The sequence below is a fragment of the Trichocoleus sp. FACHB-46 genome, from assembly GCF_014695385.1.
GTDB lineage: Bacteria > Cyanobacteriota > Cyanobacteriia > FACHB-46 > FACHB-46 > Trichocoleus.
Genome location: NZ_JACJOD010000022.1, coordinates 1 through 230,686 on the forward strand (window position 1 = coordinate 1; position 230,686 = coordinate 230,686).

At 48.8% G+C, this 230,686-nt stretch carries 196 protein-coding genes and 1 pseudogene (1 of these 197 cut by a window edge); 100 read left to right on the plus strand and 97 right to left on the minus strand.

From position 1 onward, the window contains the following. Positions 1 to 4,142, plus strand: a 4,142-nt coding sequence (locus tag H6F72_RS12170) for a cadherin-like domain-containing protein (protein ID WP_190435424.1), incomplete at its 5' end; no start/stop codon positions are given. 67 nt (positions 4,143 to 4,209) lie between these two features. On the opposite strand, the gene H6F72_RS12175 is transcribed toward H6F72_RS12170, so the two are convergent. Beyond that, positions 4,210 to 7,011 (minus strand): TIGR02921 family PEP-CTERM protein, encoded by a 2,802-nt coding sequence (locus H6F72_RS12175; protein ID WP_190435425.1) that lies wholly within the window; start codon positions 7,009 to 7,011, stop codon positions 4,210 to 4,212. 99 nt (positions 7,012 to 7,110) lie between these two features. Continuing rightward, positions 7,111 to 7,824, minus strand: coding sequence for an actin-binding WH2 domain-containing protein (locus H6F72_RS12180; RefSeq protein WP_190435428.1), 714 nt, complete (start codon positions 7,822 to 7,824; stop codon positions 7,111 to 7,113). A gap of 188 nt (positions 7,825 to 8,012) precedes the next feature. Here H6F72_RS12180 and H6F72_RS12185 point away from each other — a divergent pair, with 188 nt between their 5' ends. Genes H6F72_RS12185 through H6F72_RS12195 form a run of 3 tightly spaced genes read left to right on the plus strand, consistent with a single transcriptional unit; the run spans position 8,013 to position 14,365 of the window. Beyond that, positions 8,013 to 8,687 carry a hypothetical protein gene (locus H6F72_RS12185; RefSeq protein ID WP_190435431.1) on the plus strand — a complete coding sequence of 225 codons (675 nt, stop codon included), beginning with the start codon at positions 8,013 to 8,015 and terminating at the stop codon, positions 8,685 to 8,687. Positions 8,688 to 8,689: 2 nt separating this feature from the next. Further along, entirely contained in the window at positions 8,690 to 9,733 is a 1,044-nt protein-coding gene (locus H6F72_RS12190; protein ID WP_190435433.1) for a DUF1822 family protein, read from the plus strand. A 6-nt stretch (positions 9,734 to 9,739) separates the two neighbouring features. Further along, on the plus strand, positions 9,740 to 14,365 hold the full coding sequence (locus H6F72_RS12195; protein WP_190435436.1) for a CHAT domain-containing protein: 4,626 nt from the start codon (positions 9,740 to 9,742) through the stop codon (positions 14,363 to 14,365). Here the strand turns inward: H6F72_RS12195 and H6F72_RS12200 are convergent. The 4 genes from H6F72_RS12200 to H6F72_RS12215 form a co-directional block, all read right to left on the minus strand. Next, a complete protein-coding gene (locus tag H6F72_RS12200; protein WP_190435438.1) occupies positions 14,337 to 14,660 on the minus strand; it encodes a multidrug efflux SMR transporter in 324 nt (107 codons plus the stop codon). The two genes, H6F72_RS12195 and H6F72_RS12200, sit on opposite strands and share 29 nt — an antisense overlap. 68 nt (positions 14,661 to 14,728) lie before the next feature. After that, on the minus strand, positions 14,729 to 16,258 hold the full coding sequence (locus H6F72_RS12205; RefSeq protein WP_199295940.1) for a glycoside hydrolase family 1 protein: 1,530 nt from the start codon (positions 16,256 to 16,258) through the stop codon (positions 14,729 to 14,731). Further along, positions 16,248 to 17,438: a glycosyltransferase gene (locus H6F72_RS12210; RefSeq protein ID WP_190435444.1), complete on the minus strand. Its 1,191-nt coding sequence runs from the start codon at positions 17,436 to 17,438 to the stop codon at positions 16,248 to 16,250. Before H6F72_RS12210 ends, H6F72_RS12205 begins: the two co-directional genes overlap by 11 nt. 40 nt (positions 17,439 to 17,478) lie before the next feature. Continuing rightward, positions 17,479 to 17,997 carry a thiol-disulfide oxidoreductase DCC family protein gene (locus tag H6F72_RS12215; protein WP_190435447.1) on the minus strand — a complete coding sequence of 173 codons (519 nt, stop codon included), beginning with the start codon at positions 17,995 to 17,997 and terminating at the stop codon, positions 17,479 to 17,481. 246 nt (positions 17,998 to 18,243) lie between these two features. Between H6F72_RS12215 and H6F72_RS12220 the strand changes: the two genes are divergently transcribed. Beyond that, the gene (locus H6F72_RS12220; RefSeq protein ID WP_190435449.1) at positions 18,244 to 18,444 is read left to right on the plus strand and encodes a hypothetical protein; all 201 of its coding nucleotides are present in this window, start codon (positions 18,244 to 18,246) and stop codon (positions 18,442 to 18,444) included. A 101-nt stretch (positions 18,445 to 18,545) separates the two neighbouring features. On the opposite strand, the gene H6F72_RS12225 is transcribed toward H6F72_RS12220, so the two are convergent. After that, positions 18,546 to 19,862 carry a GTPase gene (locus H6F72_RS12225; protein ID WP_190435453.1) on the minus strand — a complete coding sequence of 439 codons (1,317 nt, stop codon included), beginning with the start codon at positions 19,860 to 19,862 and terminating at the stop codon, positions 18,546 to 18,548. Between the two features lie 254 nt (positions 19,863 to 20,116). Here H6F72_RS12225 and H6F72_RS12230 point away from each other — a divergent pair, with 254 nt between their 5' ends. Then, positions 20,117 to 20,938: a C39 family peptidase gene (locus tag H6F72_RS12230; RefSeq protein WP_190435457.1), complete on the plus strand. Its 822-nt coding sequence runs from the start codon at positions 20,117 to 20,119 to the stop codon at positions 20,936 to 20,938. A gap of 112 nt (positions 20,939 to 21,050) precedes the next feature. Here the strand turns inward: H6F72_RS12230 and H6F72_RS12235 are convergent, their stop codons facing one another. Together H6F72_RS12235 and trxA are read right to left on the minus strand one after the other, a co-directional pair. Continuing rightward, entirely contained in the window at positions 21,051 to 22,181 is a 1,131-nt protein-coding gene (locus tag H6F72_RS12235) for an alkene reductase (protein WP_190435460.1), read from the minus strand. 38 nt (positions 22,182 to 22,219) lie between these two features. After that, positions 22,220 to 22,615 (minus strand): thioredoxin, encoded by a 396-nt coding sequence (gene trxA, locus H6F72_RS12240; protein WP_255527338.1) that lies wholly within the window; start codon positions 22,613 to 22,615, stop codon positions 22,220 to 22,222. Between the two features lie 148 nt (positions 22,616 to 22,763). Here trxA and H6F72_RS12245 point away from each other — a divergent pair, with 148 nt between their 5' ends. Both H6F72_RS12245 and H6F72_RS12250 read left to right on the plus strand, forming a co-directional pair. After that, positions 22,764 to 23,102, plus strand: coding sequence for a metalloregulator ArsR/SmtB family transcription factor (locus H6F72_RS12245; RefSeq protein WP_190435466.1), 339 nt, complete (start codon positions 22,764 to 22,766; stop codon positions 23,100 to 23,102). 182 nt (positions 23,103 to 23,284) lie between these two features. Next, positions 23,285 to 23,824 carry a hypothetical protein gene (locus H6F72_RS12250; protein WP_190435469.1) on the plus strand — a complete coding sequence of 180 codons (540 nt, stop codon included), beginning with the start codon at positions 23,285 to 23,287 and terminating at the stop codon, positions 23,822 to 23,824. A 105-nt stretch (positions 23,825 to 23,929) separates the two neighbouring features. Here H6F72_RS12250 and H6F72_RS12255 read toward each other — a convergent pair whose 3' ends face one another. The 12 genes from H6F72_RS12255 to H6F72_RS12305 form a co-directional block, all read right to left on the minus strand. Continuing rightward, on the minus strand, positions 23,930 to 24,484 hold the full coding sequence (locus tag H6F72_RS12255) for a GNAT family N-acetyltransferase (protein WP_190435471.1): 555 nt from the start codon (positions 24,482 to 24,484) through the stop codon (positions 23,930 to 23,932). A gap of 74 nt (positions 24,485 to 24,558) precedes the next feature. Next, on the minus strand, positions 24,559 to 25,746 hold the full coding sequence (locus H6F72_RS12260; RefSeq protein ID WP_190435473.1) for a class I SAM-dependent rRNA methyltransferase: 1,188 nt from the start codon (positions 25,744 to 25,746) through the stop codon (positions 24,559 to 24,561). Positions 25,747 to 26,116: 370 nt separating this feature from the next. Further along, entirely contained in the window at positions 26,117 to 29,968 is a 3,852-nt protein-coding gene (locus H6F72_RS12265) for a caspase family protein (protein ID WP_190435476.1), read from the minus strand. A gap of 12 nt (positions 29,969 to 29,980) precedes the next feature. Further along, positions 29,981 to 30,367: a hypothetical protein gene (locus tag H6F72_RS12270; protein WP_190435479.1), complete on the minus strand. Its 387-nt coding sequence runs from the start codon at positions 30,365 to 30,367 to the stop codon at positions 29,981 to 29,983. 449 nt (positions 30,368 to 30,816) lie between these two features. Further along, positions 30,817 to 31,416, minus strand: a complete 600-nt coding sequence (locus H6F72_RS12275; protein WP_199299061.1) for a hypothetical protein — start codon at positions 31,414 to 31,416, stop codon at positions 30,817 to 30,819. Positions 31,417 to 31,505: 89 nt separating this feature from the next. Beyond that, entirely contained in the window at positions 31,506 to 32,267 is a 762-nt protein-coding gene (locus tag H6F72_RS12280) for an NADP-dependent oxidoreductase (RefSeq protein ID WP_199299073.1), read from the minus strand. Between the two features lie 42 nt (positions 32,268 to 32,309). Beyond that, positions 32,310 to 32,441, minus strand: a complete 132-nt coding sequence (locus H6F72_RS30750) for a hypothetical protein (protein WP_255527334.1) — start codon at positions 32,439 to 32,441, stop codon at positions 32,310 to 32,312. A 68-nt stretch (positions 32,442 to 32,509) separates the two neighbouring features. Further along, positions 32,510 to 34,159, minus strand: a complete 1,650-nt coding sequence (locus H6F72_RS12285; RefSeq protein WP_190435482.1) for an AarF/ABC1/UbiB kinase family protein — start codon at positions 34,157 to 34,159, stop codon at positions 32,510 to 32,512. A gap of 184 nt (positions 34,160 to 34,343) precedes the next feature. Then, entirely contained in the window at positions 34,344 to 35,405 is a 1,062-nt protein-coding gene (locus H6F72_RS12290) for a mannose-1-phosphate guanylyltransferase (protein WP_190435485.1), read from the minus strand. A 161-nt stretch (positions 35,406 to 35,566) separates the two neighbouring features. Further along, entirely contained in the window at positions 35,567 to 37,069 is a 1,503-nt protein-coding gene (locus tag H6F72_RS12295; protein WP_190435488.1) for an ATP-binding protein, read from the minus strand. Positions 37,070 to 37,086: 17 nt separating this feature from the next. Next, positions 37,087 to 37,533: a response regulator gene (locus H6F72_RS12300; protein WP_190435491.1), complete on the minus strand. Its 447-nt coding sequence runs from the start codon at positions 37,531 to 37,533 to the stop codon at positions 37,087 to 37,089. 28 nt (positions 37,534 to 37,561) lie between these two features. Continuing rightward, positions 37,562 to 39,649, minus strand: a complete 2,088-nt coding sequence (locus tag H6F72_RS12305) for a PAS domain-containing sensor histidine kinase (RefSeq protein ID WP_190435494.1) — start codon at positions 39,647 to 39,649, stop codon at positions 37,562 to 37,564. Between the two features lie 159 nt (positions 39,650 to 39,808). Here H6F72_RS12305 and H6F72_RS12310 point away from each other — a divergent pair, with 159 nt between their 5' ends. From H6F72_RS12310 to H6F72_RS12320, 3 genes are all read left to right on the plus strand, one after another. Next, positions 39,809 to 42,046, plus strand: a complete 2,238-nt coding sequence (locus tag H6F72_RS12310) for a S8 family serine peptidase (RefSeq protein ID WP_190435496.1) — start codon at positions 39,809 to 39,811, stop codon at positions 42,044 to 42,046. 122 nt (positions 42,047 to 42,168) lie between these two features. Then, positions 42,169 to 42,831, plus strand: coding sequence for a protease complex subunit PrcB family protein (locus H6F72_RS12315; protein ID WP_190435499.1), 663 nt, complete (start codon positions 42,169 to 42,171; stop codon positions 42,829 to 42,831). A gap of 215 nt (positions 42,832 to 43,046) precedes the next feature. Continuing rightward, positions 43,047 to 44,237: a SpoIID/LytB domain-containing protein gene (locus H6F72_RS12320; RefSeq protein WP_190435503.1), complete on the plus strand. Its 1,191-nt coding sequence runs from the start codon at positions 43,047 to 43,049 to the stop codon at positions 44,235 to 44,237. A 192-nt stretch (positions 44,238 to 44,429) separates the two neighbouring features. Here H6F72_RS12320 and H6F72_RS31110 read toward each other — a convergent pair. The 4 genes and pseudogenes from H6F72_RS31110 to H6F72_RS12335 all read right to left on the minus strand — a co-directional run. Further along, positions 44,430 to 44,591: pseudogene (locus H6F72_RS31110) on the minus strand (DapH/DapD/GlmU-related protein); the annotation flags it as partial. A 935-nt stretch (positions 44,592 to 45,526) separates the two neighbouring features. Next, entirely contained in the window at positions 45,527 to 45,661 is a 135-nt protein-coding gene (locus H6F72_RS30755) for a hypothetical protein (RefSeq protein WP_255527335.1), read from the minus strand. Positions 45,662 to 45,921: 260 nt separating this feature from the next. Next, positions 45,922 to 47,235 (minus strand): hypothetical protein, encoded by a 1,314-nt coding sequence (locus H6F72_RS12330; protein WP_190435510.1) that lies wholly within the window; start codon positions 47,233 to 47,235, stop codon positions 45,922 to 45,924. Positions 47,236 to 47,394: 159 nt separating this feature from the next. Next, entirely contained in the window at positions 47,395 to 48,258 is an 864-nt protein-coding gene (locus tag H6F72_RS12335; protein WP_199299062.1) for a hypothetical protein, read from the minus strand. 321 nt (positions 48,259 to 48,579) lie between these two features. Between H6F72_RS12335 and H6F72_RS12340 the strand changes: the two genes are divergently transcribed. Then, a complete protein-coding gene (locus H6F72_RS12340) occupies positions 48,580 to 49,068 on the plus strand; it encodes a hypothetical protein (RefSeq protein WP_190435512.1) in 489 nt (162 codons plus the stop codon). Positions 49,069 to 49,116: 48 nt separating this feature from the next. Here the strand turns inward: H6F72_RS12340 and H6F72_RS12345 are convergent, their stop codons facing one another. Both H6F72_RS12345 and H6F72_RS12350 read right to left on the minus strand, forming a co-directional pair. Further along, a complete protein-coding gene (locus tag H6F72_RS12345) occupies positions 49,117 to 50,349 on the minus strand; it encodes a class I SAM-dependent methyltransferase (protein ID WP_190435515.1) in 1,233 nt (410 codons plus the stop codon). Continuing rightward, positions 50,346 to 50,960 (minus strand): DedA family protein, encoded by a 615-nt coding sequence (locus H6F72_RS12350; protein WP_190435518.1) that lies wholly within the window; start codon positions 50,958 to 50,960, stop codon positions 50,346 to 50,348. The genes H6F72_RS12345 and H6F72_RS12350 overlap by 4 nt, the downstream gene beginning before the upstream one ends. Positions 50,961 to 51,154: 194 nt before the next feature. On the opposite strand from H6F72_RS12350, the gene H6F72_RS12355 reads away from it, so the two are divergent. Further along, a complete protein-coding gene (locus tag H6F72_RS12355; RefSeq protein WP_190435521.1) occupies positions 51,155 to 52,015 on the plus strand; it encodes a DUF1206 domain-containing protein in 861 nt (286 codons plus the stop codon). A 47-nt stretch (positions 52,016 to 52,062) separates the two neighbouring features. Then, positions 52,063 to 52,842, plus strand: coding sequence for a photosystem II S4 domain protein (locus tag H6F72_RS12360; protein ID WP_190435524.1), 780 nt, complete (start codon positions 52,063 to 52,065; stop codon positions 52,840 to 52,842). An 82-nt stretch (positions 52,843 to 52,924) separates the two neighbouring features. On the opposite strand, the gene H6F72_RS12365 is transcribed toward H6F72_RS12360, so the two are convergent. After that, positions 52,925 to 53,395, minus strand: a complete 471-nt coding sequence (locus H6F72_RS12365; protein ID WP_190435527.1) for a tetratricopeptide repeat protein — start codon at positions 53,393 to 53,395, stop codon at positions 52,925 to 52,927. Positions 53,396 to 53,545: 150 nt separating this feature from the next. Between H6F72_RS12365 and H6F72_RS12370 the strand changes: the two genes are divergently transcribed. From H6F72_RS12370 to H6F72_RS12395, 6 genes are read left to right on the plus strand one after another with little or no spacing between them, the layout of a single operon-like run. Beyond that, on the plus strand, positions 53,546 to 54,319 hold the full coding sequence (locus tag H6F72_RS12370) for a PspA/IM30 family protein (protein WP_242016906.1): 774 nt from the start codon (positions 53,546 to 53,548) through the stop codon (positions 54,317 to 54,319). Between the two features lie 13 nt (positions 54,320 to 54,332). Beyond that, entirely contained in the window at positions 54,333 to 55,733 is a 1,401-nt protein-coding gene (locus H6F72_RS12375) for an ABC transporter substrate-binding protein (RefSeq protein ID WP_190435528.1), read from the plus strand. 42 nt (positions 55,734 to 55,775) lie between these two features. Further along, the gene (locus H6F72_RS12380; protein WP_190435531.1) at positions 55,776 to 57,236 is read left to right on the plus strand and encodes a TIGR04222 domain-containing membrane protein; all 1,461 of its coding nucleotides are present in this window, start codon (positions 55,776 to 55,778) and stop codon (positions 57,234 to 57,236) included. After that, positions 57,142 to 57,888: a sigma-70 family RNA polymerase sigma factor gene (locus tag H6F72_RS12385; protein ID WP_242016907.1), complete on the plus strand. Its 747-nt coding sequence runs from the start codon at positions 57,142 to 57,144 to the stop codon at positions 57,886 to 57,888. The genes H6F72_RS12380 and H6F72_RS12385 overlap by 95 nt, the downstream gene beginning before the upstream one ends. A gap of 45 nt (positions 57,889 to 57,933) precedes the next feature. Continuing rightward, complete coding sequence (locus tag H6F72_RS12390; RefSeq protein WP_190435534.1) at positions 57,934 to 59,061, plus strand: DUF1822 family protein; 1,128 nt, start codon at positions 57,934 to 57,936, stop codon at positions 59,059 to 59,061. Between the two features lie 38 nt (positions 59,062 to 59,099). After that, entirely contained in the window at positions 59,100 to 61,508 is a 2,409-nt protein-coding gene (locus H6F72_RS12395; RefSeq protein ID WP_190435538.1) for an ABC transporter substrate-binding protein, read from the plus strand. A 10-nt stretch (positions 61,509 to 61,518) separates the two neighbouring features. Here the strand turns inward: H6F72_RS12395 and H6F72_RS12400 are convergent, their stop codons facing one another. Beyond that, complete coding sequence (locus tag H6F72_RS12400) at positions 61,519 to 61,992, minus strand: hypothetical protein (protein WP_190435541.1); 474 nt, start codon at positions 61,990 to 61,992, stop codon at positions 61,519 to 61,521. Between the two features lie 109 nt (positions 61,993 to 62,101). Between H6F72_RS12400 and msrA the strand changes: the two genes are divergently transcribed. After that, on the plus strand, positions 62,102 to 62,755 hold the full coding sequence (gene msrA / locus H6F72_RS12405; protein WP_190435544.1) for a peptide-methionine (S)-S-oxide reductase MsrA: 654 nt from the start codon (positions 62,102 to 62,104) through the stop codon (positions 62,753 to 62,755). Between the two features lie 158 nt (positions 62,756 to 62,913). On the opposite strand, the gene H6F72_RS12410 is transcribed toward msrA, so the two are convergent. The 12 genes from H6F72_RS12410 to H6F72_RS12465 all read right to left on the minus strand — a co-directional run bounded on the left by H6F72_RS12410 (position 62,914) and on the right by H6F72_RS12465 (position 71,838). Then, positions 62,914 to 63,537, minus strand: coding sequence for an HPF/RaiA family ribosome-associated protein (locus tag H6F72_RS12410; RefSeq protein ID WP_190435547.1), 624 nt, complete (start codon positions 63,535 to 63,537; stop codon positions 62,914 to 62,916). A 406-nt stretch (positions 63,538 to 63,943) separates the two neighbouring features. Continuing rightward, positions 63,944 to 64,120, minus strand: a complete 177-nt coding sequence (locus H6F72_RS12415; RefSeq protein WP_370527492.1) for a DUF2949 domain-containing protein — start codon at positions 64,118 to 64,120, stop codon at positions 63,944 to 63,946. A gap of 51 nt (positions 64,121 to 64,171) precedes the next feature. Continuing rightward, positions 64,172 to 64,387, minus strand: a complete 216-nt coding sequence (locus H6F72_RS12420) for a hypothetical protein (protein ID WP_190435552.1) — start codon at positions 64,385 to 64,387, stop codon at positions 64,172 to 64,174. A gap of 178 nt (positions 64,388 to 64,565) precedes the next feature. Then, positions 64,566 to 65,714, minus strand: coding sequence for a GUN4 domain-containing protein (locus tag H6F72_RS12425; protein WP_190435554.1), 1,149 nt, complete (start codon positions 65,712 to 65,714; stop codon positions 64,566 to 64,568). A 34-nt stretch (positions 65,715 to 65,748) separates the two neighbouring features. After that, a complete protein-coding gene (locus tag H6F72_RS12430) occupies positions 65,749 to 66,099 on the minus strand; it encodes a hypothetical protein (protein ID WP_190435561.1) in 351 nt (116 codons plus the stop codon). Positions 66,100 to 66,270: 171 nt separating this feature from the next. Then, positions 66,271 to 67,452 (minus strand): LptF/LptG family permease, encoded by a 1,182-nt coding sequence (locus H6F72_RS12435; RefSeq protein ID WP_242016908.1) that lies wholly within the window; start codon positions 67,450 to 67,452, stop codon positions 66,271 to 66,273. A 41-nt stretch (positions 67,453 to 67,493) separates the two neighbouring features. Beyond that, a complete protein-coding gene (gene lptB / locus H6F72_RS12440; protein ID WP_190435564.1) occupies positions 67,494 to 68,222 on the minus strand; it encodes an LPS export ABC transporter ATP-binding protein in 729 nt (242 codons plus the stop codon). Positions 68,223 to 68,333: 111 nt separating this feature from the next. Next, positions 68,334 to 68,807, minus strand: a complete 474-nt coding sequence (locus H6F72_RS12445) for an LptA/OstA family protein (protein WP_190435566.1) — start codon at positions 68,805 to 68,807, stop codon at positions 68,334 to 68,336. 200 nt (positions 68,808 to 69,007) lie between these two features. Beyond that, positions 69,008 to 69,448: a DUF309 domain-containing protein gene (locus tag H6F72_RS12450; protein ID WP_190435569.1), complete on the minus strand. Its 441-nt coding sequence runs from the start codon at positions 69,446 to 69,448 to the stop codon at positions 69,008 to 69,010. Between the two features lie 28 nt (positions 69,449 to 69,476). After that, a complete protein-coding gene (locus H6F72_RS12455) occupies positions 69,477 to 69,845 on the minus strand; it encodes a ferredoxin-thioredoxin reductase catalytic domain-containing protein (protein ID WP_190435573.1) in 369 nt (122 codons plus the stop codon). Between the two features lie 104 nt (positions 69,846 to 69,949). After that, positions 69,950 to 71,158 (minus strand): DUF58 domain-containing protein, encoded by a 1,209-nt coding sequence (locus H6F72_RS12460; protein ID WP_190435576.1) that lies wholly within the window; start codon positions 71,156 to 71,158, stop codon positions 69,950 to 69,952. An 80-nt stretch (positions 71,159 to 71,238) separates the two neighbouring features. Continuing rightward, a complete protein-coding gene (locus H6F72_RS12465; RefSeq protein WP_190435579.1) occupies positions 71,239 to 71,838 on the minus strand; it encodes a hypothetical protein in 600 nt (199 codons plus the stop codon). A 197-nt stretch (positions 71,839 to 72,035) separates the two neighbouring features. Between H6F72_RS12465 and dxs the strand changes: the two genes are divergently transcribed. From dxs to H6F72_RS12485, 4 genes are all read left to right on the plus strand, one after another. Further along, the gene (dxs, locus tag H6F72_RS12470; protein ID WP_190435582.1) at positions 72,036 to 73,940 is read left to right on the plus strand and encodes a 1-deoxy-D-xylulose-5-phosphate synthase; all 1,905 of its coding nucleotides are present in this window, start codon (positions 72,036 to 72,038) and stop codon (positions 73,938 to 73,940) included. Positions 73,941 to 74,414: 474 nt separating this feature from the next. Further along, positions 74,415 to 75,815, plus strand: coding sequence for a glycosyltransferase family 39 protein (locus H6F72_RS12475; protein WP_206755435.1), 1,401 nt, complete (start codon positions 74,415 to 74,417; stop codon positions 75,813 to 75,815). Between the two features lie 114 nt (positions 75,816 to 75,929). Then, positions 75,930 to 76,535, plus strand: a complete 606-nt coding sequence (locus tag H6F72_RS12480) for a cytochrome b/b6 domain-containing protein (RefSeq protein WP_190435588.1) — start codon at positions 75,930 to 75,932, stop codon at positions 76,533 to 76,535. A gap of 52 nt (positions 76,536 to 76,587) precedes the next feature. Then, positions 76,588 to 77,319, plus strand: a complete 732-nt coding sequence (locus H6F72_RS12485) for a molybdopterin-dependent oxidoreductase (RefSeq protein ID WP_190435591.1) — start codon at positions 76,588 to 76,590, stop codon at positions 77,317 to 77,319. A 29-nt stretch (positions 77,320 to 77,348) separates the two neighbouring features. On the opposite strand, the gene H6F72_RS12490 is transcribed toward H6F72_RS12485, so the two are convergent. Then, a complete protein-coding gene (locus H6F72_RS12490; protein ID WP_190435594.1) occupies positions 77,349 to 77,846 on the minus strand; it encodes a hypothetical protein in 498 nt (165 codons plus the stop codon). A 186-nt stretch (positions 77,847 to 78,032) separates the two neighbouring features. Between H6F72_RS12490 and H6F72_RS12495 the strand changes: the two genes are divergently transcribed. The 5 genes from H6F72_RS12495 (at position 78,033) to H6F72_RS12515 (ending at position 85,704) form a co-directional block, all read left to right on the plus strand. Further along, on the plus strand, positions 78,033 to 79,475 hold the full coding sequence (locus H6F72_RS12495) for a bifunctional orotidine-5'-phosphate decarboxylase/orotate phosphoribosyltransferase (RefSeq protein WP_190435596.1): 1,443 nt from the start codon (positions 78,033 to 78,035) through the stop codon (positions 79,473 to 79,475). 208 nt (positions 79,476 to 79,683) lie between these two features. Next, entirely contained in the window at positions 79,684 to 81,618 is a 1,935-nt protein-coding gene (locus H6F72_RS12500; RefSeq protein ID WP_190435611.1) for a diguanylate cyclase domain-containing protein, read from the plus strand. 152 nt (positions 81,619 to 81,770) lie between these two features. Continuing rightward, the gene (locus H6F72_RS12505) at positions 81,771 to 82,268 is read left to right on the plus strand and encodes a hypothetical protein (RefSeq protein WP_190435613.1); all 498 of its coding nucleotides are present in this window, start codon (positions 81,771 to 81,773) and stop codon (positions 82,266 to 82,268) included. 10 nt (positions 82,269 to 82,278) lie between these two features. Next, complete coding sequence (locus H6F72_RS12510; RefSeq protein WP_190435614.1) at positions 82,279 to 82,716, plus strand: GNAT family N-acetyltransferase; 438 nt, start codon at positions 82,279 to 82,281, stop codon at positions 82,714 to 82,716. Between the two features lie 261 nt (positions 82,717 to 82,977). Then, complete coding sequence (locus tag H6F72_RS12515; protein ID WP_190435616.1) at positions 82,978 to 85,704, plus strand: ATP-binding protein; 2,727 nt, start codon at positions 82,978 to 82,980, stop codon at positions 85,702 to 85,704. Positions 85,705 to 85,921: 217 nt separating this feature from the next. Here the strand turns inward: H6F72_RS12515 and H6F72_RS12520 are convergent, their stop codons facing one another. The 7 genes from H6F72_RS12520 to H6F72_RS12550 form a co-directional block, all read right to left on the minus strand. Continuing rightward, on the minus strand, positions 85,922 to 86,755 hold the full coding sequence (locus H6F72_RS12520; RefSeq protein ID WP_190435618.1) for a hypothetical protein: 834 nt from the start codon (positions 86,753 to 86,755) through the stop codon (positions 85,922 to 85,924). Between the two features lie 37 nt (positions 86,756 to 86,792). After that, positions 86,793 to 87,242 carry an HNH endonuclease gene (locus H6F72_RS12525; protein ID WP_190435620.1) on the minus strand — a complete coding sequence of 150 codons (450 nt, stop codon included), beginning with the start codon at positions 87,240 to 87,242 and terminating at the stop codon, positions 86,793 to 86,795. A gap of 11 nt (positions 87,243 to 87,253) precedes the next feature. After that, a complete protein-coding gene (locus tag H6F72_RS12530) occupies positions 87,254 to 87,694 on the minus strand; it encodes a hypothetical protein (protein ID WP_190435622.1) in 441 nt (146 codons plus the stop codon). Positions 87,695 to 87,706: 12 nt separating this feature from the next. After that, a complete protein-coding gene (locus H6F72_RS12535; protein ID WP_190435624.1) occupies positions 87,707 to 88,291 on the minus strand; it encodes a hypothetical protein in 585 nt (194 codons plus the stop codon). 260 nt (positions 88,292 to 88,551) lie between these two features. Then, positions 88,552 to 88,893, minus strand: a complete 342-nt coding sequence (locus H6F72_RS12540; RefSeq protein ID WP_190435627.1) for a DMT family protein — start codon at positions 88,891 to 88,893, stop codon at positions 88,552 to 88,554. Positions 88,894 to 88,905: 12 nt separating this feature from the next. Beyond that, the gene (locus H6F72_RS12545; RefSeq protein ID WP_190435630.1) at positions 88,906 to 89,622 is read right to left on the minus strand and encodes an ROK family protein; all 717 of its coding nucleotides are present in this window, start codon (positions 89,620 to 89,622) and stop codon (positions 88,906 to 88,908) included. 175 nt (positions 89,623 to 89,797) lie between these two features. Continuing rightward, positions 89,798 to 90,709, minus strand: coding sequence for a branched-chain amino acid transaminase (locus tag H6F72_RS12550; RefSeq protein WP_190435633.1), 912 nt, complete (start codon positions 90,707 to 90,709; stop codon positions 89,798 to 89,800). A 95-nt stretch (positions 90,710 to 90,804) separates the two neighbouring features. Here H6F72_RS12550 and H6F72_RS12555 point away from each other — a divergent pair, with 95 nt between their 5' ends. Next, positions 90,805 to 92,601, plus strand: coding sequence for a glycosyltransferase family 39 protein (locus H6F72_RS12555; RefSeq protein WP_190435635.1), 1,797 nt, complete (start codon positions 90,805 to 90,807; stop codon positions 92,599 to 92,601). A 6-nt stretch (positions 92,602 to 92,607) separates the two neighbouring features. Here H6F72_RS12555 and H6F72_RS12560 read toward each other — a convergent pair whose 3' ends face one another. Together H6F72_RS12560 and H6F72_RS12565 are read right to left on the minus strand one after the other, a co-directional pair. After that, positions 92,608 to 93,219 (minus strand): DUF3318 domain-containing protein, encoded by a 612-nt coding sequence (locus H6F72_RS12560; RefSeq protein ID WP_242016909.1) that lies wholly within the window; start codon positions 93,217 to 93,219, stop codon positions 92,608 to 92,610. Positions 93,220 to 93,266: 47 nt separating this feature from the next. Next, the gene (locus H6F72_RS12565; protein ID WP_190435638.1) at positions 93,267 to 94,997 is read right to left on the minus strand and encodes a NupC/NupG family nucleoside CNT transporter; all 1,731 of its coding nucleotides are present in this window, start codon (positions 94,995 to 94,997) and stop codon (positions 93,267 to 93,269) included. Positions 94,998 to 95,289: 292 nt separating this feature from the next. Between H6F72_RS12565 and H6F72_RS12570 the strand changes: the two genes are divergently transcribed. Continuing rightward, complete coding sequence (locus tag H6F72_RS12570) at positions 95,290 to 95,565, plus strand: hypothetical protein (protein WP_190435643.1); 276 nt, start codon at positions 95,290 to 95,292, stop codon at positions 95,563 to 95,565. A 12-nt stretch (positions 95,566 to 95,577) separates the two neighbouring features. Here H6F72_RS12570 and alr read toward each other — a convergent pair whose 3' ends face one another. Then, positions 95,578 to 96,771, minus strand: coding sequence for an alanine racemase (gene alr / locus H6F72_RS12575; protein ID WP_190435646.1), 1,194 nt, complete (start codon positions 96,769 to 96,771; stop codon positions 95,578 to 95,580). Between the two features lie 487 nt (positions 96,772 to 97,258). On the opposite strand from alr, the gene H6F72_RS12580 reads away from it, so the two are divergent. From H6F72_RS12580 to nuoK, 9 genes are all read left to right on the plus strand, one after another. Further along, a complete protein-coding gene (locus tag H6F72_RS12580; protein WP_190435648.1) occupies positions 97,259 to 100,270 on the plus strand; it encodes an adenylate/guanylate cyclase domain-containing protein in 3,012 nt (1,003 codons plus the stop codon). 83 nt (positions 100,271 to 100,353) lie between these two features. Further along, on the plus strand, positions 100,354 to 100,851 hold the full coding sequence (locus tag H6F72_RS12585) for an HNH endonuclease (RefSeq protein ID WP_190435653.1): 498 nt from the start codon (positions 100,354 to 100,356) through the stop codon (positions 100,849 to 100,851). Positions 100,852 to 101,183: 332 nt separating this feature from the next. Then, positions 101,184 to 102,383: a bifunctional oligoribonuclease/PAP phosphatase NrnA gene (locus H6F72_RS12590; protein WP_370527493.1), complete on the plus strand. Its 1,200-nt coding sequence runs from the start codon at positions 101,184 to 101,186 to the stop codon at positions 102,381 to 102,383. 66 nt (positions 102,384 to 102,449) lie between these two features. Further along, on the plus strand, positions 102,450 to 102,947 hold the full coding sequence (gene sixA, locus H6F72_RS12595) for a phosphohistidine phosphatase SixA (protein ID WP_190435660.1): 498 nt from the start codon (positions 102,450 to 102,452) through the stop codon (positions 102,945 to 102,947). 160 nt (positions 102,948 to 103,107) lie between these two features. Further along, on the plus strand, positions 103,108 to 104,244 hold the full coding sequence (locus tag H6F72_RS12600; RefSeq protein WP_190435663.1) for a citrate synthase: 1,137 nt from the start codon (positions 103,108 to 103,110) through the stop codon (positions 104,242 to 104,244). A gap of 550 nt (positions 104,245 to 104,794) precedes the next feature. Then, positions 104,795 to 105,913, plus strand: coding sequence for an NADH-quinone oxidoreductase subunit NuoH (gene nuoH, locus H6F72_RS12605; RefSeq protein WP_190435666.1), 1,119 nt, complete (start codon positions 104,795 to 104,797; stop codon positions 105,911 to 105,913). Between the two features lie 137 nt (positions 105,914 to 106,050). Continuing rightward, the gene (gene ndhI, locus H6F72_RS12610; RefSeq protein WP_190435669.1) at positions 106,051 to 106,656 is read left to right on the plus strand and encodes an NAD(P)H-quinone oxidoreductase subunit I; all 606 of its coding nucleotides are present in this window, start codon (positions 106,051 to 106,053) and stop codon (positions 106,654 to 106,656) included. 40 nt (positions 106,657 to 106,696) lie between these two features. Next, positions 106,697 to 107,365, plus strand: a complete 669-nt coding sequence (locus tag H6F72_RS12615; protein ID WP_190435672.1) for an NADH-quinone oxidoreductase subunit J — start codon at positions 106,697 to 106,699, stop codon at positions 107,363 to 107,365. Between the two features lie 73 nt (positions 107,366 to 107,438). After that, complete coding sequence (gene nuoK, locus H6F72_RS12620; protein ID WP_190435677.1) at positions 107,439 to 107,744, plus strand: NADH-quinone oxidoreductase subunit NuoK; 306 nt, start codon at positions 107,439 to 107,441, stop codon at positions 107,742 to 107,744. Positions 107,745 to 107,834: 90 nt separating this feature from the next. Here the strand turns inward: nuoK and H6F72_RS12625 are convergent, their stop codons facing one another. From H6F72_RS12625 to H6F72_RS12675, 11 genes are all read right to left on the minus strand, one after another. Beyond that, complete coding sequence (locus tag H6F72_RS12625; RefSeq protein ID WP_190435680.1) at positions 107,835 to 108,053, minus strand: hypothetical protein; 219 nt, start codon at positions 108,051 to 108,053, stop codon at positions 107,835 to 107,837. A gap of 72 nt (positions 108,054 to 108,125) precedes the next feature. Then, positions 108,126 to 108,983 carry an alpha/beta fold hydrolase gene (locus tag H6F72_RS12630; RefSeq protein ID WP_190435683.1) on the minus strand — a complete coding sequence of 286 codons (858 nt, stop codon included), beginning with the start codon at positions 108,981 to 108,983 and terminating at the stop codon, positions 108,126 to 108,128. A gap of 74 nt (positions 108,984 to 109,057) precedes the next feature. Continuing rightward, positions 109,058 to 112,090 carry an excinuclease ABC subunit UvrA gene (gene uvrA, locus H6F72_RS12635; protein ID WP_190435685.1) on the minus strand — a complete coding sequence of 1,011 codons (3,033 nt, stop codon included), beginning with the start codon at positions 112,088 to 112,090 and terminating at the stop codon, positions 109,058 to 109,060. Positions 112,091 to 112,208: 118 nt separating this feature from the next. Beyond that, positions 112,209 to 112,457, minus strand: coding sequence for a DUF4926 domain-containing protein (locus tag H6F72_RS12640; RefSeq protein ID WP_190435688.1), 249 nt, complete (start codon positions 112,455 to 112,457; stop codon positions 112,209 to 112,211). A 19-nt stretch (positions 112,458 to 112,476) separates the two neighbouring features. Next, positions 112,477 to 113,289: a DUF6883 domain-containing protein gene (locus H6F72_RS30225; protein WP_370527494.1), complete on the minus strand. Its 813-nt coding sequence runs from the start codon at positions 113,287 to 113,289 to the stop codon at positions 112,477 to 112,479. Positions 113,290 to 113,358: 69 nt separating this feature from the next. Next, positions 113,359 to 115,581 carry a serine/threonine-protein kinase gene (locus H6F72_RS12650; protein WP_190435691.1) on the minus strand — a complete coding sequence of 741 codons (2,223 nt, stop codon included), beginning with the start codon at positions 115,579 to 115,581 and terminating at the stop codon, positions 113,359 to 113,361. Positions 115,582 to 115,623: 42 nt separating this feature from the next. Next, the gene (locus tag H6F72_RS12655) at positions 115,624 to 117,939 is read right to left on the minus strand and encodes a response regulator (protein WP_190435695.1); all 2,316 of its coding nucleotides are present in this window, start codon (positions 117,937 to 117,939) and stop codon (positions 115,624 to 115,626) included. 2 nt (positions 117,940 to 117,941) lie between these two features. Continuing rightward, positions 117,942 to 121,250 carry a response regulator gene (locus tag H6F72_RS12660; RefSeq protein WP_190435698.1) on the minus strand — a complete coding sequence of 1,103 codons (3,309 nt, stop codon included), beginning with the start codon at positions 121,248 to 121,250 and terminating at the stop codon, positions 117,942 to 117,944. After that, positions 121,235 to 122,035, minus strand: coding sequence for an alpha/beta fold hydrolase (locus H6F72_RS12665; protein ID WP_190435700.1), 801 nt, complete (start codon positions 122,033 to 122,035; stop codon positions 121,235 to 121,237). Before H6F72_RS12665 ends, H6F72_RS12660 begins: the two co-directional genes overlap by 16 nt. A gap of 114 nt (positions 122,036 to 122,149) precedes the next feature. Beyond that, positions 122,150 to 122,653, minus strand: coding sequence for a hypothetical protein (locus H6F72_RS12670; RefSeq protein ID WP_190435704.1), 504 nt, complete (start codon positions 122,651 to 122,653; stop codon positions 122,150 to 122,152). A gap of 475 nt (positions 122,654 to 123,128) precedes the next feature. Further along, positions 123,129 to 124,682: a YcjF family protein gene (locus tag H6F72_RS12675; RefSeq protein ID WP_190435708.1), complete on the minus strand. Its 1,554-nt coding sequence runs from the start codon at positions 124,680 to 124,682 to the stop codon at positions 123,129 to 123,131. Between the two features lie 275 nt (positions 124,683 to 124,957). Here H6F72_RS12675 and H6F72_RS12680 point away from each other — a divergent pair, with 275 nt between their 5' ends. Further along, positions 124,958 to 125,482 (plus strand): DUF937 domain-containing protein, encoded by a 525-nt coding sequence (locus H6F72_RS12680; protein WP_190435711.1) that lies wholly within the window; start codon positions 124,958 to 124,960, stop codon positions 125,480 to 125,482. 228 nt (positions 125,483 to 125,710) lie between these two features. Here the strand turns inward: H6F72_RS12680 and H6F72_RS12685 are convergent, their stop codons facing one another. Together H6F72_RS12685 and H6F72_RS12690 are read right to left on the minus strand one after the other, a co-directional pair. Continuing rightward, positions 125,711 to 125,986: an RNA-binding protein gene (locus H6F72_RS12685; protein WP_190435714.1), complete on the minus strand. Its 276-nt coding sequence runs from the start codon at positions 125,984 to 125,986 to the stop codon at positions 125,711 to 125,713. Between the two features lie 660 nt (positions 125,987 to 126,646). Further along, complete coding sequence (locus H6F72_RS12690) at positions 126,647 to 128,548, minus strand: penicillin-binding protein 1A (RefSeq protein ID WP_348252068.1); 1,902 nt, start codon at positions 128,546 to 128,548, stop codon at positions 126,647 to 126,649. A 400-nt stretch (positions 128,549 to 128,948) separates the two neighbouring features. Between H6F72_RS12690 and tyrS the strand changes: the two genes are divergently transcribed. The 3 genes from tyrS to H6F72_RS12705 are packed head-to-tail and all read left to right on the plus strand — an operon-like array spanning position 128,949 to position 131,560. Beyond that, complete coding sequence (gene tyrS, locus H6F72_RS12695) at positions 128,949 to 130,181, plus strand: tyrosine--tRNA ligase (protein ID WP_190435717.1); 1,233 nt, start codon at positions 128,949 to 128,951, stop codon at positions 130,179 to 130,181. A 6-nt stretch (positions 130,182 to 130,187) separates the two neighbouring features. Continuing rightward, a complete protein-coding gene (gene pyrF / locus H6F72_RS12700; protein WP_190435720.1) occupies positions 130,188 to 130,937 on the plus strand; it encodes an orotidine-5'-phosphate decarboxylase in 750 nt (249 codons plus the stop codon). 17 nt (positions 130,938 to 130,954) lie between these two features. Beyond that, on the plus strand, positions 130,955 to 131,560 hold the full coding sequence (locus tag H6F72_RS12705) for a hypothetical protein (RefSeq protein ID WP_190435724.1): 606 nt from the start codon (positions 130,955 to 130,957) through the stop codon (positions 131,558 to 131,560). A 1-nt stretch (position 131,561) separates the two neighbouring features. Here the strand turns inward: H6F72_RS12705 and H6F72_RS12710 are convergent, their stop codons facing one another. Further along, on the minus strand, positions 131,562 to 132,293 hold the full coding sequence (locus tag H6F72_RS12710; RefSeq protein ID WP_190435727.1) for a uracil-DNA glycosylase family protein: 732 nt from the start codon (positions 132,291 to 132,293) through the stop codon (positions 131,562 to 131,564). A gap of 233 nt (positions 132,294 to 132,526) precedes the next feature. Here H6F72_RS12710 and H6F72_RS12715 point away from each other — a divergent pair, with 233 nt between their 5' ends. Then, a complete protein-coding gene (locus H6F72_RS12715; protein WP_190435730.1) occupies positions 132,527 to 133,321 on the plus strand; it encodes a phosphoribosyltransferase in 795 nt (264 codons plus the stop codon). Positions 133,322 to 133,597: 276 nt separating this feature from the next. After that, the gene (locus H6F72_RS12720) at positions 133,598 to 133,915 is read left to right on the plus strand and encodes a hypothetical protein (RefSeq protein ID WP_190435732.1); all 318 of its coding nucleotides are present in this window, start codon (positions 133,598 to 133,600) and stop codon (positions 133,913 to 133,915) included. A 37-nt stretch (positions 133,916 to 133,952) separates the two neighbouring features. On the opposite strand, the gene hpsP is transcribed toward H6F72_RS12720, so the two are convergent. The 10 genes from hpsP to H6F72_RS12770 form a co-directional block, all read right to left on the minus strand. Continuing rightward, positions 133,953 to 135,149 carry a hormogonium polysaccharide biosynthesis glycosyltransferase HpsP gene (hpsP, locus tag H6F72_RS12725; RefSeq protein ID WP_370527495.1) on the minus strand — a complete coding sequence of 399 codons (1,197 nt, stop codon included), beginning with the start codon at positions 135,147 to 135,149 and terminating at the stop codon, positions 133,953 to 133,955. Continuing rightward, positions 135,146 to 136,318, minus strand: coding sequence for a hormogonium polysaccharide biosynthesis glycosyltransferase HpsO (gene hpsO, locus H6F72_RS12730; RefSeq protein WP_190435734.1), 1,173 nt, complete (start codon positions 136,316 to 136,318; stop codon positions 135,146 to 135,148). The genes hpsP and hpsO overlap by 4 nt, the downstream gene beginning before the upstream one ends. A 59-nt stretch (positions 136,319 to 136,377) precedes the next feature. After that, positions 136,378 to 137,445, minus strand: a complete 1,068-nt coding sequence (gene hpsN / locus H6F72_RS12735) for a hormogonium polysaccharide biosynthesis glycosyltransferase HpsN (protein ID WP_242016910.1) — start codon at positions 137,443 to 137,445, stop codon at positions 136,378 to 136,380. A gap of 24 nt (positions 137,446 to 137,469) precedes the next feature. Continuing rightward, entirely contained in the window at positions 137,470 to 138,570 is a 1,101-nt protein-coding gene (locus H6F72_RS12740; protein WP_206755436.1) for an acyltransferase, read from the minus strand. Between the two features lie 32 nt (positions 138,571 to 138,602). Further along, positions 138,603 to 140,240, minus strand: coding sequence for a hormogonium polysaccharide biosynthesis protein HpsL (hpsL, locus tag H6F72_RS12745; RefSeq protein WP_190435738.1), 1,638 nt, complete (start codon positions 140,238 to 140,240; stop codon positions 138,603 to 138,605). Positions 140,241 to 140,734: 494 nt separating this feature from the next. Further along, positions 140,735 to 142,222, minus strand: coding sequence for a phosphoglucosamine mutase (glmM, locus tag H6F72_RS12750; protein WP_190435740.1), 1,488 nt, complete (start codon positions 142,220 to 142,222; stop codon positions 140,735 to 140,737). Positions 142,223 to 142,586: 364 nt separating this feature from the next. Continuing rightward, a complete protein-coding gene (locus H6F72_RS12755; RefSeq protein ID WP_190435743.1) occupies positions 142,587 to 144,548 on the minus strand; it encodes a sensor histidine kinase in 1,962 nt (653 codons plus the stop codon). Positions 144,549 to 144,672: 124 nt separating this feature from the next. Then, a complete protein-coding gene (locus H6F72_RS12760) occupies positions 144,673 to 144,969 on the minus strand; it encodes a hypothetical protein (protein ID WP_190435746.1) in 297 nt (98 codons plus the stop codon). Positions 144,970 to 145,095: 126 nt separating this feature from the next. Further along, positions 145,096 to 146,280 (minus strand): NAD(P)H-quinone oxidoreductase subunit H, encoded by a 1,185-nt coding sequence (locus tag H6F72_RS12765; protein ID WP_190435750.1) that lies wholly within the window; start codon positions 146,278 to 146,280, stop codon positions 145,096 to 145,098. Between the two features lie 348 nt (positions 146,281 to 146,628). Then, a complete protein-coding gene (locus tag H6F72_RS12770; protein ID WP_190435752.1) occupies positions 146,629 to 147,813 on the minus strand; it encodes an NAD(P)H-quinone oxidoreductase subunit H in 1,185 nt (394 codons plus the stop codon). Between H6F72_RS12770 and H6F72_RS12775 the strand changes: the two genes are divergently transcribed. The 5 genes from H6F72_RS12775 (at position 147,770) to H6F72_RS12795 (ending at position 154,540) form a co-directional block, all read left to right on the plus strand. Then, positions 147,770 to 148,054, plus strand: coding sequence for a hypothetical protein (locus tag H6F72_RS12775; RefSeq protein WP_190435755.1), 285 nt, complete (start codon positions 147,770 to 147,772; stop codon positions 148,052 to 148,054). The genes H6F72_RS12770 and H6F72_RS12775 overlap by 44 nt on opposite strands. Before the next feature lie 169 nt (positions 148,055 to 148,223). Further along, positions 148,224 to 150,125 carry a M48 family metallopeptidase gene (locus H6F72_RS12780; protein WP_190435758.1) on the plus strand — a complete coding sequence of 634 codons (1,902 nt, stop codon included), beginning with the start codon at positions 148,224 to 148,226 and terminating at the stop codon, positions 150,123 to 150,125. A gap of 9 nt (positions 150,126 to 150,134) precedes the next feature. Then, positions 150,135 to 151,034 (plus strand): 16S rRNA (cytosine(1402)-N(4))-methyltransferase RsmH, encoded by a 900-nt coding sequence (gene rsmH / locus H6F72_RS12785; protein ID WP_190435761.1) that lies wholly within the window; start codon positions 150,135 to 150,137, stop codon positions 151,032 to 151,034. A 181-nt stretch (positions 151,035 to 151,215) separates the two neighbouring features. Continuing rightward, on the plus strand, positions 151,216 to 153,417 hold the full coding sequence (locus H6F72_RS12790; protein ID WP_190435764.1) for a histidine kinase dimerization/phosphoacceptor domain -containing protein: 2,202 nt from the start codon (positions 151,216 to 151,218) through the stop codon (positions 153,415 to 153,417). Positions 153,418 to 153,421: 4 nt separating this feature from the next. Next, on the plus strand, positions 153,422 to 154,540 hold the full coding sequence (locus H6F72_RS12795; RefSeq protein ID WP_190435769.1) for an ATP-binding protein: 1,119 nt from the start codon (positions 153,422 to 153,424) through the stop codon (positions 154,538 to 154,540). A 5-nt stretch (positions 154,541 to 154,545) separates the two neighbouring features. On the opposite strand, the gene H6F72_RS12800 is transcribed toward H6F72_RS12795, so the two are convergent. Further along, positions 154,546 to 158,967 carry a PAS domain S-box protein gene (locus H6F72_RS12800; RefSeq protein ID WP_190435772.1) on the minus strand — a complete coding sequence of 1,474 codons (4,422 nt, stop codon included), beginning with the start codon at positions 158,965 to 158,967 and terminating at the stop codon, positions 154,546 to 154,548. Positions 158,968 to 159,384: 417 nt separating this feature from the next. Here H6F72_RS12800 and H6F72_RS12805 point away from each other — a divergent pair, with 417 nt between their 5' ends. The 4 genes from H6F72_RS12805 to H6F72_RS12820 all read left to right on the plus strand — a co-directional run bounded on the left by H6F72_RS12805 (position 159,385) and on the right by H6F72_RS12820 (position 162,670). Next, positions 159,385 to 160,119 carry a response regulator transcription factor gene (locus H6F72_RS12805; RefSeq protein ID WP_190435775.1) on the plus strand — a complete coding sequence of 245 codons (735 nt, stop codon included), beginning with the start codon at positions 159,385 to 159,387 and terminating at the stop codon, positions 160,117 to 160,119. Continuing rightward, positions 160,112 to 160,291 carry a hypothetical protein gene (locus tag H6F72_RS12810; RefSeq protein ID WP_190435777.1) on the plus strand — a complete coding sequence of 60 codons (180 nt, stop codon included), beginning with the start codon at positions 160,112 to 160,114 and terminating at the stop codon, positions 160,289 to 160,291. The genes H6F72_RS12805 and H6F72_RS12810 overlap by 8 nt, the downstream gene beginning before the upstream one ends. A 213-nt stretch (positions 160,292 to 160,504) precedes the next feature. After that, entirely contained in the window at positions 160,505 to 162,211 is a 1,707-nt protein-coding gene (locus tag H6F72_RS12815; RefSeq protein ID WP_190435780.1) for a SpoIIE family protein phosphatase, read from the plus strand. 3 nt (positions 162,212 to 162,214) lie between these two features. Continuing rightward, positions 162,215 to 162,670 carry an anti-sigma regulatory factor gene (locus tag H6F72_RS12820; RefSeq protein ID WP_190435784.1) on the plus strand — a complete coding sequence of 152 codons (456 nt, stop codon included), beginning with the start codon at positions 162,215 to 162,217 and terminating at the stop codon, positions 162,668 to 162,670. A 16-nt stretch (positions 162,671 to 162,686) separates the two neighbouring features. On the opposite strand, the gene H6F72_RS12825 is transcribed toward H6F72_RS12820, so the two are convergent. The 4 genes from H6F72_RS12825 to H6F72_RS12840 form a co-directional block, all read right to left on the minus strand. Continuing rightward, a complete protein-coding gene (locus tag H6F72_RS12825; RefSeq protein ID WP_190435787.1) occupies positions 162,687 to 163,115 on the minus strand; it encodes a nuclear transport factor 2 family protein in 429 nt (142 codons plus the stop codon). Positions 163,116 to 163,341: 226 nt separating this feature from the next. Beyond that, positions 163,342 to 164,889 (minus strand): dolichyl-phosphate-mannose--protein mannosyltransferase, encoded by a 1,548-nt coding sequence (locus tag H6F72_RS12830; protein ID WP_190435789.1) that lies wholly within the window; start codon positions 164,887 to 164,889, stop codon positions 163,342 to 163,344. Between the two features lie 241 nt (positions 164,890 to 165,130). Beyond that, entirely contained in the window at positions 165,131 to 165,679 is a 549-nt protein-coding gene (locus H6F72_RS12835) for a Coq4 family protein (RefSeq protein ID WP_190435792.1), read from the minus strand. Positions 165,680 to 165,820: 141 nt separating this feature from the next. Continuing rightward, on the minus strand, positions 165,821 to 166,333 hold the full coding sequence (locus H6F72_RS12840) for a Spy/CpxP family protein refolding chaperone (RefSeq protein ID WP_190435795.1): 513 nt from the start codon (positions 166,331 to 166,333) through the stop codon (positions 165,821 to 165,823). A 98-nt stretch (positions 166,334 to 166,431) separates the two neighbouring features. On the opposite strand from H6F72_RS12840, the gene H6F72_RS12845 reads away from it, so the two are divergent. The 17 genes from H6F72_RS12845 to H6F72_RS12925 all read left to right on the plus strand — a co-directional run bounded on the left by H6F72_RS12845 (position 166,432) and on the right by H6F72_RS12925 (position 183,150). Continuing rightward, the gene (locus H6F72_RS12845; RefSeq protein ID WP_199299064.1) at positions 166,432 to 167,775 is read left to right on the plus strand and encodes a sensor histidine kinase; all 1,344 of its coding nucleotides are present in this window, start codon (positions 166,432 to 166,434) and stop codon (positions 167,773 to 167,775) included. Continuing rightward, positions 167,772 to 168,455 (plus strand): response regulator transcription factor, encoded by a 684-nt coding sequence (locus tag H6F72_RS12850; protein WP_190435798.1) that lies wholly within the window; start codon positions 167,772 to 167,774, stop codon positions 168,453 to 168,455. The genes H6F72_RS12845 and H6F72_RS12850 overlap by 4 nt, the downstream gene beginning before the upstream one ends. Positions 168,456 to 168,491: 36 nt before the next feature. After that, positions 168,492 to 169,292, plus strand: a complete 801-nt coding sequence (locus H6F72_RS12855) for a thioesterase II family protein (protein WP_370527496.1) — start codon at positions 168,492 to 168,494, stop codon at positions 169,290 to 169,292. 9 nt (positions 169,293 to 169,301) lie between these two features. Beyond that, positions 169,302 to 170,048, plus strand: coding sequence for a 4'-phosphopantetheinyl transferase superfamily protein (locus tag H6F72_RS12860; protein ID WP_190435801.1), 747 nt, complete (start codon positions 169,302 to 169,304; stop codon positions 170,046 to 170,048). A gap of 59 nt (positions 170,049 to 170,107) precedes the next feature. Next, a complete protein-coding gene (locus H6F72_RS12865; RefSeq protein ID WP_190435805.1) occupies positions 170,108 to 171,028 on the plus strand; it encodes an NAD(+) kinase in 921 nt (306 codons plus the stop codon). Between the two features lie 346 nt (positions 171,029 to 171,374). Continuing rightward, positions 171,375 to 172,100, plus strand: coding sequence for a hypothetical protein (locus H6F72_RS12870; protein ID WP_190435809.1), 726 nt, complete (start codon positions 171,375 to 171,377; stop codon positions 172,098 to 172,100). Between the two features lie 6 nt (positions 172,101 to 172,106). Beyond that, positions 172,107 to 173,204, plus strand: a complete 1,098-nt coding sequence (locus H6F72_RS12875) for an aromatic ring-hydroxylating dioxygenase subunit alpha (protein ID WP_190435812.1) — start codon at positions 172,107 to 172,109, stop codon at positions 173,202 to 173,204. Then, positions 173,201 to 174,043, plus strand: coding sequence for an SDR family oxidoreductase (locus H6F72_RS12880; protein WP_190435815.1), 843 nt, complete (start codon positions 173,201 to 173,203; stop codon positions 174,041 to 174,043). The genes H6F72_RS12875 and H6F72_RS12880 overlap by 4 nt, the downstream gene beginning before the upstream one ends. Then, positions 174,043 to 174,990 carry a ferritin-like domain-containing protein gene (locus H6F72_RS12885; protein ID WP_190435818.1) on the plus strand — a complete coding sequence of 316 codons (948 nt, stop codon included), beginning with the start codon at positions 174,043 to 174,045 and terminating at the stop codon, positions 174,988 to 174,990. The genes H6F72_RS12880 and H6F72_RS12885 overlap by 1 nt, the downstream gene beginning before the upstream one ends. Beyond that, positions 174,987 to 176,258, plus strand: a complete 1,272-nt coding sequence (locus tag H6F72_RS12890; protein ID WP_242016911.1) for a P-aminobenzoate N-oxygenase AurF — start codon at positions 174,987 to 174,989, stop codon at positions 176,256 to 176,258. Before H6F72_RS12885 ends, H6F72_RS12890 begins: the two co-directional genes overlap by 4 nt. Before the next feature lie 2 nt (positions 176,259 to 176,260). Next, entirely contained in the window at positions 176,261 to 177,316 is a 1,056-nt protein-coding gene (locus H6F72_RS12895) for a Rieske 2Fe-2S domain-containing protein (RefSeq protein WP_190435820.1), read from the plus strand. 147 nt (positions 177,317 to 177,463) lie between these two features. Continuing rightward, complete coding sequence (locus tag H6F72_RS12900; protein ID WP_190435823.1) at positions 177,464 to 177,763, plus strand: 2Fe-2S iron-sulfur cluster binding domain-containing protein; 300 nt, start codon at positions 177,464 to 177,466, stop codon at positions 177,761 to 177,763. Further along, positions 177,760 to 178,782, plus strand: coding sequence for an aromatic ring-hydroxylating dioxygenase subunit alpha (locus H6F72_RS12905; RefSeq protein ID WP_190435826.1), 1,023 nt, complete (start codon positions 177,760 to 177,762; stop codon positions 178,780 to 178,782). Before H6F72_RS12900 ends, H6F72_RS12905 begins: the two co-directional genes overlap by 4 nt. Positions 178,783 to 178,784: 2 nt before the next feature. Continuing rightward, positions 178,785 to 179,504, plus strand: coding sequence for a sterol desaturase family protein (locus H6F72_RS12910; protein WP_190435829.1), 720 nt, complete (start codon positions 178,785 to 178,787; stop codon positions 179,502 to 179,504). A 17-nt stretch (positions 179,505 to 179,521) separates the two neighbouring features. After that, a complete protein-coding gene (locus H6F72_RS12915; RefSeq protein ID WP_242016912.1) occupies positions 179,522 to 180,289 on the plus strand; it encodes an acyl transferase in 768 nt (255 codons plus the stop codon). 12 nt (positions 180,290 to 180,301) lie between these two features. Beyond that, the gene (locus H6F72_RS12920; RefSeq protein WP_190435832.1) at positions 180,302 to 181,639 is read left to right on the plus strand and encodes a glycosyltransferase; all 1,338 of its coding nucleotides are present in this window, start codon (positions 180,302 to 180,304) and stop codon (positions 181,637 to 181,639) included. Further along, a complete protein-coding gene (locus H6F72_RS12925; RefSeq protein WP_190435833.1) occupies positions 181,603 to 183,150 on the plus strand; it encodes a GH3 auxin-responsive promoter family protein in 1,548 nt (515 codons plus the stop codon). The genes H6F72_RS12920 and H6F72_RS12925 overlap by 37 nt, the downstream gene beginning before the upstream one ends. Positions 183,151 to 183,193: 43 nt before the next feature. Here H6F72_RS12925 and H6F72_RS12930 read toward each other — a convergent pair whose 3' ends face one another. After that, on the minus strand, positions 183,194 to 183,478 hold the full coding sequence (locus H6F72_RS12930; protein ID WP_190435836.1) for a DUF427 domain-containing protein: 285 nt from the start codon (positions 183,476 to 183,478) through the stop codon (positions 183,194 to 183,196). Between the two features lie 318 nt (positions 183,479 to 183,796). On the opposite strand from H6F72_RS12930, the gene H6F72_RS12935 reads away from it, so the two are divergent. The 3 genes from H6F72_RS12935 to H6F72_RS12945 all read left to right on the plus strand — a co-directional run bounded on the left by H6F72_RS12935 (position 183,797) and on the right by H6F72_RS12945 (position 187,933). Continuing rightward, positions 183,797 to 185,770 (plus strand): long-chain fatty acid--CoA ligase, encoded by a 1,974-nt coding sequence (locus H6F72_RS12935; RefSeq protein WP_190435838.1) that lies wholly within the window; start codon positions 183,797 to 183,799, stop codon positions 185,768 to 185,770. Between the two features lie 134 nt (positions 185,771 to 185,904). Next, positions 185,905 to 186,354, plus strand: coding sequence for a YlqD family protein (locus H6F72_RS12940; protein ID WP_190435841.1), 450 nt, complete (start codon positions 185,905 to 185,907; stop codon positions 186,352 to 186,354). A 235-nt stretch (positions 186,355 to 186,589) separates the two neighbouring features. Next, a complete protein-coding gene (locus tag H6F72_RS12945; protein WP_190435844.1) occupies positions 186,590 to 187,933 on the plus strand; it encodes a dihydrolipoamide acetyltransferase family protein in 1,344 nt (447 codons plus the stop codon). 170 nt (positions 187,934 to 188,103) lie between these two features. Here H6F72_RS12945 and H6F72_RS12950 read toward each other — a convergent pair whose 3' ends face one another. After that, positions 188,104 to 188,745 carry an HAD-IA family hydrolase gene (locus H6F72_RS12950; RefSeq protein WP_190435847.1) on the minus strand — a complete coding sequence of 214 codons (642 nt, stop codon included), beginning with the start codon at positions 188,743 to 188,745 and terminating at the stop codon, positions 188,104 to 188,106. A gap of 261 nt (positions 188,746 to 189,006) precedes the next feature. Between H6F72_RS12950 and H6F72_RS12955 the strand changes: the two genes are divergently transcribed. The 4 genes from H6F72_RS12955 to H6F72_RS12970 all read left to right on the plus strand — a co-directional run bounded on the left by H6F72_RS12955 (position 189,007) and on the right by H6F72_RS12970 (position 194,511). Then, positions 189,007 to 190,005: a zinc-binding dehydrogenase gene (locus H6F72_RS12955; protein ID WP_190435850.1), complete on the plus strand. Its 999-nt coding sequence runs from the start codon at positions 189,007 to 189,009 to the stop codon at positions 190,003 to 190,005. 34 nt (positions 190,006 to 190,039) lie between these two features. Continuing rightward, positions 190,040 to 192,268, plus strand: coding sequence for a pentapeptide repeat-containing protein (locus H6F72_RS12960; RefSeq protein ID WP_206755437.1), 2,229 nt, complete (start codon positions 190,040 to 190,042; stop codon positions 192,266 to 192,268). A 368-nt stretch (positions 192,269 to 192,636) separates the two neighbouring features. Beyond that, positions 192,637 to 192,990: a PAS domain S-box protein gene (locus tag H6F72_RS12965; RefSeq protein ID WP_190435853.1), complete on the plus strand. Its 354-nt coding sequence runs from the start codon at positions 192,637 to 192,639 to the stop codon at positions 192,988 to 192,990. Positions 192,991 to 193,020: 30 nt separating this feature from the next. Continuing rightward, entirely contained in the window at positions 193,021 to 194,511 is a 1,491-nt protein-coding gene (locus H6F72_RS12970) for an ATP-binding protein (RefSeq protein WP_190435856.1), read from the plus strand. On the opposite strand, the gene ilvN is transcribed toward H6F72_RS12970, so the two are convergent. After that, complete coding sequence (ilvN, locus tag H6F72_RS12975; RefSeq protein WP_190435859.1) at positions 194,508 to 195,026, minus strand: acetolactate synthase small subunit; 519 nt, start codon at positions 195,024 to 195,026, stop codon at positions 194,508 to 194,510. The genes H6F72_RS12970 and ilvN overlap by 4 nt on opposite strands. A 344-nt stretch (positions 195,027 to 195,370) precedes the next feature. Here ilvN and H6F72_RS12980 point away from each other — a divergent pair, with 344 nt between their 5' ends. Continuing rightward, a complete protein-coding gene (locus H6F72_RS12980) occupies positions 195,371 to 195,760 on the plus strand; it encodes a BON domain-containing protein (RefSeq protein ID WP_190435863.1) in 390 nt (129 codons plus the stop codon). Between the two features lie 106 nt (positions 195,761 to 195,866). Here the strand turns inward: H6F72_RS12980 and H6F72_RS12985 are convergent, their stop codons facing one another. Next, positions 195,867 to 196,820 carry an alpha/beta fold hydrolase gene (locus tag H6F72_RS12985; RefSeq protein ID WP_190435866.1) on the minus strand — a complete coding sequence of 318 codons (954 nt, stop codon included), beginning with the start codon at positions 196,818 to 196,820 and terminating at the stop codon, positions 195,867 to 195,869. Positions 196,821 to 197,010: 190 nt separating this feature from the next. On the opposite strand from H6F72_RS12985, the gene H6F72_RS12990 reads away from it, so the two are divergent. The 5 genes from H6F72_RS12990 to H6F72_RS13010 all read left to right on the plus strand — a co-directional run bounded on the left by H6F72_RS12990 (position 197,011) and on the right by H6F72_RS13010 (position 200,570). Further along, positions 197,011 to 197,355 carry a hypothetical protein gene (locus tag H6F72_RS12990; protein ID WP_190435868.1) on the plus strand — a complete coding sequence of 115 codons (345 nt, stop codon included), beginning with the start codon at positions 197,011 to 197,013 and terminating at the stop codon, positions 197,353 to 197,355. Between the two features lie 59 nt (positions 197,356 to 197,414). Further along, complete coding sequence (locus tag H6F72_RS12995; RefSeq protein ID WP_190435871.1) at positions 197,415 to 198,014, plus strand: LexA family transcriptional regulator; 600 nt, start codon at positions 197,415 to 197,417, stop codon at positions 198,012 to 198,014. An 82-nt stretch (positions 198,015 to 198,096) separates the two neighbouring features. Next, positions 198,097 to 198,951, plus strand: a complete 855-nt coding sequence (locus tag H6F72_RS13000) for a HEAT repeat domain-containing protein (protein ID WP_190435873.1) — start codon at positions 198,097 to 198,099, stop codon at positions 198,949 to 198,951. 243 nt (positions 198,952 to 199,194) lie between these two features. Continuing rightward, positions 199,195 to 200,154 carry an orange carotenoid-binding protein gene (locus tag H6F72_RS13005; protein ID WP_190435876.1) on the plus strand — a complete coding sequence of 320 codons (960 nt, stop codon included), beginning with the start codon at positions 199,195 to 199,197 and terminating at the stop codon, positions 200,152 to 200,154. A gap of 95 nt (positions 200,155 to 200,249) precedes the next feature. After that, entirely contained in the window at positions 200,250 to 200,570 is a 321-nt protein-coding gene (locus H6F72_RS13010) for a hypothetical protein (protein ID WP_199299066.1), read from the plus strand. Positions 200,571 to 200,582: 12 nt separating this feature from the next. On the opposite strand, the gene H6F72_RS13015 is transcribed toward H6F72_RS13010, so the two are convergent. Then, positions 200,583 to 201,374, minus strand: a complete 792-nt coding sequence (locus tag H6F72_RS13015) for a peroxiredoxin-like family protein (RefSeq protein ID WP_190435879.1) — start codon at positions 201,372 to 201,374, stop codon at positions 200,583 to 200,585. Positions 201,375 to 201,669: 295 nt separating this feature from the next. On the opposite strand from H6F72_RS13015, the gene H6F72_RS13020 reads away from it, so the two are divergent. Beyond that, positions 201,670 to 202,119: a hypothetical protein gene (locus H6F72_RS13020; RefSeq protein WP_190435882.1), complete on the plus strand. Its 450-nt coding sequence runs from the start codon at positions 201,670 to 201,672 to the stop codon at positions 202,117 to 202,119. A 78-nt stretch (positions 202,120 to 202,197) separates the two neighbouring features. Here the strand turns inward: H6F72_RS13020 and H6F72_RS13025 are convergent, their stop codons facing one another. Next, complete coding sequence (locus H6F72_RS13025) at positions 202,198 to 203,466, minus strand: glutathionylspermidine synthase family protein (protein WP_190435885.1); 1,269 nt, start codon at positions 203,464 to 203,466, stop codon at positions 202,198 to 202,200. A 6-nt stretch (positions 203,467 to 203,472) separates the two neighbouring features. Further along, entirely contained in the window at positions 203,473 to 203,823 is a 351-nt protein-coding gene (locus tag H6F72_RS13030) for a hypothetical protein (protein WP_190435889.1), read from the minus strand. 139 nt (positions 203,824 to 203,962) lie between these two features. Here H6F72_RS13030 and H6F72_RS13035 point away from each other — a divergent pair, with 139 nt between their 5' ends. Continuing rightward, on the plus strand, positions 203,963 to 204,856 hold the full coding sequence (locus H6F72_RS13035; protein WP_190435894.1) for a hypothetical protein: 894 nt from the start codon (positions 203,963 to 203,965) through the stop codon (positions 204,854 to 204,856). An 87-nt stretch (positions 204,857 to 204,943) separates the two neighbouring features. Here the strand turns inward: H6F72_RS13035 and H6F72_RS13040 are convergent, their stop codons facing one another. Continuing rightward, positions 204,944 to 206,221, minus strand: coding sequence for a hypothetical protein (locus tag H6F72_RS13040; RefSeq protein ID WP_190435897.1), 1,278 nt, complete (start codon positions 206,219 to 206,221; stop codon positions 204,944 to 204,946). Between the two features lie 205 nt (positions 206,222 to 206,426). On the opposite strand from H6F72_RS13040, the gene H6F72_RS13045 reads away from it, so the two are divergent. Next, complete coding sequence (locus H6F72_RS13045) at positions 206,427 to 209,150, plus strand: valine--tRNA ligase (RefSeq protein ID WP_190435900.1); 2,724 nt, start codon at positions 206,427 to 206,429, stop codon at positions 209,148 to 209,150. A gap of 256 nt (positions 209,151 to 209,406) precedes the next feature. Next, on the plus strand, positions 209,407 to 210,513 hold the full coding sequence (locus tag H6F72_RS13050) for a DUF3616 domain-containing protein (protein ID WP_190435903.1): 1,107 nt from the start codon (positions 209,407 to 209,409) through the stop codon (positions 210,511 to 210,513). 2 nt (positions 210,514 to 210,515) lie between these two features. On the opposite strand, the gene H6F72_RS13055 is transcribed toward H6F72_RS13050, so the two are convergent. Next, on the minus strand, positions 210,516 to 212,156 hold the full coding sequence (locus tag H6F72_RS13055; RefSeq protein ID WP_190435906.1) for an NCS2 family permease: 1,641 nt from the start codon (positions 212,154 to 212,156) through the stop codon (positions 210,516 to 210,518). Positions 212,157 to 212,501: 345 nt separating this feature from the next. Between H6F72_RS13055 and H6F72_RS13060 the strand changes: the two genes are divergently transcribed. The 3 genes from H6F72_RS13060 to H6F72_RS13070 all read left to right on the plus strand — a co-directional run bounded on the left by H6F72_RS13060 (position 212,502) and on the right by H6F72_RS13070 (position 213,901). After that, a complete protein-coding gene (locus H6F72_RS13060) occupies positions 212,502 to 212,861 on the plus strand; it encodes a phospholipid-binding protein (RefSeq protein WP_190435909.1) in 360 nt (119 codons plus the stop codon). 169 nt (positions 212,862 to 213,030) lie between these two features. Further along, entirely contained in the window at positions 213,031 to 213,495 is a 465-nt protein-coding gene (locus tag H6F72_RS13065) for a hypothetical protein (protein ID WP_190435912.1), read from the plus strand. A 142-nt stretch (positions 213,496 to 213,637) separates the two neighbouring features. Beyond that, on the plus strand, positions 213,638 to 213,901 hold the full coding sequence (locus H6F72_RS13070) for a hypothetical protein (RefSeq protein ID WP_190435915.1): 264 nt from the start codon (positions 213,638 to 213,640) through the stop codon (positions 213,899 to 213,901). Positions 213,902 to 214,081: 180 nt separating this feature from the next. Here the strand turns inward: H6F72_RS13070 and H6F72_RS13075 are convergent, their stop codons facing one another. Continuing rightward, positions 214,082 to 216,208 (minus strand): AarF/ABC1/UbiB kinase family protein, encoded by a 2,127-nt coding sequence (locus H6F72_RS13075; RefSeq protein WP_348252079.1) that lies wholly within the window; start codon positions 216,206 to 216,208, stop codon positions 214,082 to 214,084. 288 nt (positions 216,209 to 216,496) lie between these two features. Between H6F72_RS13075 and recN the strand changes: the two genes are divergently transcribed. The 6 genes from recN (at position 216,497) to H6F72_RS13105 (ending at position 223,055) form a co-directional block, all read left to right on the plus strand. Next, positions 216,497 to 218,446: a DNA repair protein RecN gene (gene recN / locus H6F72_RS13080; protein WP_190435918.1), complete on the plus strand. Its 1,950-nt coding sequence runs from the start codon at positions 216,497 to 216,499 to the stop codon at positions 218,444 to 218,446. A 697-nt stretch (positions 218,447 to 219,143) separates the two neighbouring features. Continuing rightward, positions 219,144 to 220,019: a DUF4388 domain-containing protein gene (locus tag H6F72_RS13085; RefSeq protein ID WP_190435920.1), complete on the plus strand. Its 876-nt coding sequence runs from the start codon at positions 219,144 to 219,146 to the stop codon at positions 220,017 to 220,019. Then, entirely contained in the window at positions 220,019 to 220,561 is a 543-nt protein-coding gene (locus tag H6F72_RS13090; protein WP_190435923.1) for an ATP/GTP-binding protein, read from the plus strand. The genes H6F72_RS13085 and H6F72_RS13090 overlap by 1 nt, the downstream gene beginning before the upstream one ends. Before the next feature lie 408 nt (positions 220,562 to 220,969). Then, on the plus strand, positions 220,970 to 221,338 hold the full coding sequence (locus H6F72_RS13095; RefSeq protein WP_190435927.1) for a roadblock/LC7 domain-containing protein: 369 nt from the start codon (positions 220,970 to 220,972) through the stop codon (positions 221,336 to 221,338). 70 nt (positions 221,339 to 221,408) lie between these two features. Continuing rightward, on the plus strand, positions 221,409 to 221,876 hold the full coding sequence (locus H6F72_RS13100; RefSeq protein WP_190435930.1) for a hydrocarbon-binding protein: 468 nt from the start codon (positions 221,409 to 221,411) through the stop codon (positions 221,874 to 221,876). A 123-nt stretch (positions 221,877 to 221,999) separates the two neighbouring features. Further along, positions 222,000 to 223,055 carry a pentapeptide repeat-containing protein gene (locus H6F72_RS13105; protein WP_190435933.1) on the plus strand — a complete coding sequence of 352 codons (1,056 nt, stop codon included), beginning with the start codon at positions 222,000 to 222,002 and terminating at the stop codon, positions 223,053 to 223,055. A gap of 19 nt (positions 223,056 to 223,074) precedes the next feature. On the opposite strand, the gene queG is transcribed toward H6F72_RS13105, so the two are convergent. Together queG and trmB are read right to left on the minus strand one after the other, a co-directional pair. Then, a complete protein-coding gene (gene queG, locus H6F72_RS13110) occupies positions 223,075 to 224,028 on the minus strand; it encodes a tRNA epoxyqueuosine(34) reductase QueG (protein ID WP_190435936.1) in 954 nt (317 codons plus the stop codon). A gap of 10 nt (positions 224,029 to 224,038) precedes the next feature. Continuing rightward, positions 224,039 to 224,671 (minus strand): tRNA (guanosine(46)-N7)-methyltransferase TrmB, encoded by a 633-nt coding sequence (gene trmB / locus H6F72_RS13115; RefSeq protein ID WP_190435939.1) that lies wholly within the window; start codon positions 224,669 to 224,671, stop codon positions 224,039 to 224,041. Between the two features lie 182 nt (positions 224,672 to 224,853). On the opposite strand from trmB, the gene H6F72_RS13120 reads away from it, so the two are divergent. Further along, positions 224,854 to 225,993, plus strand: a complete 1,140-nt coding sequence (locus H6F72_RS13120; RefSeq protein WP_190435942.1) for a metallophosphoesterase — start codon at positions 224,854 to 224,856, stop codon at positions 225,991 to 225,993. Here H6F72_RS13120 and H6F72_RS13125 read toward each other — a convergent pair. The 4 genes in view from H6F72_RS13125 to H6F72_RS13140 are tightly spaced (at most 44 nt apart) and all read right to left on the minus strand, a layout consistent with a single transcriptional unit that may run on beyond the window. Beyond that, a complete protein-coding gene (locus H6F72_RS13125) occupies positions 225,980 to 227,017 on the minus strand; it encodes a chemotaxis response regulator protein-glutamate methylesterase (RefSeq protein WP_190435945.1) in 1,038 nt (345 codons plus the stop codon). The two genes, H6F72_RS13120 and H6F72_RS13125, sit on opposite strands and share 14 nt — an antisense overlap. Continuing rightward, the gene (locus H6F72_RS13130; protein ID WP_348252083.1) at positions 227,014 to 229,464 is read right to left on the minus strand and encodes a hybrid sensor histidine kinase/response regulator; all 2,451 of its coding nucleotides are present in this window, start codon (positions 229,462 to 229,464) and stop codon (positions 227,014 to 227,016) included. The genes H6F72_RS13125 and H6F72_RS13130 overlap by 4 nt, the downstream gene beginning before the upstream one ends. Beyond that, positions 229,464 to 230,141: a chemotaxis protein CheW gene (locus tag H6F72_RS13135; RefSeq protein WP_190435948.1), complete on the minus strand. Its 678-nt coding sequence runs from the start codon at positions 230,139 to 230,141 to the stop codon at positions 229,464 to 229,466. Before H6F72_RS13135 ends, H6F72_RS13130 begins: the two co-directional genes overlap by 1 nt. Before the next feature lie 44 nt (positions 230,142 to 230,185). Then, positions 230,186 to 230,686, minus strand: the end of a protein-coding gene (locus H6F72_RS13140) for a methyl-accepting chemotaxis protein (RefSeq protein ID WP_206755438.1). It continues 963 nt past the right edge of the window; only the last 501 of its 1,464 coding nucleotides appear in the window; the start codon falls outside the window, past its right edge; it ends in the stop codon at positions 230,186 to 230,188.

A 230,686-nucleotide genomic window follows, 5' to 3' on the forward strand; every position in this document is an offset into this window, starting at 1 on the left:
ACCCCACCACGGGTAACCCAGTGCGCCTAGAGATTGAAGCAGGTACAGGCAGTTCCTCTCCCTACAATCTGACTAATGTCAATGGCACCCTCTACTTCAGTGCCACCAACAGCGCCAATGGCTCTGAACTGTGGAAGATTGACCCCGCCACGAGTAACCCAGTACGCCTAGAGATTGAAGCAGGTCCAGGCAGTTCCTATCCCTCCTCTCTAACCAACGTCGATGGCACCCTCTACTTCCGTGCCTACAACAGCACCAATGGCTACGAATTGTGGAAGATTGACTCCAGCACGGGTAGTCCAGTCCTTGTCAGTGATATCTATCCAGGCACATCTAGCTACTATGACTATTACTCTGGTGGCTACTCTCCTAACAGTTCCTATCCCTCCTCTCTAACCAACGTCGATGGCACCCTCTACTTCCGTGCCTACAACAGCACCAATGGCTACGAATTGTGGAAGATTGACTCCAGCACGGGTAGTCCAGTCCTTGTCAGTGATATCTATCCAGGCACATCTAGCTACTATGACTATTACTCTGGTGGCTACTCTCCTAACAGTTCCGATCCCTCCTCTCTAACCAACGTCAATGGCACCCTCTACTTCCGTGCCTACAACAGCACCAATGGCTCTGAACTGTGGAAGATTGACCCCGCCACCGGTAGCCCAGTGCGCCTAGAGATTGAAGTAGGGACAGGCAGTTCCTCTCCTGACAATCTGACTAATGTCAACGGCACACTTTATTTTGTTGCTACTAATAGTAGTAATGGCAGAGAGCTGTGGAAGATTAATCCACAAACAAATTCACCAGAACTCGTTGTTGATTTCAACTCCGGTGTAAGTAGTTCCAACCCAGTTATTCTTGGCTTTGAGAATGACAATTTATATCTCTCCGCAGACAACGGAGCAAATGGCCCAGAGCTATGGGTATTGGATGTCACTAATGACGCTCCTGTTCTTAGCAGTATAAGTAAGTTAGGCAATGAAGATACTCCCATTACTTTCACAATTAGCGACTTTACAACTGCTTTCAGTGATGCTGATGGTGATAGCTTAAGCAAGATTAAAATCACAGCTCTACCTGCTAATGGCATTCTCAAGTTAGGTGAGAACGCTGTTATTCTCAATCAGGAAGTTGCTGTTTCCGCCCTTGACACACTCACCTTTGTTCCTGCTGCCAATTTCAATGGTACTGTCAGCTTTGGCTGGAATGGCTTTGATGGCAAGACTTATGCCACAACCTCCACAACCTTCACCCTGGCGATCGCTAGCATTAATGACGTACCAACTTTAACAAGCACACCCGCAGCCCTACCCAACAGCAAAGAAGACACTGCCTATATCATTAATGTTGCTGATTTGCTGCAAGACTTCAGCGATATGGATGGAGATATCCTTTCTATCGCGGATCTAGCTGCGACCAATGGAGCTTTAATTGATAACAACAATGGTAGCTACACCTTCATCCCTACCGAGAACTTCAACGGCACCATCAACCTCAGCTACAGCGTAGTCGATGGGAATGGTGGCAGTGTTACGGCAACACAATCTATCACGATTGCTCCGGTCAACGATGCTCCAGTCGTAGCCAATGCGATCGCTGACCAAACTGCAAAGGAAGATACTGCCTTTAGCTTTACGATTCCTTCTGATACCTTCACTGATGTCGATGCAGGAAACACCCTCACTTATAGCGCAACATTAGTAGATGGTTCTGCTCTACCACTTTGGCTAACTTTTGATACCACAACTAGAACCTTCAGCGGTACTCCTGAAAATGGTGATGTTGATAGCTTCAGCGTCAAGGTCATTGCAACAGATGGTTCAGGTGCAGCAATAGAGGATATCTTTACCCTTGCGATCTCCAACACTAATGATGCACCCACGTTAGATGCCACTGCCACTAGCATCTCCTACACTGATTCCAGTAATGATGACAGTTTTGATGTATTTGGCGGTGAGCTGACCAGCACTGATCCAGATGTCGGAGATACTGCTACTTATGGCATTACCGAAGGAGATGACAACAACGACGGAACCATCTCGAAAACTGGACTTTACGGCACATTAACGGTCGATAAAGAGACAGGTGCTTACACCTTCACCCCGAATGATGACGCGATCGAAGCTCTCAAAGACAACTCTTCAGAGGCATTCACGTTACTAGTCACAGATGCTTCGGGTGCCACTGCCACTCAAAAACTCACCATCGACCTCGCAGGTGTCAATGATACTGCCAGCATTAGTGGTACGCAAATCGGATCTGTTACTGAAGACATCACTGTTATTGATGGTGCGTTGACTGCCAGTGGTACTTTGAGTGTGAGCGATCGAGATACAGGCGACGCGAAGTTCAGCACCACGGTGACCCCAGTGGGCAGCGTCTTAGGCAGTCTCACTATTACCGAAGCAGGTGCATGGGCTTACAACGTTGACAACAGCGCCGTGCAATCTCTGGGACAAAACGTCACCAAGCTTGAAAAATTCACCGTCACCTCAATCGACAGTACAGCCACCCAAGAGATTACCGTCACCATCACTGGCACCAATGATGCTCCAACAGGTTCGCCAACCGTAACCTTAACTTCTGGAACCGAAGACACCGCCTATACCATCAACAAAGCTGATCTACTAGCAGGTTTCAGCGATGTGGACGGTGATTCCTTCTCAGTCAGCAATCTCACCGCTAATGATGTAGTACTAACGGCAGATAGCAATGGCAATTATGTTTTCACGCCGCCTGCTAACTTCAACGGCTCGGTGACATTGAACTACAACGTAGTCGATGGTAAAGGTGGTTCTAGAGCAGCAACTCAGTCCTTTGCGCTGGCTCCTGTCAATGATGCAGCAGTTCTCTCCTCAGCTAATGTCGCACTGAGCGAGACCAATGCAGTGCTCTCAACCAGCGGCAAGCTAAGCATCAGCGATGTGGACAATACAGCTGAGTTTGTGGCTCAAGCTGATGTGGCTGGTAGCTATGGTCAGTTCTCCATCGACAAGGATGGCACCTGGTCTTACGCCGCTAACGAAGCCTACAACTCTCTCAATGTAGGTGATTCAGTTGCTGACACCTTCACCGTCAAGGCAGTTGATGGCACCGCGACCAGCGTCCAGGTCACCATCAGTGGCACCAACGATGCTCCCACTGCTACTAACGATAACCTCATCACAAGTGAAGACATCCCCTTGGTGATCAGTGCAGCGACCCTCTTAGGAAACGATGTAGATGTAGATTTGGGCGATATGCTCAGCGTTACCACAGTCACACAGCCAAGCCAAGGCGGGTTGGTTGACAATGGCAATGGCACCTACACCTACACCCCCAATGCCAACTACAACGGGGTAGATAGCTTCGCTTACACGATGCGCGATCGCGAGGGTGCAACCAGCACAGCTACCGTGAATCTCACGATTAATGCTGTGAATGATAACCCAGATGCCATCAATGACATCGTCACCGCTCGTCAAAGCACAGCTAAAACCATCCTGGCGGCTGACTTACTCGCTAACGATGCTGACATTGAAGGAGATGCCCTCAACCTAACTCAAGTTCAAAATGCTCAAAACGGTACAGTTGCCCTCGATAGTAACGGCAATGTCGTCTTCACAGCGAATGCCAACGTCGCAACTGCCAGCTTTGAATATACTCTCAGTGATGGTAAGGGCGGAACTGATATCGCATTTGTGAGTGTATTGGTTGGCATGGTTGACGATGGCGGCAACGGCCAAGATACCATGAACGGTACGGCTGGAGATGATGTGCTCAACGGCGGCAATGGTGATGATATCTTACGAGGTTTTGCTGGGGACGATAAGTTGTTGGGTGGCAATGGTATAGATAACTTACAAGGTGGAGAAGGTAAAGACTGGCTGTATGGTGGACGTGGTAATGACCTGCTGAACGGTGGTTTAGGACGTGATACCTTTGTGCTAATTTCCCAAAATGGCACAGACACCATTCAGGACTTCACTGATGGCGAAGACCAAATTGGTTTAGCTGAGGGTCTGACTTTCGGGCAACTAACGGTTAGCTCTAGCAACGGCAATACGCTCATCGCTAAGAACGGTGGAGACGTGCTAGCAATCTTGTCAGGAGTTAACTCTAGTCTGATTACCCAAGCCGACTTCATCAGCGTCGTGTAGCACATAAACTGCGATCGCCTCTCTAGTCTTAGTAAAGGCGATCGCAGTTTAACTATCTCAGGTATCCCTAGCGCATCACCAACCGACGACGTGGGCGACGGCTGATCAGCAGTAGGGCGATCGCAGCTATCGCAAGTATTATTCCTGGTTCTGGAGTACTCTCCATATTTTCTGGGCTGTCATTGTCGCCTACGCGATTGAAGCGGTCTTTATTTAGCTCAGCTTGGCGCAAAGCTTCTCTCTGCTCATCGTTGACCAGTACGATCATAGAGGAATAAGGACTCACGATCTTGAGTTGTTTCGCGATCGCATGAACCGTATCTAGCTGGGCAAGTTCAGGGTTCGCCATGTCTTTGCTTAAAGCCAAAATGAGCTGTCGTGCGGCTAGAGGAGCGAAGGTATCTGGATTTTTGGGAGTAAAACGTGGGGGTTTAGCTTGATTACTCGCAGGCTTATCCTGAGCACTTTCTGAAGGAGAAGTGTCTGGAGATGCAGTTGGAGGTGAAGCTGGCTTTTCAACAAACCAGGCATAGCCATCTGCCACTGTGACAACTTCTGGCCCTAAAGCCGCTTGAGTCGCTTGGCGTTGCAGAGCTGTGGGAAGATCAGAAGCCGTACCCCCACCATTGGCCTGGATAATTTTGAGGATGGTGTCGTCATACGCGATCGGTTGTTCTCCCAAATGCACCATCCATAAAGGAGCAGAGAGAGTCGCGATCGCTTTTTGCTGATTCTTGCCTAGTTCGTAGCTACCACCATCTGTTAGCAACAAGACACCATCATAAGCAGTGTCACCCTGTAGGCGGGAGTATTGTCGCAACATCTGGGTTGGTTGCAAGGTGCCGTAGAAGGCTATTTTGGCTGGATTGAACTGACGAATATCATCAATGCGTTGGGGTTTCGCATTAGCAGCTCCAGTGATATAGAGATCCGCATCATTATTGGCGAGGTTATTGTCAGCAAACCCGTGTTGTTTTAGCCACTCGACTGTCTGATTGAGTTCTTTGGCACGAGCGGACATACTGTAGGAGCTATCTACTACAACAGCAAACCGTTTATTTTGCAAAGATGTGTAGTCTTTGAGAGTGACTGGTTTCACCGAAACCTGATAATTTCCTAGTTCAACTTGATGCGAAAGAGGGATAACTGTGTCGATCGCTGGTAGAAAAGCTGGTAGCCAATCTACTTGATTTAATAAAGGTGACTGCCCATTATAGAGACGTTGGGTTTTGCGGTTCCAAAAGACATTGCGCTTCTCAGTGAGTTGCGGTAAGGCCCAACCTTGAGGTTGTCGCATCACTTTGTAAGTCAGCCACAGATGCATCTCAGTAGGGCGATCGCTGGGTACCTCTGCTCCAGGCAATGGTTTAGGAGGAATAGGAAATGCCCGCAGACGGTATTGCTGCGGCCCTACCTGTTCTAATAATGCTGGATCAACGCGGCGTCTAACTTCTGTGGTGTAAACCTGCTCAGCGGCTCCCCGTGGGGAGACTTGAAACACAAAACGCTGGTCCAGGTTAGCAGTATCTCCCAACCAGATCCCAGTGAGAACGGCTGTCTCTGGCAGTGTAAAGGCATAGCGAATTTCCTGCTGTTGCGGTGTTTCATTTTGGTAAACCTCGTACAGCTCTACCTCAGCCCAGTCCCCCTGCTCGGTAACTTTTAGCTGTTGCGATCGCAGCCAAACATTCTCCTGATCGATCGCCAACAAGCTGGCCTCTGGCGATTGCCGCCAAGGAGCTTCGGCAATTCTGAGAATCGGTCGAATCGTGTCGGCTTCTGCCTTTTCAATCGGAGTATCAAAGAATTGAGCGTAAAGCTTCTCAGCTCTCTCGCGATCGTTGTAAGAGCCTTGATATAAGAATGGTGCGAAGAGACAATTGTTCGCTTCTCGCCAAAACTGAGCGATGGGTTCTGGCAGAAATGTGTCAGTGATGTAGTAGCTGTTCTCTGAATAACCAAGATATCGATAGTCTGCCAAATAAGCATTGAGCAAACCCGCCCGGATCACATCTGATTTAGCTACAAGAGCTTGGCGATCGCGGTCTGTCTCAGGTGGGCTTGATAGTAACTTAAAAGCTTGAATTTGCGGCTGTTGTAGAAAAGAGAGAAATAGCACTAACCAAGCGGTTAACCCTGCGATCGCGATTTGCAGTGCCTTCTTCTGGCCGTACTGTTCTGCAAAAGCTTTGAGGACTCGGTGCCCGGAGCGGATGTAAGAACTACCTAACTCAAAGGGAAAGAGGAGAAACAAAAAGGCGCTGAACCCTAGCAGGATGCCACCTGCCCCTGCCCACCAGTATTCCCAGTTCCAGGATTCCATTAGAGGTTTTACCCATTCAAAGGTGAAAAACCAAAGGACCAATGCAGGAGTTGCAGGAACGCTGTAAGACAATATGACGAGTCCAGCGTAGACGCTCAAGCCAATCAAAAAAGTATGAGCAATCACTTGTATGCTGGCGATCGCTCGATTCCGTCTGGCATAGCCATAGAGTAACTCTAGGTAAAAAGCGACAATGCCAACAACTGCAGTACCGAGAATTAAAGTGCTTGCAGGATTCAGCCGCTGCCAAATAAATAGCCGCAACAGACAGAGTAGCAGGAGCGGCACTTCTACGCCAAAAAATAAGCGCATTAGTTGTAGAGGTTGAGCGCGAAACCTCCGCAACCCTACAGCAGTAGCCATTGTGGAAACAACAATTAAAATCGCCAAAGTCAACAGTGACTCTGTGATCCAAGGATCTGCAAGATTCTCTTCGAGTAGATAAACACCTAGTTGAGGTAAGAGCCCAGCAGAGACAATGAATAAAAATGCAATGTTCCAAACCCAAAAGACGGTATGGAATATAGCATGGAGAAAATTTTTCATGCTCGAACTCCAGCAGCAGTAAATTTGACGAGTTTATGAGCGGTGATCTAACAAGGACGATTTAGCAAAAGAGACCAAGATAGAAGCGAGGTAAAACTTTCAGAACCCTAAAATATTTTTCACGGCATCTAAAACATGGGAGTAAATGTTGCCTTCCAAGTTCCGAAACAGCTCAAAATCTTTGTTGGGTGCGCCGAAGAAGGGCCTTAAAATCCATCCCATTTGGCTACCCACAAAGCCATAGAGCACCAGCCAAAGCTGCAAAATTTTCTGTCGAGTTTTAGTGTCTGTTTGGCTCTCTAGTTCGGTGGGTCGCATTGCCTGATAGAAAGCATTCACGCCAATTAGGCCAGTCACCGCGAAAATCACCACATTGAGGAGCTTAAAGAACTCGTAGTCTATAACCGACAGACGAAAAAAGAGAGTGATGGGGGCAAAGCTACAGAGCAACAAGCTGATCAGTGAAACAGACGACAATAACAAGGCAAAATGTTGAGCAAAGCTGCGGTTGGAGCCAAAAAGGATATTGAAGAAATACAGCGTCGGCAGGCAAATTACCAAAGTAATTAAGTACAACGCAGGTAACTTGATGGCAGAAGCTACAATTTGCAGCCCGCCTGTAAAAGAACCAATCACGGCTCCATAAACTGTAAATAAAATCGAGCTGGCAACCAGCAGGGCAATAATTTTTTGTTCTAGCTTAATTCCCTGATTTACTTCCTCCATAAACCCTGGGCGATCGCGCAAGAGCTGCATCAATATCCCAAAGTAACCCCCAACATGCCCTCCAACCTGACCCCTAGCGTGCCCCATATTTTCTCCCTCTGCGATTTGCTGTAGCCAGCAGTTCACTTTTCTCTCAGGCGATCGCAAACAAATTTTGGGAGTTACACTCAGGCTTTACTGAAACTTTATATTGGCGAATGAAACGAAATGGTTTATCAATAAGAAGCCATGAAGTAGTGCCATTCAGTGGTGCATGTAGAGATCATTGAGCAGCCATGAGTGAACGGGACGAACAACTGAGGCAACTAGTTGCGGCAGTCTGCCAAGCGACTCCTCAAACTTGGCAATGGCAACAAGCCATGACGCTTTTGCTGACCCAAGTGCTGGCTCTGCCCGGTTTGGCGCGCTCTAGTCATCCCAACTATGCCGATGTCCTCAACGAAACGCTGAGCGAGTTGGGCGATCGCCTCTGTAGCGAGTTTCAGCCCCAACCGAATTTGTCTTTTGAAACGAGTCTAGTCGCCTGGATCAATAAAAAACTCCGCTTAAAATATCGAGTCCAAGAACTCCACAGTCCTACTCAGCCAACTCCGTTACCTTTAGAAGTAGACCTGCCCGCCACGGCTGCTTGCACTATCTGGGAACTAGATGCCGAGATTGAACAAAAACAGCAACAGCGCCGAGCTATGCGGGTGGGTCAGCAGTTGCAGCAATATGTCGAGCAAGACCCTGAAGCTAAATTGCGGCAATGCCATCCCGGCGCTTATCCTCAAGCTCATGCTCAATTCCTGACTCAACGCTTACTGTTGAAGTCGCCGCCAGACAAATTAACGGCGATCGCCCGTGAGCTAGAAGTGCCTTACCAAGCGCTTTACTGGCATTGGAAACAGAAAGTTTTACCTTTGTTGCAAGAAATCGCCCAAAATTTCGGCTACCAACCCGATAAATAGGTATGAACAGCACTCACACTCCACTCCTCACCGTTCCTCTCAGCCGCGATGCCCATGCTTGGGCGCGGAAATTCGCCGCTGAGCAAATCAATCCGCATCATGGCAAGCGGGTTTATCTCAATACTTTGGCGGTCTACGCCGTTCACACCTATCTCCGCTGGATTCGCATTGCCACAGATCTCAGTCAAGGAGACAGTTGGCAGCTTCATTTGCAAGCAGTACTAGATGTGGCTGATCTAGTGATTCCCGACTTGGGAAAGCTAGAGTGCCGCCCCATTCTACCTGAAGCCACTGTTTGCCACTTACCACCAGAAACATTAGACCAGCGCATTGGTTACGTTGGCGTGCAATTTCAGACGCAGCTCGATGCTGTGCGATTGGTGGGTTTTGTTCCGGCGATCGCCCCCTCACCTTCTCCTCCCACCCAACTGCCTCTCACCGAGTTCCAAGCTCTCGCTAACTTAGTAGCCCACTTGCATCACCTTCAAAGCATCCAAGCAACTTCTGCCCCAGAACCACACATTGCGGCTCCAACTGTACCCGTGAATTTAGGTCGATGGCTACAGAACACTTTTGAGGTAGGCTGGCAAACTTGGGAAGATTTGTTTGGCGGCGATCTACGCCCAGCTTTTAACTTTAGAGGCGATCGCTCTTCACCCGCTATTGCCTCTTCTGAAGCTAGCTTGGAGCCATTAACAGGTATACGACGAGGAAAGTTAATTGAGTTAGGAGGGCAACCCACTGCTCATGTAGCCGCCCTAGTTGTGGGAGTCACTCCTTTAGCAGATACTTCTGAGATTAAACATGAAGTGCTCTTGCGAGTTCATCCGACTCGCGAGCAACGGTTTCTCCCGCCAAATCTGCAACTCATCGTGTTGGATGCAGCAAATCAACCAGTTTTGGATGCTAGCGGTACTCCCTTAGCGGTGCATAGTCACCAAACCGATAACTTCATTCAGTTGTTACTCAGAGGTAAGACAGGCGAACAATTCCATGTCAGATTAGTCCTAGGAGATGTCAGCGTCACCGAAAAGTTTGTGATTTGAATGGCGATGGGGAAGCTAGTTATCTTCAAGCTGGGTGCAGGTGATTTTGAGCGGGGCTTTCCAGTAACGTTGCAGATTGGTGCGGAAGGCGATCGCCCTAGTACAGAGATTACTGGATTTCTCCCGCCCAACCCCACCATCTTGGAAGACTACCAGCGCTGGCAAACGGCTTATATCGCTTTGGGATGGCAATTCAACTTACGGATTGAAGCTCCCTCAGGGCAAGTGAACCGAGTCTCCTTCACCACACTCTGTCAAGATGCCGCCCAAGCTTTAAGTGCTAATCTCAATCATTGGCTCAGTGCTGACTTGTTTCGTCCTGTCCGTGAGAAGCTGCTGGAAAAACTGTCGCCTGCTGACCTGATTCGGCTGATTTTGCAGGTTGAAGATCTGCACTTGCGCCGCTTGCCTTGGCATCGGTGGGATTTTTTTGAGCGCTATCCTCAAGCAGAACTCGCGCTCAGTGCGCCTGGATACGAACGATTAGACCGACCTGCGATCGCCCGAGACAAGATCCGGATTTTGGCAGTGTTGGGCAATCGGACAGGAATCGACACAGAAGCCGATCGCCAACTCCTGGCCCAACTTGCCCCCACGGCTGAAGTTGTCTTTTTGGTAGAACCTAACCGCCGGGAACTCAATCAACAACTCTGGGATTCCCAGGGCTGGGATATCCTCTTTTTTGCAGGACATAGTGCCAGTCAGTCGGATGGAGCCACAGGCCAAATCGCGATCAACCCTCAGCAACGTTTGGGGTTAGGAGACTTGAAACACGCCCTCCAGCAGGCGATCGCGCAGGGACTTCAATTAGCCATTTTCAACTCTTGTGATGGTTTGGGGTTAGCCCACGATCTACAGGCTTTGCATATCCCACAGATGATTGTGATGCGAGAGCCTGTGCCTGATTTGGTGGCTCAGGAGTTCTTGAAAGCCTTTCTCACGAGTTTTACTCAAGGGGCACCGCTCTATCTGGCAGTGCGACAAGCGAGAGAACAGTTGCAAGGATTAGAAGATGAGTTTCCTTGCGCTAGTTGGCTCCCCGTTATTTGCCAAAATCCTGCCGAACTACCAATGGTTTGGCAGCCCAAAACCCAATCGGTAGATCAGCGGGTTCAGTCAGTTCCTTTAGCCCAAATCCCACCTTGTCCTTATCGCGGCTTAGCAGCCTTTCAAGAGTCGGATACGCCGTTTTTCTTTGGGCGAGAAGCCTTTACCAACAAACTGCTGCGTCTAGCACCCACTCAACCTTTAATCGCGATCGTTGGGCCTTCTGGCAGCGGTAAATCTTCGGTGGTGGCAGCAGGGCTAATTCCTCGGTTGCGGGCGGAGGGAGATTGGTTGATTTGCAGCTTACGTCCTAGCCAACGGCCTTTTTTACGCTTAGCGGAGCAGTTCGTGACGCTGCTAGAGCCAGGTCGGAGTGAGACAGAACAACTGCTCGCCGCCAATCAACTGACTGCTGCCCTGCAACAAGGAACTGTAACTCTGCCCGATGTGATGGAGCAAATCCTTTACAAATCCCCCGCTGCCAGTCGATTACTGCTGTTGGTGGATCAATTTGAGGAACTCTACACCCTCTGCCAACTGGATACAGAACGACAGCAGTTTCTCGATCAGCTCTTGGCTTTGCTGCCATCTGGGGCCGCCTGTACGTTGGTCTTGACGCTACGAGCAGACTTCCTCGAATCAGCCCTAGCCTACCGACCTTTTGCTGATGCTTTGAGTCAGTTCGCTCCAGAACTGATCGGCCCTATGAGTGCTGCCGACTTGGAAGCTGCGATCGCCCAGCCTGCCACCTTAATGAAAGTCAAAATTGCAGATGGTCTCACCATTCGGATTTTAGAGAGCATCAGTCAAGCTCCCGGAAACCTGCCACTTCTAGAGTTTGCACTGACTCTACTGTGGGAGCGGCAACAACGAGGTGAGTTAACTCATGCTGCCTATGATGCGATCGGGGGAGTCAATCAAGCACTGGCCGTTTATGCGGAGCAGGTTTATGCAAAGTTGGCTACGGCTGAGCAAAAACAGGTGCAGCGTTTGTTGACGCAGTTGGTACGGCCTGGAGAAGGTGGTGTCGATATCCGCCGCTTAGCCACTCGCCGTGAGATTGGCGAAACTAACTGGCCCTTGGTCAGACGCTTGGCTGATGCTCGATTGGTGGTGACGAATCGCAGTGCCGATGGCATAGAAACCGCAGAAGTGGTACATGAAGCCTTGATTCGGGAGTGGCAGCGGTTGCGCCAGTGGATGGAAGAGGTGCGGACGTTTCGGTTGTGGCAGGAGCGACTGCGATCGCTGATTCGGCAATGGCAAGTGAGCGATCGCGATGATGGAGCCTTGCTGCGGGGTGCCCCTTTACTGGAAGCCCAATTCTGGTTGCAAGAGCAGTCGGCAGATCTAAGTTCAGAGGAGCAAGACTTTATTCAGCGCAGTTTAGCTTACCAGCGGCAGGAACAGTCCGAGCGTTATCGCAGCCGACGACGGGTGATTTTGGGTCTCAGTTTGGGTTTGCTTGGGTCGCTGGGATTGGGAGCGATCGCAGCTTGGCAATGGGAAAGGGCAGAAACCCAAACCCACAATGCTCAGCTCAGTGCTCAAAGCTTTTCCTCGGAAGCCCTGCTGGCCTCTGACAAAGCTTTCGATGCCTTGTTAGAAGCTCTTCGAGCTGGTAATCAACTCCAACATGCGTCAGGCGTAACACCCACCACGCGCATACGAGTTGCCTCGACCCTCCTCCAAGCGCTCTACACAGTGCAAGAGCGCCAACGACTGGAACAACACCGAGACTCGGTTACTAGTGTCAGCTTTAGCCCCAACGGTCAAACCCTAGCCTCAGCCAGTGCAGACCGAACCATTTTGTTGTGGCGGTTGGATGGCACCTTGCAAAAAACGATCTCCGGTCATGGCGATCGCGTTACGGCAGTGCAGTTTAGCCCCGATGGAAAACTCATCGCATCGAGCAGTGCTGACCAAACGGTGCGATTGTGGCAAGCCGATGGCAAGCCGTTACAAGTTATGCGTGGCCATGCCGCAGGAGTAACCAGTGTCAGTTTTAGCCCCGATAGCAAGACCCTCGCCTCAGCTACTAGCGACGGCACGATCAAACTGTGGCAACGCAATGGTACGCCCTTAAAAACTTGGACTGCTCAGGGAGATAGCATTCAGTCCCTGAGCTTTAGTCCCCAGGGTCAGATACTAGCCTCCGCCCACGGTGACGGCAGCATCAAAGTCTGGCGACTCAATGGCACCCTGCAACAAACCCTTAAAGGACATAAGGGCACAGTGAACATGGTGCGCTTCAGCCCCAATGGCCAACTGCTGGCTTCAGCTAGTAATGACCAAAAGATTCGCCTATGGGATGTGGATGGAGCAATGCTTCAGGTTTTGTCAGGGCACCGCGCCGCCGTAACAGCCATCAGTTTTAGCTCGGATGGGAAAAGGTTAGCTTCTGTGGGCGGCGATCGCACCGTCAAACTCTGGAATCTCAAGGGCAAGCTGCTCCAAACTTTACCGGGTCATAGCTCACGGATTGAAACGGTCAGCTTTAGTCCGGATGGGCAACTACTCGCTTCTGGGAGTGGCGATCGCACCGTTAAACTCTGGCAACTCCAGCGCCGCGCTTCACAGACTATTGGCGATCGCAGCAATATCACCAGTCTGAGTCCCAGCAGTCGCCCGATTGCAGCAGGTAGCCGAGATGGTCTGATCCAACTTTGGCAGCCAAATGGTAAGCTCCTGCATCAATGGCAAGGGCACGCAGCTCCGGTTTACAGTATTCGCTTTAGCCCCAATGCCAAAACTCTGGCTTCGGCTAGCGGTGATGGCACGGTGAAGCTTTGGCGACAGGATGGCACTTTGCTGACCACCATAACAGGGCATAACGCTGCGGTTTACGATGTCAGCTTCGGCCCCGATGGGCAAACATTAGCGTCTGCCAGCTTCGACCACACCGTGCGTCTATGGAACTCGGCAGGAAAACTCTTGCACATTCTATGGGGTCATCAAGATTTAGCTCTGACTGTTCGCTTTAGTCCGGATGGGCAAATTTTAGCTTCTGCGGGCAAAGACAGCACGATTCGGCTATGGCGGAAAGATGGCTCGCCTTTGAAAACCCTAGAAGGCCATAATTCCAGCGTTCTAGCAATTAGCTTTAGCCCGAATGGTCAAATGCTAGCTTCTGCCAGTGCCGACAATCTGATCAAGCTATGGAGTATCGATGGTAGATTGCTCAGCATTTTACGGGGCCATAGTAATACTGTCACCAGCATCGGCTTCAGTGCCGATGGCCAAACCTTAGTATCTGGAAGTGCTGATAACACTGTGAAACTGTGGAGCTTGGATGGCACGCTGCTGAAGACGCTTCAGGGATATAACGGAAGTGTCTTCGGAGCAACATTTGGCCTGGATAATCAACAAATTCTTTCCGTGAGTAATGGAAAAGTGGTGTTATGGAGCCTAGAACTAGACTGGCTGATGCAACAAGGATGTGATTGGGTTAGTGATTATCTACGCAGTAACTCGACAGTACATGCTCGCGATCGCCAGTTATGTCCAGGTTCATCGCCGCCTGCCATCGGGCAACTCAAGTCAGAAATCAAAAAAGCTATCTTTTGGCGACGTTCAGGCCAATGATACCAAAGAGGATCAGAAGTATACAGGCCAGCTTGAAATTGCTCAGGCTCTCACCAAACAAAGCTGCTCCCAAGATCGTCGTGCCCACAATGCCAATTGCCGACCAAATGGCGTAGGCTACACTCACTTCTATTCCTTTGAGAGAGAATCCAAAACAGATAAAAGCGGCTGGATAGCCAATCACAGAACCCAATAGATATTTGGAATTAACGAAACCATTGGTTTTCTTTAAGCACAGAGTTGCTATCAACTCGCAAAGAATGGCAGACGCAAGAAACACCCAGCTTTGATCCATTGGAGGCAAACACTTTAGAACCTTTCCCTATTAAGCTACTAGAATCCTTGCGCTCCATCACGATATTGTCATCCCGATACATTCACTCGCTCAGCCATAATTTCTTGAATTAATTGGGCATAAGTTTCTGAGGGGCGATCGCCGAGGTGGTCTTCTAGCAAGCGATCGCTGCCGTGAGCAAAGTCAATGGTAAACAAACCAAAACGTGGAGTATAAGAACCCCACTCATAGTTGTCAGTGAGTGACCAATGCATGTAGCCAATCATGGGCACAGACTCCTGCAATAGCCGCTGCACCTGCTGGAGATGGGCTTTAAGAAACTCACTACGACGAAGTTGATCGGCCCGATGGGTGGCTACACTGTTATCTGGCTTCCGCCGCAGCGCCATACCATTTTCAGCGATCATCATAGGAAGATTACGGAGATCTTCGGAATAGTATTTACAGAAGAAATGTAGACCTTCGGGTAAACTGCGCCAATCCCACCACTTGCTGGTAATGCCACTCATCAGCCAAGCCCGGAAGCCCTTAGTTTTAAACTCGAAATCTGAGAAGGCGGGGAGACGGAAAATATGAGCAATAAACGGATCGTAGTAATCGATCGCTAGATAGTCAATGACCTGAGGCCGAGGTGAAAGCTCTAGCTCCTGCAAAAATAAGTCAAGCTGCTCAAGGTTGAATAAGCGGTAGCCTAAACGATTCACACTCCAATGGGTAAAGCGCCCCAGTTGATAAGGCAAATTATGTCGAAAGGGCAGTTTTGCTTCTAGCAGCGCTGTTTCTAACTGATCCGCTTTGTCATGAATATACTCTTTAATATCTCTTGGCTTAACATCATGTTGGCGTAAATCTAGTAGATCCCAAATTACTTTCTCTGACCAATAAAGATCGCTACAGTAAGTATTGAGAGAGACTCGTGGCGTGGTCCACCCAGAGGCAACATAGATGTCATGGATACAGTTGTAAGCTCGAACATGAGCGGCCAACATGTGATTGTAAGCCTCTAGGACGATACTCGAACCCATTGCCGCATCCGAGGGAAACTGCCGACTCAAATAGGTATTGGAAACTAAAATATTCGGTTCATTGATGGTGATGTACCAATGGATCGGCGGCAGTTGATGATGATCCACTAGGCGGCGATTAATATGTGTAACTGCCACCCGGACATATTCCACAAAATAATCAACAGTCGCTTCAGTTAGCCAGGCATCTATCCCTAACCACGCAGGATGAGTGAAATGATGTAAGGTAACGACTGGCTCTAAGCCATATCGACGACAAGCCGCGACGCGATCGCTATAGGCATCTAGGGCACTGTAGTCAAAAGCTGGAAGAGAACTGGGGTGGCGATCGCTAGAAGGTTGAATTCGGGCCCACTCTAAGCCTAAGCGAAATGAGTTTAAGCCAATGGTTTGGCAACGCTGAAAATCTTCTTCATAGCGATGCCAAAATTCAGTCGCCCCTACCGTCGGCATCACGCTGCCTTTCGACTCACTCCAACACCAGTTGTTCTGGGGTTGTCCAGGACCGTTATATCCCCCTTCGCTTTGGTAACCGGAGGTGGCAACTCCCCACAAGAATGATTCACGTGACATCGTTGAGTTGTTCTGCATAGGGTTCTAGATTCGAATCTTTAGAAACGTAGTGAGATTGCCAATTGTGGAGAACATATTCAGCAATATTCAGAGCAGCCGCAGGCTGACCAATTTCCAAAGCTGCCTGCCGCATCTCTGCTAGGCGCTCTGGATGCTGTAGCAGATATTGAACTGCTGGAGTGACCATTTCTAAAAGTCGCAGTTGCACCCCTGCGCCCGCCGATGCAATTACGTCAGCATTTTGCTCCTCTTGACCGGGAATTGGATCAACAATCACCATCGGTGTACCCCGCGCCAAGATCTCGCTGGTAATCAGTCCCCCTGCTTTCGTAATCGTCAAGTCGCTGGCTACGATCAAATCATCCACATGATCAATCATGCCCAGCCGACGCAGTTTAGTTGTATCGTTGTCCGCCAAATCGGACACTGCTTCTAACAAATCACCATTACGTCCAGCGACCAACACTACCATGCTCGCCCCGGAGTACTCCACTAGACTAGAAACCATTGTCCGGACTCGCCTGGGGTTTAGGCCACCTCCAAAAAGTGTAATGATCGAGCCATCAAGAGGTAGATCATGCTGCGCTCGCACCGCGACTTTAGTCTTAGGCTTCGTACTCTCTAGGTGAATTGGAATCCCCGTTACATGCAGCAATTGCGGATTTACCCCCCGCTGCACTAAAAAATTCGCACTTAAATCATTCGGCAGGAAGTAGCCATTCACGCCATAGTTAATCCAAGTGCTGTGGGCGATCGTGTCAGTCACAACCACATATTGTGGTTTGGAGACTTCATCTTCCTGGTCTAGGAGTTGTAACAAGCGGCTGGGAATCTGCTGCACACAGACCACCACATCAGGATCGGCTTTCTTGATAAACTGCCCTAACTTGCGAAAGAAGGGACGTTCCAACCGAGCCCAAGTGAGATTACTGTCAATAGCGCGTTCCAGGTCATCTACGTCACTGCCTTCATAAAACGCCTTGTAGAGCAATGGCACTTTTTCGCTTAGTTGCTCATAAAGTTGAGTAATGGCGTTGCGGTAAACTGAACTGGCATAGGTAAGGGCGTCTTCACTGAGCACTTCTACATCAGGAAAGCGAGCGAATGCGTCCTTCAAGGCTCTGGCAGCGCTGACATGCCCTGATCCTAAAGAAGAGTACAGAATTAAAATTCGTGTCATGGGGACTCATTTAAGAAAGAGTTGCCTGATGCATCCATAGTTAAACATCATCGTGAGCCAATTGACAGCGTCCTTGAGTCTGGCATTCTAGTCGCTGCTGGCGTTCTGCCGCGATCGCTGCTAAATGGGGTCGTCCCGTCAGCGCCAGTCGCCGATCTGCCCAAAAGTCATACAGGCGATCCACAATGGGTCCAATTACAGGCCATTTTGTGGCGGCGTAGATCCAGCCCATCCCCAGAATTTCATAAACTCGGCGAAACACTTCCACATTCTTGATCACGGTGCCATCGGCTAGCACGGCATGAATGCGTCCCATAGCCGCTGCAAAATCTACTCCACCATTGGCTTGGGGCTCGTAGTCATCCTTGGCAATGTCTACACATGCGACTAATCCTCGGCCTGCATCGCGCTTAGCCAAGAAATTAACTTCCCGCAAGCACAACGGGCATTCACCGTCATACAGCAACTTAATTTTCCAGGAGGGGACAGCGGCTACGGTTTTAACTCCGGATAGCGGCAGTTGAGTAGACGAGGCATCTTCGTAGGCATTTAAGGGCATAGCAGTTCTAGGGTGATGAGTGCTCAAGTAAGAGGAGTATTAGCTTACTTAGTATTTTAAGAAAATTAACAATTAAAAGGCGTAGCAGATTACCGTCCGATACGGCTAATTATTTGCCTGCTGTAACAGGCTTCTAACTTAGATAACAACAACTAAAGAATTGTCTTTCTCCCCAGATGACCCCAGCCCAATGTTTTTATACTGAAGCGATTCCCATCGTTTCGAGTTAAACGAGGAGGCTCCGAAATGGTTCACACTTACGAAGTATGGGTTGATATCAAAGAGTGTGCTGAGCAGCTATGCACGACCTTTAACCACGGCACAACCCGATACGAAATCGATGCTGAGTCTATGCAAAAAGCGGGTGGTATCGCCTGCGATCAGGCTAGAAGTGACTACCCACGAGGTACTGAGTACGACGCAAGAGTTACCAGGCTGCTGAGATAGACACGCGTCACATGGCAACAATGACTGTAGGGGCGGGTTTTGCACCTGCCCCCTGAATGCATCAGGGCAACACAAGATGAGGGCAACTACAAGGCTCGCCCCTACGGCTTAATTCCTTTGAAGCGCTCTTGAGCGGATTTGAAAGCTTCTTGCATCACCGTCTGAATTTTTTGGGGATCAGGCTTTTTGCCACCCATTAAGTCGCCGAAATAAACACAAGCTCCTTCACCCAAAGCCCAGGTATAAGCTGCTGCCCAAGATGCAGCGATCACACTGCCGAAGCCAGGAATAAACTTGACCAGTTCTCGTCCGATCGCCTGCGCTACAAAACCACCTGCGATCGCACTGACGACACCACCTGCTTGAGATGGGGTAAGGGTTTGGCCGTAAAGTTTACCCAGTAAACCCACTAGCGACACCTGCAAAGCGGTGAGGACAGGCATGGTAGCAAACGGTAATGGTACAGCGGCGAGAGTCGCAGCACTGATGGAGAAGGCCAATAGATAGCGGCGGCTGACATCTCGGTAAAGATTACCAATTTTCTCACCAGCACCTTGCTCTAGCAGTTGATGAATTGCTTGCGCTTCTGCTTCTGGCAGTAAATCAGCTAAGGCATCACGGAAGGCTTCTAACCCATAAAAGACTGGATGATAGTCATCTTCTTCGAGTGTGAAGTCGATTAAGACAGCGCGATCGCATAACTCCCCAAAAGCGTTCTGCAAAGCGCTAAAGGCGCGGTTTACTTCTGTATAGTCAGGGGGATACGCCGGATGATCACCGGTGCCAGAGGGATACAGCTCATGTAAGCAAGTCACTGCCAGCAGGCAGGGGATTTCGGGATAACGTTGTCGCAGTTGCTGAGCAATCTGACGCAACGTATCGGTAGCAAAGTCATTAATTTTGACCGTGAGAATTAACACTCTGGCACATTGGGTTTGTTGCTGTAGATCCCCAATGAGTTCCTGAATGACTAGCTGCGTCTCCCGATTCACGTCACCTAGCCCAACCGTATCGGTAAAAATCAGCAACGGTAAATCGTTGGAAGGGTAGGCATAGCGCTCCGTATGCTGGGTGTGAGGCCGAAAACCCTGGCCTACGATCTCCGATGAAACTCCTGTCAAGCCTCGGACAATGGAGCTCTTGCCAGATTGGGGTTTGCCAATCAGCAGCGCTTCCGTGGTAGGCAACTCGGCCCGCACTTTCTCTAAAATTTCGGCAACCTGCTCTTCGCTGACGTTGAACCAGCCTGATGTCAGTTGCGTGACTTGCTCCATTGGCAAGAGTTTGGTGAGGCGAGTTGTAGCATTGCTCCAAACCCCCGAAATACGCTGCTTCCAAGCTTCTTTGCCCGCTTCAGGGGTCATGCCTGGAGTTGGTGGATGAGCGGATTGAGAATCTGCGTCAGGGGGTTGGGTCATGGCATCAACACAGCAACGAGGGGCAACTTGACTGAAGTGGGAGAGAGCTTCAGGGAGTAGATTCTTAAGATTGTTAAACTTAGGAGCTACTTATAGCCATTTTAGCGAAGTCCGCGCCAAGCCCTGTAGACCAAGGATTGAGTTCAAGGATTGAGTGGCAATAGCGGCGATCGCGCGATCGCTTAAGCTATCAGAACAGGGTTGAGGCAGAGATATGGTGGAACTGTCCCCTTGAGTTGATCTTCAATGAAATTATGAAACTCAAAGTTATTCGCAATACTACTTTTAAGCAATCCACGGATGATTCTGCCAAGTTGCCTGAATCAGACAAAGTCCAGGTCGAAGCAGGGAAAGTATTTGAGGTTCATTCGTGGAAAGCAGTAGGCAAGAATCATCTCAAGGTGGCACTCCTCAAAGATGTTCTAGGAACACCACCCCAAAATACTTGGTATGTTTATACACCCCATACTCAACTAATCAATAATCAAAATAAAGTGACGACAGCCGCTCCCCCAGGGCCGAAGATTTCACTGCCGCTCCCGACTCGCCGTCTACCAGAACGCAAAACGCTGAATATTCCCCACAAAAGCCAGTTAGATAATGCCTTAAATCCTACTGGCGCTTGTAATGTCACCTCCTACGCGATGGTAATGGCATACCTCCAAATTAAGGGACGCACCGGGGTGGGACAGCTAGAGGATGAACTGTATCGCTATATGGAGCGCAATGGTTTGTCCCGTTGGGAACCGCTGGATTTAGCAAAAATGGGTCGAGCTTATGGGTTAAAGGTAGATTTCACGACTCAAGCGCGGCTGTCGGATATCCGTAAAGCGATCGCAGAAGGGAGACCCTGTATTATTCATGGCTACTTCACGAGCTTCGGTCACATTATGGTGGTTCGTGGTTATGACGCCAACGGTTTCTATGTCAACGATCCTTATGGGGAGTGGTTTGCATCAGGCTACAGAAACGATTTATCTGGGGAAAATCTCCATTATTCTAATCAGTTGATCCAAAGCAAGTGTTCACCAGAAGGCCCCAACTTTATTTGGCTCCATCGTCTTGCGAAAGCTTGAGGCATTCTGCAACATACACAAAAACTAAAAAAGCGATCGCCTGTGCTTAAATCAGGCGATCGCGTGAAGTTAGTTGAGTGTTTCGGTCAAGCGCTGGTTAGGGTGAAAGCATTTAGGCAGATTGGAGAGCTAAAGTGGGGTAATCGATATAGCCCCGCTCATCTCCTCCGTAGAAAGTAGAGCGATCGGCAGGATTGAGCGGAGCATTGAGAGCAAAGCGTTCTGGTAGATCTGGATTGGCAATAAAGTGTCTGCCATAAGCGACCAAATCTGCTTCTCCGTTGGCTAATGCCGCATTGCCAGTCTCGCGATCGTAGCCCCCCGCAGCAATCAGCGTGCCTTTGAAGATCGAGCGGAAGTAGCCTGTGGTCAAGCGAGATGCGGGTGTGTCAGCGGTAAAGTTTTCATCAGCTCTGGGTTCCACAATATGTAGATAAGCCAAATTGAACTGGTTTAACGCTTGAGCTGCATAGGTAAACGTTGCCACAGGATCAGAGTCAGACATGCTGTTGAAGGAACCGCTGGGAGAGAGACGAACTCCAACGCGATTCCCGTTCCGGGAGGCTTCGCCAACGCCGCCCCACACACTAGTCACTGCTGCTGTGACTTCCAACAAGAACCTAGCTCGGTTTTCAATCGAACCACCATATTCGTCTGTGCGGTGGTTGGTGCCATCCCGCAAAAACTGATCGATCAGATAGCCGTTGGCCGCGTGGATTTCTACCCCATCAAACCCAGCTTCTAGAGCATTTTGTGCTCCTTGGCGATATTGCTCTACGATCCCAGGAATCTCATGAGTTTCTAGAGCGCGAGGCGTGATAAAGGGCTGCATCCCTTCGTAGGTAGAAGCTTGTCCTGTAGGAGCGATCGCGGAAGGAGCTACAGGCAACGCCCCATCAGGTTGCAAAGAAGGATGGGAGATTCGTCCCACGTGCCAAAGTTGCAGAAAGATCCGACCTCCCTTGGCATGCACAGCATCGGTGATGAGCCGCCATCCTGCCACCTGTTCTGGTGAGTAAATCCCAGGAGTACTGGGATATCCCAAACCCTGCGGTGACACTTGGCTGGCTTCACTGATGATCAAACCTGCCGAAGCTCGCTGAGCGTAATAAGTCGCGATTAAGTCTCCAGGTACATATCCTGCACTCGCCCGATTGCGAGTTAGCGGAGCCATCACTAAGCGATTCGGCAATTCGTAAGGACCGAGCTTTACCGGAGAGAGCAGATCAACATTGGCACTCATGAACAAAATCTCCCTGAGATTCCTGAAAATCAACGAAGTTAGGCAGCGGAATGAGAAGCACGATCGCGGCGTAGCAAGGCGTTGAGCTTATCTGCTAAGACTTGCATCCGCACCACTCCACTCACTTGGTCAACGGCATGACCATCTTGGAAGAAAATGAGAGTAGGGATAGCGCTGATGTTGTATTTCGTGGCAAGTTGCTCGTAGTCGTCCACATTGAGCTTGGCCACTTTTGCTTGCCCTTCAAACTCTGCGGCTAATTCTTCCACAATGGGGCTGAGCATTCGGCAAGGCCCACACCAAGGAGCCCAAAAATCTACTAACACGGGCATGGAGCTAGCCAGCACTTCGCTGTCAAAGTTTTCGTCGGTCAGCTTGATGGATTGATAATGATCTGACATGGCGTTACGCCTCCAGTTGGTTGCTGTAGTCAAGTAGTTAAACAACCGTTTAACTAAATAGTAGACAACCTATTCTCAATCGTCAAGTACTTGTTTAAGTATTTAAGTAAAAGCTTTTACGCCTTAAGATAGAAGTAGAATCATTAGCCATAAAAAGGGGTTCTACCCTTGCGATCGCCCCATGCTCGACTCCAACCTTGATTCATCTCGCAGCTCTGCCCCGCTCCTAAAACTAGACTCAGAACAACGGGCTAAGATCTTTGCAGCTCTTGGCGATCCCACCCGTCTACGAATTGTGGATCTGTTAGCCCAGGCCGTAGAAATGAGCGGCTCCGAACTCGCCAACCATCTAGAAATTAGCCTGGCCTTATTCTGCCATCACTCCAAAACTTTGGTTGACTGCGGCCTAGTCCAAGTCAGAAAGGAAGGACAAACCAAATACAGCTCGCTTAATCGCTGTCTACTCGCCCACTGTTTAGCCAGCATCAAAGGGCTGCCTAACGCCAATAGTTCTAATTAAATCTAATTAAAGGATTTCTTAGCGCAATTTTTAATTGGCTGAACCACAGTATTTCCGTAGCAGCAAGTTTTGTGCCTACGCACCCAAGCTGTCAAAGCAATCTTATTTAGCTCGCTTCAGAGAAAATCTCCAGAAGCGGCAAGACGGCCTAGAATGCTTAAGGAAGCTTAGAAGATGCATGAATGGAGACGACACGCACGTTTGCGATTCTTGCTCCTGTCCCAGAAATTCACCTGCTTTCGGGACTAGAAGCGATCGCTGCTCAACTCAACTTAGATGAAGTCACAAACGAAGGGTTGCCCAAGGTGGCTTTTGGTAGTATGGCCTTTGAAGTCATTCGGAAAGCGGATGAGCTTCGCAAAGAACGCGCGGTCGAAGTGTTAATTTACGCTTCTGAGGCTCAAGGAGATCAGCCATTAAATCCCGAAGTTTGGTGGCGCGCCCGTTACATTGGGCATGTACCTTCTCGCAATGGCCGTTACCCAGGCAAATCGATGTTTCGTCCTCAATCTACTGCTGGAGCGAGACCGACTTGGGCGATTTACTGGGAAGTGCAAGAATTAGAGAAACTGAAAGCCCCCATCGCGATCGCCTCTTTGCAGGGGTTGGGTCAAAAGGCACCTCTGAAAGGGCGCTTTGTCCCTGAAGATCCTGTCTTAATTGAGTATCCTTTTGCTGCTTTTGTCGCTATCTCTCGTCAAGCTGCTGCCGATCGCAAGTAGAAGCAAGCGATCGCTTTTAGCGAATGGTAACCCTAGGCTTAGGTAGCCATTCGCTAGACTTTGGATATAACTACATCCTCAATTTCACCCGCTGTCATCCGCTGGTCAGACGGCTGATAAATGCTCCCACGCCTCCCGCGTTAGTTGCCATTCAGTTTGGCTCCATCCCCGTGCAGTCATCCAACTAGGGCTAGGACGTGAGCCAACTTCGACAAACCCATACCGTTGAGCTAAACGGGTGACTCGCAAGTTTGCACTCACAGAAACACCCCGGATCTCTTTTAATCCCAAATCACGGAAGCCAAACTGAATCAAGGCTTGAGCGATCTCGATTGCGTAGGCATAACGTCCCCAAAACTGGGGAGCTAACTCAATCCCTAGTTCTGCTTGATCAGCACCATAACCTTCACGGCGCAGCCCACCACAGCCGATCAGCTCATTCGATTTCCGGCGATCGCGGATGGCAAGCTGATAGTTGCGACGGGGAGATTCGGTTGCCCACTGGCTGAACAGGTGGAGCAATTCACGGGTTCGGTTGGGTGTCACCTCTTCGGGCGCACAGAATTCGGCATATCTTGGATCGGCATGATAAGCCATAAAAGCAGGCTCATCTTCTTGGATAAAGTCTCGCAGTAGAAATCTTTTAGTGACGATCTCCATCGTTTTTCTTCTACAGTAGCCCGAAGGCGATCGCGAACAGAATTCTAAACTTCAGTCGTTACTTGACTCTCTAGTTATCTCACTCGCCCCACCACAAACTTGAGATAGCGGCCTTCGGGGAAGTGGGCAGGGACAGGATGATCGAGGGGTTGGCCCGCTTCATGGATGATTTGCACGCGTCGCCCTGCTGAAGCTCCTGCTGCCGCGATCGCTTCCTTAAATGCCTCTGGGCTAACTTGGCTCGTACAACTTCCGCTTACCAATAAGCCCTTGGGAGCTACACAGCGCAGAGCCAACGCATTGAGTTTGACATAAGCTCTTTGGGCAGCATGGCGATTTTGCTTACTCTTGGCGAAGCTGGGCGGGTCAAGAATCACCAAATCAAAAAAGCGCTTTTGTTCTGCGTAGCTATTGAGCAGATTGAAACAATCTTGCGTGACAAAGGTGTGGCGATCGGGGTCTAAACCATTGAGAGCAATATTGGTATTTGCCGCTTCCGCCAATCCTTTGCCAATGTCTACGCTGGTAACGTGTTGGGCTTTACCACGCAGGGCATACAACGAGAAAGCTCCAGTGTATGCAAAGCAATTCAGTACCTCACGTCCTTGACTCAAGTCTTGGACAAAGCGGCGGTTTTCGCGATGGTCTAGAAACAGCCCCGTCTTTTGCCCAGAATACAAATTCACCTGAAACGATAGCCCGTGCTCTTTCACCACCAAATCATCCGGTGCAGCCTGGCCCCACAACCGCTCTATCTTGCTATCAGGTTTATTATCAGTCCCTTCATCAGAGGCTCTATGTTGAGTGCGGAGGAAAATGCCTTGTAGCGGTTTGGCAGCTTTGAGCGCATCCACTAGCCAATCCAGGAGCACAGCCGCTCCTTCCATGTAAGTTTGCACTACGGCAAAGTCGTTGTAGAGATCCACTGTGATCCCTGGCAAGCCATCTCCTTCTCCAAACAACCACCGATATGCGGTACAACCTTTGTCTCTGAGAGGAGAGCGTAAGTCCCAAGCTGCCTGGACTTGTTCCCGGAGCCAGCGTGGATCTGGAACTTGCTCCTCCGAAAAAATCCGAATCGCGATCGGGCCATTAGCATCCCACAGACCATAGCCTGTCCAGTTGCCACAACGCGCGCGCACCCAAGTTCCAGATGGGAAATGCAGATTCGACGGGACATGGTTACGGTAGACCCAAGGATGCCCTTGGAGGAGTCGCTCTTTGAGTGCAGTGGGAAGTTGAATGTGGGGCAGCTTTGCCATGATCTCAGTTAAACAGCCGTTTCTTGTCGCTGCGCCTAAAATAGTCCTTTTCAACTATACAGGTGCGATCGCTCAAGTATCGATTCTAATGTTGGAGCGATCGTCCAGTTGCGTTAGTAGTATTGACTAACCGCTGATAGATTAGGTTTGGAATTTGTAGAGTAACAGTAGCAACCATAGTTTTCTCGTTACCTCTTTGCCTACGATATGATTTTTATTAGATGTGTTTAATAGTTGTTAGACTTTTGTCTCACCTTTAAAGGTAAAGATTAATCGCTTTAGTGACTTTAAGTATTTTCATAGAGCTCCTTAAAAAAAACAAAAACTCATTAACGGATATTAAATTATTTAATAATATAGGTTGTTATATCTACCCTTGAACTAACTTCTGTATTGCTTGAATTTTAGGTTCTAACCTTTTCCGCTTTTCCTGCTCTAGGCGCGTTTTGAGGTTTAGAGCAAGTCCATCTTGTAAAAGATTTCTGGCTCGACTGAAATTTTCATTCTCAATCTCTATTTCAGCTAGATCAAGACAAGCTGAAAGGTTAGTCTTTTGCTTTAAAGAGTTTTCAAAACACTGACGAGCTTTAATACAATCATCTAAAGCATCACGATAAAAGCACCCGAACTCATACCAAAAGAAACCCTCCTTCCGTCTATCAAAATCAATAGCTTTCCGAAAATTATCTATGGCATGATTATAGAAAAATGAACCTCTCGCCCAGTAAGATTTAGCTAAAATCCAATAGCAAGTAGCATTGTTCGGATCTGATACCAGTACATGAGTTAGATTATCAGCTATCTTCTTAGGAGTATTAGATTTCAACAAAACATGAGCATAACCTATAGATGCAAGGCTAACCATCCGATTAAGAAAATTTTGAAACTTAATATTGTCATCGCTAGGATTAAGCTGTGGCTTAGCCAAGCTTAAAACTTTCTGGTAGATTCTTTTTGCAGTATCTAGTTCGTCGTAATCAAGAAAAAAATCCGCGACACTGAGCAAATCTTTGTACTGACTTGTTCGCGGACTTTTATAATTTCTAAAGATAAAGTTAGCTAGATCGAAGCAAGTTTCAAGATCTAAATAATTTCTGAAATAGCAAAAAACATAACAAACAATCTTCTTGTCTTGAGGATACTGCTTTATTGCGCAACTAGTAACAGTTTTAATTAATGCTGGTTGATTACAACGTTTAAGAATGGGAAGAAACACATACCAGAGATCTAGATCTACCTTCTGCTGTTGACTCATCCAAAACCATTGCTCATTAACAATAGCCTGAAGTTCCACAAAACTTACATTAATTCTCTCAAAAAGCATAAGATAGTGTTTACGAGGGGCAAGATCATTTGGATATAATTGCAACCAATTTTTAATATAAGCAATTGCACCTTGTTGATGATGTCTACTCCCCACTTGATCAATTAGAGCAAGGTATTTGAGTAAAATATCTTGCCAAGTGCTTGGATAATCTTTAAGCCACTCACTCGTCTCGTGAATCGCTTTCTGCTTCTGCTCTCTTGTTCCCTGCTCTTCAGTCAAAGACAAGTTGATAATACGAACATTTGAATCATTTGGATAGATTTCTATCCAACTACCAGTCTCTTGAATGGCCTTTTTTTTCTCCTCAAATGTTCCACTTTTCTTTACTTGGGCCAGATACTTGTGAAATGCTTCTCTATCATCTGGATTTTCTTTGAACAAAGCAGCAGTTTGATCCCTTATTCGATCAATCAGCTCTTTTTCCTGCTCTGATGATCCGTAATCCCTTATCAAGAGGCGGCATTGCTTGGAAATTCGCTGATCATTTGGATGTTCTTGAAGCCAATCAACAATCCAAACTACTATCTTAGTAATCTCTTCTTGTATTTGTTCTAATTTTTCTAACTTCTTTAATAAAATAAAATAGGCTCTGTAAACTTCTAAAGCGTATGGATGTTTCTTCAACCAAACACTAGCTTGTCTAACTGCCTCTTGTTGGTCATCAAGTTCTCCATTTTTTCTAACAAACACAAGATATTTGTTATAAAGATCACGATTTCCTGAATTAATTCTAAGCCAAGCGAAGACTTTTGAAATTGACTCCTGCTTTTGCTTCTGATCAGCAAACTTTTCTACTAATGATAGCCAATAAGTCCATTCGGAAGAATTGTAAGGTGTAGTAGCCAGGATTTGATTCTGGCATCTAATTTGTTCATCAACTAAACCTATTACTTCGTACATTTTTTCCCATACCAACCAATCCGATATTGTGCTTCCTTGCTGTAAGGCTTCCATTTGTAATGCGTAGTCACTTAAGATTCTTCGAACAAGATTAGCATTACCAATAGTGATTAATCGAAGCGCATAGCATAGCCAAGATTTGTGGACTTTATTATCTGGAGTTAGAAATTGTACTATTTTAGAAAGGTAACGATCTAAAGCACGAGCTGAATAAGGTGGATTTTCATCATAACGAGGTTTATAATTTAGCTCTATTGCTTTCTGCGCAATCAATTCATGAATTACTCCTAAACCCTCAAACCTTTCTTTACAGATTGTACGGACTACTCCTGCCAACTCTCTTGTCTCAGCAAAATCAATTACGTCTTGAACTGCTTTGCTATGGTATTCATCCAGACAGCTAGGTATAAATTCAAACGGAACAATAACTCCATATTGAAAGAAACTACAAATCAATCCAAAAACTTGATAAATAGGATAACTAGTACTATTAGGTAAGCCTTTAACAATATCAGCAATAATCTGATCAAAAGGCTTTCCTTCAGTTAATTGAAGCATCAACACCAACATCGCTGGAGCATTCATCAGTCTATTTTTATCTACTGATGACATCCGATCTAGTCTATTTTTTGTCTCTAAGTTTTGACGAACTTTTGATAGAATTCTTTGTTTCTCAAGTTTGCTTGGCCTTTGAATGGTGAGTAAATTTAGTCTATAGCCTAGTCCATCCAAACTTTCGTGCTGATCTTCACTTGGACGTGTTGTTCCTAGCAAAGTAAAAGGGAATGGAACTGGATTTTGCTCTAGCTCTTCTAAAACTGATTCATCACGAAAAACATCATCGGCAAGTACATAAAAGTGTTGTTCCTCAACCTGCTCTGAGAAGCTGCGCAACTTTTTGAGCCATTCTTGATCTTTATCTTTCTTTTCTAAAACTAAACACCCGTTTTGAAATAGTTCATATGTCAACCATTTTAGCAATGCTGTTTTTCCTGCTCCTGGCTCGCCTTGAATTAGGAAAAGCGAAGTTCCTCCAAATTCTTTCAGTTGTTTTGAAATATTTAATGCCTCATTCTGTTGATCACGCTTAATGTAATTTCCCTGTGTGATCAGCGCCCAAGTGGCTGTTCTTAATTTAAGAATTGAGGATTCTTGTCGTTGTCCTCTAAGCTTGAAAAAATCCTCATTCAAAATTTCAAAGCCATCAGGTACAAATTTCTGAGCTTTAATTAAAGGTTTAACGTTAGCTAATGGAACTTTTGTAAGGAGAATCTTGCTCTCTAAGCCAAAATCCCACTTTTGTGGCTTCTGCTCTGGCTTTTCAACGGCCACACGTTCATATATATAGTTGTAAAGTTCATCAGTAGAAACAAATCCATCTCGATCTAGATCAGCTTCTCCCGTTTCCAAGCCCCTTACTAAAGTATGAGTAAAGACTGAGCATCTGCTCTCACCATCAGTTTCTTCGCCCTCAAAGGCGTAATTCATACTGTCAGTTGCAGTTAAAACAACCCGACCTTTTCCCTGAAATTCATCTTGAATATTCGTTTTTACACTAGCTGTTTTTGTTCCCTTTGCAAAGGCTCCACTGAAACAACAGTCGAGTAAAAGTACTTGCAGTTTCGATCGACTACGCTGCATCTCGCTGTTAATAAATTCAGCAGACACAGCGGTAGAGCGAAGAAATTTACAGTCAGTATCCTGACTAGCAAAGTAAAGTTTTCCGTCATCTGGATCTTTGACTCCATGACCAGAAAAATAAAGTAAAAGCAAGTCTTCACGTTTACGAGCACGAAAAAAGGCTTCAATTTCCTGCTTAATAATTCGTGTAGGTTTATTGAGTAATGTTTTTACTTGAAACTCGCCAAGCTCTGGGTTTTCCAATATTCGAGCAAGAGCTTTAGCATCTTCGGCTGGAGCAGCCAAAGGTTCCAAATTATCTTTATCTTGGAACTCGTAATTAGCAATAATTAAGGCAAACCGAGCTTCAGCCATACAGAATAAAGATCAAGACTTCGTGTGTCTGTCAATCCAAGCATCAATTAATTGCTGTTGTTCTTTGGAAGAAACTCCCGTTATCTGAAGCTTATCGCCATTGATTTCCATAATTATGCTGCGACGCTCATCACGTGCAAGCCAAGATTGAATTGCATTAATTAATGTTGTGACCACTCCACCAGCGGCAAGCAAAGTTACAAGAATTGTTCCCCAGCTTATTGGATCACCCACTTTTGCACCCTTTGGTGCTTCTCCTGCACGAACTAAATTTACAGACTCTACATCTAGCTCAAGCAGTTCTTCGCGGAGCTGTTGTGTTAGCTGTTCTAGTTCCTCGGCATCAAGGTCTAGCTCAGAACTGATCTTTAACAATAGCTGCGCTGTTTGCTTTGCCATACCATTCTTTTGGTGTGTATGTATTTCATCAAATAGCTACTATTATACTACATCTGGCTAATTCATTTGAACTACCCTATACTATTCCTAGCTTGTGCTGATTCTTACAAAAGATCAAATGGCATCAATCTTTTGCACTCTTCAATTAAAATGCACAAGTAAGAGTGTATGTCTTCACATTCTTTGAACCATTGGTTTCTAAAGTATAGGTAAAACAAAGAATTTGAAGATTGTGCTTTTACTCAACCACGGAATTAACTTTCTCATGACGAACTTGTCTAACCTTAATGGCAGGTTAATGCTTTATGTTTCTGCACAAAGCTCAAAGTATTGTCGGTGATTGTTGCTCATTTAAGGCGGAATCTTTTTGATTTAACGCTTAATGATTTGGATTTAGCCTTAATGCTGTTTCGTTCAGATTTAAACAATCAAACTTTAACGGTAAATCTTTACTCGTTGGTCGCTAATCTACAACCTTGAGCTTTGAATAGTTTCACTTTAGGCTTGAATCCTACAGATTTACCTACAATACTTTGAGCTTTGACAACCAATGTTTGCGAACTAGCTGCGATCGCGTCTGTAGCGGCTGGTTTGGCTGGCTTACTCTTAATCGCCCGAAATAGCGTTCCTAATTGTTCAGCAATCCCCTTCAAGCCAGGGGTCTTCTTCGCTGCCGTCTTTACAGAATCATACACAGTTAGGCTGCTTGTCATTGCTTCACTACCCACTGCCATCAACGTATCATCCACCTGTTCCGACATCTGGTTCAGCAACATCTCAATTTCCATCAGTGAGGTTGCCAAACGGTAATCATTCGAGAAACCATCCAGATCAAAGCTCGTAGGCAAAATATTACGGTTGCCCTGAGCTGCATTCAGACTGGTCTGCACAAATGCCAGTCGCTTATCCCCCACCTTAAACAGCCGCTTCCGCTCTGTCGTGTTCAGCGTGATCAAAAATGGTAACTTCTGCTGAATCGTCGCGATCGCTTGACGAATTTCTTTGAGGTCTGCGTCCGATAAAGTTACGTTGATGTCCTGGTAAGGCATAGAAGACTCTTGAGAATAAACAGTAGCGAAATAGCCATAGGCCGAATTCGTGGCTGTATTATTCCCGGAGCGCTAGAAGCACTGACGTATTAAGCTGTGGCTACCTGCAACACAATTTTGCCGCGTGTATGCCCACCTTCGCTTAGCTTGTGCGCTTCACCTGCTTGGCTCAGAGAAAGCACCGTCTCAACGATCGGCTTTACCTGCCCCGAATCAATCAGTTGTGCTATTTCGCTCAGCCAGTCGGCTCTGGGTTGGATGAAAACATAAGCACTCCGACACTGGTGAGCCGCAGCTTTTTCTTCGGGTGGAGGAGAAATGACCGAAACTAGGATGCCGCCTGGCTTGACTACCTGCCAAGAACGCTCTTGCACCTCGCCCCCAACCGTGTCGAACACGACATCTACAGGTTCGACAACATCCTCAAACTGAGTAGTTTGGTAATCAATGATTTCATCCGCTCCCAACTGGAACAAAAAGTCTTGATTCCGAGCCGAAGCAGTGCCAATCACATGTGCCCCTTTCCAGCGAGCAAGCTGAACTGCATAGCTGCCAACTCCACCTGCCGCTGCATGAATTAAAACTCGCTGTCCAGCGGTTAACCCAGCGGCTTCAAATAGACAGTGCCAGGCTGTAATTCCAGCTAGAGGCACAGCCGCTGCATGAATGTGATCAACAGTTTTGGGTTTGAACGCAACCTCCGAGGCTTTGACAGCAATGTACTCTGCGTAAGCGCCATCTCGTTTGATATCAGGGCGAGAGTAGACTTCATCGCCTGGTTTGAAGGTGTTCACGTTCTCGCCAACTGCTTCTACAACCCCAGAGACATCCCAACCCAAAGTTAAGGGCAAGTCATAATCGATAAAGCCTTGCAGATACCCTTCGCGAACCTTCTAATCTACCGGATTAATAGCGGCAGCATGAACCCGAATCAGTACATCATCCTCGGCGATCGCGGGCACCGAGACATCCTCATAGGTCAAAACTTCTGGACCACCATAAGCGTGAATTCGGACTGCTTTCATGCTCGTTATCACCTTCTTCCGTAGATATTTTTCGAGTGTAAGCGAGCCTGGCCTTGTAGTGCGATCGCCTACCGCAATCTGCCTGACCTTAGGATACTAACGACGAGCCAAAGCCCTAGAAAACTGGCAACGACGAATAAGCCAATGCTGAGTTGAGAGAGGCTACCTGTGGGGGCATTGGAGGAGATGATCGCTGCCCCAATCGTCAAGCAACCCACAAGGATACTAAAAGAGAGACGGTTGGCGGAGTCGTCCATGCTGCGACGCAGAGGGTCGAGATCACGGATGGTCAGATTCCACTTTAGGGTTTCGGAAGTGACGCGATCGAGCAGCAGTTCAATTTGGCGCGGAGATTGCAGGGAGAGGCTTTTGATATCCAAAGCCGTGCGGAGTAAGGCTTGCAGGGGTTGATCACCAATTAACTGTCGTCGAAACAGATCGGTAATCAGCGGTTTAATTTGTTCTAGCAAATTGATTTCTGGATCAAATTGCCTAGCGACTCCTTCCAGATTGGCGAGCGCTTTGGCATACAGTCCTAGATTGCTCGGGAAACGGACTTTATTGTTGCGGGCGGTTTGCAGAATCTCGTAGAACACTTGACTGAAGTTGATTTCTGAGAGATTCACATTGGCATACTTTCGCAACATGCGATCGTAGTCGGTTTCCAAGCGGGCCATATTCACTCCGCTCTGTCCGGAAGTCCCTAGTTGGATGGTGAGTTGCACACACCGCTGGGAATCCATATCCGAAATCGCCAAGATCATCTCGGTCAAAATCTGCTGGGTGCGTGGATCTAAGCGTCCCATCATGCCGCAGTCTAAAATCGCGACTCGGCCATCTTTGAGATAAAACAAGTTTCCGGGATGGGGATCGGCGTGAAAGAATCCATCAATGTAGAGTTGCTGGAAGAATACGCGAAACAACAAAACCGTAATTTGTCGTCGTTCTTCTTCAGGAATGATCGTATCCGCGCTAGGGCGAATCTCAGCAGACAGCAAAGGTACACCATCTAACCACTGCATCACCAATAACTTCTCTGTGGTTAAGTCCCAGTTAATTTCTGGAATCACGAGGCGGGCAGGATCAAACCAGCGGCTCTTAGAGAGATTGCGGCGCAGTTGGTCGGTGTAGCTGGCTTCCTGACAAAAATCTAATTCTGCTTGTAGCGCATTGGTAAATTCTTCGGCGATCGCCACAATGTCGTACTCTTTACCTAACTCGGTACGAGCGGCCAAATCTGCCATGCCCCGAATCAAGGCAATATCTTGCCTAATCACCGCTTCCAAACCAGGACGCTGGACTTTGAGAGCCACTTCCCGACCATCGATCAACGTCGCATGATGGGTTTGGGCGATCGAACCCGCAGCGACGGGGACTGCATCAATGGTGGCAAACACTTCATCTAGCGGCCTGCGGATGGCTTGCCGAATCACCATCTCAATCGCGGGCCAAGCAACGGGAGGCACTTCGTCTTGCAGGGTAGAGAGTTCCTCAATGTACTCAGCGGGAAGCAAGTCGGGGCGAGTGCTGAGGAGCTGACCAAGCTTGACATAAACAGGGCCTAAATCTACCAAAATATTCCGCAGGACGGCAGGAGGTGGCAATTTTGGCTCATCCGCCTTGCCTCCGGTCAGCAAGCGCCGCATGAAGTCCCAGCCGTTGCGGAGGACTACTTCAATAATTTCTCGCTGACGGGAGCTGGTTTGCGCTAAAAACACGGGACTTCCTAGGGGGTGGGGTCAGGGGGCATGAGTCAGTGAGCCGCGATCGCTCATTGCCAGAGCTAGAAACCCTATCCACTGGCACTGCTGCGTTCACTGACTCTCTTCTAACGCCTAACGCCTCAGTTCGCCAAGTCCCCCAAGGGAGAGATTCCAGCAGGCAAGGTCTAAAGTAGATGTTCTAGAGTAGGTGTTCTAGATCGGGGCGATCGCGAAGCTGACTAAGAGCTTGCTTAATTTCCTGGGTGCGGTCTTTTTTGACAATTAAGGTGACGTTGCCATCTCGCACCACCACCACATCTTCCAGACCAATCGTGACGATCACATCTTCAGTATTACTGGCGTAAAGAATGGCTCCTTGGGTGTCCAAGCCCACATGGGTCGCCAACTCGACGTTAGCTTTATCTCCTTTGAGCAAGCGCTCGATCGCCGTCCAATCTCCTAAATCATCCCACCCAAACCCAACGGGTAAAACATAAGCCTTTTGGGTCTTCTCCATCAGCGCATAGTCAATGCTCTTCTTGGGCAATTGAGGATAAGCGCTGGGGCCTTGTTGTTCTAACAGGTGCATCAGCTCTGGGGCATGGACTCGGAGTTCATTTAGGGTCACTCCTGCCCGGAAGACAAACATGCCGCTGTTCCAACTGAAGCGACCACTGGCGAGAAATGTTTCTGCGGTTTCGCGATCGGGCTTTTCCGTAAAGCGATCGACTCGGTAAGCAGGGAAGCCTGTATAGCTGCCCGCAGGTTCTCCCTGCTCAATGTAGCCGTACCCGGTGGAAGGAGCATTGGGTTTAATCCCTAAAGTCACGATCGCTTCTTGTTGCGTTGCGAGTTCCGTAGCCGCGCTCAGCGTTTGTTCAAACGTAGCTTGATCATCAATCCAGTGATCAGCCGGAAAGAAGCCAACTACGGCATCTTCTCCATAGCGCCGAGCGATTTCCAAAGTGCTCCAAGCCACCGCCGGGGCAGTATCGCGACCTTCCGACTCTACCAACAAGTTTTCTGGGGGGAGATTGGGGAGTTGTTCCTTCACCCCATCCGCTAAGTGGGAAGCAGTAACCACCCAGAGATTTTCCCAACCTCCAGCTAAAGGCAACAAGCGATCGGCTGTGGCTTGCAACAGGCTTTTACCACTACCATCTAAACTCAGAAATTGCTTGGGTCGTAGCTTGCGGCTTAGGGGCCAGAAGCGTTCACCTTTGCCACCAGCCAGAATCACGGGGATGAGGGAATTGCTCATTGCTTAGATTAGTTTCTGGATTAACAGTCTACGTTTCACCGCAAAGCTGACAACGAAGAAATGAGAGTGCCGCTATCAGAATGAGTGATACTGCCAACATAGTCTAAGTTGTGAAACAGAACTAGGGATAAACTCTATTGATCGCAAAATTCTTCAATTCCTCACAATTGGGCTTGGAGCGGCAGGGTGACGATAAAGTTAGTGCCTACACCCAGCTCACTGGTAGCTGTAATGATGCCACCTTGCAACTCCGTGAATTTTTTGGCGATCGCTAAACCTAGACCTGTCCCTGGAATCCGATCCACATTACTAGCACGATGAAAAGGTTCAAACAAGTGGGGCAAATCTTCAGGAGGGATACCCATTCCTTGATCTTGAACTTGGATGATGGCGACATCACGCTTTTGCTGCAACTCAAACTGAATCTTGGTGTTTGCAGGCGAGTATTTGATGGCATTGGCGAGCAAGTTGCTCAGGACGTGGCGCAGTATCTCCTCATCTATCGCCACATCTGAGCCATCTCCCTCGTAACTAAAAACAATTTGATGCTCCTTGCCGCTGGTTAGTTGAAACTCCGTGATTAATTCTTGACAAAAGGCGCTCAAATCTAGAGGGACGGGTGCGACTTGAAACTTGCCAGATTCGGCCTTGCCGATGACTAAAACATCATCCACTAAATGCCCCAGGCGTTTCGTCGCGTTCAGAATTCGTTGAAAACATTCTTTCTGCTTATTTACCTCAAAAGCCTGAGAATGATCTCGCATTAGTTGAGCGGTCATTTGAATGGCGGTGAGGGGGCTACGAAATTCATGAGACATCATGGAATAGAACCGAGAGCGTAATTCACTAAGTTCTTTCTCCGTTTCCAGCGCTTTTCGCATCTCCTCAGCTTGTCTGCGTTCGGTGCTGTCTCGCGCATTCACAATAATCCGAGTCGTGCCGCTGGGCTCAACAAAATGTTTACCACTGGCTTCTAACAGCCGCCAAGAGCCGTCTTGATGGTGGCAGCGAAATTCCGCCGTTGCAGTCACTCCAGGCTGAGCAATCACATTTTGAAAGGTCTGCCGCACATGAGAGATATCTTCTGGGTGCAGGTATTTGAAAATATTGGTGGCAGCGATCGCCTCTGGTTCATAGCCAAACAAAGTTTTACTGGAAGGACTAGTGTATTGAATCGTGCCATCAATCGCTAAAACCACGATCAGATCGAGGGCATTTTCAATTAGTGACCGAAAGCGTTCTTCATTTTCTCGCAAAGCTTGCTGGGCGGCCCGCCGCGCTTGGCGCTCTTGCGCTTCCCGCAGTTCTCGCGCGATCGCAGGCACTAGTCGCACCAAATTCCCTTTAATCAAATAATCATGTGCCCCCGCTTTCATGGCAGCCACCGCAATATCCTCACCAATGGTGCCAGAGACAATAATGAAGGGGATATCCAAGCCTCTGCTTTGCAACAAAGCTAAAGCCGCCGGAGCACTGAACTGGGGCATGGAGTAGTCGCAAATAATCACATCCCAAGTGGCTCGATCCAGAGCGGCCTGCATCGCCTTCGCAGTATCTACCCGCTCGTAAATGGGATCGTAACCCTGTTGCTCCAATTCCAACACCAACAACTCTGTGTCATCTTCAGAATCCTCCACAATCAAAGCTCGCAAGATCTGACCCATGATGTGCTCCCGTCAGATTAAAGTTCTCGGATTTGCGGCGTTTCATTGATCAGTAACCAATAAACACCCAGTTGGCGAATCGCTTCCATAAATTGATTAAAGTCCACGGGTTTGCGGATGTAACTGTTGCACCCTAAGCTGTAACTTTTAATCAAGTCTTGCTCCTCTTTCGAGGTCGTCAAGATGATGATGGGTAAAACTTTGGTACGAGCCTCACTGCGAAGACGGCGCAACACTTCCAAACCATCAACTTTAGGCAGCTTCAAGTCCAGCAAAACTAAGGATGGCATGGGGTAGAGATGGCGATCGCTATAGATTCCCTGACCCAATAAGTAATCTAGCGCTTCGGCTCCATCCCGCTTGACAATGACTTCGTTGGCAATCTGGCAATCCTCAAATGCCAATAAAGTTAACTCTTCATCGTCTGGATTGTCTTCTACAAGTAAGATTCTTTTTTTGAGCATGGCAGTCTTTTAGATGGCTCTGTAGATCTTAAAGGGAGGTGCGATCGCTTTCTGGAGCCAGCGTAAAGTAAAAGCAAGCTCCCTGCTCTACGGCTCCCTCGGCCCACACCTTGCCTCCATGTCGGTGAATAATCCGCTGCACAGTGGCTAAGCCAATGCCAGTGCCAGGAAATTCGGTCATGGCATGCAATCGCTGGAAGGCTCCAAATAACTTGTGAGCATACTCCATATCAAAACCAGTGCCATCGTCTCGCACGAAGTAAACAGGTGTGATTCCTTCTAATGGTAAGACTCCAAACTCAATCCAGGCTTGAGAATGTTTAGAAGTAAACTTCCAGGCGTTTCTCAGTAAGTTGTCGAGCACAATCGTTAGCAGTTGAGTGTCACCATAAGCCATCAGGTCAGGGGCGATCGCAAATTCGGCTTGGCGCTCTGGTTGGCCCTGCTGGATCTCGGTAGCAATAGATTCGGCGATCGCGCTTAAGTCTACGGGTTGCCAACTCATTTCGCTGCGCGTGACTCGCGACAGATTCAGCAAATCATCGATCAGTTGCCCCATCCGCTGAGTGCCTGCCCGGACTCGTTGCAAATAATGTTGCCCTTTGGCATCTAGCTGCTCCGCATGGCGCTCTAGCAACGTTTGGCTAAAGCCATCAATACTCCGCAAGGGAGCCCGCAAGTCGTGCGACACCGAGTAAGCAAAGGCTTCCAGCTCTTGGTTAATGGCTGCCAGTTGGGTAGTGCGTTCCATCACTCGTTGCTCAAGGTCCTGATTGAGCGCTTTAATTTCTTGCTCTGCACGCTTGCGATCGGTAATGTCGTGAGTCACTTTAGAGAATCCCCGTAGTTGCCCAGTGCGGTCATGCAGGGCGGTGAGGATGACGTGAGCCCAAAACTGTGACTCATCTTGGCGCATGCGCCACCCTTCTTCTTCAAAGCGGCCTGTTGTTGTAGCGATCTGTATTTCTTGCTGGGCCTTAGCGTGCGAGTTGCTGGCATCCGGATAAAAGCGAGACAGTGATTGACCAATGATGTCTGGGGCTTGGTAACCCAGAATTCGCTCTGCACCACTGTTCCAACTGGCGACTTGGCCATCAGCACTCAGCATCACAATGGCGTAGTCTTGCACACCTTCTACAAGCAAACGAAAGCGCTCTTTACTTTCCCACAAGGCGATTTCTGCCTGTTTGCGCTCGGTGACGTCGAAGCGGATTGCCAGATATTGAAAGGGTTTACCCGCCTGGTCTAGAAACGGCACAATAGTCGTATCGACCCAGTATTCGCTACCATCTTTAGCCCGATTCTGAATTTCCCCGTGCCACACTTTGCCACTGCTAATCGTGGCCCAAAGAACTTGAAAAAACAGCGAAGAATGATGCCCCGAATTAATAATGCGGTGGTTTTGGCCTAGCAACTCGGCTTTAGAGTATTTCGACAGCTCACAGAACTTGTCATTGACATAGTTGATGGTGCCGTGGTGGTCTGTTGTCGCGACGATCGCGGCTTTATCTAGGGCAAATTTAATATCTGATAACTCTTTGAGCGATCGCCGCAATTCTGTTTCCACTCGGCTACGTTCCGCAATTTCACTTTTGAGCTGTTCGTTTAATTGCAGGAGGGTCGCGGTCCGTTCGTCCACTCGTTGCTCTAGCTCGGCATTCAAGGTGCGCACACAAGCTTCTGCCTGCTTACGCTCTGTCACTTCATTCGACAAAGCCAGGTTCACGGCTGCCAGTTGACTGGGGCTGGATAAAGCCAGGGCTTGAGGTAGTAAGGGAAATAAGGAAGCGGCTGTGCCTACGGAAGCCAAAGCCGTGATCGCCTTCACGAGACCAGCCAGCCAATAGACTGGATGCCATAAAGTCCAAATGTCAATGATGTGGGTCGTGCCACAAGCAACAATAAACAACCCAAACATCCAAAAAATCCAGTCAAAAGGGATATCTCGTCGCTTATGCACGAAATACACCAGCATGATCGGAATCGAGTAATAAGAGAGGGCGATCAGGGCATCTGAAACTAGATGCAGTCCGACTAAGCCTGGTCTCCAGAGGTAGCAGTGGCCGTGAGGCATAAATCCGCTGGAAGCCAGCAACACGTTAAAAAATTCCGACATAGCATGTTTTCTGGGGGCTTGCTTTTATTCTCAACGCTTCCCTTTGGATAGGGAAAAGAACCTTGCGGAAAATCTCTGCTTGCAGTTGATGCCTGTTAAGGGACTGTATCAATCCGTACAGATCCAAGGCCAGATTCAACTCTCTCACAAGTAGCCCCCATGCTAGAGCCTCTACCACTAGACTCCCAAGTTCTGTCTCATTTTGCCCTTCCTTCCAACTCAACTGCCATCTTAGCGGGAGAAACAGATCCGAATTTAGGGGCATCGCCTTTAGGCCACCGTCAGGCTGGGCACGATGCCCTCAGTTTTGCACTGGAGAATTGGTCATCCGTACAGCCCATTCTTGCTGATGCGAGCAGATTTCGCAGTGAGGTGTTTAGCGCTCGTTTAGAAGCGCTGCCCTTTCCAAAAACACCAGCAACATCCAACCCAGTCACCCCGCTAAGCACTTATGAGCTAGACACCTTAAGTGGTAGCTCCAACTTTAGTGGTTTCGTAGATAGCTACAATCCTCAGGATATCTACTACTTCCAGCTAGACACGACCAGCGACCTTGATCTCAGCCTTACTAACTTAGCGACTGACGCGGATCTGTACCTAGCGCAAGATACTAATCAAAATGGCGCGATCGAAACTGATGAGATTATTGCGTCGTCCATTGAGGGTGACACCACTTCAGAAGCGATCGCTCTCACAGGGCTAGAAGCTGGAGACTACGCAGTGATTGTGGAGCAGTACAGTGGCGGCACGAGCTATAGCTTAAACCTCAACGCTGATGCAGCAGGCAACACGCTATTTGAAGCCAGGGATTTAGGACTTTTAATCGGCACGAGCAGCTATAGAGACTTTGTCGGCAACTCCGATCCTCAAGACTTCTATCGCTTCTCCTTGGAGGATACCAGCAACCTCAACTTAAGTTTGAGTGAGTTAGAGAACGATGCCGATCTCTTCCTATTCCAGGATCTTAACGACAATGGCCTGATGGACGATGCTGAAGTTTTGGCTTCCTCCTTAGCCTCAGACAGTCAGCCAGAAATAATTAATTTTGGTAGTTTAGCTGCTGGTACTTACTCAGTACTGATCGATCAATATATTGGCGACACCAACTACAACTTCAGTTTGACTGCCTCCCCACTCGTGCAAACCGTTTGGGGCTCTCTAGAAGCAGATACCTTCACAGTGATACCAGGTGCGAGTCGCATGGTTTTCTCTGGCAATGGCAATCTGGAGTTTGGCACTGGCGAATATGATCTGCTGGATCTTTCCCATTTGCTGTCAACGGATGTAACCTTCAATCTAGCAACAACTACCGGTGGGGGCTTACTTTACGATCCTGGCAATGGCGATCGCCTCTTTGATGCTTTGACTTTAGGAGATGGTCGCGAAATTTTATTTGAAAGTATCGACAGCATTGCTTTCGCTGACACAACTTTCGATTTATCCGTGACCCCTAACGATCCACTCTTTAACGAACAGTGGAACCTCCATATGATGGGTGTGCACAATGCTTGGCGTTTTACCACTGGCTCAGAGGAAGTGCTAGTGGGCGTTCAGGATTCAGGTTTAGGCGTGGATGCTGACGGGTTCTTACATCCAGACCTCAGGACCACAACCATTTTTTCAGACAACTACAACGATGATTCAACAGATCTATCACATGGCACAGCGGTTCAGAGCATTATTGCTGCCAATGCCAATAACGGTATAGGTATGAGCGGTATCAACTGGAATTCCAGCGTCATCAACATTGATGTGCTGGGAGGAGAAACGGGTGACTACAGCTTAGCTGAAGCGACCGCAGCCATGATTGCTGAAGCTGCGCGCCAAGGCCAACGTTTAGTCATTAACATGAGTCTGGGAGGTGGTGGCCTTGAGCCTGACTTTGAAGCACTGGTCGCGAATCACCAGGAGGATGTACTGTTTGTCATCGCTTCGGGTAATGGTGATCAGAACAGTCTTCTCTATCCCGCTCAACTCGCGGCGCGTTACAACAACGTCATCGCTGTTGGAGCTTCTTGGGGCGCAGAAGACATGTATGGCAATTCTCAAACCCCAGGCACTCGGATTTCTTATCCTGACTTTTGGGGATCTAATTATGGTGAAGGTTTAACGTTGATGGGACCGTCTGAAGTCATTGCCACTGGTGCAACTCCAGCCGACGCAGGCACAAACTTCGGCTACGAAACTCAATTTAACGGTACATCTGCTGCCACCCCCAATGTGGCTGGAGTGGCGTCCTTGGTTTGGAGCGTCAACTCTGAGCTCACAGCAACTCAAGTCCGGGAAATTCTGTCAACCACTGCCTATGATCTAGGAGATCCTGGTTATGACGAAGAATACGGCGATGGATTTGTTAATGCAGACGCAGCGGTGCGGCGAGCGATCGCATTAGCCTAAGCCTTGCTGATTCAGATCCCTTCCTATCTTTGTTAGACTTCCTGTCTTTAGTTGGAAAGGAAAAAAAGGGATCTATTAAAATCGCCCCCTAGCAAGCCCTTAGCAAGTGTGAGGTCTTCACCATGCAGCAAATCTGGTTTTCCCAGTGGTTGAGATTTCCTCCGGGCCAGTTTTGGTTACCACTATTAATCAGTGGGCTAGCGATCGCCTTGGTCAGTTGCAATTCGCTGGCTACAGCTCTTTATCCAACTGCTCCAACGAGTCCAACCAAGTCAACCCCAATTATTTCAACACCAATTATCTCAGTGCCGACTAGTTCAACAATTGACGCCTCAGCCAAACTGACCACCATGAAGACATCCATTCCCTTTCAGGTATTGCGGGTTGGGTCCAATCCTTTGTCTCAAAGTATGACGACTCAACCCAAAGTTTTAGTATTTCAAAATCAGCAGGATTGGTCTAAGTTTTGGAACCGCAGTTCTTCGCTCGATTTAAATTTACAAAAACCAACGGCTCCCAGCGTGGATTTTTCGCGGCATCAGGTGATTGGGCTAACCTCAGGTTCTCACTCAACAGGAGGTTTTAGTATACAAATTGACCGAATAGAAAAGGTGGTAATGCCTCAGCGTGAGGAATGGGTGATTCATTATACAGAGAAGGTTCCAGGTGCAGACTGTTTTGTGACTCAGCAGACAACAACCCCAACAGTTTTTCTTTTGACAGCTACTTCCGATGCTCCTATTCGTATGCAGGGAAAGACTATCTCAGAGTCTTGTAATAGTTAGCAGCTTTCTTGGAAAATTCGAGAAACATTCACTCTCAAGATGGAGTCTCACAAACAGTGGTAATGAATTTAACTTGTTTTTTATTCACTTCCTCTATCCCAAGTTTGAAGAAATTAGCTTATATTAACTAGGGTTTGCATCGAATTACTCAAGCTGATCATTATTCTAGTTACAACTCATCTAGCCGCACTGTTTGGAGTGAGGAGATTTACGGAATGACATCTGGACATACCCCTGCCTTCCTGATTCAAGGACTACGGCATTTGATTCGATTGGGAGGGCGTCACTGGTGGGTATCTGCCCTAATTTGGCTAGCCATGATTGTGCCCGCGCAGGCGGCTCTAGACTTACGAGTTGCGGTTGAAGAAGGCAAGCAGCAGGTCGGAGTGGCTAGCTCTACAAAAGCCTTGATCAAAGATGGTAACGGACGAATCTTAGGAGAACTCGCTCCAGAGCAATCTTTGAGTGCTGCCTTAAGTGCAGGTGGTGTGTCCCTGCAAGGACAGTGGCAGGCAGGTCAGATTTGGGTGGAGCCCACAGAAGGTGGCTATGTCTGGATTGGCGATCGCTGGTATCGCGGACGGGCATTTCTGGTTCCCACTGCTAAGGGTCTCACTGCTGTTAACTATGTGGATCTGGAGCAATATCTCTACAGTGTCGTTGCGGCTGAGATGATTCCGAGTTGGCCCCAAGAAGCTCTGAAAGCTCAAGCGATCGCGGCTCGTTCTTATGCTCTCTATCAACGGCAAAGTTCTGCTAATAGTATTTACGATGTCGGCGATACACAAGCATGGCAGGTTTATGAGGGAGTTGCCAAAGAAACCTCCACTACCCAAGCCGCAGTCAACGCCACCGCTGGTCAAGTTCTGACTCATAGTGGTCGCATCATTGAAGCAGTGTTCCATTCTTCCTCTGGTGGACATACAGAAAACGTGGAAGATGTCTGGAAGCAACCGCTGCCTTACCTGCGTGGCGTGCAAGACTATGACCAAGGCGCACCCGTTTACCAATGGACTAAGACTTTTTCCAACTCCGAACTGAGCAACCGCATCTCTGGAGTGGGGAATGTAATCTCCATGCAACCCGCCCGGACAACGCCTCAAGGTCGCATTGTCACCATGAAAGTCGTCGGTGATGCTGGAAGCCGCACCATCAGCGGTAGTGCCCTCCGAGATGCTTTGGGTCTTAGAAGCACGCTGTTTACTGCTACTGCCGTTTCTGGTTCCGCTGGCACCAAGAGCAGCAGTTCGCTACCAGGATTCCAAATCTCAGGTCGTGGCTTTGGTCACGGCTTAGGCATGAGCCAATGGGGAGCCCATAACCTAGCTCAGCGTGGTTATAACTATCAACAAATTGTCTTGCATTACTACAAAGGCACCGCCCTCGCCAGAATTCAAGTGCAATAGAGCTGTTTTCCTGAGTTAGAACGTCTTCTAGCGGGCACACAGGAGTTAGCCAGAAATTAAGATTTAGGAGCTAGAAGCCAGCACCAAGCCAACTTCTAGCTTTTTTTAAGGTCTATCTTGCAAGTCTTGAGCCAAAGCTAAAGTTGCATAGCTGACTAACTCGTTTAACCGAGAGTTGTCGATTTGATGACGCTGGGCGATCGCCTTGGCGGGTACTCCAACAGCCACTGAGTAAGGAGGAATATCTTTGGTGACTACTGCACCTGCCCCAATTACGCTACCGCGATGAATGGTCACCCCATCCAGCACTCGGACGCCGCTGCCTAACCAGCAATCATCTTCTATAACAATTCCTTTGGCAGTCACACCTTGATCACGAATTTTTTGTGATGGATTGCCAAAGTCATGATTGCTGGCATAAATACCAGAATGCGAAGCGATAAGGCAGTCTTTGCCAATGATGACGTGACCAGGCCCAGCGATACAGGTGTAGGGGCCAATATAAGTTTCTTGGCCAATCTCTACATAGCCGTGGTCATGAGATTTAATATCAACACCGCGATCCAGACAGGCATGCTCAGCGATGATCAGTTGGCTATTTTGACCAGCACTACTTAAGCGAGTTCCCCGGCCTAAGCGGGCTCGGCAACGAACTAAAATTGTATTATTTTGACCCGAGCTATCCAATTCAACATTTCGTCTAATTTTTACTTGTTCTTCAATACAAATCTTGTTATCTTTGCCCGAATTATTGAAAGTAGCTCCGCGATCGACGTTAACTCGGTCACCGATTTCAATGCCAGCAGTACCCTTAAATCCAACGTCTTTTTGAATTTGTACCGCACTCCCTAAGCGGCCTAAAACATTACGGTAGAGCCATTCGCGGAGTTTAATTCCTAAGGAAAAGGGGATTCCCTCTAAAGGAGCTATCACAAGAGATTCTTTATGGCGTAACCATCGAGTTAAAACAGGTAGATGCTCTTCGGCGTTCATAGCTAAGTCTCATTTCAGATAAATATGCAAACAATGATTCACGACAATTCGTGAGGTGAATTGCCAGCCTCCAGGGCAAGGTTGAGGCTCAAAATTGATGCGACTTTAGGTGATTGAGCAAAGACTAAGTTCTGACTCTCAGCCTAGGGTGATTTTCAGCGATCGCAGATACCAAGGGCGATCGCTAACCATAAAAATAAGGCTGAAGCTAGAGAGCTAATCAGAACTTTGCTCTCCCTAAAAATCAGATGAGTTATTCACCAACTCATGAATAAAACTTTAATCACTGAGCCCGTCTAAGGCGGAGTGTCGCCAACTTCAGCCATCACATTGAAGTTAGCCATGGGGGCAAACAAATAAATGCTGCCTCGATTGCTATAGCGGCTCTGTTGTAACCAATGATCTACAGCTAGGGCCATGAAAAGAAACATAGCGAACTGAGGTGAAAGTCAAGCAGAGGATGCCTGAATCTGAGGAGATCGGCTAGTCGCAAATCTGACTTAGATTGGATCTTAAAGCTCATCCTAACTAAGCCATTAAGACAAAATCAAGCTTTATCAAGTTTGCGTGAATCAACTGAGAGACAAAGCCCCTATAAAACTGAATTTCATAAAGTTTGCGTAAATAAACTGAGCCGCTTTCCACTCTTGATGGGAAAGCGGCAATATTGGTGAGATTGCTGATGAAACAGCTAAGATGACTCATTCAGGCGACGCTGCCATTCTGCGTCAATTTGGTCCGATCGCTCAACCTCTTGTTCTAGCAAGTCAGTCTCAGTGGTGTAAGCTAAGTCCTTCTCGCTTACCACCATTTCAGTAGCAAATTGCTCGGCATAAGCCAGCTTCTGCTGTAGTTCTGGTTCAGCTTGGTTCAGCCGTAGGGCACGTTGCCGACGGTTTTGATTACGAATCGCCAGCTTGCTATTGCGCCACTGAATCCAGAAATAGCGGACCAACGGCACTCCCAAGAAAGCCGTACCATACCCGAGTAATAACCAGTAGATAGACTGCACAAACGCAACCAAGCCACCTAATTCTGCTGCTGCCGTTCCATCAGCGAGTAGGCTACCCAAGACTAAAGCGCCAATTAAGTTGAGTCCACCTAGGCCAACCGCCAGAATAATTTGCCCTGCACCAGCAGCACTAAAGCGCCAAGGAATTTCTTCTAAATAAGCAGGCACCGATCGCGGACGATTTTGAGCAGCGGTGGTTTGCAATTCGGGAAAATGATAAACAATCCCGCCTTCTGGACTCACTTCGGGCCGCCCATTGAAACGAGAGAGTACGGGAATCATAAAGTCTTCGTACTCGTGACCATAGCCTTGGCCAACATTATCTAAATAAGGAGCAATTTGCTCAGCGACCACTGCACCTCGATGATTGCGAATCACAGTGCCAATAGTCTGCCAGCGTCGCTCTTCTAGGTCTGCATTGGGATTGCCATCCCCAAATAAGAAGGAAAAGATCGCTTCTAAAAAGTTGAGCCGATTTCCTTCGGCATTGCGAGAACGGCGACGGCGGCGTTCATAGGGGCGATCGTCATAATAATTGGGGTAAAAGATCCAGAAGAAATCAGGGGTGAACCAAAAATTGGGGAGAAAGATGCCACCCCCACCCCCGGAGTCATTGTCATTGTCTCGGCTAGAATTCATTGCCATGACGATGAGGGCGATCGCCACCACAATTAAAACAATCGACGCTAGCAAAACAATGCCAAAGGAGATGCGAATCAGATAAAACAGAACTCGCCAAACCTTGGCCCACCATTCCTTTAGGCGCAAGCGGAGGAATTTGTTCCGCAGGACATTCCGAAAGTTTTTGGGAAAGAGATAAACGACTTCACCAGACTCGGCGACTTGCAAGTGCCCGCCCGCATCCGATGCCAAGGCTAGAAGCCCCTGCTGAGCCAGATTAATATCTAGCCCTGCCTGAGCAGCAATATCCCCAACCGTAACGCGGTAATCTAGTCGTTCTACCGCTTGCATAATCGTGGGATTTGGCACCATCCGCTTCCTTCCCTTGCGAAACCATAATCGTGATTACTTCCAGTATAGGCATCAGGAATAGCGATTCTGGCTAGGCTTTGACTCCCCTTCCCTGTAGGGAAGGGGTTGGAGGTTAGGTCTCAATCTGTGCTCTTAGCAAGTCACTTGTGTAGATAAAATCTACTGACAGCCAACAGCAGTAGATTGGAGGGCCGAGCTTAAATTAGCAGCAAAGGTGATGGTTTGGACAAAAGGAGATGAGCCTGGGCAGTTCATCCGGGAGCGATCGCTACGGCGAGGAGCAAACCAAGAATTGGCTTTGACCACCAAACTGCTACCCGTCCAAGCCAAGCCCGTGACCGTTAAGGAGTTGCTGTCGCCGCTAGTGAGCATACCGGAGAGAAAAGTGGCATTGGCAACGGTCCCGGTGGAGGGGTTAATCCGGGCGAGTACAGCAACTTTACGGCTGCCACCTTTGCCATAACTAGTTAACCAACCACTTGCTGCAAAACGACGGAAGTCTTGACTGGAATAACCTTGAGTGCCAGTAGAACTGAAGACGCCATACAACACACTCCCGCCATCCCAAATCAAGCCATATCCGGTGCCATCGTCATTGGTGACTTCGTAATCTGTTTTACACCAAGTGCGCTGTCCGTTGTCAAAGCGGACTAGGCGGGGGTTTTTGTTCACAGAAGAAACTTGTTGATAGCCGATGTAAATACTAGTGGTACCGAAGGTGACAGAAGGGCCACCCTTCGCCTTAATTGTGGCTTGGCTGTCGGTACAGGTGAAAGCCACAGCTCTACCCACTGATGCCACAGGAGCTGCTTGTGCAGTTTGGGCAGTCACGCCTGCCAAACCGATACTGCTACTTGCACCGAGGAGTGTTGTGAGGCCCAAAGCAGTAAGCTTGGTTGAAAGTTGACGGGTTTGCTGTGATGGTGCCGAAGCGTTGAGATCGCTGCGTAACTGATGAGGCTGCTTTGAAGACAAGTTGAGTTGTCGTTGCCCAAGCAACGCAGACAGAAAACGCTGATTCATAGGAATTCTCCAGCAAAAACTTTGTCAGAAGTTATGTTTCATCGCTTCTACATCTGGTTTGGTTGTGCACAACCAACTGATGAAACTTGAACCATGTAGAAACGAGGCAGGATGCACCAATGAACCGTTGACCCTGTGCAATCTAACCCAGCGTTGGAAGAAGGTGGCCTAGAAAATTTACCGAATCTTCAAAATCTTTTACACAATCTTTAATTTATTCAGAGAATTTTTGGTATTTTTTTTGACTTCGGTTAGAAAATCGCCCGGTTGACGCCTGATAAACCTGATAAGTAGAAAGGAGAATGTTGGCTTAAGACTTGTATGCAGAAATTCTCATACCTAGCGATCGCGGCTGGACTGACACTGATGCCGTTGGAAACGCCAGCAGCTTTGCCCGGACCCAGTTCACAGCTAACCTTATTAGCAGCTAGTCAAAATAGCATGATTGCAGATGCAGGAACGCCCCTGTGCTACATGCAGACAACCAATCAAGGTTTAGTAGATCTGAGCCATTTGTGTCAGCGATCGGCTCCTACTACCCCCAGCAATCCCCAAGTAGTAGTACTTGGTTTTGAGCGCAGCGGCGATCGCGTGGTGGGCCAAGTCCGTAATGATACGGGGAAACCAGTTAGATTCGCGATTGTGAACTATGCAGTCGCTGCTCCCACTACTGATGCGGCAGCTAGCTTCACTTATGTGACCCCGGAAACTCTCCAGCCTGGACAAACAGGCAATTTTGAGGGCACGCTTTCTCAACCGGGCACCGTAACAGTGACTTCTGTAGAGTGGGAAGCAGAACCCAACAGCTAAAGCTCGTTCCTAATACCAGGGTGTCATTTGCGGGACTTTTATACTCGTTTACAAACTCAAACCCCTTAAGGTTTTTTGTTGCTCAGAGGTCCCTAGCCCCTTACTTTGAATCAGGACGTTAAAGTTACCTAACCCCATTGGGCTAGCCAAAGCATGCAATGCTTCCCGCCGAGCGAGCAGAGCTTGCAAAGACTCCCCAGGTTGACTGAGATCAGTGTGGGAGAGCGCGGCAATGCGATCGCCTAAGCCCAGCGCCATTAAGAATAAGCCTTGCTGAATCAGACCGACCTGTTGCAACCCACAGCGATCGCCTTGGCGTTCTAAAGCTGTAAAGTCCACATGCGCCGTAATATCTTGGTAACCTACATAGAAATACGGGTTGTTGTGATAACTATGTTGGTAGTAGCACTGCAAAGTGCCTTCCGATCGCCCTGGATTATAGTAGCGAGTGGCTGGATAACCATAATCAATAGTCAGAAGATAGCCTTGCTGTAAGCGATCGGCGACTGTTTTTAACCAGCTCAAAGCGGCTAGATTGACTTCAGTTCTGTATCCTTCCGGATAATTACCTGATAGCAGCGGGATACCTAACCAATCAAAATATTCTCTCAGTTGAGGGGTTGAGAGTTCTCCTAGCACTTCAGCAAACTGCATTGTGTCAGGAGCAGATGGGCTAGAAGTGAGGGTGACATAAACTTCTTGTAGTTCTCCCTCAGTGAGTACCACTTGATGTACCGGGAATGCATCGACTAATTCATTGGAAAAACAGCAACCCACAATAGAATCAGGAGGGATCTCCTCCCAGGTGCACCAACGCACCGAGAGAGAGGCAGTAAGGTGAGATTGCGATCGCAGCCGCTGCTGTTGTTGTAGCCGCAGCGTAGGAGACTTTTCCACCACTACATATTCGATCGCTTGCAAGAAATCAGGATATTGTTGCTGGAGATATTGCAAAATATCGGTGGCTAAGAGTCCCTGACCTGCTCCCATCTCTACCAACGTAAAAGGAGAGGGTTGCCCCACCGATCGCCACATATCCACAAATTGCTCCGCTAGCAATTCGCCAAAATCAGCCCCTAGATGAGGAGAGGTAAAGAAATCACCTTGAGCCCCAATGGTGACCGCTTTGGTGGAATAGTAACCTTGTTGGGGATGGTAGAGCGCCAAGTCCATATAGCCAGCAAAGGTAATTCGCTGATTGGGACTGTTGGTTATCTGTTGAGCAATGAGTTGGCAAAGAACAGAGTTGCTACCGTTGGGGTTGAGTTGCTGAGCTGTCATAGTTTCGATTCTAATTTTTTTGCGCTTAAGCTTGATTTAGATTTATTAGCACGCCGGGTTTTACGCCTAAACAGCAGAACTACCACTGCAATCAACAAAATCGCGACCACAACATTAGAAGCAGGCCCCAGATATTGTTTGACTAAATAGTAGCGATCGCCTAAGACATATCCTGAACCCGCTAGCAAAGCATCCCAAATCGTTGCGCCTAAAACCACATAAAACAGAAATAAGAGCACAGGCATACCGCTGATACCCACTGGCACAGAGATAAATGTCCGTACGCCTGGTACGGCTCGACTCAGTACTACAGCTCGGCCCCCGTACTGCTTAAACCAATATTTAGACTTCTCAATATCTTCCATCGATACTTTGATCCAGCCACCCGAGCGATGAGACAGCTTCCGCAATCCTGGCTCCCCCAAGTACTTGCCTGCAAAGTACCAAGGTAATGCCCCAATTACAGAACCTAAGACCCCTGCTAAGACTGCATACACTAAATTCAGTTTGCCCTGAGCTGCCATAAACCCTGTTAACGGCATGATGACTTCAGTCGGAAGCGGGGAGATCAACGTCAACAATACGATGCCGAGGTAGCTGAATGATTCCATAAAGGGGGTGCCTTGCTAGCCTTCCATCCATTCTCTACGATCGCGCTGCAACTGATCGCTGTCAAATCGGCAACAGTATATTGAGTTGACTAAGTACACTTTATTGAGAAATCTCACCTTCCGGAAGACAGAGGATCACCGCGATCGCTGCTAGTTTAGAACCAATTAGACAGCGGCAAGCGAGGCGCAGATCAATGAGAGGGCGCGATTCAGTAGAGCGAGCCAGTAATCAAGCAGGGCGAGCTGCCAGACAGGTTGCGTCTCAACCGTGGGTGGAGCCTCTAGCCCGATTCGGCTATACCGCTAAGGGGATTGTCTATGGCTTAGTTGGTATCCTAGCCGCTCAAGCTGCTTTTGGGTCAGGCGGCAAAACCACAGATTCACGAGGAGCGCTACAAACCATCCTAGATCAGCCTTTTGGGCAGTTTTTGTTGGGATTAGTGGCGATCGGTTTGCTGGGTTATGTGCTTTGGAGCTTGGTCCAAGCAACGATGGATACCGAAAATCATGGTACCGATGCTAAGGGAATTGCTCAGCGACTCGGTTATGTCGGGACGGCTATTGTCTACGCAGGATTGGCCCTGACAGCGGCTCGGCTAGTCCTAGGTTCCGGTGGTAGTGGAGGTGGTAGTAGCGCTTCCCAAGATTGGACGGCTCGTCTCTTAGCTCAACCCTTTGGTCAATGGCTGGTAGGCACAATTGGAGCAGCGATTATTGGCTTTGGTTTTTACCACTTCTATAAAGCCTACACCGCCAAGTTTCGCCGTAAATTGAAGCTGAACGAAATGAGCGAGAATGAAAAAACCTGGGCCACTCGCATGGGTAGGTTCGGCTTAGCTGCCAGAGGCGTTGTGTTTGCCGTGATTGGTTTTTTCCTGATTCAGGCAGCTCGGTCTTCTAATGCCAGTGAGGTGCGAGGTCTGGGAGGAGCTTTGGCAGCTTTGGCGAGTCAACCTTATGGTCCTTGGTTGTTGGGACTGGTAGCCCTAGGACTGGTGGCTTATGGTATCTATAATTTTGTCTTGGCTCGCTACCGCCAGATGGTCATCCAGTAAGTTCTCCCTTTAAAATCAGAAGTGCTCTCTAGAATTACAGCTAACGCATGCTGCCACGCGAAGACCTATTGAAAGGCATTGAAAATCGAGACGCGATCGCACGAGTGATCGACCAAGCCGACCAGGCGATTAAAACCTGGGAAGTCGTCTGTAGCGATTTTCTTGCCCCTCCAGAACTCGCTGACATGCAGCAAGCATTTGGGCGGTTGACTGAAGTCCAGTTGTTGCCCTGGGGCGGCTACCCACAAGCAGAACGGCAACGAGTGGCGATCGCACGGGCCGAACTCCCCCTAGAAGCCACTCAAGTAGAAATAGCAGCTCTCGACATTGCGGGCAACTTCTTGTTTGATCCTGCGACCCACCGTGACTTCCTCGGAGCGTTGCTAGGCACAGGCATTGTTCGGGAAAAAGTAGGTGACATTATTGTGTTAGGAGAACGAGGAGCGCAGGCGATCGTGGTGCCTGACCTAGTGGAGTTTCTAGAACTCCACCTTAATCAAGTGCGATCGGTGCCCGTAAAAACTCGGCGGATTGAACTCAGCGAACTGAAAATCCGAGAACCCAAGAAAAAGGAACTGACGACGGTAGAAGCCTCACTACGCTTGGATGCGATCGCCTCGGCAGGCTTCGGCATGTCTCGCAGCAAAATGGTGGACTTGATCGACGGCGGAGATGTCAGGGTGAACTGGAAGGAGATCAGCTCTGCCAGCCATCAACTCAAAACTGGGGACTTGGTGGCAATCCGCGGCAAAGGTCGCCTAGAAGTTGGCGAAGTCGCCGTAACCAAAAAAGATCGCTACCGAGTTCAGCTAACTCGCTTTGTGTAGATAGTGTATATGCTGCTTTAAAGCGAGCTGGCTCCCCTTCCTTTGAGGGGAGGGGCTGGGGGTTAGGTTCCAATGCGATCGCTCAGCTCAACTTAGCGCTACATTCCAAAATCAAACGTTGGTTCTCGATTGAATAGGGTTGAATTTCTAAAGCGCGGCGAAAGGCGGGAATGGCCTCTCGGTATTCACCCAATGCCACATGGCAGAGCCCTATGCCATGAAGTGCGCCAAAATGAATCGGGTCGAGCTGCACTACTTGTTGGCAATCGGCCAGCGACTTACGATACTTGCCCTGAACGTAGTACAGCACTGCTCGTCGGTTCCATGCTTCGGCAAAATCGGGTAAGTCCTGAATCAGCTGGGTAAGCACCGCTTCTGCTTTGAGTTTTTCTCCGGTTTCTAACAACATCTGTGCCTGCCGAATTTGCTCTAGGCCCGCAACGCCCTTCTGTTCAAACCAGCGTCGCCACAATTCCTGGGTAGCACGATTACGCACCTCTGGGTCTGCGTGCTTGAGGTCTTCAAGTAGCCGCTCAATTGATCGGTTATCCATGCAACTATGACTCTACCGTGAGGATCAGCGAGGTTTCTCCTTCCTTATTGTGGCCTCAATTTAAGGCTAATTGTAAAGTTTTGCAAAATTCAAAATAAGTTCTTGGCTAGAGCATGAGAAGCACATAGGCGATCGCTTCTCGAAATATCGATGTCGTTACAACGGCGGGATCTAGGCTCTATGGCTCAAAAACATTTCAAACAATTTATCTATTGGTTCGTAGGCGAGCGGGCGGGGCGTGTACTGACAGCCACTTGGTCTTGGCTCTGGGGCTTGCCTGTGGAGTCAGGCGGCAAGATTGCGGTGGAAGTGGCCCAGGAATCTTTGGAAACGATGCAAAAGTCGGTAGCGCAACTTACCCAATCAGTGGCGAGTCTAATGGCTGCTTACCAGCAAGCTAAGAGTATGTACGAAAGTAGGCAGAAAGAATTTCGGCAAGCTGAACAACAAGCAATTTTGGCACAACAACAAGGCAATGCAGAAGCCGCCCGGATGGCGATGACGAAGGCCATTTTGCTCGATCGCTCGCTGCCTTCCTTAGCGAAAAAATTTGCCAAAGCGGAGACAGTGGTGCGAGCTGCCAAGGACAGACTTAACCGAGAACGCCAGAAGCTAGAAACTTACAAATTGGAGATGCAAAATCTCAAAGATTTGGCGGAGCTAAATGAGGCGCTGGCTGTGATCGATCAGGCTAATACTGAACTTGAAATTGGCTCAGCGCGATCGCAGTTTGCGACGGCTCAAACTTCTATAGAACGGCGACATCTCCAGATGACAGCACAGGCAGAGCTTTCAGAAAATCCAGCGGAGAAACTGACCGCGGATTTAGCTCAGATGACGCTTGACGATGAGATTGCTCAACGACTGCAACGACTGACAACTTCATCTTCATCCTCTCGCTCAGTCACTCCCTCAGATGCCTAAAGGAACTCCTACAATGACCTCAACTCAAAAAAGCAATTCTACTTCTGTGCGTCCCAAAGCCAGTGTCCCGCCCATTGTGCTCTTGTTAATAGGTTTAGGAGTAGTCACAGGCATCTCCTGGCTGAAGGGAAATATCTTTTCTCCATCATCCCAGTCGCTCAATGCGGGTGCTCTTAAAGACCGCATGAGTCTGGGGAATAAGCTCTTGATTGAGGCGGATGCTACACCAGAGAAACGCGCCGGAGTTGCAGCTTTTGCCAAAGGAGATTTTAAAGGCGCGATCGCCCAATTTGAAGCTTCTCTCCGAAAGCGCCAAAATGACCCAGAAACGCTGATCTACTTGAACAATGCCCGTGTTGATGACACAGCGCTCCGAATTGCCGTGGGTGTTCCGATTGGGAGCAACCTGAATGTAGCTCAGGAAATGTTGCGCGGGGTCGCCCAAGCTCAGGATGAAGTGAATCGGAATGGTGGCATTGATGGCGTGCCGCTACAAGTTGAAATTGTCAACGATGAAAATAATCCAGAAATTGTGAAGCAGGTGGCGACAGAGTTGGTAAAAGACTCGCGCATTCTTGCCGTAGTAGGACATAACGCCAGTAATGCTTCTTTGGTCGCTGCGCCGATCTACCAACAGGGACAACTGGTGATGGTGACTCCGACTAGCTTTGCCAATAATCTCTCTGGGTTTGGCAGTTATGTCTTCCGCGCTGTTCCCACAACTCGGTTAATGGCGGAACCTCTGGCTCAATATGTAGTTGGCACCACTCGTAAAACTAATATCGCTGTGTGCTATGACTCCCAAGCTCCAGACAATGTCTCCTTTAAAGATGAGTTTGTCGCAGCTTTGGTAGCTCAGGGAGGCAAACTCGTGCCAACCGTTTGTGACTTCTCTACTCCAAACTTTAACCCAACCACGGCGATCGCCCAAGCGGTTAGTAGTGGGGCTGAGGGGCTGTTAGTTTCTCCCCACATTGATCGGCTCGATCGCGCCATTGACTTAGCCAGAGCCAATCAGGGCAGGCTCGCATTATTGGGTAGCCCAACTTTATACACAATCAAAACGCCGCAGTCTGGTCAAGCCGATATGAATGGATTAGTTTTACCTGTGCCTTGGCATCCGACTGCTTTTGCCGACCATCCATTTGCAATCAATGCGAAGTATCGATGGGGAGGAGCGGTCAATTGGCGAACGGCAATGGCCTATGATGCCAGTCGTGCCATTATCAAGGGTTTAGAGCAGGATAAAACTCGGAGTGGCTTGCAGAACGTTTTGCGGAGTCCAGCGTTTTCGGCTTCTGGAGCCGGAGATCCGGTGAAGTTTCTGCCATCAGGCGATCGCCTGGGTCAAGCTGTTTTGGTGCAAATCCAGCCCAGTGCTTCTGGCTATGACTTTGCGCCACTCCGTCCATAATCGCTTTGCTTCCTGACTTTCAACTTTGGTAGGTATCCGGAGATGAATATTGAGCCAGCAGAACTTTACGACCGGATTCAGAAATTTGCCTTAGATGATGTAGATGCCGAGCTGCCGTTTAGCAAACGATTGGCGAGGGAGAATGGCTGGACTGCTCAGTATACGCAGCGAGTGATTGCTGAGTACAAAAAGTTTGCATTTCTCACGGTAGTCGCTGGGCACCCAGTTAGCCCCTCCAAAGATGTGGACGAAGCATGGCATTTGCATCTCCTTTATACACGCTCCTATTGGGGATACTTTTGTCCAGAGGTTTTACAAGTTTCTCTGTATCATGAGCTAACCAGAGAGGGTAGTAGCAGTCGCGAAAAGTTTGATAGCTGGTATACTCAAACGCTTTTCAGCTACGAACGTTGGTTTGGACAGGTTCCTCCTGCTGATATTTGGCCGCCAGTACCCAGGCAGATTCATCAGGGTAAACAAGTTAGCAACAGAGATCAGTTCTGGAACTGGTCTCTCACAAAGCACCGAGCTAACCGACGCGCGATCGCAGTTTTATCATTTCTGTTCACCCTAGCTATCACTAGTTTTACTCCGTCAATTGCGAGCAGCGTCGGTACGAATATCGCCACCAAAATTAGTAATCCGCTTGATTTTGCAGGAGTTGAATTTCTAGATTTCTACTTTAGATTGCTTAGTGTGGTAACACTCTTTGCCTGTGGTTTACGATGGTATCTCTGCCAACCAGGTCATCAAACCTCTGTGCAGGCGGTACATCTCGATCCCTACGAGGCGGCTTACTTAGCAGGTGGTAAACGTCGGGCTGTAGAAGCGGCGATCGCACATTTGGTAGAGCGTAAACACCTGAGATTGTTGATGACTGAACGAGCCTTTCGGAGAGGCCTCCCCCTGCCGAAAAATAGTCATTTTTTAGAGCAAGCAGTCGTGCGAGCAGTTTCTAAAGGTGGCAGCATTGAGAACGTGAGATCCCTAGTAGAACCTTTGACAAAGACTATCTACACAAATTTGCAAGAACTCGGCTTACTAGTCAAGCAAAGTCAAGCAGCAAGGACTCAGTGGTTACCCACGCTCTCTGTTGCTGCGGTACTGGTGTTAGGAATTAGCAAGATAGTGGTCGGTATTGCTCGGGATAAACCTGTAGGATTTCTCGTCATACTTTGTCTATTAACAACAGTCATCGCTGGCCTTCTATCCATTAAGCCTCATCGCAGTCGATATGGAGATTCTGTATTGGAGCAATTGCAGCGACAACATGCCAAGTTGCAATACAATTCGCCAGCTACTCAACTAGCATTGGTGGTGGCTCTGTTTGGTAATACGGTTTTGGGAGACGCGGTTTTGGCTGATTTAGATCAGGTGTTCATGCCTCCTGCAAGCGTGGGTGGTGGAGATGGAGGCGGTGACGGCGGTGGAGATGGAGGCGGGGGTTGCGGGGGCGGTGACGGAGGCGGTGGGGGCTGTGGTGGCGGTGACGGCGGTGGTTAACCGCATGGATGAAATCGATCAACAATTGCGCCAATTGGTGATGGCTGCTTGTCGCCAGCCGCGAGGGAGCCTGGAGCGCCAACGAGCCTTGAACCAACTGATCTGGCAAATTCAGCGCTCTGGCAAACTACTCCGAGGCGTTGGTGTCCCTGATTATGAAGATGCCCTCCAGCAAACATGGCTCTACTGCTGTCGCAACCTCTGCGAAGCGCTAACTGGCAACGCTTACGACCCAGAGCTAGCCAGTGTGATTACTTGGCTCAATGCCTATCTCAAGCGACGGTTGAGCGATCGCCAGCGGGAAGTGTTTCAACAACAGGCAGAACGGGCATTTGGTCAGCTTGCAGAGACGGGGGAAGTAATTAATCCAATCGACACTCTTCCTGCTCCTGCCAATCCGCCACCGATCCTAGAAGAGATTCGGGAATGGGTAGAGCGAGAAGGCAGACAACTCCGGCGGATTCATGTGCGCGATCGCCCCGATATTAACTGCGAAGTGCTGATTCTACGCCGCTTACCGCCAGAAACTGCTTGGGAAGCGCTATCTCAGGAGTTTGGTGTGGCGATCGCCACCTTGAGTAACTTTTATCAACGAGAGTGTTTTCCTCGCTTGCTCAAGTTTGGACAAACGCAAGGATATTTAGATTCATAGATCGTTTCAGTATCGTTTCGATTGCCGCATTCAACCTCCTTACCCATGATTGACTCCACCCAAGACCTCACAATTACGCTGCCAATTCCTGCCTCTGCTCGCCAGGTGGCGCAACAATTTGCTCAAGCCCAGCCCACTCCAGAGAAAGCGGCTCAAGTTTATCGCAATACGCTGGCTGTGTTGCTGATGCGAGATTATTTACAAATGCTCGACGTGCCTACCAATCTGGAGGCAAGCTATAGCTGGAATCCGATCGCTCGTCTCTGTGCAGATGTGGCTGACTTAGAAATAACGGGGCTAGGGCGTTTAGAATGCCGTTCTATTCAAATGAGCGATCGCAGTTGCTCCATGCCGCCGGACGTATGGCAAGACCGGATTGGTTATGTGGTGGTGCAGTTAGATGAAGCCTGCCGTGCTGGCACCCTATTAGGATTTGTCCCCCGTGTTACTACTACCATGCTGCCACTCGCACAACTGCAATCTTTAGATGCCCTACTGTTGCGCTTGCATCAGCCTGCTCCTGTTGTTGTGCAATTGAGCCAATGGTTTAATCAAGTTTTTGAACCGCAATGGCAGGCGATCGCAGCTTGGCTAGAGAACCGAGACACCAATTATGCGATGGCTTTTCGGGCTAAACAGGTAAAAGGCATGACCATCGATACGCCGGAAGCAGTGAAACACTTGGTTGAGCAATTGTATGCCAATCAGGCTGAGCAAGAACCAGAACGTTCTACACTAAGTACCGCTAATGTGGGTGTTATTCCTGCCTTGACCCAACTGCTGCAAACCACGCAAGACGAAGAAATCCGTTGGACTGCGGCTGAGCTATTGTGGACGCTTGATCCTGACCATCCCGCCGCCGGAGTCAGACGCATCACAGACTTAGGCATTCACCTAGCAGGCCATGCGATCGCCTTGATGGTGGCGATTCTGCCCAAACCAGAACAAAAAGTGGCGGTACTCTTGCGGGTTTACCCGATGGCAGGTCAAGCTTATTTACCACCCGAATTGCAATTGGTAGGCTTAGATGCTGGAGGGCAGGCATTTTTGACCACCCAAGCTAGACGCAAAGATGATTACATTCAGTTGAAGTTTACGGCTGACCTAGGAGAACGATTTAGTGTGAGAATTGCTCTAGAGTCAGCTAGCATCGTGGAAAATTTTGTGGTTTAGCGTTGTTTGGCGGGCGATCGTAAGACGGAAAAAAGATTGTGAGTAAGTTGGTCGTCTTCAAGTTTGGTGAGGGCAGTTTTGCACAGGGATTTCCTGTGACGCTGCAAATTGGTGACGATGGCCAAGCATCTGCGATCGAGGTCAGAGGGAGATTTCCTGCTGCTCCAGATATTCCTCAGCTATATCAGCAGTGGCAACACCTCTACTATCGGCTGGGAGGCATGCGAATTGAAGTGCCCCCTGCCCAAGTCACCAATGTCTCCACCGTGACCGAGTGCGACCAAGCCGCCCAGAAATTACGAGCCAGCTTAATCCACTGGTGGAGCCAAGCCAGTGTGCGAGATTTGCGGGAGCAGGTCCAAGAAGAGGTACAGCGGCATGAGGCGGCGCGGGTAATTGTACAGACTCAAGATCTCCTCTTACGCAAGTTACCTTGGCATCTGTGGGCCTTATTTGAACGTCGTCCTGGCGCTGAAATGGCGCTCTGTGCCGATTACGCACCTCCTTCCCCACCGCTGCACAGCCCAGTTAGAATTCTTGCGGTGTTGGGTAACAGTGAAGGTATTGATGTCCAAGCCGATCGCGCAGTTCTAGAGCAGTTGCCAGGAGCCAAGGTGACTTTGCTAGAAAAACCCTGTCGCCAGCAGCTCACTGAACAGTTGTGGAGCCAGCCGTGGGACATTTTGTTTTTTGCGGGACATAGTTCTAGTGAGGAACGTGGACAAATTCAAATTAATGACACCGAAACCCTCTCCCTCGATCAGCTCCGTTATGGCTTAAAGGCAGCAGTTCGCAACAATTTGAAGCTGGCCATTTTCAATTCTTGCGATGGCTTAGAACTGGCTCGACATCTGGCAGATTTAGGCATTCCGCAGGTAATTGTGATGCGAGAACCTGTGCCCGATCCAGTAGCTCAGGCATTCTTGCGCTATTTCCTGCAAGCTTTTGCCCAGGGTCAGTCGCTATATCTATCTGTGCGTCAAGCGAGAGAACAGCTACAAGGAATGGAAGGAGACTTCCCTTGTGCTTCTTGGTTGCCTGTGCTCTGCCAAAATCCAGTGGAGTCTCCTTTGGCCTGGCCTGTGGTTAGAAAACCCTATGGTCTTGCCAAAACATTGTTTGGAGGGGCGATCGCGGCTCTCTGCACAGGCATGTTACAGCCGACTCCCCCCTTGCCAACACCCTGGGCCAACCGCATCAGCTTGGGCGACAAGATTTTAGTCCGGGCGAGCGCCACCCCCACTAAAGAAGCAGGCGTTAAAGCATTCCGTACCAAACAATTCAGTTCGGCAGCGCAGCAGTTTCAAGCCTCGCTGCAGCAACAACATAACGATCCAGAAACCTTAATCTACTTAAATAATGCTCGCATCGCTAACCAAGCAGCAGTTAGAGTTGCAGTTAGCGTGCCGATTGGTAGCAACCTGAATGTCGCTCAGGAGATTCTTCGGGGAGTGGCTCAAGCTCAGGATGAGATTAATCGTCAAGGAGGTCTGCGGGGACAACTCTTGCAGGTGGCGATCGCGGATGATGAGAACCAACCAGCGATCGCCCGTCAGATTGCCACAGCACTAGTGAAGGATACTCAGACCATAGCTGTGGTGGGACATAACGCCAGTGATGCTTCTGTGGCAGCCGCTCCCATTTATGACGAGGGAGAACTGGTGATGCTGTCCCCCACTAGTTTTTCTGACAAACTCTCCTCTAGCGGCAAATATATTTTTCGCATGGTGCCCAGCATTCGCTTCATTGCCGATGCCTTGGCCCGCTACACCATCAAAAATGACTATAAAGTCAAAATTGCTATCTGCTCTGACACAGCGGCTGTGGATAATGAATCTTTTCGCAATCAATTTACGGCAGCGGTTTTTGCCGATGGGGGGCAGTTTATCAATGTTCCGTGTGACTTCTCCGCTTCTGACTTTAATGCTGAAACCGCGATCGCCACAATCATCAGTAGCGGAGCCGATAGTATTCTCCTCGCTCCCCATGTCGATCGCATCAATAAAGCTGTGGAGATGGCACGCGCCAACCAAGGGCGTTTAACTTTATTCGGCAGCCCAACGCTATATACTTCCCAAACCCTCCAGGCTGGACAGAACACAGTTAATGGCTTGGTGTTGCCTGTGCCTTGGCATCCTACACCACGGGCTAAACACTCTTTTCTCCGCGAAGCTCAGCAACTTTGGGGCGGCTCGGTAAACTGGCGTACTGCTATGTCCTACGATGCAACTAAAACCGTATACATGGGATTACAACATCAACAGACTCGCAAAGGTTTAAGAGATACCCTCAGAAGCCCAGATTTTCTACTGGAGGGAGCTAGCGGCGTTATTCAATTCCTTCCCTCTGGGGAGCGCCGAATTGTGCCAAGCATTGGGGTATTAGTAAAAGTACAACCTAGTACCAAAGCTCCTCTGCGTTACGAGTTTGCCCTTCTCAAGCCATAACTTCCAAATACTAATTGCTGCTTGGGAATGACCTGCGATCGCGGTAGAAACGTTGAATCAACAGAATTAGTGCTGCAAGGTAGGCCACAAGAGCTGCGATGTAACCGATGCCGAATTGAGCACCAAATGAGTGCATCGTGACCGCAAATATCGTTAAATGGATCAGCCCAAACAGAGCGGCAACGATGCCAAGGACAGGCTTGTATGCTCCCAAGGGGATCAGCAACCCTCCCAGCACGACAATCCAGTTAGGAATGGCATAAATTCCCAATCGGAATCCTCCTTGCCAAGCCGTGAATGTATCACTAGAACCAGCAAAGGCACCACTAGCCAGTCCTAGCTTTGCAGGTAAGTTCAAGTTCTCAGGTGGAGGGATATTAGGATCTATGAGTGCATCAGATTGTAACGAAGCCCAAGGCAAAAAGGAAGCCGCTAAAATCACTGCACTCAGCAAGAGTAAAGTTGTTAGCACTGTAAATCGCATCGAATTTCGGCGTTAGATGAAGCTGACTGGCGGGGGTAAAGCAGTTATCAGGTTAGTCATTTATCATGAAGTAAGGTAAAGCGTATCTCAAAAAGTAGGGTTAAAACTCATGGCGTTATTTGGATTTGGCAAAAAGCTGAGCTTGCCCACGCCAGCAGAAGCCTTACCAGGACGGGCAGAACCGATGTCAGTCCCGGAAAAGCACTACGTCAATGGCAACCCCTTGCAGCCACCTTACCCCGCTGGGCTAGAAGTGGCAATGTTTGGCATGGGCTGCTTCTGGGGCGCAGAGCGGAAGTTCTGGCAGCTGCCGGGTGTGTTTACAACTGCCGTGGGCTATGCTGCTGGCGTGACCCCAAACCCCACTTATCAGGAAGTTTGCTCTGGTATGACTGGGCACAATGAAGTAGTGCAAGTGGTGTTTGACCCCAAGCAAATCAGCTATGAGGCTCTGCTGAAGGTATTTTGGGAGAACCACAATCCGACCCAAGGCATGCGCCAAGGCAATGATTCTGGAACTCAATATCGCTCTGGAATTTATGTGTATTCGGAGCAGCAACATAAGTTGGCGGAAACTTCGCGGGATGCTTACCAACTAGGCTTAAGCAAAGCAGGTTACGGAACCATCACAACGGAGATTATTGAGGCTCCAGAGTTCTACTACGCAGAAAGCTACCATCAACAATACTTAGCGAAAAACCCCAACGGTTACTGCGGCTTGGGTGGGACTAATGTCTGCTTGCCAGACGTGATTCAAGCTTAGGGCAAGACTCTAAAGTTTTACGCAGTTTTGCGATCGCTGGCAGCACTAACCCTGCCAGCTTTGTTGTTTTTTGCTGCCCTAATTTATTGGCGTATATCGGCGCGATCGCCCATTTTTTCAGGGAAGCTCTGGAGGCAGTTGCCCCCAGAAGCTTAGTGCTATTCCCAACCCAGAGGCGGTTCAATTAAAGATTGATCAGATTTGCCAACTGTTACTCCTGGCTTATCCACAATTTTGACTGTGGTTGCTTGTGGCCCCTCTTCTCCGTCTTCCACAAAGAAACGCACACCTGTGCCAATTTCCAGGCGATCGAAATCATCGTGGAGGACGCTATTACGGTGGAAGTAGATATCTTGACCATCTAGAGTTTTGATAAAGCCGTATCCTTCTTCCCGAAAGATTTTGTTGACTAAGGCAGTCGTCTCATAGGGTTCTTGGTTTTGAGACTTATCACTTTCGTGCTGACGTTTGGTGAGTTTGCTTAGCTGGCGACGTGCGGCGCTGAAAGCATCCCGAATCACAGTATCGAGTTCAACATATTGCGTTTCTTCTCCAGGGTTAGAGTCAGCCACTAATTCATGCCCAGGAGGTACAGTCATATCAATGCGGACTCGGTAAGGAGAACCGCTGCGAGGGCGATCGTGGATTTTTTCTACAGCAATATGGCAACTGCTAATGTGGTCACAAACTTCTTCTAATTTGGCAACCTTTTCATGAATGAGAGCATCGATCGCGGCTGTTTTCTCAACATCACGATAGGTGACTTCTAAAGGAACTTTCATATTGGTCTCTCCAATGATTAGGCACTTCAGGCTTGGAGTAGAAATTGAAGCCCTCCTGAATAGGGGAGGACTTCAATTTCTACTAAAACCAGAAATACTCGGAAATGAAGCTATGACCTCAGACAACCCCGCACTACTTCCACAACGGTATGCGTGGAGCTAGCTAAATTATTTCGGTCAAAGCCGCTGAAGTCAGAGCTAAAGCTGGATTTGAAATACTGCTTTCGATCATGCTATGCGGCGATCGCTGCGGCGGATTCTATCGCAATACAGAAATCAAAACTCAGTTGTGCCTCTAACGGCTTAGGCAGCTTGACTGAGGCGGTTATGGGGTCAAGTGCTAACCTGAGACTGACTAACCCCCAACGGGCGATCGCGTTCTGCCAGTACCCGCTTCAAATTCTACCTACAGCAAGGTCAGGCTGTGCTGCTCCAGCCAGTCAAAGATTTGATCTAATTGGGTTAAAGTGACTAAACCGTATTGCCAAAGCACCATTGGCAACAGGCTAGGAGATTCTGAGTGTTGCCAAGCTAGCATGACGGCAGCAGCAGGAATCGCCAAATCCTCTTGCAAAAATCGCATGAATGATTGATTTCTAACTTCCATCGTCCTCACCCTGTAGTTGGTTTGCAGTTACATCTCTGCCGACAACTCGTTTACAACCTGCACTCGACGTTGTTTCAAAGCATGAAGTAAACGGTCAATCGTGCATTGCTCCTCTGCGCTCATGTCGTTGCTTAGGAGGGCTGCCAGGATGCCATAGCGATCGGCTAAGGTGATCTTGCCAGAGCTGCTGACTTGAGCAAATAGTTCGGAGAGAGCAGAGGGCAAGAGGTTAACAGGAGGCATCGTGACGTTCAGGAACTCGCTACTGTTAATATCCAATTTTTCTCAGCCCATTCCAGTGATAGACCAAGCTCAGCCTTGTGATAGTTAGCCTGTGATCAGGTGACGAGCATCACGCGATTGCTAACCTCTAACATTTCAGCTCTCTGGAGCTACGCTTAAGTCATAAGCTTGCTCTGAGCTATTCCCCCAAAAACCAGTATCTTAACCATGATGGAATGAACGAGCTACGGCTATACTGCCGCTCCATCAAAGAGTCAAAAACGGTTTGATTGAGATAGCAATAATTCGAAGAATAGGAAGACCAAAGATTACCATCCTCAAACATCACAATTGCAGGCAGGTATCCTTGTGGCGCTGTTGGAAAATATTTGAGGTCAGTGTAATATAGCCGCCCATCCTCAAAGGACCAGCCGACGCAATCGATAAAAGCAGCATAAGCACGTTCGTTCGTCCAAGAACCCTCTTTCGGAGGATAAATGTTCAAGATCTTTTTCCAAATACGCTGCTGCACACTAAAACCAAAGCGTCCTTTACTATACTTAAGCCATAACTTATTGATTATCTTGAGATCTCCTGGGGGAATTTCTTCTACCGTAAGAGTAGGTATATAAGTCTGGTAAGGCATCAAGCTATAAATAAACCTTGCTGTTTCCTCATCAGCCTCTTTCCATTGTCCAGCTTCAAGTAGATCATGCAATCTTTTATACTTGCCTTCTACTACAAAGATCGAGTTATTGCCTGTGTTTGTAGGAACTTCATCGGCAAGTTGAACTAGCTTCTCAGCGATTTCTTCTACATCAGTAGTAGAGTAGCCTAACGACTTCTTCCATCTGAAAAGATTTTTTCGAAATTTAGGGTTCCTATAACCTTCAGTTTTCAATTCTTGAGTAACTCGCTCCTCAGCTTCTTCTTTAGAGTAGTCTTGTGTTCGAAGCCGATTCAAAATCTCCTGAATTTGAGTAGTGAAATCAGATAAATCCTGACCTACATATATTTGATTTCCTTGTATATTGATGTAATCGCCGCCGATGAACTCATTGTAGTTTCCTTCACCTACATTAATAGTTCTATACTGCTCTTTATCACTTTTTTGAGAGAAATGATTTTGGAGACTTTTAGGATCAAGTTTTGAGCTTAAAAAACACAAAAAGCATCCTAGTCCAGACAACAAAATTCCTAGCAAGAATCCGGTTGACGTTGTTTGGCAAGCAATTAAAAAGCCAATTGCAATGAGAAACAAACCAGCAAGATAGTATCTCCAGTGAATTGGAATTCTGGAGGCTAGTGCAATCACTTGCTTTACTATAGCGGTCTTTCTCTCCTTCATTGATGCTAATTGCTTGCTTAGGACAGAGAAGAGTTTATAGATTTAGTAATTTTAAGGCGATCTTAACTACTTCAACAGCAGCTTGACCTATAAGACCATTTGCAACGCCATTTTGTATGTACTTTCCTAAGGTAGCCAATTGTTGCTTGAAGGCAGGTTGACTTTTGGCTTGATTTGCTAGCTCAGTAGCAACCACCTTTTGAGCCGCTTCTAAACTATATTGTTTTTCGTTTTGGAGTTGGATCAAGCGTTGCTGAATTTGAGTGTCAACCTGAGAGAAGTCCTGATTCGTACTTATGTAATTACCTTGAATGTTTATTGAGTCTCCCTGGACAGATTCGTTATAGTTTCCGCTACCCATATTGATGATGCGATCGCCACTCATACAAAAATCCGTTTAGTGTTTTTAGGATCTTAAATCCCTTTCGCTTGAATGTGGATAGTGGCGTTTACTACAACACTAAAAGTTTAAAGATAAGCTTCTCATTGCCCCAAGCGATCGCGCTTAATAGCCGTCTCTATGTAGAAAGTTAGGTAACCGTCACTGCCTCTACGATCAGGTAGAGCGAGCTAACAGGAATCCTCCTACCCCAAAGCCAAAGATGTTTGGTAGCCAAGCTGCCATGACAGGGGAAAAAACTCCTGCTTGTCCTAGAGCTGCCGTGAGAAACGCCAATGTGTAGTAGACAAAGATAATCAAAACGCTGAGGCCAAACCCTGTAGCTCGGTTGGTGCGGCCTGGTTTAGCGCCCAACACCGCACCAATCAGACCAAAGACCACGCAAACAAAAGGAAAGGCATATTTGCGCTGAATCTGTACCCTCAGCTTTCGTAGAGTTTGCTCATCCGCACTTTGATTGAGCAAAGAGAGATATCGCTGCGCCTCCGCAATGTTCATCTCGTTACTATCTTTATTCCACATTGCCAGATCAAGTGGGGTACGGGCGATCGCGAAAGGTTGCTGCTGAAACTCTTGAATGCCACTATAGGAACCATCAGGAGCAACAGCATAGATAGTGCCCTCAAAAAAATTCCAAGCGCTTTGGGTAGGATTCCAGAGAGCAGATTTGGCTGACACGATCTGTTGCAAGTTCTTTTGATTAAACGTCAGCACCGTCAGGTTGATCATGCGCTGACCATCAAATTGTTTGGCGTAAAACAACTGCGATAGAGCCTGTTCTGTTTTGCCATCTGGTCGCTGGATATCACTAAATTCTCGGTAGAAAATATCGCGTTCTTGAAAGGAAGGGCGATCTTTCCTCAGGGTTTGATTCAGTAAGACAGAAGCTTGATAAGTGGTCTGAGGAGCGATCGCTTCATTCAAGGCAAACGTACAGCCTGTCACCACTAAGCTCAAAATCAGCGCTGGAACTACTAACCGTCGCACACTGATCCCACAACCCCGCAACGCAATCAATTCGCTATCGGTGGCGAGCCGACCGTAAGCAATCAATGCTGCCAGCAAGGTGGACATGGGCAAGGCATAAACAACGAACTCTGGCAGGCGCAGAAAAAAGACCTGAATCGCCAAATTCAGGGGTAGATCATCGCCTGTCACCTTGCGGACTAAATCAAACAAAGTGCCAATCGAAACCGCGATCGCCGAAAATGCCCCCACGCCAAATAGAAACGGCATGATTAGTTGACTGGTGATGTAGCGATCCATCAAGGACAAGCCACCTGTCAACCAAGTTAAAGGCCAGAAGAGAAAGCGGAAAGATTTTGTGATGCTAGTCATAGAAGCCGAAGCCTGGCAAACAGTCGAACCGAGCTGCAACGCTAACGTTGGAAGTTGTCTCCTAGGTAGTACTGTCGCACCAAGGGATTATTGTAGAGTTCTTCGGCGTTACCAGAAGCTAAAATTTGCCCGTCCCGCATAATATACGCGCGATCGGTAATCGCTAGAGTTTCTCGCACGTTGTGGTCTGTAATCAAGATCCCCATTTGGCGATCGCGCAACCGACTGACAATTTCTTGAATTTCCGCCACTGCGATCGGGTCTACGCCTGCAAAGGGTTCATCCAGCAACAAAAATTTCGGGCCTTCTCTTCCTGCTGCCAAGGCTCTGGCAATTTCGGTTCGCCGCCGTTCGCCACCCGAAACCCTAATTCCCAAGGTGGAAGCAACTTTTTCCAAGCGAAATTCTTGTAGCAAATGGTTCAGGCGCGATCGCCACTCTCGCCGAGGAATCTTGGTCTGCTCCAGCACTAGCAAGATATTGTCCCGAACGCTCAAATGCCGAAAAATACTAGGTTCCTGCGCCAGGTAACCGATGCCCAACCGAGCGCGGGAGTGCATTGGCAAAGTGGTGATATCGCGGTTATCCAGCCAAACGCGGCCTTGATTAGGCTTTTCCAATCCAGTCGCGATGTAAAACGTGGTGGTCTTCCCGGCACCATTCGGGCCGAGCAAACCGACGATTTCCCCTTGGGAAACCGATAGGCTGACCCGATTGACGATTGTGCGTTTGCCGTAGGACTTGTGAATATTCTCCAGAACAATCTTCAACGATTTACTCCCAGCCTAGCTGCATCGCAGACCAATCGGCCTTGATGGTATCAAAGATGAGTGGCCTGAGGCTACTTCCACTGAGTAAACCCCTAAGATCCAGGTGTCGCATTAAAAAGGTGGGTTCGCTAAAGCGGGTGGAGTTGCTGGGGTTGATGCTGGGTCAGCCACAATATAAATCGATTCCACTTGTTTGCTGGTTTGGGGTAAGGCAACAAAGCGACCTTCGTCAATCAGATACGTAATATTTTCGCCCCGTAAGCTATTGCCTTGCTGCAAAACGTACACGTTGCCACTCAGGACAATCCGGCGTTCGCGGCTAAAGTATTGAGCCTGAGCCGAAGTTGCCTGAATTTGGCGGGCTGGGTAAGTAATTTGCACATTGCCACGGGCCGTAACTACACCCGTTTTGGCATTGGCCTCTTGCACATCAGAGCGCAGGGTTAAGGCGCGGCCTGGAGCAGTTTGGGCTTCAGCGCTTTTGAGCGTAGCGGGTAGAGCGATCGCGGCTAGGGTCGCAGGAACTAGCAAGGCCGCAGCGAGGCGACGGCTAGTAGAACGGGACAGTTGGGAGAAAGGCAGCATAGGTCGTACAAGTTCAGAGGGCAAAACAGTAACCGGGTCAGACCTCAGGCTGGAAGAGAGGCAAAATCTCTGTAGGTAGTTTACCGAATCCTGGTGCCTAGTTCAGGAGAAAGTGCGAGCAACTGAGGTAGAAACTTTGACGATGCTTGTCCCCTGGAAGTTTCGCAGCCGCTAACCTCTGTCATTTATACCTGCGAGTATCAAGATGGGGCAACTAAAACAATTTGGGGCCAACAAGGTGCGGGTTGGGTTTCAGAGAGAGCGATCGCTTCCTCTCCCACCTGATTCGCTTGCAACTGCTGTCTCAAACTTTCCACGTTTTCAGGGCCTAGGGCTTGAAGTTGCTGCAACAAGGTGGCACTTTGCTCCAGTAAATGCGTTACCTCAATGCCGCCGTAAGTCGGTTGGTAGTCTCGTAAACGATTCATGCCCTCACCTAGCAGGATCGCTGCGCCGCGCCAATTGAGGTTTGACAAATGATAGCAAGCCACCGCAATCTGCAAGATGCCCTGGTAGAACCGCCGCAGTGGATCAACTTCCTCTAGCCACAGCGCTTCTAGAGTGTCATGACAGGCATAAAACTCGCCTTGATTAAACTGCTCCACCGCCTGCCAAAACTCTGGTGGCATGGTTTCACTCATAAAGCCTTCCTGACGCAGCTTCCTCAGCTTAAGCCGAGAGGCTGCTTCTAACCACAGCTAGCTCAGCCATCGAAATTTCCTGCTGTTGACCCGCAAAGTCATTCTCGCGCTGTAGAAATAGCATGCAATGGCATTCTTGGCGCTCCCGCATGGGTACGCAAGGGCAATTCCAAAACGTCGCATTCACCTCTGCCTCTTTGTCTTCGTAGTGCCGACAGGGGCAGAGGGGACAACCCAATTGATCTTTATGCTTGGCTAAACCCTCAATCACTACAGCCGTCACGGACAAATCAACGCAAAAGTAGGTGTTGGTGCGCTTGGCATAGGTTTCGGCAAAGTTCCGCATCGCTTCCAAGTTTTTTTCACTCGCGAGGGTGCCGTTTTCAGATGAGTTCATAGGGCAAGCTCTTTCATACAAGCGTATTCCCGCATTGTATCGCAGCCCTTCTCTGGGCTAAAGGAAACCAAAACCTAGATAACTCGACTGATAACTCATAACTCCTAGCTCCTAACTTCTGGCCCTGGCTCTTGGCTCTTGCTTTCTGAATACAAACGCTGTAACTGCGATTGCAACTGAGTTTGTAAAGATTTATCTAATTGGATCACCAAGCCAGGAAACTCTAGGTCGCTAGTGGCTACTAAATGAGGCTTTTGGTTTGTAGGTGGCCACAAAAGCCAACGGCTACCGAGAGGCAAGGTATTCAGGCTTTGGGGATTTTGCGTCAGCCAAACCATGGGCAACTCAGGTAAACTCTCTGCCCGCACTTCTTCGCCAGCGTAGGTACCCGCTAATGCCTCTAAAACCGAGCGATCGCCTTGGAGCAACCCTGTACCCGCCGTCCACAGCTTCACATGAGTATCCCGGTGAGCCATGTAGAAATACAGCGACGCTGCCGCAATTACCGCTTGTTCAAAATCATCGGCTTGCCAAGCCCCCGCACTATCTAGGCAAATGACAATCTCTTCTCCGCCTGTAAAAACTTCTAACTCCCGCACTCGAAATTCACCATAACGAGCGCTTGTCCGCCAATGAATTAAGCGAATCGGATCACCCCAACGGTAAGGTCGTAAAGCCCGAGTAATCCCTTCTGTAGCGTTTTGGGAGCGGCGGCTACTGTGAAACTTGGGGCTGTTCTCTCGCCCAATTTCATCGATTAGGGGGCAAGCTGTGAGGGGTAAAACCGTAGGATAAACGATCGCCGCTGCTTTAACGGTGCGCTCCCGCCGACACCAAAACAATCCCAAAGGTGCTGCGGTGCGGAGTTGTAAATTGTGCCAGCGATACACCCCCCGCTTCTCAGTCGGCTGGAAGTAAGTCCAGCGGTAAGTTTTTCGAGGTGGAATCGCTTCCACGACCGTTGCCGCAGGTTTCGCCAAGCGATAGGGCAGCAGATCCCGAACTTGCAACAGCGTCTTGGCTTGGGCGGTGCGGTTTTCCAGGTCTAGCTCAATGGTGAGGTCACTCCCCACACTGACCGGATTGATCGGACGGCGTGTCACCTGAATGCCTCGCAGCGATCGCTCTGGCAAAATGGCGGCAACCCCCAACAGGGCCACGATCACCCCGCTCATCACGTATAACCAACCAGACAGGGTATTGGTGCCCGCTGCAAAGAAGAAAATGGCCAGCCCTGCTAGGAGCCAACCACTGTAGGAGGGCGTGACCCAATGCGTTTCTAGCCAGTCAGCGATTCGCTTGCCAAGGTTCATAGTGGATGCCTATCCTGAAGCCAAACCGTTCGTCGGAGTTGGCTCCAGTCTAGACCAAGCGATCGCAGACTTGAAAGCCCTTAAGGTAGGGCAGGCGATTCTACGGGGGTGGTTAGCGGGGTAAAGCGAGGGGGTAGGCTGGCATCTTGCGGAATGAAGTTGGGGGCAAAATCAACGACTGGGTCACCAGCATCCAGACAGGTTGCCATTGCATTGGTTGGGGTGAGGTCGTCAACCCGGCGGCTCAATCCCACGACACAGTCCGCAAAGCGCTTGGGTAGCAAACTACGGCGGCAAGTATCCAATACTTCTGGGAGGGCGGGGTTTTCAGTCTCGCGATTAATGTCTACCACACAACTGGCAAGTTCTAGCGGCCGTCGCACTTGGCGGCAAGTCAAGAGAGCATCCAGACCTGCGACTGACGTTTGGCGGGTAATTCGCTCAACACAGTTGGCCAAATCTCTGGGACGGAGTACCTCTCCACAAGCCTCAGCCACAATGGGGGGATCAATCCCCGCATCTAATAAGTTAGCGGCACAGGTTTCATATTCATTACGCTGAGTTTGAAACAAGAAAGCAGCAGCAGGGTCTGGAGGTATGGCAAGAACCAATAACCCAGCGATCGCCAGGGGTGCCCCAGACAAACGAAGTAAGTAGCGCGGAAGATCGATGTGACGCATAACAGCTACTAGAAGGAGAGCAACAAAATCAACTAATAATCAACAAGCGAAGCTGCGGTGATTGTCTCATATTGTTTAGGATTTGGGTCTAGGGTTTAGGTTTAGGGTTTACGGTTGGTTGAGAAAAGGTCAGTAAAACCATCTAGAGTGAAAAAGGTAACTAAAATCCATTTCAACGACCCAGGGGGTACTCCGGTATGCACCTGAGTGAACTGACCCATCCCAACCAATTGCGGGGTCTTTCGGTTCATCAACTGCAACAAATCGCGCGTCAAATTCGAGAAAAACATTTACAAACAGTTGCCGCCAGTGGCGGTCACCTCGGCCCCGGATTGGGAGTCGTGGAACTGACATTAGGGCTTTATCACACCCTAGACCTCGACCGCGATAAGGTAATTTGGGATGTGGGTCACCAGGCCTATCCCCACAAATTGATTACAGGACGCTATCACCGCTTTCATACCCTGCGCCAAAAGGACGGGGTAGCGGGCTACCTAAAGCGCTGTGAAAGTAAGTTTGACCACTTCGGTGCGGGTCACGCCTCTACTAGTATCTCAGCAGCCTTAGGGATGGCTTTAGCCCGTGACTTGAAGGGTGAGAAGTTCAAATCAGTCGCCGTGATTGGGGATGGTGCGCTCACAGGGGGCATGGCGTTGGAAGCCATCAACCATGCAGGGCACTTACCCAAAACCAATTTGCTGGTAGTGCTCAATGATAATGAGATGTCGATCTCACCCAACGTTGGAGCATTGTCTCGCTATCTCAACAAGATGCGTCTCAGCCCCCCCATGCAGTTCCTCTCGGACAACCTCCAAGAGCAAGTCAAGCAGCTACCCTTTGTGGGCAGTTCGCTTTCTCCGGAACTGGGTCGGATCAAGGAAGGCATGAAGCGCTTGGCCGTTCCTAAGGTGGGAGCGGTATTTGAAGAATTAGGCTTCACTTACATGGGGCCAATTGATGGACACAACTTGGAAGAGCTGATTGCTACCTTTGAGCACGCTCATCAGCAAGTGGGGCCAGTTTTGGTGCATGTGTCTACCATGAAAGGTAAGGGATACGCGATCGCGGAGCAAGACCAAGTTGGCTACCACGCCCAATCGCCGTTTAACTTAGCAACAGGCAAAGCGGCTCCTTCCACGAAACCCAAGCCCGCTAGCTACTCCAAAGTGTTTGGCGACACATTGGTGAAGTTGGCAGAGAACAACCCCCGAATTGTGGGTATTACAGCGGCTATGGCGACTGGGACTGGCTTAGACAAGCTTCAAGCCAAGCTCCCCAAGCAATATATGGACGTAGGAATTGCTGAGCAACATGCAGTGACAATGGCTGCGGGTCTTGCCTGTGAGGACATTCGGCCTGTCGTGGCGATCTACTCCACCTTCCTGCAAAGAGGTTACGACCAAATTATTCATGATGTCTGCATCCAAAACCTGCCTGTCTTTTTCTGTATCGATAGAGCAGGAATTGTCGGTGCTGATGGTCCTACCCATCAAGGCATGTATGACATTGCCTATCTGCGCTGTATCCCCAATATGGTGCTGATGGCTCCTAAGGACGAAGCTGAATTGCAGCAGATGATGGTGACAGGCATCAACTACACCGATGGTGCGATCGCTATGCGTTATCCCCGTGGCAACGGTCATGGTGTGGCCTTGATGGAGGAAGGCTGGGAACCTCTGCCCATCGGCGAAGGAGAAGTCTTACGCCAAGGTGATGATGTCTTGCTCGTTGGTTTTGGCTCAATGGTCTACCCAGCCATGCAAGCCGCAGAGATTCTCAGCGAACACGGGATTGAAGCCACTGTCGTCAATGCTCGCTTTGCCAAACCACTAGACATCGAACTGATTGCTCCTTTGGCGCAAAAGATCGGTCGGGTGGTGACGCTGGAAGAAGGTTGTCTCATGGGTGGCTTTGGCTCAGCAGTAATGGAAGCGCTGATGGATCACAATGTGGTGGTGCCTGTCATGCGAATTGGTATTCCTGATGGGTTGGTTGAGCACGCAACCCCAGAGCAGTCTATGGTGACGCTAGGCCTCACCCCTGCTCAAATCGCCGATCGCATTCGCACCACTTTCGTGAAATCAACTGTCACGGTTAGCTGACAACTTTACCTACCTCTATTAATTCCTAAGGTGGGCAGTGCCCACCTTTTTTAGTTTAAACATCAGCTCTTTATCTTTTGATTCAGATCAAGCTTCACAAAATTTTTTAGATTTAGCTCTGTAATCAGCTTCAAACTTTACTGCTCACCTATCTCGATCATGTTATCTTGGCCCTAATTTACTTGTATAAGTTTGTCAACCAAGATCTAAATCGTTAAAAAGTTAATTGGGCTAATTATAATGAAAAGCTTACTAAGTAGGGCTCAATCTAAGAAACTAGATTTTGATTTCTATTTTAGAGTCGCACTTTACATACTAATTTCAGCATTTATCCTATTAAAGATTCTATCCTCCAATCACAACTTGTATTTCGATCGCGATGAAGTTAGAAAACTATTGAGAACATCAGGTTTCACTAATCAACAATTCATTCAGTTGACGTACAACGCGGAACCCATCAACGTCAACAAACTATTGGGTCAATATCAAGTCCCCTGTGGAGACTGCAAACCAAAACCAAATCTATCAGCTTTAACTAACAATTTAGAACATCCACCCCTTTACTATATACTTTTGCAAAACTGGTTATTAGGAATTGGCTATTTATTCAATTCCAAGCTGTTTTCAACCCTAATTTCAATCGCAACAATACCAGCAGTTTATTGGTTAGCCCAGGAAATCTTTAACAACTCTCAAATAAGCTTGCTCAGTGCAACTCTCTTTACTGTATCGCCCTATTTATTTTCCATGGGCCAACACGTCAGTCAATATTCGCTGTGGGGTGCATTAATTTGTTTGTCTAGTGCTCTATTCGTTCGGGCCGCACGCAATAACAACAAGCTTCTCTTTACGCTGTATACAGCAACTAATTTACTTGGTCTGTACACACACTTATTCTTTATTCTTCTGGTCTTTTCACATGGTTATTATTTAGCCCTCAATCGCTCTTGGCGATCGCTACAGTACTACTGGATCTCACTTTCCTTTTCAATCTTATGTTTCACACCTTGGGCTCTAAGTATTTTGTCCCAACGTGAGAAATTTGAAGAAACTGCTGGTATCTCCGATGAAAGCGTAGGAGCTGCACCTAATGTGCTAGGTTCTTTTATGAACGGAACCACTGCTGTAATTCAAACTTTTTGGAAAAATTCTAATGTTAGTTTACTCAGCAACGATTTTGTCCAAAACCCGCTGGCAATCTCTATTGCGATTTTTATATTCGCTACTCTCACTTACTATATTTGTTTGAGGCTATCTACTCAAAAGAATAGCTTACTAGTTTTATCTGTCTTGTATGGAACGATGTTGCCACTGATGCTGCTCGGCACTCTTTTGGGTCATGGTTTAGCTTATAAGGTTCGATATTATTTACCTGCAGTTATATTTTTTATTATCGGCATTAGCTTTTTCATTGTTCAGCAATTACAGCATAGGGATCAAAGAAGACAATTTTTGGGGATAGGGCTGTCAAGCTTGGTATTACTCTCTAGCTGCATCTCTACCTCTAATTTGTTTGTGAAAGTAGTGTCAAATCAGAGTTCAGGCCCTCAGCTAGGCGCAGCTTATGAGTTGGTTGCTCCAGTGATTAATCAGGCAAATAAACCATTGATCATTAGTAGCGAGGAATATATCAAAGTTTTAATGCTAAGCCACCGTCTCAAACGCAATGCTGAATTTCTTCTGCTATCTAATGCGAGCAGTAATTTAGTACAAGTCATTCAACCAAAAATTACTGAATATCAAAACTCATATAGCGAGATTTTCATCTTTAACCCATCGAAAAACATTAGTGAGTCTTTGACCCAAGCAGGCATCAACTTTAACAAATTTCCAGAGCGATGGAGAAAACCAGTTGCTTACCAAGTTCTTAAGTAGTGGTACATCAGAAGAGGCGCGATTTCTTGCCGTAAAACCTTAGTAAGCGAAGTCGGCAGCGTAGGATACAAGTATGCGTCTTTTCGTGCGATCGCCCTACCCTAGCCCCACCCTATGACTGCAACGGCTCCTGCTAAAACGATTCCTCCTTGGCTGCCTCGTCAGGCATTTCTGGCCAAGAGTTTTCATTGGATTAATCTGATCAGTTTGTTTCTCATGGTGACTAGCGGGTTGCAAATTTATAATGCGAATCCTGTGTTTGGGGGCCGAGCAGGTTGGCAAATTCCGCCTATCTTTGCGCTAGGAGGATGGTTAGCAGGAGGACGACATTGGCACTTTGCGGCGATGTGGTTATTCTCCTTAAATCTGCTGTGGTATGGTCTTTATGTTTTGGTTTCGCGTCGATGGCGACATCGCTTTGTGGGCACAAACGACCTCAAAGCTTTACAACGTAGCCGTAACCCACAACGTCGCATCTACGCTTGGCATCGGATTGCTTACACTGTCATCGTGCCAATTTTGTTGCTAGCTGTCTTAACTGGAATTGGCATGTACAAACCCGCCCAGTTTCCCTGGATTGTGGATATGTTCGGTGATTGGCAAGCCTTACGGATTGTGCATTTTAGCTCCGTGCCCATTGTGGTGCTGTTTGCGATCGCCCACTCTTGGCTAGGTTTGAAAGCGGGTGGCTCACGACTGCTGGAATCTATGTTTTGGTAGATAGTGTTTTGGTCGGCAGTGTTTTGATAGAGAGTACTTTGGTGATAGGACAATGGGTTTGATTCGGGTTCCCCAGTCTCAGTTCAATCAGCTCAATCGGCGGCAATTCCTACAAGTCTCTGGGCTTTCCAGCCTAAGTTTTCTTTTGGGCGGTTGCGGTGGGCCATTATTTGAAGACATTGTTGGCAAAGTGTCTGAGCCGCTAAATCAACGAGTAGAAACTCTCTTATTTCAACCCCAAAAACTGATTCCAGAATTTCCTTTAGGAGCGATCGAACCTGAAGCCTTGATTGTCAATTCCTTTCGGGGCAATCCAGTGATTGATCCAACTACTTTTCGCTTAGTGATTGATGGAGAGGTGAACCAACCTTTAAGTCTGAGTATGGCTGAGATTCAGCAACTTCCCCTGACTTCGATGGTGATTCGTCATGTCTGTGTCGAGGGATGGGCCGCGATCGTGCAATGGGGTGGCGTCAGGCTGCGAGAGCTAGTGGCGCTGGCAGAACCAAAGCAAGAGGTGAAATATGCCTACTTCCAGTCTGCGGATGGTTACTACGGCAGTTGGGATTTACCTTCGGCCTTGCATCCTCAAACTTTGATGGCTTACCAGAAGAACGGAGAACCTTTGCCTGTAGAAAATGGAGCTCCGTTACGTTTAGCCTCTCCGGTCAAGCTGGGCTACAAACAGAGTAAATGGGTGACTCGCATCACCTTAATGAGCCAATTAGGGCGGGTCAAAGGTTACTGGGAAGATCAAGGTTATGAATGGTTTGCAGGGCTTTAATTTTCACCCAACTTATGAGGAGAAGTTGCTCAAGGTTGCATTCCTAAAAACTGCCGAATCACAGTGACGATCGCCTCTTTATCTTGACGGCTGGCATTGAAACCACATTGTAGCGTCAGGACGCGATCGCCTCGCAATAACAGCACACCTTGGTATGTAGCCTTAGACTCATCAGAGTCATGATGCCAGCTAGCCAACTGCAATTGCACATCTACGATGTCTTTCAAGGCAAATTCAGTGGTTTTGGTTTTGGGCAGTCTATGATGCCGAACGGTCAGCGAGTTCAAGGCTTTGTCAAATTGATAAGTTACAGCTTGACCTGCGATGAGAAACAAAAGCGCTCCACAGCCAAACCAAAAGACTACAAATAAGGGAAACCACCAAAGGTAGTTTAGCCAGGAATTGCTTGCACTCAGCCACAACAGCAGTACTGGCAAGACGATCGCTATGCCTGCGGCCAACCTCCAAACTTGAGTAGGACGGTGACGCAGAACCAGTTTTGTCGCAGTTTGTTCCACAGTTTTCATAGTTGCCGCCGAGTCAAAGCCTGATGATTTAGTAAAAGCCTCTATGAAAACTTTCCCTAGAAGACTGATCGAATTGTTAAATGCTGTTGTTTTTCGACGCTGAAACTGGACAATTCCGGTGCAGCCAGCCAATCTTCAGTAGGAGACCGTATCTGCAACTAGACAGCCTAGGGCGGGAAATACTGCATGAGCTTTTTCGACAAACTCAATGAAGCGATCGCTCGCAACCAGAGCTTGCTGTTTTTGGGGCTGGACCCAAACCCAGAAATGATGCCCGCCCATCCTGGCAACACGTCACCGGAAGCGTTGATCGAACAGTTATGGGACTGGCTGCAATTCGCGATCGCGGAAACCGCTGATTTAGTTTGTGCCTATAAACCCACGTTAGGCTTCTACACAGCTTTAGGCGCTCCAGGTCTAGAACTACTCCAGCGCACGCTTGCGGCTATCCCAGAGCATATCCCGGTGATTCTAGATGCCAAACATGCGGACCTCAACACCAGCACTTTAATTGCTCGGACTGTGTTCGAGGAGTGGCGGGTGGATGCGATTACGCTCAATCCTTATGCAGGCCAAGACCAAATCGCGCCATTTCTGATGTATCCCGGCAAGGCAGCCTTTGTACTTTGCTGCACTTCCAACCCAGCCGCGATCGCCCTGCAAACTTATCCCAACGCCCAGGAACCACTGTATGTTCAAGTTGTGCAGGAGGCGAGAAGCTGGGGTACGCCGGAACAAGTAGGCTTAGAAGTCGGCACTACTTCACCCGAAGTATTGAGAAAAATTCGAGCGATCGCGCCAGAACGCTTGATTCTAGCCCGGAGTATCTGGGCCGAAGATAGTGATTTAGCCGCATTGCTAGCCGCAGGCTTGAGCTTCGAGGGAGATGGGTTACTGATTCCGGTGCCCCAGGATTTAGTCAGCAACAAGCATTTGGGTAGAGCCATTCAGTCGTTAAGCGAAGAAGTCAACCAAATCCGAGTGGAACTGGTGGGGCAGGCTTCTAACTGCGACCTATGGATACCCGATGTTTGCCCCTTAGATCAGCACCCACATTTAGATCTAATTCTGCAACTCTACGACATTGGCTGCATCCTATTTGGGGAGTTTGTGCAAGCTTCTGGTGCTACCTTTCCCTACTACATCGATCTCCGCAAAATCATCTCCAATCCTCAAATCTTCCACCAAGTCCTAACCGCTTATGCGGATATTCTGCAAGATCTAAGTTTCGATCGCATTGCTGGGATTCCCTACGGCTCCTTACCAACTGCTACTGGCCTGTCGCTCCGCCTCAATTACCCAATGATTTTCCCTCGTAAGGAAGTTAAAGCTCACGGAACTCGGCGCGTGATCGAAGGCAATTTTCAGCCTGGTGAAACGGTAGTGGTGGTAGATGACATTTTAATCAGTGGCAAAAGCGCGATCGAAGGAGCGGAAAAGCTGAAATCAGCAGGCTTAAATGTGGAGGATATTGTGGTGTTTATCGACCATGAACAAGGCGTCAAAACGCGACTGCAAGAGCAAGGCTATCAAGCCCACTCAGTTTTAAGCATTTCTGAAATCACGCATACACTCCACCAAGCTGGACGACTCACTGACCAGCAATTTCAAGCTTTTGTAGAACATTAAAAGCGATCGCGAATTTGGCTTTCAACCTATTAGCTTTTTCCTTGTTTTTTAGCAAAGCGATCGCGTTAGGAAAGCTGTGATTCAGGGCATTCTTGCCATCAGAGAAATAAACTTTATGCTTAATACACGGCTGAGAAATTAATTTGGGTTGTCTCAGGAAAGCTTTACAGTCGTTCGGTAGCCCCCTTTTCAACAACTCCATAAGCCTATGTCGAGCAAGCTTGAGCGACTGGTTACGGTGCGTCCCACAGTAAATCTGCCCCAGTGCCCCCTGCGGCAGCCTAGAAATTTGCCCCTGCGTGGACTTCTAATTGTCCCTTTTATCCTACAACTGGTCATTACAGTAGGGTTGGTGGGCTACTGGTCGTTTCGTAATGGGCAACAAGCGGTTAACGAACTCGTCGTTAATCTCCAAAACCAAGCAACTCAACAAATTAATCACCATCTTGACTGCTACTTAACTAACGCTCGTCAGCTCAATGAACTGAACGCTACAGCCATTAGTTCTGGCTTGGTTGATCCCAAAGATCAAGATGGTTTAGGACGCTTCTTTTGGAAGCAAGCAAAGCTCTATCAGGTCGGCTATATCCTCTTTGGGGCCAAAACCGGAGAATATGTAGATGTAGGACGACCACAAACCTATCCTCTGGAGCTGATTACCGAGCGGATGAGTAGTAAGCGATATGGAGATAATCGTCTCTATATCTATGAGCCAGACTCCCAGGGAAATCGCGGTAGGTTTGTGGAAACAGGAAGATATTACCCGTTCCAAAAGGAGGCTTGGTATACAGAGGTCATGCGGACGAGTAAACCGAAATGGACCTCCGTCTACACGTGGCAGAGCTTTACAACGAATCCTCTAGCGATCGCCATTAGTAGCCCAGTTTATGACAAAAACAAAAATCTAATTGGAGCGATCGCGATTGAGCAACGTTTGTCTCAAATTAGCGACTTTCTCCGGCAACTCAAAATCAGCGCCTCTACTACCATCTTTATTATGGAAAGAGACGGACGGATGATTGCCAATTCCAGCTCTACAGAGTCTTTCAAGGTTGTCAATGGCACCCCCACCCGCCTCAAAGCCTCAGACAGCCCTGATTCCCTCATTCAATCAACCGCTACTGCTTTAAATCAGCAATTCGGTAGCCTGGATGGAATTCAGCATCGTCAACAACTGAGGCTTGTTCTACAAAATCAGCATCAGTTTGTGCAGATCATGCCCTGGCAAGACGACCTGGGTCTGGATTGGCTAGTCGTAGTGGTCATCCCAGAATCAGATTTTATGCAGCAGATCAACATTAATACTCGTCATACGATTCTGCTCTGCACGATCGCCCTGATGATTGCCATTCTGACTGGGATTGTCACAGCTCACAAAGTTATCCAGCCGATTCTACAAATCAATGCTTCAGCTAAAGCGATCGCAGATGGCAATTTAGCCCAAACCGTGAACACACAGGGAGTCCATGAATTAGAACTGCTCAGTCATTCATTTAATCGCATGGCTGATCAATTGCAACAATCTTTTACCGCTCTAGAAAACGCCAACTATGTGTTGGAACGACGGGTCGAGGAACGCACTGCCGAGCTGGAAAGAGCCAACCGAGAGCTGCAACGCCTCTCTGAAGTAGATGGATTAACCCAAATAGCCAATCGTCGCTATTTCGATCAATACCTGGCGCAGGAGTGGCATCGCTTACAACGCGAACAGCAGGCTTTATCGCTAATTCTCTGTGATGTTGATTTTTTCAAAAAATACAATGATTTCTATGGCCATCAAGGCGGAGATTGTTGTTTGCGCCGAGTGGCTCAGGTGCTACAACAAACCGTGAAGCGTCCAGCTGACTTAGTAGCTCGGTATGGTGGTGAGGAATTTGCCATCGTTTTGCCATCTACAGATTTCAAGGGTGCGATCGCAGTCGCCCGATCCATTCAGCACGAAATCTACCAATCTCAATTCCCACATCCTAATTCAGAGGTGAGCGAATTTCTCACCATTAGCATAGGTGTGTCCAGTGTGGTGCCAACTAACACAGCTTCTCCAGAACAGTTGGTAACAGCAGCAGATGAAGCTCTCTACGAAGCTAAACGCCAAGGCCGCGATCGCTACATCTTTCACTCCATCCCTCAGCCAAACGCCTAATTTCTTCCTATAGCAAGTGTCTACCCGAAACTTGGCTGCGTCAGCTTGTATCCCTTCACTGGAGTGAATAAACTTCAGGCTCCAAGCGATAAGTCAGCATGAGAAATTTTCAGGGTAGATTTGGAAAACACCGATCGGGATATAGCTCATTTATGCTTCAAGGCGCTTCCACCGAATTGGGGCAAGCGTGTGTAACAACGCTGTTCACAATCCTTTTGCTGACTCAAGGTGGAATATTCTTAACCCATCCTCAGCTGGCAACCTTAAGCTGCGATCGCCCCAACTCCAATCTCGGCATTTGCAAGCTAATGCTATCTAGTTTATTAGGAAAAAAAGTCGTTCCTTTCCCGCTGACGCAACTAGAAGGCGCAGAGGTTAAACACCACGGAAAATTAAGACAGCTAGTTTTGCTCTTACCCGATGGCAAACTTCATTTTCCAGTGAATCATGGCTTTAGCGATACAGAGGGAAAAGCCACTCAAATCAATGCGTTTCTACAAAATTCAGAAATTCAATCTTTGTCCCTGCGGCAAGATAGCCGTTGGGCCACATATCCAATGGGGCTAATTATGACAGGGTTTGGTAGCTGCTTGATATGGTCCTACATCTCCAATTTACTCAAACGTTTTTCCTCCCGCTCTGATCTCTAAGGTGCTTTAAATGCATATCCGAGTTGGGCAACTTGAAGACATCGAAATTCTATTTGAAATCAGAACCAGCGTCATTGAAAATCATCAATCCCGTGAGGAGATTGCGGCGCTAGGTATTACTCCAGAAACCGTGGCTGGGATGTTGCAAACTGATTGCGCTGCCTGGATTGCGGAAATTGACAATCAACCCATTGCTTTCTCCATCGCCAATGCCACAGAGAAAACTATTTTTGGGATGTTTGTCCTCCCCGCTTATGAGGGTCGAGGAGCAGGCCGCGCCTTGATGCAACAAGCTGAAGCATGGCTATGGTCGCAGGGAGCTGAAGAGATTTGGTTACTGACAGGGAATGACCCAACCCTAAGAGCCTATGGGTTTTACCTCCACTTAGGTTGGCTGCCTACCAGTGTTGAGCCAGATGGTGAAATGAAATTTATCAAACAAAGATAACTTGCGTTGCGATCGCACTTCAACCCCTAACCCACTCACCTAATTGACCATCGTTGAAAATTTTCCGGACGTAGTTTAATTAGCCAGGAATAAAGAGTGGTAGATGCACCCTGATTTCAGCCCCTGGCCTCGGCTAGGGGTTTTTTGTTGGGAAGCAAATTAGTTTCAGGAAAATTTGCGGCTCAGTTCTTTGGGAACAGCGTTCGATCGCTTGCAGTGGGCATACTAGAGACGTAAACTGACACAGGCCAGACGCTCACTATGAAGCCCTTGAAGAGAGTCACCTCTGAATTGGTTGGTTTAGCGGCAGACGATCGCGAACCCATCCACATCATTGGGCAAATCCAACCGCATGGATTACTCTTGGCCTTGCAAGAGCCAGACCTCACGATTACCCAACTCAGCGAGAACACCCAAGGATACTTTGGTCTAGCTTCAGAGTCTTTACTGGGTCAGCCGTTATCGCATATCTTTACTGACGAAACAGTCGAGTCTATTACAGCGCTGTTGCAAAATGGGGCGGACACTTCTCATCCCTTTGCTGTCAGCCTCAAAGCACCACCCGTTTCTGAGGCCTCTAGCTCACAAGCATCTGCCTTTTTAGCCACGATGCATCGAAATGATCAGGCGATCGTGTTGGAACTAGAACCGATGCCGTCAACCAATCCAATTCAATCGGGCGAATTCTATAGCCAATTGACTCAGGCTTTGGTCAACATCAAACAAGCTTCCACCCTCACGGAGCTGTTTCAGAATGTGGCGAAAGAAGTTCGCAAGGTAATTCAGTTCGATCGCGTGATGATTTACCGCTTTGATGCCGACCACAGCGGTATTGTCGTAGCGGAGGAACTGAATTCTGGCTTAGAGAGTTACTTGGGCTTACGCTATCCTGCCGCTGACATTCCCTCTGTCGCTAGGAATTTATTTACCCGCAAGTGGCTGAGAGTCATTCCAGATGTGCACTATCAGCCTGTCAATTTAGTTGCGGCTGATAGTGTCGAGGCTCCTCTTGACCTCAGCCAGTCAGGATTGCGTGGCGTCTCTCCCTGCCACCTGGAATATCTACGAAACATGGGGGTTTCGGCCTCCATGTCTATCCCTCTGATTGATCAAAATCAATTATGGGGATTGGTGGCTTGTCATCACTACAGCCCTAAATTGGTGGGATATGAAACGCGGCGGGTATGTGAGTTGCTAGGGCAACTGGTTTCTGTCGAGTTGGTTTTGCAGCAAGAGCGAGAACTACAAAACTATCGTGAACGCATTAGACGCATTGAAGAAGGATTTAGACAAGATCTGCTGAAGTATCCCAACCGGATTGACACCGTACTCAAACGCAACCAAGAGACGCTCTTAAATCTCGTACAGGCCCAAGGAGTTGCGATCGCCCTAGGTAATCAAGCTATTTTGGTAGGTCAAACTCCCAGCAACACCCAAATTCAAGACCTGTTGAATTGGTTACTCGTAGACAAAAAACAGGAGATATTTTACACAGACAGCCTCGTTGAAGAATACCCAGAGGCTGAACTTTTCAAAGAAGTCGCCAGCGGAGTTTTAGCCATCTCCATCATGGTGAGACATACGTCTTATCACATCATTTGGTTCCGCCCAGAACAGCGCTACACCGTTAAGTGGGCGGGCAATCCTAGTGATGCAGTTTCAGTCACTGCCGAGGGAGTAGTACGTCTCTCTCCTAGAGGCTCCTTTGAAGTGTGGAAAGAGCTAGTACGAGACCACTCCTTACCTTGGGAACCCTTAGAAATTGAAGCGGCTCAAGAACTAAGACACAGCCTCCTAATTGCGGCCCTAGAATCCTCTCAGACAGCCCTGCGAGAAGCTGCAGCCCAGGCAGAGAAGGCAAACCAAGCTAAAAGTGAGTTTCTTACCAACATGAGCCACGAAATTCGCACCCCCATGAATGCGATTTTGGGCTTTACGCAGTTGCTTGAAGTCACTTCCTTAGATGAACAACAACAAGAGTATATCCAGTCTATTAGCCACGGTGGCGAAAGCCTACTAGCGATTATTAATGACATTCTTGATTTGTCTAAGTTAGAAGCTGGGGAGCTCAAACTCCACTCCACCAAGTTCGCCCTGCGGACTGTGATTAAAGATTTGACCAATCTGTTTCAGCCCCAAGCAGATGCTAAAGGGTTGTCCCTAATTACGAGCATCGCTCCAGAGATTCCCCAATGGCTAGTCGGTCCGGTCGATCGCCTCCAACAAGTGCTGACCAACCTCATCCGCAATGCCATCAAGTTTACTACCACCGGGAAGGTGGTTCTTAGAATTGAGCAGCGAGAGCAGTCGGAGGAAGACTCAACCGTAACCCTGCACTTTAGCGTGCAAGATACAGGCATTGGTTTAGCCCCAGAAGACCAATCCAGAATCTTTGAACCCTTTACTCAAGTTGAGACATCAGCCACTCGGCAGTATGAAGGCACTGGATTAGGGCTCACCATCTGCCGAAAAATTGTGCGCTTGATGGGAGGAGACATTGGAGTTGAAAGTACCTTAGGACAAGGGTCCACTTTTTGGTTCACCGCTCCTTTAGAGCTTGCCCCCAGCCAACCCCAGAAACTCGCCACTCAAGCGGTAGGAAACGTTAGCACCTACGCCATACCCACAGCTCGAATCTTAGTGGTAGAAGATACTCCCCTCAACCAAATGCTGACAATCAAAATGCTGCAAAAGCTGGGCTATCAAGCGGATGCAGTTAACAATGGGCAAGAAGCTTTGGATCAACTCGCGGCAACTTCCTATGACATTGTTTTGATGGACTGCCAGATGCCTGTGCTGGATGGATACGAAGCAACTCGACGACTACGCCAGCGCCAAGGACAGGAACATTATCCTGTCATTATTGGGGTCACTGCCTATGCAATGGTTGGAGACCAAGAAAAGTGCTTAGCAGCAGGCATGGATGATTACCTGAGCAAACCAATCAAGATGAAAGATTTAAGTAACCTCTTGGAGCGCTGGTCGTAATTTAGCCAGCCAGTTTAACGAATAGGAGCCAAAGGATGCGATCGCCCCTTTTGTGAAGCCAGATGTGATTTAGCACATATCTCTTGCAAATCCTTCCTGATTCTTCTCCAGGAGTTGCGAATAAAGAACTGGTAGATGCACCCTGAATGTGACCCCTAGCTACGGCTGGGGGTTTTTTGTTTGGGGCGATCGCCAGCCTAGATTGAAAGTTCTAGATTTACTGAATCGTGATTTGCAATTCATAGGTAGCATTGCCGCGGGTACTCCCGACAATCACTTGATAGTCGCCAGTATGGGGCAAAGGCACCGTTTCTGACTGTGCCCCGGTAGTCAGAATATATCCGCTGGGAGACACCACATCAAAGGTGGCGTTCTGTTCTGTCGAGGTTAGGACGATCTTCATTTGCTGTCCTCCTTGAGCCTTGAGCAGGTACACGTCTCGTTCTCCCCGAATGACAGCATGGTTAATGACAGTGCCATTACGACCTGCCTCAAACTGTACTTGCTTAGTATGTACGGCAGAGGCCGCATCTAGGAGATCACGTGCTTCCAATCCATCTTTATTAGCAAAGCGCGATCGCACCTCTTCACAATTAGCAGCAACGAATTTAGCCTGCCGCGTCACAACCTCGCTGGGTGTAATGTTCCAGGTTTCCTGGGTGTCTTGAACGTCATACTCAATCCAGGTACGAATTTGGGCCTTTAGTTGATTGCCTGACAAAGATCCAGAAATCTTTTGAGCATAGGAAGAATAGTAGCCCTCAGACTTATTTTGTATGGTGGCCTGACTATCCCCAGTGACCGTCTGATCCGCTGCTACCGCTAAACGCAATACCGATGTGAGCGTTGGTAAATCAGCACGGTAACAATATTGTCCTGGTGCGATCGCGTTTGTAGAGCCGGCTGAGGGTGTAGGCGAAGCACTCGGATTGGGTGATGCAGCAGGACTAGCGCTGGACACTGGGGCAGTGGGTGATGATTGCTCGGTACAGGCGATCGCGATCGGAAGTATCCCCAGCATTGCTAGGAATAAAAGCTTAGATGGGAACACAACACTACTTCTAAACACAATTGAGGTTTTTTCTCCGCTATTCCTTCAAAGACTTAAGCAATTGAGTAGGACGTGCAGCTTGTACAGCAGACAAAAGATCAGGATGATGAATCATCATATAGTGCTCATACTCAAACCAATGCTTCTCGCCTTTCTCTCGGTTACAAGCCCTACAGATCACCCACAAATTCTTGAATTCCATTGATAGCCAAGGATACTGAGACCTAGGTAGTTTGTGGTCAATGGTTCTGCCACCACATTCAGAGAATCTAATATCACAAATTGGACAGTGCCAATCTGAGTGATCTCTTACCCAATCTTGGCTGTCTTTAGTAGTTCCACACTCACTATCACCACTAATATATCGCCAGTAATTAAATTTTTTGTAATCTTCAAAATCTTGCTCGGTCAGTTTGTGATAACGCTTCTTACCAATCTCGTCAGCTAGACTGAATAACTCCTCAAGCCCTTTATTCTCAAGATCCACAATATTTCTCGCTAGGGTTTTGTGGTTCGATACGTTTTTTGATTGCGTTTCTTCTGATTTTTATTAGTTGTTTTCTGGCTGTAATCAATAATCTCTATCTCGGTATCAGGAAATTGCTGATCTATCAACTCTCCAATCTCAACAACTTCCTTAGATAGCTGTTGATTAAACTTTTCTATTTCTTTAGAAGTAAGATATTTATTGCCAATTCGATCAGCTTCTAAGAATAATTCTTCCAGGCTCATATCCTCAAATTGATATTTACCTAAAATTTCCTCGATCTTCTGAAAAATTTTAATGACATTGTCCCAACCTACATTTTTATAACTATTCTCTTTTAACCACTTTTTATCTTCCTGCTTAAGCTTGTCTCGATTTCTTGAGTTAGTGCACTGTAGGTTGCTATAACTCATGCCATTGAAAGTTTTTGGCTGGCTTTTTTTGCTTGCCATTGGCTCAATTCCTCAGCCTAGTGTCCACCTAAATAGCCTAATCACAGCTTTTTTAACTTCGCTGTCTTCATACTGTAAAAGCATTTTTGTATCTCTTGCCAATCTAAGCCTGATCTGGTCAACTATATTCTTTAAGTCTTTGTTTTCTTTCTTAAGCTGTGTATTAGCGACTATCAGTTCATCATTTTGATTTGTTAAGGTTTGAACATCAAAATTCAAAGACTGGTTTGTCAAAGATAAACCTTGAACTTCAGCCTCAAGCTGTTTCTGCTCCTCTTCCAAGATTCTCTTTTTATTCTCAAGAGTTGCTTTAGCTGCTTCTATAGATTCAATAGATTTTTCTAGTTGTAGATGTTCTGCTTGCAAAACCTCAAATTTACGCTGTACCTGATTACGGGCTCTAGCATAACTAGCATTATTGTGTCCCAAGCTAGAGTTCTTTTCAGCATAAGATCCAACTAGCTTTACAGCAGTAGGTTCATTGCAAAGAAGCTCAAAAAGTCTTTCGCATTCTTCTTTAGTCAGAGCTTGACTGATATTTTTATTGATATCAAACTTTTCTTTCAAATTACTTTGAAGCTCATCTTTGGATACCATCAGCTATCTCCTGAAATATTGATAGCTTTGCAAAATTGAAGAGGTTGTATACAATCTACCAACTGCATAGCACTAGATACTTTAGAGCAATATAACTCTCTAATTTATGCCCATTATTACTAAATGTCCTGAAGTTGGCTGGGTTTCTACACTCTCTTCATCAAAATTCTTAAATGTTAAGATATGGCCAAACTTTGCCTTTACTCATGCGAGCACCCCACCAGTACTTAGAAAACCTCCCAGAGTGAATTCTGGTTAGTTCATCGTGGTTTTTCGCTGAAAATTAGGTAGGCTGCCCCTGCTAGAAGCATTGCGGCGAAGAAGTAGTTGCGGGTTAGAGGCACCTTCATGTAAGCCACACTGAAACCTGCAAAAACCAGCATCGTGATAATTTCCTGCAACACTTTTAGCTGAGGCAGGCTGAAGTAGGTTACACCAATGCGATTGGCGGGCACCTGGAAACAGTATTCAAAAAAAGCGATCGCCCAACTGACAACAATGGCAATCCAAAGTGGAGCCGCCTTTAGATCCTTCAAATGACCATACCAAGCGAAGGTCATGAAGATGTTGGAGACCAGTAGAAGCAGAACTGGTTTGAGCATGTTTCGCTAGAGTTAGGATGGTTGATCTGGGTTGCCTTCAGAGGCATCACGCCACAAAGCGATGCCACCAAATAGACCAGTCACATTGGGCACAACTTTGACATTGGCTGGTAACTCGATCGCGATTTTGTCGGTATTGCCGCCTCCGATATGGAGAGTATCGTAGTTAAACAAATGCTCCAAAGACGCGATCGCCTTCTCCAATCGACGGTTCCACTTTTTCTTACCCACACGATCGAGTGCTTCTCGGCCTAACTGTTGCTCGTAGGTTTCCTCATTGCGGAACTCATGATGCCCCATTTCCAAATTAGGCACGAGTTGACCATTGACAAACAAAGCCGAGCCAAAGCCAGTACCCAGAGTGATCACTAACTCTACCCCTTTACCTACGATCGCCCCCATGCCTTGCATATCGGCATCATTCGCAACCCGCACAGGCTTACTTAGGTGCTGAGACAACGCAGTTGCTAAATCAAACCCGATCCAGCTAGGGTCAAGATTCACCGCCGTTGCTGTCACTCCGTTACGCACTACACCCGGAAAACCTACCGAAACGCGATCGAACTCGCCTTGGCCCTCGGTCAACTGGGCGATCACCACAATCACGGCATCCGGAATAGGAGGTTGGGGGGTTTCCACCCGCGATCGCTGCGTGAGTGCATGGCCCGCCTTGTCCAACACCATCACCTTTACACCGCTACCACCAATGTCTACTGACAGCGTTCGCATCAAATTTCCTCCTGGATGCAGTTATATGCCGACAGTGTAGTGAATCTGCAACCGCGATCGCTCTATCTCAAGAAACTTTCTGGATCATTGTCACGTAGTCGTGAAACAAGGAGTGGTAGATGCACCCTGATTGTGACCCCTGGCTATGGCTGGGGGTTTTTTGTTGCCAGGCAGATTACACAGCAATCGGAAAGACCCAATCTTGATATTTAGGGTCACGATTTTCGGTAATGGCAGTTAGCTTCTCTCTCAGCTTTTCCGTAATGGGTCTTTCTGTGGATAAGTGATAATTCTCCACCCGCTGGACGGGCGTAATTTTAGCCGCAGTACCGCTAAGAAATACTTCATCCGCCGCAAACAGTTCAGATTTATCCAGCGATCGCTCAATCACTTCAATCCCTAAATCACGCGCGATCGTCAACACACTGTCTCTAGTGATGCCTTCCAGAATATCTTGATCAAATCCTGGGGTGATGATTTTGCCATTCCTCACCACAAAGATATTCATGCCCGAAGCTTCGCTGACCTTGCCTTGAGAGTTCATCAAAATCGCTTCATCAAAGCCAGATTCTACTGCTTCAGTTTTCGCTAAAGAAGAGGTAATGTAAGCGCCACTAATTTTGCCCCGCAACGGTAAACTACGGTCTTCTTGGCGATACCAAGAACTAATGCGGCAGCTCACGCCTTCAGGAGATAAATAATCTCCCAACTCTAAGCCGTAAACAAAGAAATCTTTTTCAATATTGTGCAGTCTAGGAGCGATACCTAAGTCAGAAGTATAAACAAACGGACGAATATAAAAAGAAGTAGTCGGCCTATTTTTTTTGACAAAATCAACTAGAATTTGCTGAATTTTATCGGCTGGCAAATCGTAATGCAGAAACTTAGCGCTATTACTTAATCGCTTGCAGTGAGCATCCAAGCGGAACAACAAGAACTGCTGATCGTTCTGAGGATCAGGAATGCCTCTCAAGCCACCAAACGCACCAGTTCCGTAATGTAGGGCATGAGTTGCAATGGAGAGGTTAGCTTCACCAAAGGGCACGAACTGGTTTCTAAAGTAGGCGATGGGCAGAAAGTTATGCATAAACCTGAGGAGCGCACTTCATAGAAAAGCCATTATACTATTCTGGCTTTCCCGATTTTGATGGTTTTACCCCTTTAGCTCGGAGGCGGTGTTGATTGAAGGCTCTTTCCCATAGTCGTTGGCTGCATCCCTGTTTGTTGTTGGGGTGGATCTTGCTGGGTGCAGCACTACGCTTTAACCACTTGGCTAATAAGGCATTGTGGACCGATGAATTTTCCACCTTGGTCTTCAGTTTGGGAAATAGCTTTCGTACGGTTCCCCTCGATCAAGTCATTACCATCCGCCGTCTCCTAGAGCCTCTGCAACCTGACCCAACCGCAGGCATTGATGGGGTGCTGCAACACCTGATGAGTGAGAGCACTCATCCGCCTTTATATTTTGTCTTGGCGCATCTGTGGATGCAGCTATTTGCTCCAGAAAACGGTTTGGTCTCGATTTGGGTGGGGCGATCGCTGCCTGCTTTGCTGGGAGTTGTATCTATTCCTGCCATGTTTGGCTTGGGTTGGCTCACCTTCCGTTCTCGCTTGGCTGGGCAACTAGCGGCAATGATGATGGCGGTGTCTCCCTATGGCCTGTTTCTGGCGCAAGAAGCCCGACACTACACCCTCTCGATTTTGTGGGTGATTGCGTCGCTTAGTTGTTTCGTCGTTGCTACCCAATTTCTCCGCGATCGCCGTCGTTTGCCCATTTGGATCGGCTTGGCTTGGGTGGTGGTCAACAGTTTGGGCATTGCCACACACTATTTTTTCGGTCTGACACTATTTGCCGAAGCTTTTGTCTTGATTGGACAAGCGATCACTCAGAGTCGCCAAGACCCAGGCGCTTGGTTACGCCCTTACTGGCGACGCATTTACGCAGTGGTGGCTGGCACAATCGTAGGTGGTTTAATTTGGCTACCAGCCTTGCAATCTGTCTATGGCAGCGACCTGACCGAGTGGATTGAAACCAGCGATCGCTGGAATCTCATGGCTTGGATTGGCCCCATTTTTCAAGCCTTAGCCGCCTGGATCACCATGCTATCTCTCTTACCTGTGGAAGCGGAACTGCTACCGATTGTGATCGCCTCTGGGGTAATCATGATAATTTATTTCATCTGGGCCATTCCCCTTTTGCATCAGGGTTTCAAAGCTCAATGGCATAGTCAGGAAGTTGGCCCAGGAGTACAGGTTTTGGCAGGATTTGTGCTGGGAGCGATCGCGCTGATCTTTGCGATTACCTACGGCTTGGGCACTGACCTGACCCGTGGCGCTCGGTACAACTTTATGTACTTTCCAGGGGTTATGGCTCTGGTTGGTGCCAGTTTAGCGGCTGTTTGGAACTCGACTTCTGCTAATCGCACCCCAACAGAGCATCCCTCCTCGACTTCACAACGCACCTGGCTTCCTTTCAAAAAATATGGCAAACCAGCCATTCTTGCCGTGTTGTTAATGGGAGTTTTAAGCGGTTTGACCGTCACTAATAATTTGGGCTACCGCAAATATTATCGTCCCGACCTATTGGCTCCCGTGATTCAAGCCACATCCCAAGTACCGACGCTGATTGCCACTACCCACAATACCCATGTCCAAACGGGAGAACTAATGGGATTAGCTTGGGAATTTTGGCATGATAGTGCGTCAGACAGTTCCAACAAAAACTCGCCCCAGTTTTTGTTGGCGCACCAGACTTGTAATCCCAAGCAAACTCCCTGCCAACAATCAGCCCAAATTCTTCAGCGAAACTTGACGGCTCTCCCCCGACCGTTCGATTTGTGGCTCGTGAATTTCTACACCAATCCAGAATCAGCGTTGCCCACTTCTCTACAAGATCAAGGCTGTGCGGCTGACCCCAAGGTGAATTCTGGAGTACATGGCTACAGCTATCAGCTCTACCACTGCTTGAAGCAGTCATAATAGGGGCTATTCTTGCCTTAAGGTTTCTGGTGTGGCGACAGGAGACAAACCTGCGATCGCTCGCAAATTCTGGCAACGAACTAATTCTGTAAAGCTCAACTGGAGTCGGCCTTCAATCCGAGCCACTGCTTCGATCGCTTCCAGCAAGTGCCGAGCTGCTTCTGCTTCTGTATAGCCTCGACGCAAAGCTACTCGAATCGCGGCTTCATCGGTTTCGAGTTCTCGCTGGGAACTTTGGGTAGAGCGCCAAATTTGAGTGCCCGCGATCGCCGCTAGTCCTCCTGCCATCAACAGCCCTACGGCATCTCCCTGCACCGCTTCTACACCCGCTCCTACCAAACCAACCGCAATTAAGCCACGATAGAGGTCTGGTTTGAACCACTTGATGCCAATCAACCAGCTCACCGCTCGCAACAACGTTAGATCTCGTTGGGGCCGGGACAACTGGCTCCACAAATCAAAGTTGATGGAGACGGGGCGATTGGGCGACCAAGGCACAGGATAAGAGTAGTCAATCACCCGCGATTGCTCCGGTTTGTTCACAATGCGGCAGAGCATCCGCCCGGAGGCAGGCATGATATCTAGGAGGCGGCGAACTTCGGGGTCAGGATTCATCATGTCCCGATTTTACAAGTTATTGCCTGAGCGATCGCCCCTCTTACCCATTAAGGACGGGGAGAAGCCGATGGGGTAGCTCTGGTAGCTGGTGTTGTTCCTGCGGGCGAGGTCGTAGGTGAAGTTGTTGCAGTCGGCGCAGTTTGAGGCGCAGCCTGAACTCTAGGACTGACCGTTGGAGAACTGGTTACGGGAGGAGTAGTCGCAGCAGGACTAGCCGCTGGGGATGTTGTTGGTGCGGTTGTAGCGGGCGCAGCTGCTGGAGTGGTGGTAGCGCTGGGGCTGCTTGGGGCCACAGTCGTAGCTGGGCTAGTGGGGGATGCCGTTGGTAAGGCACCAGGGGTTACGGCTGGCGCAGTGATCGCTGGAGGTTGGTCGCCTAAGATGCTCCCATTCCCTTCTTGGTAAAAGACACCTGCCACTGCCGCGATCATCATGGTCGCTAAGGTGCCGACAAATAACGCTTTCCAACCCAGTTCGGAAATATCTTTGCGGCGAGACGGAATCAGGGCGATCGTACCTCCCACAAAAATTCCCACTGAAGCCAAATGAGCAAAGCCAGAAAGCGCGTAGCTAATAATCAAAACAGCGCGATCGCTAATTATCCGCTCTGCTCCGGGTAAAGCTGCTGCAGTAGCTAAAGCTTGATAAGGGGGAATGGCTGTTTCTAGTAATCTGCGGCCAATAATTACCGAGGATTGCCACAATTCGTTCCAATCCAGCGAAACGCCCGTCAAAAAGGTGAGCGGCAAGAAGAGCACACCCTCGATATTAGCCAGCGTTACCACACTAAAAATTTGCCCAATGGGGCCAGGAATAGCAGCTAATGCAGCAAAAATTTGGTTAATTAAGGAGACTAAACCCAAGATCAGAATCAGTACAGCAGCGATCGCCACCGCCATTTTGACCCCATCCAACGCCCCCACAATAGCTGCGTCCATTGGGCTAACGCGCTCGATCGGCTCTCCACCTACCGTTTCATGCTTAGGCGCGTCCTCAAAATCTGACTCGACCACCGCTGCTTCTTTTCGGGTCGTGGCTTTTTCTTCCATCGGAATGCCGCCCGCTGTCAAGGGAACTTCGGTTTCTGGCACTAAGATCTTGGACAGGACAAAGCAAGCAGGAATGGCAATAATCGAGGCTGAAACCAGGTGTCCCAGAATGTTGGGGAAGACAGGCCGCAGGAAGCTGACGTAGATTGCCAAGGTCGAGGAAGCAGCGGTGCCAAAACAGCAAGACAGAATGGCACAAAGTTCACTGCGCGTCATTTTGGGCAGGTAAGGCTTCACCACGATCGCCGCCTCAATGCCGACGAAGATATTAGCGGCTCCACTCAGGGCCTCTGCGCCGCTCAGGCGCATAACCGCGTAAAAAACCTTAGCAAAAATATTAGTAATAACCTGGATGACGCCAATGTTGTAGAGCAAGGCCATCAAGCCAGAAAAGAAGATGACTGTGGGCAAGGCGCGAAAGGCAAAAATGTAGCCTAAATTGACATCCGCAGGCCTGCTAGGCAGGGGCACAAGGTTCTTACCAAAGACAAAGCTCGCACCCGTATCTGCGGCCAAAAAGACACTATCTAATAAACTACTAAATCCTTGGAGTGCCGCTCTAGTAGGAGGAAACAGAAACACCAAGGCTCCCAGCACGAGTTGCAATAGAATGCCTGCTATCACCACCCGCCAAGGAAAAACACGTAGGCTCCGGTTTTCAGAGAATAGCCAAGCGACCGCACAGAGACCAAAAATGCCGAGAAAAGAAAGTAAGTTTAGGTAGCTCATAGGCTTAGTTCGTCTGCTGATGGTGCAGGTTGACCCGTCAAAATCTCTTCAATTCAGAGTTGGCAGCAATATTCCCTGCTTGGCAGAAATATCACAGTCCACTGATAAAGTTGCCCAGAAGTCTATAGAAAATAGCACTTCGGTTCTAGTGAAACCTTAAGTAGGGCGATCCAGATCGGAATTCCCTGAAACTTTAAGATTTACTGTAAGTGAACCGACAAATTTCATTTCCTCTGGGAAACAGCAGGACAATCGCGTTAATAATAAACAGTTAATCTCAACAACCTTTGGCATGGACGCTTTCGATCCCATTGCGCCTGACTGGACTCAATCAGCGACTCACGCCCATGAGTTTCATTGCCCTCAATGTCATGCACCCAGCTTAGAAGCTCAACAAGTTTGGCTTAACCGCCGATCGCCCGTGTATACCGAAAACCATCGTCGCAAATGGCAAGAGTTTTACCAATGCCAATGTGGTTATGCTTGGTGGGCTTGGAGTAGCGATCGCCCCCCTTCCAAGTTTAGCGATCGCGAGTTACCCCAAGAGGATCTACCCGGTTTTTGGTAGTACACCGGACACCTAGCTTTGTCCTACAGCGACCCGTGGCAAACGATGCTTAAACCCACAAAGAATTTCCCAAGAAATCGTGCCGAGAGTGGTGGCCCAATCATCAGCAGTAATGCGATCGCGGCCATCTTGCCCTAGCAGCGTCACTACTTCCCCAGCCTCTAAATGGGGAATATCGGTCACATCAACCATGAGTTGGTCCATTGTCACCGCGCCCAACTGCCGCACCCGTCGCCCCCGGATTAGACCTGTGAGCTGATTGGACAGATTGCGTGGTACTCCATCGGCATAACCAATCCCCACGACTGCAATGGTCATTTCTCGGTCAGCGACGAACTTGTGGCTGTAGCTGACTCCTGTACCTGGCTGAATTGTTTTTACTTGGGTGACTCGTGCTTTTACTTGCAGGGCTGGCTTCAGGTCTACCACTGTTTGCAAGTGGGGAGCAGGATAGAGACCATACATCGCTAGGCCGACCCGCACTAAGTCGTAATGCAAATTCGCATCGGTCAGAGTTGCGGCTGAGTTGGCTAAATGCAGCCGAGGTAAAGCTATTCCTGTGGCTTGCAGTTGCGCGATCGCGGCTTCAAATCGTTCCTGCTGCAGCCGCATGATTGTGGGGTCAGGACTATCAGCAGTGGCTAAATGCGAGTAAATGCTGGCGATCTTTAAATGGGGTAAGCGCTCTACTAATTGCACAAATGCGATCGCTTGCTGCCAAGGAGTACCCAAACGAGACATGCCTGTATCCAGCTTGATGTGGACAGGTAACGGTTGAGGTTGGGACATGTCACTCAGGGTTTCTGAGAACACCAGTGCTTGTTTGGGGCTGCCCAGCGTTGCTTGGAGTTGCCAGTGGGCGATCGCGCGGATTTGCTCTGGGCTGTAAGTCGCCCCTAAAACCAAAATGGGTGCTTCAATGCCTGCTTCTCGTAGGGCAATGCCTTCGGGAATTGTGGCAACTCCTAACCAAGTCGCACCATGCTGCAACACTGTCTCCGCCACAGTCACCGCGCCATGGCCATAGGCATCTGCTTTCACCACTGCCATTAGCGCTGTCTTAGGCGCTAGCAAACTCTTAAGCTGCCGAATGTTGTAAGCCAAGGCACTCAAATCTACTTCTACCCAAGCCCGCTCACACAGAGGTTCTCTCGGCACCTCACGTTGTATAGAGGCAGTTCTTAAATCTGGCTCCCAGCTCAACATATTCCTTCCCTCCTTCCACTCACACCACTTCAGTTCTACGACTCTCGGCGCATCGTCCGAATAGACTTACCGCACCGTAGCGTTTTAGCCCCCACCTCGACCCTCTCTAAAGCTAGGAGTCAAGACGAGTTAATAAAATTTACCAGCAGTGTAACCAGTGCGCCGGATTGTCACAAGTTTGTCTGAACTCTCCACCGATCAGCAGCACCATTCCGTTAGGACAAACAAAATAACTTTAAGTACAGAGCCTAAATGAAGAAGTTATGAACAAATTCAGCAGTTTTACTGAGACAAAGACGCAGTTCAGGATATTGATTTGAGATAGAGGTAAACGTATGCTGAGTTTCCTCAGGCTTATACAGCGAGGCAAGCGAAATCATGGTTGAGTTTGAAGCTGCTGCCAGAAAGTATCAGAAGCTACTACGCCTGAAGCGGAGAGAAATCTGATGCAAGAGTCAATAATGCCGAATTCTGTGAAGGGAATTCAATGAAACTGCGCCAGCGAACTCTGCTACTGATTAGCGTAGCTCTAGTAGGTCTGGTAGGAGTCCTCTACACTAGCTCCTCCACCATTTTGCTGGGTAGTTTTGCCAAGCTAGAAGCAGAAGATACACAACGCAACGTCGAGCGGGCGATCGATGCCTTTGAAGCAGAAATTGACAAACTGAACTTTACCGTTCATGACTGGGCTGAGTGGAACGATACTTATCAATTTGTTCAGGATGGCAACAGCACCTACCTCACCGCCAACCTCAATGCAGCCACGATCACCCGCCTTCAAGTTAACCTGATGCTCTACACTCAGCTTTCAGGGAAAACCATCTTTGGCAAAAGCTTCGACTCCAAAACTCAGCAACTCACCGCGATTCCGCCTAGCATTCAGAGCTACTTAGCAGCGCATCCTTCCCTGCTACAACCGCCTAGCGCCACCAATCGGCTATCGGGGGTCGTGCTGATGCCAGAAGGCCCCATGTTGGTTGCTTCCAGCTTGATTTTGACTGGGGAAGGCAAAGGACCTGCCCAAGGTACCCTCCTGATGGGGCGCTACCTAGACAGCACCACAGTTCAGCGATTAGCCAATATTACTCATCTTTCGCTTACGGCTTATCGCATTGATGCTCCGCAGCTATCTCCTGATTTAGCCACGGCTAGAACCAGCCTCAGCACTCAAACTCTTTCTGAAAAGGGCGATCGCATTTTTGTCCAACCTCTAAACTCAGAGGCGATCGCAGGCTATACCCTCATCAACGACCTCAACGGCAAACCAGCCATTCTCTTGCGCGTAGAGCTACCCAGGCGGATCTATCAGCAAGGGCAAGCCAGCCAACGTTATCTGCTCCTAACCTTGCTCATTATTGGTTTAGGGTTCGGCATTGGGACACTCTTACTGCTAGAGCGACTGGTGCTACGGCGGCTAGGCCACCTGATGGGTGAAGTCAGCAAGATTAGCTCATCTAGAGATTTCTCGCTGCGAGTCGCGTCTCTCGGCTCTGATGAGCTGTCTAACTTGGGGTCTGCGATTAACCAAATGCTAGAGGCGTTGGGCAAGTCCCAGTGGCAACTGCGTCACAGCCAGGAAAACTATCGGCTGGTGGTAGATAACATCAAAGAAGTGATTTTTCAAACTGATAGGGCAGGAGTTTGGCAGTTTTTGAATCCTGCATGGAGCAGGATCGCTGGATTTGCCGTGGAGGAAAGTCTGGGCCAGCATTTTCTCAGCTACATTCACCCAGACGATCGCCCTTACCATCGGCAGCAATTTCAGCGCTTGATGACTCAGCAGGCTCCGGACTACCGCGCTGAAGTGCGGTTGCTGACCAAGGACGGCAAGCTGTGCTGGATGGAGCTAGAAGCTCAAGCCACCTTAGATGCCAAAGAGCGAGTAGTAGGACTATCTGGCACGCTTTACGACATCACGAAGCGGAAGCAAGCAGCCACAGCCGTTCAATTGCTGCAAAACGTCACTCAGGCGATTAGTGAAGCCGAGGATTTCGCCACGGCCCTTGAAGTCGCTCTCAGCAAAGTTTGTGAAGCCACGGATTGGGATTATGGGGAAGCCTGGATTTCCTGCCCAGAGCGAGTTGCGTTGGAACTCAGTCCTGCTTGGTACAGCAATTCTCCAATCATGCGGGACTTCCGCCGCCTCAGTGAAGCCTTCACCTTTCCCTTAGGAACAGGCTTACCGGGACGAGTTTGGCTCTCCAAACAACCAGAGTGGATTCAGGATGTTTCTCAAGAGGCGTATCAGCATTTCTTGCGGGTGCATATTGCCCTAGAGGTGGGTCTGAAAGCAGGGTTTGGCGTGCCCATCACCGCAGAAGGTGAAGTGTTAGCTATCCTCGTCTTCTTTATGTTTGAAGCGCGGGAAGAAGACCGAGGCTTAGTGGAACTGGTGTCAGCGGTCGCTACTCAACTCGGCTCTGTTCTGCAACGCAAACGCGCTGAAGAAGCACTGCGCCTGGCGGAAGAAAAATATCGCAGCATTTTTGAGAACTCCTTAGAGGGGATTTTTCAAACTGCACCCAATGGCAGCTACCTCAGCGCCAACCCAGCCCTAGCAAGAATTTACGGCTATAGCAGCTCAGAGGATTTGATCGCTAACCTCACCAGTGCTGAGCAGCTTTATATAGAACCCGATCGCCGCACAGAATTTATTCTGGCTTTGGAGCAAGAGGGAGTAGTGTCACGGTTTGAATCGGAAGTCTATCGGCGAGACGGCAACCTCATTTGGATTTCCGAGACCGCCCGAGCGGTACGCGATGCCAAAGGGAAACTCCTCTATTACGAAGGCACCGTTGCCGATATCACCGATCGCAAGCGGTTTGAAGCAGCTCTGCGGTTACAGCAAGCCAAGGCCGAAGAGTTGTTGCTCAACATTCTGCCCCCATCGATCGCGGAAAAGTTGAAACAAAATTCTGGGGCGATCGCGGATAGCTTCCCAGACGTAACCGTACTCTTTGCCGACATCGTCAACTTTACTCAGCTTGCGGCTCGCATCTCACCCACCGAACTAGTCAATCTACTCAACCAAATTTTCTCTGCCTTTGACCGCTTAGCCGAACGCCACGGTCTCGAGAAAATCAAAACCATTGGCGATGCTTACATGGCCGTAGGGGGTGTGCCTATTCCCTGTGCTAATCACGCTGAAGCGATCGCCGAGATGGCCCTGGATATGCAAACCGCGATCGCCCAACTCAACCTAGAGCAGCACGAAATCTTTCCCATTCGCATTGGCATCAATACAGGCCCAGTCGTCGCAGGTGTGATTGGCATCAAAAAGTTTATCTATGATCTTTGGGGCGACACGGTTAATATTGCCAGCCGCATGGAATCGGAAGGTCTAGCAGGCTGCATTCAAGTCACAGCTAGCACTTACCAATGTTTACAAGACAAGTACTTATTTATTGAGCGTGGCGAAATCCCAATTAAGGGTAGGGGAGAGATGAAAACTTATCTTTTGGTAGGCAGAAAAACCGCTTCTGGCATTGAGGCTGCCTAAGTTAGGCTTGATCCCGCTAGACGCGGCAGAGCAGATGTGAGCTGTGTTACTATCTGTGAAAATATTCTCTCTGTCAACCATCAATGAGCAAGGTTCTGGTGCTAAACGCCTCCTACGAACCACTCAACATTACGAGCTGGCGACGGGCGATCGTTTTACTTCTCAAAGGCAAAGCAGAACAGGTAGAACACAACGGCAAATGTGTCTACTCTGATTTTCCACTGCCAACGGTGATTCGGCTGCGGCATTATGTCCGGGTGCCTTACAAGGAAATTCCACTCACCCGACGAAATATCCTCCACCGAGATAGTCACTCTTGTCAATACTGTGGCTACACAGGTGATGACCTAACCCTCGATCATGTGATTCCGCGATCGCGCGGCGGGGATGACAGTTGGGAAAATATCGTGACTGCTTGTGTTCGTTGTAATGTCAAAAAAGGCAACCGCACTCCGAAAGAAGCCAATATGCCTCTAGACTATCCACCGCGCAAGCCTCACAGTGGCCTGTACTTTGAAGTCACAAAGCATGTCAAGAACGGCGGACATCAGGAATGGCGTAAATATGTAATTGGTATCTGACCCCCGTGTGCAAGTAAGCGCGGGGTTTTTAATTGCTGATCTAGCAATCCTAGATGGGTTATGAGAGGCCCACTTCGCCCATTATCTGTGGGTGAAGCGCTCGTCTCTACTGCTTCTTAGATACTCTGCGAGCAGTATGTCGTTCTACGAGTTTTTTGCGAAGATCAGGGTGTACAGATCAACGGCTCAATCGCTGATTTCTGCCAGTTTGTAGCATTGCCGCGATTGGGATACGAGACTCCTAAACCCAACTTTGTGCCAGTATGTCGTCTAACTCGCTTAGGTCTCGCAACAATATCGTTCTAAACTCAGAATCAGCAGCAGAAACCATTGTGGAAGCCAAGTCTGTCGAATATCCAGCAGTTGAGTATCCAGAGGTTCGAGCCATTCCCAATGTTGGCGATCGCCAAGCCCAACGCGCGTTAGATACCAAGGATCAAAAAGTAGAAGCGCTCCGCCAAAATTTAGAGCGGCATCAAGGCGAACGACAACTGATCATCCTGCAAGATTTTCCCGACCCAGACGCCCTCTCTTCGGCTTGGGCTTACAAACTGATTGCTGAGCAGTACAACATTCAATGTGAAATTGTTTATGCGGGTACGCTTAGCCACCAAGAAAATATTGCCTTAGTGAAGCTGACTAATCTACCTGTGCAGCGCTGGACGGTGCAGAGTACCAAAACCAAAGACTTATCGGTTTACCAAGGTTGTGCCCTAATTGATAACCAAGGTACAACTAGCCAACTCCTGACACTAGTACAACAGGCAGGCATCCCAGTGACGGTAGTGATCGACCATCACAGCATGCAGGGTGGATTGAATCCAGAATTCTCTGATATTCGCCCTCATACGCGGGCAACAGCTACTATTTGCGCCCACTACCTCCAAGCAGGCTTGCTCAACCTCGACAGCAGCATTAGCCAGCATGTCAAGTGTGCCACTGCCCTGATGCATGGCCTACGCTCTGACACCAACACCCTAATGCAGGCCCAAGAGGAAGACTTTCTCGCAGCGGCCTACTTGAGTCGGTTCTACGACACGCAGCTGCTCAACGCAGTTCTTCAGTCAGCTCGTTCTAAACGGGTGATGGACGTGATTGAGCGATCGCTCCGCAACCGGATTGTGCAAAATAACTTCTCGATCGCTGGGGTGGGTTACTTACGCTACGACGATCGCGATGCTATTCCGCAAGCCGCCGACTTTTTGGTCACAGAGGAAAACGTCCATACTGCCATGGTTTATGGCATTGTCCACGATGAGGACGAAGAACTTGAAGTTGTGATTGGCTCCTTGCGAACGAGCAAGATCACCCTCGACCCCGACGAGTTTATTAAAGAAGCCTTTGGTCAAGATGCCCAAGGCCGTTTTTTTGGGGGTGGTCGCTTCACCGCAGGCGGGTTTGAAATTCCAATGGGATTTCTCTCTGGCTTCAACGAAAATGCTGAATACGCCAAGATGAAATGGGAAGTCTTTGATGCCCAAATTAAGCAAAAGCTGCTGCGGCTGGTGAATCCAGAAGATACGTTTATTTAGTTGAGCTAACCTCGCCCTAAACCCCTCTCCTGCGAAGAGAGGGGCTTTGAAATCGGAAAAGTTTCTATGTCTGACCTCTACATCATTCGTCACGGCATTGCAGCGGAGCGGGGCACCTATACTCGTGATGGGGAGCGCCCCCTAACCGAGGAGGGTCGTCGCAAAACTCGCCAAGTAGCGAAGCGCTTGGTTGAACTCAAGCTGCAATTTGACTTGATTCTCACCAGCCCTCTGGTACGGGCACAGCAAACCGCCGAAATTCTACAAGCTGAAGGCTTAAGTGCTCGGCTGGAAGTGTCAGACTATTTAGCGCCTGATGGTAGCTTAGAAGCTTGGCTAGCCTGGTTTAACAAGTGGCAGCGATCGCACCCTGATGCTCCTTTGGCGATCGTCGGGCACCAACCGGACCTAGGCAACTGGGCAGAAACTCTGGTTTGGGGTCAAGCGAGGGATGGTTTGGTATTAAAAAAGGCTGGAGTGATTGGCCTAACAATCCCTGGATTGGGTCAGGCGATCGCAAATAGTTCTCTATTTTGGCTGAGCCCACCGAAGTTCTTGCTATAACACTTCCCTAGCAGTTTTCTGGTAAGTTAGCCTAAATATAGCGTTCACAAATTGGTTGTGAACTAGGGGTATGAGGGCACCGCTCTCACGCAGGAGTTCCACCCCTGCACCCTGTCGCCATATAACCTCAGTATGTCTTAAGCAACCGGACGGTAGAGCCATGTCTATCTGCGAGTATCGGCCAGGTCTAGAAAATATTCCTGCCACCCAATCCAGTATTAGTTACGTTGATGGTCAGCGCGGTGTTCTGGAATATCGCGGTATCCGGATTGAAGAACTCGCAGAAAAGAGTACCTTCCTGGAAACTGCCTATTTGCTGATTTGGGGCGAACTGCCCACAAAAGCCGAACTCGATGCCTTTAAAGAAGAAATTCAGTACCATCGCCGTGTGAAATTCCGGGTGCGGGACATGATGAAATGCTTCCCGGAGAGCGGACACCCAATGGATGCTCTGCAAGCTTCAGCCGCTGCCTTGGGCTTGTTCTACTCTCGCCGTGATCTGCACAACCCCGCTTATATTCGGGCGGCAGCGGTACGGTTGTTAGCCAAGATTCCCACGATGGTGGCAGCATTCGAACTGATTCGCAAAGGTAACGACCCAGTCCAGCCCAGAGATGATTTAGACTACGCAGCTAACTTCTTGTACATGCTGAATGAGCAGGAACCAGATCCCCTAGCCGCAAGAGTGTTTGATGTGTGCCTGACACTACACGCCGAGCATACGATCAACGCTTCGACTTTTTCAGCAATGGTCACAGCCTCAACTCTGACTGACCCCTATGCAGTCATTGCGTCGGCTGTTGGCACTCTGGCAGGCCCCCTCCACGGTGGCGCGAATGAAGAGGTAGTTTCGATGCTAGAAGGGATTGGCTCTGTCGCCAATGTCCGTCCCTACTTAGATGGTCTTTTGGAGCGCAAAGCTAAAATTATGGGCTTTGGGCACCGCGTCTACAAAGTCAAAGACCCCAGAGCCACGATTCTGCAAAGCTTGGCTGAGCAGCTATTTGAGAAGTTTGGTCGAGACAAATACTACGACATCGCGATCGAGCTAGAGCGAGCTGTAGAAGAAAAGCTAGGTTCCAAGGGAATTTACCCCAACGTTGATTTCTACTCTGGTCTGGTTTATAGCAAATTGGGCATTCCCACCGATTTGTTTACGCCTGTCTTTGCCATCTCTCGGGTAGCTGGCTGGCTAGCTCACTGGAAAGAACAACTGGCCGAAAACCGCATTTTCCGCCCCACCCAGATCTATACCGGGACTCACGAAGCGCCCTACATTCCGATCGAAAAGCGCTAGTTTTTCTTCCCTATCAACGCTATAACTTAGCTGCGATCGCCCCCTAGATCTACTAGTGATGGGTCATGCCCCCCTTGCTGTTCGGGATCAAGCTTGTCAGGATAAGCAAAGTGACGATTTTCAGGAACTCCAGCCCTCAAGCGTGTTGTTTGGGGGTTTTTTGTATGGCAATTCCTAATGAGTTGTGAAAGGCCCTCCACAGGAAGTACGCCTCTCACAACTCGCTAAAAATTTTCTATGGAATCCATAGAGTTTTAGCAAATTAGATTTTTAGATGGGTTGAAGTGAGGGCAGAGCCGCCATCCTCAGTTAAAAATGCTAGGGCTTTAATAGGTACAACTTCTTATGGCTAAGACCGCTGACAAGCCCGTCCAGCGATATACTAGGCACTGTAGAAGTCAAACATTCTTCATAAAGAAACTTAAGTGATCAGTCCATTCTAGTTAGCTGCTGGATTGAGAATTTAGACAGCGACCACAAACTATAAAGTTGCCCACTCAGCAGCTTTTAATTTGGTTGAACGAACTCAGCGATCGCCATTATTGAAAACATGAATCCAGGAATTGACCTACAAGGAAGTTTTATCCAAGCGCTTGTGCAGCTAGGCTTACCCGCCGATGTTGCCAGACTCGTTTGGCTGCCCCTGCCGATGGTTGTAATGCTTCTAGGCGCTACCGTCGGTGTGTTGGCTTGTGTTTGGCTAGAGCGGAAAATCTCAGCCGCCGCTCAACAACGGATTGGCCCAGAGTTCATTGGTCCTTTGGGAGCCCTCGCTCCGGTGGCTGACGGCCTCAAGCTAGTCCTGAAAGAGGATATTATTCCGCTCAAAGCCGACCCTATCCTGTTTACCCTAGGACCCGCGATCGTCGTGATTCCGGTATTTCTGTCCTACCTAATCGTACCTTTCGGACAGAATCTGTTAATCACTGACCTGAACATTGGCGTCTTTCTCTGGATTGCCCTCTCTAGCATTGCCCCCATTGGCCTGCTCATGGCTGGGTATGCCTCGAATAACAAATATTCCTTGATCGGGGGACTGCGGGCAGCCGCTCAGTCAATCAGCTACGAAATCCCCCTGGCTTTGTCGGTCTTAGCGATCGTAATGATGTCGAACAGCCTCAGCACGATTGACATCGTCAACCAACAAGCGGGCTACGGCATTCTAGGATGGAATATTTGGCGGCAACCTGTAGGCTTCTTGATTTTCTGGATTGCTGCCCTCGCTGAATGTGAGCGCCTCCCCTTTGACTTACCAGAAGCGGAAGAAGAACTGGTCGCTGGCTATCAAACTGAGTACACCGGAATGAAGTTTGGCCTCTTCTACCTCGGTTCCTATGTCAACTTGGTCCTCTCAGCCCTCTTCGTCGCTGTGCTATACCTGGGTGGTTGGGAATCCCCCATTCCCCTAGGTTTAATTTCCAACTGGTTCGGCATTAGCGAAACGACGCCTTGGTTGCAAATTATCACTGCAACTTTGGGCATCACCATGACCCTGCTGAAAGCCTATTTCCTGATCTTCCTGGCGATCTTGCTGCGTTGGACAGTACCACGGGTACGGATTGACCAACTCCTCGACTTAGGATGGAAGTTTCTTCTACCTGTAGGCTTGGTGAACTTATTACTGACTGCGGCCCTTAAGCTCACCCTTCCCTTTGCCTTTGGTGGCTAGGTTGGGTAGCTAAAACTACAGCTTAGACAGCCTCGGATGAAGCTGGATATCGAATTGTTAGCCAACTGTATCCTGACTTCATCCCTCTCCCTTCAAGAAGTAAGCTCCATCCTTCATCCTTCAAGAACGGTGACTCCATGCTCAAGTTCCTCAAACAAGTTGGCGACTACACCAAAGAGGCGGTACAAGCCGCTCGCTTCATTGGTCAAGGCTTATCTGTAACCTTCGACCACATGCGCCGACGACCCATTACAGTCCAGTATCCCTACGAAAAACTAATTCCCTCTGAGCGGTTTCGGGGGCGGATTCACTTTGAGTACGACAAATGTATCTCCTGTGAAGTTTGCGTCCGAGTTTGTCCGATCAACCTGCCAGTCGTAGATTGGGAATTTAACAAAGAAACCAAGAAGAAACAGCTCAAGCACTACAGCATTGACTTTGGAGTTTGCATCTTCTGCGGTAACTGTGTGGAATATTGCCCCACCAACTGTCTGTCGATGACGGAAGACTACGAGCTATCAACCTACGATCGCCACCAACTGAACTATGACAACGTGGCTCTAGGTCGCTTGCCGTATAAAGTCACAGATGACCCAATGGTGACACCGCTACGAGAGCTAGTTTACTTACCCAAAGGTGTCATGGACCCTCATGATCTGCCCCCCGGTAGCCAGCGAGCAGGCCAGCGCCCGGAAGAGATTTCGGAACAGCTTGAGCAAAATTCTGAGAAGACCCAAGCCTAATTAGCTTGACGCGCATGCATTCTAAGGAGATTAAAGGATAGTGAATCTAGCGGAAGGAGTTCAGATTGTCTCATTCGGCCTGCTAGGTCTGATGATGATTGGGGCAGCTCTTGGTGTGGTACTGCTGTCTAATATCGTTTACTCAGCCTTCTTGCTTGGTGGTGTGTTCATCAGCATTGCTGGGCTATACATTTTGCTGAATGCGGGCTTTGTCGCTGCGGCTCAAGTGCTTATCTACGTGGGAGCCGTCAACGTCTTGATTCTGTTTGCCATCATGTTGGTAAACAAGCGAGAAGACTTCAAGCCTATGCCCAACGCTTGGGTGCGGCAGGCACTGACCGGATTGGTTTGTGTAAGCTTGTTTGCCCTGCTCAGCACCATGGTGCTTTCAACTCCTTGGTCTCTCTCAACTGCGCCTGGTGCTGGAGATGATGCCATTGTAGTGATCGGAAAGCACTTCTTCAGCGACTTTTTGCTGCCGTTTGAGTTGGCTTCGATTCTACTGCTGATGGCTTTGGTGGGCGCAATTATCCTGGCTCGTCGTGAGTTCCTACCAGACGACACCTCCACTCCGCAAACCCAACGCCAAGTTTTCACCTTACAAGAACGGCCTAGAGAAACCGTTCCCGCTTTAAGTGGTGGCCGCATCAAATCATCTCAATCGGGTGCTGAAGGACCAGTGACCCCCAGCGATCGCTTAGATCCTTAATCCTACCCATTCCATGAATGGTGTTGATTTCTAAGCTTTTAGTCGATTCGTTTAGTCACCCGTGAGGAGATTTATGCAACTTGAATACTTTTTGCTGTTAGCGGCTGCTCTTTTTTGCATTGGCATTTATGGCCTCGTTACCAGCCGGAACGCGGTCCGAGTATTGATGTCGATCGAATTGCTGCTGAACTCCGTTAACCTGAATTTGATGGCGTTCTCGAACTACCTCGACTCCGCAGAGATTAAAGGTCAGGTATTCACAGTATTTGTGATTACGATCGCGGCAGCAGAGGCAGCAGTGGGTCTAGCGATCGTGCTAGCTATCTACCGCAACCGTGACACGGTGGACATGGAACAGTTCAATCTTTTGAAGTGGTAATTGCGCTTTGCTTCAGAGTTAGCTGTTTAACAAGTTTTTTAATTTAAGAAGCGATCGCTCTCCTAGCTTCAAAGAGGGCGATCGCTTTTTCTATAGTTCGGCTTGGTAGTAGTCGTTCGGTTTCATCTCTCCGACTGCATCTCTGTCTTTGTTGATGCAGCCTGGTTTTTGAGTAAATTGGCAAACCCTAGCCCATAGCGTTGCCCTAGTCCCCGGTGGGCCGACAGAGAACAAGACGCGATCGCCAGTCGGAATTCTCAAAATTTTGACACCACAAGCAGAGCAAACTTCGGTGTTTCCTTGACTCATGACTTCGTTTTACCTTTGAAGGTCAGACCACTGGTATACAAGCTTTCTCGGTATAGTAAATCACCCTTAAGACTACTTCTTGGCTAAAAACTCACGCATGTACTGATTTACGAGCTGGGGCCGCTCCTGTTGCACCCAATGGCTACAGTCAGGAATATATTTAATCTGAAAATCTCTCACATATTGTTCTGTTCCGTACGTCAGTTCTTTTCCTAGGGCCGTATCCTCCTCACCCCAAATCATGAGCGTGGGCACTTCTAGCACTCCCCAATCTGGCTTAAACAACCCTTGCTGAAAGGCGTTCCGATAATAGTTCAGCATGGCGGTGAGGGCACCTGGTTTAGCCACTGCCTGTTTATAGGTTTGTATGTCCGCTGCCGTAAACGCATCTTTATGTACTGCCATTCCCTTAAAAGCTGCCTCTAGCGGTTGATAATCGCCCGCTTGGATCAGCCACTCTGGGAGCCAAGGTAATTGGAAGAAAAAGATATAGGAACTGCGAAGTAACTGCTGAGGCGTGCGGAGTCCCTCGGCAAACTTAGCGGGGTGTGGCAAATTCAAGATGATTAGGCGATCGAGCATTTCTGGATGGGCATAGGCGAAATTCCAGGCGATCGCGCCGCCCCAGTCGTGTCCCACTAGCACGCACTTGTCGTACCCTAAGCCCTGGATCACGCCTTTGATGTCTTTGATAAACTCCGCCATCACATAAGCGGATTGCTCAGATGGTTTATCGCTGTCGTTGTAACCGCGCAGATCCAACGCTACTACTTTGTAGTCCTTGGCAAACTCCGGAATTTGTTTGCGCCAGGAATACCAAAACTCCGGGAAGCCATGCAGCATCAACATCAACGGCCCTTCGCCTTGAGTGACGTAGTGCAGCTTGATGCCGTTGGTCGAGGTATAGGCGTGAGTCCAAGATTCAGACATAACTAGTTTTGAGGAGTGTAGGCTTGCCACTCCCTTTTAGACAAAAAATAGTTGTCTTAAATCCCCTCTAAGATTCACTCTGTAGGAGCGAGAGAGCGATATTGCTCTAAGACCTGCTTGAGATAGTGCCCGGTATGCGATCGCTCGTTCTCGGCCACCTCTTCTGGCGTGCCCACGGCAATAATCTCGCCACCTTTGTCGCCGCCTTCGGGACCGAGGTCAATCACCCAATCGGAGCAGCGGATTACATCTAGGTTGTGCTCAATTACGAGGACCGAGTTGCCCTTGTCTACCAAACGCTGCACCACATCCAGCAACTTGTGGACATCGTAGAACGAAAGTCCTGTCGTGGGTTCATCGATTAGATAGAGAGTTTTACCTGTGGCGCGACGAGAAAGCTCAGTGGCTAGTTTCACCCGCTGGGCTTCTCCTCCAGAGAGGGTGGGTGCGGTTTGACCGAGGCGGATATAGCCTAAACCGACATCTACCAGAGTCTGCAAGCGGTTAGAGGCTTGGGGAATGTTCTTGAAGAATTCGTAGGCTTCCTCCACGGTCATGTTGAGGACATCCGCGATCGATTTGTTTTTGTACTTCACCTGGAGGGTTTCGCGGTTGTAGCGGGCTCCCTTGCAGACATCGCATTGCACATAAACATCGGGGAGGAAGTTCATCTCAATCACGTTCACACCCTGACCACCACAGGCTTCGCAGCGTCCGCCTTTGACGTTGAAGGAGAACTGTCCCGGTTTATAACCTCTGGCTTTGGCTTCGATCGTCTCCGCAAACACATCCCGAATCACATCAAATGCGCCTGTGTAAGTGGCGGGGTTGGATCGGGGAGTGCGGCCAATCGGGGACTGGTCAATCACAATTACTTTGTCGAGGGCATTTAGGCCATCTAGAGCTTCCATTTCCTTGGGGAAGGGAACTTTATGGCCGAAATGGTGTTGTAGCGCTGGATAGAGCAGTTCATTGATCAGGGTGGATTTACCAGACCCCGAAACGCCTGTGACGCAAACTAACTCGCCTAAAGGAATCTCGACACTCACTTGCTTAAGGTTATTGCGAGAAGCCTTTTTAATCTTTAAAGCTCGACCATTACCTTCTCGGCGTTCGGTGGGTGTGTGAATCACTTGGCGACCCGACAAGTAAGCCCCTGTCAGAGAATCAGGAGCCGCTAAAATGTCCTCAAAGCTACCTTGGGCGACAATATGGCCGCCATGAATCCCCGCGCCAGGGCCAATATCTACGAGGTGATCGGCAGCGCGAATGGTTTCTTCGTCGTGCTCGACCACGATCAGCGTGTTGCCCAAGGTACGAAGCTTGTCAAGAGTACGGAGCAAGCGGCCATTATCGCGTTGGTGCAAGCCGATGCTGGGTTCATCCAAAACATAGAGCACGCCTGTCAATCCAGAACCAATCTGAGTTGCTAGCCGAATCCGTTGTGCCTCTCCCCCAGAAAGAGTCATGGCCGTGCGATCGAGCGTTAGGTAATCTAGACCGACATCGAGCAAAAATTGCAGGCGAGCTTTAATTTCTCGCAGCACCAAATCGCCAATTGTGGCTTGGCGATCGCTCAGCTTCAAACCTTCTACTCGGCTCAAGCATTCTTGAATAGAAACGCCAGTCAGCTCAGTAATCTGGTATTGGCCCAGCCGCACGCTCAGCGATTCTGGCTTCAGCCGTCGCCCCTGACAAACATCGCAAGGTTGATCGACCAGATATTGCTCTAGCTTTTGCTTGTAGAGGTCAGAACTGGCTTCTTCGTACTGGCGTTGCAGGATGTTGAGGGCACCTTCGTACCGCCGCACGTAGCTTTTCTGGTCGCGATAGCGCGAATCGACTTCAATCTTGATCGCGTCTTTGGAGCCATTCAGGATGATCTGCTGTTGCTCACGGGTGAGCTTGTTCCAAGGTGTTTGGATGTCAAAACCGAAGGCTTCCCCAACGCTATAAAGGAGGGAAAGGTAATAAGTGTTGTCTTTGTCTGACCAAGGGGCGATCGCGGCATAGACGGGCAAGGCTGGATTCGGCACCACCAAATCTGCGGAGAAGGTGCGATGACTCCCCAAGCCGTGACAGTTGGGGCAAGCACCATAGGGAGAGTTGAAGGAGAACAAACGAGGGGACAGTTCTTCCATCACCGCACCATGTTCTGGGCAAGCGAAGTTTTCTGAAAACACGAGTTCTCGTGGTAGCCCATACTGACCACCGGATTCTGCGGCTACTGGCACTGAATTTTTAGCTGCGTTTTTACCTGTAGGGAGAGCAACCACATTGGAATCTGTACCAGACTCAGCATCTGAAACAGACAGAATATCAATGATAGCGATGCCTTCGGAGTGCCGTAAACAGGTGGTGAGTGAATCGACTAGACGTTCTTCTAGGTCAGGCTTCTTCACCAAGCGATCGACCACAATTTCAATGTTGTGGGCTTGGTTTTTCTCTAGCTCGATGGAGTCGCTGAGGTCGCGCACTTCGCCGTTGACCCGCACCCGGACAAAGCCTTCGGAGGTGAGGCTAGAAAGCAATTTCTTATGGGTGCCTTTCTTACCCCGGACGACGGGAGCCAAAATTTGGAAGCGGGTGCGATCGGGCAGTTCCATGATGCGATCGCACATCTGGTCAATGGCTTGGGGGGCAATGGAGCGATCGCAGTGAGGACAGTGGGGTTCGCCTGCCCGCCCGAACAAGAGTCTCAGGTAGTCGTAAATCTCGGTAACGGTGCCGACGGTGGAGCGGGGGTTGTGGGAGGTGGATTTTTGGTCGATGGAAATGGCAGGGCTGAGTCCTTCGATCGCATCGACATCGGGTTTATCGACTTGGCCCAGAAATTGCCGCGCGTAGGCACTGAGAGACTCGACATAGCGCCGCTGCCCTTCGGCGAAGATGGTGTCAAACGCTAGGGAGGACTTGCCAGACCCAGACACCCCGGTAAAAACGATGAGGCGATCGCGGGGTAGTTCAAGGTCGATGTTCTTGAGGTTGTGCTGGCGGGCTCCCCGAATCCGAATGGTGTTTTGGTCCACTGACTTTGCCTGGGATGGGTGGTGTCCATTGGTAGGCTCGGTGGATTTGCGGTTGGCAGAACGGGAGCGTTGAGACATGAAGGGCAGCGCTAAACAGTCCTTAATGATTCTATCGCTGCTAATCCCTCAACTGCGATCGGCATCCCGTACTAATTGGTTCATTTTTACTAGTAGTTATCCGAGCGGATTGTGTTACTCACGCTGTAACCATTTGAGGGCTTGATTCAGGGGATGCTGGCTCAAAACGCAACACCATTATCTGCTCCGGTCGTAAGCCCATGGATTCGTAGGTTCGTCCATTACGATCGCTAAACTCTACTTCAAATGCTTCCCCATCAGCCAAAATTTCAACGATAGTGCCTACTTGACCACGCCACAAATTGTACTGAGGCAGATCGACTGTCAGCGCTACTACGTCTAGTAACTTGACTGTGTTAGTTGTCATTTTCGTATCACCTCAAGCATTACAGAGGATAGCAAGTCGTTAATTTTGGAATATTAGAATTATGTTCCACGATCCAACCACTCCGAACGCTTGCACTTCTACCTTGCCATTCAAGCGTAAAGTCTAGAGTGTAGCGTTGTCCAAAGTCATCACGTCGTCCTAGTCGAGCTTCCTGAGTTTTGACAACTTCAAGGAGAATTTGGCACAAGCTTTTCGCATCATCAGAACTCATGCACAAAATTGATGAGAACAGGCGAGCTTTGTGCTTACCTTGGTCATGGTTTAAGTTGAGACAGTAATCCCGAAGTTTACGAATATCAACGACTGCATTTTCTGCATTAGGGATTAGCTTCGTTGAACTTGAAGGCTTTGGTGGTTGCCGAAAAGATGAAGCAGAAGTTCCAACCTTGTTTTGATTGAAATTCCAAAAGGCATCCCCCTGAACAACAGTCTCATCAACCATCAACCGCTTAGGTTCTTCATTGAAAAACCTACCAATTATGATCTGCCAAAAGCCATCACGTATGCAGCGATAGTTGGCAAGCAAAGATGGGTAATTCGGATCAGAAGAGGGAATGTCTGAGTATTTTTCTGGGTTATTGCGTACATCGTCAACCATGTTCTCTGCGTAGAACGTCAGGCTAACTTGCTGTTCTTGGGTCAAATCATCCCATACAGTTTGTGGGAGGATGAGCGTAGCTACAGGTGGTCCTCCTTCCGTACCACCCCTGACTTGTTCTGCAATGGGCCACCAGGCTTGAATTCTGCTTAGAATACGCTTGGCTGTCTCCAGATGTTGAGCAAGCTCATCTGAGGTGTTACCAAAACTCACCGTTTTTCACCACTTTCTAGCCCTAGTAATTCGAGTAGTCTACCCCCCAATCATGAACACCGCTTAATTTTAGCTGTCATCGTTTAGCAACCCAGTTCCCTCTCGTAAGCTGCGATCGCTCTCCTCTTCCTCCTGATTCCCAGAGTTTTGCTCTTCCTGCGGTGCCTCTTGCTCTTGTGAGGTCCGATCGCTCTCTGCTTTGGGTTCCTCAGGTTTTTGCTCCCTTTCTAGAGCTTCTAATTGCCGTTTGAGTTGCTCGCGGACTTCCCTAGCTTCTCGGTAATCCGACTTGTACTGTAACGCCTTGTCATAAGCCGCCAAAGCATCGGGATAGCGTTTTACGTTCGTCAGGGCATTGCCCAAGCTGTACCAACTTTCATAGTGATCAGGTTTGATTTGGACCGCTTGATCATAAGACGCGATCGCCTTGTCGTAGCGCTTGAGGTTGTAAAGCGCATTGCCCCGGTTGTACCAAGCCAAATAATCATTCGGGTTCAGGTCTAAAGCTTTGTCGTAAGATGCGATCGCTTCCTCGTAGCGTTGCAAGCGATGCAGCGTCCAAGCTCGACTGTAGAAACCTGGGTAGTAGCTGGGCTGGAGTTTCGTCACCTGTTCATAGGACTCCAGCGCCGCCTCGTATTGCTGGAGGTTGCTCTGCATATTGCCCCGACTGTACCAAGCTTGATAGAAGCGTGGCTGAAACTGCACCGCTTTGTCGTAGGAAGCGATCGCCTCTTGGTACTTCTGCAAACTACTCAGCGAATTGCCCCGGTTATACCAAGCTAAGTGATAATCCGACTTAATTTCCACCGCTTTGTCGTAGGCTTTCACCGCCTCGTCATACTTTTGCAGATTGTGCAGCGCCCAACCTTGCCCATACCAAGCAGCAGCCGAATCTGGTTGCAACGTTACCGCTTGCTTAAAGGCGGCGATCGCTTCGTCGTACCGTTTGGCTCCAATCAAGGCTTGACCTTTCCCGTTCCAGGCTTCCGGAGCATCGATGTTGAGAGCGATCGCCTGATTAAAAGACTGCAATGCCTCGTTATGTCGTTGCCAAGTGTTCAACAGCAGACCGCGATCGCTCCAGCTTTCCCAAGACTTCGGATCGATTTGGATGGCGCGATCGTAAGCATCTAGCGCTTTGGGGTACTGCTTAAGCTGAGTCAGCACCTCACCCCGACCGTTCCACGCTTCAGGATAATCTTGGCGAATCTGGATGGCTTTGTCATAGGCGGCTAAAGCTTCCGGGTAACGTTGCAGCGCGGCCAGAGTTTCTCCTTTGCGGTACAGATCTGTGGCACTGGAGAAGTTGAAATACCGCACGCCAAAAACTGCCGCGATCGCTCCAATTGTGACTACCACTCCCCCCAGCAAGGCACTTTTTCGCCAAGAACCAAGTTTCGGCAGTTGGGTTCGCAGGAGCGAACGGGGTTTGGGTGCGATCGCCACGGTAGCAGGTGGAGACGTGCTGAGATCCTTGAGGGCCGCTAAAACTTGAGTGGCGGATTGGTAGCGATCGCGAAAGTCATAGCGCACCATCTTATCCAAGATATTTTGCAGCTCAGGACTCACCGTGGCAGATGAGTGCCAAAGTAGCTCCCCTGTGTTGGGGTCTTTGGGTAAGTCTTGAGGTGCTAACCCTGTCAGCGCTTGAATCGCCACCATGCCCAGTGCATAAAGGTCGCTCGTCGGTTGCGGGTTTCCGGTGGCTTGCTCAATCGGCAAATATCCGGGAGTACCGATCGCCACGGTTCGGGGGCTTTGGCCTGCTTGCAAAAGCGTGGTGCTGATTTGCTTTACGGCCCCAAAGTCAATCAAGACTAACCTTTGGTCTTGGTGCCGCCGAACTATATTGCGCGGATTCACATCACGGTGAATCACCTGTTGCTGATGCACAAACTCTAAAGTCTGCAACACATCTTGCAGCAACGCGATCGCTTGAGCCTCTGTCCACGGCACACCTGCTTGCAGTTCTTGGCTTAGGTCGTGTCCTTCGATCAGCTCTTGGACTAAATAGAATTCTTGATTTTCCTCAAAGTACGCTAGCAACCTGGGGATTTGATCGTGGTTGCCCAACTGGTGCAGCACTTGCGCTTCGGTGTCGAACAAACGTCTGGCAACTTCTAGCGTTAAAGGATCGCTGGCCTGTGGCTTCAGTTGTTTCACAACACAGCGAGGCTTGTTGGGCAAATACTGGTCTTCTGCTAGGAAAGTGGCTCCAAATCCGCCATTGCTGAGGGCGCTGATGATTTGGTAATGTCCCCCCAGAATTTGCCCAGACACCAAACTCATACGACGCCAGAAACCCGTAAGTTGAAGCGTTGCGATCGCAACTTAAGCCTTGCCATTCAGTATAGTCTGCAAGTTTTTCAATAATTCTTCGGCTGTGTAAGGTTTGGGTAAAAAGGTTTGAACCCCAATACTGTTATTTTCACCCACCTCATAGCCAGAAACTAAACCGCTCACCGCAATAATTTTGACTTCCGGATCAAGTTTTTGCAGCATCCGAATCGTCATGGGGCCATCCATCGACGGCATCATCATGTCAATCAACACCGCGCTAACTTCTTGTTGGTGCTGAGCGTAGACGGCGATCGCCTCAATTCCATCATTGGCAGTCATGACGCTGTAGCCATAAGCTTCCAAGGAAATCCTGGTGGTTTCTCGAATCGGTTCTTCGTCATCTACCACCAAAATCAATTCGCCATGCCCCTTCGGTAAGTGGTGCTGCACTTCAGCTTGTCGCTCTAAAGTTGTGGCTTTAGCCGGGAGATACACCTTAAAAGCCGTCCCTCTCTCTACTTGGCTATGGACCGTGACGAAACCGCCATGACCTTTAACAATGCCAATCACCGTAGACAGCCCCAGTCCAGTGCCTTTGCCAATCTCCTTCGTAGTAAAGAAAGGTTCAAAGATTTTATCCAAGTTGCTCGGCGAAATTCCCATGCCTGTATCTGCCACCGTCAGCACCACATAAGGGCCAACCTTGGCATCTAAATACATGCGAGCATAGTTCTCATCGATCCATAAGTTCTCGGCTGCTAAGCTGAGCGTGCCACCTTCAGGCATTGCATCACGAGCATTCACACACAAATTCATCAAGACCTGATGCAATTGCGTCGCATCTCCTAAAATCACCCACAAATCTGGCGGCAGCAGCTCTGTAGCGATGGTGATAGAACGAGGAAAAGTTTGCTTCACCATCTGCTCAATCTCAACCAACAAATGCTTAATTTGCAGGAGTGTATGTTCTCCTTCTAAGCCTCTAGCAAAGGAGAGTACCTGCTTCACCAAATCAGCACTGCGCCTGGTGTTAGACTCCAAGATCGAGAGTAAGGTGCGGCTTTGCGGGTCTTGCACTTTTTTCTCTAGCAACTGCACCGACATCAAGATCGGCGCTAGAGAGTTATTCAGATCATGAGCAATGCCACTCGCCAAAGTACCGACACTCTCCAGCCGCTGAGAGCGCAGAAACTGAGCCTCTAGTTTTTTTTGCTCTGTGATATCGGTGTTCACCATCAAGATTGATTTTGGCTGGCCGCTCTCTTCCTGCACCAAGGTCCAGCGGCTAGCGACCACAATAGCTTTGCCCGCTTTAGTTACGTGATTTAATGCTCCCTGCCACTCTCGATGCTCTTGCAACCAAGTTAGATCTTGAAGGAAACGCGGCAGTGCGGCTTGAGGTAAAAACTCATTGACATTTTTTCCAATAACTTCGCTAGCCAACCAGCCGTAGAGGCGCTCTGCTCCTTGGTTCCAAAATACAATTTGGCTATCGAGACCTTGCACCACGATCGCATCGGTTGTGACATTCAGCAGCGCTGCTTGCTCCCGAATTTTCTGTTCGGCTTGCTTGCGCTCGGTGATATCCATCGTGACGCCTAGCATCCGAATAATTTGACCGTTGGCGTCGTAATCCCCTTGGCCTTTAGCCGCAACCCAATGAATGCTGCCATCAGGCCATTTCACCCGCAGCTCAATGTCGAGGCTCGTACCGGAGGCGATCGCTGCCTCCGTTGCTTGACTCACAACCGCAACATCCTCTGGATGTACCATTGCTAGCAAATCTTCTGAGCTGCGACTGAGGACGGTGGGAGCTAGCCCTAGGTTATAGGCTGTTGTGGCCGACATTATCACTTGCCCACTGCTCATGTCCCAATTCCAAGTGCCCATATGGGCCGCTTCTAGCGCTAGCCTAAGCTGATCTTCACTCCGGCGGGCACGTTCTGTCTGCTGCTGTAGTTCTGTGGTAGTGCGGTTCGTTTCTAACAGTCTTCGCACCCGTTGCCGCAACACTGCCCAATGGATCGGCTTGGTGACATAATCCGTGGCTCCAGCGACAAAGGCCTGATCCACCGAAGCAGGGTCATCTAAGCAGGTAATCATCAAAACAGGGACGCGATCGCCTCCTGGCAAGGTGCGGAGTTGGGCACAGCAAGCAAAGCCATCCATAATAGGCATCAAGGCATCCATGAGAATAATGTCTGGATGCACTTGTTGATAAAGCGCCAGTCCTTCTTTTCCATCTTTCGCTTCTACAACCTGGTAGCCCTCTTGCTTAATCGCTTGAGCCAACAGAAGGCGCATCGAGCGGTCATCGTCGATCAACAAGACGAGGGGAGAATCAGAGAAGGGAAACACACTGGTCATCGTTAACAAGTTTGCAGTTCTAGGTCCAAAGTCGCTTTAACTCGTTCGTATTCAGCCTCCAGATGCCGCAATTGAGGCAAGCTGACTTGCCAGTCTGTTGCCATCATACCTGTACGCCCTATCACCTCTAATTCTTGGCACAACTGAGCCAGAGTCACAGCTCCTAAGGTGGCGCTGCAACCTTTTAAGCTATGAGCGGCATATCGCAGCGCTGCGGCATCTTGTTGCTGTACAGCCGCTTGGATTTGGGCGATCATTTTGGGGGCATCTTCCAGATAGTTATGAATCACCACGGCCAGCATTTCAGCCGCATTTTCACCTAACATTTCTTGCAGCGCTGCGATTGCCTTGGCATCTAATGCACCCTTGGCATCCCATTCGGTAGGTGTAGTCGTCATTGGGGTCAGGGCTAGTTCTGTACCTGGATTCAAGGGTTGATCCGGTAAAACCGCAGCTTGATTCACCTTTGCTAGCGCTGATTCTGGAACTTGCCAGCCCTGCTTGAGCAATTCCGCTAGCGCTGCCAGTCGGATGGGTTTGACTAAGTAGTTGCTCATCCCCGCCGCTAAGCAGGCTTCGCGATCGCCCTGCATGGCATTGGCAGTCATGGCAATAATGCGGGGGCGGGTGGCAGGCGACCAATTTTGGCAGATATAACGAGTTGCCGTTAGGCCATCCATTTCTGGCATCTGCACATCCATCAAGATCACGTCGTAACTGCGTTGTTGCAGCGCTGCGATCGCTTCTCGGCCATTGTTGACGACATCAATTTCATATCCCCACTGTTTGAGTCCACTCAGAATCACCTTCTGGTTCACCCGATTGTCTTCGGCCATCAGAATCCGCAGGGGAGGATGAGGCAGTTGAGGAGAGAGAGTTGACGAGACAAAACGGTGGCTAGTTTGGGGTGAACCTTGATTTAGCACCTGCAACAAAGCTTGTTCTAGCTGCGACTGCTTCACGGGTTTATTGACTAAGGCTACTCTGTCTTTGACTAGGGCAACTTTGCTGGGGGCTAGATTGCCCAAGGTCGTCAACAGCACCAAAGGTAAAGTTTGAAATTGGGGCAGTTGTCGCAGTTCCTGCGCAAATACCAAACCATCCTTCTCTGGCATTTGTACATCAATCACCGCCAGATCAAACTCTTCTCGCTGGTGCAGCCATGCCAACGCCTCAGCTCCAGAGGCAGCCGTACGACAGTTCATTCCCCAAGATTGCATGTGCCCCGTTAAAGCCTGACGACTCGCGGCATTGTCATCTACGATCAGCGATCGCTTACCAAACAATGGAGAGAACTGCTTCAGAGACGTTTCAGAGGGAGATACTAAATCTGCTGTTGCGGCTGTTGCGATCAGTGTGAAGTAAAAGGTAGAGCCTTGGTTAATGGTGCTCTCAACCCACATGCGACCACCCATCATGTCACTGAGTTGCTTGCCAATGGCTAGACCCAACCCGGTGCCGCCATACTGTCGAGTGGTCGAAGCATCCACCTGGCTAAACGACTTAAACAAGCGATCGCGGCGGTCTGTAGGAATCCCGATGCCTGTATCCTTAACCGCAAACTGGATTTCATAAGTTTGGCTAGCAGAACCCGTTACCAGAGAGCGAGCCTGCACCAAAACCACCACTTCTCCTGACTCGGTAAACTTGACGGCATTACCTAATAGGTTCACCAAGATTTGGCGCAATCGGGTGGCATCTCCCACGATCCATTTTGGTGTTGTCGGCTCAATCCAACAGACCAGTTCAATGGCTTTTTCAGCAGCTTTAGGAGCCAGCAAATCTAGAGATGCTTCTACACAGTTGCGTAGCTCCAACGGAGCCAACTCTAGCTCTAGCTTGCCAGATTCAATTTTAGAGAAGTCCAAAATGTCATTAATAATCGTTAGCAGGCTGTCCCCACTACTACGAATCGTGGCGGTTAAATCCTGTTGATATGAGTCAAGGTCAGTCGCTAACAGTAACTCTGTGAACCCAATCACCGCATTCATGGGTGTCCGGATTTCGTGGCTCATATTAGCCAAAAATTCACTTTTAGCTTGGGTAGCCGCTTCTGCCACTACTTTTGCTTGAGCTAGCGCCTGATTTGCGCGTGAGAGTTCTTCAGTCTGCTCCAAAAGCTGACGCTGGGCAAAGTAGCGCTCTGTAATGTCATCGATCACCCAGAGCCGTCCCGGTACGTTGCGGACCTGAGTCATGGTGCTAGAAAAGCTCAACACTTTGGGCTGAGGCTGAGTGTAAATCCAGTTCCAGTTACGAATCTCCGAGCGCGGTTGCGAGAAAAACTGTGCCGCTTGAGTCGCAATTTCGGCTTGGTTCTCGGCGCTAGACCTTAACTGCGCCATTGCAGCGGCCAGAAGCGGCGGATCGATCGCCCCTGGACCTAAGTTAAGGTGGGTCGCAGCCGCTAAGTTAACCCAGCCCTGCTCACCACTTTCATCCACAAACACCACACCTTGATGGATAGTTTCGAGGATGGCTTCAAACCGAGCTTGCAGTTTATCAAGATTCAAGGTGATGTCATTGAACTGCAACAGAGTGCGTAATTCTCCAATTACAGATTCAATCAACTGCTGCATATGAACTGGAATGGCGATTTGACGCTGCCAGATTAGTAAAATGGCCCCCTGAAAACCCCCAGGATGTTGCAAGGGCAAAATAGCGACAGACTGGGCACCTTGAGCGAGTAGAACGCGGGACGCTTCTGGTGTAGAAGCATAATCTGTGTAATAAAGGCAGCGATTTTGGGCGATCGCAGTGGCAAATAAACTAGGTGTAGTCAGGGCATTGGGTAGAGCCGTTTCGGGTAAGCAGACCAATGCCTCTGCTGTCACCTCATCCAACTGACGCAAAGCGATCGCCGCATCGGCAACCGTCACCTCTTGCAGAGACACCAGCACCCGCCTCAACAAAGCATCAGGTGTCGCTAAAGTCTCTACTTCGGTGAGTTTGGCTAATAGCGCTTGCGAAGCCAGCCGCCACTCAATCTTTTGGCAAAATCGCCGCAACCCTACGATCAAGGCGGCAGAAATACCCCAAGCGATCGCCTGCCAGATAATAGGTTCTGGCCCCGAGACAACCGCTAGCCCCATTCCTGTACCTAGAAGCAACATCAGCGGTAGCGGTGGCAGTGGCAAGAGGAGACCCAACCCTAAAACTAATCCCACCCACAAATCAGATGCGTCCCCCAATACAACTAACCCGCCGCAGCCGCTCATCGCCAGCGTCAGCAAAACAGGCCGAAAAGTAGGCAACCAGTCAGGATGACGTAAAGATAACTGCAACCAGGAAGTTGTTAAGTAGCCAAACATGCAGCGATCGCTTGGGTAACTGTCTCTGGAGCACTGAGGTGAGGCAAATGTCCTTCAGCGGCAATAGGGACAAGCCGACCAGAGGGGATATGATCTGCCAAATACTGCCCCACCTGGGGTGGCACCGCAATATCATTATTCGATTGTAAAATCACAGTCGGGATGTTGAGCCGCCCTAACTCAGCTCGGTGGTCCGACTGAAAGATCACGCGAGCCACCGCTTGGGCAATATCAGGCCGAATCTGCGCCAAAGTCTTGGCAAATTCCAGAGCTAGTTCCGGTTTATCCGGATTACCCATCACAATGGGCGCAAAACCACTCGCCCAAGCATAGTAGTTAGAGGCCATCGCGGCATAAAGTGCATCTAAATCAGCTTGCTCAAATCCACCGAAATAACCTGCATCATTGAGATAGCGAGGAGAAGCACTAATAAAAACCAGTTGGCTAAATCGATCAGGCTCTACTAAAGCTGCCAGCAAACTAGCCATCCCACTGACTGAGTGAGCCACCAAAACCGCTTGCTTAAGCTTTAGCTCAGCACATAAATCTAATAAATCTTCTGCATAACTATAGAGGCTGCTGTAGCGACGCGGGCTGTAAGCCGAGAAATCGGATTGACCCGCTCCCACGTGATCAAACAAAACAATCCGAAAATTGGGGGCAAAAGCAGCGACTTGATGCCGCCAAGCACTTTGGTCGGAGCCAAAACCATGGGCAAAAATGATGGTTTGTTTGCCATCGCCCAACTGATTAACGTTGTTTCGCTTTAGCACGCTCGCTGCCATGAGTCGGTATCCTTAGAACCATCCTCATCTTACAAACTAAAACGAAATTAGCTTTTCAGCTCACCTGGCGTGACTTTCTTAGCTTCTCCAACATTTAGCGTTCGCGATCGCTGCTTACACCCGTTCTGGTACCGCTTGGCAACTACCTGTAAGGCGTTGGTACTCTTTAGTTGCCACCTGATATGCCTTGTCGCTTTCGGCCTTGACTCGCCAGATAGCAAAAGTAATTTGGCTTTGACTCAATCCTAAAGCTTGCAGGTGGTGGATACGATACCGGAGTTCTAAGTCTCTTTGGTAGGCATCATGCAACAACGTCACTGTGCCCTCTGGATCGACAAAATATTCTTCAGCTAGAAGCTTAAAGTGATTCCCATCGTGAATCATGCCGTGAATTAAAGCCTTCACGCTTAGATAAGTGCGATAAGCTGAGCCGTTGCCGCCTCGATTGCCAAACAAATAAACTCGTTCTTCAATTTCTCGCAGCTTTTTCTGAGCTAAGGTAATTTTTTGAATTTGTTGCTTGACTGACCTCGGGTTAGCTGGAAGCTGCAACTGAATACTGGGCTTAATTTGGTCAATCTCTTCAATAATTTGCCGAAACACGTTACTGGTATTCATTGCTACTTAGCATCTAATTCTACGGATAAAGATACCCCACCTTTCAATTTTTAATAGAGATGGGGAGATTGGCTAAAAATTAATCGTAAAGACACGATGAAAGAATAATGAACTTTACAAATCTGTTTTTAAAGATACAAACACTAGGAAACCGATTACAGGAATCGTAAATTTTTATACAAGGAATTAATTTTCAATCCGCGTCATCGGGCCCAAAATCACCACTTGTGTGCCCCACCCGCTTTCTCTAAACCAACTCACGCAGGAAATCACACATTTCTAGCGTCCAGCTAGGGTCTGCCTATGGCAGAGTGGAAGGGTAAGGGTAATCAGATGCAGTTTTAATTACGGGTAAGAGGCATGGACCGCTCTAAGTTTGTCGCTATCATCACCGGAGTAATTGCTGTCGTGCTCAGCATTGCTTACTTGCTGGTGGTGCAATTTTTAGACTTTCGCGGGGAGATGATTCCAGCCCCTATCGACGATCTTTCGGTTCTACCTCTAGCGGCTCCCCTGCTGTGGCATTTTCTGTCAGGGGTCTAACCACGCGAGCGATCGCTTCTTGAATAAACGCTTTGACAAACTCATCACGGCGGTTGAGCTGAAATTGCCGCTGCACCACTTCCGTCATGCCGCCGTCTCCCCAATTCTGATCGTGGCGAAAGTATTCAATAAAGCTTTTGCCTGCAATCCTGGTTAGGTAGGCAGCACTAACCCCCTGAATCGCTTTCCCGACTAAAAAAGTGGCTACGTTCAATCGCAGAGCAGTTGAAATCAGATCGATCGCGCCTTTGACAATGCCTAGGCTAGCCAGGGTTTTCGCTAGGGAAAGGGCCAGTTCTCTGCCTCGATCGGCATTAATGTCGCAGCCATACACCTGACCAATCTCCACCACCATCTGGGCATTCACCGCCGCAGTAGCCAGCAAATCGATTACGGGCAATGGTGTCACCGCAATCACCCCTGCTCCAATCCATTGAAACCGCTCGACAATCTTATCGGCTTGGCGACGACGTTCAGTGTCAATTAGCGTCCGGGCTTCGTCACCCAAACGCTGAGATTGCAGCAGAATATTGTCAGCTACTAAGTCTTCGCCCTCAGCCCGCAACACCGCCGCCATCCGCTTGAGCAACGGCATAATCTCCGGTTCTGGTTGCAACCAGTCACCACTTTCGAGCCGCACGGATTGAGGTTGAGCCGCTACCGCCACAATATCGGCAGCCGCTACGAGATCTCGCAGGCGATCGCGCAAACGGGCCAAAATGGTTTCTCGGTCTGGATCGGGGTACAAATCAGTTTTGTTAAGAACCACCAGCGATCGCTTCCCAATCTCGGCCAATCGCCGCAACGGTTCGTATTCAGACTGTCGCAGGTCGTTATCGAGAATAAAGAGTAGTAAATCGGCTTCAGTGGCTAACTGGCGGGCTCTCTGTTCGCGTTCAGTTCCTGCTACTCCCGCTTCTAGAATGCCTGGAGTGTCCGTCACCCAAATTTCTCGATTCAATTTTTTCAGCTTCAGGTGATAGGTCGCTCCCACATCCGTCGTTCCCATCGGGGCTCCGACTTGCCCGACAACTCGACCAATCAAGGCATTCACAATCGAAGTTTTGCCTGCCGAGCCCGTACCAAATACCACAACTCGCAGCTCTCGCCGGGAGAGATTTTGCTCAATGGTGCGAGAACGGTTGATCAAGGCTTGACGCGCTACCTCATCCTGAATTTGGGCCACTTGCTGCCGCACCGCTCGTAAGTTTTTTTCGGCTACATCTGCTTTGGCGGTTGGCAGCTTGGGTTGGGGTCGGCGAGCCTGGCGCTTTTGCAGTTGTGGCAATACGAGCAAGTAGTAAACAAACGCAGCCACCAGCACCCCTAGCAAGACAATCAGCAGTAGGAGCAGTAGATTGGCTAGGAGAGGGGCGGTAAACGCGATCGTGTAGTAGAGCCGAGAGAGCGAATCAATCAGCCACAACATCAGCCCCAGCAATAAGGTGAGGCCGACAATCAGTATGATCAGGCGCGACGAAGGCATGAACTCAGCCTAACCTTGCTTGATGGCACGAACTCAAACGGCGATCGCTCAGCAAATATGGCAACTGGCATGGCTACTGGCAGGCCGATGCTTTTCATTCTAATCGTCTCTAGTCGTGAGATTGGCAACCTCTGCTAATAGCTAGACGCGAAGTTATTCCGGAGCAGGCAAAATTTTAGACGAATGAGTGAACGGTCGCTTTGTTATGGAAGCGACAGGCAAGAAGGCTAAGACCTTTGGGACTCAAGTAGTAGTTCAGTAAACAAGGAAAAACTATGGGACTTTTTGACCAAATCGTCAGCGCCATCGATAACCCAAACCAACAAGCTAATCATGGTCAACTAGGCGGCATTGTCAATGTCGTTCAGCAACTGAGCCAAAGTTCTGGCTCGAATCCGGCGGTGATGCAATCAGTTTTGTCTATTGTGGGCAACCATGTCCGCTCAGCGTTGCAGGAGAAGCAAGCGATCGCAGGTCCAGAGCAGGCTCAAGCGATCGTCACTCAATTCGGCGGCACCCAGGCAAATCCCCAAGCAGTGCAGAGTTTGTTTACACCAGGACAGCAGCAGCAAGTCACTCAAGAAACGGCTCAACAAACTGGGCTGAACGCTCAAACCATTCAAGCGATGCTGCCAATTTTAGTTCCTATTGTCTTAAATCTTTTGGGGAGTGGCACCAATACTCAAAACCCACAAAATTTAAATCCCGTGCTGGGTTCCTTTTTAGACACCAACCGGAGTGGCGGGGTTGATGTGGGAGATGTCGTTAACCTGGCGAGTCAATTTCTCGGCCATCGGTAATCATCTCCCTTAATTGACCAGCGGAGCAAAATTCAGGGTAGGAGTTTTGAACCCTAATCCTTGACTCTTCAGTCCATTTAATTCTTTGTGTCCCAAGAGCCTTAATTAGACAAACTCTAGGGCACAAAGAAAAACTATTTGCGAAGCGCTACATCACTTCGGCAACCCAACTGAATCAACTCAAAGGCATTGCAGTCGATTGCTAAATTGGTCTGTAACTGTAGCGGCTTAGTAGCGACTTCTCGAGGAAGCACCACTACTTTCCCGTGGCTTAGCTTTATTAACTTTTAGCTCTCGACCTAACCACTCTGCTCCATCAAGCTCAGCGATCGCGGCGTCTTCTTTTGCGTCATCTTCCATTTCGACAAACGCAAAACCCCGTTTTCTTCCTGTCTCACGGTCTGTAGGGAGGCTAACTCGACTGACTTTGCCGTATTCCGCAAAGATCTCCTTTAGATCCTCTTCAGTAGCCTGAAAAGCCAGGTTGCCAACGTAAATAGTCACAATTCTCTCCAAACCAAACGAACTCAATAGCCTGCTAGTTCTTATTAGGCCAGAGTAATAGTTCAAAAACTACATTCTTGTTCTAATACTGAATCTAGCTTCGGTAGCGATCATATCCGATCTCTCCAGAAATGCAGCCTAATGTTAACAACATCTATACAAAAATTTCTTCTCTACAGAAGTTGCGATAGAGCCGATCTAATAGGATTGATATCAATAGGCTAGAGCTTTTGTGGAGGCAGCTCAGTTAACTTACTCTTAACCAAAGTAGTGATAATTCTTTCCTAGGCAAGGACCGCTGCAATACTTAAAACATGGTTCTGCTGCACCTAATTTAAGAACTCACAATTTCAGCCTAAAAGTATCGAAGAATACTCCTGACACTAATAAGAATTGCTATTATTATGTGTTTTAAACTCATCGAACTTGAAGCATAAACAGTTCAAGCCACCTAGCACTTCCCTTGCTCAAGCATGAGGCATTGCTTCAAGAATCGCAGTCGATAAAAGCACAGCAATAAAAGCCCAGCAAGCTAAGGGACAAGTCAGCGATCGCCCTAGTAGTTATGCTGCTTTTGGGCGATCGCTGTGTTTTACTTTCCTCGAGGCTGCATCATATTGGCCTCTGAGCGTGGCTACTCTGAGGTGCTCTATAGCCTACTTAAGGCCGCTCAAAGTCCGAAGCGGGGCGGAAACTCTGTGCGGGTACGCCTCGAAGCGCTTGTTCCATGAAATCGCGCCAGATCGGAGCGACTAGAGTTCCCCCCGTAGCTCCATATCCGAGCGGAGCGTAGTTGTCATTCCCTACCCAAACGGCTACCGAAAGCTGCGGTACATAGCCAACAAACCAAATATCCCGCTCGGAAGAAGTCGTGCCTGTCTTACCAGCAGCAGGGCGATCGAGACGGGCTGAGGTGGCCGTTCCTCGCTCAATCACTCCTTGCAACACACTATTCAGCGAAGCTGAGGCCCAAGGATCGAGTACAAGCTGAGGCTTAGGCGTATTGTCTAGGAGTAGATTGCCACTGCTATCCGTAACCTGAGCAATAAAGGTAGTCTCGGAGTGCCAACCATTATTAGCAAAGGTGGCATAAGAGCCCGCCATTTCTAGAGGAGTCAAGTCAACTGCACCTAAAGGCAAAGAAATTACGGGTTCCATCGGGCTTTTGATGCCCAACGTCCGACAAATTTCAATCACCTTATTCAGGCCAATTTCTTGCCCCAGCTTCACTGCTGGAATATTTCGTGACATTTCTAGCGCCCGACGCAGGCTCATCGCCCCTGCAAAGGTGCCATCGTAGTTTTGAGGCGAATAGTATTCGTAGCCATCTGGATAGCTCACAGGCGAGTCATAAACAATCGAGTCAGCACCATATTTACCAGAGGCCAAGGCAGCATAGTAAACAAATGGTTTGAACGCGGAACCGGGCTGCCTCAGGGCTTGCACAGCCCGATTGTACTGGCTCTGTTTATAATCGACCCCACCTACCATCGCCTTGACAAAGTGAGTTCTGGGGTCAACAGCGACCAGTGCCATCTGATCGGCCATGTAGGAGAGACGATAGTGACCCCGGCTTACAGTATCCTCAGCAATCCGCTGGAGCTTGGTATCAATCGTGGTCTGCACCCGCATCCCGCCCTTGAGGACTGCATCGCGGCCAAAGCGTTTAGTTAGTTCCTGTACCACAGCCTCAGTTACATAGGGCATATTGCTGGCTTGGAAAGAAGTTATTTGCCCTAATTTCAGCGGTTGTTTACGAGCCGCAACTTCTTCTTGGGGGGTGATCCATTGCAGCTCTCGCATGCGACGCAGCACTGTTAGTTGACGCTGCTTAGCCAACTTATAGCTAACAAAGGGACTATAGTTTTCGGGAGCCTGAATTAAACCCGCCATCATGGCGGATTCGGCTAGATTAAGCTCGGAGGCATGTTTGCCAAAATAGCTGGCAGAGGCTGTTTCAATGCCGTAGGTGTTATGCCCCCAATAAACCTGATTCAAGTACATTTCAAGAATCTGATTTTTGGTCAAAATCTGCTCTAGCCGTAGAGCCAGCACGCCCTCTGCCACTTTCCGGCTAAAAGCCCGCTTAGGCGACAGAAACAAGTTTTTGACCAACTGCATGGTTACGGTGGAGCCCCCCTCCACGGTTCTGCCCTGCTCCAAGTTAGCCATGAAAGCCCGGGTAACCCCGACTGGGTTGATGCCGTGGTGCGAGTAGAAGTGACTATCCTCAATCGCGATTACAGCTCGCTTTAAGTCAGGAGAGATTTTGTCTAGGGGCACCACTTCCCGGTTTGCTTCTCCGTGGATGCTAGAGAGCAGCTTGCCCTTGATGTCATAGACGTGGGTGGTTTCGGTAGGAACATAGCTACGCAGTACCCGCACATCAGGGAGGTTACGGAAGCTAATCGCTAAACCAACTAACCCCCCAGCCAGCACAGAGCTAGATAGCATGGTGATTCCCAGGAGGGTGCCTCCTGTCACTTTGGCAACTGCCTGCACAAATTGCAGCATCGGTGCTGGGTTAGCCGGTTTTTTCTGTCCGATGGTGTTAGATGACACGGCGATTTCACTTCCTCAACACAAAAGGCGTTATTTAAGATCAAGCATTCCGAAGCGGGGGCTTCCGGAGAATTTTAACTGCGATCGCAGCTAGGTGAGCGTCTAAAGATCCCGACTTAAATCTGCGGGTTCAACTATCTTAGGTGAGACGATCAAAGCAAATAAGGAATAGATTAACCTCAATCTGGAGATTGAGAAGCGCGAATTGAAGTTCAAGATCAAGGTGGAGTCAAGGTAAGTATTTCTGAAATGTTGGCAATATAGTAGTCTGACTGTTGAGGCTTTACCACATAACGGCTGGGCACACAGTCTGCCCAAGTTTGCCCAAATCTAAATTATTCGTATCTCCAGCCTTTTTATTCCAGTGAGTTTAGCGAACCCCGTTGCCACATTGCAAAGTATGACCTCTCTTGAAGCATCTCGTGTTGAGCAAAGCCTGGCATGGCTAGACCGGGGGACGAGTGAAATATTCCCAAACCGACCCGATAGTGATGATCTAGATGAAAATCTAATCCAACGCTTAGCTCAAGCAGACAGGCCGTTGCGAGTTAAGTTTGGTATCGATCCGACTGGAGCAGAAATTCACTTGGGGCATAGTATTCCCGTGCGCAAGCTCCGGGCTTTTCAAGATGCTGGCCACACTGCTGTTTTAATTATTGGAGATTTCACCGCTCAAATTGGCGATCCGACTGGCAAGTCTGAAGTGCGCCGACAGTTAACGCCAGCAGACGTAGCTCAAAACGCTCAAACTTATCTGGATCAAGTCCGACCGATCTTGGACTTCGACACACCAGGTCGCTTAGAAATTCGCTATAACTCCGAGTGGCTCGCCAATCTTGACTTGTCAAAAATTTTGGAACTGCTCTCAACCATGACGGTGGGGCAGATGCTCGCAAAAGAAGGCTTTGCGGAACGCTATGAGCGGGGCAATCCAATTTATCTGCATGAATTTCTCTATCCCTTGATGCAGGGCTACGACTCGGTAGCAGTACAAGCAGATGTGGAATTGGGCGGCACTGACCAGAAATTTAATATTGCCGTGGGCCGAGATTTACAACGCCACTTTGGACAAACGCCTCAATTTGGCTTGTTAGTACCGATTTTGATTGGCACCGATGGAACTCAGAAAATGTCGAAGTCTTTAGGCAACTACATTGGCTTGCTCGAAGACCCCTTGACCATGTACTCGAAGCTAGAAAAAGTACCCGATGCACTGTTACCTCAGTACTGCGAGCTACTAACTGCTCGCGCCTTAGATGAGTTGCCCGAAAATCCGCGCGATCGCCAGAAGCTCTTGGCTCTTGATGTTGTCAGCCAATACCACGGGTCAGAAGCCGCTGTTAACGCTCAAAAAGCCGCTTTAGATTTAATTGGTGGGGGCACCGCTCAAGGTAACGCGGTTCGAGAATTTTCTCTAGCAGAAATCCAATTTCCTGCCAAGCTGTTCTACTTAGTTAGTGCCAGCGGTCTCTGCAAAACCAGCTCAGAAGCGCGGCGACAAATTCAAGGCGGGGCTGTCAGGTTAGAGGGCGATCGCGTAGATCAAGCAGACCTCACCTTCAACTCCCCAGAGGAGTTGCACGGACGAGTGTTACAGCTCGGCAAAAAGAACTTTGTCCGTCTCGTACCGTGAGGCCCAATGTCAGTCACAGAAAAGTCAGCCACAGAAAAATCAGTCGCAGAAAAGATTATTGTGCCTCTAGATGTACCCACCGAGGCAGAGGCGATCGCCTTAGTAGAGCGCTTGCCTCAAGTTAGTTTCTGGAAGGTAGGACTGGAACTATTTGTCGGCAGTGGTCCTAGCATCTTGACCGCCTTGAAAGAGCGGGAGAAACGCATCTTTTTAGACCTAAAGCTGCACGACATTCCGAATACGATGGCAGGAGCTTGCCGAGCCGCAGCCAAATATGGCGTAGACTTGCTCACGGTGCATGCCACAGCGGGAAGAACCGCGTTAGAGGCATCTCAGGCTGCGGCTGAAGCAGGAGCGATCGCAGCGGGTCTACCTGCGCCGAAATTGATTGCAGTCACGCTCTTGACCAGCCTTTCATCCCGGATGTTGGCTCTTGAGCTGAAAGTGCCTTTAGAGCTGCCAGAATATGCCTTGCAGATGGCTCTCCTAGCTCAGGAAAGTGGCTTAGCAGGAGCGGTTTGTTCTCCTCAGGAGGCTGAGCAACTGCACCAAACTTGTGGTGACGACTTCCTCTTGGTCTGTCCGGGGGTGCGTCCGACTTGGGCAGAAGCAGGAGATCAGAAAAGAGCCATGACTCCAGCCGCAGCTTTACAGGCAGGAGCCAGTTACTTAGTGATTGGTCGTCCGATTACGGCTGCCTCTGACCCAGAAGCCGCCTTTACCCGAATTTGTGATGAATTGGCAGTTGTGGCCTAGTGTGAGGAGATCCGCAGATGCGGTCATGGGGTGTCGCTAAGTTAGGAATCCTGATTCTTTGCGGGTTGAATTTTCAGCTAGGGGCGATCGCGACTGACAAACCTCCGAGTTTTCCTGTGGAGCAGCGTCCCTCGTCTCCCATTACGCTCCCTGGGCGGGCTGCTTGTCCGAGTGAATTTCAACCTGTAGTGGCCTTGCTCCTGCGGGATTTACCCGGCTATATGAACCGAGTCCACCAGCGGCTCTTCCGACGCGATCGCTCTACTGCCTCGGCTCCCTATGTCCTCCTCACCAGCCCCCCAGATTTTGAGCCCTTAGCTTTAGGGCCTGGCGTTGACCAGTCAGCGTCTTCACCAGAAGCAGAAGGAGTCCACCAAGTATTCTTCACTACTCTGGAGCGCCAGTACACAGCTGGAAAAATCATTCAGTTGCAAGGTTATCATTGGGTTTTTCTAACCCAAACCGTGAGTGGCTGGCGATTAGCCATGATGTTTTCTCACTTTGGTCCCTATCCTGCCACCCGTCCGCCTTCACCCCCAGAAAATAGCACTCAAGGAGTCACAGGCCAAGCCATCCGCACTTGGCTGCGAGACTGCCGTGCTGGACGAATTCGGCCTCTTTAACCTAATCTCCCGACTGTGGATTAATCGGCGCAGAAGTACCTCTAATCTCATCCAGCTTCGTCCGCACCACTTGGATATCCTGCCACATTTGCCACTTCGGGCTTCCCGGTTCCCGCGATGGATTGCGCAATAGATAAGCCGGATGCAAAATTGGCATACAAAGATGGCCTTCCCACTCTAGCCATTGACCGCGGATCTTAGTAATGCCGCGTTTGTCTCCTGTAACCCCCCGCACCGCTGTAGCACCCGTCAACAAAATAATTTTGGGATCTACCATCCGGATTTGCTCCATCAGGTAAGGGCGACAAGCTTCTGTTTCATCTGGTGTTGGAGTGCGGTTGCCAGGAGGACGACACTTGACCATATTGCAAATGTAGACATCTGCCTCCGTGGTCAAGCGCACCGATTCCAAAATCTTTTCTAGAAGTTGTCCAGCCCGCCCGACAAAAGGCAAACCTGTTTCATCCTCATTTTGTCCGGGGCCTTCACCAATGATCATAATGGGCGCTTGCAGATTTCCTCGCCCCACCACTGCATGGGTACGGCTAGCACCTAAATCGCAGCGTTGGCACTGGTTGCAATGGACAGCCATTTGCTCCATCGCGCTGTAGGTGCCCGCTGGAATGGGTACCTTTGCACTCGTGGGAATCAAGTCTGGGTCAAAGTCCGCAGGTGCAGGAGATGCGGGAAGACCTGAAACATCAAAAAGGCTAATTTGTTCTTCGCTGGACATGAATCTTGACGGCAGATGTATCAGAATTTTCTTATCCCAAAGTATCAGGATGGAAAAAATTTGTAAGCAAACTCAATTCACTTAAGATTTATAAATTCTAGAACCAATTCCTCACGCTTGAGAGCTGTCGCTAGGTGGAATGTCGAGCTTTAGCGTTATTTGGATCACTTGTAGATAACGGGTTACATCAGCCAAGATAGTGACAACACTATTGCCGAGCGCTGGAGGGATAAATGTTACCTTCTCCGCTATTTCGCGATCGCGAAGCAGTTGGTCATGAACTAGCCCTGGCAGTTTTCGAGGAATTCACCCAATTAAAAACAGCGGCAACCGAACTAGATTGGCCCACGCTTGCCACCGCTCAACCGATCGTTTACGGCCTACCTCGTGGTGGAATTCCAGTCGCTGCTGCGATCGCCGAAAAACTCAACTGTCCCCTTGACGTAGTCATTGCCAAGAAAATCACTCGCCCCGAAGACCCAGAGCTAGCCATCGGAGCCGTTGCCGCCACAGGAGAAGTCTTGTGGACTCAGCCTCGACCTTGGCATCTTCATCGCACCAAAATTTATCAGACCGCCTTGCAAGCGACGCTAGAGAAAGCTCAACTACAACTGACTCAATTTGGCCCCATCCGTCCCCAGGTCGAACCCCAAGGAGCAATCGCCATTTTAGTAGACGACGGCATCGCTACAGGCATGACCATCGCCGTTGCTGCGCAAGCCCTCCGCCAACAGCAACCCGCCCAAATCTGGATTTGCGCCCCAGTCGCCCCCCTAGAACTGGTGAATTGGCTTCACCAATGGTGCGATCGCCTGATCCTCTTAGCCACTCCCGCAGAATTCTCCAGCGTCAGCCGTTTCTACCAAAATTTCCCCCAAGTAGAGCTATACGAAGCCATAGCTTGCTTACAAAACCAGTCCCATACGGGACTTTCAGCACAAATGAATACTTGTCCTCCTAGCCCTCCAATGCTGGAGGAAGCAGAGAGGAAATTTTCCTCAGCATTGGAGGGCGAAAGAGAGCAATAAAATATTTATACAGCGACCTAGCACGATACCAAGCAGCTAAAACTCCTTCTGGAGGAGGTCTGGAGGACGCAGCCGTCCTTCAGCGGGGGTTTGGGGGCGAGTGCCCCCAAGCTCTTGGTTCTGCCAGAGAACCTACGCAAAGCAACATAAATAACTCCCACCCCAAGGCAGGTAGCCAAATCAAAACAGTTGGACTATCCTACGGTCAGTTCTGAAACGCTTAACCCAAAACAGGTTCAAGCCATAATTAGCTGTAGTGATTAAAGTGGTGGCGAGATGAGACGCTGGCAATCTTGGTGGGACACCCTAGTAGTGGCGAGTAGCAGTAACCCACCGCAATTTGTGGAATTATTGATGCTCCTGTTAGCGATCGCCCTCCTACTCGTATGGGGAGCCAGCGATGTGGTCTGGGGCCTCACGAAAGGTTGGCCTTACTTAGTCCTGAGCTTAAGCTTCGCCATTGGAGCCGCCGTCTCCACTTTAGTCCGGGAAGCCCTCATCCCTTCCTCACAACCTCGGATTACCCAGGTCACTGCCGTCTTATTGCTGATTATCAGTTGCTATAGCTTCTCAGACTTGATGCGCTACTTTTAAGCCTGCGCAATCCATTCACGAGCTATTTCAGCAAAAACTAGCGTGCGGTTGTCGCCAAAATTTTTTGATAAAACTGAATCATTTGTTGAGCGATCGCAGGCCAGCTATAGTGCTGCAAAGCATAGGCTTTTGCTCGTTGGCCTCGACGTTGGCGCTCAGACGCATCCTTCAAAGCATCCTTGAGCAAATGAGTTAAAGCTGCTACCTCACAAGGCCCGACCCAGCCTGCCTCTGCCTGCCGCACTTCCTCACAGATATGCACTTGGTCTGAAATCACCACAGGCGTGCCCATTGCCATCGCTTCGGCTACCGCAATGCCAAAGTTTTCGTAGTAGGATGGCAGCACAAACAAATCAGCGCTTTGCAGCAAGGCAGCTTTCGTTTCTCCAGCGGCAAACCCAGTTACCGTCGTGTGGGGAACGAGCGAGGAAGCTTGAATTTGGCTCCGAATCGCCGCTTCGTAATCTGGATCTTGAGGATTCCCACCTGCTAGAACAAAATGAAATTCAATTTTTTCTGCCAGCAAAGTTTCTAGAGCAGGTAATAGCAGATCCAACCCCTTCTTAAGGTCAATTCGGGACATAAACAAAATGAGGGGGCGATCGCTGGGAATGCCCAACTGAGCGCGAATTGCTTCGGGGTGAGCAGACAACTCCGGTAAGCTCACACCCAACGGCATGACTAAATCTTTAGTAGTCAGCCCAAAACGTTCAGAAATTTTGGCTTCTTGAGCACTCGTAAAATGTATTGCCGCCGCCCCCGCCAAATTAGGCCGCTCTAGTAACGCTGCATATATCTGCTTTAGCTGCTTTTTCTTGCGTAGGTCAGCGGGATCAAGGGTTCCCAAGGGACGCAGTAAATAGGGCAACTTTTGCGATCGCGCGATCGTAGCTGCTGCTGTACTCACCGGAGAAAACAAGGCGTGAATATGGGCCAAGTCGAAGGAGTGAGCATGTTTAGCCAGCCATTGCAGCAAGTCCAAAGAGAATTTGTAGCGGCGGAAAGGTGAGCAGCGAAAATAGCGGATGTGATAGCCATCTTGTTCTACAGGGCGATCGAGGGGCACTTCTAAGGGAGCCTGGCCTGCATCGCCATTCGAGTCTGTAGTTAGGATCGTCACCTCTACACCCTGAGCAGCTAGGGCACCGGATAACCCCAACACCATCTGGCTCGGCCCTCCGTACACTAGCGAAATGGAAGGCACAATTTGCAAAACCCGCAGAGGCTGGTTCACGCGGCAAGCAACTCCTTGTAAAAGCTCAATAACTGGCTAGCCAAAGCGTGATTGGTGTACTGGTTAAGGACTCGTTCGTACCCTCGCTTCGCCAAGTTGGTTGCTAGCTCCGGTTGCTCCATCAACTGCCGCAAGCAATCTTGCAACGCTTCGGCATTTCCTTCCGGGAAGACTAAGCCCGCATCCCCAATCACATAGGGAATTTCCCCCGAATCCGAGCCAATCACCGGGACTTGGCAAGCCATTGCTTCAATCAGCACATGGCCGAATTGCTCTTTCCAGCCCACCGAGGTTAAGGTTTTGAACTGATAGGTGGTTTCCGAAGGCAGCACCAAGGTGCTCATTAAATTGATATATCGCTGCACCTGATCGTGCGGGACGCTCTCCACCCAAATCAACCGATCTGCCAAGCCTTCTTGCTGCGCCCAGTTAAAGAGAGTATCTTTTAGTGGCCCTCGGCCTAAGAGCATCCATTTCCAGGGGCGATCGCGCAGACCCGCCAAGGCTCTCCCTAGGGTTAGCAAGCCTTTTTCTTCCACAAAGCGCCCGACAAAACCTACCACAAACTCAGACGGTTGAATGCCAAGCTGAGCCGCTAGTTCTGGCTGAGGTTGGGGTCGAAATAAAGTTTCATCTACTCCCAATTGCGGCATCACACGGGCAGGGCCTTTGTAACCATGCTGCTGCAAGATTTCCACACCATCCTGATTCCCAGCTACCAACCCATCAGTATGGCGCAAGTTATAAGCTTCAATGGCGGAGATGGGAAACTTGAGGCTGTAAGGTAGATTCCACCAAGTAAAAAATAGGTTTTTAGCTTTTAGGCCTAGCAGACGGTTTAGCGTAATCAGTTGGCTATAGCCGATCGCCTTTGATCCCTGCTCTACTTGAATGATTTGGGGTCGAAACTGGCGTAGCAACGTGACCAGATCTTGACCAAAACAAAGTAGTCCTTGATTGTTCTGGCTCAAATTGGAAACCGGGACAATCCGGAACGGACCTTCTTGGCGAGGCTGAGTTTCAATAATGGTATTTTGCACGCCTCCAGGCCGCCACCGTTGAGGCACCACAATTGTTACCTCAACATCTGGCTCCAATCGGGCCAGCGATCGCAACTTCTCACAATTGAGATCAACGATATAGGTATGGCTAGCTACTAAAATTCTCATGGCTGTTTAGAATTTACTCGTTGAACCCTACCTTTACCTTTTAGCCTGAACCAAATCTGCTAAGACTTCATGGAGCTAACAGCTGTAGCTTGTTCATCTAACGATTGGTTGGCAACGGGTGCCTGTGTCACTCTAGCGTTCTGATCCAAGCGTGTATAGGTTTGACCATCATCCCAGATAGATTTAATCACAGTCCAAACAGCACTCAGGAATCCTAAGAAATAGAACCCCGCGCGACTTAGGATCTTTAGGGGAGAACCGCTCTTGTGGCAAGGTGGCCGACCTAGCACGTGACAGTCGAATAGGCGAGCAAACAAGCGTAGAGCTTGGATCGGGGTGAGATTCTTCAGCCCTAGCAAGAAGTGGTTGTGGTAGAAAGTGAGTTGATATTGCAGCGATCGCGTGCTGATATCGTGACAACCTCCCGTTTCTTCTCCTAAATGCACCAGATGAGCTTCTGGGTCGTACCAAATGCGGTAGCCCGTTTGGCGAATATGCAAGCAAAAGTCAGACTCCTCTCGCACAGCGCTACCTCGAAAGCGCTCATCAAAGTGCAGGCCATGCTGCTCAAACAGCTCCCGACGAAAGGACATATTACAGCCTCTCGCGGTCAACACTTGCTGAGGTTTAATCGTGTGAACCAAATCAATGTGATACCAGGCTATTCCTGGGTCCATCGCTTCGGGCGGCAAATATTCAATGACGCGAGTTTTCTTCGACTCAGTCAGCTTCATGCGATCGAAGACACGACCCGCCACAGCCCCCACATCTGGTTGTTCCACATAGTTGCGGGCATGCGTTGCTAGAAAACCAGGCGTAAGCTGCACATCATCATCAATGAACAAAATAATGTCACCTGTAGAGCGCCGCACGGCGTAGTTTCGCGCTCCGGGCAAGCTGGCCCAATCCACCCGGAACCACTGAATCTTGCCTGCTGTGGCTAGTTGCTCCAAGTAGGCTTCGGTCGCAGGCTCGTGAGTACAAGTTTGGTCTACCACCAACACTTCAAAGTTAGGGTAGTCCTGCGTCATGACATCCACTAGTGTGTCTCGCAAAGCCTCCTCACGACAATAGGTGGGAACAATCACCGAGATTAAAGGCCAAGCCATAACATCTGAATTTTTCATTGCAGTTTCAGTTTGGTTGGTCATCTAAGCTTGACTACTCACTAATTTTCTAGTCTGTTTGCGAATAAAAACTTCTGTTTTGACAAATAAAAATCCATAAATAGTAAGTAATAAACCTACTACTAAAACAGAGAAGCCGAGGTGAAGATAAGGGGGCAAATCAAGCAACTGATTGAGTCTACGCAAAGCCACCACAAAAAGCGGTTGATGAATTAAATATAGTTGATATGAGTAAAGTCCTAATAACGAAAGAAAGCTCATACCCCACTGTAGCGATCGCCATTGGCTCAAGAATTGGAGAAGCGCATAAAGTCCCAAGAATAGAATTGGCGAGAGTAGCACATCAAACCCAAACATATAAGTGATGTTAGCTTTGCCCAAAACCATTCCGGCACAAATTACAATACCAATCACAAAAGTACCAATAGCCGCTAGCCAATCAATTCTCCTAAAGGATTGCTTCTCAAAGTAAACAAACCCCCAGTACAAACCAAGGCAAAGTTGAAAAAAGTAGCTACCCAAGAAGTTATTTTGCAATAAAAACCAGAAACTCGGTGAACTCTGAGGTAGAACCCAACAAAGAGCCTTAGTTAGGGCAGCAACTAAAATCCCTAAGCCCAAAATCTTGACTGTCTGCCCTCGGCAAAAATAGAAAATTAGAGGAATGCTTAAATAAGCTTCTAGGATGACTGTAAAAAACCAAAAGCCAGGGTTGATCGATTGAAACTCATAACCTGCCAAACCAATACAGCTCAGGATAAAGTTCTGAATCGAGTTGATTTTTAAGTGGCCGAACCACTGATAGAGCATCAAACTAGATACAACCGCCAGAAAATAAGTAGGATACAGCCGAGAGATTCGCTTCTTTAACCACAATTTCCAATCTACCGATATCTCAGTTAAATTAGCTGTTTTCAAAGCTGAGGCTAAAGCATAGCTGGTATTAAACCCAGCCATGACAAAAAAGATATCAACCGCAGCGTAGCCGAAGCGAGCCCCATTTCGATCCAAAGCGACGACTAAATCAAAGCGCTCAGGGTAGTTTTGAAAAAAGTGGAATAAGATAACTGCTAAGATTGCAATTCCCTTGGTTTGGTCAATCCAATCTAATCTCTTTCTAACCACTTTAGTTTCACAATTCACGGCGGTTGATTTCCTTATAAAGTTGCTGTTGCTTTTTTCGATCGCCTACCTTTCTTCTTACTAACCAAATCCTCCGAGGCTTCTTTAAGTAATTTTTCCTGGCGATCTAATTCTGGCAACTTCAAAATCACGCCAGCAAAAAACCAGTAGTAAACAGCCACTGGGTCTACATCTAAGGGGTAGTAGTAAGTATTGAAGCTAATGAATAAGATGAAAACCCAGAAACTAGCTCCATAACTTCTCAAACTGCGATCGCGCACAGAGCGATAAGCCTTAAATGTAATAATGGTCAAGCTGATCGCTACTACCAAAAAAGCCAGCACTCCCAGCGGCCCAATTTCGTAAAGTAATTTAGGGTAATAGGTTTCAATGAGTTCCGAGTTGCCCAAAGAGCGGGCCGCATTCGTGGCTCGCCCCAAACCCTTGCCTAAAAAACCAGATCGCTCTGCGGCATATTCAAACTGCTGCATGATGAAGGCTTGAGGGGGTGAAGCTTCCCATCGTCCTTGAAAACTAGTAATCCGCTCTTGGACGACCTCCGGATTGGCTGCCATCGCAACGCTCAAAATCAGACCTAAGCCTGCGCCTATGGGAATAAAGCGCTTGAGGTTAGCGACTTGTCCCGTGAGGATTAGCAGAATCACTGTGGTCACTGGTACCAGTGCTAACGCAATTCTCTGGCCCGATAAGGTAGACATAATGAAGGTTGCTGCCATTGCTGACAACCCAGCATTCCGCCAAACAAACGAGGGATCGCTGAAGGCCGCAGCAAAGCTGATAAACCCGCTGGAAATGAGAAACCAACCCCACTGCCACGGGGCAACAAAGGTTCCAGGCAGGCGGATCTGCCCATGCTCAGGGCTATATAGCAGAGAGCCACCGACTAAGCATCTTGCGTCTAGAGAGGCCTTGAAGAGAGATGCTCCTGAGGCTACCGTTCCAGCACAACGGCCTGTCTTGAGGAAAGTGTATTGAATGAAGGCAAGACCGCAACATGCCAAAATCAACACAACATGAAGGCGCAGCAGGAAATGGAGGTCTTTTTTGTCTCGGATTAAGTAATAAGCACAGACGATTAAAGGGATATAACCCATCAAAACCTTGAGACCCAAAATTCCCATTGCAAATGGCTGCTCGGCTCCATTAGCCGCCATCTGTTGCGAGCCGTTAATAAAAGCTAGAACTAGTAAACAATAGGCAAACAAAATTCCCAATGCCGGCATGAGCTGCTTAGGAATTAGAAAAGGCAGACGCTCGCGCCGACAGTACTGAATAGTGCCAATGAGAGCTGGGATAAAGAAAGCGTCCTTAGCCAACTGGAGCAAAGGGCTATTGCCAATCGCATAGGTGATCGTTCCGCCAAAGGGTAGGTAGATAAGAAATCCCCACATTGCCTGACGCGGATACTTAAATGACAGGCTGAGGCAAAGCAGACCCACAGTTAAGCCAATTCCTGGCTTCGGATCTTCATTAATTACACCGAAACATAAGCCCGCAACTGCACACAGTAAAAGGGCAAAAATTGTGTAGTTAACGAGTTCTTTCCGGGCTTGGGCAGCTTTTCGTTTCTGAGCCAACCGCTCCTTCATCGTTAGCGGCGGGGCTTCGTCATTGAGAGCTTTTTGCTTTGACTTCAGTTTTGATTTGGGCATAGCAAAACTATGAGGCTGATCCTCTCCTTAACTTTGACTCGGAGCCTCGACGCGGAGCCACAACTAATTAGGTCAATCAATTAGTGGCATTTTCCGGCGGAGAAACTAGCGGTAGTTTCAGAGGCAATGTAGAGGGTTGTACCAATTGCGTAGATTCTTTCTGCGAGAACCCCAAATAAAGTTGAGAGACGGCTAGGGTATCGGCATCAGCAGTAGGGAGAGGGGCCTACCAATTGTGGCATCTGGGCTTCTGATCCGGCGACTGTTTGGCTTGGCTTTAAGAAGGCTTTAAACAACTGACCCCATTAACCTTAGAAAAACTTAATATTGACGTGCTTTTTTGCACACAAAAAAGCTTTTTTCAAGATCAGACTCGGCAAATCCAAGAATAGAGGGTTGCTGTAGTAGCTTTCGCTGCTTTCAACAACCCTCTACTTCCTAGCAAACTATCGAGCCGCTACCAGTGCTGCCAAAAAAATAAACTCTGAGTAGTGCTAAGTCAAATGCTCTTGTACAGCTAAAACTAGATTGTCTGTCCAGTAAGATGCCAACTCGGCACTAGCCGCTTCTACCATGACTCGAATCACAGGTTCGGTTCCAGAGGCTCGAACCAAAATTCGGCCTTGGTCTCCCATATGGGCTTCGGCTTGAGCGATCGCATTCTGCAAACCATCACAGTTTTGCCAGTTCAAACGGCGATCGCGATCCTCAACTCGCACATTCTTGAGTAGCTGGGGATAAGTTTGGAAGCTTTGATCGACTAAATCTGCCAAAGAAGTACCTGCCCCTCGCACCAGTGCTGCCAGGTGTAAAGCAGTTAGTAGGCCATCCCCACTGACGCTATAGTGCCGACAGAGAATGTGCCCCGATTGCTCGCCGCCTAACATGGCACCTTGGCGCAGCATTTCGGCGTGGACATATTGATCCCCTACGGCAGTACGCAGCAGTTTACCGCCTTGTTTTTCCCAAGCCCGCTCGAAGCCCAAGTTTGCCATTACCGTCGAAACGATGGTGTCGCCGGGTAACTCTTGCGCTTGACGTAGCGTTTGGCCCCAGAAATATAGAATATAGTCCCCATCCACAGTGCGGCCTTGAGCATCCACGGCCAGCACTCGGTCGGCATCACCATCAAAGGCAAAGCCGATATGAGCGTTATGCTGCTTCACTGCTGCCCGTAGCGGGTCAAGATGGGTGGAACCGCAGTTAACGTTAATGCGATCGCCGTCTGGACTGTCGTGGAGACAAATCACCTCAGCACCCATCGCCGTAAATACCTCAGGCGCTAAGTTCGCGGCTGCACCCCAAGCGAGATCCAAGACAATCCGCATGCCTTGCAAGTTCACGGCTGGAAGTAGCGGCTTGTGTAGCGACTCCACATACTTGCTCAATAGTTCTGGCCGATGGTAGTGCTGTCCCCAGCGATCGCCACCCTGGAGTTGCGGCTTCACATCTACCGCATTACCCCGGATCGCCGCTTCAATTTGAGCTTGGACTGCTAGGGTTAGCTTGGCTCCATCTGGGCCAAAAAACTTGATGCCGTTATCTTCTGGAGGATTGTGGCTGGCTGAGATCATGACACCACCCAGCGCCCCGGTGGTTTGAGCGAGATAAGCAACACTGGGAGTAGGGCACAGCCCTAAATTCCAAACTTCTAGGCCAGCAGCGGTCAAGCCCGCAGAGAGCGCCATCGCTAACATATCGCTAGAATTTCTGGAATCTTGGCCCAAAATGATCGGGCCTGATGTCGTCGTGTGAGATTGCAATACACGACCTGCCCAAAAACCCACTTGTAGCGCTAAAGGAGCGCTCAACAAATCACCCGCATGGCCTCGAATCCCATCAGTACCAAATAGCGGAGTAGCTGGTAGGTTGAGTTGAAGCGGTTGTTTTTGAATTGTGGGCTCAGAGGGGGCAGACTGTACCTTTGAAATCGAAATCGAAGCTAAGCTAGGACGTTGCGTCCGGGCAGGGGATGTGACCATAAATTTAAGCACTCCACTCACAACACACTCACAGTGGAGAATAGCACTTTCCCTCAGAGGCTGCTCTACTGCCAAGAGCATAAAGTGTACAGTCCAGCTATGAATCTGTAGGATTTTTCAAAATATTCAGTTTATACGTTTAAGTAACGCGCTACCGAGTGCATTTCCGGAGAAAAATATTTTTTAGTCAAATAGTAATGTTCAAACTTTACTATTTGACTAAACCAAGGAATAGACGGCTTTGCTGTATGTGTCGTATTAGCTAATCCAAGCGCGATCTAAAACGCGATCGCCATTTGGATTAGGGTTGTAGCCTGCATCTGCAAAGTCGTTGAGGAGCGGATTGGATCGTCCCTAGCTTGGTTTAGATCGCTTTAACAAATTCCTTTGCTGGCAATGCCGCTGAATTAGCAGAAGAAATCGCTTGAATTGGCAAGGTAATCATAAACTTTGCGCCTCGCCCTATCTCAGAAGTGACCTCAATTTTGCCGTGATGCTTTTCTATAACTTGGTAGCAAATCGCTAAGCCTAATCCTGTGCCTTGTCCCACGGGTTTGGTGGTAAAGAACGGATCAAATAGTTTGCTACTGAACTCGCTGGAAATACCTGGACCGTTATCTGCAATACAGATTTTTATTTGATTAAATTTCAGTACCTCAGTTTCAATGGTAATTTGCTTCCTCGCCTGATTTGATGGCGATACCAGTGCATCAATCGCATTATTTAGCAGATGCATGAACACTTGATTGAGCTGTGCTGGATAGCACTCCACTAAGGGCAGCTTGCTGTATTGCTTGACAATTGAAATCTCTGGAGCCAGCCGATGATTGAGAATTAACAGTGTGTTGTCGATACCTTCATGGATATCGACTGGCTTCATCTCTGCTTCATCTAAGCGCGAAAAGTTACGCAGCGATAGAACGAGTTGGCGAATCCGATCAGTTCCCGCTTGCATCGAAGTCAAAACTTTAGGCAAGTCATCCACTACAAACCCAACATCTAAATCAGCAATCTGCGCTTGGAGAACCGCAGGAGGATGAGGATATTGTTGCTGATAAAGCTGCACCAAGCTGATCAATTGCGTCATATAGGTGTTGGCATAGTTGAGATTGGCTGCCACGAAAGTAATGGGATTATTGATTTCGTGGGCAAATCCTGCCACCATTTGGCCCAAGCTCGACATTTTCTCGGTTTGAATCAACTGAGCTTGGGTTTGACGTAGCTCTTGCAGGGCTTGATGTAACTCATGAGCTTGAGATACCAGCTCGCCATTCAACTGTTGCAGGTGGTCGTGAGCCTCTGCCAACTGTTCATTCTTGCGCCAAAGTTCTGCTGTGCGTTCTTCTACTCGTTTCTCTAGCGTTTGATGTACGGTTTGCAGTTCGTGGGTATGCTCGGTGACGCACTGCATCAACCCATTCAAGGCCGCTGCTAACAAGCCGACTTCATCTTGGGTGGTAATAGGCGCTTGCAGCTCAAAGTTCGATTCCTTAGTGGCTCGCTGAGCTACCTTGGTGACAGACTCTAGGGGACGAGCGATCGCCCGACTCGTCAAAACTGCCAAAATAGCCGCAATGCTAACGGAAAGTACCATGCTTAGGGCAATGATTTCAGTCCGCAGGGTTTTGGCATCGGCTAAAGCCACTTCTGCCCGCTGCTGTTCCTGACGGTTGCTTTCAATCAGTTGAACTAAGTTATCTAAAAGACCATCAAACTTGAGCGAAGCTGCGCTAGTAGAAAACTGAAGCAACCAAGCCTGCCTAGCTTTGAGTTCTGTAGTTGAAAGCTCTTGGGGATTTGTCTCTCGCAGAAACACCTCCATTTGCTGGAAGTAGTCACGCACGATCCCCTGGCTTGATTGCAGAAACTGGGTGAGAGTAGGTGAATTCTCAGTTGCAGCTACAGATTGCAGGCTTGGCAGAATCTTCTGAGTTTTATCAATATGGCTGAGGAAATGATCGTGCTTAGCCTCAAACAGTGCGGGTTTCTCTAGGAGCGGCACAAACTCGTGGTGGTGCAAGCGCATATGCAGTACATTGCGTTGCAGCTCACTCAGCAGTTGCTCTTGCTTTACAGCGCGAGTGAGTTGTTTCTGCGCTTGGTTTTGGTAGTAGTCTCCCACCGTTAACCCAGCAGTTGTGCCTAGCAGGGCTACCCCGATCGCGACTGCATAGCCAGAGCCAATTTTGCGACGAATGCTTGCGCCATGCACCCACTGCTTCACCCTCTGAAAACTTGCTTCGGAAGTGAGCGATCGCTTATACAGATGCGGCTGAGGGACCGCGATTTCGTAGCTATGAGGAGAACTGGGGTTTTGAACCTGCATAGGCCTTGAGGCACAGAAAGAGGTTAGAGCGTATCTTCACCCTCCTTCGGAGGAATTACGGAAAATCCGTAAGTAATTCACCGATTCTTAAAATTAACTAGTTATCTTTACGTAAAGTAGCCATCTAAACGCCTACCTGAGATAACAGAACCTGCATCTGCCCCCAAGTTAGCCCTTGGGCTAAATAAACCGGGGATTGGGGTGTATAAGGGCTTTTTAAGCGATCGATCGCCACAATTTTGGCCCCCTCCGGTAACATCGGCACTTCGGGATCAAAAGCGGTAGGGCGTACGAGGGAACTGGAAAAGCCCTTAAAAATCGTAATTTCGTCTGGTTCTTCCTCAACTTCGGCATGAACAATCAAAACTTCTTGAGGGCGTTTGGTTGTGTACTGCTCCAAACGGTATCCAATCGAATTCATCACTGCCTCTGCTACGAAAATGCGTTTTCCTGAGATTGGGAGATATTTTTGCGGCCAAGGTAAAAAACTCTCCTAGAAGCCACTATAAGAACCATCAACATTTTCTGATGCAGTGAGCCACATGAATTAGCGATCGACTGAACCCATAATGATGTCGATGCTGCCTAAAATTGCCATAATATCAGCGATTTTGACTCCACGTAGTAAGTGAGGCAAGATTTGCAGATTGTTGAAATCAGCGGCGCGAATTTTCCAACGCCAAGGGAAAACGCTATCATCCCCAATTAAATAGACACCCAATTCACCTTTACCGCTCTCGACTCGGACATAGTGCTCTCCGGCAGGAACTTTAAAGGTGGGAGCGATTTTCTTGCCAATGAATTGGTAGTCAAACTCATTCCATTGAGATTTTGGGCCTGTAATGATTCTTTGAGCTTCTAGGTTTTCGTAAGGGCCACCGGGCAATCCCGCGATCGCTTGGCGCAAGATTTTGATCGACTCGCGCATTTCCCCTAAACGGACGCGGTAGCGAGCAAAGCAATCTCCTTCTGTCGCCCACTGCACGTCCCAGTCAAAGTCGTCATAACACTCATAGTGATCAACTTTGCGGAGATCCCATTTCACGCCAGTCGCTCGCAACATGGGGCCAGAAAGACCCCAATTCAAGGCTGCGGCTCGACCAATTGTGCCTACACCTTCAACCCGGTGGCGGAAGATTGGGTTGTTGGTTACGACCCGCTCGTACTCTTCTAAACGTGGCCCCAGATAATCACAAAAGTCTTGGCACTTATCTATCCAACCGTAGGGTAAGTCAGCGGCCACTCCGCCGATGCGGAAGTAGTTGTTGTTGACCATGCGGTAACCAGTCGCGGCTTCCCACAGGTCATAAATCATTTCTCGCTCGCGAAAAATCCAAATCGGTTGAGTACCCAATCCTAAATCATGCGCGAACGTCCCCAGCCACAGTAAGTGATTGGCAATGCGGTTCAGTTCCAGCATGATCACCCGGATATAGCTGGCGCGCTTGGGCACTGGGATATCTGCCAGCTTTTCGGGTGCATTCACCGTCACGGCTTCATTAAACATGCCCGCCCCATAGTCCCAACGACTGACGTAGGGCACGTACATAAGGTTGGTACGGTTCTCAGCAATCTTTTCCATGCCGCGATGCAGATAACCAATCACGGGTTCGCAATCTACCACCTCTTCGCCATCCAGGGTTACGACTAAGCGAAAGCAGCCGTGGGTGGTGGGATGATGTGGCCCCATGTTGAGAATCATGGGTTCGGTTTTGGTTTCAAGCTTGACCATAATTAGTCAAAAACCTCCCTATCAGGGTTGGCGGAATCGGCTCAATCGGTCAACGGCACCAACGCTGTCCAAATCGCAACCAATCTTGCTTGGCTAACAGCTCCAACTCGTAGCGTTGATTCAGAACCATAGAGCTGTTGAAATTGAGTTCTGAACTAAGAATTAATACTTAAGTTCTATGACTTTTACGGGAGCGATCGCCTCACCCAGCGAGGTGAACCTATGGAACATTACTGAACCTTGACTTGAACTAGCGACAGGAAAAGCCACAAAAAAATGGAGCAGGTTTTTCACCCACCCCATGCGATCGCTGGATTACAGCGTAGAAACTAATGTATGACTGGAGAGTTAGCGATCGACTGATCCCATAATGATGTCGATGCTACCCAAGATGGCGACAATATCCGCAACCTTCACGCCACGGACGATGTGAGGGAAAATTTGCAGGTTATTGAAGTCAGCCGCCCGAATCTTCCAACGCCAAGGGAAGACCGTGTCGTCCCCAACGATGTAAATTCCCAGTTCCCCTTTACCGCTCTCGACTCGGACGTAGTGTTCGCCAGAGGGGATTTTAAAGGTGGGGGCAATCTTCTTACCAATAAACTGGTAGTCAAACTCGTTCCACTCAGACTTGGGACCCGCAGACATCCGCTTGGCTTCTAGATTTTCGTAAGGGCCACCTGGCAATCCCGCGATCGCCTGACGAATAATCTTGACCGATTCACGCATCTCCCGAATCCGCACGATGTAGCGGGCAAAGCAATCGCCTGCGGTTTCCCACTGCACATCCCAGTCAAAGTCGTCGTAGCACTCGTAGTGATCAACTTTACGCAAATCCCATTTCACACCAGAAGCCCGCAGCATGGGACCAGAGAGACCCCAGTTAATTGCTTCTTGGCGGCTAATGGTGCCCAAGCCTTCAACCCGACGGCGGAAAATGGGGTTGTCGGTGATCAGGCGCTCGTACTCATCCACTTTGGGTAGGAAGTAATCGCAGAAGTCTTCGCACTTGTCTACCCAACCATAGGGCAAGTCAGCAGCAACTCCACCAATGCGGAAGTAGTTGTTGTTGACCATGCGGTAGCCAGTCGCGGCTTCCCACAGGTCATAAATCATTTCCCGTTCGCGGAAGATGTAGAAGAAGGGAGTTTGTGCTCCTACGTCTGCTAGGAATGGGCCAAGCCACAGCAAGTGGTTAGCAATGCGGTTCAGCTCCAGCATGATCACACGGATATAACTGGCTCGCTTAGGCACAGCAATATCGGCTAGCTTTTCGGGAGCATTCACCGTCACCGCTTCATTAAACATCCCCGCTGCATAGTCCCAACGGCTGACGTAAGGGACGTACATGATGTTGGTACGGTTCTCGGCAATTTTTTCCATGCCACGGTGCAAGTAGCCAATCACTGGCTCGCAGTCCACCACATCTTCCCCGTCCAGGGTAACAACCAACCTCAACACACCATGCATGGAGGGATGGTGAGGCCCCATGTTCAAAACCATGGGTTCTGTGCGGGTTTCAATCTTTGCCATCGGTGAGCAGTCTCCCCTTTACGTCGTTTCGGCAACCGCACCTATCAGTGGTTTGTGGTTAGTGGCAAGTCAGCAGCACTTCACGAAGCAATTTGCCTCGGAATCGTCGCTACAACTCGTCACTAAGCGTGGCGGATGGGCACGGTCTGTTTATGTACTCAATTTATTGCATTTTCTTAATTATAGAGAGTTGCGGTTCCCAAAGTTGGCTGTGATTCAGCTAGCCCAATTGATTTTGTGAACTATCACTATCAGCACGATTGATGGGTCAAGGCGATCGCAGCCTCATTCAGCAGTATCAATGCACCACCAATTCAGTAAATCTGCCTACTTGAATTGAAGAGTTGGCTGGGAAATCTGATGGGGGATTTCCAATTACAGTCTTCAGTTGCTGAGGCGAAAGAGGGGCTATGGCTTGGACAGAAGAAAAGTTTGAAGCATTGATCCAGCGTTTAGAAAAATTGGCTCGCCAGCAGCCTGCCACTTACAGAATGCGAGTGGGTTTGTTGGCAGTGCTGGGATATGTCTATATCTTTGCTGTAATTGCTGGGCTATTGGCTGTGTTTGCGGCGATCGCTTGGTTCATGATTTTTAGCGGTCGCATCCATACCGCCATGATCAAGCTGGCAATTCTGGTCTTGATTCCAGCTTTAATTGCGCTGCGATCGCTCTGGGTCACCTTTCCACCGCCTACAGGTCTGCCTTTGTCTCGACAGCAGGCTCCCCAACTGTTCGCGCTGCTAGACGAACTCACCACAAAACTACAAGCTCCCCGTTTTCATCATGTGTTAGTGACCGAGGGATTCAACGCGGCTGTCGCGCAAGTTCCTCGCCTAGGCATGTTGGGTTGGCAAAAAAATTACTTGCTGTTGGGTCTGCCGCTGCTGCAAGCCCTTTCCCTAGAGCAATTCCGGGCAGTACTGGCTCACGAACTAGGTCACCTCTCCGGGAATCACAGTCGCTTCTCAGGTTGGATCTACCGTGTTCGTAAAACCTATGCCCAACTATTTGAGCGACTACAGCACAGCGAACAGCAGGGTTCTTGGTTCCTATTTGAACGATTTTTTAACTGGCATGCGCCGTTCTTTAATGCTTATTCGTTTGTCCTCGCCCGTAATAACGAATATGAAGCCGATCGCTGTGCCGCCGAATTAGCAGGAGCGAATCATGCTGCCGCTGCCCTGATTAACGTTAATATTCAAGCTCAATTCTTGGAAAGTGCCTATTGGCCTAAAATTTACCAACAGGTAGAGCAGCAGATTGAGCCACCCGCCACCGCCTTTACCAATTTGACCACAGCCCTACGCCAGCCTGCAGAGCCTGCAACTGCTACGCAATGGCTCAACCATGCCCTAGCCTGCAAAACCGATTATGCCGACACTCATCCTTGCCTCAGCGATCGCCTTTCTGCCTTAGGGGTCTCGCTCTCACCTGAGCACCCCCTGACACTACCCCAGCCTGTATCGGTCAGTGCTGCCAGAGTGCTGTTGGGGTCAACCTTGACTCAGCTCACAGCTCATTTCGATCGCCAATGGCAGGAGCAGATGGCAACTTCTTGGCGGCAACGGTACGCCCACCTTCAGGAATGCCAGAAACAGTTGCAAGTTCTAGAAACCCAAGCCCAAAGCCAGCCTTTGACGCTAGAAGCAGCTTGGGAGCGAGCGAGATTGACTTTAGAAGTCCGGGACTCAGCCGCAGCAATTCCTCTGTTAGAAGCAGTGCTGACGATGGACCCTGAGCATGCTGCTGCTCATTACACTCTCGGGCAAGTGTTGCTAGAGCAGCAAGAAGCAGCAGGCATTGAGCACATCGAAAAGGCGATCGCAGCTCGGTTCGACTGGGCCTCATCGGGATACGAACTGATTCTGAATTTTTTGTACCAGCAAGGGCAAACAGAGCAAATTCAGATTTATCAGAAACGGGCGGAACAGCACTACGAAACCCTGATGTTGGCCCGACGAGAGCGTTCTTCTGTGCAAGCCAGCGACGAATTTCTAGCCCATGATTTCTCAGCGGAGACAATTCAATCTCTGGTAACGCAGTTAGCTCGGTATGATCAATTGAAAGAGGCATACTTGGTGCGGAAAGTGATGCATTACTTTCCCGAAGAAGCTTTTTATGTATTGGCGGTGAAGCGCCAGCAGCGGTTTTGGGAGACCAACAGCGATCAGGTCGATCAAAAATTTATTGATCAGATTGCCGATGGCATGGAATTTCCTGAGCAGACTTACATCCTGCTGCTGAACAAGCACACCAAAAATAGAGAAAAGAAACTACGCCAAGTAGCACCCACAGCGATCTATCGACGGTAAGGAATCGGCATGACCACGGACTCCCAAGAACTGCTCAACTCGGATACTCCAGCCTTTGTCCATGTCTCAGTGCTGAGCCGAGAACTGATTGCAGGCTTGGAAGTCCGGGCGAGCGGCCATTATTTAGATGTGACCGTGGGTGGCGGCGGGCACAGTCGCTTAATCCTAGAAGCCGCACCGGATGTGCAAGTCACAGCTCTAGATCAGGACGAACAAGCGATCGCCGCCGCGCAGGCAAATTTAGCTGAGTTTGGCGATCGCGTCCAGTTCTACCACCGCAACTTCGCCACTTACGACCCCGGAAAAGTGCAATTTGCTGGCATCATTGCCGATTTAGGCGTGAGTTCGGCCCAGTTTGATATTCCCGATCGGGGGTTCAGTTTTCGTCACGAAGCCAGCCTCGACATGCGAATGGACCAACGCCAAGACCTCACCGCCGCTGAGTTGATTAATTTTGGGGATGAGGTAGAACTAGCGAATATCTTCTATAACTATGGCGAAGAGCGGCTGTCGCGCCGCATTGCCCGCAATATTGTGGAGCGACGACCCTTCCAAACCACGACGGAATTGGCAGAAGCGATCGCGCGTTGTGTCCCCCGTTCCTACCGCTATGGCCGCATCCACCCGGCGACTAGAGTGTTTCAAGCGTTGCGGATTGCGGTGAATCAAGAACTCAAGGTTTTAGAAACATTTCTTGACACTGCACCGGGTTGGTTAGCACCGGGGGGCAGAATTGGCGTGATTAGTTTTCATAGCTTGGAAGATCGACTGGTGAAACACAGATTGCGCGATTCACCCTTGCTCAAAGTGCTGACCAAAAAGCCCATCTTGCCCCAACCAGACGAACTGGAGAACAATCCGCGATCGCGTTCCGCAAAACTCCGGTTGGCCGAACGGCAGCCAGACTGACTTGCCCTTAGACATATGCAGCCTGAGCAGTTTTAACTCTTTGTGCCGCTTTTTATCTCCAAAAAGGTCATTGAGCCAGCTTTTCTAACAAGGTACCTTAAGAAAAACTCAACTTAAAAGATAACGGGTCGTATCGACGATCGCTCTTAGTAGCTAGCCTGCAACAACCATCTGCTCAACTATGCAAGCACAAGATCCGTTAACCTCTCCACTGGCTTTAGAGACTGCGATCGATCGGCGTCCTTTAACGGCATCTCCTGACACCTCAGTGGCAGAGGTAATTGCCATGATGAGCAAAGCCCAGAGTAGCTGCGTGCTACCCAGTTTAGAACTGTCGCGTAACATCGTTTTAATGGGTGAAGCCCGCGCTAGCGCCATTCTGGTAGTTGAAGGCTCACAGTTACTAGGTGTGTTTTCCGAGCGAGAGGCGATCCAGGCAATTACTACAAATCAAAACTTGGCAGAGACTAGGGTTGATCAGGTCATGCAGCAACCGGCGATCGCCCTAACTCAGACTGAGCACCAAGATGTTTTTACTGCCCTAGCCCTCCTACGGCAACATCAAATTCAGCATTTGCCCGTCGTAGACCCGCAAGGCCAATGGGTGGGGCTAGTCACACCTGCCAGCATTCGGAATGTATTACAGCTAGATGAATTGCTGAAATCCAAGCCGCTAGTAGAGCTGGCAGCTGCTCCGGCAGTTCAAGCTCCTGTGACCACTACATTGCTGGATTTAGCCCAGCTCATGCTCGCACATCGAGTTGATTATGTGGTGTTGAGCGCAGCAACTCCCACTCATGAGGTGCCGACACCCGTAGGCATCATTCTGGAACGGCACATCATCCAGCTTTGGGCTTTAGGACTCGATTTATCGCGGATCCCAACCCAAGAGGTTATGAGCGCTGCGCTACCATGCTTCCCGGCTTCAGAGTCTGTGTTGGTGGCCTACTGGGAAATGCAACAACAGCGGGTGCAGCGTTTGGGCGTCTCTGGTGAAGTTGGAGAGTTATTGAGCGTTATTTCCCCAACTAGCTTCCTATACAGCTTAGATCTCGACGAAATGTGCAGCGCTGTGGCACAGTTACAGCGATCGATTGAGGATTTTGAAGTCGAAAAAAACCAACGAACTCAAAATTGGCATACTGACCTAGAAACGCAGCTGTTAGAAAATCCAGCAGAGTTACTGGAGCAGCTACAGTGCAGCCAAATTCTGACAGCGATGGCACTCCATATTCGGGAGTCTCTCAACTTAAACGAAATTCTTCAGACTGCTGTGAATGAAGTCCGACGCTTTTTGCAGACGGACCGAGTGATTATCTACCGCTTCAATCCAGACATGAGCGGCACTGTTGTCGTCGAATCAGTGGCAGAGGGGTGGAGGCCTGCCCTCAACAGCAACATTCGAGATACCTGCTTCGGCCAAAACTACGCCCAAGCCTACAAAAAAGGACGCACTCAAGTCACCGAAGATATCTATAGAGCGGGTTTAACTCAATGCCATATCGATATTTTGGTCTTGTATGACATCCGCGCTAGCCTCGTAGTCCCAATCCTGCAAGGCGAGCATCTGTGGGGGTTGTTGTGTGCCTACCATTGTGCAGGCCCTAGACGCTGGCGGCAGTTTGAGGTTGAGTTACTCAAGCAACTAGCCACGCATATGGCGATCGCCATTCAGCAATCTGAACTCTATCACCAAGTCCAGAACGAATTAGCTGAGCGCAAACGGGCAGAAGAACAGCTAAAGCTTTCTCTGAAAGAGAAAGAAGTGCTGCTGAAGGAAATTCACCATCGAGTTAAAAACAATTTGCAAGTCATCTCTAGCGTCTTGAGACTGCAATCTGATTATGTCAAAGATGACAAAATCTTGGCATTGTTTAACGACAGCCAAAACCGCATTCGCTCGATGGCACTAATCCACGAAAAGCTTTACCAGTCCAGCAACTTACTAAAAATAAACTTTGATGAATATATTCGCGATTTGACAGAAAATTTAATTCGTTCCTATGTTGCTTTTGCTTCAACTGTTACCTTGACGACCAATGCTATCGGAGTTTGGCTAAACATAGATACAGCAATTCCTTGTGGCCTCATTATTAATGAATTAGTTTCAAATGCCTTAAAGCACGCTTTTTCAGGATCAAATCCAGACAATGAAATTCAAATCAGTATCACCTCAGGTAATGACAATCAATTCACTTTAATTGTTCGGGATAATGGCATAGGATTTCCGGAAGACATTGACTTTCGCAACACTGAATCCTTGGGTTTGGAGTTGGTGTGTGTCTTCACAGAACAGTTGGATGGGGCGATCGCGCTGGATAGAAGCAATGGCACAGCTTTCGTAATTACGTTTTCTGAAATAGGCAATATTGGAAGGACCTAGAAAAATGGCCAATGAAAGAATTTTAGTAGTGGAAGACGAAAGAATTGTTGCCAGGGATATTGAGAAAAGACTCAAAAAGCTAGGCTACGTGGTGCCCATAACGGTTGCCTCTGGAGAGGAAGCCATTAAGCAGACAGCAGAAATACGACCCGACTTAGTGTTGATGGATATTCAACTCAAGGGTGAATTAGATGGCATTGAAGCCGCAGAACAAATTCGAGCAGATTTTAATATTCCGGTAATTTATCTCACTGCTTACGCCGATGAAGCCACCTTGCAGCGAGCCAAAGCAACTGAGCCCTTTGGCTATATTCTGAAACCATTTGATGCCAGAGATTTGCAAGTCGCGATTGAAGTTGCTTTACGCAGACGAATCTCGGAAGAAGCGATTCGAGTGGCTTTGGAAAAAGAGAGAGAACTGAGTGAGCTGAAATCCCGTTTTTGGTCTATGGCAGCTCACGAATTTAGAAACCCCATGACTTCGATCTTGTCTGCCGCCCAACTCCTCGAACAAGAAAAACACGATCTACCTGAGGAGCGCAGACGGGAGTACTTGTACGTTATTCAAAATGCGATCCGCTCAATGGATCAATTGCTTAGTGACGTATTAGCCGTAGGTCGAGTCGAGGGAGGGAGCTTAAAGTTTGATCCAGCTCCTTTAGATTTGGAAGAATTTTGTCAAATCGTTGTGGAAGAAATGCAATTTAATGCAGGTCTAAAACATCGGATTGTTCTTCATCAACAAGGCGACTGTGCTCAGACCTTTTTAGACAAGAAACTACTTAGACACATTTTGACCAATATACTTTCGAATGCGATTAAATATTCGCCTGAAGGTAATGATATTTATTTCGAGCTGATTTGTGCGGATGAGACAGTAATTTTTCAGGTTAGAGATACCGGAATTGGTATTCCGGTAGAAGCCAAAAATCACTTGTTTGAGCCATTTCAGCGAGCTGAAAATGTGGGAAATATTCCTGGTACTGGTCTAGGGCTAACAATGGTTAAAAGATGCCTGGATCTGCATGGTGGCCAAATTTCTATAGAAAGCAACCCAGGTGGAGGAACCATCGTTACGATTCAACTCCATTTGAATAGCCGAGTAAAATCTCGCCAAGCTTAAACAGTTTAGCGGTGAGGGCTGACTTGGCGCGGTAGTTCTACTCGGAAAGTTGAACCCTGCCCCACAACACTTTCGACTGTAATCGAGCCATTCATCATTTGCACTAACCAGTCTGTAATTGCTAGGCCCAATCCTGTTCCCCCATGTTTGCGGGTTGTGGTTTGGTCTACTTGGCGAAACTCTTCAAAGATATGTTGCAAATCTGATTCAGCAATGCCAATTCCAGTGTCTTGAACCGCGATCGCGACGCAGTTGGCTGAAACTTCCCACGCCATCACCTTGACGCTGCCCGACTCGGTAAATTTAATCGCATTAGACAGCAAATTTACCAAGACTTGGCGCAATCGCATACTGTCATTTACAATGCCAGGATTCAGCAAGTTAGTGCTGACCAACAAATCTAGATTTTTTTGCTCAGCCAGCGATCGCAGCTCTTCGGTGGTTGCTTTGACCAGGTGCTCTAGATTAATTTCTTCTAGTTTCAGTTCCAGACGGCCCACTTCAATTTTGGAGAGGTCGAGAATATCGTTAATTAGTGCCAGCAAATTCTTACCGTTATTGAGAATTCGCTCCACCATGTCTTGTTGCGGGGCACTTAGTCTTTCCTGGTGCTGGCGCAGCAGCAATTGTGAGAAGCCGATGATCGCGTTCATTGGAGTCCGCAGTTCGTGAGACATGGTAGCTAGGAACTGGGATTTGAGCTGAGCCGCTTCTAGGAGTTGCAGATTTTGCAGTTGAATTTGTTGGCGTTGCCGTTCTAGCTCCGAGTTCTGACGGGCCAAAATGTCATTCTGCACCGCTAAGCGCTCTTCGCGTTCCTCCAAAACATTGATCAGACGAGCATTGTTGATTGCGATCGCCGCTTGCTCGCCAAAAGCCACTAATAATCGTTGATCTTCATCATCAAAGGCTTGGAGGTCTTGCCAATTGCCAATCGCTAGTACACCCAAGCGGCCTGCTTGAGCCGACTCGATCGCCACTGCATAAATGGAAGCAGGCATTTCCTCAGAGCCATATTCTCGCAACGATTCACCTTGCAGCAGTAGCGATTCTCCGGTCAGAAAAACTTGACCCAGAAATCCATTGCGAATGTAAGAACCATCGAGTTGCAGCTTTTCCATGCCCACACCGACTTTAGCGGTTAGCTCTAGTAGATCGCGTTGAGGGTTACGCAGCGCAATCAAGCCAAATTCAGCTCCGGGTATAGCTCCGCAGACTGAGCGCACCATTGTCTGCAACAATCCAGGTAAGTCGGCTAAGCGTTGATTCAATAAATTCGTCAACCGTTGCAACGTCCGTAACTGCTGTTGCTGCTCACCCAAAATCAGAATTGCCTGTCGCAGATTTTCCCCAACTTCTTGGGCTTCTCGATACAGCCGCGCATTGTCCGCAGCGAGAGCAGCCCGGCGGGCCAGATCTTCTGCCAAAGCCAGATCGGCTGGAGTATAACGCCGACCCGACTCTGCACTCACGAGAGAAATGACCCCCAAAGTGCGATCGCGAGCCATCAACGGCACTAGCATGGCTGAGCTGAAGCCCACCTGTCGCAATAAGGCTAGATGGTCTGCATCTTGGGCCATTGCTATCAACAAAGCATCGTCCATTTCTGGATAAAACTCAGATTTCCCAGTGCGAATCACGTTCGCTGTTCCTCTGGAAGCATTGGGGTCAGTGGGATAGCGCCGATATAACTCAGCCGCCCAGGCAACGTTCTTAGGGTTGGTATGGGCGATCGCCACTTGCCGTAGGGTTTGGTCCTCTGCAACCACATCCACTACACACCAATCGGCTAAACGCGGCACCAGTGACTGAGCCAAATTTTCCAGGGTGGTTTGATAGTCTAGAGAAGCCGCTAGTAGCGTGCTCGCTTCCGCCAAAAATCGCTGTGACTCCTCCGCTTGCTTGCGCTCTGTAATGTCGAGAAATGCACCCACACACCCTCGCACATTTCCCTGCTCATCAAACAGCGGTGCATCATATTCCAACAGCTTGATGACTCGCCCATTACTGTGGACAATGTCAATCTCTGTATCTAAAACCTCTCTACCTGTCGCGGCAGCGTAGCGCAGCGGTAACTCATGAGCTGCTAATTCTTGACCATTCTGCAAAACTCTGAATTGAGTAGACTTTGCACTAGGTGGGCTGCTTAAATTTGGACTACTTAAATCTGGACTACTTAAAGAAGTAGTACCATCCAACGGCATCTCTAGCAGCTTGGCAAAGTAGGGGTTGACTCGAATATTTTCACAGCTAGGCTCGTCTGCGATGCCAATGCCAATGGGCAGCACATCAAACAACGTCTGCAATTCATCAACCCGTCGCTGCAAGACGCGATTTAGCTCTAGGATTTTCGCTTCTCTGCGCTTGCGTTCTTTGGCAAAGGCGACGTGATTAGCAATGGTTTGGGCGAGTTGAATTTCCTCTTCAGTAAAGTGATGGGGTGTATCGTAGCAAAGCAGAAATTTGCCCAACAATTGCCCCTGAGCGATTAGTGGCATAAAACCGATCGCACGAATGCCTTCTTGCAAAATCACCGACTGTAAAGGTTCTTCGGTTAGCTCAGTTTCCACATTTGCCACCCAAATCGGCTGGGGGCTTGCGGCATCGGTAGGCCAAGGAGAACGGCCTTCAGTCGCTTGCCGATAAGTATCCGATAGCTGTCGCCAAGCCTGAAAACGCATGACGCGATCGCTATCTAAGATCAGTACAGCAGTGCGATCGACTTTGAGGGCTTGTTGAAATCCTCCTAAAGCAGCTGCGTAAATATCTTCGAGCGCAGCCGCGTGACTGACTGTATTAGTAATGTGATAAATCGCCTGCAATTGCTCAAACTGCTGACGCAAGGTGGCTTCTGCCTGCTGGCGCTCGGTGACATCGTAGAAGATCACAACTCCAGCCACAATATTGTTGTCGCGATCGCGGATGGGGCTAGAACTAACCCGCATCACACCCCAGGTTTGATCTCCCCGTAGAATGCGAATTTCCTCGTCTGTGATGACTTCACCGTGAGCAATGGAACGAGCCAGTGGCCAATCTAGTGACTGATAGGGGCGACCCTCCGCATCAAATCCTCGGTAGTCTTGATATTGCGCAATTTGCTCGGCAGGCAAAAATGAATGACGCCAAATTTGCTCAACTTGCTCATTGCCCAGCACGAGTTTCCCAGAGGGAGCCTCCGCAATAATTACGCCCGCTGGCATTTGCCTTAGGACTGCTTCCAAGCGGCCTCGCTCAGTTTCTAGTTGTCGCAGCAGGTCTTCTCGCTCGGTTTCGGTCTGCTTAGTGTGGGTGATGTCTAAGACAAAGCAGACCGTCTCCTGACCCGACTCCAACAAAGCTGCCCCGATCAGCACCGAAACCCGACTGCCATCTTTGCGGATATACTCCTTTTCCCAAGGTGAGCACACTCCGGCAGTTTGCAATTGCGCGATCGCCCAAGCATCCATCTCTTGGTAGGCCAGGGGAGTCATGGCTGCCCAACGCACTTGGCCTAACTGCAACTCCTCTCTGGTGTAGCCCACCATCTCCAGGAAAGCTTCATTAGCCTCCGTAATCTCGCCCGTCAGTCTGGCGGTGATTACCCCAATCATATTGGCTTCGGCCAAGCGCCTAAATCGCCCTTCGCTTGCTCGTAACGCCTGCTCTAGCTGCTTGCGCTCAGTAATATCGCGCGAATTCAGAATGACTCCGCTCACGCCTGCATCTTGCAGTAGGTTATTCGCCACCACTTCTATGTCAATCCAATGCCCCTGAGCATGCTGGATGCGAAATTCTAAAGGAGCCGCAATTCCAGGCTGGGCCAAAATCTGAGTGAAAGTGGTCTGGAGCCTAGCCACCTCGCTGGGATGAGTATACTTAAAAGCTGATTGACCGATGAGGGTTTCAGAAGGGTAGCCTAAAATTCGCTCGATCGAGGGGCTGACATAGCGAATTGTGCTGTCCGACTCCAAAATGGTGATGATGTCAGAAGAGTTTTGCACCAACGAGCGGAAGCGAGCTTCACTTTCTCGCAATTTTTGGTTGGCTGCCGTAGCCTGAATTTCAGCACGACACAGACGGATAGCATTATGCAGGCTACGGGACAAACTTTCTGGAGCCAGTTTCGCTTTAGGCAGATAATCGGAAGCGCCTGCCTTCATCAGCTCAACGGCTACTTGCTCATCCCCCTGATTGGTTAGAACGATGAAAGCCGTTTGAACTCCTTGCTCGCGCGCGGTGCGGACTAAAGTTAAGCCATCGCCGTCAGGTAATTGGTAATCGAGGAGAACGCCATCGAAGGATTGTTGCTGTAAAAGCGCGATCGCGGCACTGTAACTACCCACCTCTGATAGCTCTAACGACAGACCCGCAGCTTGGAGCGCCCGACGCACCGCCATCCGGTCTGCTTCATCATCGTCAACCACTAAGATTTTGAGAATCTCTTCCATAACGATTGGCTATCAGCAATCCGCTCTTAGCTGGCTTTGGTTCAGTATCGACTATTCCTTGTCCTTGTACTAAATACTGTAAACAAATCGCTCAGCCTCAACAAATTCTGAACGCTTCCGGCTGTTTCACTCAAGGTCCCTCATGCTCTACAAACACTCCTTCGCTAGCCAGAGCAGGGACTAAGAGATAGATAAAGTGGTGGCTGGATCGGGTGATGTTAACTTCAAGTGATAACGAGTACACAATGAAGCTTAACCATACATTTTTGACAGCAAGATCTATTATCGGAATAGTTCAGCCCGTTCCTACTATCGATAGATAGATTATTTCAACGCCGGACGGATAAGCTTGAGCTAGTTCCTTTTGTGTGAAAAACTACTTTCACCTTCTTATTTATAAGAATTGCAAAGCTGATTATGAACGAAATTCAAGTTGCCCTGATTGAAGACCATGATTTGACACGAGTGGGCCTACGGACCGCTCTCCAGCAACGGGGCGCAGTTAAAGTTATTGGTGAGGCTGCCACCGGTACTGAAGGATTAAAGTTACTAGAAACTGCTAAACCCGATGTAGCAATTGTGGATATCGGCTTGCCCGATATGGATGGAATCGAACTAACCAGGCGATTTAAGCAAATGCTGGCTGAGTCAGATTCCCCTGAGCCATCCACCACTAAGGTCATGATTTTGACCATGAATGACAACGAGGATGCCGTTCTAGCAGCTTTTGCGGCTGGGGCTGACTCTTATTGCATGAAAGACGTGAATGTGGATAGGCTGCTAGAAGCGCTGAGAGTTACCAACGAAGGCAATAGCTGGATTGATCCAGCGATCGCTCGTGTGGTGCTGCAACAAACCCGCCAGCCTTCGTCTCAAACCGTTAGCAGCATCCCTAGCGAAATTCACACAGTTGCGATTAACGCTGCTGATGACGAATACAGCCAAATGATCGAGGCTTACCCCTTGACCGAGCGGGAGCTAGAAGTTCTAGAGCTAATTGTGGCAGGTTGTAGCAATGCGGCGATCGCCGAAAAACTCTACATCACGGTTGGCACTGTGAAAACCCACGTTCGCAACATCCTCAACAAACTCTGCGCGGATGACCGGACTCAAGCCGCAGTTCGCGCCCTCCGTTCTGGTCTAGTTGGCTAAACTAGCCGTTACTTTGTTTACTCTCCGGGCTGGAGCGACTAACCTCAAACTTCCTCCAGGCGAGAGTTTATCCTTTGTCCTGCCCATTTTAGTGACGCGATCGCAGTTCGTTCCGGTTGGTTATGGGTGGGACTTTTTTAGGCTCAAGTTTGCGCTGCGTAACCCGTTTTAACCTATACCCGTTTCTCTAGAATTTGGGTTTCATCTGTTAGGGTTCCCCTAATCTAGGGTACTTTTGAATTTGAGATGATGTGTGGCCGAGGTGCCGGGACCAGCTTGCAACTCGCTGCTCTGTTCTGTCCGCTTGTTTGATTATTAGTCGAATAGCGTTACTCTGACTACTTTCAAGCCACCATCACAATTAACCTGTCAAGTGGAGTACCGCATGAGCCAGGGCAGTGGGGGCAAGCTCAAACTGATGGTCGTAGACGACGAACCCGACAACTTAGATTTGTTGTATCGGACCTTTCGGCGTGATTTTGAAGTTTTCAAAGCTAGCAGCGGTCTCAACGCGCTCCAATCTCTAGATCAAGAGGGAGAGATGGCAATTATCATCTCTGACCAACGCATGCCTGGAATGAACGGCACGGAATTTCTGAGCAAAACAGTCGAGCGCTTCCCCGATACGATTCGTATTGTTTTGACGGGTTACACCGATGTTGAAGACTTAGTAGAAGCCATCAATACAGGTAAGGTTTTCAAGTACATCACTAAACCTTGGATGCCTGATGAGCTGAAAACAGTCGTGCAGCAAGCGGCAGAAACTTATCAGGTTTTGAAGCAGAGAACGAATGAGTTGCAGCGAGCCCTCAGACGCGAATCGCTATTTAATGCTATGACGAGTGCGATTCGAGAGTCGTTAGACTATCGCAGCATGCTACAGACGATTGTGGAAACCATTGGCAGTGGTTTTGAGGCGACCTGCTGTATCTTGCGGCCCGTTGAGAGCGATCGCCTCACCGCAGAATTCTTTTCCTACCAAGCCCCTACCCAAGCAGAACTCTTAAGTTCGAGTCACTACCTTTCTGGCAGCCAAGCTGAGGCCGACTCACTCACTCATCAAGCACTGACAACTCGCCAAACTCAACTAGCCCCTACAGGGGTGACATCCCCTGAGCTAGCGCAGCTCGTTATTCCGCTGACTTATCAGCAAGAACTGCTCGCCGTCCTGGCACTTTACCAAGACAGTACAGTCTCTATCTGGCCGCCCGAAGACATTCAACTGATTGAAGGGGTTGCAGAACAAGCCGCTCTAGCCATTTCCCAAGCTAAGCTCTACCAACTCATTCAAGAGCAGACGCAACAAATGCGAGCGGAGCTAGAAGTTGCTCGCCAAATTCAAACCAATTTGCTACGGCAAAGCTGGCCAGAGGTTGAGGGAGCCAAGATTCAAGCCTGCTGCTATCCAGCTCGTGAAGTCGGTGGTGATTTCTTTGAAGTCTATGTTCATCCGCAAGGCGATATTTGGTTGACAGTCGGAGATGTCTCTGGCAAAGGAGTCCCAGCCGCTTTATTTATGGCCAGTGCTATTTCCGTGCTACGGCGAGAACTTGCTCAAGAAGCTCCGCCTGAACCAAATATCGTGATGCAGAACTTAAACAGCGGCTTGTCAGAGGATTTAGTCAGTAACAACTGTTTTATTACAATGGTTTTGGCCCGTTATACACCCGCCACGGGTCAGCTAGTCTATGCCAATGCGGGTCACGTTTATCCGCTAGTATGGTCTCACCAGGCCGTGATTTCAGCCAGTTCTTCAGAAACGTTACCAATAGAACCAACTTACTTAAAAACTCGGGGCGTCCCACTGGGCATTCTACCTATTTGGAAGGCGGCGGCAGGCAATGTAGTTCTGAATTCAGGAGAAGTATTTCTGCTGACTAGTGATGGTATTACTGAGGCAACAGTTAACGCAGAAGGGATCGGTGATGGCACTCCTCTGAGTGCAAGTTCGATGTTGCAGCAAACAGGCCTCTGGCAGCTTCTCACCCAAGAGCGAACTCCCTTAAACCTCAATACCCTCCTGGAGCGCATTCAAGCGCATAACCCCATTCAGGAAGATGACCAAACCATTCTCTCTCTGGAGGTTCTGTAGTCCATGAGAACTGAGCTTCACGTACCCAGCGACTTGAAGTTTTTAACTATTGTTGAAAACTGGCTGCTAGGCTCCTTAGAAGTTGAGCTAGGCAACCATGTGGATTGGCCAAAGCAATCAAATCGCCTCCGTCTAGTGTTAGTCGAAGCGTATTCTAACGTCGTGCGTCATGCCCACCGCAATCAGCCCAACCTACCGGTGTTGATTCGCTTAGAACTCAAAGATCGCGACATTGCTCTAGAGATTTGGGATCACGGCAAAGGGTTTGATCTTTCCACCTATTTGCCCCCCACCCCGGAAGATAAGCAGGAAAGTGGCTATGGATGGTTAATTCTAAACCGTCTCATGGACCGAGTGGAATACCGACTTCAGGTGAATGGCCGCAACTGTCTCAAATTAGAAGCAAGTCTGCCTGAAGAAGCAAATTCTAAACTCAATTCTCATTCAAAAACGGATTGACCAAGCAGTTTATGCCTTAACGCTGAAGATTTAACAGTTCTTGAGGGGACGCCAAGAGCTTAACAGTAACGGAAGTAATTCTTTCTTGGGCGTCTAGAATAAAAAGCCAAGAGACGTTGACACTGAACCAAGGCGTTTGGACTTTGCCAGCTACTTGTGCTTGAAGACAGTTATTGTCTACTTCCTCAGTAATTCCTTGTTCAGGCTGTAGCACCATGCCTGCTGCTTCTTTTTGCAGATAAGCAGCGATCGCTTCTGCCCCTACTAGCGGTGGCTCGAACGGTGCATTCATCACACCCTCAGCCGTAAACAACTGGCTTGCTGCTTCAAAATCAGCCGCGTTGAGCCTTTCAAAGTATCGGAGAATTGTTGGTTCTGTAATTCCTGCGATTGAAATGGTTACTTGATTAGAAGTTACTTGATTAGGAACAGTGGAATTAGACATAGTTAGACTTACAAATTCAGTTGTAATCGCAAAGCTAGTGAAGCCAGCCTTCCTTACAAACGCTGAACTACAGTAATCAATTAAATTCAGCTTCAAAGGATGCAACTAGACTAAAGAAAAGCAACTGACCAAAGCTTGCCCCCGCAGATGGATTTCCCTGATCTCCGAAGTAACAATAGGGTTTCAAATTACGAATTACGAACCACAAATTACAAATTGATGTTACTTACCAAGTCGGCAGCCAACGGCGCAGTTGCCAATCGGAGGGAGACAGGGGGAGTCCCAGGTAGAGGGGTAGCCAGAAGATAAAGGCCAAAATGATCAGGAAAATGGCTGTAGCACCTGCAACTCGGAACCAATACTGGCGGCTGTGGAGCCAGCGATCGATGAGCCACGCGATCGCAAGTAATGAGAAGACAGAAGCACCCATGTAGTGGTAGAGAAAGGTGCAGCGGCTGACTCGCATCCAGGGGATCACGTTGGCCCAATAGTTGACGACGATGTAAACGCCAATCCACAAGTCCATTGACCCAGTTATCGACCCAGGGGTTGATCGAGTGAGGGGAGGAGTGGCGATCGCTTGGTCGGAGGGTGGGTTAGAGGTAGCGTCCATGGTGTCGGCTTGTTGCACCCAGTTGTAGAAACGGGTTCCTAGCATCCACATCACCAACAAAATGCCAGCCGTAGAGAGCCACCAGAGCGCGGGATTGCCCATCGCGTGAATGTCGTAAACCACTTTCACGGCTGCCTGGGGTAGGGGAGGCTTGGCAGGTACGATATCGCTGGTGGTTTGGGCAGTTTCGTAGAGGTAAACAATGGGACGCTGCATGAAAAACCAGCTGTGCCAGTCAGAGCAGTAGGGGTGAACTTTGGGGCCATTGCCAACCTGCTCGTGATACGACAAAATTCGTTTCTGTACGTCCCAGAAGTTGGGGCTGGGATTGAGCTGGAGATGAGGAATCCAGCTCAGACTGTAAGTTAGAACTGGGACAACTGCCAAACTTGTAATGGCGGCAATCGGATTGAGTTGAGTCAGCTTGCGCAGGGGAGAAATGAATTGCTTACCGCTGGGTGTGACGGTAAGGTCCGCTGTTGCTCCCCAAAACTTGGCAACCAAGCGCATGATCCAAGCGGTAAACCACAACAAATAAGCCCCGAACAAAAACCATAAGCCATTCCACTTGACAGCAGCAGCAGCGCCAAAGGCAATACCTGCTAGGATCAGCCACCACCAGCGTTTTACGCCTCTTCGATCTAGCGATCGCAAGAAAAACCACTGCCCTAACAGGCCAAAGCTGATTAGATAGACATTGACTAGGGCGTAGCGAGACTCAACTAAAAATAGGCCATCCAAGGCGGAGAGTAAGCCCGCAACCAAGGCATAGCTACGACGACGGGTAAGCTGATAAGCAATGCCCATGACAATCAAGGGAATGAATGAACCCACTAGGGCATTCAGCCAACGGTAGCTAAAAGGGGACAGCAGCGAACCTGTGAGGGAGTTTTTAACCGCATTCGCGCCCCAAGGAGTAAGGTTGCCGAGCCAGATACCAATGGCAATCAGGTATTTGCCCAGGGGTGGATGTCCATCAAAAAAAGGCCGCTGGGTCAGGTAGTTGTTGGCAAAGGTGGCGAAGTAAACTTCATCGAAGACTAGCATGTTGAAGCGACTCAGGCCCCAGAACCGCAGCACGATCGCCAATAAGAAAATGCCAGCGGTGCCTAGAATGAACCAAAGCTGAGGCTGCTTAGACAACTGCTTAGACCAGGCCATAAACCAACTCTCAATCCCCTAACTTCTGCTGCCTTGCTGTAAGGCTTAAGCGTCGCAATGAACTTTGCTCCATCAACGATACGGCAAAAGCTTGTCTTCTCCTACACTTCGCTCCCTTAGATTTTTAGAGAAGTGATGCAGAAAGGCAAAATGTAGGCGATCGCTTAGAATTCCTTAACCCAAAATTGTTCAGCTAGGCATGGTGCATTAGCGTCGGAACTTAATTTTTTTCGGACCCGCCTCAATTTGGGGAGGGTTGCGCTTCAAGGCCAAATAAAGCTTGCACTTGGGCTAAAGGTAATTGCCAAAGTTGCTCTGGTTGCCAAGTATCAGGCTCAAGGCGCGATCGTTGTCCTCGCTGGTAAGCTTGCTTTAGCCGTTCCCAAGGCATTTGGCTAAATTTTGGAGTTTGGTTTTGTGGAAGCTGCTGGTAAAGCAGGCGCAGCAATCCTAACCCAATCAGGAGGTTGGTGGTGCTGAATTTGGTTCCGAGCAGAAAGGCCTGCACTTCGGCCTCCCCGATTGAGTCACTACCGTAGCCTGTCAGAATATGAATGCCGTCATGCAGTTGTTTGCGCCGAGAACCTGTGGTGAGTGGTGATAGGCCATGCTGGTCTAGAAAATCGGCCCAGGCTCGCCCAAAGGTGCCCGCAGGCAGCGATCGCAAGGTTGTCAGATTCACAATCGTTGGGACGTTGCGCCCTCGTAGCTCAGCGATGCGATCAATTAATTTAAAGAATCTTTCGACTCTAGGATTCGATGCGGGTGTGGCAGCAGTTTGGGCATTCATGTTTGTGTTCCAGATGTGTTCCAAAGACTGTCGGCTTAAAAATGCAGGGGCGAACCAGCGATCGCCCCTGGCAAAATCAACAAAGGTTTAACGGTTTAGAGCGCTTAACAATCCAACTTACAGGGCTAGAGTAGCTAGGAGCTATTGCTGTTGCCCTTGCCGTCTTTGCTGTCGAGTTTGCTTCAGTTCATTCAGCGTTTGCCGCTGCTCCTCGGTGAGCACTGCTTCCATGCGCTGACGGGACGCTTGCTTAATTTCTTGGATGCGAGTTTGTTGCTCGGCTGAGAGATTGAGGTTGGCAAATGGGCCTCTGCGCTCTCTGTTTTCTCCTTGGGGTCTAGCTTGGCCCTGGGCTCTGGCTGCTTGTCTTTCAGCCCTGGTGGCTTGTCGCTGTTCCTTGGCTGCCTCCAGTTGTTGCCGTTGCTCTGCGGTCAAAACTTGCTCGATTTGAGCTTTCGCTTCTGCATGAATTTGCTGCATCTGCGCCCTTTGTTCCGCAGATAGATTTAAAGCGTTCATGCCTTTCATCCGGGGACCGCTTTGGCTCGGTGTTCCTGTGTCAGACTGGGCCTGAACGACTTGGGTCGCGAGTGGAGCAGCAGCTAGAGTCATGGCGATCGCGCCTGCTAGCAAAGGAATCAGTTTCAGTTTCATAGTTGAAATCTTTTGTGAGGTAGCTCAGTCATTCGTGGATGAGCCAATCATAAAAAATTGGTTCTCCACACACCTGAGGAGAAGGTCATGAAATCGGCATGACTTTAGTCATGGATGATGGCGTAGGACTCAGGCATAAAAGCAGTAGTTCAAGGAAAGGTAGTGCTCTTACAGTAGAAAGCAGCACCCTTGATTTTGCTAATCCGCAAACTTCCGTGAGTCAGCCGCTAAAAGTTCCAACTCATCCATTTCCCTTCTTGCTGTATCTAGAGTGGGCTCTGCTCGGTGTCGCGACACTTTCGGAGCTGTTCTTTGTGCCGCTGCCACGGATGCGTCAGTTTCCTCTGATGACGCTCCTGAGTATTGGCGGCTTGTGGCTGATGGGGCTACGACTGCCTGTGGGCCAAGCTGGATGGCTGAAGCTGCTGTACACAGGGTTGGAGTTTAGCCTAATTGTTTTGGCGGGAGGCTTGAGCCCACGGGGAATCCGGGTTTTTCCGTTTCTCTATTTGGTTTTAGTCATTCGCAGTTGTTTGCTGTTTAAGCTGCCTGGACGCTTGATGGTGACAGGGCTAGCGTTTTCTGCCTTCCTACTGACGCTGCTTTACCGCATGCAAACGCTGAATCTGCCCGGACGACCGATGGTGCAAGACCGCATCCGGTTTCTGATTCTCAATTTGACGTTGAATGCGGCTTTGTTGTTTGGGTTGATTCTGATCTTGGTTTTGTTTTTGATTAATGCGCTGCTGGCAGAGCGCGAAAGCCGAGAAAAGCTGGCGATCGCGAATGAACAACTACGCCAATATGCCCTGCGAATTGAAGACCAAGCCACCCTGCAAGAACGCAACCGCATTGCTCGCGATATTCATGATTCCCTCGGTCACGCTTTGACAGGGTTGAACATTCAACTGGAAGGAGCCTTAAAGCTTTGGCAAACCAACCCCACCAAAGCGCAAGCCTTTCTAGCGGAAGCAAAACGGTTGGGATCAACAGCATTGCAAGCAGTCCGACAGTCTGTAGCAGCTTTGCGCTCCGATCCGCTGCAAGGGCAATCTGTAGAGATGGCGATCGCCCGCCTAGCCCAAGAATTTCACTGTACAACCGGAATTTTGCCAACTTGCGAAATCGAACTGACGCGATCGCTGCCGCTAGAAGTCAAAACTACGGTCTACCGAATTGTCCAGGAATCTTTGACTAACATTTGCAAATACGCTGCGGCCAGTGCGGTGCAAATTCAGCTCAGGACGGCGAAAGACATCCTGCTCTTACAGGTTCAGGATGACGGCAAGGGCTTTGAAGTGAATGAAAATACCACTGGCTTTGGAATTCAGGGGATGCAGGAACGGAGTTTGGCATTGGGCGGTCACTTTACCATTGAAAGTCAACTAGGATCGGGTTGTCGCATTCTAGCCAAGCTGCCTTTACCGAAACTGCCCTCATGATCCGCGTTCTACTAGTCGATGACCAAAGTATTCTGCGCCAGGGTTTGAAAGCACTGCTGGAGCTAGAGCCAGACCTGGATGTGGTGGGAGATGCCAGTAACGGGCAAGTTGCGCTCCAACAAGTAGAAGCACTGCAACCCGATGTGGTGCTGATGGATGTGCGGATGCCTGTAATGGATGGGGTTGCCGCTACCAGAAGCATCTGCCAACGCTTTCCAGCAATTAAAGTCTTGGTATTGACCACCTTTGATGACGATGAATACATTGCTGAAGCCATGCGAGTGGGGGCGATCGGCTATCTGCTTAAAGATACGCCTTCGGAGGAGCTGGCTGCGGCGATCCGAGCTGTTTATAAGGGATACGCCCAATTTGGCCCAGGTATTTTTCAGAAAGTGCTTTCTCACATGGGGCCGAAACCGAGTGCGAGTGCTAACTCACCTGCTGAGCCGTTGCCTCCAGGATTGAGCGAACTCACGCCCAGAGAACGGGAAGTGTTGCGCCTGATTGCGGCGGGTTCTAGTAACCGAGAAATTGCGCAGACTTTGTTTATCTCAGAAGGTACGGTCAAAAATCACGTCACTAATATTCTGAATCGGCTGAATTTGCGCGATCGCACTCAAGCAGCTATCTTCGCCAATGCTTGTTTAGCGTTGCTGAATGACGGAAGCGGTAGCCTGTAAACTCAGATCGGCAAGTTTTGGTTGAGTAGAAAATTGGTGCCAACTGCTACGACTTCTGTTACCTACCCCAAGCGCAATCCTCAGGCTCGTTTGCGGCTATTTTGCTTTCCCTACGCGGGCGGCAACTCTTTCATCTTTCGACCTTGGCTGAATCACTTGCCATCAGATGTTGAACTAGGCGCGATCGAGATACCTGGGCATGGCACACGCATGGCCGAACCGCTATTAACTCGGATGCCTGAGTTGGTAGCAGCGATCGCCTCAGATCTCCTGCCCCACCTAGACAAACCTTTTGCGTTTTTCGGCCACAGTATGGGAGCCTGGGTCAGCTTTGAGGTAGCTCGCTGGTTACAAGCCCATGAGCACTTATGTCCGGTGCATCTTTTTGTGTCTGGGTCACGGGCTCCTCAATTGCCTAACTTGCGATCGCCACTACACCAGTTACCAGAAGTGGAATTCGTCGCAGCGTTGCGTCGGCTACAAGGCACTCCAGAAGCAGTTTTAGAGCATACGGAGCTGATGGAGTTAATGCTGCCGATTCTCCAGGCTGACTTTACGGTGCTAGAAACCTACACATATTCACCTCAAACTCCCCTACCTTGCTCAATCACAGCGTTTGGAGGATTGCAGGATATAGATGTGTCTCCGGAGATGTTACAAGCTTGGCAAACCCAAACTAGTGCTAGTTTTTCTCACCGAATGCTACCAGGTAATCACTTTTTCATTCACTCAGACCAAACGTTGCTCCTAGAACTTTTAGCCCAAGAACTCACTCAAGTTGTCAGCTATCTACTTGAGTATGCCTCTCTCAAATTCCCTCCAGATTTAAGGAGTTAGGGGGGCCAAATGCAGCATTGTGAGGACAATCCTTGGCAGCCGCCACCCGCCGATTTGAAGTTGGCTCAGGATGAAGTACATGTCTGGTGTATGGTGCTAGACCAAGACCCAGCGTTGGTTGAGCAGTTTCATGCAACCCTAGCCAGCGACGAACAGGAACGGGCCGCGAAATTCTATTTTCCTAAAGATAGGCAGCATTTTATTGTGGCGCGAGGCTTACTACGCCTAATCTTGGGCCGCTACCTCAACCAATCACCCGTTCAACTACATTTTGCCTACAACACCTACGGCAAGCCCAGGTTAGAAGCTACTCCATCGCTACATTTCAACTTATCTCACTCGAAGGGATTGGCTCTATTGGGAGTGTCGAGCGATCGCGAACTAGGAATCGACCTCGAATATATCCGCACGGATTTTCCCGTTGATCAGGTAGCTAAATCTGTCTTTTCAGTTTCAGAGCAAAATATCTTGCGATCGCTGCCTGACGCCCTCAAACCTGAAGCATTCTTTAATGCCTGGACTCGTAAAGAAGCTTATATCAAAGCTTTGGGGCAAGGGTTGTCGATTCCGCTCAATCAGTTTGATGTAGCGTTCGTCCCTGGCGAACCTGCGGCTTTGCGAGAAGTCAGAGGGACTTGGTCAAACGCCCACAACTGGACTTTGCAGCACCTCAGCCCTGCGCTTAACTATGCAGGTGCGATCGCAGTAGCAGGATCAGGCTGGCAACTCAAGGCTTGGCGCTGGTTAAATGGCTGAAAGGCAAGTGGTAGGATGAAAGCCAGCATCGCTAAACCCTGAAGTTTATTGGTATTTAGGTGCAACTGAAAAACGCCATTATTGCTCACAAAGCAGGAGATGCGACCAGTCGGCGCTGGGCGGAAAAATGTGCTCGGCAATTAGAAGACCGAGGTTGTAAAGTCCTGATGGGACCAAGCGGACCCAAGGATAATCCCTACCCTGTGTTCTTGGCCTCAGCCACTCATCCAATCGATTTGGCGCTGGTTTTAGGTGGGGATGGCACAGCGCTCTCCGCGACCAGACACTTGGCTGCCGATGGCATTCCGATCTTGGCGGTGAATGTGGGTGGGCATTTGGGATTCCTTACCGAATCTTCAGAGGAGCTGAGCGATTCAGAGCGAGTTTGGGATCGGCTGCTAGAAGACCGTTTTGCGGTGCAGACCCGGATGATGGTACAAGCAAGTGTGTATGAAGGACATCGTACCAATCTTGATCCAGTGAGCGATCGCTACTTAGCCCTGAATGAAATGACGGTGAAGCCTGCCTCTGCCGATCGCATGATCACTTCCATTTTGGAAATGGAGATAGATGGTGAGGTAGTGGATCAGTACCAGGGAGATGGCCTGATCGTAGCGACGCCCACCGGGTCTACTTCCTACACGGTGGCTGCCAACGGTCCCATCGTGCATCCAGGGATGGAAGCGCTTGTCGTCACCCCGATTTGCCCCTTAAGCCTTTCCAGCCGCTCGATTGTGTTGCCGCCGGGATCGGTGGTGAGTATTTGGCCCTTGGCAGACAACGACCTCAGCACCAAGCTCTGGATGGATGGAGTGATGGCAACTTCGATTTGGCCAGGGCAGCGTGTGGATGTGCGCGTGGCAGACTGCCAAGCCAAGTTTATTATTTTGCGAGAAAACTATTCTTACTACCAAACACTGCGAGAAAAGTTGCAATGGGCTGGCGCTAGGATTCGCTACAGCAACAACCACCGTAACTAAATACCGGAATTAAAGCGAGGGGGACAGATTATTAGGTGGAACATAGGTTGACTCAATAGCTTGGTTGTGTCGTTACGCTTTATACAGTTGCACCCAACTGATTGAAAAATTCCTCCAACCCTAACGACTCAACCCTTCTAGCTTGTAGTCTGTGCTGATTCGTTCCTAAGAATAACGGAATCAGACAAAGTGAGCTAGCAAATTTTGTCCGTTGCTTTACGGTTGGCAGAGAGAAGTAATTGGCTGAATTTGGTGGCCCTCAAAAGTTCTGGGGAACTCTATCAACAAATAGCCAGCATCTCAGTCACCTAGGAATTGCAACTGCCCGATCTCGTGAATTTTAACTATGAAAAGTCACCTTGTGGCGATCGCGGAGTTATCTACTGCCGATCGCGAGGCTATGTATGGCCTATTAAGCACTCATTTTTCCGGAGTCAAGCGAGCGGTTTTTGAAGCTGACTTGAGTACCAAAAACTGGGTGATCTTATTGAAAGATGAGCGATCGCAGACCCTCAAGGGTTTCTCCACAATTCTGATGTATGAAACTGAGTTTGAGGGTGAGGATCTGACCGTTGTCTACTCTGGCGACACGATCATGGACCCCAGCGCTTGGTCTAGTTCAGCGCTCTCACGGGCTTGGATCGCCTCTGTCAATCAATTACGGCGCAAATATCCTCGTGGCAAACTTTATTGGCTCTTGATCTCCTCTGGCTATCGTACCTACCGCTTTTTACCCACGTTTTGGCAAGAATTTTATCCTCGCTATGATGCCCTCACCTCTCCCACAATGACTAGATTGATGCAATTTCTAGCGCAGCGGCAGTTTGGCGACTGTTATGACGCTACCACTGGAATTGTCCGTTTTCCCCATCCGCAACAGCTCAAGGGACAGCTTCAGGGAATTCCAGTAGAGCGCTGCAAAGATCCACATATTGATTTTTTTGCCAGCCAGAACCCACATCACAATCAAGGAGATGAGTTGGTGTGCTTAGCAGAGATTACCGAAACTAACTTAACGCCAGCAGGACGGCGGATGTGGTTCGCCACGCTAGAACCTGCGGCCCTGGTGTAACGACTCATGAGTAGCAAAGCTGGGACGTGGACAGAAACCTTTAATCATCCCGATCGCTTTATCCAAGGGTGGCATTGGGCACTGCGATCGCGAGATCTCAAAGTAGGGCAGGTCAAACCTGTGCAGCTGTTGGGGCGAGAGTTGGCAATCTACCGCAACCAAGATGGCCAAGTGGTGGCCCTAGATGCATACTGCCCACATATGGGGGCACATTTGGCGGAAGGCAAAGTAGATGGCACAGGCATTCGCTGTTTCTTCCATAACTGGAAATTTGATTCTCAAGGGCATTGTGTAGATGTGCCTTGCTTAGGGAAAATGATTCCTGCCAAACTCTCCAGTTGGCCAGCCGTCGAGCATTACGGCTTGATTTGGGTTTGGACGGGAGAGACACCCCAGCAATCTCTACCCTTTGTCCCAGAGCTAGAACATACACACTGTGACGTGATGTTTGGCTCGCATTTTTTCAAAAACTGCCATCCGAATGTGCTGCTGATCAATGCGATCGATGCTCAGCATTTCAATACGGTGCATAACTTTCCGATTCAGATTGTGTTCCGCACAGAGACGCTGCATCGCAATGCCATCACCTTCAGTAACACGACACGGGGTGGCGATGAATCTTGGCTAATGCGGTTGATTCTGCCGTTTTATAAAAATGAGGGCACCTACAGCATGTGCTACTGGTATGGCAGCACGGGTACAGTCACCCTCGGCCCCGATTTTCTCCACTTCTACATCATGTTTACTCTACGGCTGTTGGAAGGTGGTAAAACAGAAGGACAAACCGTTTTAATCACCAAAAAGCGACCTGGGCTTCTGGGTTGGCTGTTGAATCGACTAATTCTATTCGTTACCCAATTAGTCGGCAACTACTTTGCCAAAGGTGATACTCAGGTCTTTCAGACGATTAAATTCAACCTCAAAACTCCGACCAAAGCGGATCAATCTATCGTTCAGTTCATGCAGCATGTCGAGCAACAGCAACCGCTGGCTTGGGGAACTTGGGAGCCAACTTCAGAACTAGCGCAAGCACCTGTGACAGAAAAACTACAGACTAATTCTGGGACGCAACCTGAGCCAGAACGGGTTTGGGAGGCTGTATGAAAACAGTCCTGATTACAGGCTGCTCCTCTGGATTTGGACGCGGCATGGTGGATGAGTTTCTCCGGTGCGGTTGGCAAGTGATCAGCACGATGCGGCAAGCAAACCAACGCCGAGGGCTACTGGCAGAATCGCTAGAGAAGTATGGCGATCGCTTAACAATCCTCGATTTGGATGTCACCGATCCGACTCAACGAGAGACAGTTACAGAGTATGTACGCCAAAAAGGAGATTTAGATTGTCTGGTAAATAATGCAGGCGATCGCTTTTTCGGCCCCCTGGAGGATCTCAGCGAAGCTCAACTGCGGCGACAAATGGAGGTAAATTTCTATGGTCCCGCGCTGCTGACGCGAGCTTTACTACCTGGGATCCGGACAGCGCAGGGCACGATTGTTTTTGTCTCCTCGACGTTTGGTTATACAGGTTTCCCGCTGACCTCCGCTTACTGCGCTAGTAAATATGCTTTGGAAGGCTTGGCTGAGAGTCTGTATTACGAGCTAAAGCCGCATGGCGTGCATGTTGCCCTGATTGAACCAGGAGCCAGCCACACTAACTTTGGTCACGATCCGGGTTGGGCAGAAGGAGATTCGGAAGTTTATCAGTTACAGATGCAGAATTATCACTTGCTGAAGGAGCGATTACGGGCCAAATCCCCCAACAACACAATCCAAGTGGCTCAACAAGCGGTGGCTTTGGCAGAAGGGCGATCGCGACGCTTACGAGTACGAGTCGGACAGGATGCAACATTGGTGTATTTCTTTCAACGGCTCGTACCTGATTGGATTCGCCTGCCCTTGATCGATCGGTTCTACCGTCGGATCTTTTTACGGAGGCCAGCTTAATGAATCCGAACATTGCTGGATTTGATCTACCTCTGCTTGATGAAGGAGACAAACTCAATCGGATTTTGGCTTCCACTTTAGGTAATCAGCTACCCACAGCAACACAGCTTTCCTACTCCTACCAGTCAATCTCGCAACTACCACAACCTTATTGGGATGCAACGCATTTTGGTCTGGAACGGGTGGCGATCTTTCAGGATGCTAGTTCAACTGAACAACAGGCGATCGCGCAGATTGCTAGCCAAGGATTGTTGCTAGAAGCCTACTTCGTGGAAAAAGCGGGGATGGGCTACATGGCTAAGATGCTCTTGCTGGCAGAAACTCTAGAGGAACGAATGCTCTACAGTCTCTTCGCTGCCGAGGAAGCAACCCATTTAGCTCAGATTCGAGGTTTCTTTGCTCCGCAGGATGAGGGGGAAGAAAAAGAGTCGACTAGCACAGACGATCCGTTTCTCCGGTTTCTGTCAGATCTCTTAGAGACAGAGGACAAAGCCATCTTGCTATTTATCATTCAGGTGGTGTTGGAAGGATGGGGGCTGAGCCACTATCGCAGTTTAGCCAAGGGATGCTCTCACTTGGAGTTAGGCCAATTGTTTGAGCAATTTCTCCAAGCCGAAGCGCGTCATCATGGTTCTGGCTTGATGCTGTTTAACCAAATATCTTTGTCTAAGCCAAGCCAAAGCGCCATCGTAGAAGCATTGATTCTGTTTCTTCGTATGGTACAAGTTGGGCCGCAGAGAGTCTTAAGTGCGATCGCTCAAGTCAAAGGAGATCTATCGCGATTGCAACAAATTCAAGTTTTGCAAGAGTTAGAAACTGAGATCCAGAGCGGGGCGCGGTTGAGTTATTTACGCTCCCTGATGCAGAAAACCACTGCTCACGCCATTGTCCAAGAATTAGAGGAACGTGGTTCTTTCAAACCCTTCCCAGCGGAGAAATGTATATGAACAATTTATTTGACGACCCTCAAACAAATACCTTGCTGAAGAATCAAAAGGTTTACCGCAAGCTGCAAATTAACTACCAACGCAACCAGCAACAAGATCAAACTGCCGCGATCGATGCCGCTGCTGCCAACTTTAACTATGACCACTGCAAAGATGAATACTGGAACCCGGAGGAGTTCTCCCTGCTTTACGGCACTCCTTTGTGGGAGCAAGCCAGCTCTAGCCAACGCATTGTATTAAACCATCTTTATTGGGTAGCTTATTACTCGCAGATTGTCTCAGCGGAGATCGCGACGATTTTCTTTAACCAGACAAGCGCGGCGGGTCTCTATGCTCAAGAAGATTTCCGCTTGGTCTGTGACACTTTGGATCTAGAGTCAGCCCAAGAACGAGCCCATATTCAGGCATTCAGAACCATCGCTAGTCAGACAGAGGCAGCCTTGTTCGGTCAACGGGTTTTTACGTATCCCATGCGGGGACCGTTTGCAGAGACAGTGATCTTTGCCGATACCAACGCCCTAAAACTCTGGTGGAAGCAGGTTCAGCTCAAATGTTTTGGCTTGTTGTCTTCAGATAACACCTTTCTAGCGTGCCAATATTTCACGGTTCGGGGAGTGCGGACACTGAACGGCAAACTGGTACAGCATAAGCTCAGCGCTTACTACCAAAAGCATCCTGATCCAGAGAATGCACCGATTCCCAGCCAAATTTCCTACTATCATTTCTTGGATGAGAGTTTCCATTTCAACAGTTCTACGATTCTGTCTCATGATGTCGTGAAGTGCTTAAAGCCTCCGACAAAGTTTGAACAAACGGTCGCAAACTTAGGGTTGCGGGGTTGTCAGCGCGATCATTATCATTTCTCCGCAGCCATCAACGGCATCTTTTGGTATGACCCAGCTCTGTATAGAGCGATCTATCAAGTGCTGCGATCGCCTGTATTTGAGATGAGCGATCGCGAAGCTAAAGAAATGATAATGGCTTGCTTTACTCAAGAATCCGAAGGATTGCACCGCAGCTATCAAACGCATCAAGAGGCAATGGAATCGTACAAGGTATATGTCGATAAGCTCGATTATGTCTGGCAGAGTAATCGGGAAATGTCTTTGATGGCAGCCAATTCTATTCCTAAATATTTAGCAACTCAGCAACGAGCCATGCAGAATTTTTTGGCTACAGGAGAAGTTGCTTCTGTGCCGCGATCGCAGTCAACCTTTATTTCCACGCCTGCGGAAGTGGCTAACGCGGTTTTGGAGGAGGCGAGTTGAACATGCAATTCATTCCTTCCACTTTACCTGATCTCAAAGCTCCAGTTTTTAACAATGGAAATGTCGTAGCTCAAGGCTGGTATATCATCTGTGCGAGTCGTGATTTATCAGTTGGTCGAGCAAAGTCTTTTGATCTGTGTGGTCTAAGAATAGCTGTATATCGGGGCGAAGATGGGGAGGTTCGAGCTTTAGATGCCTATTGCCCTCATTTGGGCACCGACTTGAGCCTAGGACGAGTCGATGGCAATATGATTCGTTGCTTTTTCCATCACTGGGCCTTTGATGGCGCTGGTAAATGCCAAGACATCCCTTGTCAAGCTCAAATTCCAGATAGAGCCAAGATTCAAGCTTATGCTACCGACGAGAAATATGGCTTTATTTGGGTGTATCCAGACAGCCAAGCGCCAGAACCTGTAGTTGAGTTTGACGAGTTAAAAGGTAAATCCTTGGTTGTTTGGCACGATCCGCCTTTGGAGCGGCACTGCCATCATCACATCTGCATGATGAATGGCATCGATGCACAACATTTACGAACGGTTCACAAGCTCAATGTTGAGATGGAATTATCTCTCGATCGCAATGCAATCGGTAACGTGATTGATTTCACCATGTGCGGAGAGATTCCTGGTAAGACGTGGCGAGAAACCGTACTTCAGAGATTTTTAGGTAAAAGGTATGAGTATTCCATGCGCTACGCCGATGGCTGTATGGGATTGCTAACCATGATGAAAAATGTGCGATTGGTGTCACCGCTACATATGATTTACGCCTACACACCGATCGCGCCTAACAAAACTCGGATTCAACCGATTTATGTAGCAGCGAAAAGACCAGGAATTTGGGGTTGGTTCGTAACGCGATCGCTCCTACTCCTCACTCGCCTGAGCTACTACTTTCTTCGTGATGAAGATGGCCTGATCTACAACAACATCCGGTTTGATCCGCAAGTGCTTCTGGGTATTGATGCACCGTTAGTGAAATATATGAACTATGTGAATCAGCTCAAACCTTCGCTCTGGTCAAAATGTTTTTCTAAGCAGAAATCATCCGAAGTTTAAACGTTTTTATTTGTATCTAATGTAGTGAGGCAGAGCATTCGACCTATAGCCTTTGCAGTTGTCGGAAGAACATCTACCGAATGCTTCGCCTCTACAGGTGCAGCCCAAAATATTTCATTAATAATTATTTGACTCCTGGTTTTTATCATGAACGCGTCCTGTTGTGTGGTTCACTTTCCGAATGCAAACTATGCATCCCTTACTCTAGAACCCCACCAGCATCTAGCCGAGCAGCTCACAGTCCAAAATTCTCCGGTGCTGTTTGGTTGTCGCACAGGTCTTTGTGGAACCTGTTTGGTTACCGTGACCGGGGAGCTGTCACCACCTAGTGCCGCCGAACAAGAGATTTTGGATATGCTAGCACCTGGGAATCCTCAAGCCAGATTGGCTTGCCAAATCGATGTGATGGGAGAAATCGCGATCGCGCCTCTGACGGAGGTTATATGAAATTTGAGGATTTCTGGTATGTGGTGGCTCAAAGTGAGCAACTAAAACCCAATAAAGTTCTATCTCGGACTGTATTGGGAGAATGGCTAGCGGTTTTTCGAGATGAGAATGGTGAAGCTGTCGCTCTACGCGATCGCTGTATGCACCGCAACAGTCGGCTATCTAGTGGTCAGGTATGCCAAGGACAGGTGCATTGTCCGTATCACGGCTGGGTATATGACAACAATGGAACTGTCGTAGCAGTGCCAGCAGAAGGAGATGACTTCAAGCAGCTTCAAGCTCGACGGGTGAAGCATTACGAGACTTGTGAGCAAGATGGTTATGTCTATGTACGCCTGACCGACCAGCCGAGTGAGGAATTTGAGCCCTTTCCGATGCCTCACTACCAAGAGCCAGGCTGGGCAACGGTACGAGTGATCAACCGCTTCCGCAATAATGTCACGAACTGCGCTGAGAACTTTATTGATATTCCGCATACGGCTTCTGTACATCCTGGTGTTTTCCGTACGCCTCGCAGACAAAAGCTAGAGATGACAGTAGAGCGGCAAAAAGGAGCAGTGCGGGCAGAATACCGAAACGAAACTACGAATCTGGGTTGGTACGCCAAATTTCTCAATCCCAAGGGCGGCAAGATTCGCCATACAGATTATTTCTTCATGCCCAATGTCACCAGCGTCGAGTATGACATGGGGCCGTATCGCCAACTGTGGATTACCAGTCAATCCGTCCCAGAAACAGAAGATTCCACCTTGGTCTATACCGATGTTACTTACAACTATGGCATTTGGAATCAATTGGCGCGTCCCTTCATCCATTGGACAGCTCAACACATCATCGGTCAGGATGTGGCAGCGTTGGACTTGCAGCAAGAAGTGATTAAGAAATACGGTCAGAAATTTGCTAATACTCCGGCGGATACGATTCATACATTCGTGGAATCGATTCGCGATCGCATTGCTGCTGGTGAAGATCCCCGTCTGTTGCCTGATCAGTCGGTTCAAGTCACGTTCTGGGTGTAGGGATGGCGATCTTTGCTGCTTTTGTTACTTTACTATTGTTGACCGTAACTCGCGATCGCTGCTTTAATCTCCTCTTGCAGAAGAACCGAGAAGATTGGCTGCTAGATATGTCAGGTTTATTGGTTCAAGGAGTGGTGATTCCTGCTCTACAACTACTATTGGTTTATCAACTATATCAATGGTTGTTACCTGCCTGGAAAGGAGGTTTAGAGCTACCTCTTGGGCTAGGGTTCCTGCTCAGCTTTGTTTTCGTAGATTATCTCTATTATTGGAACCATCGCCTGCTCCATCATCGCTTCTGGCCTTGGCACCAAGTTCATCACACCGTTACTCAAATGGACGTGTTGGGCACCTCTCGCAATACGCTATGGAGCAGCTTTTTTATTCTGTATCTGTGGATTCATCCCTTGTTTCTCTTTCTGTTGCAGCATCCAGCAGGTTATGTTTTGGGAGTCACCTTAACTGCAATTTTGGATCTGTGGCGACATAGTGCGATCGCTCCTGATCCTCAGAGTTTGATTTATTGTTGGCTTTCACCTTGGCTTGTTTTGCCCCAAGACCATGCTTGGCATCATGCCCAACCTCAGGGCTGCAATTATGGAGCGAATCTGAAGCTGTGGGATCAATTGCATGGGACTTATTACGAATGCGATCGCGCTCCAGAAGCATTGGGGATTGAGACGAATTTGACGTTATCTCAGAAGCTATTTTGGCCTTTTTAGGGATAGGGAGTTGATCGATGGAGACTCATCAAACGGAGATAAACCTAACCCCCCAACCCCGTTCCCTGCCAGGGAAGGGGGAGCAAATAGTGAACCAGATGAAGGTAGAGCGGCAGGGAATGACTTGGCTTAGCGCTATATTGGCTTGCTTTCCGGTGCTGGTGATGTTGTTAGCAGGAGGTTCTTTTCTGGCAATCTGTATCTCTCCTAGCGTTTGGACTGTTTTACTGGTGCTGTTTTCGCTTTATGGCATGCCGCTATTGATTTACCGCATCCATAATCACTTTTATCCTCAGTTAGAAGGCATTAGCTATCTGCAAGGAAAAGAGTATTCGCCTTGGTGGGGGAGTCATCAAATTCAGGCTGTCTATATTGCCTTTCCAGCTTTAGAAACTGTGCTGCGTTTAATTCCTGGTGCCTTCTCCTTTTGGTTGCGGCTGTGGGGTTCCAAAATAGGCAAAGGTGTTTATTGGACTCCCCATCTGGAGATTGCCGATCGCGGATTGTTAGAGATAGGCGATCGCGTCATTTTCGGTCATCAGGTGGGTCTCTATCCGCACATTATTAAGCCTCGAAAGCAAGATTTGATGCTGTATGTCAAACAGATCAAAATCAGAGACGGTGTGTTTTTAGGGGCTTGGAATCACCTTGGGCCTGGGGTTGTTGTACAAGCAGAAACATACATCCCCGTTTTTACGCATGTGTACCCTAACCAAATGATTGATCAGAGCAAAGTTCAAACTCTTTTAGCCAAACAGCAACATCAACCCTCAAAACTTGAGTAATCCTAAAATTTTATGACTCATTACGGTCTGTTATGCCCTCCCACAACTGGGCACCTCAACCCCATGCTAGCTCTAGGCTGCGAGCTGAAACAACGAGGCCATCAAGTCACTCTCTTCAATATCCTCGATACAGCAGCAAAGGCAAAAGCGGTTGAAATTAACTTTTGGCCCCTTGGTAGGAAAGAGTTTCCTTTAGGAACTTTGGGAAATTTCTATGATCATTTGGGCACATTACGAGGTTTAGCGGCTTTTCAGACCACCCTGAACTTCAGACAACAAGTTTGGGCTACTGTGTTTCTGCAAGAAGCTCCTGCTGCAATTCAAGCCGCAGGGGTAGAAGCTCTGCTCGTGGATCATGTGATTGTTGCTGGAGGAGCGATCGCCGAACGACTATCTCTGCCCTTTGTTTCTCTCTGTAGTGCCCTCTTAATGCAGCCCGATGACAGTGTGCCTCCTTTCTTTGCAGGTTGGCCTTATGACCCAGCACCTTGGACACGGTTACGAAATCGGTTTGGCCATGCTCTATTGGTGCAGTATTGGCGCATGGTGCATCAACCTGTGAATGAGTACCGCCAAATGTGGCGATCGCCGCTATATCTTAATCCCAGTGATGCACTCTCCCCCCTCGCTCAAATCAGCCACCAACCTGCCGAGTTTGAATATCCTCGTCAATATCTTGCTCCCTACTTCCACTTTACTGGGCCGTTCCACAGCACTGTGAGTCGAGAAACCGTCTCCTTCCCATTTGAGAAGCTAACAAGTCAACCTTTGATCTATGCCTCAATGGGAACGCTACGAAACCGTTCGCATCGGGTGTTTGAGCAAATTGCTGCCGCTTGTGTTGGCTTAGATGCTCAGTTGGTAATTGCTTTAGGGAAAGGTCTTGCTCCGGAAGCTCTTGGGGCTCTCCCTGGCGATCCGATTGTGGTCGGTTATGCTCCCCAATTAGAACTTCTGCAACGCGCCACTCTAGCCATCACCCATGCAGGCTTGAATACTGCCCTAGAATCTTTACAAGCAGGAGTGCCGATGGTGGCGCTCCCAGTCACAGATGATCAGCCAGGAGTTGCAGCTCGGATCGAATGGACAGGCGCTGGAGAAGTAGTTCCAAAATCTCGCTTGACCACAGCCCGTTTAAGAACTGCGGTTCAACAAGTCTTAACTTGCGAAACTTATAAACAAAACGCAGTCAGATTACGACAAGCGACCGCCCAAGCTGGCGGAGTAACACGGGCTGCGGACATTGTGGAACGAGCGATCGCAACTGGCAAGCCTGTCTTGACTCAAGATTTCTCCAAACCTAAACCTGAACCATGCGCCCCATTATTCAACTCTTTGCCAAGCTGTTAAGCTCGGAGGCCCACAGATTTCATCAAGCTCTGCAAGACCCACAAGCCGCTCAACAAAAAGTTCAAAAGAAGATTTTTGAGTGCTTCGTTGCCAGTGAATATGGCAGATCTTTAGGGGTGCGATCGCTGACCGACTGGCAGAAAATCCCGATTGTGAACTACACCGATTTGGAGCCGTGGATTGAGCGCCAAAAGCAGATTCAGCAAGCTCTTCTGACCCCGCAACCCATTCTCTTTTACGAGAAAACTTCTGGGAGCCGTGGGGCTGCAAAATGGGTTCCCTACACGCGATCGCTGCGCCGCTCCTTTAGCCAAATGTTTTGCATCTGGGCACATGATCTGATCACAAATGGGCCTCAGTTCTCCACAGGAAAAGTCTATTTCTGTATCTCGCCGCAACTCACTCAACCCACACAGACAGATACAGGAGTACAGGTTGGACTAGCAGATGATGCCGAATATCTAGATGGGTGGTTGCAGTGGGCGTTACGACCTTTTTTATTGGCTCCTACGGGTTTAAGTCGTCTCCGCGATCCAGAAGCGTTTAAGGAGCAGCTCTGTCTAGGGTTATTGCAATCAGAAAAACTAGAGATTATCTCAATTTGGAGTCCTAGCTTTCTCAGTGTCCATCTTGATTACATCCAGCAACACCGCCAAAAGCTTTGTGAGCAACTGCGCGATCGCGTCTCTCCCCGACGCCTCGCCTTACTCTCAGACCCCACAACGACTTGGACAGAAATTTGGCCCCACCTAAAGCTGATTTCCTGTTGGGATAGCGTCAATGCTGCCGACCAAGCTCAAGCGCTGCGATCGCACTTTCCTGGTGTGATGGTGCAGGGTAAAGGACTTTTGGCGACTGAAGCCCCGATGACAGTGCCACTGATTGCCGCTCAGGGATCTGTGCCGCTGCTGAATGAAGTCTTCTTTGAATTTGAGGATTCCACTGGCAAGATTCATCTTTTGCACGAGCTAGAGCCAGCCACAGAATACTCAATCATCTTGTCCCAAAAAGGCGGGTTGTATCGGTATCGCATGGGCGATCGCGTCTGGATGACTCACACCTACCTGAACACGCCTTGCCTGGAGTTCTTGGGCCGAGACCAGATGACCAGCGATTTAGTTGGCGAAAAACTACATGCTGCGTTTGTGGCTCAAGTCCTCGATCACCTAAATTTGGGGGGCACAACGTTTAGAACTTTAGTTCCCGTCACTCAACCTCAGCCCCATTATGTTTTGTTGCTCAATCAGGCTGATCGGGAAGGAGATGCGATCGCCCAACGACTAGATGCTGCCCTCAGCGAGTCTCCCCACTATGAACATGCTCGGCTTTTAGGACAACTAGCACCTGCTCAAGTTTGGGTATCGCCAGATGTGCCTGACCTGGTGCTGCGACAGAAATTGCAAGCGGGCCAAAAGTGGGGGGACATCAAGCATGAAGTGTTGGCGACCAAGCCAGTCGAAACACTGCCGACGGTTGGGCTTAGGTCTAGTATTTTCGGTAGGGTGGGTTAGGCTAGCCGTAACCCACCAAGCAAGCAAAACCGAGAGGCAAAAGTTACGCCTCGACTTTGACACCGCGCCAAAAGGCGACATAGCCTTCAATATTTTTGGCAGCCTGCTTCGCCTCTGGATAGTACCAAGCCGCGTCTTTGTTCACTTGGCCTTCTACTTCAACGTTGTAGTAGCTGGCTACACCTTTCCAAGGACAAGTGGTATGAGTTGAACTTTCTTTAAAGAATTCGCGATTGATGGCATCTGGGGGGAAGTAGTAGTTGTTCTCTACCACTTCGCAATTGTTACTTTCGGCGAGGACTGCACCGTTCCAAACTGCTTTTGCCATGATTCACTTCCCTCGTTTCTATTCAAGTTCGCTTGTTTGGTCAATTTTGGTTAAGAACGGACAGATTGAATCCTGTCCTAAACCAGTCTTTCTCTAGACTCTAGTCAGGATAGCGTGGAACTATAGCGGGTTGTGCGAGGAAAGTTTATCTGTATCTTTTTGTCCTATATTTGATAGCCATGATGCTTAGTGCTGTATCAAGCAATTTTTGATCGGTGATGTACTACACATCATTCAATCAAACCCTTCAATTAAAAATTGGCAGATTACCAGCTATTTATGCTTAATTTCCTATCGTTTTTGAGGTAAAGAGCTACTATGAACCCTCCTAATGCACCTAGCCTCCATCTAACTGAGCCAGAGCGAGCTAACCTCAAGCGCTTAGTGGACTATCAAGCTGTTGAGTCTTTGCCAGCGATTTGGCCAATTGTGGCTCAGAAATTTGGCTCAATTGTGGCCTTAAAAGATCCTCATGCCAAACCGGAAGTGTCGCTGACTTACGCGCAGGTATATCAGCAAATGCAGCACTTTGCCGCAGGGTTGCAGGCATTAGGGGTAGAAGTGGGCGATCGCGTGGGCCTAATCTCCGACAACAGCCCCCGTTGGTTTGTGGCGGATCAAGGCATCATGACGGCTGGAGCAGCCAATGCCGTGCGGAGTTCTCAAGCAGACCGTGAAGAACTTTTGTTTATTCTGGCTGATAGCGGCAGCACCGCGTTGGTCGTTGAGAATCAAGCCACTCTCAAGAAACTACGCTCTGGACTGGATGGGTTGGCAGTTCGAACCGTGGTGCTACTTTCCGACGAGGAGCCACCTGTTGATGAAACGCTCAAAGTCTTGAACTTTTCTCAACTACTAGAGCTGGGTGCCAATCACTCGTTACAACCGGTGCAGCAAAATCGCGAAACCTTGGCTACCTTGATCTATACATCCGGTACGACAGGCAGGCCAAAGGGAGCCATGCTCAGTCATGGGAATTTGTTGCATCAAGCCACCATGCTAGGGGCCGTTGTGCCGCCACAGCCCGGTAATATTGTGCTGAGCATCTTACCTAGCTGGCATGCTTATGAGCGAGCTTTTGAGTACTTTGTTTTAGCTCAGGGTTGCACTCAGGTTTACACCAGCATCCGTCACGTTAAGCAAGATCTGAAAACATACAAACCCCAATATATGGTGGGAGTGCCCCGTCTGTGGGAGTCGATTTATGAAGGGGTACAGAAACAGTTTCGCGAGCAACCAGCGAGTAAGCAAAGGCTGATCAACTCGTTCCTGGCGGCTAGCCAAAAATACATTGCCGCTCAGCGCATTATCCAGGGCCTGAGCCTAGAGCATCCCCATCCTTCGGCGGTTGAACGCTTAGCAGCCGCTGCAAAAGCTGCCGCTCTGGCTCCGGTTCATGCCTTGGGCGATCGCCTGGTTTATCGCCAAGTTCGAGAGGCCACTGGCGGCAAAATCGAGTTTTTGGTGAGTGGAGGTGGGTCTTTTGCCAAGCACCTTGACAACTTCTTTGAAATTATTGGAGTCACCGTTTTGCAGGGCTATGGCCTTACAGAAACCTCACCTGTAACCAATGTGCGGCGGCCTTGGCGCAATCTTAAAGGTGCCTCTGGTCAGCCCGTACCAGGGACGGAGATTCGCATTGTAGACCCAGAAACTCGTAAACCTCTACCTCCTGGAAAGCGGGGTTTGGTGCTGATTCGGGGGCGGCAAGTCATGCAGGGGTATTACAACAATCCGCAGGCGACCGCTAAAGCGATTGACCCGGAAGGGTGGTTTGATAGCGGCGACTTAGGCTGGGTGACGGATGAAAATGATTTGGTGCTGACGGGACGCGCCAAAGACACGATTGTCTTGACTAGTGGTGAAAACATCGAACCGCAACCGATTGAAGATGCTTGCATCCGCAGCCCATACATTGATCAAATTATGGTGGTTGGACAAGACCAGCGATCGCTGGGTGCCCTAGTCGTGCCTAACTTGGATGCTCTACAACTATGGGCCACTCAGCAAAACCTATCTCTCAACTTGCCTGATCAACCCGCTAGCACCAATCCGTCCGGGGCTTCGGCGATCGCCCTCGACGACAAACGCATTCAAGATTTATTCCGCCAAGAACTGAATCGGGAAGTGCAGAACCGCCCAGGGTATCGCCCTGATGATCGAGTGGGGCCATTCCGCCTAATTGTGGAACCCTTCTCGGTCGAGAATGGCATGATGACGCAAACCTTGAAGATTCGGCGACCCGTTGTGATGGAGCGCTATCAAGGTATGATCGACGGGATGTTTGCCTGATCGCTGGGCTGACGCACCGTATACAGACGCAGTATCGTTTTTGACAGAATCGTTTCTTGCAAAAACGTTGGCGCAAGTACGCGTTGTTTCCCAAGCGTTGCCCATCCTCAAACTATTTTCCAAGTGAAATGTTTATGGACGTCTCCAATTCACAATTACTCCTGAAACGAGCCATTACAGTTAAAGCGATCGTCACCCCCCGGTGGAAGGAGGAAGCTCAGCAGCAACTCCAGGCGCAAATTAATCAACTTGACAGCCAATTGCAACAGTTGGAAATGCAAGGGCAGCGGATGATTGCTGAAATTCAAAAGCAAAGTCTGCAACCCCCTGGCCCTCAAACAGTGCAGCAGATTGACAATATTCAAATTCAGGTCAATCAAAAGAAAAGTGAGCTGCTAGAGCAAAAAAACCAAGTGCTCCAGCAGTTGCAGCAAGTGCAAATGCTAGAACTCAACCAAGAAGTGAGCCAAGGCCAAATCGAAAGCTTCTTCCGGATCGAGCCGGGTGATAACTTGGTTGAAAAGATGCAAGTTGAGGTTTTATTGCGGGATGGCATCGTCGAAGAAATTCGGGGCGATGTCTAAAGCTTGACTCTCTAACGATGGGTGCGATCGCTCAAAGCGCTCAGGTTAGGTGCGACTTCTAACTCTCTTGAGGTTTCCCACTGTTACAGGTGGGAATTTTTGTAGGGTCGGTGAGGCGATCGCAGCAATTCTAGTCAACTTTGTTCTGTGTGATAGCCCTGGTGGCATCTGTCAGGATAAAATGCGATCTGGCTTTGCTCCAGTTTTAACGATTTATTGATTCAGAACCCAGCCCATGATCAACGAAGTTTTCATGCCTGCCCTCAGTTCTACGATGACTGAAGGAAAAATTGTTTCCTGGACTAAGTCGCCAGGTGACAAAGTTGAGAGAGGCGAAACCGTCCTAGTTGTCGAATCCGACAAGGCAGACATGGATGTGGAGTCCTTCTATGAAGGCTATCTCGCTGTGATCATGGTGCCTGCGGGTGAAAGCGCTCCGGTGGGACAAACGATCGCCTTCATTGCCGAGACAGAAGCTGAAATTGAGACAGCGAAACAGAAAGCCGGGGGTCAGTCAGCGACGACCACGACAAACCCTGCGGCTGTGTCTGCGCCTGCGGATGCCTCCACCCAAGCCCGCCAAGCAGCGATCGCGACAGAAGCTACAGTTGCAACCGCCACCAACGGTAACGGCTCCAGCGTTAGCAGTGGCCGCACCATTGTTTCTCCTCGTGCTCGCAAACTGGCAAAAGACTTAAAAGTGGATCTCGCCGGATTAAAGGGCAGTGGCCCTCACGGTCGGATCGTCGCTCAAGATGTGGAAGCGGCTGCGGGTAAATCTCAACCTCCTGTTTCTGGTGGGGGCACAGTTCCACCTTCTCCAGACAGGCTCGTAGATCCAGTTCCTCCAGGTGTAGGTTCTAAGCCTAAGTCTGTTCCAATTTCTCCACCTGCCCCTGTAGTTCCCGGTCAAGTGGTGCCGTTGACCACGCTGCAAAACGCGGTCGTCCGCAACATGATGGTGAGCCTCAGCGTCCCCACCTACCATGTTGGCTACACGATTACCACCGACAACCTAGACAAGCTTTATAAGCAAGTGAAGTCCAAAGGTGTCACTATGTCGGCTCTGCTGGCCAAAGCAGTGGCAGTGACACTACAAAAGCATCCTCTATTGAATGCCAGCTACACCGAGCAAGGCATTAGCTATCCTTCTGCGATCAATATCTCTGTTGCAGTGGCAATGGAAGATGGTGGCTTGATTACCCCTGTGCTGAAAAATGCCGATCAAGCGGATCTCTACTCGTTGTCTCGCACCTGGAAAGACTTGGTCGATCGCGCCCGTGCTAAGCAACTCCAGCCCGATGAATACAATAGCGGCACCTTCACCATTTCTAACCTGGGCATGTTTGGGGTCGATCGATTTGATGCGATTCTGCCTCCGGGCCAAGGTTCGATCCTGGCGATCGGAGCCTCTAGACCTCAAATGGTAGCAACCGATGATGGCTTGTTCGGTGTCAAACGGCAGATGCAAGTGAATATCACCTGCGATCACCGCATCATTTACGGCGCTCATGCGGCTGCTTTCTTGAAAGACTTGGCAACCTTGATTGAGACCAATACTCAGTCGTTGACGCTCTAGAATTCACCTAAGCAGGACACCTAAATAAAATTAAGAGGCGATCGCTTTTCAGTTTGGAGCGGTCGCCTTTTTAACTCCAATTAACCCAAATCTGTAGCGTGGGTTAGGCGAAGCCGTAACGCACAGTCTTAATTAATTGTGGATTCGGTGCGTGATGCTAACGCTCACAGCTATTTTGAGGCTCGTAAAGATTGAGCGATCGCTAACAATTCGTCTGGTTGACCAATCAAGAAATCAGGATTTTGTCTCGCTAAAGCTTGCCTGGAATTAAATCCCCAACTTACAGCCACGGACTTAATCTTGACTTGTTTGGCTGCTTCAATATCTCGCGTTTCGTCACCCACGTAGATGACAGTATTGGGGTTAATTTGTTTTTGTAATAGCAGCCGACTTAAAACCTTATTTTTGCCGAACAAGCTGCTTCCTGAATGCACGAAATCAAATAGCTCATATAAGCCGTGATGCTTCAAGAAGGTTAAAACGTTGCTCTCAGCATTAGAGGTGACGATGCCAAGCCGATTTCCATCTTGCTTCAACGCCCATAAAGCTTCTTGAATACCGTGAATTGGTTTTAGATGAGGAATTTCTTGTTTTAGCTCATTTTTAACTCGACGCATTAAAAAAGGCAGCTTTAAGAGCGGAATTTTTGAATATCTAATGATTTCTTGAGAACTTAAGTTCTGAAGTTTTTTGACTTCTTCAGAATTGACGGTTTTGTAACCAAATTCTATGGCTAGGCGATTAGTGATTGCCACGATCGCCTCTAGTGTATCGGCCAAAGTTCCATCGAAATCGAAAATAATCACTGACACAGCTACAAATACAAAAATAACTATTAATTCATGAACCAAGATCACAGCCGTAGTCTAACTCAAATTGGGTGTGGGATTGAGGGAGCGATCGCCAATCTCTCATTTCCAAAACGATGGGTCAGAGGAGCAGCCTGATCAATGCCTTCTCTAGTATTCTGATGAAGGAGCTGAGTAACATTTATCTAAGGCGGTAGATTAGCAATTCTTGCCTATTCCGCCGTTAGCTCCAGTGATGCCTAACTGTTTACTAAGAGAGCAACCGTGAAAGCAATTTTGATGACAGCCCCTGGAAGCCCGGAGGTCTTGCAACTTCAGGAAGTGCCTGATTTAGCAATTCAAAAACCCACCGAGCTATTAGTGCGGCTCAAAGCTGCTGGCATCAACCCAATCGACACCAAATTGCGACAACGAGGCACGTTTTTCCCAGACCAAATGCCCGCAATTTTGGGATGCGATGGCGCTGGAGTGGTTGAGGCTGTGGGTGCAGAAGTCCAACGGTTTCAGGTGGGCGATGAAGTGTACTTCTGCAACGGCGGCTTGGGTGGGCATCCGGGCAACTATGCGGAGTTGGCAACGATTGATGAGAAATTTGCGGCTCGCAAGCCTCGTTCACTCAGTTTTGAAGAAGCAGCGGCGGCTCCTTTGGTACTACTTACGGCTTGGGAAGCATTGTTCGATCGCTGCAATTTGCAACCAGGGCAGCGGGTGCTAGTGCACGCAGGTGCGGGAGGCGTTGGTCATGTGGCAGTACAACTAGCGGTAATTAAGGGAGCGCGAGTTTGCAGCACAGTAGGCACCGAAGAAAAAGCTCGTCTGGTGCGGCAGTTGGGGGCTGAGTTGGCAATTTTGTATCAGCAGACTGACTTTGTCCAAGCGGTGATGGATTGGACCGAGGGCGAAGGAGTAAATATTGCCTTTGATACGGTGGGAGGCAGCAACTTCTTCAAATCCCTAGAGGCGGTCAAGGTGTATGGAGAAGCCGTGACGATTCTGGATTTTGACACTGCCAACGCTAACTGGAAGACAGCCAGAATGCGGAATTTGCGGGTCAGCCAAGAACTGATGCTGACCCCAATGCTGCAAGGGTTAGTAGCGGCTCAGCAACATCAAGCCGAAATTCTAGAAGCCTGTGCGACTTTATTTGATGAGGGCAAGCTGAAAATTCATTTGCAACAAGCCTTGCCTTTGGCTGAAGCGGCTACGGCTCACCGCTTGCTGGAAGCTGGCTCCATGACAGGCAAATTAGTTTTGGTGATTTAGCCTAACCGAGAGCTGTAAATTGGGGTCATAATTCTTGCGCTGGCTATTTGGGAATTGCTGGGAGCATCGTTCTGAAAGGGCGATCGCCTCCCGATTCATTCGTAAAATCATTTGTTTATTGCTGCTGTGCAGTCTGTTGCTAGGGCTGCTCTGGCCGCAGCCAAGTTGGGCCGCTGCCCCACTAGAACGAACCCTCCTAACCTTAGATCTGTTGCAGGAACGGTTGCGATCGCCAGCCCAAAGTGAGGGGATTCGCACAATTGATTTGCGCCGCCTCGACATTGATCTGCGACCAGAAAATGCCATGTTTCGCGATCAGTTTTACCGTTTGTTGCAAACTCAGTTGCAGCGGGCTGGATCGCCTTTAGGGTTGGATTTGAGCTATTCCGTGATTCAAGGAGAGTTTGCGGGTAACCAGTTGGGGCTAAGAGCGCCGATGTATGGGCAGGCGTTATCTCCCATTTTTACTACGGCTGAGCAAGAGCAACTACGACGCGATCGCCGTCGTTTATCTCGATTGAGTGAACTGTCGCGATCGCTGATCACCACTCCCAACGTTGGCACCCAAGCTCTGGCTCCCTTACAAATTGCCGTATTCCGCGGCCCACTGAAGCTGGCTCAGACTCGCTTTGTGGGAGCGGCAAATTTTAGTAATACCTTCTTTCTCAACCGGGTGGAGGCGCAAGGCACCTGGTTTGGTCAAGAAGCTGATTGGTCGGGCACCCGTTTCAGCCAGCCCAGCAGTTTCGCCGGAACTATTTTTAATCAAGAAGCTCGCTTTCGCAGCAGTATTTTTTTCGAGCGCGCTGGGTTTAATCAGTCGCAGTTTCAAGGACTCGTTAACTTCCAAAGTAGTGAATTTCAGGGCACAGCTAACTTTAGCCAAGCCATGTTTCGGCAATTTGCCAATTTCAGTCGTGTGCAGTGGCAAGGAAATGCAGACTTGGCCCAAACTCGCTGGCAAGAAGTGGCTCAGTTTAATAAAGGTCGATTCGTGCAGTCCTGTTTTCTCACGGAAGCGGAATTTGAGCAGCCTGTGAGCTTCCGGGAAGTGCAATTTAGTCGTCCTGTAAATCTGCGGGGGGCGAGTATTCTGGAGCAAGCCGACTTTAGCGATGCGGGCTTTAGTAAAGCGGCTTACCTGAATGTGCCAGGGTTAAAGTTTGATGCCGACCATGCCAAGTTTCTCGGTAATCCGGGCCAGATTGGGCGATCGCTCTCGGTTCCAGTGCTGCAAGGCAATGAAAGCTTATTGCGGAACTTGGTGCGAAACTTTCGCCAACTAGAACAAATTAGTGATGCCAATCAAATTGAATACAAAACCGAATCTTTGCGACTGCAAGAACTACGGCAACGACTTTTAGGGACGAATATCAACACTGCCTCTGTGCCCCGTCTGGTCAAGATTGGTTTTTCTGCGGCTCAAGCCGAAGCGATCGTCCAACGCCGAGTCGAGCAACCCTTCCGCGCCCTCACAGAACTGCTCACCCTCGACAGCATTGACCTGGCTGACTATATCAAGATTCGCGATCGCGCCATAGCCGCCGATTCCCGCAACTGTGTGGGGTGGGTGTTAGATGGATTGCACTGGCTCTGCCTCAGCTTGCTGTTGTTGTTGAGCCGATATGGCACCAATTTCTGGTTGGTGTTTGGTGTCGAAATTGTGGCGATCGCTTACTTTGGCGTGCTGTTTTGGCTGATCGATCGCTTGCGACGGTTGCGGCCCAAACCCATCGTGCCAACTCTTTACGAAACGATCGCGGTGCTCAGTAGCTTCAGTGTGTTGTCCTTAGGCGGGCTGGTGACGATTTTTCAAACCTCCGATCGCCCTTGGCTCACCTTAGCTTGCCTCGCCGTCGTGATTGTGCCAGTTCCTCTTTTGCTCTTGGGACGGTTGTACCAGCAGGGACGCTACCACAACTTAATGGATGTCAGCTATTTTGTCGAAGAAGGTAGCTTGCGGCAATTGCGCCTCCTAATTGGGCGGATGCCAATCATGCCCCGCTTCCCGTTGTTCCAGGAGCGCTACGTGCCGCTACTCTGGGATCGCCGCTGGAATTGGCTGAACTATTACGACTTCAGCTTCAACAACCTGCTGCGCTTTGGATTTAATGACATTCGTCTGCGCGATCGCGATATGCCTGGTTTAATTACGACCCTCGTTTGGTATCAGTGGAGCCTAGGCATCCTCTTCATTGCCTTGCTGCTTTGGACCCTATCGCGTACCATTCCGGGGCTAAACCTATTGATTTACTTCAAATAGCAAGAATCTGTAGCGCTTACCATACTTGTACTTAGCATCAAATATTACCTTAGTGTGATTGTTTCCTAGACAAATCACGAATAAGCTTTATAAAAATGCGGCACTAAGCATAAGCGAAAAACGTCAACTTACAAAGTTAGTAGTTCGATGTACTCTAGCTTTGACTAATTTTTTTCATTAATCTCCGTTAAACATAAGTAACTTTAGCAACATCGCTGAGTTTCGTGCTAAATCAGGCGTGCATCTTCAGAGTGGAAAGATTTCATCCAAAACTTTCCACCACCATGACTCCAACTCCCTTAGAAGCAATTTCCGTAGCAATTATTGCCTCACCTCTTAGCTGTTTTTATAACAACTCCGAGCCATAGATGAAGACAATCGAAGAAATCAAGCTTCAAGCGGAATTGCCTGTTCTAGTAACTGATGAGCAGGGACTAATCATTTACGCAAACGAGCCTTTTAGAGCGGTTTTTGGCTGGGATGACGACGAAGTGTTGGGGCAGACACTGGAAGTAATAATTCCAAGAAGCTTCCACGATTCCCACCATCTGGGCTTTTCGCGCTTTGCCATGACTGAACAGTCAAAAGTTCTCAACCACCCCCTGAAACTAAAAGCAGTCAAAAAAGATGGCACAGAGATTGAGGCTGAGCATTTTATTACGGCTGAAAAATTAGCAGGAAATTGGTTTTTTGCAGCCATACTTCGTCCCCTGGATGCCTAATCACCTCATTGCTGAGTTCCAAGGATACAGATGGTGGCTAACTCAACTGACCTAGTCAGCAAATTGCGCACAACTCTGGGAAAGATGGAGGTGGCGCTGGGAGCAATTACAGAAGCGATCGCCTGGACTGATGAACTAGGAAGAGTTCAGTGGTCCAACACTGCATTCGATCACCTAATTGCCAAAAATCGATTTGACATTTTAGGCACTAAGCTAATCAATTTGTTGCCTTTAATCCAAAATGGCGAACCTGTTTCTGTGGCGACCCATCCAGTCACAATGGCCTTCAAACGTCAGAGGGATTCGACTGCCTGTTATGAATTTCGGCAGGATAATACCACGTTAGTTATAGAAATTTCTTGTACTTGTATTCATCTCAAAGACGCAGACAATGGTGTTGTAGTCGCGATTCGCAATATTACACAACGCCAACAAGCAGAAGCACTCTCAAAGCGACACCAAGAACAATTGCAAGACTTGGTAGAAGAGCGAACAGCAACCTTATCGTTTATTAACAACCAACTGCAACAGGAAGTTTGCGATCGCCAGTACACAGAAGCAGTCTTACGCGAAAGTGAGGCTAAAAATCGCGCCTTAGCAGAAGCTGCTACCCTCCAAGCGCAACAACTCAGCCAAACCCTACTGGAACTGAAGCAAACTCAAACCCAACTTGTTCAAAGTGCCAAAATGTCCAGCTTGGGCCAAATGGTGGCTGGCATCGCTCATGAAATTAACAATCCCGTCAACTTCATCTACGGCAACTTAACTTACACCGATCAATACACGCAGAACTTGTTGGCTTTGCTGCAACTTTATCAGCAAGCTTATCCCCAACCTAACTCCAAAATTACCGAATTTAGTGAAGCGATCGAACTCGATTTTTTAATCAACGATCTGCCGAGAATCTTAGCTTCGATGCAGATTGGGGCCGAACGGATTCGGGAAATTGTTTTGTCACTAAGGACATTTGCGCGACTGGATGAAGCAGAACGCAAGGCTGTGGATATTCATGCTGGAATCGACAGTACTTTGTTGATTTTGGAAAATCGGCTGAAGTCCAAGGGACGCGATCCAGAAATTACCGTAGTTAAAAAATATGGCGAATTGCCTGAGGTGGAGTGTTACGCCAGCCAACTCAACCAAGTATTTATGAATGTGCTCAGTAATGCAATCGATGCTTTAGAAGAGCAACCCGAACCGCGAGTCATCACGATCAAAACCTCAGCAGTAAGCTCAACGGCTGCACCTGACAAGACTCAACCGTTGGGCGATCAGAGCGATCGCGTGATTATCCAAATTCATGACAATGGCCCAGGCATCCCAGAAGCAGTTCAGGCAAAACTATTTGAGCCATTCTTTACCACTAAACCCACGCAGCAAGGGACTGGTTTAGGTTTAGCCATCAGCTACCAAATTATTGTAGATAAACACAAAGGAACGCTCCGATGTACTTCAGCACCGGAGCAAGGCACAGAATTTTGGATCGAAATTCCGCTTCAGGACGTGGCTGCGGATGCCTAAAGCTTGGCTTCGAGAGACTTCAAGTATTCAGTATTGACTCCCGACTCGCGAGTTAAGGCAATTTTTCCGGTGCGGGCAATTTCGCGAATGCCAAATTTGTTCAACACTTGCACGATCGCCACCATTTTGCCCGGATCGCCCACAACTTCTAAGGTGATGGCATCTTCCGCCACATCTACCACCCGCGCCCGGAAGATTTGCGCCAGTTCCACAATCTCCGAACGATTGGAACTAACCGCGTTCACCTTCAGCAGCATCAGCTCTCGTTCAACACAAGGCACTTCGGTAATATCCTGCACCTTGATGACATTGATCAGCTTGTAGAGTTGCTTAGTGAGCTGCTCAATGCTGTTGTCATCACCCGGAACCACCATCGTAATTCGAGAGACTCCCATCTGCTCGGCTGGGCCTACGGCTAAGCTTTCAATGTTAAAACCCCGACGGGCAAACAGACCAGCAATGCGGGTTAGAACTCCCGCTTCATCTTCAACCAGAACAGAAAGGGTATGTTTCATCGCAGTAATTGTCTAACCAAAATGCTGGTAGCAACAGCACAGTAGACCGCCATTTTATCGCGCTCTCTCTCGATTGGAAAACTATTAATTCATCAAATTAGATTTGTAAGGTCGTGTTGAACAGGCTTTGCCACCCAACTAGCAACTCAATGCCTAGACTTGCAAGGCTGTCTTGAGCTGATGAAACTTGCCCAACCAGCTAGGATTTCTGACCGGATTAACTAACTATGTCTCTGTCAATAGGGTTAGCGCTGCTCCTTGCGGACCTCTTTTCCTGGGCAGATGCTTGACTGGCCTGAAATGTTTTTAATCAAGTTAAGTAAAGATTGATTCGGAGCAAGATTATGGGTTGGTTACAAAGACTGTTTGGCGTTAAGAAGCCTCAAAATCCTCAGCAGGCAATTAATGCAACTCCTGCACCCCAAGCAGCGCCCCAAAGCGCACCCGCAGGACAATCCTACGCTGCCCCTTCTGCAACTGAAGCAACTCCCCCCGAGCGAGTGGGCCTGAATGGCGAGTACGACCAGAGTGGTCTAGCAAAGCGTGTCGCTCTAGCATTTGACGAAGATGACCAATTGGATGACATTGAGACGCTGTATGTCGCTCAGACTGGCGGCACCGTCGTACTGAAGGGCAAAGTACCCAGCCAAGATATTCTCAATAGAATGGTTTCAGTCGCTAGAAACGTTAGCGGTGCGACTGGCGTAGAAACTGACCAAGTCACGATAGGCTAAGTCATGGTAGCGTGACAAATTCAAAATTTATCCTGTACTGCTGTTTGATTTTATCTCTCCTAATTTTGATCTCTACTGGAGTCAGTAGAGATTTTTTTATGAGCCGTTACTCCTCAACAGCAACTGGTAGCGCTGAAAATTCAGCCGTTTTAGCTACACTCCAAGTATCAATCCACTCCAGAATCGCCTGATTCACTGCTTCTGGACATTCATCGTGCAGGCAATGACCAGCGTTGTCTACTTCGACAAACTTGAGGTTGGGGTTGTAGCTGATAAACTGCCGCGCCAAGCTATAAGGAATCATCCGGTCCTGCTTCCCCCACATCAGCAGCATGGGAATTTGCAGGGTTGGCAGCATAGACTTGACGCTAGGGCCAAATTTGGTGCTAGTCATGGCTTTAAGGATGGCACAAAATGCTTGAGCAGAGCCTCGGTCTTGGGCAGGTCCAGTCAAAATATCTACGAGTTCATCGGTAACAGCTTCTGGGTTGGCATAAGCAATTCTGGCCCAGGGCTTTACGACTTGAGGCCGTCGCACTACTCGAAATATGGTTTTGAGCAACAGCGGGGAGGCAAATAGACCTTCGAGAGTGGCGATCGCGGGTCGGAGAAATTGAGGAATCGCTTCTTCGCGGGCAGAAGGATCGGGCAAGCTGAGCATGGCAATCCCCGCGACCATATCCGGGTGAGCTGCTGCCGCCGCCATACAGATCAGCGAGCCAATGGAGTTACCCACTAACACCACAGGCTGACGAATAAAGGTTTTCCAGAAGTCATAAACTTGCTCGACCCAAAAAGCTGCGTTGTAGTTAGCCACTGCTTTCTCAGAAGCTCCAAACCCCAACATATCGAGTGCATAAACGGTGTGGGATTGGCTTAGCGCTTCTAGATTCTGCCGCCAGTGCCCAATCGATGCGCCAAACCCATGCAGCAAAATTATGGGCGTATTGCTAGTGGCTCCCTGTGCCGCTCGCATGTAGGTGTAGCGAGTTTGCCACCCCCGCCAAACCCAATCTCGCTGATTACCAACCCGCTGATGCCAAGGCAAAGAAGTGACCACGCTGACCTCAAAAGTTGCTCCTAAAGCCTATGCTAAGCCAAAAGTTCTGGTGCTTGGCTCTAAGTAAGGATTGTGAAGGGAGCAGGAGAAGCGATCGCTATACAAACCTGTTAAAGAACTACGTGCATGCAGAAGAATTTATTGCAATTGAATACAGATTCAGTTTCTGCTGCTGGGCAATTAAGATGCTATGTCAGCTGTGATGCTAGCAGGGCTTTGGTTGACTTGCATTGGATATCACGCCTTATACTTTTCTGCAAATTTGATTTCCAGGCTTTTTTCAAAAAAAGCTTTGCAGAGCAGTTTATCTGTAATAAATTTGAAAGCAAGGTTTTGGTACAAATGTATCATGAAAAGCAATCGTAAACGACGCAGAGAAGCGATTTCTAATACTGGACTCAGCGTTATGTTCTCTGAAAAAGCCCTTATTGCACTGTTGTCTGTGGTTCTGACTCTCGGTGTTGCTCACTTACAAGTTAGAAGCTCGGTTAGTCAACAAGCTCCGATGAGAGTCTTGCAAGATAAACAAAGTTAGTTGATTGATCTAAGGGAAATTCAAGAAGTTGCAAAAATTTGTACAGAGGATGATTACTTATGCCAAGCGGCGGTTCTCGAAAAGGATCAGGTCGAAAATATAAATTTGGAGAACCATCTGCGGATATTGGTGTTCCTAGATCAATTAGTAATGATTTAGCCGTAGCAATAGAGTACTTGTGGGAACAGGGAATACGAGGGCAAGAACTAGTCCAGGTCTTACGTTCAGCGAAGTTACACCGGATTAGAAAGTACGATTATTCGGTGTCAGCGGGTGCGAACAGTACATCCAGCGTCGGAGGGGATTCAATGAACACCGATTATGAGGAAATTGACCTCTATGACGCACTGATCGAAGAACCGAGCAAAACCATCATATTGCCCGTGATAGGCGACTCAATGATAGGTATTGGTATTTATCCAGGTGACTGGTTGATTGTTGAACAAATTAACCCTCTATATCAGAAACCTCAAGAGGAAGACATTGTTATAGTCTCCATTGATGATGAAACCTTAGTTAAACGCTATAGAAGGGAAAAGGGAGAGGTAGTTCTGGTATCAGAGAACGAGAACCACAAACCTATCAGGCGTACTGAAGGTTCGATTTACATCTCAGGAATTGTGAAAACAGCTATTCGTCGTAACTTGTCAAAACTGTAACTTCAGCCCGATCACACAATGAAGCAATTCGGGATTAGATAGTAGATCTGGTGTTGAATTAATAAGCTAGTTGGCTAAGACAATGCCCACGCTTGTTCACATCACAGACGAAAAAAATAGTGCCCGAATCAAAGAGTCTGGCATTGCGCTAGGAAAATATCGTAGCGTCATCTACTTCATGCCTGTTGTACAGGATCACTTTATATCGCATCAGTGGTTACGGGAACTTCGGCGTAGGGGTGCACGGGTATTGGTTGGTGTTTACTTTCGCTTGCCATCAGATGAGCTTGTTTGGGCAGGGAAGTACAGCTCAAAACACCAACGTCTACCCTTAGGGCAAGCCATCCGTGACTTTTCTGCACTTGCAGATCCATTGGGTTATGAGATGTTCATCGAGAGAAAGATCGATGCGGCAGAAATCACCAAGATTCGTCATTTACCTCAAAAAATTGGTTGGCGTTATCAGCCCCACGCTCATAGAAAGCCACCATGCGGATGTCCAGCATGTCTGGATTACGGCTCCTACGGGTCAAGAAAGATTCGTGAGAAATATGATTCTCCGTCTATTCCAGTTCCCTACGAAACACTTAAGGCCAGGATTGCAGAGTCTAGTCAGATAGATGTTTTGTTGGACTGCTTATGGGCGCTGTGCAATAAGCGCCGAACTGCCGACCCTTCCTTTCTTGAGCATCTTCTGACTATTGAGGACGCCGAACTTCAGGAAGTGCTGGCTCGCACGCTTGCACATTTTAGACACGAAAAGACGAAACGCATGTTGCTGGAGCTGTGTAAGCATGAGTCTGCTGAAGTCAAGACAGCTGCCACAGAGAGTCTTGTTCAACTCTATCGCCAGGACGCGATCGCCGTGCTAGGCCCATTAGTGGATGATCCAGCAATTTCAATAGCACTGGCTGACAGTTCGCTTGAATTCTTGTAAGGGGTGATTGGCAATCCTAGTTGATTCGCACTAATTCGCGATCGCCTCTCCGCAAACCTGAGTAAACCCATTAGGTGCTGCTTTCGCAAGCTCAAGGCAGACCCGTGACTTTACGTAAGCGTTTGTTAAGTTTTGTGAAATTTAGTGTTATTCTCTTAACAGATTGCTGAAGCTTCAGCGTGGAAACGCTCTGGAGTGCATCTCTTTGTCAGTTGTAAATCTCATCAAGGTTAGGCCCGTACTATGCCGATTACGATTGACTCAGCTCGCGGAATTTTTCCTCAAACTCTATTTGCTGATGCAGTACCAGCTACGATCGCTAGATTCAAACAACTCAACGCCGAAGACCAACTAGCATGGACTTGGTTCGCTTATCTTGAAATGGGCCAGACCATTACCGTTGCCGCTCCTGGCGCTGCCAGCATGCAGTTTGCAGAAGCGACTCTAGAGCAAATTCGAAAAATGACTTTTGCTGAGCAAACGCAAGTCATGTGTGACTTGGCAAACCATGCCGACACCCCAATTTGTCGCACCTATGCTGCTTGGTCTGCAAACATCAAGCTAGGATTTTGGTACAAGCTTGGGCAATGGATGGATGAAGGAATTGTGGCTCCCATTCCAGCAGGCTATCAACTTTCCGCCAACGCCTCAGCAGTACTGCAAGCGGTTAGAGAATTAGATCAGGGCCAACAAATTACAGTCCTACGCAATTCTGTAGTTGATATGGGGTTTGACCCAGGTAAGTTGGGTGACTACACCAAAGTTACTGAACCTGTTGTTACTCCCAAAGACATCTCACAGCGCACTCAAGTCACTATTGAAGGGATTGATAACCCGACGGTGCTGAGCTACATGAACAATTTGAATGCCAACGACTTTGGCGCTTTGATTGAGTTGTTCGCACCCGATGGTGCCCTTCAGCCTCCTTTTCAGAGACCCATCGTTGGCAGAGATGGCATCCTGCAATTCTTCAACGAAGAATGTCAAAATCTGAATCTGATTCCAGAGCGAGGCGTTTCTGAACCCGCAGAAGACGGTTACACCCAAGTAAAAGTCACTGGCAAAGTCCAAACTCCTTGGTTTGGTGCCGCTGTGGGCATGAATATGGCTTGGCGATTCTTGATCAATCCCAAAGGCAAGATTTTCTTTGTCGCAATTGATTTGTTGGCTTCTCCTAAAGAATTGCTGAACTTGATTCGTTAGAGAAGTGACCCTGTAGATAAGCTCTGAACGATTGTGAGCGCTCTTCTAAAGGGCGCTCAGCTTTGTCTTGACCAGATGATATAGAAATAGTGCAAATGAGTGACGTTGAGTGGTCTCAAGTAGAGAAAGAAGTAGCTCAGGAAGCTTTTGAGAGAGCCTACGAACGAGAAATTAATGCTTTGATAACAGAAGTTCGTGAGAGAGCCAGCACGATTACAGAATTGGATGATACTTGGCTGTTACATGATTTCTTAAGTGCAAGAAGACACCAGCTCGATGGCAAGTACGACTATAAATATTCAGTGCTGATCTTTGTGTTTGCTCAGTTGGTTAAGGAGGGTTGGTTGCATCTCAAGGAGCTAGAGGGGCTGGAAAAAGATAAGCTGACCAAAATAGCAGCTCTTACCCGCATGTGAGAAATGCCCTGCCTAAGAACCTACATTGAGACAAGAGCCATCGCCCAGAAACGACAGCGGGTTACTCATATCTTCTGCAAAGCCGAGGATACCGCGATCGCGATGTTCGTAGAGCAATTCCCCCTGAGCATCAAAGAGAAAAGTACCTCCCCGTTGCGTCATATAAGCGGCATCTGGCACATAAGTTTTCCAGTGGCTCAGCACTTCTGTCATATTTCGCAGGCGCAGGGTAGCCAGCTCGAAGGGGCGTTGAAATCCTGTACCGCCTGCCAGCTTGAAAAATGAACCTTTAAATGGTGGGAGTGGTTTAGCTTGCACCACTTCTTCGTCATCAATCAGCTGAGGAGCTTGGCGATCGCCTCGATAACCCCGAAACACTTCGGCCAGTGTCCCAGGGCTACCAATCCCGGCGCACATCAGCATCAAGTTCATCCAGGCATTCTGAGCCGAGGAGAGACTAGGTACCTTGAGCGAGAGACCCGAATAGAGGCCGAGTTGACGGTGCAGTTCTGCGGTCGGGTCAATCAATAAGCAGCCAGCGGGAAAACCTGTGTAGTCGCAAAATTTCTGACCAGAATCGCGATCGCCAATTCCCACGGCTCGAATTGTGATGTTCTGAGCTTGGAGCTGTTCTGCTTCTCGTTGCAGCCACCAGGCATATTCCAAACTGTCAAAGTCTCCCAGTTGCGGCCAAACCAAAACCAACTGTCGCGTGGCAGACTCACAATCGCTAAGAATTGGGGCGATCGCTCCATCGCTTACCCTTTGACGTTGAGTTTGCTTGATGATGGCGTAAGCATCCATAAAATTGGCCTAATTCAGAGAAAAACTAGAAAAGTATAAATGATTTAATCAGGTAGTCTAGCTGGGAGCGAGGTGAAGGACGATCGCCTATTTTGAAGCTGCAGCCATCAAGAAAGCTAATTAGGGTCATCACAGGGACTGAGCAGTCTTGCTTAGAGTTGGGGCTGATCTTCCCCTACAATACAATCAGCGAAGCGTGGGATCGCAGGTAGATCAGGGGTATAAGGATCAACGCGATCGCTAGCTTGGTAGGGAATAAAAAATTCAGTTAATTAGGTCAGATAAGGTGTCGGCTATGAGCACAACAGAGACTTCCAGCGCTAGCAAGAGCAAAGCTAAGAGTGATCAACCAGCAACTTTGGAACTTGCTGACAAGAAAAAAACGGGTAGTGTGACTAAGGCTAAAACCTCAGGATTGGCGCTGCAAACCTATCATCCTAGCCCTTTGCCCAATAACCGCCCCATTGGACCCAGCACTCTAAGAGTGGCCCATGTAGGTTCTTTGCCAGGTGGCCGTCCGATTTTTGAAAGTGACCTGCAAATTGTAGAGTTTGGCGGACTCCATCAAGATCGCCCCATTTTTGCTAGCACCTTAGAGGTTGCCGACTCCGACTCTCTCCCCAATCACCGACCGATTGCAGTTAGCAAGTTGGAAATTTCAGCGTTAGATTCCCTCCCCAACCATCGCCCCATTATGGTAAGCCAATATGAAGGAGAGGAAGACTCAATGGGTTTTATCGATTAAACTCGTGACAGCAAGTTTGTGTTCCAGACAGTTCCGCAGGGGTTATTGGTTGAGCCTCCTGCGGAATTTTTTATGGCCTTAACAACCGCTCGGGCACCAGTAAGAATAGTCGTCTGTAATCTCGCCTTCTGAAACCCGCATCCCCAAGCCTCCAGCCACGAGGCGATCGCGGCCATCGTTGTAGAGCCACGCGCCCCAAACGGCAGTCATTAATTCGTCAGCAATAGTGAGTTGAGGAAACTCTAAGAGTTCTTGGTAGACATAGGGTTGCTCCGTGTACCAAGGGTCGTTGTTGTGGCTACGGTTGGCGATCGCCCCTGCTTCAACGGCAAATCCCCCTTCCCCTTGGCGGCCCAAAATTGGCTTGGCAAAGTAGTCGCTGCCCAGCGCCTCAGTGGTTAAGGAAGTTTTGGGGAAATAGTCGATCACAGTGGCAGCATCGCGATCGTCAAAGAATTCTGATCCTAAATCGTTTATCAGGGCAAAAACACTTTTGGGTTGCAGCAGAAACGCTGAAGCAAAGTTCACAATCACGACTTTGCGCTCCAGAATCAGCTGCTCTAGGGCAGGCCAGAGACGCTCTCCTGCTTCGTCGGTATCGTGAATCGCCCACTCGACCGGATACCACATAAACAAAATGTCAATGCGCTCTCCAGTGCGTTCGTAGAAGAGGCGATCGCCGTTTTGAATTCGCAGAAATTCCAACGGAAATACGGTGCTTTTACCAGAATAGTGCTGGCTCAGCCATTGCATGGTGCCGACATCTTCAGGGTTGTTGAGAGCAGTAAAAGCAACATGACAATCTGAGAGGGATTTCTTAAGATAAGCTGCGGCTCGCTTGAGGTGTTGATTTAAGCTGGCACGAAGCAAATTTTGGGCACCGGGGACGGGGTCTTGCAAGCCAAAATGCTGGGCGACATGGCCATTGCCTTCGGTACATTCAAACCAAAAGCTGGGCGTTTGCGGATTGGTTTCGACGACTTTTTTCAAGCTGACAGCGGGATTCCAGCACCAGTCCAGCCGCATACAAAGGGGAGGCAGTGGATCGTACTTAACCAAGCGAATAGTCTCAACTGGGAAGCCGTAGTCGAGCAATGTGTCGCCATCCAACTGCCGAATCACCGACCACATCTTCATGAATACTCGACCCACCGATTCAGAAGCTTGTCGCATCTCCTGCACAAAACTGGGTGAAACTTGGTGGCAGTGGTAGAGCGCGTAAGGCACTTGTTCACTAGCGATCGGCAAACCGGTTTCGCCGTCAATTGGGCACAGGTTATACCAGTTGAGCCGCATCGACTTAAACAAGTAATCGCGTTCTGGACTGTCGAAAATCTTGCTATTCATGGCTGCCTAGCCCATACCGCCCCAACGGCCAAAGCTACCAAATCCACCTCTGCCACTGCTGGAACTAGAGTGGCTACTGCTGCCGACACTTGAGCCTTTGCTGCCAGTGGTGGCAGGCACTTGCCGTAAGGTGCTACCAGAACCGGAAGTATAAACTCCCGAACCACCGCCCACATAAGTTCGGCTGCTGCCATTTGAAGAGTTGGTGCATTCGCGGTTGGCTTGTCTAACAGCAGGGTCGTTGCAGTTGAGATTGGTGGCACTAGGATTCGTCGTGCAAGCTGCCAGAAATGATGCCATTAAGGACGACATCATCAAGAGAGTAATCAGTTGTAATAAGCTAGGCTTCAATTTCATGCCAGTGTCCCATCGGACTAAGTGAGAAAAAGCTACAAGATTTGCGTGCAAGTTTACGGAATGAGGAATTCCTGAGATTGTCAGTGTTTCTCCTGGTTGTGGGCGATCGCGTTTCTAAAATTCCCAGGATGGAAAAGAAATGACTCCTGAGTTAACAGCAGCATTACAATTTATCGAAAAAATTGAGCGAGCCAATGTGGGGCAGTCTGTCTATGAGGTGGCCAACAAACTGCGCGGTTACACCAAGCCTAGCTACACCACGCCGATGTGGAGTACAGCCACAGGCTATAAGCAGCCTTACCTGGAGGGTGAGTTTAAGGGCAAGCTAAATCAAGAATTGCTGCTCAGCGGCGAGAAAACGGACTTTGGGCATTTTGTGGCGGCACTTTCGGACCAAATTAATCAGCCGGGAGTGCGTTGGTCTGATTTGACGAGCTGGACAGCAGACCACACCTCTTGGGCAGGCGACATTGGTTCTGCGATCGCCACCTTTCATGCCCAGGGCAGCAATCCCAAAATTCCTACGGTACCAGAAGCACTGAATCGCTATGCCTCAGATTCAGACTACGCCGCGAATGTAGCGGCTTATGTGGTTGGAGTGATGCTGAATTCTGGTAAACAAGTTTCAATTTCTCAAGCGATCGCTCAATATGATGCTCAGCCTTATGCCGAGAATATGAAATGGTATCTGCGGGAAAGGTTTAAGGGAGCGATCGCCAACAATCAACTGCAAAATCCGGCAGAAGTAGAAGCAGAAATCCGCCGTGCGATCTCAACTTATATTCGCCTGTCACCTGATTCAGGTTTGTTTAAATCGGTCAAAAATTTGTTGAAGTTGGACCCACAAACACAACCACAACGCGAAAATTTTCAGCACCCAAACGCAACTGAGTTATTGCAAGGGTCACTGCACTTTCTGACGTATTTAGTCAAGAAATCTGGACTAGAACCCCTTAAATTCAAACCTTATCAATTGCCCAAGGTACCTTGGTTGGGAACAGTCAGTTATGAAGTGAAAGTACCATTTGTTTGAGCGATAAGAACTATGGTTTTCAGATTTCCTCTAATTATTCTCGTGATTTGTGATTGTAACTGACCTTGAAGCTTTTATGTTCTAAAGTTATTTGGCAGGTGTCATTATGACTGGTGCTTCCCATTGTTTATGAGAGATAGGGAAATACGGTTCTAAATTCTCAAAGCCAGCAAGTGCAAGTATCATATAGCCATAGAATTGACTAAGAAAAACCATACTATCTAGCGCTTTTTCTCTGTCTTTCTCCGAACGTGAGCCACCTTGGCCAAAAAGCCAATCTGGATGTGCATTGCGATCACGTAAGTATGCGTGTGATACCATCAATGGCTCAGTAAGTGGTATCCACTGCTCAGATAAATGAGTTAAAAGAAACCTTTTTAAGCTTTTGCCAACATTCCATCCGTCTCTTTTATGCTTAAAGGGATTTTGGTCAATATTACGTAAAGCTGCCTCTAAAATGGTTGATACAAGTAGCTCTTGCGTCTGATAGCTCCTTTGGCGCGATGCCTCTGCTATTTGTCTAAAAATGTTACGACAAATTCCTGCTTTGAATTCATTTTTTATAAAAAAATCAGTTAGTTTAATAAACGAATTTTTGTCCAAGGTTTTCTTCCCATAAAAAGGTGATAAAATTCCTAGTTTTTCCACCTTGGGCATGTTTCTTATTTCTCTTCTTCCATGCAAGCCATCACTTAGTTTCTGATACACCAGTTGAACAGTTTGGCCTAAAAGAATAGACAGTGCATCTTGCGCTGCTTCTGCCCACTTCCAGCTATAAGACTTCGAAAAACTAGATTTAGAAAAATACCAATCAATCTGAAGATGATGTTTGTCAATTAATCGACCAAGAACCGTTTGCTCTTCAGTTTTATAAGAAATTCCACAGAAATGATTGTTGCTTTTGACTAGAGCGCCATCAATCCTAACTTCTTCTGATACTTGATCAGATAAGATCTCTATGTCCTGAACTCGATAAATTGCATGTCCGATCCAGAGACGACGCTCATCGTCAGTTAGCCCTTTTTTAGTGGGTTCAAAGAAAATTACTCTGTTTAAGTTTATGGAAAGACGATGCTGGAACAGGATATCTTCACGATCAATTAGAATCACTTCTGGTGCTATAGCGCAATTTGTATTCCAAGGTCTCATACAAATCGAGCTAGTATCACTTTTGCGAATAATACGAACTCTGCCCAGTTCAATCTTCTCAATCTGGCGCATTTTTTCCCTATTCAATAGTGCTTCAAGATGAAGACCTATTGAGGGGTCCCAAGATAAGATGCCTCGACCTTGATATCGGTTTTCAAGGTAGTCAAACCAGAGATTTTCTATAACATATTCAGATTTTTGAAAATAATCTTGCAAAATGGTTTCCTTGTATAATTTATGTTTGCCTTTGCTGTCTACTGAATTACTTCCTCTTCAAAATAAAGAAGCAGTTCTTTAAATCATCTTTTGCTTGCCAACTCAGTCACTACTTTTCTAAGTTGGTCGAATGTTTGTGTAGATGTGGCAAAATTTTAAGAGAACTTTAGATTTTAAAGTTGTCATTATCTGTAGATTGCCATTCATGACTGCAACTATCCCGACCCTGGCCAGCCAGTACGACCCCTCCACAACTGAATCTAAGTGGCAAACAGCTTGGGAGCAAAACCAAGTATTTAAGGCTGACCCCAATCATGGTGGAGAGCCTTACTGCGTGGTGATTCCGCCACCCAACGTCACGGGTAGCTTGCACATGGGGCATGCCTTTGAGAGCTCACTGATTGATACCTTGGTGCGCTACCACCGGATGCTGGGCCGCAATACGCTTTGGTTGCCTGGGACTGACCACGCCAGTATTGCGGTGCAGACGATTCTAGACAAGCAACTCAAGGCAGAAGGCAAAACTCGCTACGACCTGGGCCGTGAGCAGTTTCTAGAGCGAGCTTGGCAGTGGAAAGCTGAATCTGGCGGCACGATCGTTAACCAACTCCGGCGCTTGGGGGTCTCGGTTGATTGGTCACGGGAACGCTTCACGATGGACGAAGGGCTGTCGCGTGCGGTCTTAACTGCGTTTGTGCAGCTTTATGAAGAAGGGCTAATCTATCGCGGTCAATATTTGGTCAACTGGTGCCCCGCCACCCAGTCGGCGGTGTCTGACTTGGAAGTAGAACCCCAAGAAGTTAATGGACATCTCTGGCACTTCCGCTATCCGCTCTCCGACGGTTCTGGTTATGTGGAAGTGGCAACGACTCGCCCTGAAACGATGCTGGGTGATACAGCGGTGGCGGTGAATCCCAATGACGATCGTTACAAGCATTTAATTGGCAAAACCCTCGCCCTGCCAATTATGAATCGGGAAATTCCGATCATTGGGGATGAGTACGTCGATGCCACCTTTGGGACGGGTTGCGTCAAAGTTACCCCTGCTCACGACCCCAACGATTTTGAGATGGGCAAGCGTCACAACCTGCCTTTCATCAACATCATGAACAAAGATGGCTCGATGAATGAAAATGCAGGGCCATTCCAGGGACAAGACCGCTTTGTGGCTCGTAAGAATGTCATCGCTCGTCTAGAAGAATTAGAGGTCCTCGTCAAGATTGAGGACTACAAGCACTCGGTTCCCTACAGCGATCGCGGCAAAGTTCCGGTAGAGCCGCTACTCTCGACCCAGTGGTTTGTCAAGATCAAGCCGATGTCCGAGCGGGCGCTGGAGTTTCTTAACCAAAAACAAGAGCCAGTCTTCGTGCCCGATCGCTGGACGAAGGTATACCGGGATTGGTTGGTGAGCTTGCGCGACTGGTGTATCTCACGGCAACTTTGGTGGGGGCATCAAATCCCTGCTTGGTACGCAGTGAGTGAAACCAATGGCGAGATTATGGACAACACGCCCTTTGTGGTTGCCCATAGCGAAGCAGAAGCGAGAGAAAAGGCGATCGCGAAATTTGGCGCGGATGTCCAACTAGCACAAGATCCGGATGTGCTAGATACTTGGTTCTCGTCAGGTCTGTGGCCGTTCTCGACTTTGGGTTGGCCAGAACAAACGGCAGATTTGCAACGCTACTACCCCACCACAACACTCGTGACTGGGTTTGACATTATCTTCTTCTGGGTGGCCCGGATGACGATGATGGCAGGACACTTTACCGGACAAATGCCGTTTGAGACCGTTTACATCCACGGTTTGGTGCGGGATGAAAACAATAAGAAGATGTCGAAGTCAGCCAACAACGGCATCGACCCCCTGTTGCTAATTAACAAATACGGCACCGATGCCCTACGTTACACGTTAATTAGGGAGGTCGTAGGTGCAGGCCAAGATATCCGTTTGGAGTACAACCGCAAAACCGATGAATCCGCCTCGGTAGAAGCGTCTCGCAACTTCACCAATAAGTTGTGGAATGCCTCTCGGTTCGTGATGATGAACCTGGAAGGTCAAACCCCGCAACAGTTAGGAGTTCCTAGTGAGAATTTAGAACTCAGCGATCGCTGGATTCTCTCCCGCTTCTATCAAGTAGTGCAGCAAACCCGCAACGACATCGACAACTTCGGGTTAGGCGAAGCGGCCAAGGGCTTGTATGAGTTCACCTGGGGCGACTTCTGCGATTGGTATATCGAACTCGTCAAGCCTCGCCTACTAGGAGAGAATGCAACCTCTCGCAAAGCAGCTCAGCAAACCTTAGCTTATGTTTTAGAAGGGATTCTCAAACTGTTCCATCCCTTTATGCCGCACATCACCGAGGAGATCTGGCACACGCTGACTCAAGCAGGCGAAGACCAATATTTGGCGGTGCAAGCCTATCCGGAAGTTGATGCCGCCCAAATTGATGCTGAACTAGAGCACCAGTTTGATCTTTTGATCGGCACCATTCGCACCATCCGTAACCTCCGGGCGGAAGCGGATGTCAAGCCAGGAGCTAAGGTACAAACCATTCTGCAAAGTGAGAGCGATCGCGAACGCCAAATCCTTGACCAGGGTCAAGCCTACATCCAAAACCTCGCCAAGGTAGAAACTCTCAGCATTGTGGAGAAGCTAGAATCTGCCCCAGAAGCGATCGCAGGTGTGGTTGGAACTGTGCAAGTTCTTGTGCTGCTCGCAGGTGTAGTGGATGTAGCTGCACTCAAGGCCAAGCTGGAGAAAGACCTCAAAAAGGTAGAAGCCGAGATCGCCGCACTCTCTGGTCGTCTCAGCAACTCCAAGTTTGTGGATAAAGCTCCTGCCGATGTTGTCCAAAGTGCACGAGATACTTTAGCTGAAGCGGAGAAACAAGCCGAGATCCTCAAAGCTCGATTGTCTCAAGTAAGTTAACCTCTCCCCAAACCCCTCTACTACAAGGCGAGGGACTTTGAATAGTTCTCCCCTTCCCACCCCTTTGAGGAAGCAAGCTACAGCAGGGAAGGGGTTAGGGGTTAGATTTCATTCTGATTCCCGCCAGTCAGCTCGATAAATTGCCTGAGATCGATCGCTAAACTCAACCAAAAACGCGATCGCCTGAACATCGCCTGAACATCGCTAAAAGTGAGCTAGCTTGGAACAAAGGCTAGTGTGCCGAAGGAGCAAAACGATGACGAACGGTTTTTTGTTGAGTCGAATTGTTTTGCAGTTTAGTTCTAAGTTTCAGGGGGTTTCTGAAGACCTCTCAGCGGTGATTCACACAAAAGATGGGCACCTGTGGGTTGCCTCCGATGAAGCGGCCACGATCGATCGCTTGTCTTTTGCAGAGCCTTATATTTACAGACACGACAAGCAATTCGCCCTTGCTGATCTGATCAATCTACCCGATCGCAAAAAGGTTGAAGTAGATGTTGAGGGCATGGATTATGCCGATGAATATCTTTGGGTCGTCGGCTCCCACGGTACCAAACGCAAGAAAGTCAAAGACGAAAAAACTGATGAAGAAAATCTGCAACGCTTAACTGAAGTCGAATTTGACCCTAATCGCTACATTCTGGCTCGAATCCCGCTCTGCAATGGAGATTTGGTTAAGTCCTGTCCCCACTCCCAAGACCCGGCCCAACAGTTAACTGCTGCGATCTTAGAACTCACAGCGGGCGGCAATGTCTTGATTGATGCCCTCAAATCTGACCCTCACTTGGGTCCGTTTCTCTCCACCTATACCCAAGCTCAGGACCAGCCTCTACTATTGCCAGGAAAAGATAATGGTTTTGATGTTGAAGGGTTAGCAGTTTATGGCGATCGCATTTTCGTTGGGTTGCGAGGGCCAGTGTTACGCGGCTGGGCAATTATTTTAGAGATCGCCGTGGAGCAGAAAAATCCCGAAACTCTATCCCTAAAACCCATTGGTAAAGAAGGACAACTCTATAAAAAACACTTTTTTGATTTAGGTGGATTAGGCATTCGAGATCTCCATTTTCAAGGCAAAGATCTGTTGATTTTGGCTGGCCCAACGATGGTACTCGACGGCTCCATTCGAGTGTTTCGTCTCACCAAAGCTTTAGATTTGGATGAAAACAGTCTGTGTGAACAAGCAGAGGGAGAGCTAGAACTCTTATTTGATATTCCCTACGGCATCGGGTGCGATCGCGCCGAAGGCATGACCTTGTTTACCTGTATCAGCAACTCTCCCTCACTGATGGTGGTTTATGATGCGCCTTCAGAAACCCGCAAACGAGATCTAAACGGCGTTTTGGCCGATGTTTTCAAACTGTGAGCTTAGTCTTGCGAGTACTCCTGAGGGCCAGAGATTTCGTTGAGTAGGGGCTCTGGACTTTCGCTCTTGGCCTTCCGGGTTTGCCAGGCTGCATAGAAAAATAGAATCGCTAGCAAACAGTAACCCACGGCCCAGTCCCCCCCAGCACCCCAACCCAAGTGGATGATCGTGTCCGCGATCGCCCAGTTGTAGCTGTGCATCAACCCCACCCAAGAGAGTACGGCTGCGGCTAGCGACCACAGGGCGGCTTGCTTAAACTTGCGCTCAATAATATAGACGGTGATTCCTGCGAGGAGCATGGCAGAAAAGATAAATCCTTGCTCTAAGGCAAAGGCTCCGTCAATAAACATGCCGCTGTTTTGGAAGGATTTAATCAGCTCAGGCGCAAACGGCTGAGCAGGAGTGCCCAAACCCGCAGCCCGCAGAGCATTCTTGGCAACCAGTACTCCCCAAGCCGCGATCGCAGGTAACAGTCCCACAACCACGGCTGGAGCATGACGCAGCGGTGTAGCCGTAAAGCTCTGGGCCACAATCACAATTGCAATCCACAGCACGATCGCCATTCCCGCTTCAATGGGCACAAAGTAAGCCAGCAAGCCGACCGTTCCGCTCAAACACAACAGCGCCATCACAACGCCATTAAGCGTCGAATAACCGACTCGCGCACCCAGCGCTTTCCAACCAGGATGGCCAATGTAAATCGTTGTGGGAAAACAAGAACCACAGACGGCTGCCACAATTGTGCCAATGCCATTGACCGCCAAACAAGGAGCAGATGGGTAAGAGTCTCCAGCGGCTTCCGCACTCTCCAAATTCTGAATGCTGCCAATTAAGTTAAACAGGCCCATTGGCAAAATCACGCTCAAGTAATCGATCAAGACCGATCGCCCTTGCCATAACTCGCCTAGCCAGAATCTTGGCAAGTAAACGCCGATGGGTTCTAAAGCCGTTGCAAAGCTAGTCGCATCCCAACCGACCAATCCTGTGCCCCAAGCCAGCCCTATCCCCAGTAGTACCGCTAGCAGCCCCCCTGGAATCGCAAAGCGCACTTGCCCAAAATAAGTCAGAAGAATTACACCCAGAGGGACTAACCCCACAATTGGACTAGCAAACGTGCGAAACAGGAAGTCCATTGCAATGAAGGTTACGGCAATACCACCCAAGGTTGAGAGCAATGCGGCTCTCGGTGCCAGTCGGCGCAAACCCTCCCCAATCCAAGCACCTGCTAGTTCAATTAACCCTGAGCCTAAACAGGCGACTAAACCTGCCTGCCAAGCTAGTTCTGCTGCCTGCTCTGGGGGCATACCTTGAGCGATCGCGGCTAGTTTAACAGGCAGCATCACCAGAAATACATAAGCAAAGAGGCTAACGGTGTTGATGCCGTAGGGCAAAGCAGTAATGTCATCCCGCTGCTCCCGCTGGCCTTGTCGATACGCCAGCCAAGCATAGTAAAAGTTACCAACAATTAAGCTAAGCGCCACACCAGGTAGAATGCGGCCATACAAAATTGCGCCTGGAAAATTTAAGACTCCCTGGCACAGGCTAACAATCACCAAAATTTGAATAAAATTGTCGAGGGCGAGGCCAAAAAAGCCATCAATATCTCTGCGGACAAACCACCGTGGAGAGTCAATTGTTTGCATGGGTATGCTCCAGTCTCTGTAGCCAAGAGTTCGGTGTCAAACAAGCTACAATTCGCTAGTATCTCAGACTAAAGCCCTCATGCTCACAAGCGAATAATAGTCCTAGCTCTTGTAGAGAGTGATATTCGAGGCTACCCTGTCACTTTTGCAAAAAATGTAATTCTTAATACCAACTTTTTTGAAAGGCACTGTTTTTTAGGCAGCTCATCATCTGCCATCTATGCCCTGTATCGGCGTTAACAAAGTTTCATAAACCAACAACTGTCGTAAGATGGATGGTTAATCTTGTTAAATAATTCTTTAATCAACTAACATTCTGATCAAGCTCCAAAAGACGTAGAACTTATGGGTTCATCACCAACGACCTTAGAACTTAAGCTAGAAAAAGCTACTACCTCAAGCCGCAGCCAAGTTTTTGGCACCGTGACCACTCAGATCGGCTTACTGCAAACGATTCCTCCAGAGCGGGTTGGCTTAAATGGTGAGTACGACCATAGCGGTTTAGCTAAGCGGGTCCAGTTAGCGTTTCAACAGACCTTCAGCTCTGAACAAATTCAGGCGCTCTCTGTATCCCAGCGCGGCAGAGTGGTTGTGCTCAAAGGGCGAGTTTCCCAAGGCTTACTGCAAAGGCTAGTGGAGATCGCTGCCAAAATTCATGGAGCCACCGATGTTGAAACTTATGCAGTGACTTCCATTGAAGAATAAAGCTAGAGCCATCGTCTCAGCGATCGCTCCTTCGAGCTTGAATAATTCTGAGCGATCGCCCTTCGCGACTAGGCTTGAGAATTAGGCTTGAGAATTGGGCTTGAAGACATCTTCGTAAAACGAGATATACTGTCTCTCAAGAATATGCTTATGTTTAGCTTGAGTTGCGATGCTGCATTTAGCCCAAGTGCAAAAAAAAGGATTTTTAGGAAAGGCTGAGTTGCAGTTGCTCGCCCGTCAAAAATCTGAAACAACCTGGGTCTTGGCGGCTAAAGAAGATGTGGTTTTATCTGCTGAAGCCCATGCTTTTGGTGAAGGGACATTAGTTCTAGTTGAAGTGTCAGAAGATCGTCAAGTGGCCAACGTCCAAGACGCTACAGAGTGGGTCCTTGAGTTAGTTCAGAAATATTTGATTGCAGGCCTGACGCCTGCTCTTTTGCAGCAAGAAGCAGAAAGGGCTGAGCAATGGCGACAGTCTTTGACTTTACAAAGCCAGGAATTAGGCCGACGCACGCTAGAAGTAGAAGCGCGGCGTGAGCAGATTCAGGAACTTGAGGAAAACTTGAAGCGCGAGAAACAAGAGCTAGAAGCATTAGCGCAGCAGTTAAAAGTTTCTCTACAAAACGAGTCATAGCAGAGCGAAAAATTGTAGCTAATCTTACAGAGCGAAAAGTCCTTCTCAAGGAAGAATTTTCGCCACCCAAGTTTAAGTTAATTTGAGATTAAGAAATATTTAACAATAGAACTTAGTGTCGCTACATCACTAAAGGGTGGCTATGGCAAATTGTAATAACGCAGCTAAAGACAACTTTTTTTATCCTAGGAGCCGTTACTACGGTACTTTTACACCTGAAACGTTAGCTTTTAATGCCAACCTGCAAGAGTTCTCCCAGAAAGTTGCCTATATTTCCGCTCTAGAGACAGGTGGCAAACTTCCTCCTGAGCAGGCCTATAAGCAAGTTAAAACTCTGTGGAAACAGTTAAAGCGCAGTCGCAAGGCTTTAGGAATCAGTCCCAATCTATACCCTGACAACCAGTAATTGCGTGAGCCATAGAAGCCCTAATAGATTCCTCTGTCACGGCTACATCTGTACATAGGCACATGTAGCAGAGTTGCCAGGAAGACCCTAAAAATAGCTCTCTACTAAAGGCCCTCAAAATTAAAGCGATCGCCTAACTCTTATTTTCTGGAGTTAGGCGATCGCTTTAATTCGGTTAATTTATCGGCTAACAGCGGCGGGTAGAGCCAGATGAGGAGATGAGTTACCGTTAGCTTGCCTCGAGAAGCCATTCTTTGTACTAGCAGCCCCAGGAGCAGCCTCGTCTTTGAGTAACACTTCACGAATGAAGCGAGCTGCCACACGTTGCGCTAAACCACTGGCGATCTGCTGTCCCATGTGCTGTGTCTCTGGCTTAGCTAATAGCCGAGGAATTAAGGGTAACAGTTGAGCCGCATCAAAACCTTGGGTTTCGCGCAAGATGCCCCAAATTCGTTTGATATGGTCCAAACTCTGTTGCTCGTCAGCAGGAGCAGCACCTTGCTGGTTAACTGCTAAGCCTACCCTTTCGCGCACCATATAGCTGAGGTTGTGAAAGGCATTGCGACCCAGTGCATCTACCCCTTTAATAATTTCATCAACTAACCTATTGCGAATAAACACGCCTCGCTCGGAAAAGAGAAAATCTACTGCCTGAGTCATGACTTGATTTAAGTCATAGTCTTGGCTGTCGCGAGCATTCTTGAGCAAGTTCTCTAAACGGTTCCAGCGGAAACTGCCATCTTTGAAGAGCAGGTCACGCAGAGAATTCCGCAATTCCGGTGCTGGATCAGTCAGCAAGCGCTTGGAAACATAAGGATAAGCTTTGCTGAGAACCTTGAAGTTAGGATCTACGTTGATCGCAATGCCTTCTAGCGTAACGAGCGATCGGATGATCAGTGCGTAGTAAGCTGGCACTCGGAAGGGATATTCGTACATCAGCGCCGAAAATTCATCGGTGATGCTCTTGAAATTTAACTCTGCTACACTCGCGCCGAGGGCGTTACTGAAAACGTTAGCTAGAGCTGGAATGATCGGAGTTAGGTCAGTTTCAGGAGTGAGAAATTCCAGCTTCACATAATCGTGAGCCAAACCCTCAAAGTCCCGGTTGACCATATGCACCACGGCTTCAATCAGGCCGTAGCGCTGGTAGGGCTTGACTTCGCTCATCATGCCGAAATCTAGATAAGCCAGCTTGCCATCGGGTGTGGCTAGCAAGTTGCCTGGGTGCGGATCAGCATGGAAAAAGCCATGCTCTAGCAGTTGGCGCAAAGAACACTGCACCCCCACCTCAATCAGGTAGCTGGCATCAATGCCTTGAGCTTTGAGTTGCTCTGGCTGAGTCAGCTTGGTGCCGTTGATCCACTCCATCGTCAGCACGCGCCGCTGAGTATAGTCCCAATAAATTTTAGGGACGTAAATATCTTGCAAGTGACCGTAAAGCTGAGCAAAGCGTTCTGCATTGTGCCCTTCGTGGATATAGTCCATCTCTTCAAAGACGCGGCTACCGAATTCATCCAAGATGGCAATGAGGTCACTCCGGACTTGTTTAATGTTTCGCTGTGCCCAACCCGCTAGACCCCTGAGTAGATACAAGTCCAGGGTAATATTTTGGGCCAATCCGGGCCGTTGTACCTTAACGGCGACCAGTTCCCCAGTTTTAAGCCTGCCTTTGTAGACCTGCCCTAAAGATGCTGCCGCAATAGGTTGAGGCGTTAGTTCGGCATAAATCTCTTCTGGGCGATCGCCGAGCTCTTCTTCAATAAACTGGTAAGCCAGCTCGTTGGGGAAAGGAGGTAGCTGATCCTGGAGTTGCGTTAGTTCTTCTAGAAACAGCGGCGGAACCAGATCAGGCCGAGTGGAGAGAGCTTGCCCCACTTTTATGTAGGCTGGCCCTAAGGCAGTCAAGACTTCCCGCAAGCGCACGGCGCGAAGGCGTTGATTTTTAGCTGCTTGTCCTGTCCGCTTGTCCCACCACAAGCTCAGCCCAAAGGTCAGAAATGGCCAAATGATGGTGAGCAAACGACCCCATACTTGCAACGGTTTGGAGCGGTAGTAGTCCGCGATCGCTACTGGGTCATAGCGTAAGCCAGCAACTTCTGGATCAAATTCCGCTTCAGCCACAGGTTCGGGCATTAGCATTTCTGGCGGCAAGGCGACTGGCTCACTTTTTACCGTAATGGTTGAGGCCGTGATGGTTGAAGGGGAGGTTGAGTTTGTCACTACTATTCCGGCTGGAATAGCAGACTCTGGCTGAACTGAGCGTAAGTCAGTTCGCGTAGCAGTAGAAGATATCTCAACATTCTTCATGGGTTCAGGACTGATTGGGGAGCAGCGATGTTAAGTATTGTAACAACTCAATTCATCATAGCTCTGAGTTCATTTTCACTCTAGCTTTTGATTGAATTGCTCAATTCTCATTTCGGGGTAAGGGAAGCAGGGGTACGGCAACTCACACTAAACTAAATGGGTAGCCCCCTGTGATTCGATGTGATTTCCACCAGGAGACCTGGTTTTACCTGCTGCTTAGGACGCAGTATCTTCAGTGTCTAGGGAGTTCGAAGTTTTTTCCTCTTCCTTCAAGGTCAATTCTGCCTCATGTTGCTTTCTCTTCGGATTGAAAACTTTGCTCTAATCGATCGCCTGGAATTAGAGTTCAGCACCGGTCTGAATGTCTTGACGGGCGAAACAGGTGCTGGCAAATCAATTATTTTAGATGCGATTGACGCAGCCTTGGGTGGTAAGGTGACGAGTCGGGCCATTCGGACTGGAGCCGATCGTGGTTTAGTAGAGGCTACGTTTGCTCTGGACCCGTCGTTAGCTGCTTGGCTGACGGAGCAAGAAATTGACCTCCTAGATGATGCCTCTCTGGTTTGTAGCCGCGAAATGGTGGCAGGCCAGAGCACCCTGCGCAGCCGATCGCGCCTGAATGGAGTGCTGGTGAACAAGCAGCAAATGGAAATTCTTCGCGATCGCCTGGTAGAAATCACGGCCCAAGGCCAAACCATGCAGTTAGGGCAGGCCGCAAATCAGCGTGAGTGGCTGGATGGTTTTGGGGGGCCACCGCTCCTAGAACAACGGGCAGGAGTGAGTAGTGCCTTTATTGCTTATCAACAGGCTTCACAAGCTTTAGAGAAGCGGCGACACTCCGAGAGCCAGCGGCTGCAACAACTAGACCTATATCAATATCAGTTGCGAGAGTTAAGCACTGCCAACTTGGCGGAAGCGGATGAGCTAGAGCAACTGGAGCAAGAACGGCAGCGACTCAGCCATAGTGTGGAATTGCAGCAGCAAAGTTATCAGGCGTATCAAGCCCTCTATCAAAACGATGCTGGGGAGCCTGCCTGTGCCGACCTGCTGGGCAATACCGAAGTAATTTTGAACGATATGCTGCGCTACGACCCTGAATTGCAGCCAATTTTAGATCTAGTAACCGATGCCCTGGCCCAAATTCAGGAAGCGGGGCGGCAAATTAATGCCTATGGTGAAAGCGTCGAAACTGATCCCCAGCGGTTGCAGGATGTGGAAGACCGCATCGCTGAACTGAAACAAATTTGCCGCAAATATGGCCCTACCTTAGCCGATGCGATCGCCTTTCAACAGCGCGTGCAGTCAGAGCTAGAAGCTCTCACCGGAGGTGGTTTATCGCTAGAAGAGTTAGAGCAAACTTACCAAGAACGCCGAACTGCTCTAGTAACAGTGTGTGCCCAGCTGACTGAATTACGGCAAGTTGCCGCCCGTGAGCTAGAAGACCGCCTGATTCGAGAATTAAAGCCGCTGGCAATGGAGAAGGTGCAGTTTCAAGTGCAAATTGCGCCGATCGCCCCTACTGCCAACGGAGCCGATCAAATCACCTTCTTGTTTAGCCCTAACCCTGGAGAACCTTTACAACCATTAAACGAGACTGCTTCCGGTGGGGAAATGAGTCGTTTTCTACTGGCGATTAAAGCTTGTTTCTCGCAAGTCGATTTGATTGGCACACTCGTTTTTGATGAAATCGATGTGGGGGTTTCCGGTCGGGTAACCCAGGCGATCGCTGAGAAACTATACCAACTGAGCCAGCAGCACCAAGTCCTCTGTGTGACTCACCAACCGATTGTGGCGGCGATGGCAGACTATCACTTCCATGTCGATAAGCAAGCGATCGCTGAGCCTGTGGTGGTGGCAACCAAGAACGGCAAACGCAGTCAATCTAAAGGCAAGCCAGCCGCAGCTACAGAAATAGAAACAGAAACTACAGCCGTTGACCTGATCACCTCCGAAGCAGATTTAGAAGCCATCCGGACGGTGGTGCGTGTCACAACTCTAGACCCCAACCAGCGTCGAGAAGAACTAGCCCAACTTGCGGGAGGGCGCTCAGTTCAAGAAGCGATCGCCTTTGCCGACTCTCTGCTGGCCCAAGCAGCCGACCTGCGCCAAACGCCTGCAACCACTACAATTGCCCCTGTTGAGACTGTTACACCAGCGGAAGTCAACTCTAAATCAAAGACACGCTCAACCTCTACTCGGGCTAAAGCCTCGCGATCGCAAGCTCCAAAAAAGGCTTAGTTCATCATTTTGGTGTTATTAATATCACACGTTTCTTACTTGCGTCAGCAGGGCTATTGAGCTGCAACCAATTAACTTCAAGAGTTTACATGCGTTGTTGAGCTTTGATAGCAACGTATATTTTTTTACTAGACCACTTTAAAAAATATATTTCACTATCTATAGCGATCCCAAATGGGTTGCACCTCTCACAACCCGCCAATTTTAGAAATCATTTAGGACTGCTATATGTTCAATGATTAAAAACTCAGCCATTTTGCTGAAAGTCGATACCAAACAGATTGAAAACTGAGGTTGCTGAGAATTATTAAACTCATTTGGGCAAACTGAGCGAGTGATATTGAGAAATCAATTAGTCAAGCAACTAAACAGTGACCTATGGAGGCAGACAGGAATCTGTTCGAGATTAACTTTGCTTACAAGGTGGCGGAATATTTTTAAGCCATATATCGCATGCAAAGTCTTTTTACTTTGCCTTATAACTGTCCTTGAAGCTATATTTTTTAGTCATGACCATTATTCTTGAAACTAGTTGACAGTCTACAAACAAAAATTTATATCTGTAAACTTCTACTCAAAAAATCAACAGGTATAAATTAAAGACGAAAATCCTAAGAACTAATACTTCATCTACCTATTAAACATATTCGTAGGGTTGATATTATCCCTATCAACCCTAAAATCAGGGATTGCCAACATGACTTTAGCTAGTTCTCTCACAGACTTTTCTTTAGCAGAGCTGTTCCGAATGATTGACCAAGGACGCAAGTCGGGTCGTTTGACGCTTCTCATCGCCGGCGATGCTCCAACCTCTCAAGCGCCCGTTTGTCGATACATTTGGTTTCGGCAGGGACGAGTCATTGCTGCGGCTGACCGTTTAGATGGGCAAGGCTTAATTTCCCAAATTACAACGAGAGGATGGTTGAGCCAGCGAGTGATTGAAAGATTGGGTAATCTTGCTGGAGGAGAAACTCCTTTAGGGTTGACCTTAAAAACTCAAGGAGCGCTGCAAGCCGAACAATTAAATTTGCTTTTTTCAGCTCAGATGCAGCAAATTTGGAGCTTATTTGGGATTCAAACAGGGCGGTTTGATTTAGATGGTAAAGCTACTTTACCTAGCACTGAAATGACGGGTTTGAGTTTGCCAGCAATGGAAGTTGCTCTGGCAGGTTTGAGAGCCATGAAAGATTGGACTACATTGACTGACGTGCTACCAGAGGCCAACTCAGCCATCCAAAGCATCATTCCAGGAAAACCGCAATTCCGCTTGAATCCTGTTGAGTCCCAAATTTGGGAATTTGCCAGTGGTTCAGTTTCTCTGAACGCGATCGCTAAGCAACTCAATCAACCCGTTGCTAAAGTTCAACAAGCAGCCTTTCGACTCATGCTAGCCGGTTTAGTAGAGGAGCTTCCTCTGATCACATCTGGTTCAAATGTCAAAGGCCCTCCAATAGTTCTCGATCCGATCGAGCAGTTTCCAGAGGAGCCCAAGAAGACAGAAACCGCAGAAAAATCCAAAGTGAGCAACTCCTTTCTGCAAAACTTGGTTGGCTTTTTACGGAGCAAGAGCTAATGGAAATTTTACGAATTGTTGTAACAGGAACAGTCGGGGCGGGAAAGACCACTTTCATCCGTACCATTAGCGAAATTGATGTGGTCGATACAGACCGTCGAGCCACCGATGAAGTAGCTGAGCAAAAGCGCAATACCACAGTCGCCTTTGACTTTGGTCGTTTGACTTTTGCCCCTGGCCAAGCCATGCATCTATATGGCACACCTGGTCAATCGCGATTTGACTTTATGTGGGACATGCTGATTGAGAAAGCACATGCCTACATTTTGTTACTAGATGCCAATCGGCCTCAAGACTTTCGTTATGGTCGGCGAATTTTGGCTTTCATGAATCAGCGAGTACAAATTCCCATGATTATTGGGCTGACTCATATGGATTGCCCTGGGGCATGGGATGCAGAAAACGTTGCTTTGGCCTTAGGGTTATTAGATCCAGCTTCTCGGCCTCCCATTGTAACTGTGAATGCCAATGAGAAAGAGTCTGTATTCGAAACTCTCGTTACTTTAATTGAGCAACTGATGGGAACTGCCGCTGTGAAGTAAAGAAATATCGTAGAGATTTGGTTTTACCAGGAGTTAGCTGCTCTAGGCTCTAAATTGATTCTCTACCGAATTCTTTCACTTCACATGTTATAAAGTCTCCTTCCTTGTGAAGAATAACTCAAGTAAAAAGCGCAAGAATTTAATTAGCAGATTTAATCAATAATTTATTCTTGCTTGACCTGTTATAAAGTCTCATTTCTTGTGAATAATAAGTCAAGCAGAGGGCATAAAGAGTTTAGTTAAGAGGCAATTTCAACTACTGAATATATCACTTCATTCAGTGAGTTACTATCAGAAATAAGATGGATAAAATAGAAGACTAACCAGATTTGTTGCCAGCTTCTGGATGAAAATTTTAACTTCTCCATCTCGCCAAACACTCACAACACTACCATCGAGGAACAAGCCATGATTGTTGTTTCAGCTCTACAAGATGTTCTCCAAAATTTCGTTAGCGGCACCCCCGATGTTCAAGGTGCAGCTCTAGTTAGCCCTGATGGCCTTGCTTTAGCTTCTGCTCTTCCTGCCGGGTTTGACGAAGAAAGAACATCGGCAATGTCTGCGGCCATGATCTCTTTAGGCGAGCGAATTGGCCAGGAGTTAGCGCGGGGAGCAATTGACCGGATTTTTGTGGAAGGCGAGAAAGGCTACGGAGTGCTAGTGGGTTGTGGCACCGAAGCCGTACTTCTAGTCCTAGCTAGTTCTAGCGCCAAGCAAGGCTTGTTGAACTTAGAGATTAAGCGAGCGGTTGCCTCAATCACTCCTATGGTCAGCTAGAAATAACGCTTGACTCAACTGAAACCAAGTATTCGTCGATCTTCATCTTCAAAAAATTAGGGAATCATTCATGACTACGTCGCGTGAACAACTCGGAGATTTCAGCAGTATCGTTTGCCTAAAGTCCATCATTGTTGGCATGGAAGATGCCTTAGGTGAGAAAGCAACTGCCATCTCTTTAATTGCAGCAGGTCGGGCTCGGGGCAAAAAGCTGGCAGCAGAATTAGGCTTGGTCAACTCAGCAGTGTCCTTGGAAGATGCTACCTCCAAGGTGGCCCACGCTTTGGGAAAGGATGGAACTCGTTTGCTGGTCCTAGACAAAATTGAGCGAGACGGTGGCACCATCAAAGTGTATACACAGGAGACTATCTGCTCTGCTGGCGAACCTCAAGGCTCAGAGCGAAAGTGCACTTTTACCCTAGGTGCTGTTTGGGGGGCATTAGAGGCAATTCTAAGTAAGCGCTTACAAGGTAAGCATACTGAATCTGTTCTGCGTGGTGGCACCCATGATGTTTTTGAATTTACTCAACTAGGATAAGCGTCAAAGTGCAAAGGTACTCTTGAATAAGAATGAGCAGCGCCATGAATCAAAGTTCAATTGCTACGGCGTTGCTCATTTTTTACATGCTAAATAGTGTTTTAAATCTTCAGGGATGAGCAGATGATGAGTAGGAGTGGGCAGGAAAGCATTCAAGCTGCGGCTGAATTGTTGGAGCAATACAGCTCGGGTAGAAGAGACTTTTGTCAAGCAGAGCTAAGCCAAGCAAATTTAATTGAAGCCGTACTCTGTGAAGCTGACCTCTCGAAATCTAATTTGACTGAATCTAATTTGATTCTGGCTAACCTCTCTCAAGCTAATTTAACTGGAGCAGTTTTAGTTCGGGCCAACTTGAATGGAGCAGAGTTAATTAATGCCAACCTTAGTCAATCTAATCAAGTCCAAGCTGGTTTAATTGGAGCCAATCTGAGCGGAGCCAATCTGAGCGGAGCCAATCTGAGCGGAGCCAATCTGAGCGGAGCCAATCTGAGCGGAGCCAATCTGAGCGGAGCCAATCTGAGCGGAGCCAATCTGAGCGGAGCCAATCTGAGCGGAGCCAATCTGAGCGGAGCCAATCTGAGCGGAGCCAATCTGAGTGGAATAGATTTTCACAAAGTATTTTGTAGCCTGACGACTTGTTTCCCTCCAGACTTTAATGTGGGGGCGGCAGGGATATATGTTCTAAAACCCGATATCTCTCTACAGAATGTAGATTTAAGCCAAGCTAACTTAGACTGGGTAGATCTGAATTTCGCTTCTCTACAAAAGGTTACTTTAGTCGAAGCAACATTACGTCAAGCAGGTTTGGCTTATGCCAATTTAAGCAATTCAAATTTAAGTAAAGCTAATTTAACCGCAGCCAATCTTAGCCAAGCTAACTTAGAAACTGCTAATTTGACAGCCGCCATCTTAAATGATGCGAATTTAGGACAAGCAAAATTAGCTAAAGCTAACCTCAATCAAGCAATTCTAGTAAACGCTAATTTAAGTGAAGCTAATCTAGAATCTAGTCATCTAATTGGGGCTAATTTATGCGGAGCAGATTTAAGTAAGGCTAAGCTTTCCCAAGCAAATCTGCAAGATGCTATTTATGATCAAGGTAGTGACTTTGCCGCCGGAACTCGTTTCCCAAAGGGCTTCAATCCTGAAAGGGCTGGAGCTTCTATTCGTAATGCTTAAAGCATAGTTATCTTTAATATTAGGTATTGCTGAGGTTGGCACGGGCATTACGGCGTAACATCTCAGGTTTGATCCGCCGTAGGGCGGAAGCTGGAAAGCGGCGATCGCATTCTTCATCAGAAATGTTTGCCAGTTCACTCAGCTTAGGAGCCACGTTCCGGGGGTAAGGCTGAAAATCAGTAGCATCTGTGGCTTGAGCAAAGCGTTGGTTCCAAGGGCAGACATCTTGGCAGATATCACAGCCTGCGACCCAGCCCTGCATTTTAGTCGCGATGGCTTCTGGGAGGGTTTCAGCTCGGTTCTCAATCGTATGGTAGGCAATGCAGCGGTTGGCATCTACTACAAACGGTTGAGCGATCGCTCCGGTGGGGCAAGCTTCCAGGCAGCGGGTACAGGTGCCGCAATGCTCGGTGTGCGGGCGATCGGGTTCTAAAGCTAAGTTGGTTAACACCTCCCCGAGAAAAACCCAAGAACCATACTCTCGCGTAATCACGTTACTATTTTTGGCAATCCACCCCAAGCCCGCTCGTTGAGCCCAAGCTTTATCCTGAATAGGGCCTGTATCAGCATAGTAACGGGCTTGGATGCCGTCCCCTTGGGCTTGTAGCCAGTTAGCAAAAGCCTTGAGTTTTTTGTGCAGTATGCGATGGTAGTCTCGCCCCCAACCGTAGCGGGAAATCTTGGCATACTCTTGTCCTTCAGGCCGCTGATCGGCAGTGTAGTAGTTGAGTGCCACGCAGATGACTGACTGCACCTCTGGCATAATTAGGCGTACATCTTGGCGTTTAGGATTATCCATCCAAGCCATATCCGCTTGGTAGCCTGTATTTAACCAAGTTTGCAGACTTTGTATTTCAGGACTGTTGGCATCGAGGTCTACTGCGGCAATTCCAACCTTGTGAAAGCCTAGCTCCAAAGCTTTTTGCTTGATGCGATCGCGATCGGTATTGGCAGCTCTGACTACGTCACTCATAGGGTTGACTCTAAGTACGCGCAAACAAAGCTCGGTAGACAGGTTCTCCCCGTTCCAACGTCATACATTCCCGTTCCGTCGGCACAGTTAGAGGATTTTCACTCAGCCAATATTCCCCCTGCCGCTGAAACGCTGCATGCTCCTCAAAGCGATCGCACATTTCTACAGCCACTTCTTGAATATCAGACTGAAGAAAGACAACGCCACCCTTAACCAAATAGCTAGCCAGTTCTCTCACTAACTCTGGCTGCACTACCCGTCGCTTTTGGTGTCGGCGCTTAAACCAAGGGTCAGGAAACTGGATCGTTACTCGTTGCAACACTCCCTTCGGTAAAGAGTGCAACAGCGATCGCGCCGAAGTATTGGCATTACAAAACAAGTAGTGCAAATTGGGCAAATTCAGCTCATCGCGCTCCTGGTTAGCTTGATCTACCAAAGGAGCCCGAATTTCCAAACCTAAAAAATTCCAACTCGGTTCCGTTTGCGCCATACTCAGCACAAAGCGCCCCCTAGCACAGCCAATGTCCAAATGCAGCGGCTGGTTTGAGTCCGTATACACTTGGTTCCAATCCGGGGGATGAACTGGACTTTGATATTTGCGGCTCAGCGGATTAACGTGTTCTCGAACTCGAACCAGTGACAAGGTTAATGCTTCCTCTCGTAAATGCTGAACAAGCTGTACCGTAATTTCTTCTCAGGATTATCCTTTAGAGGAAATCAGTTTGCGACAATATAAACCAATTTAATCGATTCCCAAGTTAGTTCTCCGCCATCAAGGGTGGAGTTGCTTTAACCGTTTGATCACCCGCTTTAAAAAATCACCTTATGAGCTTGCAGTTTCGCTTCGCTGTTGTCAGCGATCTCCATGTTGCCTTACCCCATACCATTTGGGAGCATCCTAATCGGTTTCACTTGGTCGAGGTGAGCATCCCTGCCCTGGAAATTATTTTGGCGCACTTAGAGCAACTAAATCTTGATTTTTTACTCATTCCTGGCGATCTCACCCAGCATGGCGAACCCGAAAATCATGCTTGGCTGACGGAGCGATTAGCTCAACTCCCTTTTCCCACGTACGTTGTGCCTGGTAATCATGATGTCCCAACTCCTATGCCTGATGGCACTTCGATTGGTTGGGCTGATTTTCCCACCTACTACCATAAGTTCGGCTATGAAGATACCTCTCGGATGTATTACACCTGTGAACTCTTGCCTGGAGTGCGCTTAATTGGGCTGAACTCCAACCAATTTGACGCCCAAGGCAAACAAACAGGTTATCTAGATGAGCAGCAGCTTAACTGGCTCAGTCACGTTTTAGCCGAAATCGAACCGGACGAATTAGTGCTAGTAATGCTGCATCACAACGTAGTAGAGCACCTGCCCAACCAATCGCAACACCCATTGGGCCGCCGCTACATGCTAGACAATGCGCCAACTCTCTTGCAAATGCTGCAAGACGCGGGGGTGCAGCTTGTATTTACTGGGCATCTGCATGTGCAGGATATTGCTCAGCACCAAGGTATTTACGAGATTACCACTGGCTCCTTGGTCAGCTATCCCCATCCCTATCGAGTTTTGCAGTTTCATCGCGATCGCCAAGGCAGACAATGGCTGCAAGTAGAATCCCATCGGGTTGACGCTGTGCCCGATTGGCCGCAACTGCAACAAGCCTCTCGTCAATGGATGGGCGATCGCAGTCATCCCTTCATGCTGAAACTGCTGACTCAACCACCGCTCAATTTGCCACCAGAGGAAGCCGAAATTTTGCTGCCGAGCCTACGCTACTTCTGGGCCAAAATTGCGGATGGGGACGCTTTGTTTGACTTCTCGCACTTTCCTTTAGCCGCACAGCAGTACTTTGAGAGCTTTAGCGCCACCAATCGTTGGGGTAGTCCTGCATTGATTGATAACCACAGCACTTTGCTCCTGCGAACCAAGCAAGCAAAATCTTCATCTAAGCCCGTCTAGTCCAGCGGCGTGAAACCTGTTCCATACAAGCAGACGCGATCGCAGGTAGAGGTAAAACTTCTTTCGCAGCACCCAGCTCAACCGCAGCTTTGGGCATGCCATAGACCACACAAGTCTCGCGATTTTGAGCGATCGTATGCCAGCCAGCGGCGTAAAGAGATTTGAGACCCATGGCACCGTCTTTGCCCATCCCCGTGAGCAGCACTGCCACTCCTTTTCGGGGCCAGTGAGCCGCTACGCTGTTGAAAAAGACATCTACAGAGGGGCGATAAACACACTGCGATGGCTCTGGCGTATAGGCCAAAGTCAGATCTGCTTGCACAATCAAGTGATGGTTAGTACTAGCGACAGAAACAGTACCTGCCTGAAGGACTTGGCCGTGCTGGGCAATTTTTACCGGGATAGTGGTTTGCTGATTCATCCACTCAGTTAAACCGGGAGCAAATTGAGCATCAACATGCTGGATGATGACCACTGCTGCCGGAAAATTAGCTGGGAACTGGGACAAAATGGTTCGCAGCGCTTGCGGTCCTCCAGTGGAAGCGCCAATCACGACCAAAGGAGGCGTTGGATGAGCGAAACTATCTGGTTGTATCGAGTTTGGCGATCGCGACTTTCGAGCTGTAGACTTGCCAATCAGCTTAGCTACCATCGCAATTTTAGCCAATACTTCAGTGCCACTCGCCCCCTGTCCTTGTGGCCCCAAAATAGGCGTGTTCACTGCATCTAAAGCGCCATAACCCATTGCTTCAAACACCTTAGCGCCGTGGCCGCTCACCGTTGCGGTGACTAGTACGATAGCGCAGGGAGATTGAGCCATAATTTGGCGGGTTGCAGCGACTCCATCCAACTCAGGCATCAACAAATCCATCAAAATTAAGTCTGGGGTGTCTTGAGCGGCTTTCGTCACCGCTTCAGCTCCATTGCGAGCTATCCAAGCAACTTCGTATTCTGGAGCGCTGGCAACTACACGGCGAAGCGCTTCTACCGCCAGCAGCATGTCATTGACGATGGCAACTCTCATGCGATCGCCTCACCGATGAGATCGCGCACGGCCTTGAGGAGGGTGTCGTCATGAAAGCTACTTTTAGTTAGGTAGTAGTCCGCTCCCACTTCCAACCCCCGCATGCGGTCTTCTTCTCGGTCTTTGTACGACACAATAATCACGGGTAAAGATTTTAAGGTGGCATGTTGCTTCAATTGACCAATCAGCTCAATCCCATTCATCCGGGGCATGTCAATATCCGTGACGACCAAATCAAAATGCCCTGTACGAATGGCATTCCAGCCATCTATACCATTAACCGCTACTTCCACCGCATATCCTTTGTTTTGCAATAACTTCCGCTCCATTTCGCGTACCGTAATGGAGTCATCTACGACTAAAACGCGCTTTTGAGCTTTGGGTGCTAGCTGGGCTGTTTTACGACTGATATGACTAAGCTGACCATTAGCTAGCAGATGATCAATTGATCGCACCATGTCTTCCACGTCGATGAGGAGGACCGGAGAGCCATCTTCCAGGAGAGCCGCCGCGCTAATATTTTTCACCTTACCCAAGCGGGAATCGAGGGGCCTAACCACTAGATCTCGCTCACCCAGAAACCGATCTACCACTAGGCCATAGCAGCTCAAGCGATCGCTGATTACGATGATCGGGAGATCCTTGGCATGACCGGAAGAGGCAGGTAGCTCTAGAACTTGATGAGCCACTACCAGACCAATATTTTGCTCATCAATGGTGAAGAACTGGCGGTTTTCTGCCACCGCGATCGCCTCTGGTTCCACCATGACAATGCGGTCAATCCGAGTCAGCGGCAAGGCATAGGGCTCACCAGAAATCTCGACTAAAAGCGTGCGAATGACTGACAAAGTCAGGGGCAATTGCAGGTAAAAAGTCATGCCTTTACCTGGTTTAGAGATCGCCCGTAAGCTCCCCCCAACTTCCTGAATCATGTTCTGCACAATATTTAGCCCCACACCCCGTCCCGAGAGCTCCGTCACCGTATCGCTGGTGGAAAAGCCTGGTAGGAACAGAAACTCAATTAGCTCCGCTTCTGCGAGTTGAGGAGCCATCTCAGGGCTGACCAATTGTTTGCTGACGATCTTGGCGCGTAAACGCTCAAAATCCATGCCTCGTCCGTCATCAGACACGGTGATCGAAAGCATGCCGCCCTGATGTAATGCTTCTAGACGTACTAATCCTTCTCCTGGTTTACCTGCTGCTAAGCGCTCTGCGACTGATTCAATGCCGTGGTCAACGGCGTTGCGGAGCAGGTGGGTGAGCGGTGCTTCTAGCTTTTCTAAAATGTCTCGGTCTACATCTGTAGCTTTGCCCAAAACTTCAAACCGGATCTGCTTATCTAGCTGCCTACCTAAATCTCGCACCATGCGCGGAAATGCCTGCACGCCATCGGCAAAGGGGCGCATGTGACTCGCCAAAACTTCGCGATAGAGGCGATCGGACAAATTGGCAGAACGACGGGCAAATAGTTCCAATTCATTCAAGCGATCGCTCAACATCTGACGGCAATCAGTGGCTTGCTGCCGCACGGCATTGAGGTAGTTTTCGCTGCGCTGATTTAAGGGCTGCCCAACTAAAGATTCCTGCAACTTTTCTAACAAAGTGGACAGATCTGTTTGTTGCCGCCTCAGTTTTAATAAGGAATCGGCAAATGGTTGGAGCCAATTCGCTTCTACTAGCGATTCTCCAGCCAATCCCATCAAACGGCTGAGGTTGTCGGCACTGACTCGAACCACCCGATCTAAGTTGTCGGCTGTCTGCATACCAGACGAGCTGAGCGGTGTCGCTTTAGCTGTTGCGGATAACGACGCGCCGGAAGCAACCGGATCAGCGATCGCTGTGGTGGCAATTTGGCTCTCTGCCATAGTTAAGCCCACAGTTGACAGATGCGTTGCGATCGCTTCTGCTTCCAGAATCGGTGCTTGATTCAGTTCCTCAGGCGCGAGCGTACCAACTGGAGTAATTTCTACTGAAACGGTTGCGTCAGAAAGGACTGCTAGTTCGTTGGCGAGAGATTGCGATTGTGGATCTGGTTGTGGGTCTAGTAAAGTGGCGATCGCCCTGACCAGCGCTTCAATCCCCTCCGTTTGCTCGGCTAGCCACCCCTGTAATTGGGCCTCTGAAACTTGGCTTAACCGTAACAACAGATCAACGCCTTGGAGCAGTACATCAATATGCTCTGCCGCTAAAGTTGCAGTGCCCATCTGAGCACTCGCAAAGCAATCTTCCATCACATGAGCCAGTCGGACGCCCACCTCTAAATCAACAATTCGCGCGGCTCCTTTAATCGAGTGAGCGGCACGCATCAAGGACTCCAAGGTCTCAGGCAGCCCAGGATGAGTTTCTAACTCCAGCAAACCGTGGTTTAAGACTGCTGCTTGCGCCTCTACCTCCATCCGGAACAATTCCAGCATGGAGAAATGGCTAAAATCCTGATTTGCGCTCACTACAGCAGCCTCCGGTTCAAGGTGTAAAACAGCAGCTCGTCATCTAAATAGTTCACACTATGGTTTTGCCAGTTGATGATGCCCTTGGTGTAGGTATCCTTGGCATTCGAGAGCGTTGCAGGTAAATTGCGGATGTCATCGGGGTGAATGCGCTGCACACCATAGACTTCATCAACGGGAAAGACCCAGCTACTTTTCTGGCTTTGCACCACCACCATGCGCTGATAGGCCATCTGATGCGTGGTTGAAGCAGCAGCCACCTGCCCAATACCGAGCAGATCACGCAGAGAGATACACAATTGCAACTCACCGCGAATATTCACCAAGCCTTGAAAGATCTGGTTACTCCGGTGCGGCAAAGTCCGAACTGAGCTAACTTGGGTAATCTCCTGAAACAACAGCGCTGATAGGGCTAACCATTCCTGGCCCAAGCGAAAGATCACTACTGATAGAGTGCCCGCCGTCTGCTCTATTTTCTCCTCAGCTAAGGAGCTAGCCCACTCCAGTAGATAATTAGCCGGGATCTCTCGCTCTAGTAAACTGCGTCCCGCTTGGGCGTAGACGGGACAGTTGCGGCAATGAATCATCTCCAAAAGTTCGGGGCAGGCGCGATCGCCGGAGACACCGATGGTATTCCAGCAGCGTTCGGAAGGAGATGACAAGTTTAGTTGATTCATAAGCTGCCGTAAATTTGAACCGAGACCGTTCTGATGTAAGAGCTTTAAGGGGAAATTGGGCGATCGCTGACTTGAAACCGAGCAATCTCTTGATGTAGCCCTTGCGCTACTTCGCCTAGCTGGGCGATCGCTCGATTAATTTCTTGAAGTGAATCAGCGGTTTGCGTCGATACATCACTCAGTTGCACCATGACATCACTAATCTGTTGTGCCCCTTGTGCCTGAGTTTCCATTCCTTGCGTCACAATCAAAAATTGCGGAGTCAGTGTTGTCACCTGCTCAATAATCTGACCCATTTGCTGGCTAATTTCCCTGACTTCCTCAGCTCCCTGCTTCACTTCCTGGTTGAACTTATCCATTTCCATCACCCCAGTGGAGACAGAAGCCTGCATTTCTTTCACCGTTTGCTCAATATCTAAAGTAGCCACAGCGGTTTGGTCGGCCAAGCGGCGAATCTCTCTCGCCACTACTGCAAAGCCCAACCCCTGTTCTCCTGCTTTTTCCGCCTCGATCGCAGCATTTAAGGAGAGTAAATTCGTCTGGTC

Coding starts and splice junctions, on each gene's coding strand:
- H6F72_RS12175 (WP_190435425.1), bottom strand. CDS start 7,011: ATGAAAAATTTTCTCCATGCTATATTCCATACCGTCTTTTGGGTTTGG.
- H6F72_RS12180 (WP_190435428.1), bottom strand. CDS start 7,824: ATGGGGCACGCTAGGGGTCAGGTTGGAGGGCATGTTGGGGGTTACTTT.
- H6F72_RS12185 (WP_190435431.1), top strand. CDS start 8,013: ATGAGTGAACGGGACGAACAACTGAGGCAACTAGTTGCGGCAGTCTGC.
- H6F72_RS12190 (WP_190435433.1), top strand. CDS start 8,690: ATGAACAGCACTCACACTCCACTCCTCACCGTTCCTCTCAGCCGCGAT.
- H6F72_RS12195 (WP_190435436.1), top strand. CDS start 9,740: ATGGGGAAGCTAGTTATCTTCAAGCTGGGTGCAGGTGATTTTGAGCGG.
- H6F72_RS12200 (WP_190435438.1), bottom strand. CDS start 14,660: ATGGATCAAAGCTGGGTGTTTCTTGCGTCTGCCATTCTTTGCGAGTTG.
- H6F72_RS12205 (WP_199295940.1), bottom strand. CDS start 16,258: ATGTCACGTGAATCATTCTTGTGGGGAGTTGCCACCTCCGGTTACCAA.
- H6F72_RS12210 (WP_190435444.1), bottom strand. CDS start 17,438: ATGACACGAATTTTAATTCTGTACTCTTCTTTAGGATCAGGGCATGTC.
- H6F72_RS12215 (WP_190435447.1), bottom strand. CDS start 17,997: ATGCCCTTAAATGCCTACGAAGATGCCTCGTCTACTCAACTGCCGCTA.
- H6F72_RS12220 (WP_190435449.1), top strand. CDS start 18,244: ATGGTTCACACTTACGAAGTATGGGTTGATATCAAAGAGTGTGCTGAG.
- H6F72_RS12225 (WP_190435453.1), bottom strand. CDS start 19,862: ATGACCCAACCCCCTGACGCAGATTCTCAATCCGCTCATCCACCAACT.
- H6F72_RS12230 (WP_190435457.1), top strand. CDS start 20,117: ATGAAACTCAAAGTTATTCGCAATACTACTTTTAAGCAATCCACGGAT.
- H6F72_RS12235 (WP_190435460.1), bottom strand. CDS start 22,181: ATGAGTGCCAATGTTGATCTGCTCTCTCCGGTAAAGCTCGGTCCTTAC.
- H6F72_RS12245 (WP_190435466.1), top strand. CDS start 22,764: ATGCTCGACTCCAACCTTGATTCATCTCGCAGCTCTGCCCCGCTCCTA.
- H6F72_RS12250 (WP_190435469.1), top strand. CDS start 23,285: ATGGAGACGACACGCACGTTTGCGATTCTTGCTCCTGTCCCAGAAATT.
- H6F72_RS12255 (WP_190435471.1), bottom strand. CDS start 24,484: ATGGAGATCGTCACTAAAAGATTTCTACTGCGAGACTTTATCCAAGAA.
- H6F72_RS12260 (WP_190435473.1), bottom strand. CDS start 25,746: ATGGCAAAGCTGCCCCACATTCAACTTCCCACTGCACTCAAAGAGCGA.
- H6F72_RS12265 (WP_190435476.1), bottom strand. CDS start 29,968: ATGGCTGAAGCTCGGTTTGCCTTAATTATTGCTAATTACGAGTTCCAA.
- H6F72_RS12270 (WP_190435479.1), bottom strand. CDS start 30,367: ATGGCAAAGCAAACAGCGCAGCTATTGTTAAAGATCAGTTCTGAGCTA.
- H6F72_RS12275 (WP_199299061.1), bottom strand. CDS start 31,416: ATGCCTTACCAGGACATCAACGTAACTTTATCGGACGCAGACCTCAAA.
- H6F72_RS30750 (WP_255527334.1), bottom strand. CDS start 32,441: ATGAAAGCAGTCCGAATTCACGCTTATGGTGGTCCAGAAGTTTTGACC.
- H6F72_RS12290 (WP_190435485.1), bottom strand. CDS start 35,405: ATGAGCAATTCCCTCATCCCCGTGATTCTGGCTGGTGGCAAAGGTGAA.
- H6F72_RS12295 (WP_190435488.1), bottom strand. CDS start 37,069: ATGGGTCAGATCTTGCGAGCTTTGATTGTGGAGGATTCTGAAGATGAC.
- H6F72_RS12300 (WP_190435491.1), bottom strand. CDS start 37,533: ATGCTCAAAAAAAGAATCTTACTTGTAGAAGACAATCCAGACGATGAA.
- H6F72_RS12305 (WP_190435494.1), bottom strand. CDS start 39,649: ATGTCGGAATTTTTTAACGTGTTGCTGGCTTCCAGCGGATTTATGCCT.
- H6F72_RS12310 (WP_190435496.1), top strand. CDS start 39,809: ATGCTAGAGCCTCTACCACTAGACTCCCAAGTTCTGTCTCATTTTGCC.
- H6F72_RS12315 (WP_190435499.1), top strand. CDS start 42,169: ATGCAGCAAATCTGGTTTTCCCAGTGGTTGAGATTTCCTCCGGGCCAG.
- H6F72_RS12320 (WP_190435503.1), top strand. CDS start 43,047: ATGACATCTGGACATACCCCTGCCTTCCTGATTCAAGGACTACGGCAT.
- H6F72_RS30755 (WP_255527335.1), bottom strand. CDS start 45,661: ATGTTTCTTTTCATGGCCCTAGCTGTAGATCATTGGTTACAACAGAGC.
- H6F72_RS12330 (WP_190435510.1), bottom strand. CDS start 47,235: ATGGTGCCAAATCCCACGATTATGCAAGCGGTAGAACGACTAGATTAC.
- H6F72_RS12335 (WP_199299062.1), bottom strand. CDS start 48,258: ATGAATCAGCGTTTTCTGTCTGCGTTGCTTGGGCAACGACAACTCAAC.
- H6F72_RS12340 (WP_190435512.1), top strand. CDS start 48,580: ATGCAGAAATTCTCATACCTAGCGATCGCGGCTGGACTGACACTGATG.
- H6F72_RS12345 (WP_190435515.1), bottom strand. CDS start 50,349: ATGACAGCTCAGCAACTCAACCCCAACGGTAGCAACTCTGTTCTTTGC.
- H6F72_RS12350 (WP_190435518.1), bottom strand. CDS start 50,960: ATGGAATCATTCAGCTACCTCGGCATCGTATTGTTGACGTTGATCTCC.
- H6F72_RS12355 (WP_190435521.1), top strand. CDS start 51,155: ATGAGAGGGCGCGATTCAGTAGAGCGAGCCAGTAATCAAGCAGGGCGA.
- H6F72_RS12360 (WP_190435524.1), top strand. CDS start 52,063: ATGCTGCCACGCGAAGACCTATTGAAAGGCATTGAAAATCGAGACGCG.
- H6F72_RS12365 (WP_190435527.1), bottom strand. CDS start 53,395: ATGGATAACCGATCAATTGAGCGGCTACTTGAAGACCTCAAGCACGCA.
- H6F72_RS12370 (WP_242016906.1), top strand. CDS start 53,546: ATGTCGTTACAACGGCGGGATCTAGGCTCTATGGCTCAAAAACATTTC.
- H6F72_RS12375 (WP_190435528.1), top strand. CDS start 54,333: ATGACCTCAACTCAAAAAAGCAATTCTACTTCTGTGCGTCCCAAAGCC.
- H6F72_RS12380 (WP_190435531.1), top strand. CDS start 55,776: ATGAATATTGAGCCAGCAGAACTTTACGACCGGATTCAGAAATTTGCC.
- H6F72_RS12385 (WP_242016907.1), top strand. CDS start 57,142: ATGGAGGCGGTGACGGCGGTGGAGATGGAGGCGGGGGTTGCGGGGGCG.
- H6F72_RS12390 (WP_190435534.1), top strand. CDS start 57,934: ATGATTGACTCCACCCAAGACCTCACAATTACGCTGCCAATTCCTGCC.
- H6F72_RS12400 (WP_190435541.1), bottom strand. CDS start 61,992: ATGCGATTTACAGTGCTAACAACTTTACTCTTGCTGAGTGCAGTGATT.
- msrA (WP_190435544.1), top strand. CDS start 62,102: ATGGCGTTATTTGGATTTGGCAAAAAGCTGAGCTTGCCCACGCCAGCA.
- H6F72_RS12410 (WP_190435547.1), bottom strand. CDS start 63,537: ATGAAAGTTCCTTTAGAAGTCACCTATCGTGATGTTGAGAAAACAGCC.
- H6F72_RS12415 (WP_370527492.1), bottom strand. CDS start 64,120: ATGCGATTTTTGCAAGAGGATTTGGCGATTCCTGCTGCTGCCGTCATG.
- H6F72_RS12420 (WP_190435552.1), bottom strand. CDS start 64,387: ATGCCTCCTGTTAACCTCTTGCCCTCTGCTCTCTCCGAACTATTTGCT.
- H6F72_RS12425 (WP_190435554.1), bottom strand. CDS start 65,714: ATGAAGGAGAGAAAGACCGCTATAGTAAAGCAAGTGATTGCACTAGCC.
- H6F72_RS12430 (WP_190435561.1), bottom strand. CDS start 66,099: ATGAGTGGCGATCGCATCATCAATATGGGTAGCGGAAACTATAACGAA.
- H6F72_RS12435 (WP_242016908.1), bottom strand. CDS start 67,452: ATGACTAGCATCACAAAATCTTTCCGCTTTCTCTTCTGGCCTTTAACT.
- H6F72_RS12445 (WP_190435566.1), bottom strand. CDS start 68,807: ATGCTGCCTTTCTCCCAACTGTCCCGTTCTACTAGCCGTCGCCTCGCT.
- H6F72_RS12450 (WP_190435569.1), bottom strand. CDS start 69,448: ATGAGTGAAACCATGCCACCAGAGTTTTGGCAGGCGGTGGAGCAGTTT.
- H6F72_RS12455 (WP_190435573.1), bottom strand. CDS start 69,845: ATGAACTCATCTGAAAACGGCACCCTCGCGAGTGAAAAAAACTTGGAA.
- H6F72_RS12460 (WP_190435576.1), bottom strand. CDS start 71,158: ATGAACCTTGGCAAGCGAATCGCTGACTGGCTAGAAACGCATTGGGTC.
- H6F72_RS12465 (WP_190435579.1), bottom strand. CDS start 71,838: ATGCGTCACATCGATCTTCCGCGCTACTTACTTCGTTTGTCTGGGGCA.
- dxs (WP_190435582.1), top strand. CDS start 72,036: ATGCACCTGAGTGAACTGACCCATCCCAACCAATTGCGGGGTCTTTCG.
- H6F72_RS12480 (WP_190435588.1), top strand. CDS start 75,930: ATGACTGCAACGGCTCCTGCTAAAACGATTCCTCCTTGGCTGCCTCGT.
- H6F72_RS12485 (WP_190435591.1), top strand. CDS start 76,588: ATGGGTTTGATTCGGGTTCCCCAGTCTCAGTTCAATCAGCTCAATCGG.
- H6F72_RS12490 (WP_190435594.1), bottom strand. CDS start 77,846: ATGAAAACTGTGGAACAAACTGCGACAAAACTGGTTCTGCGTCACCGT.
- H6F72_RS12495 (WP_190435596.1), top strand. CDS start 78,033: ATGAGCTTTTTCGACAAACTCAATGAAGCGATCGCTCGCAACCAGAGC.
- H6F72_RS12500 (WP_190435611.1), top strand. CDS start 79,684: ATGTCGAGCAAGCTTGAGCGACTGGTTACGGTGCGTCCCACAGTAAAT.
- H6F72_RS12505 (WP_190435613.1), top strand. CDS start 81,771: ATGCTTCAAGGCGCTTCCACCGAATTGGGGCAAGCGTGTGTAACAACG.
- H6F72_RS12510 (WP_190435614.1), top strand. CDS start 82,279: ATGCATATCCGAGTTGGGCAACTTGAAGACATCGAAATTCTATTTGAA.
- H6F72_RS12515 (WP_190435616.1), top strand. CDS start 82,978: ATGAAGCCCTTGAAGAGAGTCACCTCTGAATTGGTTGGTTTAGCGGCA.
- H6F72_RS12530 (WP_190435622.1), bottom strand. CDS start 87,694: ATGGCAAGCAAAAAAAGCCAGCCAAAAACTTTCAATGGCATGAGTTAT.
- H6F72_RS12535 (WP_190435624.1), bottom strand. CDS start 88,291: ATGGTATCCAAAGATGAGCTTCAAAGTAATTTGAAAGAAAAGTTTGAT.
- H6F72_RS12540 (WP_190435627.1), bottom strand. CDS start 88,893: ATGCTCAAACCAGTTCTGCTTCTACTGGTCTCCAACATCTTCATGACC.
- H6F72_RS12545 (WP_190435630.1), bottom strand. CDS start 89,622: ATGCGAACGCTGTCAGTAGACATTGGTGGTAGCGGTGTAAAGGTGATG.
- H6F72_RS12550 (WP_190435633.1), bottom strand. CDS start 90,709: ATGCATAACTTTCTGCCCATCGCCTACTTTAGAAACCAGTTCGTGCCC.
- H6F72_RS12560 (WP_242016909.1), bottom strand. CDS start 93,219: ATGATGAATCCTGACCCCGAAGTTCGCCGCCTCCTAGATATCATGCCT.
- H6F72_RS12565 (WP_190435638.1), bottom strand. CDS start 94,997: ATGAGCTACCTAAACTTACTTTCTTTTCTCGGCATTTTTGGTCTCTGT.
- H6F72_RS12570 (WP_190435643.1), top strand. CDS start 95,290: ATGGACGCTTTCGATCCCATTGCGCCTGACTGGACTCAATCAGCGACT.
- alr (WP_190435646.1), bottom strand. CDS start 96,771: ATGTTGAGCTGGGAGCCAGATTTAAGAACTGCCTCTATACAACGTGAG.
- H6F72_RS12580 (WP_190435648.1), top strand. CDS start 97,259: ATGAAACTGCGCCAGCGAACTCTGCTACTGATTAGCGTAGCTCTAGTA.
- H6F72_RS12585 (WP_190435653.1), top strand. CDS start 100,354: ATGAGCAAGGTTCTGGTGCTAAACGCCTCCTACGAACCACTCAACATT.
- sixA (WP_190435660.1), top strand. CDS start 102,450: ATGTCTGACCTCTACATCATTCGTCACGGCATTGCAGCGGAGCGGGGC.
- H6F72_RS12600 (WP_190435663.1), top strand. CDS start 103,108: ATGTCTATCTGCGAGTATCGGCCAGGTCTAGAAAATATTCCTGCCACC.
- nuoH (WP_190435666.1), top strand. CDS start 104,795: ATGAATCCAGGAATTGACCTACAAGGAAGTTTTATCCAAGCGCTTGTG.
- ndhI (WP_190435669.1), top strand. CDS start 106,051: ATGCTCAAGTTCCTCAAACAAGTTGGCGACTACACCAAAGAGGCGGTA.
- nuoK (WP_190435677.1), top strand. CDS start 107,439: ATGCAACTTGAATACTTTTTGCTGTTAGCGGCTGCTCTTTTTTGCATT.
- H6F72_RS12625 (WP_190435680.1), bottom strand. CDS start 108,053: ATGAGTCAAGGAAACACCGAAGTTTGCTCTGCTTGTGGTGTCAAAATT.
- H6F72_RS12630 (WP_190435683.1), bottom strand. CDS start 108,983: ATGTCTGAATCTTGGACTCACGCCTATACCTCGACCAACGGCATCAAG.
- uvrA (WP_190435685.1), bottom strand. CDS start 112,090: ATGTCTCAACGCTCCCGTTCTGCCAACCGCAAATCCACCGAGCCTACC.
- H6F72_RS12640 (WP_190435688.1), bottom strand. CDS start 112,457: ATGACAACTAACACAGTCAAGTTACTAGACGTAGTAGCGCTGACAGTC.
- H6F72_RS12650 (WP_190435691.1), bottom strand. CDS start 115,581: ATGAGTTTGGTGTCTGGGCAAATTCTGGGGGGACATTACCAAATCATC.
- H6F72_RS12655 (WP_190435695.1), bottom strand. CDS start 117,939: ATGACCAGTGTGTTTCCCTTCTCTGATTCTCCCCTCGTCTTGTTGATC.
- H6F72_RS12660 (WP_190435698.1), bottom strand. CDS start 121,250: ATGTTTGGCTACTTAACAACTTCCTGGTTGCAGTTATCTTTACGTCAT.
- H6F72_RS12665 (WP_190435700.1), bottom strand. CDS start 122,035: ATGGCAGCGAGCGTGCTAAAGCGAAACAACGTTAATCAGTTGGGCGAT.
- H6F72_RS12670 (WP_190435704.1), bottom strand. CDS start 122,653: ATGAATACCAGTAACGTGTTTCGGCAAATTATTGAAGAGATTGACCAA.
- H6F72_RS12675 (WP_190435708.1), bottom strand. CDS start 124,682: ATGCCTTCGTCGCGCCTGATCATACTGATTGTCGGCCTCACCTTATTG.
- H6F72_RS12680 (WP_190435711.1), top strand. CDS start 124,958: ATGGGACTTTTTGACCAAATCGTCAGCGCCATCGATAACCCAAACCAA.
- tyrS (WP_190435717.1), top strand. CDS start 128,949: ATGACCTCTCTTGAAGCATCTCGTGTTGAGCAAAGCCTGGCATGGCTA.
- pyrF (WP_190435720.1), top strand. CDS start 130,188: ATGTCAGTCACAGAAAAGTCAGCCACAGAAAAATCAGTCGCAGAAAAG.
- H6F72_RS12705 (WP_190435724.1), top strand. CDS start 130,955: ATGCGGTCATGGGGTGTCGCTAAGTTAGGAATCCTGATTCTTTGCGGG.
- H6F72_RS12710 (WP_190435727.1), bottom strand. CDS start 132,293: ATGTCCAGCGAAGAACAAATTAGCCTTTTTGATGTTTCAGGTCTTCCC.
- H6F72_RS12715 (WP_190435730.1), top strand. CDS start 132,527: ATGTTACCTTCTCCGCTATTTCGCGATCGCGAAGCAGTTGGTCATGAA.
- H6F72_RS12720 (WP_190435732.1), top strand. CDS start 133,598: ATGAGACGCTGGCAATCTTGGTGGGACACCCTAGTAGTGGCGAGTAGC.
- hpsO (WP_190435734.1), bottom strand. CDS start 136,318: ATGAGAATTTTAGTAGCTAGCCATACCTATATCGTTGATCTCAATTGT.
- hpsN (WP_242016910.1), bottom strand. CDS start 137,445: ATGAAAAATTCAGATGTTATGGCTTGGCCTTTAATCTCGGTGATTGTT.
- hpsL (WP_190435738.1), bottom strand. CDS start 140,240: ATGCCCAAATCAAAACTGAAGTCAAAGCAAAAAGCTCTCAATGACGAA.
- glmM (WP_190435740.1), bottom strand. CDS start 142,222: ATGGTCACATCCCCTGCCCGGACGCAACGTCCTAGCTTAGCTTCGATT.
- H6F72_RS12755 (WP_190435743.1), bottom strand. CDS start 144,548: ATGCAGGTTCAAAACCCCAGTTCTCCTCATAGCTACGAAATCGCGGTC.
- H6F72_RS12760 (WP_190435746.1), bottom strand. CDS start 144,969: ATGAATTCGATTGGATACCGTTTGGAGCAGTACACAACCAAACGCCCT.
- H6F72_RS12765 (WP_190435750.1), bottom strand. CDS start 146,280: ATGGTCAAGCTTGAAACCAAAACCGAACCCATGATTCTCAACATGGGG.
- H6F72_RS12775 (WP_190435755.1), top strand. CDS start 147,770: ATGTTCAAAACCATGGGTTCTGTGCGGGTTTCAATCTTTGCCATCGGT.
- H6F72_RS12770 (WP_190435752.1), bottom strand. CDS start 147,813: ATGGCAAAGATTGAAACCCGCACAGAACCCATGGTTTTGAACATGGGG.
- H6F72_RS12780 (WP_190435758.1), top strand. CDS start 148,224: ATGGCTTGGACAGAAGAAAAGTTTGAAGCATTGATCCAGCGTTTAGAA.
- rsmH (WP_190435761.1), top strand. CDS start 150,135: ATGACCACGGACTCCCAAGAACTGCTCAACTCGGATACTCCAGCCTTT.
- H6F72_RS12790 (WP_190435764.1), top strand. CDS start 151,216: ATGCAAGCACAAGATCCGTTAACCTCTCCACTGGCTTTAGAGACTGCG.
- H6F72_RS12795 (WP_190435769.1), top strand. CDS start 153,422: ATGGCCAATGAAAGAATTTTAGTAGTGGAAGACGAAAGAATTGTTGCC.
- H6F72_RS12800 (WP_190435772.1), bottom strand. CDS start 158,967: ATGGAAGAGATTCTCAAAATCTTAGTGGTTGACGATGATGAAGCAGAC.
- H6F72_RS12805 (WP_190435775.1), top strand. CDS start 159,385: ATGAACGAAATTCAAGTTGCCCTGATTGAAGACCATGATTTGACACGA.
- H6F72_RS12815 (WP_190435780.1), top strand. CDS start 160,505: ATGAGCCAGGGCAGTGGGGGCAAGCTCAAACTGATGGTCGTAGACGAC.
- H6F72_RS12820 (WP_190435784.1), top strand. CDS start 162,215: ATGAGAACTGAGCTTCACGTACCCAGCGACTTGAAGTTTTTAACTATT.
- H6F72_RS12825 (WP_190435787.1), bottom strand. CDS start 163,115: ATGTCTAATTCCACTGTTCCTAATCAAGTAACTTCTAATCAAGTAACC.
- H6F72_RS12830 (WP_190435789.1), bottom strand. CDS start 164,889: ATGGCCTGGTCTAAGCAGTTGTCTAAGCAGCCTCAGCTTTGGTTCATT.
- H6F72_RS12835 (WP_190435792.1), bottom strand. CDS start 165,679: ATGAATGCCCAAACTGCTGCCACACCCGCATCGAATCCTAGAGTCGAA.
- H6F72_RS12840 (WP_190435795.1), bottom strand. CDS start 166,333: ATGAAACTGAAACTGATTCCTTTGCTAGCAGGCGCGATCGCCATGACT.
- H6F72_RS12845 (WP_199299064.1), top strand. CDS start 166,432: ATGACTTTAGTCATGGATGATGGCGTAGGACTCAGGCATAAAAGCAGT.
- H6F72_RS12850 (WP_190435798.1), top strand. CDS start 167,772: ATGATCCGCGTTCTACTAGTCGATGACCAAAGTATTCTGCGCCAGGGT.
- H6F72_RS12860 (WP_190435801.1), top strand. CDS start 169,302: ATGCAGCATTGTGAGGACAATCCTTGGCAGCCGCCACCCGCCGATTTG.
- H6F72_RS12870 (WP_190435809.1), top strand. CDS start 171,375: ATGAAAAGTCACCTTGTGGCGATCGCGGAGTTATCTACTGCCGATCGC.
- H6F72_RS12875 (WP_190435812.1), top strand. CDS start 172,107: ATGAGTAGCAAAGCTGGGACGTGGACAGAAACCTTTAATCATCCCGAT.
- H6F72_RS12880 (WP_190435815.1), top strand. CDS start 173,201: ATGAAAACAGTCCTGATTACAGGCTGCTCCTCTGGATTTGGACGCGGC.
- H6F72_RS12885 (WP_190435818.1), top strand. CDS start 174,043: ATGAATCCGAACATTGCTGGATTTGATCTACCTCTGCTTGATGAAGGA.
- H6F72_RS12890 (WP_242016911.1), top strand. CDS start 174,987: ATGAACAATTTATTTGACGACCCTCAAACAAATACCTTGCTGAAGAAT.
- H6F72_RS12895 (WP_190435820.1), top strand. CDS start 176,261: ATGCAATTCATTCCTTCCACTTTACCTGATCTCAAAGCTCCAGTTTTT.
- H6F72_RS12900 (WP_190435823.1), top strand. CDS start 177,464: ATGAACGCGTCCTGTTGTGTGGTTCACTTTCCGAATGCAAACTATGCA.
- H6F72_RS12905 (WP_190435826.1), top strand. CDS start 177,760: ATGAAATTTGAGGATTTCTGGTATGTGGTGGCTCAAAGTGAGCAACTA.
- H6F72_RS12910 (WP_190435829.1), top strand. CDS start 178,785: ATGGCGATCTTTGCTGCTTTTGTTACTTTACTATTGTTGACCGTAACT.
- H6F72_RS12915 (WP_242016912.1), top strand. CDS start 179,522: ATGGAGACTCATCAAACGGAGATAAACCTAACCCCCCAACCCCGTTCC.
- H6F72_RS12920 (WP_190435832.1), top strand. CDS start 180,302: ATGACTCATTACGGTCTGTTATGCCCTCCCACAACTGGGCACCTCAAC.
- H6F72_RS12925 (WP_190435833.1), top strand. CDS start 181,603: ATGCGCCCCATTATTCAACTCTTTGCCAAGCTGTTAAGCTCGGAGGCC.
- H6F72_RS12930 (WP_190435836.1), bottom strand. CDS start 183,478: ATGGCAAAAGCAGTTTGGAACGGTGCAGTCCTCGCCGAAAGTAACAAT.
- H6F72_RS12935 (WP_190435838.1), top strand. CDS start 183,797: ATGAACCCTCCTAATGCACCTAGCCTCCATCTAACTGAGCCAGAGCGA.
- H6F72_RS12940 (WP_190435841.1), top strand. CDS start 185,905: ATGGACGTCTCCAATTCACAATTACTCCTGAAACGAGCCATTACAGTT.
- H6F72_RS12945 (WP_190435844.1), top strand. CDS start 186,590: ATGATCAACGAAGTTTTCATGCCTGCCCTCAGTTCTACGATGACTGAA.
- H6F72_RS12965 (WP_190435853.1), top strand. CDS start 192,637: ATGAAGACAATCGAAGAAATCAAGCTTCAAGCGGAATTGCCTGTTCTA.
- H6F72_RS12970 (WP_190435856.1), top strand. CDS start 193,021: ATGGTGGCTAACTCAACTGACCTAGTCAGCAAATTGCGCACAACTCTG.
- ilvN (WP_190435859.1), bottom strand. CDS start 195,026: ATGAAACATACCCTTTCTGTTCTGGTTGAAGATGAAGCGGGAGTTCTA.
- H6F72_RS12980 (WP_190435863.1), top strand. CDS start 195,371: ATGGGTTGGTTACAAAGACTGTTTGGCGTTAAGAAGCCTCAAAATCCT.
- H6F72_RS12990 (WP_190435868.1), top strand. CDS start 197,011: ATGTCAGCTGTGATGCTAGCAGGGCTTTGGTTGACTTGCATTGGATAT.
- H6F72_RS12995 (WP_190435871.1), top strand. CDS start 197,415: ATGCCAAGCGGCGGTTCTCGAAAAGGATCAGGTCGAAAATATAAATTT.
- H6F72_RS13000 (WP_190435873.1), top strand. CDS start 198,097: ATGCCCACGCTTGTTCACATCACAGACGAAAAAAATAGTGCCCGAATC.
- H6F72_RS13005 (WP_190435876.1), top strand. CDS start 199,195: ATGCCGATTACGATTGACTCAGCTCGCGGAATTTTTCCTCAAACTCTA.
- H6F72_RS13010 (WP_199299066.1), top strand. CDS start 200,250: ATGAGTGACGTTGAGTGGTCTCAAGTAGAGAAAGAAGTAGCTCAGGAA.
- H6F72_RS13015 (WP_190435879.1), bottom strand. CDS start 201,374: ATGGATGCTTACGCCATCATCAAGCAAACTCAACGTCAAAGGGTAAGC.
- H6F72_RS13020 (WP_190435882.1), top strand. CDS start 201,670: ATGAGCACAACAGAGACTTCCAGCGCTAGCAAGAGCAAAGCTAAGAGT.
- H6F72_RS13025 (WP_190435885.1), bottom strand. CDS start 203,466: ATGAATAGCAAGATTTTCGACAGTCCAGAACGCGATTACTTGTTTAAG.
- H6F72_RS13030 (WP_190435889.1), bottom strand. CDS start 203,823: ATGAAATTGAAGCCTAGCTTATTACAACTGATTACTCTCTTGATGATG.
- H6F72_RS13035 (WP_190435894.1), top strand. CDS start 203,963: ATGACTCCTGAGTTAACAGCAGCATTACAATTTATCGAAAAAATTGAG.
- H6F72_RS13045 (WP_190435900.1), top strand. CDS start 206,427: ATGACTGCAACTATCCCGACCCTGGCCAGCCAGTACGACCCCTCCACA.
- H6F72_RS13050 (WP_190435903.1), top strand. CDS start 209,407: ATGACGAACGGTTTTTTGTTGAGTCGAATTGTTTTGCAGTTTAGTTCT.
- H6F72_RS13055 (WP_190435906.1), bottom strand. CDS start 212,156: ATGCAAACAATTGACTCTCCACGGTGGTTTGTCCGCAGAGATATTGAT.
- H6F72_RS13060 (WP_190435909.1), top strand. CDS start 212,502: ATGGGTTCATCACCAACGACCTTAGAACTTAAGCTAGAAAAAGCTACT.
- H6F72_RS13065 (WP_190435912.1), top strand. CDS start 213,031: ATGCTGCATTTAGCCCAAGTGCAAAAAAAAGGATTTTTAGGAAAGGCT.
- H6F72_RS13070 (WP_190435915.1), top strand. CDS start 213,638: ATGGCAAATTGTAATAACGCAGCTAAAGACAACTTTTTTTATCCTAGG.
- H6F72_RS13075 (WP_348252079.1), bottom strand. CDS start 216,208: ATGAAGAATGTTGAGATATCTTCTACTGCTACGCGAACTGACTTACGC.
- recN (WP_190435918.1), top strand. CDS start 216,497: ATGTTGCTTTCTCTTCGGATTGAAAACTTTGCTCTAATCGATCGCCTG.
- H6F72_RS13085 (WP_190435920.1), top strand. CDS start 219,144: ATGACTTTAGCTAGTTCTCTCACAGACTTTTCTTTAGCAGAGCTGTTC.
- H6F72_RS13090 (WP_190435923.1), top strand. CDS start 220,019: ATGGAAATTTTACGAATTGTTGTAACAGGAACAGTCGGGGCGGGAAAG.
- H6F72_RS13095 (WP_190435927.1), top strand. CDS start 220,970: ATGATTGTTGTTTCAGCTCTACAAGATGTTCTCCAAAATTTCGTTAGC.
- H6F72_RS13100 (WP_190435930.1), top strand. CDS start 221,409: ATGACTACGTCGCGTGAACAACTCGGAGATTTCAGCAGTATCGTTTGC.
- H6F72_RS13105 (WP_190435933.1), top strand. CDS start 222,000: ATGATGAGTAGGAGTGGGCAGGAAAGCATTCAAGCTGCGGCTGAATTG.
- queG (WP_190435936.1), bottom strand. CDS start 224,028: ATGAGTGACGTAGTCAGAGCTGCCAATACCGATCGCGATCGCATCAAG.
- H6F72_RS13120 (WP_190435942.1), top strand. CDS start 224,854: ATGAGCTTGCAGTTTCGCTTCGCTGTTGTCAGCGATCTCCATGTTGCC.
- H6F72_RS13125 (WP_190435945.1), bottom strand. CDS start 227,017: ATGAGAGTTGCCATCGTCAATGACATGCTGCTGGCGGTAGAAGCGCTT.
- H6F72_RS13135 (WP_190435948.1), bottom strand. CDS start 230,141: ATGAATCAACTAAACTTGTCATCTCCTTCCGAACGCTGCTGGAATACC.